This window comes from Lichenicola sp. (genome assembly GCF_965198575.1).
GTDB lineage: Bacteria > Pseudomonadota > Alphaproteobacteria > Acetobacterales > Acetobacteraceae > Lichenicola.
In genome coordinates this window covers 1338465-1569150 of the sequence record NZ_OZ240671.1, presented here as the reverse complement: position 1 = coordinate 1569150, position 230686 = coordinate 1338465, and the positions used below count along the sequence as shown (strand labels likewise).

Below are 230686 nucleotides of genomic sequence, written 5' to 3'. Positions count from 1 at the left end.
GCAACGGTCGCCAGCATCGTGCTCGCCGCCAGCGCGGTCTTGATGAACTTCATGGTCATGGATGTCCCCCCTTGTTGAAAATTATCGGTCCGCGTCAGTCGTCGGTGCGGTGCGTCAGGCTGTCGACGAACACGGCGCCGATGATGATGAGGCCCTTCACGATGAGCTGGTAGAAGGGCGAAACATTGATGATGTTCAGTCCGTTATCGAGCACGCCGATGATCAGGAAGCCGAACACCGTGCCGATCATCGAGCCGCGGCCACCGGCCAGGCTGATGCCGCCGATGACTGCGGCCGCGATCGCGTTCAACTCGTAGCCGGTGCCGCTGGTGGCGATGCCCGCCGTCGCGCGCGAGGCCAGCAGCACCCCGGCGAGGCCCGCGAGCGCGCCGCCGATCGTGTACACCGCGAACCGGATGAACCGCAGGCTGACCCCGGCGACGCGGGCAGCGTGCGGATTGCCGCCGACCGCATACACATGCATGCCGAACTTGGTGCGGGCGAGCACGATCCACGACACCGCCACCACCACGACCATCACCAGCACCGGGATCGAGATCCCGGCGACGTTGCCGGCGAGGCCGAGGAACTGGTCGGACAGCCCCGAGATCGGCTGGCCGTCGCTGAACACGAAGGCAAGTCCGGAGGCGACCGTCATGTTGCCGAGCGTGGCGACGAACGGCGGCACCTTGGCGAATGCGACCAGCGCGCCGTTGAAGGCGCCGATCGCCGCACCCGCCAGCACGCCGATACCGATCGCCTCGGCGCAGGTCAGCGCGCCGTCGTTCTGCGCGAACAGGGCCGCCGCCACGCCGGACAGCCCGACCACGCTGCCGACCGACAGGTCGATGCCGCCGGTCAGGATCACGAACGTGGCGCCGGTCGCCAGCAGCGCGTTGGCCGCGACCTGGATCAGGATGACGTTCATGTTCGACACGGTCAGGAACGACCGGTTGGAGATCGCCAGCGTGACCAGGAACAGTGCCAGGATGATCACCAGCGAGTAGCGCAACGCGAAGCGCCGCAGCACGCGCGGGTCCAGGCCGGGCTTGCTCACGCCGTTGGCCGTCTCACTCAGCTGCATCGTCGGTCCTTCCCATGGCCAGGCGCAGGATGCGTTCCTGGTCCAGTTCGTCCTTGCGCAGCTCGCCCATGATGCCGCCGCCGCGGATCACCAGCACCCGGTGCGAAAGATTGATCAGCTCGGGCATGTCCGACGACGCCAGCAGGATCGCCACGCCTTGCGCCGCCAGGTCGTTGATCAGCCGGTACAGCTCGGAGCGGGCGCCGATATCGATGCCGCGCGTCGGCTCGTCGAGGATCAGCACCCGCGGCATGTCCGTCACCAGCCAGCGGGCCAGCGCCACCTTCTGCTGGTTGCCGCCTGACAAATGCCCGACCAGCTGGTTCAGCGTCGCATACGCCACCCGGGTGCGGCCGAGCACGTCGAGGGCGCGCTCCCGGCGGCGCGCATTGTTCATCCAGCCGCCCGGCCCGGTGAAATCGTCCAGGTGCGGCAGGGTGATGTTGTCCAGGATCGACAGCGAGGTCAGCACGCCGGCGAGCTTGCGATCCTCCGGCACCATGGCGATGCCGCGCTAAATCGAGCGCTTCATGTCGCCAAGGGGGAGGGCCTTGCCGTCGAGGGTCACGGTGCCGGTGGCCGGCCTGGTGCCGAAGATCGCCTCCAGCATCTCGCTCCGTCCGGCGCCGACCAGGCCGCCGAAGCCAAGGATCTCACCCGCCCGCACCGTGAACGACACCCGGGCGTCGTAGCCCGCGACGTGCAGGTCGCGCACCTCCAGAACAGGTGCCGCATCGTTGGCTGCCATCTGGCGGTCGGGGAACAGCTCGGTGATCTCGCGCCCGACCATGTCGGCGATGATCTGGCTCTCGGTGAGCGCCGACGTCGCCTCATGCCGGATGATCGCGCCGTCGCGCATGATCGCCACGGTGTCGGAGATCTGCTCGATCTCCTCCATGCGGTGGCTCGTATAGAGGATGCAGGTGCCGCGCTCGCGCAGCAGCCGGATCACCCGGAACAACTGCTCGGTCTCGCGCGACGACAGCGACGAGGAGGGCTCGTCCATCAGCACGATACGGCTGTCCCACGACGTCGCCTTCAGGATCTCGACCATCTGCGTCGCCGCCACGCCGAGCCGCTTCATCGGCATGGTCGGATCGAGATCGAGCCCCACGCCCTCCAGCATCGACTTCGCCTGGGCGATCATCTCGCGGCGGCGGACGAGCCCGAGCGGCCCGGTGGTCTCGTGGCCGATCAGCAGGTTCTGCCAGAGCCGCATCTCCGGGATCGGCGCCAGCTCCTGCGGGATGATCGAGACGCCGCGGGCCTGCGCGAGCTTGGGATCGAAGCGGCGGATCGTCTCGCCGAACAGCGCGATGCTGCCGCTATCCGGGGTGAGCTGACCGGCGATCAGCTTGAACAGCGTCGACTTGCCGGCGCCGTTCTCGCCGGCGAGCACGTTCACCGTGCCCGGCATGAAGCTGACCGACACCTCGCGCAGCACCGGAACGCCGTCGAATCCCTTGCTCAGCCCCGAGCAGAGGATCGCGGGTCCGGATGCATCACGGGCGTGGGGGAGGGCAGGCTCGGCCATGGTCGGAGCTGGAGACACATGGCCCTCCCGGCGCCTCCCGGTCATTCGGGGACATGCGCCCCGGCTTCATGCCAGAGCAGTGGAAAAGCACAAGTCGACGATGCAACAAATGTGGCATGGCGGCACGCATGTCGTCTGGGTGAACCATGCTTGCCGCGGGTAAGGAACTTCCCGACCAAAGGCCTCATGATCACCATCCGGTTCACCAGCAGCGCGCAAACGACGGTTCCGCAGCCCGTCGGCTCGGCGTTGGCCCTGCGCGAGGGCGACGGGATCGCCTACGTCATCCAAGACGGGCGGGTGGCGCTGCCGCGTGCCCGCCCAGACACGGCATCGGATGATCCGTTCAGGACCTTTGCCAAGTGGGACAGCCCGGCCGACGCCGATGCCTATGCCGGATTGTGAGGTCTGGGACCCTGGTGAAGCTCCCGTTCCCCTGCACCGATCGACCGGTGCAGCGCTGATGGTCACCAGTGCCGGCAATCGGGGCTGGCCCGGCGATGTCGGTATCTCGGACCTGGCCGAGGCCGGCCTTCCGGCACCGTCGGTCGTCCGCGCCGCCAAGATCGCCACGATCGAGGCCGGCGACGCCGAGCGGATCGGCTACCCGCCGCATGCCGACCGGCTCCAGGTTGCCTAGGCCATGCGAGCCCGCTTCAGCCAGGCTCTCGCGCTGTAACGCCGAGCATCGCCATCGGCCTGGCAGCCGAGTTGCCGGACAACCGACACCCCCGGTAGCATCCCTCCCGGCCATTGGCGGGACGCTCATGCGGGTTTTCGGTGCGAGGGGATGCGGTTCGGCGATCACCGAAGCCATGCTCGCCCTGGTTGGTCAGCCCTACGAGTTCATCGATGTCGAGGGGTTCCACCTGCCTGGCCCGGCCAGGGAGCTGCTCGGAACGGTGAACCCTCTGCATCAGGTGCCGGCCCTCGTACTCGACGATGGAACGATCCTGACCGAAACGGCGGCGATCACCTTGTCCCTGTCGGACCGATTCGCCGGCCTGGCGCCGGCGGTCGGCGCCCCCGAGCGGACGCGCTTCTTCCATCTGTTGATCTGGCTGGTCGCCAACGTCTATCCGACCTTCACCTACGGTGATTACCCGAAACGTTGGGCACCCTCGGCATCGGACGAGCTCGATCAGGCGACGGGCCGCTATCGGGAGGGACTTTATCTCTGGCTGGAAGAGCAGGTGAGCGAGCCGTTTGTCCTGGGCCCGGCAGTCGGCGCCCTTGATATTTACCTCGCGGTGATCGTCGCATGGCGTCCCCGGCTGGAATGGTTCCAGCGCAACACGCCCAGGATCGCCCGCATTGCCGAGCGGACCAGGCTGCTGCCCCCGATCGCCGAGGTCATGAGGTCGAACGGCTGGTAGCTGCCGGGGCCCGGCTTTGAGGTCAGCTTCCCTCGGCCTGGGCGGAGACACCCTGCCGCTCGACCGGGACCGGCGCCGGAGGCTCTGAACCCGACGCGGTCGAGGCCGAACCTTGCTGCGGAGTCTGGCCCGAGCTCTGGCCCGGTTCCGGCATCGGCGCCGGGCGCACGCGCAGGCGGCGGATATGCCGGGCGTCGGCGTCGAGCACACGGAACTGGATGCCGCTGACATGGCTCAGCACCTCGCCGCGGGTCGGCACGTGGCCGGCCAGCTGGAACACCAGCCCGCCCACCGTTTCCATGTCGCTGTCGCGCTCCTGCTCGGTCAGGATCGGGCCGAGCCGGTGCTCGAAATCCTCCAGCGGCATGCGCGCATCGATATCCAGAGTGCCGTCATGGCGCTCGACCAGCATCGGCACGTCGGGCTCGTCATGCTCGTCCGCGATGTCGCCGACGATGGTCTCGACCAGATCCTCGATGGTGACCAGCCCGTCGATGCCGCCATATTCGTCGATCACCAGCGCCAGGTGGATCCGGCGCAGACGCATCTGCAGCAGCAGGTCCAGCACCGGCATCTGCGGCGCGATCATCAGCGGCTGGCGCAGGATCGCCTGCAACCGGAAGCTCTCGCTCGGGCCCGCATACGCCACCAGGTCCTTGACGTGGACCATGCCGACGATGTCGTCGAGCTGCTCGCCATACACCGGCAGGCGGGAGTGGTTCTCCCGCTTCATCATCGCCAGCGCTTCCTCGAAACTGATCGCCACCGGCATCGCGATGATGTCGGCCCGCGGCACCATCACGTCATCGACGGTGGTCTCACGCAGCCGCAGCACGTTGGCGATCAGCGCGCGCTCCTGGCGGTCGAGCTCCGGCACCTCGCCATCGGTCTGCGGCGCCTCGGCCGCCTCCTGCACCAGGGCGGCGATCGAGCTGCGCAGGCCCTGGTCGCCGCGACGCCGGGAAAAGCGGGATATCAGACCCCGCAGCAGCGGTTTCGGCGTCGGGTCGGAGCCGCCATCGCCGCGGTGATCGGCGGGCCCGCTCATGGAATGTGTCCGGGGTTCGCACCGGGTCCGACAGCAATAATGCCGCGTGGCTTCCAGGGGTTGGGCACGCCCAGGCGGTGCAGGATCCGCGCTTCCTGCATCTCCATGCGTCGTGCCTCGCCGACGCCGTGATGGTCGTGCCCACGCAAATGCAGCGCCCCATGCACGACCAGGTGCGCCAGGTGATGGCGCGGCTGCCGTCCGGCGGCGATCGCCTCGCGGCGTACGGTCTCCAGCGCCAGGATGATGTCGCCGCCCGGGACGCCCCGCGGCGTCTCGAAGGTCAGCACGTTGGTCGGCTTGTTGCGGCCGCGATGGCGCGCATTGAGCCTCCGGATCGCCAGGTCGTTATCCAGCACCACCGATCCGGCACCGCCGCCGGCAATTGCCGCCAGCCGCGCAAGCCGCGCGACGTCCGGCACCAGCCGCCGCCAGCGCCGATCGACGATCAACACCTCGACGTCGAGGCCGGGCGCAGCCGGGGCGGGGGGTGCCAGTCCCGATGCCTTGGCACGGGCCTTCAAACGCCGTTTCTCGCGCTTGGCCTGCTTCGGCGAACGCTTCCCCTTGCTGCCCTCGGGCCGGAGCCCAAGGGTGTCGAGGTCGCGTTCGGATCTACTTCGCGGTTCCATCACTCTCCCGGCGCGTCCGGTGCCGGGAGATGTCCCGCTCGGCCGCCGCTCGCTGATCATACGCATCGACGATGCGGGCGACCAGCGGATGGCGCACCACGTCGCGGCTCTCGAAGCGGGTGAAGCCGATCCCGGGCAAACCCTCGAGCGTCTCGACCGCATCGCGCAGCCCGCTCGACACGCCGGTCGGCAGGTCGATCTGGCTCAGGTCGCCGTTGATCGACATGCGCGTGCCGGAGCCCATTCGCGTCAGGAACATCTTCATCTGCGCGACGGTGGTGTTCTGCGCCTCGTCCAGAATGACGTACGCGTGAGCGAGCGTGCGCCCGCGCATGAAGGCCAGCGGCGCCACCTCGATCTCGCCGGACGCCATCCGCCGCAGCACCTGGTCGCCCGGCATCATGTCGTGCAGCGCGTCGTAGAGCGGCCGCAGATAGGGGTCGATCTTTTCCTTCAGGTCGCCGGGCAGGAAGCCCAGCCGCTCGCCCGCCTCGACCGCCGGCCGGGACAGCACGATCCGGTCGACCCGCCCGGCCTGCAGCATCGCCACCGCCTGCGCCACCGCGAGATAGGTCTTGCCGGTGCCGGCCGGTCCGATGCCGAACACCATCTCGTGGTTGGCGAGCATCTCCATATACGCCGCCTGGCCGGGTGAGCGCGGCTCGATCGCGCCGCGGCGGGTGCGGATCGCCGGCAGGTCGCTGAACGGCAGCCGCGGATCGGTCTCGCCACCGGCCACTCCGGAAAAGCCGGGGGATCCCAACCCGGTCGATCTGGCGCCCGTCGAGCCGGCGCCGGGCAGACTGTGGAAGCCGTCATTGTCGCGACGCGGGTTCATGCCGCGACTGCCCGATGGTCGACCGGACGCCTGGCTGAACCCCTGGCCGCCGGCATGGCTGCCGACCTGGCCGCCGCCGACGTGACCCCCTCCAACATGGATCGCTTCGCGCCGCGGATCCAGGACGTTGCCGTGCAGGTCGGACATCCGGATCGCAGCATCGATCTCGGCTGAATCAATCGTCCGTCCCTCCTCGAGCCTGCGATACAGCGTCGCCAGGGAGGAGCGGGCCAGCGCCACCCGTCCCGGATCGCCACTGATCGACATGCGGTTGCCACGGCACGCCAGCCGCACGCCCAGTCCCTGCTCCAGCCTGACCAGGTGGCGATCATGGTCGCCCAGCAGCAGTTGCAGCAGCGCGTTGTCGTTGAATTGCATCGTGGCGGCGCGGGGTTCCGTGTCCACCCCCGATCGAGGCACCGGCAGGGCGGAGGCAGGCAGCGGACCGGCTGCGGCGCCTGTGGAAGCGGGGACGGGCGAGGGTGGCGTGGCGGTCACGAGCTCGGTCAAGCGCAGGCTCTCTCCAGCAAGGGGTTCGCGCGGGGCATGTCGGAAACGGGGCTAGGCACGGGCGGCAGCAGCGATGCCGTCAGGGAGTTGGTGAGCATGTGGTCGATCTGCACCATCGCCGTGGTGCCGATCAGCCATTCCGGCCCGCTTGCATGCACCGCCTGCAGGTACGGGCTGCGGCCTGACAGCTGGCCGGGCTTGCGACCGCAGCCGGTGAACAGCACCTCCATCGATCGGCCGACGCTGTCCGCATTGAACCGGTCCTGCTGCTGGCGGACCAGCGCCTGGAGCTCCTGCAGGCGGGCGTCACCGACCTCGGCCGCCACCTGCAGCGGCGCACCGGCGGCGGGTGTGCCGGGGCGGGGCGAGTACTTGAACGAGAACGCCTGTGCGAAGCCGATATCGCGGATCAGCGCCATCGTGGCCGCGAAGTCCGCATCGCTCTCGCCCGGATGGCCGACGATGAAGTCCGACGAGAATGCCAGGTCCGGACGGGCAGCGCGCAGCCGGTCGACCAGCCGGCGATAGTCGTCCGCGGTGTGGCCGCGGTTCATCGCCGCCAGCATCCGATCCGATCCGGACTGCACCGGCAGATGCAGGAACGGCATCAGCGCCGGCAGGTCGCGATGGGCGGCGATCAGGTCGTCGCCCATGTCGCGCGGGTGCGACGTGGTGTAGCGGATCCGCGCCAGGCCGGGCAGCTCGGCAAGCGCTCTCATCAGGCTGGCCAGGCTCCAGGCGCGACCGTCCGGACCCTCGCCGTGATAGGCATTCACGTTCTGCCCGAGCAGGCTGATCTCGCGCACCCCGCCCGCCACCATGCGACGGGCCTCCGCCAGCACCGAGGCGACCGGCCGGCTCGCCTCGGCGCCGCGGGTGTAGGGCACCACGCAGAACGAGCAGAACTTGTCGCATCCCTCCTGCACGGTCAGGAACGCGGTGACCCCGCCCGGCAGCTGTGGCCCGGTCGCATCCGGCAGAAAGTCGAACTTCTGCTCGACCGGAAAGTCGGTCTCGATCACCGCACCGCCGGCACGTGCGGCCCGCGCCACCATTTCCGGCAGCCGGTGATAGGTCTGCGGCCCGAGCACGATGTCGACATACGGTGCGCGGGCCAGGATCTCGGCACCTTCCGCCTGAGCGACGCAGCCGGCGACCGCCAGCACCGTGGGGAGCCCCGCAGCCGCACGGGTTTCCTTGATCACCCGCAACCGGCCGAGTTCGGAGAACACCTTCTCCGCCGCGCGATCGCGGATGTGGCAGGTGTTCAGGATGACCATGTCGGCCTGGTCCGCGGTGTCGGCCGGCCGGTAGCCCAGCGGCCGCAGCACGTCGGTCATCCGGGCGCTGTCGTACACGTTCATCTGGCAGCCCCAGGTGATGACGTGCAGGCGTTTTTCAGGCTGGAAGCTGGTCAAGGTGCTCGCGGTCTCGGCAACCGGCGGGGGAGTCCGCACGGGAACGCCGGGAGCAATCGGGTGCCGGCCTCGCGCGGTCAAGGGCGGCCGATCATCAAGCCGCGGTGCCTGTCATGCGTGAAACCTGGCGATAGCCGATGGCGAGATCTCCTCGGACGCCGCCATCAGGCGAAAGACGGCCCCGTGCTGTCAAGCGGAAACGTCTCCGCGACCGGGTGGCACGCCGCCTGGGGAGCGATCTTCACCGGAGCGTCACCGATGCGGTTCTGCCGCAGCGCCGCCGCACCCTCCGCCACCACCGTCCAGGCCGCGATCGAGAGCGCCTTGCGGGTCGGGAAATCGGCCGGGTCCAGCATCGGATGCAGCATGATCGTCGCCCGCATGCCGCGCCAGCGGGCCAGCCTGGTGAAGTGCGAGGCGAGGTCCATGTCGCCATACCAGGCAAACACCGGCCGGTTGGAGCGGCCGATCGGCAGGCCGCCGAGCCGGTCATAGACGATCGAGATCGGCTGCACGAGCGGGCAGGGCGCAGCGATCTCGGTGTCGCAGCCCTCGCCCGTACTGGCACCCTGGCCGCCATTCGGCTTGGCGGCGGCAAAGAAGCTGGAATGGAACGGCAGCACGCGAGAGCCGTCCGAGCTGGTGCCTTCCGGGAACAGGATCAGGTCGTCGCCGCCGGCCAGGCGCTTGCGCATGTCGTCGCGCTCGCGGCCGGTCGCCTTGCGCTGGCGGCTGACGAAGATGGTGCGGCCGAGTCGCGCGACGGTGCCGACCAGCGGCCAGCCGCCGACATCCTCCTTGGCGACGAAGCAGGCGAGCAGGCGCCCACCCAGCACGGGCACGTCGATCCAGGACGAGTGGTTCGACACATAGATGACCGGTCGCCGGGCCTGCCCCGCTCCGGTGCCGACGTCGCGGCTGGGCATCGGGCTGCCGATCACCCGGATTCGCATGCCGAGCAGGACGCACGCGATCGACCAGTATGCTCGGGCGAAATCCGCCTTGGCGCGTCCCGGCAGCAGCAGCAGCACCGACTGGATGCAGCAGGCGATGCCGGTCCAGCCGAGGATCGCCACCCCGCGGCGGGCAACGCGCAAGGTGCGGAACAGCCGCACGACAGGACTGGCCGATCCGCCCTCTGCCGCCTGGCTGTTCGGGAGCGTGATGGTGGTCGAGTTGGGAGCGGCGGATCTGCGCGGTGTCGCCCGGGCCGCGGCATTGCCTGGCAGCTCGGCCGCGCGGCTGGGTTGTCGGGCCGGCGCGGAGGAGGGGGTCGTGCTGGAGAACGGCGAGAGGAGCGGTCGCAACGACGGCAGCGCCGAGCGTTGTCGCAGACGTGGCGGATGGGTGCCGCCGATGGAACCGGCATCGAGCGCGCCGGGATGGCCAGGGAGAACCTGCATCGGCTCGACATAGCGTGATTAGGGGTGGGACGACAATCTCACGCGGTGCTACAGAAATTTCCTGAATCGAGGATGACGCGCCCTGGCTGTACGTGCCGACAAGTCCTGCCGCATCCGCCATCAGTCCTCGGTCAAGCTCGCAGGCCATCTTGTCGCCGGGATCGCCGCGCTGACCGCGGTGGGATCGGCCGTGGCCGCCGACCCGCAACCCTACAAGGTCAGCATCCAGCCGACCGGGGACGCCGCGCTGGACGGCGCGATCAAGGGCTCGTCCAGCCTGGTCAGCCTGCAGAAAACCCAGGCGGTCGGTCCGTTCGCACTTGCCGGCCGTGCCCGCGCCGACGTCGCCCGGCTGCGCACCGCGCTGGAAAGCTTCGGGTATTATGACGGCCATATCGACATCAGCGTCGCCGGGCATCCTGTCACCGACCCGGCCCTCCCCGACCTGCTGGCGGCCCTGCCGAAGGGGACCGTGGCGCCGATCCGCATCGCAATCGGCCGCGGACCGCTGTTCCATGTCGGCACCGTCACCCTGAAGCTGCCGCCGGGGGTCGTGCTGTCCGGGCCGGAACAGGCGGCATTCGGCCTGACGTCCGGCCAGCCGGCGGTGGCGTCCGACGTGCTGGCCGCCAGCGGGCGGCTGCAGACCGCGTTGGAGGAGGAGGGTCACGCCTTCGCCACCGTGGACCCGCCGGTCGCCTATCTGCGGCCGGGGACCCGCACGCTGGACATCGTCGCCAGCGCCAAGCCGGGGCCTCGGGTCGATATCGGCGCGATCCACCTGGCCGGGCTGAAGCGGGTCGATCCCGGCTTCGTGCGCCGCGAGCTGCTGGTGCATCAGGGGCAGCTCTACCAGCCAAGCAAAATCGAGGCGGCGCGGCAGGACCTGGCGTCGCTCGGCGTGTTCTCCAGTGTGGGCGTGAGTGCTGCGCAGGCCGTGGCGCCGGACGGCAGCCTGCCGATCACCTTCGATTTCACCGAGGCGCTGCGCCACACGGTCGCCCTGCAGGCCGGCTACTCGACCGATCTGGGTGGCAGCGCCGGTGTCACCTGGACGCACCACAACCTGTTCGGCGAGGCCGAGAAGCTGGATCTGGCGGCGCTGCTGACGGGCCTCGGCGGCACCTCGCAGCAGGGGCTCGGCTACGACGTCTATGCCGACCTGCTGAAGCCCGACTTCTACCGCCGCAACCAGTCGCTCGACCTGCGCGTCGAAGGCCTGAAGCAGGACCTGCAGGCCTACAACCAAACCGCCTTGCTCGTACGCGCGACGATCAACCGCAAGATCTCGACCAGCTGGACCATCTCCGCCGGCGTCGGCGCCGAGCAGGAGCGCATCCTCCAGGAGGGGGTCTCGCGCAGCTACACGCTGGCCTTTGTCCCGATCGCCGCCAACTACGACAGCACCCACCTCGCCAACCCGCTCGACGACCCGACGCACGGCTTCCGCATCTCGATCGACGCGACACCGAGCTACAGCCTCGGCTCCGGATCCGGCGACAGCACCAGCAACAACCAGGGCGGCGATACCTTCTTCACCATCCTGCAGAGCACCGTCTCGACCTATTTCGACCTGCACCGGATCGGCCTCGCCGCCCCCGGGCGCAGCGTGATCGCAGTCCGCGGGGTGGTCGGCACGGTGCAGGGCGCCACCACGTTCGAGCTGCCGCCGGACCAGCGGCTCTATGCCGGCGGCAGCGGCACCGTGCGCGGCTACAAGTACCAGGGCGTCGGGCCGCTGTTCGCCGACGGCTACCCGGTCGGCGGCACGTCGGTGGATGCCGGCACGGTCGAGTTCCGCCAGCGCATCGGCAAGAGCTTCGGGGTGGCCGCGTTCGCCGATGCCGGCCAGGTGTCGGACAGCAGCGCGCCGTTCGGGGGCACGCTCAGGGTCGGGGCCGGTGTCGGCGGCCGCTACTACACGCCGATCGGGCCGATCCGGCTCGATGTCGCGGTGCCGCTGAACAAGCCGCCCGGCGGCGACACGTTCGAGCTCTATATCGGCCTCGGGGAGGCGTTCTGATGCGTCGTCCGCTGCGGATCGTCGCCTGGGTGGTCGGGCTGCTGGTCGGTGTGCCGGTGGCGCTGGTCGTGCTGCTGCTGGCGGTGCTGCTGGTCGGCGCCAATACCGGGCCTGGTCGGCGGCTGATCGAGCGCCAGGCGGCGGGGCTGACCGGCGGGCTGGTCACGCTGCACGGCCTCGGCGGGCGGTTCCCGGATGCGCTGACGGTCGACCGGGTCGAGGTGAACGACACGCGCGGCACCTGGCTGGCGATCGACCACCTGATGCTGGACTGGTCGCCGCTGCGGCTGCTCGGCCTCGACGCGCATGTCGAGCTGGCGCGGGCCGACCGGATCGAGGTGTCGCGCCTGGCCGTGCCGAACCCGAACGCCAAGCCGGCGCCGCCCGCCAAGCCGGGGCAGAAGAGCGGCCTGCATCTCGGCGTGCAGATCGACCGGCTGGTGGTGGACCGCATCGATATCGGCGCCCCGGTGGCCGGAACCGCGGTGAGTGCGGCGATCGACGGCCACGCCCGGATTGCCGACCTGGCGCCGATCCTGAGCGGCGCCTCGGTGGCGACGCTGCCGAGCACCGACATCGCCCTGTCGCTGCAGCGGCTCGACCATCCGGGCCATGTCGGGCTGACGGCGCTGGTGTCGCCCGGCCGGCTGGCACTGCATGCCAAGGTCGACGATCCCGCCGGCGGCTTTGTCGCCGCACTCGCACACTTGCCGATCCTCGATCCGATGAGCGTGTCGCTCGATCTCGACGGGCCGCAGGACAGCTCGGCGCTCGTGCTTGCCGCCACCGCGGGCGCTCCGGCCACCGGCGTGTTGACGCTTGCCGCCCGCGGCACGCTCGACCTGGTGCAGCCGCATTTCGACCTGCAGCTGCACGCCCATGCCCCGGCGATGCAGCCGATGCCCGGGATCGCCTGGAACCGGGTCGCCCTCGACGCGCACCTGCAGGGCACTCCGCAGGCACCGGCCGGCCAGGGCAACCTCGTGCTGGACGAGCTGTCCGCCGCCGGCGCCGGGCTCGAGCGTCTGACCGCGCGCTTCGACGGTGCCGAGAATACCGGGCCGGTGCATCTGCACGCGGTGGCCGAGGGCATCCGCATTCCGGGTCCGAAGCCGCTCCTGCTTGCGGCCGATCCGCTGACCCTCGATGCGACGCTCGATCCGCACGCAAGCGGCCGACCGCTGGATCTCGTCGTGTCGCATCCGCTCGCCGGCATCACCGGGCGGATCATCACGGCGGCACCCCTGCACGGCCAACTGGTGGTGACGCTGCCGGACCTGGCGCCGCTCGCCGCCGCCGGTGGGGTCATGCTCGCCGGCCACACCAGGCTCGATGTCGGGCTGTCCCTGGCCGGGCCGAAGGCGGACGTGACGATCGACGGTCCGCTGGCGATCACCGGCGGCCAGCCGCAGGCGGTGGGGCTGATCGGGCAGGCGGGGCAGATCTCGCTCGCCGCCGGCAAGGATGGCGCCGACCTGGTGCTCCACCAGCTGAAGCTCGATGGCCAGGCGCTGCACCTCACCGCCTCCGGCACCGACCGCTCCAACGTCCTGGACGCGCAATTCAGCCTCGCCTTGCCGGCGCTGGAACGCGCGCTGCCGAGCCTGCGCGGTGCCCTGACGCTCGCCGGAACCGCCACCGGACCATCCACGGACCTCGCCGCGCACGTCACCGCCGACGGCAATCCGGGCACCGCCACGATGGCGACCGGCCCGCTGCACCTGCTGCTCGACGCGCAGCACCTGCCCTCGGCGCCGCAAGGCACCGTCGCGCTGACCGGCACGCTCGACCGGGCGCCGCTGTCGCTCAAGGCCGAGGCCGCCAAGCTCGCCAACGGCGCGCTGCACCTGACGCTCGACGCGCTCTCCTGGAAGAGCACCACCGGCCATGCCGACATGACGCTGCCGGCCGGTGCGAAGCTGCCGCTCGGCACGCTGGACGTCCGCATGACGCGGCTCGCCGACCTGGCGCCGGTGATCGGCCAGCCGGTCGCCGGCAGCGTGCAGGCCGGCATCCGCACCACGCAGGCAGCCGGTGCGGCCCCGCGCGTCACCCTCGACGTCCGCGCCGATGGCGGCATCAGGACAGACCATGTCGGCCGGCTGCTGCTCGCCGGCACCGTGGATGATCCGATCGCCGCCCCCTCGGTGGACCTGAAGCTGGACGCCACCGGGATCCAGGCCGGCGCCATCACCGGCATGGCGCACGCCACCGCACGCGGGCCGCAAACCGCCCTGGACGTGGCGGCGCAGGCGTCGCTGCAGAACGTCGCAGGTGCCCCGGCCCAGCTCGACACCGCGCTGCGGCTGGACCTGCCGCACAAGCAGGTGGCGATCGGCCGGCTCGAGGCGACGGCAAAGGGCGAGGTCGTGCATCTGCTCGGACCGACCCGGATCGGCTTCGGCCAACAAATGTCGGTCGATCGGCTGCGGCTTTCGGTCGCACCCCCCGGTGCCGCGCCGGCGACCCTGGACGTGGCCGGCAAGATCATGCCGCGGCTCGACCTGACCGCCACACTCGCGAACGTGACGCCGGCACTGGCTCACCCGTTCGCGCCAACCCTCGACGCCGTCGGCGTGATCGCCGCACAGGCGCGCCTGACCGGCACCACCAGCCGGCCCGAGGGCACGATCCACCTGACCGGCAACGGCCTGCATCTGCGCACCGGTCCCGCCGCCTCGCTGCCGCCGGCGACGCTGCTGGCCAATGTCGGGCTCGGTGGCGGCAGTGCCCGTGTCGATGTCCACCTCGATGCCGGGCGGGACGTGGCGCTCAGCCTTGGCGGCACCGCGCCGACCTCCGCCACCGGACCGCTGGCGCTGCGGGCGAACGGCGCCGTCAACCTGTCCCTGGCCAACGCGATCCTCGGCGCACAGGGCCGCCAGGTGAACGGCCACATCACCCTGGCCCTCGGCGTGTCCGGCACCGTGCAGGCGCCGCGCCTCGACGGCACCATCCAGCTCGCCGGCGGCGGCTTCCAGGATTACGCGCAAGGGGTCCGGCTCACCGACATGAGCGGGCTGATCCAGGCCGCCGGGCAGAGCCTGACGATCGCCAACTTCACCGCCCATGCCGGCGGCGGCACCATCGGCGCCAGCGGCACGGTCGGCGCGCTGGTGCCCGGGCTGCCGGTCGATCTGCACATCACCGCCAGGAACGCCCGGCCGTTGTCGAGCGACCTGCTGACCGCGGTGCTGGACGCCGACATCCGCGCGCACGGCCAGGCCAGCGGCCGCCTCGATGTCGGCGGCACTCTCACCGTCGACAGCGCCTCGATCAACATCCCGAACGGCCTGCCGCCATCCGTGGCCCAGCTCAAGGTGATCCGTCCCGGCGACAAGCCGGCACCGGTCGCAACCGCCCCGGCGACGTCGCTGATCGGGCTCGACCTCACCCTGAATGCGCCCGGCCAGATCTTCGTGCGCGGCCACGGGCTGGATGCCGAGCTCGGCGGCACCCTGCATGTCGGCGGCACCTCCTCGGCGCCGGCGGTCAGTGGCGCGTTCAACATGCGACGCGGCACCTTCGACCTGGCCGGCATCTCGCTGACCTTCACCAAGGGCCAGGTCGGCTTCAACGGCACCGGCGTCACCCACAAGATCGATCCGACGCTCGATTTCGTCGCCGAGAGCGTGGTGAGCTCGACCATCGCCCGGCTCAATGTCGGCGGCTATGCCGACGCGCCCAAGATCACCCTGACCTCGACCCCATCGCTGCCGCAGGACCAGGTGTTGGCGCTGCTGCTGTTCGGCCAGGATGCGAAGTCCCTGAGCGCCTTGCAGATCGCCCAGGTGGCGGCGGCGCTGGCGTCGCTGAGCGGTTCCGGTGGTGGCTTCGATCCGCTCGGAACGGTGCGCAAGACGCTGGGGCTCGACCGCCTCTCGGTCGGCAGCGGCAGTGGCACGAGCAGCAACAGTGCCAGCGTCGAGGCCGGCAAGTACGTGGCCCGCGGCGTGTATGTGGGGGCCAAGCAGGCGACCAGCGGCGGCGGCAGCCAGGCCCAGGTGCAGATCGACCTGACGAAGCGGCTGAAGCTGCAGACCAATGTCGGCACCGGCGGCGCCACCACCGGCATCATCACCCCGGAAAACGACCCCGGCAGTTCGGTCGCACTGAAATATCAGTTCCAGTACTGATCCGCGTCGCGGTCTGGCGCGTTGCCGCATTCCGCACGCGAACCCCTGTCACCGGGAACATCTGCCTATGCCTGCCGCGATTACCGGACCCGCGCCTGCCGTCCCCCAGCCGGACGATTCGCGTGTCGCTACCGGAATTGCCGGCCTCGACGACATCCTGAATGGCGGCCTGACGCGGGACCGTGTCTATCTGGTCGAGGGCACCCCCGGCACCGGCAAGACCACCCTGTCGCTGCAGTTCCTGCTCGAGGGCGCCAAGCGTGGCGAGGTTGGCCTCTACATCACGCTGTCGGAAACCGCCGAGGAGCTGCGGGCGGTCGCGGCCACGCATGGCTGGTCGCTGGACGCGCTGTCGCTGTTCGAGCTGGTCGACGAGGCCGGGCTCGATCCGGACAGCGAGCAGTCGATCCTGCACCCCTCGGAAGTGGAGCTCGGCGAGACCACGCGTGCGGTGATGCAGCAGGTCGAGGCGCTGCGGCCGTCGCGTGTGGTGTTCGACAGCCTGTCCGAGATGCGGTTGCTGGCGCAGAACCCGTTGCGCTACCGGCGTCAGATCCTGGCGTTCAAGCAGTTCTTTGCCAGCCGGCAATGCACCGTGCTGCTGCTCGACGATCGCACCTCCGAGCCCACCGACCTGCAGCTGCACAGCATCGCGCACGGCGTCATCTCGCTCGAGCAGGTGCCGCGCGATTTCGGTTCCGAGCGGCGGCGGCTGCGCGTCATCAAGATGCGCGGCGTCAAGTTCCTCGGCGGCTATCACGACTTCCGGCTCGATACCGGTGGCCTGATCCTGTTCCCTCGGCTGGTTGCTGCCGCGCATCGCCGGGACCGCGCCGACGTATCGTCCAGCACCGGCAATGCCGGCCTCGATGCGCTGCTGGGCGGCGGCCTGGTCAGCGGCACCAACACGTTGCTCACCGGTCCGTCGGGCGCCGGCAAGACCACGACCGCGGTGCGCTGCGTGCTGGCCGCACTCGAGCGTGGCGAGCGGGCGACGTACTACCTGTTCGACGAGGGCCTGCACACGCTCATGGAGCGCAGCGCCTCGCTCGGCATGGATCTGCGGTCCTATGTCGAGAGCGGCCTGCTCACCATCCAGCAGATCGACACGGCGGAGTTGTCGCCCGGCGAGTTCGCCTGCCGGGTGCGTGAAGCGGTCGAGTTGCACGGCTCCAGCATGCTCGTGGTCGACAGCCTGAACGCCTACCAGCACGCGATGCCGGGCGAGCAGTACCTCATCCTGCAGCTGCACGAGCTGCTGAACTACCTGAACCAGCGCGGCGTGAAGACGCTGATGATCCTGGGCCAGCACGGTCTGGTCGGTGAGGTCCGCGCCGACTTCGACCTGAGCTACCTCAGCGACAGCATCCTGCTGTTCCGCTTCTTCGAGGCGCATGGCGAGGTGCGGACCGCGATCTCGGTGCTGAAGAGCCGGACCAGCCGCCACGAGCACAGCATCCGCGAATTCAGGCTCGGTTCCGGCGGATTGCAGGTGGGCGAGGCGTTGCGCGACTTCGAGGGCGTGCTCAGCGGGTTGCCGACCTATCGCGGCGAGACGTCGATGCTGCAGGCGGACGGGAGCCCCCAGGCGGGCCCGCAAGCGTCGCGGACCAGTGTCGCTGGCGGCTCGACCGGAGCGTGACCGAACGGTTCCTCATCTTCGCGCCGCGCGGCCGGGATGCGGCGATCATCGCGCAGGTGCTGGAGCGCGGTGGCCTGGTTTGTGACGTCTGCCCGGGCCTGGCTGAGCTGTGGAGCCAGTTGGACGGCGATGTCGGGGGCGTACTGGTCACCGAGGAAGCCCTCGAGACCGGTGGCGTGCAGCCGCTGCTCGACTGGGTCGAGGCGCAACCGCCCTGGTCGGATCTGCCGATCATCGTGCTGGCGCCGAGGCAGCTCGGGCTCCGTCCACCGGCTGCCGCACTGGTCCTGGAACGGCTCGGCAACGTCATGCTGATCGAGCGGCCGATCAATGCCGAGACGCTGCTGCGTGGTGCGGAGGGCGCGCTGCGGGCCCGGCGGCGGCAGTACCAGGCACGCGGGATGCTGCAGGAGCGCGAGCGGTCCGAAGCCGAGCTGCGTCGGCTCAACGAGACACTCGAGCAGCGGGTGGCGGCGCGGACGCGCGAGCTCGAGGCGGCGCACGAGACGCTGGCCTTCGCGCTCGATAGTGCCGGCATGGGATCGTGGGACCTGGACCTGGTGAGCGACACCTCGCGACGGTCGGGGCAGCACGACGCGATCTTCGGGTTCACCGAGCACCAGGAAGTCTGGGGTGCCCGGGAGTTCCTTTCAGCCGTGATCGAGGACGACCGGATGCCGGTGGCCGCCGCGTTCGACCAGGCGCTGAAAAGCGGCACGCTCGACATCGAGTGCCGGATCAAGCAGGCGGGCGATGGCGTGCGCTGGATCGTCGCCAAGGGCCGCGTCGAGTATGAGGAGGCGAGCGGTGGTGCGGCGCGCAGGCCGGTGCGCATGGCCGGGATCGTCATGGACACCACCGGTCGGCGGCTGACCGAGGACGCGCTGCACCAGGCGCAGAAGATGGAGGCCATCGGTCAGCTCACCGGCGGCGTCGCGCATGATTTCAACAACCTGCTGACGGTGATCGTCGGCGGCCTCGACATGGTGATCCGCAAGCCCGAGCGGACCGAGCGGGTGGTGCGCCTGGCCGAAGCGGCCATGACCGCGGCCAGGCGTGGCGAGCAGCTGACCCAGCAGTTGCTGGCCTTCTCGCGCCGACAGATGCTGCGGCCCGAAACGCTCGACCCGCGCCGGCTGCTGCACGAGTTCGAGGCACTCGCCAAGCGCGCGGTCGGCGAGGCGGTGGAGCTGGTGTTCGAGTTCGCGCCAGCGATCCATCCGGTCCGGGTCGACCCGGCGCAACTCGAGTCGGCGGTGCTGAACCTCGTCGTCAACGCTCGCGACGCGATCATCCAGGCGGGCAAGGCAGGCGGATCAGGCCGTGCCGCGGGGCGGATCACCGTCACCTGTCGCAACGTCGATCTCGAACAGGACCTGGCGGTCGAGCGCACCCTGGCACCCGGCGCCTATGTCGAGGTGGCGGTGGCCGACACCGGCTCCGGCCTGGATGCGCGCACGCTCGCACGCGCGTTCGAGCCGTTCTTCACCACCAAGGAGATCGGCAAGGGATCCGGTCTTGGCCTGAGCCAGGTGTACGGCTTCATGCGCAGCGCCGGCGGCGACGTGCTGATCGAGTCGGAACTCGGGATCGGCACCACCGTGCGACTGCTTCTGCCGCGCTCACCCGACGCCGTCGTCGAGCAGAAGCAGGCCGTGGTGGACAGCCTGCCGCTGCGGCCGGCGGCGAACGACGAGACCGTGCTGCTGGTCGAGGATGACGAACAGGTTCTCGACATGGCGATCGAGAGCCTGCAGGAGCTGCGCTACAAGGTCGTGGTGTCGCGCAACGCGAGCGAGGCGCTCGAGTACCTGAACAGCGATGATCCGATCGACGTGCTGTTCTCCGACGTGGTGATGCCGGGAGGCATGAACGGCGCCGAGCTTGCGATCGAGGCCCAGCGTCTGCGGCCCGGCCTGAAGGTGCTGCTGACGTCGGGATATGTCGGCGAGGTCGGGGCCGGCCAGGTGGTCGGTGGTGGCCTCCCGGTGCTGACCAAGCCGTATCGGCGCGACGAGCTCGCGCACAAGCTTCGCATGGTGCTGGGCCAGGTCTGAAGCGCGGCAGCCGTGCGGCCGGGCGTGTCAACCTGCTGTTAAGATCTGCCGGTCATTATCGAGATCGTCCTCTCGATGGTGTTCTCATGATGCAGAGCGTGAATGGTGGCGGTGTCGCGCCCTCAGGCGGCAACGTCGGCGTGTTCCTCGACGGGATCGAGAAGATCGCGAGCACCGCGCCCGGGATCCAGGTTCTGGAACAGGCTGCCCAGGCTGCGTATGAGCCACAGGCTGCCGCATCGCTCGGCCTCCGGGTGATGCTCGATAGTGCAGGCCGGCCGGTCACGATCGCCACGGCGAGCGGCGTCACCGCGACCGCGTTCATCGACAGGTCGGGCAACGTTCTCATCGCCTACCAGGGCACGACGAACGCCGCGCAGTACCAGCTCGATCTCGGCATCATCGCCGGCACCGCCGGATCGAAGCTTGCCGGATTCTCCGACGCCCTCGGCTTTGCCAGGCACGTCCAGGCAGTCGCCGCCAGCGAGGGCATCGCGGGCACGCGGATCTACGTGACCGGCCATTCCCTCGGGGGCACGCTGTCCTCCTATGTCGCGTCGCAGACCGGCCTCGCCGGTGCATCCTTCGCGGCCTCCGGCATTCCCGGCTATCACGCGCCTGCAACACCGGCCGCCGATTTCATCAACTATGTCGACAGGGGCGATCCTTTCGCCAATTACGGAACCGACACTGCGGAGAAGGCCAGTGCCGTCGTCGCGAACAAAGCGATGGATCATTACGGCAGCGTGGTGCAGCTCGGCAGTGCCGCGGACGCTGCAGCGCTGGCACCGTTCGCCGCCGCAATCGGCGGATATTCGCCGGCGCAGCTGCTGTCCGGCGCGACGCCCGCAACGCCGGCACAAGTGACCGCGCTGACCAACGCGTTCTACGGCCTGCTGGGCACCTATCACGGCCTGCCCGGCTATGCATCGGCGGCCAACATGACGGCAATTCCGAACTCGGCTTACGGGCTGCACACCGTCGCTCTCTCGACGATCCTGGCCACCGTCGTGGGCGACATGCCGAGGCTTCGCGCCGACGTTCCGACACTCCTGCAGGCATCGAGCTACGCCGTGGCGCTGCACGCGTTCCAGAGCGAATTTCCGGTGCTGTCGGCGGAGATCACGTCGTTCGTGCATGCGCCGGATTTTGCCGGTGCATTCACCGACATCGTGGCGGACCTGCCATCGCTTGCAGCCGACTTCACCGACCCCGCAAAGCTCGGCCCGCTTCTGGCAGGGATCGCGAACAGCCTTTCCGGGGGCCGGCCGACGAGCCTCGGCGGAGGCGCGGCACTCGTGGATCATCTCGCCGCGGCATCATCCGGCGGATATGCGGCGGCGATCTCCCACATCCATGCCTAGCAGCTCAGTCGGAACCGGTGCGTTTGGCGTTCGCCATCTGCTGCAGCATCGGCAAAACGCGCGCCACCACACCGGCCCAGTCGCCCTGGCGCTTCTGCCGGACGATCCGCACCGAGGGATACCATGGGCTGTCCTCGCGGTCGTGGAACCAGCGCCAGCAATTGTCGTAGCGGTCCATCAGGATCGTCGGCACGCCGAGGCCGCCGGCGAGATGCACGATCGAGGTATCGACCGTGACGACAACATCGAGGTTGCGGATCAGGTTGGCGGTATCGTCCATGTCCTCGATCGTCGCCATCGGGTCGAACAGCGACAGGCCGGCCGGCGGATCGTTCAGCTCCGCCGCGTAAGGTCCGTGCTGCAGGCTGACCAGCTCCACGTGGCGCAGCCCGGCGAGCGGTGCCAACTGGCGCAACGAGGTGCTCCGCTTGCGGTCGATCGCGTTGGCCGCCAGGAACTCCGGCCGTGGCGCGCCGCCCCACACCAGCCCGACGCGCAGCTTCGGTATCGACGCATATCCCAACGGGTCGATCAGCGGGTCGATCCGCGGCGATTTCGGCAGCCGCGACGCTGCCTCCGCGACACAGCCGGGATCGGTGTGGAGATAGGGCGGCAACTGGCCCCAGATGTGCTCGGTGCCGGCAAAAGCCCGCGGCAGGCTGATGAACGGGCAGTGCCAGTCCGCCTCGAGGGTCACCTGGTCGGCGACGATCACCCCCGAGACGCCTTCCACCCGGGCGCACAGCCGGGCCAGGTTCTGCGGCACCCAGACGATCACCTTGGCGCCGAGCCGGCTCAGCAGCGGCACGTAGCGCAAGTACATCAGCGTGTCGCCGATGCCCTCCTCGTGGGTGACCAGGATGGTCCGGCCGGTGAAGTCGCTGCGCGGGGTGAGGTTGGGAAGCAGCTTGCCGATCGGCAGCTGGGTGTGCCCCGGCAGTCGCAGCCGCCATTCGTGCTCGTGCCAGCCCTGAACCATGCGGCCGGCCTTGAGCAGGCAGATCGAGTGGTTCAGCCGCACCTGCGGCTCCGCCGGCTTGAGCTGGATGCTGCGGCGATAGGCCGACAGGGCCTCTTCGAACGCGCCCTCCGCGGCAAGCGTGCAGCCGATATTCGCCCAGGCGGCAGAATTGCCGGCATCCTCGGCGACCACGTGGCGGAACTCGGCCAGGGCCTCGTCGGTGCGTCCGAGGGCGGCGAGAATGATCGCCCGCTGGTTGCGCGACGGATGGTAGCCGGGCATGTCGGCGATGCTGCGGTCGATCTCCCGGAGCGCCTCGTCGAAGCGGTACAGGTCGTTGAGCAGCTGGGCGAGCCCGAGCCGCAGCCTGGCATCGTCTGGGGTGAGTTCCAGGCAGGCGTGGAAGGCGGGCTCGGCATCCGCGCGCCGCTGCTGCTTGTGGAGCAGTGTCGACAGGTCCATGCACGGGTGCAGCGACTGTGGTCGCTCGGCGGCGATCGCATTCAGGAGCGGGGCCGCACGGAGCGGTTCGCCGGTGGCCGCCAGGGTCAGCCCGATCAGCAGGCGCGTCTCGAAATCGTATTCCGCGACCGAGCCCTGCATGAGCGGGAGCAGCACCTGCCGCGCTTCGGCGAAGCGGCCATCCTGCAGCGCATCGAAGCTCGCCTTGACGACCGCCCGGTGGTCCAGTGGCGGCTTCGGATCCCGTATCCGGGAGGCGGCGCGCGAGGCCGGTCGCGGGCGGCGGTTGGCTCCCGACATCAGGCCGCTCCGGTCATGCGCATCATCGGGTCTAGCTGTCGCCGAGCAGGCGGCGCACCGCGGCCGACATCGTCGACGGCAGATAGGGCTTGTTGACGTGCAGGTCGAACGGGCTCGTCACCGCATCCGGATCGGGTCGCCCGCTCATGAAGATCACCGGCAGGTTCGGCCGGCTCTCCCGCGCGCGGGCGGCGAGTTCACGACCGTTGAGCGAGCCCGGCAGCTGGATGTCGGTCAGCATCACGGCGAGATCCGGCTCGCGTTGCAGCGCCGCCAGCGCTTCGTCGCCATCCCCGGCTTCGACGACCTCGAATCCGTCATCGGCCAGGACCTCGGCCAGTGTCATCCTGATGAGGAATTCGTCCTCGACGATCAGCAGCCGGCGTGCGGCCATCCATAACTCTCCAATCGGGCGCACCTGGCGACAACCAGGCGAGTCCGGCCGCGGCGTCCGCCGATATAGCAGGGACCTCTCCGCCTCGCACAAGATATGGCCATCCGCGCGGGCCTGCCAGGGGGCTGGGTGCCGAGCATTCCCGGCGGTCCGCGGTTGCGCTACCCTGACGCCAAGACGTCCGACCTGGCCGGCAAGCCGGATCTGCAAGGAGAACCCGTTGTCGTGATCGACCCGTTCGCCTGGATCGCTGGCTGGATCCACGAGACCATCCTGCTGCCGATCCTGTTCCGCACCGGCGAGATGCAGTGGGAAGACGTGTCCTTCATGTGGGCGCTGTTCGCGGTCTATGGCGTGCTGCAGGTGCTGATCAATTACGCCATCTGCGTGCCGGCCGAGCGCTTCTGGCCGCTGATCCGCTGGGAGCGGCGCGAAACCGTCGCGATGGACGTGTTCTACACGCTGATCGCGCGGATCGGCGTGTTCCCGCTGGTCACCTTCTTCGGGTTCTACTGGATCCAGACGGCGATGAACGGCTGGCTCACCGACCACGGCTACATCCCGCCGACGCTTGAGGGACTGTTCCCGGCACTGCTCGGCATGCCGGTGCTGACCTTCTTCATCTACGCCGTGGTGCTGGATTTCGCCGATTATTGGCGCCACCGTTTCAGCCACACCTTCGGCTGGTGGTACGGCCTGCATGCGCTGCATCACGCCCAACGCCAGATGACGTTCTGGTCCGATGATCGCAATCATGTGCTCGACGACGTGATCACATACGTGTGGTTCATCGGCGCCGGGCTGCTGATCGGGGTGCCGCCGATGCAGTTTCCGCTGCTGGTGCTGACCTTGCGGCTGGTCGAGAGCTTCAGCCACGCCAACACGCGGATCTCGTTTGGGCGCATCGGCGAGCGGCTGCTGGTGTCGCCGCAGTTTCACCGCGCGCATCACGGGCTCGACGCCAGCGGCCGCAATTCCTGCAATTACGGCGGCGTGTTCCCATGGTGGGACATGGCTCTGCGTACTGCCGACTTTCGCCGCGACGTGATCGAGACCGGCGACCTCCGCGCCCCCGAGGCGCTGGCCAGCGGATCGTGGCTGGCGCAGCAGCGTGCCGGTCTGGCGCTGTCCTGGCGGCTGCTCACCCGCAAACGCCGTCGCCGGGTTGCCGCGGAGTAGGGTTGATCAGGCGCCCTTGAGCCGCTTGCTGCACGCGCTGTAGTAGCCCCCGCCCTTCTGGATCCAGTTCATCCCGCCATTGGCGCCCGACGCCTTGTTCGCCTTGTACTGGTCGAGACAGGTCTCCATGCGGGCCTTGCCGGGCTTGTCGCTGGCGTATTTGGTATTCACCGCGGTCGGGAAGGTCGCAGTGCCGACGGCGGCGGTGGCGGCATCTGCCTTGGCGGGTGCCGTGGTGGTCGATGCGACCGTCGCCGGCGCCGAGCCTGCCGTCGGAGCGGGCGAAGTCGTGGCGGCCGGCGCCGGGGTGTCGGTGGCCGCAACAGCGGCATTGGAACACTCGGCGGTCCGGAAGGCCTTGTAGTTCTGGCCGTTCAGCGTGCCGGCAGTCTTTGCGGCCTGGAACTTGACGCCGCATTCCTTGCTGCTCAGGGCGTTCGCCGGCAGGGCACCGACACACACCAGCGACAGGCCCAGCCCGGCTGCCGTCCACGCCGTCTTGCGATCCAGGATGCTCATCAACTCGTCTTCCCCGATGGTGCGGCTACAGCCGCCGCACCGTGGACCCGTTCCGCCTGCGGATCAATCTCCGCCCGTCAACCGCTGCACTAGGCCGCCGAAATCTAACCCCTGCGACGGTGCGCCCTGTGCGGCGGAGCCTGTCCCGGCTTGCGACGGCTCGTCCGACGCCTGGCCGCCGGGCACTTGTCCGTCCGGCGTCTGGTTGTCGATCGCGTGCGGCAGCAGGTGCGCCAGCAGCTGACTCGCGGTCCCGGCCGGGATCCCGTGCGCCTCGGCAAAGCTCTCGATCTGCTGCGGCGGGAACACGCGCTCGATGTCCTCGACCGCAACCGGCAGGTTGCTGCCCTGGCCGACCCATGACTGAACCTTGTCGCCCAGCCCCGCCTGCTCGAACTTCGAGACGATGCCGGGGACGCCGCCGGCCGCGTTGAACACTTCGGACAGCAGGCCGCCCGCTGCGTTGGTGCCGCCGCTGCCCTCGACCAGGCCACCGAGTGAGCCAAGGCCGCCCGAAAAAAATCCGCTCATGATGATCGTTCCCACCGCTTCCTGGCCTCTTAAGAGCGGGGCCGGGCGGGCGGTTTCAGCCTGTTCGCGAAACCGGTGCCCAGGCCGGCGCAACCACAAGCGACCTGTCGGACTTTGGTCTCGATGCCGCATCCCGACACATGGCTGAAGGTGCTGCCCGATGGGCTCTATTGCGAGCCTGGCGGCTTCTTCATCGACCCGGTCAATCCGGTCGACCGCGCCGTCATCACCCACGCCCACGCCGACCATGCCCGGCCAGGCCATGCCAACGTGCTGGCGACGGCGGAAACACTGGCGATCATGGACGTCCGGATGGGCGAAGGCCGGTCCGGGCGGGCGCAGCAGGCGGTCGGCTACGGCGAGGTCGTGACCCAAGGGGGCGTGCGGTTGTGGTTGCAGCCGGCCGGCCACGTACTCGGCAGTGCCCAGGTGGCGATGGAGTGGCAGGGCAGCCGCGCAGTCGTTTCCGGTGACTACAAGCGTGTCGCCGACCCGACCTGCCTGCCCTTCGAACCGATTGCCTGCGACGTGTTCGTCACCGAGGCGACGTTCGGGCTGCCGGTGTTTCGCCATCCGCCACCGGCGGGCGAGGTGGCGCGCCTGATCGACAGCGTGCGGCTGTTCCCCGAGCGCACCCACGTCGTCGGCTGCTACGCGCTCGGGAAATGCCAGCGGCTGATCCGGCTCATCCGTGAGGCCGGCTGGGACGGGCCGCTCTATCTGCACGGGGCGCTCATGTCGGTGTGTCGGGCCTATGAGGCGATGGGGGTGCCGCTGGGCGACCTGCGTCCGGCGACCGTCGCGGCGAAGGCCGAGCTCGCCGGCGCGATCGTACTGGCGCCACCCTCCGCGATCGCCGATCGCTGGGCCAGGCGGCTGGCGGATCCGGTCACCTGCCTCGCGTCCGGCTGGATGCGGGTGCGGCAGCGGGCGAAGGCGAAGGGCGTCGAACTGCCGCTGGTGATTTCCGATCATGCCGACTGGGACGAGCTCTGCCGGACCCTCATCGATGTCGACGCGCCCGAGATCTGGGTCACCCATGGCCGGGAGGAAGCGCTGATCCATGCAGCGGCCGGTCAGGGGCGACGGGGCCGCGCATTGCGCCTAGTCGGGTATGGCGACGAGGAGGAGGGGGAGGACGGCGCCAAGGCAACCGACGCGCCCGCTTCCGAGACAGCGCTCCCCGCATGATCGCCTTTGCCGAACTGCTCGAGCGGCTGACCCTGAGCCCGGGGCGGCTCGCCAAGATCGCCCTGCTGCGGCGGTTCTTCGAGACCGAGCCGGACCCGGACCGCGGCATCGGCCTGGCCGCACTGACCGGCGAGCTCTCGTTCCAGGCTGCCAAGCCGGGCCTGATCCGTGCGCTGGCGGAGAGCCGCACCGATCCGGTGCTGTTCGCCTGGTCATACGATTATGTCGGCGACCTGGCGGAGACCGTGGCGCTGATGTGGCCAGAGCGTCAGGTCAATGCTCCGCCACCGCTGCTCGCCGAAGTGGTGGAGGCGCTCGCCGTCACCCCCAAGGCCGAACTGGCGACGCTGGTGGCGGGGTGGCTCGATGCGTCGTCCCCGGCCGTCAGGCTGGCGATCCTGAAGCTGATCACCGGGGCACTCAGGGTCGGTGCGTCGGTGAGGCTCGCCAAGCTGGCGCTCGCGGAACTCAGCGGCGGCCGCATCGCTGCCGACGACATCGAGGAGGTGTGGCACGGCCTGTCACCGCCGTACACCGACCTGTTCGCCTGGGTGGAGGGACACGGCGAGCGTCCCGATCCGCAGGATGCGCCGGTGTTCCGGCCGCCGATGCTGGCGCACCCGCTGGAGCCGCCGGACCTGGCCGCACTGCCGTTCGATGCCTTCGCGGCCGAGTGGAAATGGGACGGCATCCGGGTGCAGCTGGTGTCGACCCCTGGCGGCCGGCGGGTCTATTCGCGCGGCGCCGACGACATCTCGCTGGCGTTTCCGGAGATCGTCGAACGGCTCGGCTTCGACGCGGTACTGGACGGCGAGCTGCTGGTGCTGCGCGACGGCGTGGTGGCGCCGTTCGCCGACCTGCAGCAGCGGCTGAACCGAAAGTCGCCGACCGCCCGGATGATGGCGCAGTTCCCGGTCTGGGTGCGGCTCTACGACATCCTGTTCGACCAGGGCGAGGACCTGCGGCCGCTGCCCTTCACCGATCGGCGGGCCAGGCTGGAGGCCTTCCACGCACGCGAGGCGCCAGACCGGATGGACCTGTCGGAGATCATCCAGGCGCCCTCGATCGAGGCGTTGTCGGTGCTGCGCGATGGAGCGCGTGCCGCCTCGATCGAGGGGCTGATGTTGAAGCGCCGCGACAGTCCGTACCTGCCCGGGCGGCCGAAGGGACTGTGGTGGAAGTGGAAGCGCGATCCGCTGACCATCGACGCGGTGCTGATGTATGCCCAGCGCGGTCACGGCAAGCGCAGCTCGTTCTATTCCGACTACACCTTCGGCCTGTGGCGCGAGACGGAGACCGGTGACGAGGAGCTGGTGCCGGTGGGCAAGGCCTATTCCGGTTTCACGGATGCCGAGCTGGTGGTGCTGGATCGCTGGATCCGCAACAACACGACGCAGCGTTTCGGGCCGGTCCGGGAGGTCGAGCATGAACCGCGCAACGGGATCGTGCTGGAGATCGCCTTCGACGCCGCGCAACGCTCGACCCGGCACAAATCCGGGGTCGCGTTACGATTTCCGCGGGTCGGACGCTTGCGGACGGACAAGCCGCCGGCCGAGGCGGATCGGCTGGACAGCCTGATGCGCCTGATCGTGACCGCCGACGTCCAGGAATGAAGCTTTCGACCGGCCACTGCCTCGCAGCAGCAACCGGCCAGCGCGCTAGTCCGCCGGTGCAACGACCGGCAGCAGGGCCGCGGTCGTCATCGGGCGGGGAATGTGGTGCCAGAGGTTCTGGATCTGCGCCGGCGCAGGCTCCCGCCTGACGATATCGTAGCCAGCCCGACGCAGAGCACGGATCGCGACGAGGTCGAGATGCGGCACGGCATCACGAATTGCAGTCAGATCTTCCATGGTAAAGTCGTTGTTCACGGTGTTTCCTTCTCCAGCAGCCGTAACGGCAGCAAATTGTCCTTCGGTCCCGTCTTAATGCGCGACTCGATCCGAGCGGGGTGATAGCCCGCTCATGGGACGCTCCCACTATCCATGCAGTGTTACAACCTTGTTTCAGATGGTGCGTGCTGGCCGCGGCACAATGCCATGAAGCATTGTGTCTTTTTTACGACGGAGACGATGCCGTGGATAACGTCGAGATGGCGCAGGACAGCCTCGAGCATGCACATGGCCACGACGCCCACTCCGGGGCCGGTGGGCACGCGGCGCCGCCGACCTCCACCAGGCTGGCGGCGGTTCTCGTCGCGGTGCTGGCGGCGGTTGCGGTGGTCGTCGAGATGAGCGGCAACGACCAGCAGACGGTCTATCTCGCCAAGGATGTGTCAGCGTCGGATCTCTGGTCGCAGTATCAGGGCAAGTCGGTGCGCCACACCGTCCTGCTCGAGACCGCCGCACTGCTCGAAGCCGAGGCAGCTTTGGCGACGAACCCACAGCCCGCCAACCAGGGCCGTCTCGATGCGCTGATCGCCTCCACGCGCGCCGCCGCGGCCAGGCTCGAGGACGAACCGGGCCATGACGGCATGAAACAGGTGGCGGCGCGGGCGACCCAGGAGGAGGCGGCGCGCGACCATGCGCTGGAGCTGCATGAAGGGCTTGAGCGCAGCGTGCGGGGCCTGCAGATCGCGATCGTCCTGGTCGGGCTGTTCATGGCGACCAGGTTGTTCTGGCTGTTCGGCGTGGGCGCTGGCCTTGGGGCGGTGGCGCTGCTGTACGGGATCGTTGTCGGCCTCGGCCTCGCCTGAAGCGCCTCCGGACCCGCTTAACAACACCGTCGCATCGTAGTTTCTGTTGCATCACGATGATCCGAGGCTTATGGCTGACCTCCGCGATCGAGGGTGAATTATGGACGGGCCTGGGCCACAGGTTAAAGGCCGGCGCATCCTGGAGGCTCTTCTGGCCGCCTCGCTGCTATGCGGTGTCTCGGTGCTGATCGTCGGCCGGCCACACCCGCACCTTGCCGGTCAGCCGACCGTCATGGCGGCCTCGATGCCTGCCGAGATGCCGGTATCGGAGTCGATGCCGGTGATCCCCCACCCCGCGCGCGTGGAATTTCACCACAGCGCTCCGTAGCCCGCGGATCGTTCCAAACCGCAGACGTGACCGGAAGGTTGACCGCACGCGGTCGTCGAGCCGACCATGCGCCGCAATTGGGGAGCTGGATCCATCCGGCCCCGGCCCGGGAGCGGCGCCCATGTCCGAAGAGATGATCTTTCACGTCAAGCCGAGCCTCGCCGCGTCGGCCCAGGTGAACGCGTCGCGGTTCGGCGTGATGACCAACCACGCGATGCAGAACCCGGACCCGTACTGGCTCGAGCAGGCGCGGCGCCTCGACTGGATGCAGTTTCCGCAGATGAGCGGAAACGGCAGCTTCGACGGCGACGTCAGGCTGTCGTGGTTCTCCGACGGCACTCTCAATGCCAGCGTGAACTGCCTGGATCGCCACCTGCGGTCGCATGGTGACCGCACTGCGCTGATCTGGCAGGGCGAGCAGGAGGATGCTGTCCGCCATGTCAGCTTCCGCGCGCTGCATGCCGAGGTCTGTCGCCTTGCCAACGTGCTGAAGCAGCTCGGCGTCGGACGCGGCGACCGGGTGGCGACCTACCTGCCGATGGTGGTCGAGGGCGTGGTGGCGATGCTGGCCTGCGCGCGCATCGGCGCCGTGCATGTGGTGATGTTCGCAGGGTTCTCTGCAACGGGCGTGGCCGGCCGGCTCCGCGACAGTGGTGCGAAGCTGCTGATCACCGCCGATGAGGGTCGTCGTGGCGGCAAGCGGATCGCGCTCAAGGCGCTGGCCGACCAGGCGCTCGAGGAGCCCGCCACCCCGGTCGAGACCGTGTTGGTGGTCCGCGTCACCGGGAGCCCCGTGGCGATGCAGGCCGGGCGCGACCACGACTACGCCGCACTCGTCGACGCCGCCGATCCCGTCTGCAAGCCGGAGGAGATGCAGGCCGAGGATCCGCTGCTGATCCTCTACACGTCGGGCAGCACCGGAGCGCCGAAGGGCGTGCTGCACACCACCGGCGGCTACCTGCTCTGGGCCAGCCTGACCCAGGAGATCGTGTTCGATCACCGTGCCGGTGACGTGTTCTGGTGCACCGCCGACCTCGGCTGGGTGACCGGCCACTCCTATGTCGTGTACGGCCCGCTTTCGAACGGCGGCACCACGATGCTGTTCGAGGGCACCCCCTCCTGGCCGGCTCCCGGGCGATGGTGGCAGGTCATCGACAAACACCAGGTCAACTGCTTCTACACCGCACCCACCGCGATCCGGGCGCTGATGCGCGAGGATCCGGCCAGCCTGAAGGCAAGCTCGCGGGAGAGCCTGCGGGTGCTGGGGTCGGTCGGCGAGCCGATCAATGCCGAGGCCTGGCTCTGGTACTACCAGGCGGTCGGCGACGGTCGCTGCCCGGTGGTCGATACCTGGTGGCAGACCGAGACCGGCGGCATCATGATCGCGCCGCTGCCGGGCGCCGTCGCGCAGAAGCCCGGATCGGCCGCGCTGCCGTTGCCCGGCATCTGCCCGGTGCTGGTCGACGAGAAGGGTGTTCCGCAGCTCGGCGAGGCGGAGGGTCATCTCTGCATCGACCGCTCATGGCCGGGTCAGGCGCGCACCATCTGGGGCGACCATGCGCGCTTCGTGCAGACCTATTTCACGACCTATCCGGGGCTGTATTTCTCCGGCGACGGCGCCAGGCGCGATGCCGACGGCTATTACTGGATCACCGGCCGCGTCGACGACGTGATCAACGTGTCGGGCCACCGCATCGGTTCCGCCGAGGTCGAGGCGGCGTTCGGCACCCATCACGCGGTCGCGGAGTCCGCGGTCATCGGCGTGCCGCACGACGTGAAGGGCCATGCGCTGGCGGCGTTCGTCATCCTGAAAGCGGGTGGCGAAGATGCCGATGCGGCGCTGGAGGCGGAACTCGCGCGTCATGTCGGCCAGGAACTCGGCCGCTACGCCACCCCCGACATCGTCATCCTGGCCACCGAGCTGCCGAAGACGCGCTCGGGCAAGATCATGCGCCGCATCCTGCGCAAGATCGCGACCGGGGAGCACGACCAGCTGGGCGACGTCTCGACGCTCGCCGATCCGTCGGTGGTGCAGGCATTGATCGAACGCATGCGGCAGCGGGGTCCACGCTGATGTCGATGTCCGCCACCACCCACCGCCTGCCATCGGTCAGGACCGACATCCCGGCCAGGCTGGATCGGCTGCCCTGGTGCCGCTTCCACATGCTGGTGGTCGCCGCACTCGGCATCACCTGGATCCTGGACGGGCTCGAGGTCACCATCGTCGGCTCGATCGGACCCGCACTGGAGAGCCCGACTGCCCTCGGTCTGACCGCTGCCGATGTCGGCATGGCCGCCTCGGTCTATCTCGCCGGTGCGGTGTTCGGAGCCCTGCTGTTCGGCTGGCTGACCGACCGGGTCGGCCGCAAGAAGATCTTCAACATCACGCTGGGGCTCTACGTCGTCAGCGTGCTGCTGACCGCCTGCTCGTGGAACATGTGGAGCTTCATCCTGTTCCGCTTCCTGACCGGTGTCGGCATCGGCGGCGAGTATGCGGCGATCAATTCGGCGATCGACGAGCTGATCCCGGCCAGGCTGCGCGGCCGCGTCGACCTGATGGTCAACGGCTCGTTCTGGCTCGGTGCGGCGGCCGGCGCAGTCGGGTCGCTGGCGCTGATCCGCGACAACGGCACCTTCACCTATGGCTGGCGCTTCGGCTTCGCGATCGGCGGCGTGCTGGGATTGATCGTGCTGATGCTGCGGAAATGGGTGCCGGAAAGCCCGCGCTGGCTGGTGACGCACGGCCATCACGAGGAGGCGCACGACGTCACCACCGGCATCGAGCGCCGCGTCGAGGAGGCGTCGGAATGCAAGCTCGGCGTGGTCACCCAGACGCTCACCGTGCATCCGCAGCGGGTGTTCGGTTTTGGCCAGATCCTCCGGGTGATGCTGGCCGAGTACAAGATGCGCTCGGCGCTGGCGCTGCTGCTGATGGCCGCCCAGGCGTTCCTGTACAACGCGGTGTTCTTCACCTACGGCCAGGTGCTGACCCACCACGAGCACGTCACGCCGTCCCGCGTCGGCGCGTACATCCTGCCGCTGGCGATCGGCAACTTGATCGGCCCGGTGCTGCTCGGCCCGCTGTTCGACACGGTCGGACGAAGGCGCATGATCTTTTTCACCTACAGCACCTCGGGCCTACTGATGCTGGTGGTGGCCTGGATGTTCGTGCACCACGAGCTCACCGCGGTCACCCAGACCATCGGCTGGGTAGCGATCTTCTTCTTCGCTTCGCCCGCCGCCAGTGCCGCCTACCTCACCGCCAGCGAGATCTTCCCGCTGGAGACGCGGGCGATGGCGATCTCGATCTTCTTCGTGCTGGGCACGCTCATCGGCGGCGTCGGTTCGCCCTATCTGTTCGGCCGGCTGATCGACATGGGCGGCCGCATGCCGCTTTCGCTCGGTTATGTCGGCGCTGCGGTGCTGATGATCGCGGCTGGCCTGATGGCGCTGAAGTTCGGCGTCGATGCGGAAGGCAAGTCGCTCGAAGAGATCGCGCGCCCGCTTTCGAACTGACCTCACCTCACAACGAAGGGAAACGGAATGATCCGACTGCGGAGCCTCATGCTCACCGTATCGGCCACCGGCATGCTCGGAGCCTGCATCGTCGAGGCGCCCTCACCGCCGCCGCGGGTGATTTACCGGCAGGCCCCGGTCGTGGTACGCCAGCCACCGCCGCCGCCGGTCATCATCGAGCAGCCGCCACCGCCGCCGCGCGAGCATCCGTACTGGGCGTGGCAGCCTGGCCATTGGCGCTGGGACGGCGCGCGCTGGGTCTGGATGCGCGGTCACTACGTCGAGCGGGCGGGCTATTGATCCCTGCCGGCGACCGTTGAGCCTGCCGGAAACGGCCGCCACGGGGGTGCCTCTGACCCGGCGGCTGTTTTCCGCACTCGGCAGCTCCGCGGCACTGCTGGCGGCAGGCTGCTCGCCGGTCCGGCTGCTCAACACGCTGGCGCCGGACCGACTGGCCGCGGACGGCATCGCCTATGGTGCCGACTCCCGCCAGCGCCTCGACATCTACCGCCCGGCCGGGATCCCACCGTTCCCGGTGCTGGTGTTCCTCTATGGCGGCAGCTGGGATAGCGGCGCGCGGGGGATCTACCGCTTCCTCGGCGGCGCCTTTGCAGCCCATGGGTTCATGACCGTGGTGCCGGACTACCGGCTGTTTCCGGAGGTCCGCTACCCGACCTTCCTGCAGGATTGCGCGGCCGCAATGGCCTGGACCCGCCGCAACATCGCGGCCTATGGCGGCTCCAGTGCGGCGCCGACGCTGATGGGCCACTCCGCCGGTGCCTACAACGCGGCGATGCTGACGCTCGACCCTGCGCTGCTGGAGGCGGTCGGGCTGTCGCCGCGCCATGATATCGGCCGGATGATCGGGCTGGCCGGGCCGTACGACTTCCTGCCGCTCGACACCGACGAACTGCGCGCGATCTTCGGGCCACCCGCGGGACTGCCGGCAACCCAGCCGATCAACCATGCGGATGGCGGCAATCCGCCGATGCTGCTGCTCGCGGGCACTGCCGACCACACCGTCCGCCCGGGCAACACCGTGCGTCTGGCCGGACGCATCCACGCGCGTGGCGGCCCGGTGTCGTACCGGCTGTATCCGGGTGTCGATCATCTGGAAATCGTCGGGGCGATCTCCGGCGCACTCCGGTTCCTGGCCCCGACCTTCGGCGACTCCCTGGCCTTCATGCAAGGCGACGCCTGACCGGCGTTCCGATACGGTGCCGGTGCGCCAGGTCATCCGGTCGGCGGTGGCGGGCGTAAACGAGGCAATGACCATTCATCCTCATCCTTTCCCATGCTTCTGCGACCGCCGGCCTCGTGGAGCGTTGCCATGAGCAGCATGACCATATCGTCACGCTGGCAGTCGGCAGCTATGGTCGACGGATCGTGGATGGGGTCGTGCCTGCGCATGAGTTACGCTGAACCCGCGCCGGACGAACCGGTCGCCGATCTCGCGGTCCTGCTCGGCCGGTGCGCCGAGGGCGACCAGAAGGCGTTCCGGACGCTCTACGAATTGCAGTCGCCGCGGCTTTACGGCCTGGCCCTGCGACTGATGCAGCAGCCGGCACTCGCCGCCGATGCGATGCACGACGCCTTCGTCCAGGTGTGGCAACGAGCGGCGCAGTTCGATCCGGCACGCGGGGCCGCCGAGGCCTGGCTCGCCGGATTGTTACGGTATCGCGCCATCGACATCCTGCGCAGACGCTCCCGTGAGCGCTACGGCCACGAGCCGACCGACGAGGTGGACCCCGCTCCGGATGCGCTCGAGCGACTGGCTGCGGCCGGCGACGATGCCGCGCTGCACCGGTGCCTCGAGCAGCTCGAGGGGGCGCAGCGGAGTGTCGTGCTGCTCGCCTTCATGGAGGGGCTGTCGCACACCGAGTTGTCGAGCCAACTGAAGGCACCGCTCGGCACCGTGAAAAGCTGGATCAGGCGCGCCCTGCTCGGGCTGCGCCGGTGCCTCGAGGCATGAGCGGCGGGATCGAGACCGGCGCCGGGCCGGCCGAGGAACTGGTCGTGCTGGCCGGCGAATACGTCCTGGGCACGCTGTGTCGCGAGGAGGCCCGGCTGCTCGAGCGTGAGGCCGAGACCGATCCGGTGGTGGCCGGGGCGATCGCCGGATGGGAGCAGGCGCTGGCGCCGCTGCTGGAGACGGTGACGTCCGTGGCACCACCCCCGACGGTCTGGCCGCGAATCCAGTCGACGCTGGACTTCGCTGGCCCGGTCCGGCCGGCCGCGCCGACAGGGGCGCTACCCGGCAACCGCCTCGCCGCGGCCGGCACGGATCCAGCCAGCGCTGTGACTGGCAGCCCGAACCGGCCCGCGAACAGCAACATCTGGCGCGCCGCGGCGGCGGCCGGGTTCCTGCTCGCGGCCGGCATTGCGGGCGTTGCGATCCTGGATCGGCCGGCCGGCGTTCCGGTTCCGGTTGCGGCACTGTCCCCGGTGGGCAGCAAGCCCGCCGTCTTCGTTGCGGAGTCGCAGCCGAACGGCAGCCTGTCGATCGTGCCGCTGTCGCCGGTCGACGTGGCGTCCGGCCATGATCTCGAACTCTGGTCGCTGCGCCGGGGCGAGACGGTGCCGCATCCCCTGGGTGTGATGCAGCCGACCGGGACGCGCCTGGCCGCCGGCACGCTGCCGCACGGCGATCTGCAGCTGCTGATCAGCCTCGAACCCAAGGGCGGCTCCCCGACCGGCCTGCCGACCGGGCCGGTGCTGTGGGGTGCGTTCCTCCCGCAATCGAGGTGACGTGCCGCCAGGTCGGGAGCAGATGCGCATCGTCGGGTGGCCGGTCACTGCGGAAACGCGCACCGAAAGCTGGCTGCGGAGCGGGCTGAGCCGCCTCCAGCCCGCCAGGCCGTCCCTCTGGCCGACGTTGCGGCCGTTGCGGCTGCCGACCGATCGCAAGAGTGCCGCCGTGCTAGTTCCGATCGTGCTGGCGCAGCAGCCGTTCGTGCTGCTCACCCGGCGCTCGGCGCTGCTGCGTCATCATGCAGGCCAGGTCAGCTTTCCCGGCGGACGGCCTGATGGCTCTGACGCGGACGCGGTCGATACGGCGTTGCGTGAGGCGGCGGAGGAGATCGGGCTCGATCCGACGCTGGTCGAGATCATGGGACGGCTGCCGGACTTCGATACCGGGACGAGCCGGTTCACCATCGTGCCGATCGTGGCGCTGCTGTCGCCGCACGCCACCTGGAGTGCCTCGGCGGACGAGGTTGCGGCAATCTTCGGGCTGCCGCTCGACACGCTGATCGATCCGGATGCGCCGCGACTGAGCCGGAGCGGTCCGCGCGCCGGCACCTGGAGCTGGCCGCATCCGGAGCACGACATCTGGGGCGCCACCGCGGGCATCCTGGTGACGCTGGCCCGCCTGCTGCAAGGCCCGCCGGGCGCGCGCCGGGACAGGACATTGCCGCCCTAGGAGTGGGTGGCTCAGGCGAGCTGCGTCGATTTCCCCCGGTCGGCACTCGGAAGCTGCAACGCGATGTCACCGGGACCGAGCTTCACGCCGAAGCTGGTCGACGAGGTCGCCGCGAAGCATGTCCAGACCTGGCGGTTCCTGAACGCGGTCAGGCTCCCATCGGTGCCGAACTTGACGGTGATGGATGCCACGTCGCCCTCGATCGGCGTGTCGACGACGGAGGGGACGACGCGGTGGTGGCACCGTCGGAGGGGTTGGTTGTCGAGGCACGGACAGGAACCCCGGCCCGCAACGACTTGAAGCGTATCGTGTTGCCGAACGCGGTCGACCCGGTGATCTGTCGTGCCTTGGCCGTCTTGGTCATCTCCGCGCCAAATCCGGCTTCGTATCCGCTCCAGTCGGTGTGCTGCTGCGATCAGGCGAGCGTGTTGCGGACCATGATGGCTTCCAGAACTGCGGCAACAGGCGGGTGTTTCCCTGCCTGTGTGACGAGTGGAACATCCAGCACCACTTCCGGGACAATCCGGTCGAGCGGGTAAAGCCCATCCGGACCGGCATACTCCGTCACGGGGGATGTCGAGGGGGAAACCGCAGACACGCTTACACAACAGGCACCATGTGACGGCGGATACGTTACGAAAGTGCCAACGCAGCACTCGATCGAGCGAGAAAATGGGATCGTGCTGTCGCTTCGCACTGGCGGCCATTTCCCCACACCGCAGCCTGGGTGCTCCAGTGCCGATCAGGCTTCCGCGTGCACCAGCGTCGCGTGGCGGTCGACCAGGGTGGCGCTGGCCTCGTTCAACCCGATCACCTCGACGCGGACGCCGTGACGACGCATCTTCGTTGCCACCGTCTGCAGCGCGGCAACGGCGGTGACATCCCAGAAATGCGCCGCCGCCAGGTCGATCCGCACCGTGCGTGCGGTGTCGCGCAGGTCGAACGCATCTGCAAACATCTCGGCGCTGGCAAAGAAGATCTGGCCGGTCACGCGGTAGATGCGGGTGTCGGCAGACGCGTCGTACGTGCTGGTGACCGACATCAGCCGCATCACCTTGAAGGCGAAGAACACGCCGCTGAGCAGCACGCCGACCACCACGCCGGCGGCGAGGTCGCTGGTCGCCACCGTCACCATGACGGTCGCCAGCATGACCACGCTGGAGGTTTTCGGATGCCGCACGATTTCGCGGATCGATCGCCAGGAGAAGGTGCTGATCGAGACCATGATCATGATCGCGACCAGGGCCGCCACCGGCACCTGCGCCACCCACGGCCTGAGCAGCACCATCAGCACCAGCAGGAACAGGCCGGCCACCAGCGTCGACAACCGTCCGCGACCGCCATAGCGGACATTGCCCACGGTCTGGCCGATCATGCCGCAGCCGGCGATGCCGCCGAACAGTCCGGCGGCGATGTTGGCCAGGCCGAGCCCGCGGCATTCCTGCGCCTTGGAGCTGGTGGTGTCGGTGAGCTCGTCCACGACGCTCGCGGTCATCATGGATTCGAGCAGCCCGACCACCGCCATGGCGAGCGCGTAGGGTGCGATGATGCCCAGCGTCGTCCAGGCGAGCGGCACGTGCGGCAACACCAGGCTCGGCAGCGAGGAGGGCAGCCGGCCCAGGTCGGCGACGGTGTGCAGGGGCATCGGCAGCAGGAGGCTGATGGCGGTGAGCACGACGATGCAGACCAGCGGCGACGGCACCGCCTGGGTGACGCGGGGCAACAGGTAGATGATCGCGAGGCCCACGGCGATCATCGCGTAGGTGTGCCAGCTCACCCCGAGCATCTGCGGCACCTGGGCCGAGAAGATCAGGATCGCCAGCGCGTTGACGAAGCCGGTGCGCACCGAGCTCGAGACGAAGCGCATCAGCACGTCGAGCCGCAGCAGTCCGAACACCAGCTGGAACGCACCCGCCAGGAGAGTGGCGGCGAGCAGGTAGTCGAGGCCATGGGCGCGGACCAGGGCGGCGGCGACCAGGGCGACCGACCCGGCGGCGCCGGAGATCATTGCCGGGCGGCCGCCGGTGAAGGCGATGACGATGCCGATCACGAAGGAGGCGAACAGCCCGACCTCGGGATCGACGCCGGCCACGAAGGAGAAGGCGATGACCTCGGGGATCAGCGCGAAGGTGCCGACCATTCCGGCCAGCACCTCGCGCCGGAGATCGCCGAGGCCGCCGAACCACTCGGAGCGGGTGCGGGAGAGGGAGTGCATGGTCATTGGAGTGTCCGCAGTCTGCGCGCGATTCCGGGCCGGGCCCTTGGGCTGCGGCATGGTCGGACTGTCGGGCGTTGTGCGTTGTCCGGCGGATCGGCGGCCGGAAGAGCCACCCGGGTTTGCACCGGGTCCGGGATGTGTCGCTCTCAGCTAGTCCAAGTCGTGACGCACTGCAACATTTCGGCGGGTCTCAGCGGATCAGGCGGCGGCGGCCTCGTAGAGCGCCATCTCGTCCAGGGGGGCGGTTCCGAGTGCCGCCTCGAAGTCGGCGCGGCTGGAGACCGCCAGCGTCCCGGCGGCGCCGTTCGGGCCGAGGTTGGAGCGGAAGATGCCGGCGGCACTCACCGGCAGGAAGTCCTCGTACAGGAGCGGCTCGTCCGAACCGGGGTGGAAGAATGCCAGGCCGTGCTCGCGAAGCTCCCGGGCGGTGTCGGGGAACTCCGCGAAGATGCGCGATGCGGCTTCGGTGCGATCGGCGCCGTCGGCGGTCTCGGATTGCAGTTGCGACAGCAGGCGGTCGTATAGCGCGCGGCCCTTGGCGGTCAGTGCCGCGCCGCGCTGCTCGACCTCGCCGAAGCGCGCGGTGTGGGTGCCCGTGGTTTCCCCCGATGCCGGGCCCGCACCGGCGGCGAACCGGACCGGTTCGTTCAGCGCGTGGAAGCTGGTCTGGCGCAGCAGGATCGGCACGGCACGGCGCGGCGGACCCTCGATCACCGCCTTCGGGTTCATACCGCGCGCCGCCATCGCGGCCTGCACCGCGTCGATGTCGAGCGTGCGCGGCGTCAGGTGGTTGATGTGCGGCCCGCGGAAACACACCACGTCGGCAACCAGCGGGTGGGCGGCCTTAAGCCGGTCGTAGAGCCCGGCATCGACGGGCGCGGTCTCGTGCCAGCGGAAGGTCTGCAGCGCCTCGGCGACGAACTCCGGCGCCAGCGGTTCCGGCAGCCCGCCTTCCTGCTCGGCCAGCGCCACCAGCTCGAGCAGCCGGGAGGTGAAGATGCGGCGGCGCTCGAGGACGGCGGCGGCTTCCGCGCGCAGTTCGGGATCGCCGATCAGCTCGAGCCGCAGCAGCGAGGTGAAGACGCGGAACGGACTGATCGCCAGCGCTGCTGCCTCGACCGGCCGGAACGCGGTGGAATGCACCGGCACCCCGGCCGTGGCCAGGTCGTAATAGCCGACCGGCTGCATCCCCATGACCGCGAACAGCCGGCGGATGCCGGCAAGCTCGGCCGCCGTGCCGACGCGGATCGCACCGTGCCGCTCGACCTCGAGACGCCCGTCATGGTCACCCGACACGAGCCGGTTTGACCCGGCAACCAGCTCCAGCAGCGTCCCGTAGAGCGGCACCTCGCGGCGATACATGTCGGACAGGGCTTGCGAGAAGCTGGCCCGCAGGCGGCTCGGCTCGATCGGCGTGGCGTTTGGCATCGGTGGCTTCCGTAGGGTCCGGGGCGTTCAGCGGGAAATGCGGATGGAGAGCAGGATCATGGAGTTGGCGCACAACACGCGGCCGATCGCGCCGATCGTGCGAGTCATGGTCTCGACCGAGGGGCCGTTTCGGCGTCAGCGTTCATCGGGAGGTGCGCCTCGATCTGCAGCTGATCTGCCGGCTGCGTGAGGTCGGACATCCTGGCCTCGATGGTGAGACTCTCGATGAGCAGTGGGTCGGTGGCATCGAGCGACGGTACTGGCCGCTGACGGCGAGTCAATGCGCGCCGGGGGCGGGCATGTCCGGCATCGGAGTTGCTGCTCCCTGACGTCTTGAGAAGCTCGACTCTACGGGGCTATATCGATGAACTCACGGTACAGGGCGTCGACCTCCTCATGAGATCCTTGCTTCCTGTCCTGTTCCCGCCCCGCCGCAAGATCATGTCGGCCGCCGCAACGGACCGGTTCCGCCGGGAACCCCGCGCAGCTGCCGTCGTCGGATCCGAGCCAGAGCCAGAGCCAGAGCCGGTGCCAGAGCTTGACCCGGTTCCAGAGCCGGACCCGGAGCCGGAGCCGGAGCGGATCGTCGAGCCGGTGCTGACCGTGATGGAGAGCCGCCCGCTCCGGCCCCTGGTGATGCTCGACCCGATCCGGATGATCGACGGCCGGCTGCACCTCCTGCTGGGGGATGGGGTCGTCTGTCCGGTTCGCTACGGCGATCCGGCCGGGTTGCATCCCGGCTGGAGGGCAACGGCGCTGTATGTCGGCTGCGACCACCTGCTCTGGTTGGCGCTGCTGCATGTGGAGGGTCACCAGGCGGACTGGTTCCTGACCGAGCAGGCGACCTATCTCGCGGACCGGGTGGAGGATATTCCCGGCCCGTTTCTGGATGGCCTGGTCCAGCATGTGCGCGTCCTGCTCCAGATGCCACCCGGGCCCACGCGCGACGCGGCACTCGACGCACTCGGCCACATGCATCTCCGGACGCGCGAGGCGATTGACGCACAGATCGCGGCCCGGGATGGGAGTTCGAGACCCTCCGAAATCGATCACGGTGTCGTGCCGTCGACCATGCCGGCGCAGCCCGGGAAGCTGACTGCGGTGGTCAGGTTGGTCGGCGCGGACCTGGCGCGACCGGGGGTGCTCGGTGGTGTCTGGCGCCAGGACGGCGACCGCATCGTCGTGGAGGCCGGCCAGCCCCTGTCGGTCACGCTGCGGCTGCCGTACCGGCCGCTCCACGCGCGGTTCAGCGTCGACCTCAGCGGGGTCCACCCGACGCGCAAACTGACCGTCACCGCCGATGGCTGGACGATCGGCACCACGCGCGTCGGCCACGAGAAGGCAGGCGGCAGCCGGCTCGATTACTGGATCCCGGCTGAGGCACTCGACGGGGACACGGTTCGGATCGAGCTCGTCACGCCGCCTGAGAGCATTCCCGCAACGGCCTTCACGATCGACCGCGTCGCATTCGATGTCGGTCCTGCCACGCCGGCAACCACGCCCCGCGCGGACGATACGGCGCTCATGACGATGTTCGAGAGCCTGGGCGAGAATTGCGAGTTCGGCTTCGTGCAGCGGTATTTCGGCGCCGAGCCGCTGGGCCTGTTCCGGTTCGCCGGCACCACCGACATCCGCAACACGCTGCGCCTGCTGGAGAGCGACTTCGAGGGCCTCGGCGACACCGGCTCGTTGTCCACGATCTCGACCAATGCCGTGCTGTACCGGCTGCCGGATCCGCCGCTGATCATCCCGGAATTCATGATGGTCGATGAAAAGCGTCGCTTCTGGTACCACACCTTCCACGGCCCGGAGCAGCACACGGAAGCGGAGGCTTGTGCCCTCAACGAGCAGAAGCTGCGTTACCTCACCCGGAAATTCATCGAGGATCTCGAGGATGGCGAAAAGATCTGGGTGCTGAAGGACAGCGTCCGTGGCGATCTCAACGAGGCGTTCGCATTTCTCGACGTGCTGAACCGCAGGGGACCGAACAGGCTGTTCTGGGTGACGCGGCTGGTGGAGGGGCGGCCTCCCGGCGCGGTCGAGTGGGTGGCGCCCAATCTGCTCCGCGGTTATTCGGGGGGCGAGCATCGCGATCCGCAGATCTTCGATGCGGAGGCCTGGAAGGTTCTTTGCCTCAAGGCCGCGCGGGCGTTCGCGGAACGGGACGCCCGCGGACACTGACCAGCAGGACCTGAAGCGTCGGCATTCCCATGATCACGAGAGGTTTGAGGATGCCGGCGGGCGCGCATCCGGGAGTGTCCGATGGAGCGGCAGCTCGCGGCGGTGCGCGTCCGAGTGCTCAGCGGGAGATGCGCGTGGAGAGCAGGATCATGGAGTTGGTGCGCAGCACGCCGTCGAGTGCGCCGATCTGGTCGATCACCCGGTCGAGTTCGGCGGTGGTGCTGCCGCCGATCACCGCGATGAGGTCGACCGGGCCGCTGACCGCGTGCAGTTCGCGCACCTGGGTGATCTTGCGCAGCATGGTCTCGACCGAGGGCGTCTGCTTCGGCGCCAGCGTCATCAGCACGTGCGCCCTGACCTGCAGATGATCCGCGGGCTCAGCGGTGCGCACGGTATAGCCGAGGATGCTGCCCTGGCGCTCCAGCCGTTCGATCCGGCTCTGCACCGTCGTGCGCGACAGCCTGAGCCGGCGCCCGAGCTCGGCCGCCGACAGCCGCGCGTTGGTGGTGAGAAGCTCGATGAGCTGTCGGTCGGTCGCATCGAGCTGCATCGCGCGACGGTACCGGCCGGGGTGCCGGTGTCAATGCGTTCGGGGGCAGCTCCAGGCGAGGGCCCGGACACCCGCCGCAGAGTGTTTCGGAACGCTCATCCAGGCTACGATGCAAGGCACGAAAGCCGTTCCAGAGGGCTTGTCTTCTCATGAAATCCTTGCTGCCAGGCCTGTTTGCTCATCGCCGAACGGCTGCATCGCCCGCTTCGCCCGCCACGACCGAGTTTTCGCCGGATGACCTCTTCGGTCGCCGAGCCCGCCTGGCTGCCGCCGTGTCGCCCCCGCCCGCGCGCAAGCCGGCACCGGATCGGGCGCCGGATCGGGCGCCGAACCGTGCGGCAGAGCCCGTGCTGACGGTGCTGGATCGCCGGCCGCTGCGGCGCCTGGTGGTGCTCGACCCGATCCGGATGATCGACGGCCGGCTGCACCTGCTGCTGGGGGACGGGATCGTCTGTCCGGTTCGGTATTCTGATCCGACCGGGCTGCATCCCGGCTGGACCGCGACGGCGCTCTATGTCGGCTGCGATCACCTGCTCTGGTTGTCGTTGCTGCATGAGGAGGGTCACCAGGCGGACTGGTTCCTGACCGAGCATGCGACGTTCCTTGCGGATCGGGTGGAGGATGTTCCAGGTCCGACCTTGGACATCCTGCTCAATCACGTGCGCGACCTGCTCGCGATGCCGCCCGGGCCCACTCATGACGAGGCGCTGCAAGCCTTGAGCCACATGCATCCGGGGACGCGCGAGGTCATCCAGTCGCTCATCGCGGCCCGGGAGATCCAGTCATCCCGGCCACCCGGCGCGGCTGAGCAGGGCGAGCCGCGCATTGCGGCGCAGGAGACCCGCCCGGACACGGCGGATCTCGAGTTCAGCCCGGCGCCACTGACGATGCCGGCACGGCCGGGACCGCTGACCCCGGCAGCCAGGATGGGAGGAGCGGAACTCCTGCAGCCAGGGGTGCTCGGCGGCATCTGGCGGGAGGCGGGCAACCGCATCGTGGTCGAGGCCGGGCATCAGGTCTCGGTCACGCTGGCCGTGCCGTATCGACCGGTCCATGCGCGGGTCAGCTTCGATATCAGCGGGACCGATCGATCCTTCAGGCTGACCATCGCGATCCGCGGCTGGACGATCGGCACGACCCGCGTCGGCTTCGAGAAGGCGAGTGGCAGTCGGCTCGATTACTGGATCCCGGCGGAGGCGCTCGACGGCGAGACGGTGACGATCGACCTCGTCACCCCGCAGGCCGGCACGGAAGTCGCGGCCTTCATCATCAATCATGTCGCCTTCGACGTGGGGCCGGCGGTTCCGGACATCACGCCGCCTGCGAACGACGCAGCCCTGATGGCGATGTTCGAGAGCCTGGGGGAGAATTGCGAGTTCGGCTTCGTGCAGCGCCATTTCGGCGCGGAGCCGCTCGGGCTGTTCCGGTTCAGCGGCACCGGCGACCTGCGCAACACGCTGCGTCTGCTGGACAGCGACTTCGCCGGCCTGGGCGACCCCGGTTCCCTGTCCGCCTTCCTGATCGACGCGCTGCTCTACCGGCTGCCGGATCCGCCGCTGGTCATCCCGGAATTCATGATGCGGGACATGACACTCGACTTCTGGTTCCACACCTTCCGCGGCCCGGAATACGACACGGAGGACGTGTCCCGCGCCAACAACGAGCAGAAATTGCGTTATCTGGTCAGGAAGTTTCGCGAAGACCTGGAGGATGGCGAGAAGATCTGGCTGCTGAAGGACAGTGTCCGGGGCGACCTCAACGAGGCGTTCGCGTTTCTCGACGTGCTCAGCCGCCGCGGTCCGAACAAGCTGTTCTGGATCACGCGCACCGTCGAGGGACGGCCTTCCGGCGCCGTCGAGTGGGTCGCACCCAACCTGCTCCGCGGCTACTCGGGCGGCCCTCACTACGATGCGCAGATCTTCGAGCCCGACACCTGGCAGCGTCTGTGCAAAAATGCCGCGCGAGCCTTCGCCGAGCGGGCCGCAATCGGGATCGCCTGATCAGCCGGGCGCCAGGGTGACGGTCCAGCCATCCGGCCAGATCCGCAAGCGGTGCGACGGATCGAGCTGCCAGGCGCGCACCTGGTCACGCCAGGCCGGGCCGTTGCGGATCAAGGGCAGCGTCTCCGGATACATGATGGCCCCGATCACCATGAGCCAGACGACCGCACTCCACGCAGCCCGAGCGATACGCCGCGTGCTCGTCGCAGCGAGCGCCAGCACCGCGAGAGCGAGCAGTGCCTGCGGCACGAAGATGTAGCGCTCGCCGGACTGCGCTCCGATCAGCATGGCGGTCCCGCCGAGGGCGCCGTAATAGGCGGCGGGTGCGGTGAACACGGCGGCAGCCAGCAGCCAGCGGGATGCAGCCGCACGGCGCGTGCGTAGCAGCACGACGACGAACGGCACGAACAACGCCACCGGCAGCAGGACCGCCCAGAGTGCGACATGGCCGGCGGCAAGCTGGTTCTGGACGTCGTGGCCAGCCCGGTAGGCGACCGTCAGCCCGAAGAACGGCTCGACGATGTGGCGGATCGCCACCACGCACAGCAGCATGAGGGGATCGAGGTGATACGCCCGGCCCGCGAAGGGCTGGAAGAACACCAGGATCTGGACCGCACTCGCCGCGGCCAGCGTCAGGCCCTGCAGCAGGCGCGCCGCCGACCGGTCGAGTGCCGCCCGTGCCAGGAACAACGGGATCAGCACGATCCCGCCGGGTCCGCAGAGTGGCGTCAGGGCCAGGATCGCCAGGCGCGCCAGGGCTGCAAGGCCGGCCGCCGGTTCGAGCGCCAGGATGATGCCGCAGCAGAGCGTCAGCTCGAACTGGCAGTGCAGGGTTTGCAGCCAGATCTCCTCGGTCGCCGGCACCAGCAGGATCAGCAGGATGCCGGCAATCCGCACCCGCATCCGGCCGAGCCACTCGTCGCGGGCGGTCAGCAGCAGCAGGGGCGGCAGCAGCTGGAACGCGAGCCCGACAGCGATGGTCATGTAGGGTGCGAGGCGCAACGGCATCACCAGGCGCGCCGCCAGTGTCGCCGCATTGGCGACCAGGTTCAGGTAGCCGCCATAGGAATTGAACAGCGCCCGGAGCGGCGGCAGCGTCGCGGCGGCGGCGAAGAAGTTGCGGCCTTCCTCCGCCCAGAAGCGGCCCTTGAGCACGATTTCCGGCATCCGCGCGACCACCAGGACGGCGAAACCAAGGATCAGCAGGAGAATGAGCGAGAGCCGAGGCCGTTGTTCCTCCGCAGCAAACGGCTTCATGAGGCTCCGTCGGTCGTTCAAGGGGATTGGCGGGACGCGTGGGGGGATTGCGCTGCCAGATGAGCGCGAGAGCTCGCCGGTGTCGAGTGGGGCACGCCGTCATCGCAGCAGTGCGGTCAGGCCGGGATCGGCTCCGGTTGCATGACCGCGGACGTGACGGGTGCACCGCCGGGATGTTCGAAGACGCGGGCGCGGGAGAGGTCGAGGCGACAGGGTGTGCCGGGTGCCAGCGCCGGCGATCCGGCGGGTGCCAGCACCTCGAAGCTGTCGGCTTCATCGGTGCCGGAGGCGCCGGCGGTCGGTGCCACCCGGTAGCGCATGAAGGCGCCCGCCCGCTGCGCCGTGAGGATGCGCGCGCCGGCGTCGGGGTTGCCGTGTGCGGCGAGGTCGATCTCGTAGGGTCGCAACGACAGCAGCAGCCGCCCGGACGCGATGCCGCCGGGGATTGCGGGCAGCGTCGCCGCAGCCTGCGCCCAGGGGTCGTCCAGATGCAGGCGGCCATTGGCGATCGTGGCCGTGAAGCCCGCCGTCTGGCCGAGGAACTGGTGCACGAACGGGGTCGCCGGCGTGTCCTCCAGCACCTGCGGCGTGCCGACCTGCTCAAGCCGGCCGTCGCGCAGCACGGCAATGCGGTCGGCGACCTCGAGCGCCTCCTCCTGGTCGTGCGTCACCAGGATCGAGGTCAGGCCGAGGCGGTCATGCAGGCCGCGCAGCCAGCCGCGGATCTCCTTGCGCACCAGCGGATCGAGGGCGCCGAACGGTTCGTCGAGCAGCAGCAGCTCGGGTTCGGTGGCGAGCGCACGGGCCAGTGCCACACGCTGCCGCTGGCCGCCGGACAACTGGCCGGGGTAGCGTTTCGCCAGGCCGCCGACCTGCACCAGCTCCAGCAGCTCGGCCACCCGGGCGGCGATGACGTGGCGATCCGGCCGGCGCGCGCGGGGCCTGACCTGCAGGCCGAACGCGACGTTGTCGGCCACCGTCATGTGCGGGAACAGCGCGTAGTTCTGGAACACGAAGCCGATATTGCGCTCGCGGGCCGGCACCTGCGTGACGTCGCGGGTGCCGATCACCAGGTGGCCGGTATAGCCCGGCTGCAGGCCTGCGATGATCCGCAGCAGCGTCGTCTTGCCGGCGCCGGACGGTCCGACCAGCGCCAGGAACTCGCCGGTGGGCACGCCCAGGCTGATCTCGCGCACCGCCGGGGTGCGGCCGAACAGGCAGGTGATGTCACGCAGGTCGACGCCCATTCGGTCTCCGCTAGTGCGAGGTGGCAGCGCGACCACGCCGCCACTCGAGCACGCCGCGCAATCCCACCGTCAGGCCGGACACGATCGCCAGCAAGGCTGCCAGGGAGAACGCCGCCGCCGTCTCGTAGTCGTTGTACAGGGTCTCGATGCGCAGCGGGATGGTTTCCGTGAGGCCCGGAATGTGGCCGGACACCACCGACACGGCGCCGAATTCACCCAGTGCGCGGGCAGTGCAGAGCAGCACGCCGGACAGCAGCGCCAGGCGGATCCCGGGCAGCGTGACGCGCAGGAACAGCGGGATGAAGCCGGCGCCGAGCATGGTGCCGGCCTCCTCCTGCTCGCGGCCCTGCGCCTCCATCACCGGCATCACCGTGCGGGTGACGAACGGGAAGGTGACGAACAACGTGGCGAGCAGGATGCCGGGCAGCGCGAAGACGATGCGGATGCCGTGCGACGCGAGCCACGGCCCGGCCCAGCCATGCGCTCCGAACAGCAGCACCCAGACCAGGCCCGCCACCACCGGCGACACCGACAGCGGCAGCTCGATCAGCACCAGCAGGGCGGCGCGGCCGGGGAAGTCGAAGCGGGTCAGCGCATAGGCCGCGAACACGCCGCAGACGCTGTTGATCGGCACCACGATCAGCGCGACCAGGGCGGTGAGGCGGATGGCGGCACGGGCATCGTCGTCGGCGAAAGTGGCGAGTACCGCGCCGAGCCCGTGCCGCAGCGCCTCGGTGAACAGGCTGGCGAGGGGCAGCAGCAGGAACAGCACGGCCACCGACCAGGCGCCCAGCGTCAGCGCCAGGCCGGAGGGGGTGTGGATGCCGGAGCGGCTGTCGAGTGCGCCCGCGGTATCGGCGGCGGGCTTCAACGGGCGACCCCGCGCATGGCAGGCAGCCGGCGGCGCAGCAGCGTGACCCCGAGCAGGCACAGGGCGGCGGTCAGCAGCATCACCAGGCCGATCGCGGCGGCCCCGCCATAATCGAATTCCTGCAGCCGGATGACGATCAGCAGCGGCGCGATCTCGGAGACCAGCGGGCGGTTGCCGGCGATGAAGATGACGCTGCCGTATTCGCCGACGCCACGCGCGAAGGCCAGGCCGAACCCGGTGGCGAGGGCCGGCATCAGCGCCGGCAGCAGCACCCGCCGGGCGATCTGGCCGCGCGTGGCGCCGAGCGTGGCGGCGGCCTCCTCGAGCTCGACGGCGAGCGCGCGGAGCACCGGCAGCAGCGTCCGCACGACGAACGGCAGCCCCACGAACACCAGCGCGATCATGATGCCGAGCGGCGTGTAGGCGACCTTGATGCCGATGCGCGCCAGCGGTCCGCCGAGCCAGCCGTTCTGCGCGTAGAGGGCAGTCAGGGTGATGCCGGCCACGGCGGTCGGCAGCGCGAACGGCAGGTCGACCAGCGCATCCAGCACGCGCCAGCCGGGCGGACGAACCCGCTCGAGTACCCAGGCGAGCAACAGCCCGAGCCCGGTGCACACCGCGGCCGCCAGCAGTGCCGTGCCGAAGCTCAGTTCGAGGGCGGCCAGGGTACGGCGGTCGGCAAGCGCGTGCAGCACCGCGCGCGGGCCATCCTCCCAGGGCCGTGCGGCAAGGGCGGCGAGCGGCAGCAGCACCAGCAGCCCGACCCAGACCAGCGTCAGGCCGAAAGTCGGCAGGGCGCCGGGGATGATCGCCGGGGTGCGGGGGCGCCGGAGCGAGGTCACTTTCCAGCGGTGGAGATGCTGTCGAAGACGCCGTTCGGGCCGAAATGCTTTGGCTGCAACACCTTCCAGCCGCCGAGGCTCTCGACGTCGTACATCTTGATGTCGGGGAAATCGGCGCGGTGCCGGGCAGCGACGGTCGGATCAAGCGCGCGGTAATGGTGCTCGGCCACGATCTCCTGGCCGGCGGGCGTGTACAGGTAGCGCAGGTAGGCCTCCGCCAGCTTGTCGGTGCCGCGGGTCTTGACCACGCTGTCGACCACCGCGACCGGCGGCTCCGCCTTCACCGAGCTCGACGGATACACGATGTCGAACTGGCCGGCGCCGAGATCGTGCGCCGCCAGCAGCGCCTCGTCCTCCCAGGCCAGCAGGACGTCGCCGGCGCCGCGCTGCACGAAGCTGTTGGTGGAGCCGCGCGCGCCGGTGTCGAGGATCGGCACGTGCTGGTAGAGCGCCTTCAGGTACGCCTCGGCAGTGGCTTCGGTGGCGCCGGGCTGGTGCAGCGCCCACAGATAGGCGGCGATGTAGCTCCAGCGTCCGCCGCTCGACGTCTTGGGATTGGGCGTGATCACCTGAACGCCGTTGCGTACCAGGTCGCTCCAGTCGTGCAGCGCCTTCGGATTTCCGTGCCGGACCAGGAACACGATGGTGCTGGTGTACGGCACCGAGTGGTTCGGCAGCCGGTCGGCCCAGTTGGGGTCGATCAGGCCCTTGGCGGCGAGCGCGTCGATGTCCGAGGCGATGCCGAGCGTGACCACGTCGGCGGGCAGGCCGTCGAGCACCGATCGCGCCTGCGCGCCGGAACCGCCATGCGAGGTCTTGACCGTCACCTCGCCGCCGCCCTGCTGCTTCCAGGCCACGGCGAACTGCGCGTCGATGTCCTTGTACAGCTCACGGGTCGGATCGTAGCTGACATTGAGCAGGCTCTCCGCCATGGCTGGTCGGCCGGCGGCGAGGAGGCCGATCGCAAGGATCGACGAGGCCAGGAAGGTTGGTCGCGACATGATCGGTCCTATTCAACGTTTTCAGCTCGTAATTCGTAGCATAGAACTATCCGATCAGGTCAATCATTGCAGGCGAGGGCACCAGTGTTGCGATTGCCGGCCAACAGACCGCCTAAGCCTGCAAGAAGGACGGCGCGCAATCGATTTCCCGGCCACATGTTAATAAGTCGTGGTCGACGCGATTGTAACCCCAGGTTGTAGAGCGTTGCGCGTATCAGAGGGTCTCGGCCAGCGATCGGACCCCAGAAATATGGACGATATTATACAAAACGGCGCCGGATTGGCCTGGAGCCGGTTCAACAGGTTCCTCCCGACGCAGCTGGAGGCGAGCGGGCAGGCACAACCCGGGCGTGCAGACTTCGTGATCGATGCCGTCGATCGCTTCCTGGAACAGGCGGCGCACCGGCCGGACGCGCCGGCCATTGTCATGGACGGTGCGTGCGTGAGCTATGCCGACCTCGAGGATCGGGCCCGGATGCTCGCTTGCCTGTTCGCCGAGCATGAGGCGCCCAGCATCCTGATCGCCCTGCCGCCCGGTGCCGACGCCTACGCGGCGATGCTTGCAGCTGGCCTCGCGCACGGGTTCTACACGCCGCTCAATCTCAATTCGCCGCCGGCGAAACTCAGGCGGATCTGCAGCCAGCTGCAGCCGGACATCATCGTCGGCACCCCCGCCATGCTGCGCATCCTCGCCGGGCAGGCACCGGGCGCACGGGAGATCGACCCTGCATGCATCCACTCCCAGGGACGCTTCGAGGGCAGCGGCACCCGGAACGACATCGCCTACATCATCTTCACGTCCGGCTCGACCGGCGTTCCGAAGGGCGTGGTGGTGCAGCGAAGCGGGCTCGACCACTATGTCGACTGGATCGGCAGCGCGCTCGGGGTGGCACCCACCGACCGGATGTCGCAATACGCCAACATCGCGTTCGATCTCAGCGTGCTCGAGATCTACGGGGCGCTGTGCTACGGCGCCAGCCTGCATCCGGCGTTTGGCCAGGGCGATCGCCTGATGCCGGCGCGGATGGCCAGGCGCGAGCAGCTGACACTCTGGGTCTCGGTGCCGAGCGTCGTCGGCCTCATGCTGCAGGCGGGCGAGCTCACCCCGGATCATCTCGGCAGCATCCGCCGCTTCGTGTTCTGCGGCGAGCCGCTGCTGACCCACCAGGTCGCGGCGATCTTCGAGGCGTGCCCGGATTGCGTCGTGCAGAACACCTACGGACCCACCGAGGCGACCGTATCGATGACGTCGGTGACGATGATCGCGAGCGACTACCTGCGCGAATGCGGCGCGTCGGTGGCGATCGGGGAGCCGATCACCGGCATGGAACTGCTGCTGCTCGGTGGGCCGTCCGTCGATGCGGGCGAGCTCGTCATCATCGGCCCGCAACTGGCGCGGGGCTACTGGCGGGACGAGGTCGCCACCGAGCGCGCCTTCCGCACGATCATCCTCGATGGTGCCGCATGCCGTGCGTATTTCACCGGCGATTGGGTGGAGCGTCGCGGCGGCCGGCTGTTCTTCAGGGAGCGGGTCGATTTCCAGGTCAAGGTGAAGGGGTTCCGCATCGAGCTCGGCGACGTCGCGGCGGCAATCGCCAGCTGCGGGCATGCGGCGGTCTGCGTGTTCAAGCATGACCAGGTGCTGGTTGCGGTGGTCGAGCAGGCGGACGGCGACGTCGATGCGCCGGCGCTGCGAGCGGCGCTGGCCCTCACGATCGAGCCGCACGCGATTCCGCAGATCATCCGCTCCATCGCGCAGTTGCCGCGCAACGACAACGACAAGATCGACCGACGCCTGACCATCGCGTGGTTCGCCGCCACGGCTGCTGCCGTCGCCTGATCTGGTTTCAGCCTTGGACCCGGTTGACCGGCGGCGCGCGCCTCTGGTTGTTGGCCTGCATGTCCGCATCGAAGCAGCCCCTGGGACGACCGCGCCCTGCCCTCGGGCTGTCCGGCGGAGCCTTGGGCGAGCGGGATTTCCGGCGCTTCTTCTGCGCCTACAGCCTGTCGCTGGTCGGCAGTGCGATGGTGCCGGTGGCGCTCTCCTTCGCATTGTTCGCCCATGGCGGCGGGGCGACCGAGGTCAGTGCGGTGCTGGCGGCCGAGATGTTGCCGATGGTGGTGCTGCTGCTGCTCGGCGGGGTGATCGCCGACCGGCTGCCGAAGCGCCGGGTGATGGTCGGCGCCGATCTGTTGCGCTGTGCGAGCCAGGCGCTGCTCGCGATGCTGCTGCTGACCGGCCATTTCGCGCTGGTCCCGATCATGCTGCTTGCGGCCCTGCTCGGCGTCGGCAACGCGTTCTATGTGCCGGGGCGCAACGGGCTGATGCCGCAGATCGTCAGCGCGGGGCATCTGCAGAGCGCCAACGCGCTGTGCGCCATTGCGCAGTCGGCGGGCACGCTGGTGGGGCCGATGCTGGCCGGGCTGCTGGTGGCGGGTGCCGGTGCCGGCTGGGCGATCGCCATCGATGCGGCGAGCTACGCGATCGGGGCGGGGCTGATGCTGTCGATGCACCTGCACGCGCCGTGTGCGCCACCGCGGCCGGCGACCCGCATGGTCGACGAGCTGGCGGCGGGGTGGGTGGAGTTCACCCGGCATTTGTGGGTGTGGCTTATCGTCGGGCAGTTCTCGCTGTTCTTCCTGCTGGTCTATGGGCCGATGCAGGTGCTGGGGGCGCTCGGGTTTTCGCATGTCGCGGGTGGCGCGCTGGCCTGGGGCGGGCTGCTGTCGATGCTGGGTGCGGGGGCGGTGCTCGGTGGCGTGCTGGGATTGCGGGTGCAGCCACGGCGGCCGATCCGCGCGTCGCTGCTGATGTTCCCGCTCTATGCGCTGGTGCCGGGAAGCCTGGCGGCGCATCTGCCGTGGGGCGTGCAGGCGGGGTGCTTCCTGCTCGGCGGGCTCAGCCTGTCGATGTTCAACGTGCTGTGGGAGACCGCACTGCAGCGCGAGATCGCGCCGGACATGCTGTCGCGGGTGGCCGCCTACGACGTGTTCGGCTCGCTGTGCCTGCTGCCGCTCGGCTACGTGGTGGCGGGTCCGATCGCGGCGCTGCTGGGCGTGGACGGGGCACTCTGGCTTGGCGCCGGGTATGTCGTGGTGTCGACGGCGCTGGTCCTGCTGCCGGCCGGGGTGCGCGCCGCGGCTGCCGTGCCCGCGCGCGCCTGATTTCAAATGCCGGCCGTCTTGCCGTAGAAGCTGCCCCCTTCCGGAGGATGGCCGCCCGCTGATGCTGCAGATCGACAACATCGTCTTCAATGCCTGGGGTCGTCGCTTCTTCGATCACGCGAGCGTCAAGCTGCCGAACCCGTCCAAGGTCGGGCTGGTCGGGCGCAACGGCGTCGGCAAATCCACCCTGTTCAAGCTGATCAAGGGCGAGCTGACACCCGACACCGGCGAGATCAGCCTGCCGAAATCCGCGCGCATGGCGACCGTCGACCAGGAGCACCCGGCGACGCCGGTCAGCCTGATCGAGACGATCCTGGCGGCCGACGTCGAGCGCGCGTCGCTGATGGCCTCGCTGGAGACCGCCGACCCGGAGCATATGGGCGACATCTGGGCCCGGCTGATGGAGATCGACGCCGATACCGCGCCGGCCCGCGCAGCCGAGATCCTGAACGGGCTGGGTTTCTCCACCGAGGACCTGGAGCGGCCGATGGCCGAGTTCTCCGGCGGCTGGCGCATGCGGGTGGCGCTGGCGGCGGCGTTGTTCTCGGCCCCCGACCTGCTTCTGCTCGACGAGCCGACCAACTATCTCGATCTCGAGGGCGCGCTGTGGCTCGAGGCGCGGCTGGCACGCTATCCGCACACCGCGCTGATCATCAGCCACGACCGCGAGCTCTTGAACAACTCGGTCGGCTTCATCCTGCACGTCACCGAGCGCAAGCTGGAGCTCTACACCGGCGGGTATGACAGTTTCGAGAAGCAGCGCGCGGAGAAGATCCGGCTGCAGAGCGCGCAGCGGGTGAAGCAGGAGGCCGAGCGGGCGCATCTGCAATCCTTCGTCGACCGGTTCAAGGCGTCGGCGGCGAAGGCGGCACAGGCGCAGAGCCGGGTGAAGCGGCTGGCCAAGCTGGAGCCGATCAGCATGACCATCGAGGAGCGGGTGTCGCCGTTCCTGCTGCCGTCGCCGCCGCGTCCGCTGGCGCCGCCGCTGCTGCGTCTGGAGCATGTCGAGATCGGCTATGGCGACGCACCGGCGGTGCTGCGCGGGCTCGATCTGCGGCTCGATATCGATGACCGCATCGGGCTGCTGGGGGTGAACGGCGCCGGCAAGTCGACCTTTGCGAAGATGGCGGCGGGCGCTTTGGGGATCCGGTCGGGGCGGATGACGCGCAGCTCGCGGATGGAAGTCGGCTGGTTCCACCAGCACCAGATCGAGGCGCTGGACCCGGAGGAGACGCCGCTCGACATCATGCGGCGCGAGCGTCCGCTCGACAGCGACCAGTCGCAGCGCTCCAAGCTGGCCCAGTTCGGCATCAATTTCGACAAGCAGGGCACGACGGTGGAGGCGCTTTCGGGCGGCGAGCGGGCGCGGCTGCTGCTCAACCTGGTGGCGATGACGGCGCCGCACCTGCTGATCCTGGACGAGCCGACCAATCATCTCGACATCGACAGCCGGCGGGCGCTGCTCGACGCGCTGAACGATTACGAAGGGGCGGTGATCCTGATCACCCATGACCGCTCGCTGATGGAGCTGGTCGCCGACCGGCTGTGGCTCGCCGCCGACAACACCGTGGTGCCGTTCGACGGCGACATGGACGATTACGCGAAGTTCGTGCTGGACCGCGCCAAGGGTGGCACCGCGGCGCCGAGCCAGGCGGCGTCGAAGGAGAAGCGCGCCAAGAAGGCCAAGCGGGCCTGACCGGTCAGGCCGCGGGTGCCAATGCGCGATCTGCCACGAAGTCTGCCATCCACGCCTGCATCTCCGACGCCGGGCAGGGGTGGCCGATCCGGAAGCCCTGGACCTCGACGCACCCGGCGGCGCGCAGGAGCGCGATCTGCTGGTCGGTCTCGGCACCTTCCGCGGTGGCGGCGGCACCGACGCTGACACATAATCCGACCAGCGCCCGCAGCACCGGGACCGCCTGCGGCCTGACGCCGAGATCCTGCACGAAGGACCGGTCGATCTTGATGCGGTCGAACGGCAGCATGCGCAGGAAGCTCAGCGACGAGTAGCCGGTGCCGAAATCATCCAGCGCTATCGTGATGCCGAGCGCCCGGAGTTGCCGAAGCATGTTGCCGACGCCTGCGATGTTGTCGATCATTGCGGTCTCGGTGATCTCGAGTTCCAGCCGCTCCGGCGGCAGGCCGGTTTCCGCCAGGATCTGCCGGATCCTGTCCACCAGGTCGGGCAGGCGGAACTGCGTCGGCGAGAGATTGACCGACAGCTTCGTCGCGTCCTGCCAGCTCACCGCCTCGCGGCATGCGGCGCGCAGGACCCAGTCGCCGATCTCGGGCATGAGCCCGACGCTCTCGGCGAACGGAATGAAATCGCCCGGCGGAACATCCCCCCGCAGCGGTGACTGCCAGCGCAGCAAAGCCTCCCACCCGGTGACCATGTCCCGGTTGATGTCGACGATCGGCTGGTAGAGCAGGGTGAATTCACCGCGGGCAAGGGCTGCGCGAAGATCGCGCTCAAGGTCGCAGGCGCGAGCCGGCTGTCCTGCCTTGCCGGTGCCGGTGCCGGAGCCCGTAGCGCAAGGTACGCGATCCTCGGCCAGTCGATCCTCGGCGCGGCGGGCCGGACGATCCGCGGCCTCCGCCCTGTCGTGCTCGATCCGGTTCCGGCCGTTCGCCTTGGCGAGATAGAGCGCTGTATCTGCCCGTGCGAGGAGGGACAGCGACGTATCGCCGGTCCGCAGGAAGGCGAGGCCGCCACTCGAGGTGACGGTCCAGTCCAGGCCGCCAAGGTGGCCGGATGCCTCGGTCATCGCCAGGCAGATGGCGGACACGCGAAGCATGACCGCGTCGGCGTCGCCTGGCAGGATCAGCAGGAACTCCTCGCCTCCGTAGCGGCCGACCGCTTCGCCGGGTCCGATATTCGTCGCAAGTGCCCCCGCGAAGGCGACAAGCACCTCGTCGCCCGCAAGATGCCCGAAGCGGTCGTTGACCATCTTGAAATGGTCGATGTCGCAGAGCAGGACCGCCAGCTCCTCATACATCGCCACGGCATCATCGAGCGCGCTCATGATCGCTCGCCGGTTGGCAAGCCCGGTGAGAGCGTCCGACATCGCCAGGCGTCGCATGTCGGATGCCTGGCGCGCCAGTTCGCCTGCCTGGTGCTGCAGCGTACTCCTGGCCTGTTCGATCTCGACCGTCCGGGCGCGCACCATGTCCTCGAGGCGCTGCTGGTTGCGCAGCAGCAGCCGGGTTTTCATCCGCCATGCGCCGACGACGACAGCTAAAATCGCGAATCCGGAAAGGCCGAACGACCACCAGCGCTGCCACCATGGTGCCCGGATATGGAGGGTGAAGCCAACCTGCCCCGAGCTCGACCGGTGCGTGGTGTCCTCGGCCACCAGCTCGAAATCCACCCGGCCGGCGGGAAGTGCCGCATACCGCACCTCATGCTCGGTGGTCGTGCTCCAGCCGGTATCGATCCCGCGCAGCCGGTAGTGGAAGACGATGGTCTTGCCACGGGAATAATCGAGATCGACGAAATCGATGACGAGCGACGCCGGCCTCCAGTCGGCATGCATCGAGCGCGATAAGGGCAACTTCCGCTCGCCGAGCGACAGGCCGGTGATGAGCGGGTGCAGGGGCGCCAGCACCGGAGGCGTCGCCGGATCGATGAGGTGCGACAGGCCGTGGCTGGTCCCGAACCACATCGAGCCGTCCGGGCCCTCGTAGATGGCGTTCTGGTCGACGTCGTTGCTGATCGGACCGTTGGAGCTGTCGAAGCGGCGCCAGACCTTGCCATCGAACATGTCGATGCCGCGGTCGGTGCCGACCCAGATGGAGCCGCGACGGTCGCGATGCGCGAACAGGATGTTGTTCGATGCGATCGTCGGCGCGACGATGGTTGGGGAGCTGTGCGACGTGGCGGCCGACGACACGGAAGCGGAGCATCCCGCTCATGTCGGTCCCGATCCAGACCTCGTTGTCCGATACGAAACTGAGCGAAATCGGCAGGGCTTTCAGGACGCCGGCCGGAATCACCAGGTCGAAGCGGCCGGTATCGTTGCGTCGGAACACGCCGTCCGGGGAGAGCACCCACACCACGCCCGCCGGATCGGTGGCCAGGGTGATGGTTTCGTGCGCCAGCGCCGGTGCCGGATGGACCAGCGACGCCGGCTGGTCGGCATCGGCCACGACGAACAGCCCGCGATCCGCGCCGAGCCAGAGCCGGTTGTTTCCGTCGATGACGGCGCTGGCGATCTTTCCAGGCGATGGAAAAGTCTCGACGGTTTTCAGCGCCGCATCGCGACGGACCAACGCAGAGCCGACAGGCGCCAGCCATAGCCGGCCGCCTCGGGTTGTCACGGCGGCGTAATTGGTTTCCGCGGGGGTGCCGGCCGGCGTGCCGTCGGTCGCGATCGTGCCGCCATCCGTCGCGACCCAGACCTGGCCGTTCGGCGTGCCCGACATCGACCAGACGATGTTGCTGGGGAGGCCGTCATCCTTCGTCCAGTGCTCCCAGCTGCCCATGCCGATACTGCGGTAGGCGCCCGTCACGAAGCTGCCCAGCCAGAGCGAGCCCTCGCGGTCGCGCATCATGGCGACAATCCGGTCGGCTGGGATGCCGCCCGGGTGATGCGAGTGGAGTTGCCAGCTGCTGCCGTTCCAGTCGAGAAGGCCGCCGGCACTCTGGGTCAGGACGCCCCCATGCCCGTCATCCTGCAGCACGAGCCGCTCCGGATTTGCGACGTAGGAGGTATGATCGCCCGGGGCCACCGCCTGGGAGCCGAGGGTCGAGCCAGGCAGGGTGGTGACCGTGAACACGGCCTGACCCGGCTTGCGCCAGGCGATACGATCCATGCTGCGCGCCCAGATGGTGCCGTCAGGGGTGCGCAGCGCCACCTGCCAGCTATCCGGGGCCAGCCCTTCGGCCTTGCCAAGGATCGTCAGCACGCCGCCGACCTCGCGACAGATGGCGTCGCCGCAGCCGATCAGCAATCCGCCATCGATGTCCGGGACGACGAAGCGGGCGGTGGCAAGGCCTGGCGTGGCTGCCAAGGCTGCTGGCCCGAACAGGGGCGAGAAGGTGCCGACTGCGTTCCGGGCAACTCCGGTCGTGGCCAGAGGCGCTCGCAGCAGCATGCCGCCGACGTCGAGGACCACATCCCGGCCGGAAACGACAAGCAGATGCGGCGACTTGAGGAACAGCGGCGCCCGGCCGGTGTCGATACGCGTGAAATCGGCGCCCTGGCCGAGATACAGGTTCCGGTTGGTGACCACCCAGGTTCGTCCGGCATCGTCGGCGACGATCTGTTCGACCCAGGCCGCGGACGGCATTCCGGTCCCGTAGGCGGCTATGCTCAGCCCATCGTAACGATACAGTCCGGCTTCCGTGCCGAGCAGGATGTAGCCGTCGCGATCCTGCGCCAGGGCTCCGACGCTGGCATTTCCCAGTCCCTGCTCGTCGTTGAGGTTCTGGAACCTGGTGAACTGGGCAAGCGCCGGACGGACCGCGAAACACAGCAGGACGAGGCAGAGCAGCGCCGTGCGCAGGACATGCTGGTCGGGACGACGTTCGGGACGCCAGGCGTCGCTTTCCCTCTGGACAGACATGCTCGCCGCCGCTCCTCCGAGCAGCAGCTATGGATCAATCAGGTTACCAAACCGACAATGGCCGCGTCATGCCGCCAATACCCCGCAGACCTGATGTCGGCAGCCGGGATCTGGCGCTCTTCGAGCAGATGCGCCTTCAGGCGGCGTGCCACCTCGATCTCGGCGGCGATCCAGGCATGGGTGTCGCCGTCCGGTAGCCGGGTGGCGGCCAGCGCCTGCAGCAACAGCTCGGGATCCCCGGCGGGACGGCCGTTGCGGGGGAGCCAGGTGATCGAGGCGCTGGCGGCGGTCGGCAGATGGCGTTCCTCGCCACGCGTCTCCACCTCGATCAGGGCGATGGCGCGAACCCCCGGCGGCATCTCCTCGAGCCTGCGGGCGATCGCCGGGAGTGCGGTCTCGTCGCCGGCGAGCAGGTATGTGTCGTAGGTGTCCGCCAGCAACAGCGAGCCGCGCGGCCCGCCGATCCCGACCTGCTGTCCGGGTGTGGCCGCCTGCGCCCAGGCCGCGGCGGGCCCGTCGCCGTGCAGCACGAATTCGATGGTGAGCAGCAGCGAAGCGGGATCGAAACGGCGCGGCGTGTAATCGCGGACCGTCGGCGGCGCGGTGCCCTCGGGGAAGCGAATGCCACCCGCCTCGAGGATCGGGGATGCGGGCCGCTGCTGGCCGGGTGCCGGCAGGAACAGCTTCACGTGGTCGTCCGCGGCCGCCGTCGTGAAGCCGGCCAGCGCATCGCCACCCAGCACGATCCGGCGCATCCGCGGCGACAGGGTCTCGGCACTCACCACCTCGAGCGCGCGGTAACGGGTCTCGTGCCGGACCCGGATGGCGGTGTGTGGGAGTGCGCGGTCGTGGGTCAGGACCCTCATGTCGGTGCTGTTGTCCATGTTCAGTTGCCCGCGCTCTTGGCGCCGATGCCCATGATTTCGACGGTGGCACGATCGAGGATGCGGGCGATGCGGCGGGCCTCCTCCGGATCGCAGCCACGCTTGCGCATCAGGGCGTGCTTCAGCTCGTGCCGGGCGCGGTGCAGGTCGTCGGAAGCCTGCGGATCGGCATCGGTGACGCCGGCGAAGGCCTCGCGCACCTGCTCCATGCGGCCACCGATCCGTGACAGCGCGTCGAGCATCAGGTCGGCGCGGGCGCGGTTGGCGGTCAGGTGGGCGCGGCCGGCATCGGTGAGCGAGTACAGCTTGCGGGTGCCGTCCGGCATGACGGCGGCGTGGCCGATCTCGTCCAGGTAGGTGAGGGCCGGATAGATCATTCCCGGGCTCGGTGCGTAGAAACCGCCCGACCGCTCCTCCAGGATGCGGATGAGCTCGTATCCGTGCGCCGGCTGGTCCGCCAGCAGGGCCAGCAGCACCAGTTGAAGGTCGCTCGAGCTCAGCCGGCGGGTGCCGGGGATGCCGTCGCCGCCGCCCATCGGACCGCCACGACCGAAGCCGCCGCCGCGGCCAAAGCCGGATCGCCCGTGGCGGCCGCCGATCGCGTGGATCAGGTGGCGGAGAGGATGAATGTGAGGGAAGCCTGTGTGTCTGGACATATCTTAAGATATATCTGGAGAGATAGTGTCGTGCAAGTGCCGGTGTGCCGGTGGCCCGATCGCGTTGACGGGTCATGGCCGCGAATGGGATAGTTTCGAAATTATAATGCGAGTGATTTGAGTGACGCAGTCTTCGAACTTTCTGCATGTTCAGATAAACGCGGTGATCGCTTAGCGTGGTCGATACGGACGCGGACGCCGCGTCGCCAGGCCCGCCAGTCTCCGATCGCCTCAGCCTGACTCAGGTCGTGCAGAGTGCCGCGCATGCTGCCGGATGCCGGATCGGCATGGTCCTGACCGGCGTCGGCGAGCGCTTCACCCTGGTGGCGTCGTTCGGCCTCGACCCGGCGAGCGAGACCGTTCTGGACAGCCGGTTTCTGGCGAGGATCGCCGCTGGCCGGACCGGGACCGTCCTGATCCTGGACGTCGCGGGCGAGCAGCCGGATGTCGAGGTCTGGTGGCGCGCCCTGGCCGTTCGGCAGCCGGTGCCGGATTTCATCGCAGCAGTCCGGGTGATGCCGGCCGATCAGACCAGGCGCGGGCTGTTGGTCGTTGCCGATCCCGCAAGTCGGACCGGCCTGTCCGCGGCCACGACCTACGTCCTGCTGACGCACGCAGCGCAGCTCACTGCGCTGCTCGAGCTGGACGCGCTCCACCGGCCGCCCGCGGATGCCGGCTTCCGCATCGCCGGACCGCTGGACGCGCGTGCCCTGGAGCGGCTGCGGTTGCTCGAGTCCGTGGTCGTGAATGCAAACGACGCGGTGCTGATCACCGAAGCCGAGCCGATCGACCAGCCCGGCCCGCGCATCGTCTATGTCAACGCTGCGTTCACCCGGACCACCGGCTACGACGAGGCCGATGTGCTCGGGCTGACGCCACGTCTCCTGCAAGCGCCGACCACCGACCGTGCGGCACTCGACCGGCTGCGCCTGGCGCTGTCCCGCTGGGAGCCGGTCGAGCTCGAGCTGCTCAACCGTCGCAAGGATGGTAGCGGCTTCTGGGTGGAGCTCAGCATTGCGCCGGTTGCCAACGAGCAGGGCTGGTTCACCCACTGGGTGTCGGTGCAGCGCGAAATCAGCGACCGGAAGCATGCGGAGGAGAGTGCGATCCGGGCGCGGATCGTCGAAGCCGAGAACATCATGCTCGAGAAGGAGATCCAGGAGCGGCGGCGCATCCAGGCGCAGCTGAGCTTTGCCGCCTTCCACGACGACCTGACCAGGCTGTCGAACCGCGCCTTCTTCATGCGGGCCTTGACGACGGCGCTGGATCGCGTCGCACTCGACCCGGCCTACCAGGTCGGTGTGCTGTTCCTGGATCTCGACCGCTTCAAGCTGGTCAATGACAGCCTGGGCCATCAGGCCGGTGACCTGCTGCTGGTCGAGGTGGCGCGCCGCCTGCGCAGCTGCGTCCAGCCGGAGGACACGCTTGGTCGCATCGGCGGCGACGAGTTCGTCATGCTGGTCGAGACCGCTCACGACAGCTCCCGGGCGCGCCGTCTCGCGGAGCGGATCATCGAGACGATGCGACGTCCGATCTGGCTCGGCAGGCAGGAGATATTCTGCTCGATCAGCGTCGGGCTGGTGCATGCGACCGCGCAGTATCGCTCACCCGAGGAGCTCATGCGCGACGCCGACATCGCCATGTACCGGGCCAAGCGGAACAATCCCGGCAGCTACATGGTGTTTACCGATTCGATGCGCAGCGAGGCGGTCGACAAGCTGGCGCTGCAGACCGACCTCCGCCACGCGATCGCGCGCAACCAGTTCGTGCTGCACTACCAGCCGATCTGCAACGCCGAGACCGGAGCCGTGCTGGGCCTGGAGGCGTTGATCCGCTGGCAGCATCCGCAACGCGGGCTGATCTGCCCGGCGGATTTCATCGGGACTGCCGAAGAGATCGGCGAGATCGCCCGGATCGGCCACTGGGTGCTGACGCAAGCCTGCACCCGCATGCGACGCTGGCATGCGCGTTTCCCCGGATTGCGGCTCAGCGTCAACGTGTCCGGCGTCGAGTTGCGCGACGCGCGCTACGGGGCGGTCGTGCAGGCGGTGCTGGCGGAAACCGGTCTCGATCCGGATCTGCTGCAGATCGAGACCACCGAAGGCGTCTTCCTGCACCAGCCGGGACGGATCGACGGGATACTCGGTGAGATCCGGGCACTCGGCGTGCGCGTGGCGCTGGATGATTTCGGCACCGGCTACTCGTCGCTGGGTTATCTCGATCGCTACACACTGGATGCGATCAAGATCGACGGCTCGTTCGTGATGCGGATGCTGACGCGACACAGCACGATGGCGATCATCGATGCGATCATCACGCTGGGCCGGGCGCTGGATGTGGAGATCATCGCCGAAGGGGTGGAAAACGAGACGCAGCTTGCAGCGTTGCGCGGCGCCGGTTGCCGCTTGGTGCAGGGCTATCTGTTCAGCGCGCCCCTGGTGGAGCAGCAGGTCGAGCGGATGCTGGAGTCGAAGGCGGCACTGATCGAGTCGCCGCCTTCGAACTCATGATTCAGGCGCTGTTCAGGACGGCGTCCGCAGGCCGCCCCGAACTGCGTGTCGATCAGTAGACGTATTTCAGGTAGGCCAGGCCGATCGCCAGCTTGTAGGCGCTGAGGGTGCCGTTGCCGACCGCGTTGTCATAGCCGCCGATCGCGTTGTAGCCCCAGTTGTTGCCAGCCGCGATGTCGTTCGCGGTCAGGTTGCCGAGCTCGTACAGAGCCGGGTTCAGCTGGCCGACGCGGCCGCCGAGTGCCTGGGTGAACAGCGCGTTCACGCCGTTCAGCTGCGGCGCCACGAAGCTGGTGCCGCCGTAGCCGGTGATGATCTGGCCTTCCTCGATATACTGGAAACCGGATTCCGGATCGGCGTCGGTCGACAGGTCCGGGCTGTTGCGGCCGGCAAAGTTGGACGGCAGCGTGTACTGCACGACCGGGCCGGAGCCGGTATCCTGGGTCAGCTTCTGGTTCGGCCTGGTGAGGGTGATGCCCTTCACGCCGGCCTGGTACCAGGGCTGCGCGAAATAGGAGCTCACGCCGCCGCCGCCGCCGGTCGAGAAGAACAGCGAGACCGGGTCGGTGGCACCGCGTCCCTGCTGGGCTGCCTCGGCGGCGATGTAGTCCCAGCTCCAGGCGCGTTCCTGCGTGACGTAGAGATGCAGCCCGCTCTTGGTGGTGAAGGTGAACGGCGTCGTGGTGCCGCCGGCCGAGGTGACCAGCGGATCGCTCGACGGATGATCGACCGTGTAGGGCGCGTTGCAGATGGGGTTGTCGGCGCCCGGCGTGCCGGAGGTGGCGCAGCTTTCCACGGTGTCGAACGAACCGGAATCGCCGGCCGCGATGAACACCGACTGGCCCTGCAGCGCCATTTCCAGGAACGCGTCGTGGAACGCATCGAGCAGGAAGGTCTGGGCCGGCGTCTGGGTCGCGGTGTCGTAGAAGAAATGGAGTTCCGGCTGGCCCCAGCTGGAGGAGACCGTGTCGGCGATGTTGTCCGACGCAGCCGCCTCGAAGCCGTCGATGAAGTTCGCGTTGGTGTTGTTGGGCGCGATATAGACCCGCTGGTTCGCGCCGGGAGCGATCGCACCGGACTCCTCGACGTCGAGATCGGTCTCGCCTTCGCCGAGTGCGTCGCTCGGCGCGATGCTGGTGCCGCCATCGACATTCACCGTGGTGATGCGCGACTGCGAGACGTTCAGGCCGGTCTGCTTCCAGAACAGATAGGCGTCGCTCGGCTTGAAGTTGGCGAGGGTCACGATGCCGATTGTGGTGCCGCGGCCGTTGATGCCCTGGCCATAGATCGGCGTCACGCCGTAATAGTTCTCGAAATCGACCGGCAGGTAATTGCCGGGCGTGCCACCGACCAGGGCGCCGCTGACGGCACGGGCCTGCACGCCGTGCGCCTCGGCACTGGCGACGCGCATCGGATGCGGATGCGTCAGCGTGTTCAGTCCGCCGAACCCGCGCACCAGACCGGCAAGCGATGCGGGCAGCTTGAGCGGCGCGTCCGGCGCCATGCCGCTATGGCCGTTCACCGTGAACCGTTTCAGCTTCACGCCGAGCGTGCTCTCGGCAGTTCCGGTGCTGCTCACGACCTCGATGCCGAGATGGTTCGGAAACACATAGACGATGCTGTAGCCGAGCTGCTGCAGCACGGCCTCGACCTGCGCGACCTGGGCGTCGCTGTCGGCGTACTGGGCGACGAACTGCGGCACCGTCAGGAATTTATGGTAGCCGGGCGTACCGGGGATCTGCATCGCCCGTGCAGCGGCCTCGGCCTGCGCCTGGTTCTTGATCGGCAGATAGACCGTCTGCGCCAGGATGCTGCCGACCGAGATGTCGGACGCGGTGGCGGCTGCATGCCCGGTGCCGGTGCCGGCCAGCGTCACGGTCAGGGCCGTCAGGACGGAGGCGACCGAAGCCGCCAGCCGATGCTTGTAGCGAAACGACATCAATTTCCTCCAGTGCCTCGACGCTTCCCGGCAAGGCTTCTGCCTTGTGACGAAGTGACACGCGTCGTGACGAACTGTCTAGATTTTGTGCGCGGACGCTACAAGTCCGCCTGCCACCGGTTTTTCTGGAAAGTGGCAGGCGATGTACCGTTTCTGTGCAGAGCGTGTCGCATGAGCGGGCAGCACGCCCCACCGACGAGCAGTTTTCACCGGCGTCATGGCCGGCGGGGAGGTTTCAGTTGCTGGAGATCTCCGCAAGGTCCGGTGTGGCCAGGCCGCTGCGCACGCCCCAGCTGCAGAACAGCAGCGACACCACAGCCACCAGGGCCATGTCCCAGCCGAACGGGATCCAGCCCAGGCCGCCGAACTCGTGGCTGCCGATCCATGACAGCAGCGCCATCGTCGGCAGGTACAGGATCAGCCATACCGCTGCCTGCAATTCGCGGCGCAGTTCCGTGCGGCTGGCGTTGCGGCGATACCAGACATAGATCGGCAGCGACGCCACCAGCAGCAGGATGATCTCGGCGGTGAGGGGCCAGCGCGCCCAGTACAGCAGCTCCGATGCTGCGACGAACGAGAACGGCCCGAAGAAGCCGATGCCCGGCAGACGCACCGGACGGCGCAGTCCGGGGGCGGTGCGACGCAGGGTGAGGGCCGAGATCGGGATCATCAGGTAGGAGATCACGGTGGCGACGGAAATCGCCGCGGCAAGCGTGCCCCAGCCGCGGAAGAAATACAGGAACACGAACGCCACGCCGAGGTTGAACCACAGCGCCGGCCGGGGCGCGCCGTACACCGGGTCGACGCGGCCGAGGATCTCGGGCGCGGTGCCGTTGCGCTGCATGCCCACGATCATCCGCGAGGTGCTGGCCATGTAGGCGCTGCCGGTGCCGCTCGGCGACAGGAATGCGTCGAAGTACAGCAGCATCGCCAGCCAGTTCAGGTTGAAGGCAAGCGCCAGCTGGGCGAACGGCGAGGAGAAGTTGACGTGCGCCCAGCCACCCGCCGAAAGCAGGTGCGCCGGGTCGATCGCTCCGAGATAGGCCACCTGCAACAGCAGGTACACGACGGCCGAGATCGCCACCGAGCCGAGCACCGCGAACGGGATGGTGCGATCCGGATTGCGCGCCTCGCCGGCCATGTTGAGCGGGCTCTGGAAGCCGTTGAAGGCGAAGATGATGCCCGACGTGGCCACCGCGGTGAGCACGCCGGCGCCGCCTGCCGGGAAAAAGCCGCCGCTGCCGGGCGAGCTGCCGGTGACGTTGCCCGGGTGGAAGGCGCTGAAGATCAGGGCGATGCCGGTGAGGGCGGGGACGACCAGCTTGAAGATGGTGATGAGCGCGTTCGACCGCGCGAACACCTTCACGCTCCAGAAGTTGATCAGGAAATAAACCACGACCAGGAAGCCTGCCATCACCAGGGCGATCGGGGTGAGGTGGCCGTCGACGTAGAGGTTTTGCGCCCATTTATAGGGCCAGGAACTCATGTACTGGACCGACGCCTCCGCCTCGACGGAGATCGAGCTGGCGATGGCGATCCAGTTGGCCCAGGCGGCGAGGAAGCCGACGAGGGGTCCGTGGGAGGTGCGCGAATACCGCACCATGCCGCCCGAAACCGGGAACATGCCGCCGAGTTCGGAGGCGACGCCGGCGATGACCAGCACGACCACCGCACCGATGATCCAGGCGAGGATGGCGGCGGGTCCGGCGATGGAGGCGGCCCGCTCGGCGCCGAACAGCCAGCCGGAGCCGATGATCGAGCCGAGCCCGGTGAACAGGAGCGGCCAGCCCCCGATCTCGCGCTTGAGGGGAGTGGGCATGGGTGTCGTGGCTCCTGGACGGCTCTGATTGTCGGGCAGGATGACCGCGAAACGATGGCAGGTGAAGACGGGAAGTTCGGTGCGAGGTGAACGCGGTGAAATGGCCGCCGTGGAACGAGCGGCGTCGGACGCGAGGTGGCGCAACGGGAGAGGGTGCGTATCTGCCGGTTGCGAAGCCGATGGCGACATTTATAAACTGCTCTTGCGGCAACGGATGCGATCGACCTTGAGAACGACGGCCTGGCTGCTCCTCGCGATCGTCGGCCTTCCAGTCTGCTGCACGCCCGCATCGGCGGCCGATTTCCGCCGGATCGATATCGGCCCCGAGCGCTCGCTCGTCCTGATCGAGGGCATGATCCTGCCGGGCGATACCGATCGGCTGACCCGCTTCCTGCTCACCTCGCTCGACAACCACCACCTGGCCGCCTTCGCCTTGAGCAGCCCGGGCGGCGTGGTCGGCGAGGGGGCGCGGCTTGGTGAACTGATCCGGCGTATCGATGCGGCGGTCGTGGTCGGCGCTCATGCAGACTGTGAGTCGGCGTGTTTCCTGCTGTTTGCCGCCGGTGCCAGGCGCGCCGCCATGCCGAGCGCCAGGATCGGCATCCACAGCGCGGAAAACCTTGCCGGTGACGAAACGACCGGGGCGATGGCAGCGACCCTGGAAATGGCGCGGCTCAGTATTCGCTGGGGTGTTCCGGACGAGATCGTCAGCCGCATGATCTCGACCGGTCCGGCTTCGATCGCGTTCCTGACGCCTGCCGAGCTTCGCAGGATGAACGTCACCATCGGCAACGCATCCTGAGTTTCATCGATCAATAGGCAACGAATTCATGCATGTCCGTCCGTTTTCCCGAGCCCTGGTGGCAACCGGATTCACGATCCTGGTTGCCGGTCTGACAGCCGGATGCGAATCCCCGCCAGGCAGCGACGCCGACCTCTCGAAGCTTGCCGCGGTAGCCCCGGCGCAGGCCAAGCGCCCGAGTGCGCTCACCATCATCGATGGTCCGGGCGGCACCAGGCGCGTGCTGGCGAACCTGGATTTCCTGCTGTCGCCGGATCGCAACGAGGCGCAGCTGGTATTCCACGCCAGCCTCAATCCGGACTGCTCCGATGTGGATGGTGTCGACATCAAGATCACGTTGCCGCCTCAGCACGGCACTGCGACGGTGGTGCACGGCCCCGGCTATGTGGCCGAGGTCGCGAATACGCCGTTCGCCAAGTGCATGAGCTCGGCCCATGTCGGCAAGCGCGTCGTGTATCGGCGCGATCCGGGCTTCGTCGGTGTCGATCAGCTGACATACGACGCCTATTTCCCGAACGGTTCGTCCATCGAGGTGCATTACAAGCTCGTCTCCCAGTAGTGCCGAGAAAAATCGGGGGCATCTTCACGCGTTGTTAGGAAGCCATGGCGCACAACCGGGGGGTGATGCGGCACTTCCCCGGCAGGATGATCCATGGCCCCCCAAGCACTCGTCGATCAGACGCAAACGGGCTCGCGGACACTGCGTGTGGAGGGGCCGCTCACGTCGCGTGACGCCGATGCGATCCCGCATCAGCGGCTGGCGCTGCACCTGCTGCAGAATGGTGGCGCCGGTCTTGCCGATCATGCGTCTCCTGGCCGGACCAGGCATCTCGCGGCCACCGCCGATCCCGGCCTGTCGGACGCCGATCGCGAGCAACTGACACGTCAGCTCGCCGCCGCTGCCGTCGATGCCGTGCCGGGCGTCGTCTATCGCTTTGGCTGGCCGTATCGGGCGGCGGCGCCCGGCGATCGGAGCCGCGGTCTCAGCTTCATTGCCACCGATACCGGCCTGACCGCAGCGGACTTCGCGCCCGGTTCATTCGGATCGAGCGGCTTCACGCAGAATGGCGGCCTGATCGTCACGCCGTCGCATTGGTCACGGACACGCCTGGTCGAGAGCGGCTACGCTCCGGACGCGGTGCACGTCGTGCCGTTCGGCGTCGACCCGGCCGTATTCCACCCGATCACCGAGGCGGCTCGCCAGCTGGGCCGTGCCGGGCTTGGCTGCGCGCCGGACGAGATCCTGTTCCTGCACATGGGCGCCGCGAGCTGGGCGAATGGCGCCGATCTGCTGCTGCGGGCTTTTGCGGCCCTGCGGGTGCGTGGCCATCGCGTCCGGCTGCTGCTGGCCGACAGCTCGGATCCCGATGGCCTCGCAGTCCATGAGATGCTGCTGCAACTCGCCCCGATTTGCCCCGATCTCGGCCGGGACATCACCCGCGCCGCCATCACGATCCTCTCCGGTGCCCATGCGCCGTCGCTCTACGGAGTGGCCGATTGTCTTGTTGCACCGGTGCGCGCCACCTCGTTCGCGTTGCCGGTGCTCGAGGCGATCGCCTGCGGCACCCCGATCATCGTGCCGCGTGGTGGAGCGGCCGACGATCTGTTCGCGGATGCGGCGGACGGTGTGCACCTCGGCTGGCGAATTTCCGCCGAGCCCGCGTCGGATGGCGACGTCGGGGTCGGTGTGGGGGCCGGACGACGCTGGATCGAGCCGCAGCTCGAGGCACTGATCGCCGCCATGGCCGAGGTCGGCTGCCGAACCGGTCCGGATCCCGCGCTCAGCGTGGCGGCGCGCGATCGGGTGTTGCACCTGTTCGGCTGGGCCCGCGCAGCCTACGCGCTCAGAACCTTGTCGGCAGGCATGGTCGGCCCCGAGACGCCGGATATCCGGATCAGGCTCAACAGCTTCGACGTGTTCGACACGCTGATCGCCCGCCGCTGCCTCGAGCCGTGGCGGATCTTCGAGCAGGTCGGGGCCCAGGTCGGCATTCCCGGCTTCGTGCAGGCGCGGCTGATGGCGGAGGGGCAGCTTGCGGGCCGCGCCTACACCCTGGACGACATCTACGTCTCGCTCGCCGGGCTGTGGTCTCTCACGCCGGACCAGGCGGACTGGCTGAAATCGCTCGAGCTCGCGGCCGAGATCGACAACGTCATTCCGATTGCCGAGAACATCGACCAGGTGCGGCACGGCGACCTGCTGATTTCCGACATGTATCTGCCGGAGCCGGCGATCCGCTCCCTGCTGGCGGCGGCTGGCCTGGACAAGCGGGTCGGGCTGATCGTGTCCACCCGCGGCAAGCGCGAGGGCCTGATCTGGCCGCGCATCGCCCCCACCGTCGATATCGCTCGCCACCTGGGCGACGACGTGCTCGCCGATGTCGAGATGCCGACGCGCTTCGGCATCCCGTCGGTGCGGACCGAGGTCGCCACGCCGAGCCTGGTCGAGGGCTGGCTGATGCAGGCCGAGCTGCGTCCGCTGGCGCTGCTGGTGCGCGAGGCACGGCTCCGCAGCACGCACGAGGATCCGGTGATGCGCGGGCTGCAGCGCATCCAGGTCGATCTCAACCTGCCGATCCTGCTGCTATCGACGATCCAGCTCTTGCGCGTCGCCGGCGAGATCGGCGCCGATCGGCTGCTGTTCTGCAGCCGGGACTGCGATCTGTGGCTGGAGCTGTTCCGGGCACTCCGGCCCCCGGGTGGCGGGCCCGCTATCCCGGCCGAGTACTTCTACACCAGCCGGATCGCCAGGCTGGGTGCGTCGCCGGACTACCTGGCCTATGCCCGGGATCGGATCGGCGCCCGTGGGCTGCTGGTCGATGCCTGCGGTACCGGCTGGTCGGCGTCCCACCTGCTGCAATCGCTCGGCCGGCTGGATGCGCATGCCTTCTTCATCCACCAGTGCGCCCCGCTTGCCGTCTATGAGCAGAGCGCGCCGACGCCCCGGGGATGCACGATCCACGCGGTCATCCATCCTGAGAGCGCAATCCCGAATGTCGGCATCGAGATGGTCAACACGGCGGAGCATGGCTCCGTGAGTGACGTCAGGACCATCGCCGGCGCCGTCGTGCCGGTGCTGGGACAGGGTTATGCCGACCCTGCCGTGCGCCGCGCGATCGGGTTGCAGCGTCGGGCCTTCATGGCGGCATTGTCGGTGCTGACGCGCCACGACCTCGGCGCCCTGTTCGAGCTGAGCCCGGAGCGCATCGCCAGCGTCGTGCAGCCGCTTTACGAACACCTGCACGCGCAACCGGAGCTGCGGTCGGTGTTCCTGGCCGAGTTCCGCAGGGAGACGCGGGAGGTTCATGCGACGCTCAACGTGCCGTTGGCATAAGCGCCTTCAGGGAACTTGATCCTGGGGGCTCGAGGCCCTAAACACCCTTCCCTGATCGCGCGTCCGGGCCTGGAATGGGCATGCCCGGCCGCGACGGCTGTCCTGTGGCCCGCGGTGGGCCACCTCCTAAGGGAGAGGGCAGCTCCACCGGTAGGAGACCAAAATGCCCAAGATGAAGACCAAGTCGTCGGTCAAGAAGCGGTTCAAGATCACCGCGACCGGCAAGGTGCTCGCAGGTCCCGGCAACAAGCGCCACGGCCTGATCAATCGCTCGCAGAAGATGAAGCGGTCCAACCGCGGCAGCCAGGTGCTTGCCGAGCAGGACGGCAAGACTGTGAAGCAGTGGGCCCCCTACGGGCTGGCCTGAGGAGCACTGACAGATGGCACGCGTAAAGCGGGGCGTAACCACACACGCCCGTCACAAGAAGGTCCTGGCGCAGTCCAAGGGCTTCGTCGGTCGCTCGTCGACCAACTACCGCATCGCGCTCGAGCGTTTGGAGAAGTCGCTCCAGTACGCCTATCGCGACCGTCGCAACAAGAAGCGCGACTTCCGCGGGCTCTGGATCCAGCGCATCAACGCCGCGGTTCGCGAACACGGCCTGACCTACAGCCGCTTCATCGCCGGGCTGAACAAGGCCGAGATCGAGATCGACCGCAAGGTGCTTGCTGCGATCGCGTTCGATGATCCCGCGTCCTTCGCCGAAATCGTCAAGAAGGTGCAGACCGCCATCGCCGCCTGACCAGCTGTCTCGACGTCTTCAGAAAAGGCTGTTCCCACCGGGGCAGCCTTTTTTGTTGTGGTTCACCCGGCACTTGGGCTATCTAATGGCTATCCAACAGTGAGGGTGCCATGCAGGTGCAGCTGACGCGATGGGGCAACAGCCTCGGCATGCGGATACCCAAGGATTTCGCGCAGCGGTTCGGACTGGCCGACGGCATCCAGGTCGAGGTCGAAGCGGAATCCGATCGGATCGTGATCTTGGTTGCGCGGCCGCGATACGCGCTGGCCGATCTGCTGGTCGGCATGACTCCGGACGCGATGTCGGACGCCTTCGACTGGGGCCGGGACCTCGGGCGCGAGGCCGGTTGAACGAGCCTGGCCCCGTTCCACAGGCCGGCGATCTGATCTGGCTGGATCTGGATCCGCGCACCGGGCGTGAGCAGAGTGGTCGCCGTCCGGCACTGGTCGTGTCGCCGGCGCCGTTCTGGGAGGCGACGCGGTTCCTGATCGTGTGCCCGATCACCAACCGGGTGCGGCCGTTCCCGACCAGTGTCGTGCTGCCTGACGGCCTGGCCATCGCCGGCGAGATCCTGACCAGCCATGTCCGCAGCATCGACACGCTGGCGCGTCCGTTCGAGCTTGCCGGCATCTCCATCACGCCGGCGCTGCTGGCCGAGGTCAGGGGCAAGCTGGCGGCGCTGACGGGGATCGGCTGAGCCTTCTGGTCGCCTCGAGGCTTATCCGCTAACCACGTCCCCCCGGCATTTTTGCGCCGGCCTGAGGACGACGATGCCCGACGATCTCGACACGCTGAAGCAGGACACTCTGGTCGCCCTCGAGGCCGCCTCGGACGCACGCGCGTGGGACGCCGTGCGGGTCGGCACGCTCGGCAAGTCCGGCCGGTTGACGTCGCTGCTGAAGGAGCTGGGCAAGGCTGCCCCCGAGGAACGCAAGGCCCGCGGCGCCGCGCTGAACGCCCTGCGCGACGAATTGGGTGCGGCGATCGAGGCGCGCGGGCGGGCGTTGGAGGCGGCGGCACTGGACGTGCGGCTACTGGCCGAACGCGTGGACGTGACGCTCCCCGCGCCACCGGAAACCCTCGGTTTGATCCACCCGCTGAGCCGCACCATCGAGGAGATGGTGGCAATCTTCGGCGCGATGGGCTTCTCGGTCGCTGAGGGGCCGGACATCGAGACCGACTGGCACAATTTCTCCGCCCTCAACACGCCGGCGCATCATCCGGCGCGCACCGACCACGACACCTTCTATCTGCCGCCGCTGGCGGGTGAGGGTCCGGCGAGCCGGGTGCTGCGGACCCAGACCTCGGGCGTGCAGATCCGCACCATGCTGTCCGCGCCGCCGCCGATCCGCATCATCGTGCCGGGCCGCACCTACCGCGCCGACCACGACGCCACCCATTCGCCGATGTTCCACCAGTGCGAGGGGCTGGTGATCGGGCCGGCCTCGGGCGAGGGCGCGATCACGCTCGGGCACCTGAAGGGCACGGTGATCGAGTTCCTGCGCGCGTTCTTCGGCCAGCCGAACCTGCCGATCCGGTTCCGTGCCTCGTATTTCCCGTTCACCGAGCCCTCGATGGAGGTGGATATCGGCTGGAGCCGGCAGACCGGCGAGATCGGTGGGGGCGCGGATTGGCTCGAGGTGCTGGGCTCCGGGATGGTGCATCCGCGGGTGCTGGCGAATTGCGGGCTGGACCCGCGCGAGTGGCAGGGGTTCGCGTTCGGCATGGGCGTCGAGCGGCTGACGATGCTGAAGCACGGCATCCCCGACCTGCGCTCGCTGTACGAGAGCGACCTGCGCTGGCTGCGGCATTATGGCTCCAGTCCGTTGTCGCCGGCCATGCTGCATGAGGGGATCTGAGCGATGAAGTTCACCCTGTCCTGGCTGCGCGACCACCTCGACACGCATGCGACGCTCGACGAGCTTACCGCGCGGCTGAACCAGATCGGCCTCGAGGTCGAGGGCGTGGAGAACCGTGGCGCCGCGCTGGCGCCGTTCCGGACCGCGCGGATCCTGTCCGCCGAGCAGCACCCGAACGCCGACCGGCTGCGCGTGTGCCTGGTCGATGCCGGGCTGGAGGGGCTGGATGGGGCGCCGGCACCGGTGCAGGTGGTGTGCGGGGCGCCGAACGCGCGGACCGGGATCTCGGTGATCTTCGCGCCCCCGGGCACCTACATTCCTGGCAGCGACATCACCATCAAGGCCGGGGAGATCCGCGGCCAGAAGAGCGATGGCATGCTGTGCTCGCTGCGGGAGCTGGGGCTCGGCACCGAGCATGACGGCATCGCCGAGCTGCCCTCCAACACCACGCCGGGCCAGTCGTACGCCAACTTCGCCGGGCTCGACGACCCGGTGATCGAGATCGCCATCACGCCGAACCGAGGCGATGCGCTTGCGGTACGGGGCATTGCGCGCGACCTGGCGGCAGCCGGCATGGGTCACCTGCGGCCTTGGCTGGCGCAGACCGTGGAGGGCACGTTCGACAGCCCGGTGACGTGGGAGAACGCCTTTCCCGAGGCCTGCCCGTATGTGCTGGGCCGTACCATCCGCGGCGTGCGCAACGGGCCGAGCCCGACCTGGCTGCAGGAGCGGCTGACGGCGGTGGGCCTGCGTCCGATCAGCGCACTGGTGGATGTCACCAACTTCTTCGCCCTCGATCTCGGGCGGCCGCTGCATGTGTTCGACGCCGACCTGGTGACGGGTGGCGTACTGACGCTGCAACGTGGCGCCGGCGAAACCTTGCGTGCGCTGGATGGCCGCGACTACGTCGCCGACCCGGAGGATTGCGTCATTGCCGACGCGGCGGGGGTGCAGTCGTTCGCCGGGCTGATGGGCGGCGAGGCGACCGGGGCGTCGGACACCACGACCTCGGTGTTCGTCGAGTGCGCGCTGTTCGAGCCGGTGCGGATTGCCTTGTCGGGTCGGCGGCACGGGCTGAACTCGGACGCCCGCCAGCGCTTCGAGCGCGGCATCGATCCGGCGCTTCCGGTGGCAGCGCTGGAGGCTGCGACCCGGATGATCATCGAGCTGTGTGGCGGCGAGGCGAGCGAGGTCGTGTCGGCGGGCGCGGAACCCACCTGGCAGCGCGAGGCGAGCTTGCGGTTCGCGCGGATTGCCGGGCTGGGCGGCCTCGACGTGGACCCGGACGAGGCGGTGCATGCGCTCGAGACGCTGGGCTTTGCGGTTCGGTCGCGTGACGACGAGCGGGCGATATTCGACGTGCCGTCCTGGCGCAACGACATCGCCGCGCCGATCACGCTGGCACTGCAGCCGGGTGCCGATCGCGACGAGGCGGCGGCCCTGGCAGGCGTGGCGGCGGTGGAAGCGGAATGCGACCTGATCGAGGAGGTGCTGCGGCTGGCCGGGCTGGATGCGGTGCCGCCGGTGTCGCTGCCATCGCTCGGACCGGTGCCGCTGCCGTCACTGACGCCGCGGCAGGTCCGCAGCACCACCGCGCGCCGGCTGCTGGCCTCGCGCGGGATGGCCGAGTGCATCGGCTTCAGCTTTACAGCGCGCGCCCATGCGGCGCGGTTCGGGGACGCGCCCGAGAGCCTGCACCTGCTGAACCCGATCGCGGCAGACCTAGACCAGATGCGGCCGACGCCGCTCGCCACGCTGGTGCAGGCGGCCGGACGCAACGCCGCGCGCGGCCTGGCCGACCTTGGGCTGTTCGAGATCGGCGCCGGCTTCACCGAAGGTGGCCCCGTGCCCGGCGGCCCAATCTTTGGCGGGCAACGCTTGATCGCGGCGGGACTGCGGACGGGTCGTAGCGCGCGCCATATCGGCCGTCCCGCACAGGAGGTGTCCGTGTGGGACGCCAAGGCGGACGTGATGGCGCTGCTGACGGCGCTGGGCGTGCCCGTGGAGGCCGTTTCGATCACCGCGGACGCGCCGGCGCATTACCATCCCGGGCGGTCCGGCGTGCTGCGTCAGGGGCCGAAGATCGTGCTCGGGCATTTCGGCCAGCTGCATCCGGGCCTCAGCCAGAGCTGGAGCCAGGCCGGCAGCCAGGGTGGGGCGGCGGTGGCGTTCGAGCTGTTCCTTGATGCGGTGGCGGACCCGAAGCGGCGTCGCAAGGCGGCACCGGATCTGCCATCGCTGCAGCCGGTGCGTCGCGATTTCGCATTCCTGGTCGGGATTTCGGTGACGGCGGAGGCGGTGCTGCGGGCGGCGCGGGGTGCTGAGCGGACACTGATCGCCGGAGTGAGCCTGTTCGACCTGTACGAGGGTGAGCGGCTGCCGGACGGCATGAAGTCGCTCGCCCTGGAGGTTGTGTTTCAGCCGCGCGAGCATACCCTGACCGATGCGGAACTGGAGGCGGCATCGGCGAAGGTGGTTGCTGCGGTGGCGAAGGCGACCGGGGCGAGTTTGCGTCGCTGAGGGCGCGCCGTCGAGCGGGTGCTCTCACCTCCTGTTAGCGGAACGATCCGGCCTGCGGAACGTCGAGGTCGAAAGGGGGAAACCATGAAGCGTCGCATGCCGACGGCGATCCTGTTGCTGCTGGGATGCATCCCTGCGGCATCCGCGGCGCCGTATTACGAGGTCCGCCACACCGCCTATGGCTGCGTCGATCCGCATGCCGCCCTCAGCCTGAGCAGCCGTTTCGGCCGCTTCCATCCGGTGGGTTGGACGCAGCAGGTTCGCGAGGCGGGGCGGTGCTTCCTGCTGACGCCGAAGATGCGGCTCGAGATCCTCGAGCACGCGACCGGCGTCGCACTGGTGCGCCGCGTGCCGCCGCATATCGGCGAGCCACCGATCTACGTGGTGTCAAGCGACATCCGGGCCGCCCAGGCGCCGGTTGTGGAGCGATCGCGGCATCGCTCGGAACGACCAGCGACACGCGCCGAGGCCGACAGCACGGCCGCCCGAAGCGCGCCGGTCACGGCGCCGGAGCAGGCGGCACCCGCGGTTGCACCGGCGCCGGTTGCGGCACCCCCGGTTGCGGCACCCCCGGTTGCAGCGGGCCCGGCTGCTGCTGCCCCGGCTGCTGTGGCGCTGGGCGGGTCGGCAGAAGCGACGCCATCGCCGGTGTCTGCGCCTCCGGCCCCAGCGGGACGGCAGCCCCCCGCAGCTGTGGTCGACAGCCCACAGGCGCCCGCTGCCACGACAGCTGCTTCTCCGCCGGAAGGTGTCACGCCGCCGGCCTCGACAGCGACGGCAGGTAACCAGGCATCGGCTCAAGCTCCCGCTCCCGCTCCGATCGCATCCCCGGCCTCTCCCGCGACGGCTTCGGGTGACGCAACGACGTCCGCGCTGCCCTCGGCTCCTGTTCCGGTCCCCACGCATGTCTCCAAATCGGACGCAGGCGCTCAGGCCTCCGCAGCCGCCCCGACGCCCGTGTCACCTGCACCCGTGACACCGTCGCCCGCGACACCGGCACCCGCGACACCAGCTTCCGAGCCTGCTCCGGCGCCCGCTGCGGACGCTCCCGCTGCCCAACCGGCCTCTCCGACAACGCCGGCAGCAACGGCGACCCCTGCGGCCCCGATCGTCGCGCCTGCTGCGTCGCCGTCGGCTCCGGCCGCGGCCGGCGTTCCAGCCTGGCCGCCGCATGACCGGCAGGGCAACACGGCACATCCCGGCCGCGCGCTGCTGTTCGGTGTGTTGGTGACGCTGCTGCTGCTGGCGTTCGTGCTGGCCGCGTTTGTCGTGGCCCGCCGGCGCCGCCATTTCGCGCATGTCGAGGATGCCGGCTGGCCACCGAACGAGGATGATACGATCACGGCACCCGTCGTGAAGACCGCCGCCGATCTCGATGCTACGCTGACGCCGCAGGAATTCCGCAAGATCTGCGCGGCCGAGTTGGAGCGTGCCGGCTGGGCGACGCAGCTCGGCTTGAACGGTGGCGGCAATGGCCCGGATATCGTCGGCCACCGGGCGGACGCATTGCTGGCGGTGCGCTGCCGGCTGTCGCGCACGGCGATCACCGGCGAGATGGTCGACGAGGCGGCGGAGATGGGCAAGCGCCACGATGCCGCGATGACGGCACTGGTCTCGAACGCGCCGTTCTCGCAGCGGGCGCGTGACGAGGCGTTCCGCCACCGGGTGCATCTGCTGCGCGACACCGAACTCGCGGTGTTCATCAGCTGACGCGAGCCGGCCGCTCCGGATGACAGCCTGGTGGTCCGGACGTGCCGGCTCGTTCCTGGAGCTTTCCGAAACGCGGCTGCTGGAAACGCTGGCGGAGCGAGCCGTCCGCCGGTTCCGGATCAACGAAGTGCAGCAGCTTCGCGCGTGGGAAATCCAGCTGCCGCTCCTGAAGGACACGCTGCGACGGCTGGATGACGTTGCCAGCTGGCACGTGCTGCTGGAGTTCGAGATCCCGCGGCTCGGCGGCCGGATCGATGTCGTGCTGCTGTCGCCGCGGGCAGTGTTCGTCATCGAGTTCAAGGTGGGCGCCGACCGGTTCGACGTGGCCGACCAGCTGCAACTTGAAGGGTATGCGCTCGACCTGCAGGATTTCCACGCCGGCTCGCGCAGCCAGCCGATTCTGCCGATCCTGGTCGCCACAGAGGCAGCCACGCCGTTTCCGACGCTGCCGTTCCTGATCGGCGGCTGCGCGCCGTTGATGCTCGCGAACGGGAAAAGCCTCCCGGATCTCGTGGGTTCGCTCGATCGCCTGGTGCCGGCTGTCGGTCACGCGCTCGACGCCGCCGCATGGGAGCTCGCTGCGTATCGGCCGGTGCCGAACGTCATCGAGGCGGCCTGCCTGCTTTACGATCGGAACAACGTCGCCGAGATCGCCAGCGCGCGGGCGGATGCGTTCAACCTGACCCGGACTGCCGATCGCATTGCCGCCATTCTCGCCCGGGCCCGTGCCGACAACGCGAAGGCGATCCTGTTCGTGACCGGCATTCCCGGCGCCGGCAAGACCTTGTGCGGCCTCAACGTCGCCTTCTCCCGAACCGAGGGCGAGGCGGATGCGGTGTTCCTGACCGGTAACCCGACACTCGTGCATGTGCTGCGCGAGGCGCTGGTGCGGGATGCGGTGGCAAAATCGGAAAAACGAGCGCCGGCTGCACACAGGATGAAAGGCGTGATCCAGGCGCTGCCGAAGTTTCGCGACGACAACGTGAAGTCCGGCAAGACGCCGCCCGAGCGCGTGGTGGTGATCGACGAGGCGCAGCGGAGCTGGACCGAGGCGCACGCGATTGCCCACACGCGCGATCGTCCGGTGCAGCTGGATCGGTCGGAGCCGGCGCATGTGCTGGATATCATGGCGCGGCATGAGGGTTTCGCCGGCATCGTCTGCCTGATCGGCAACGGACAGGAAATTCATGACGGGGAGGGCGGCCTTGCGGAATGGGGATTGGCACTTGTGCCGCGGCCGGAGTGGCGCGTGTTCGTCTCGGAGTTTTCGCTAGTACACCCGGAGCCGCGAAATCGGCTGGCGGCGCTGGATGGCCTGCATGTCGAACCGGCGCTGCATCTGACGGTGCCGGTGCGGTCGTTGCGTCATGATGCGACGCCGGCCTGGGTCGATGCGGTGTTGCGCGGGGACGTCGCGGCGGCGCGGCAGGTCATTGCACAGGACGGACCGGTGCCGTTCCGCCTGACGCGCGACCTCGACATGCTGCGCTGCGGATTACGTGCGAGCGCACGTGGCGTGCATCGTGCGGGTCTGGTAGCGAGCGCGGGTGCGCGGCGCCTGCGGGCGGAGGGGCTCGGCTGCGAATTGCCGCATATGGATCCTCAGGCCGTGGCGCGCTGGTTCCTCGAAAGCTGGTTGCGGGATCGTGATGTGCGGGCCTCGGATTCGCTGGAAATCGTGGCGACGCAATTCTCGGTGCAGGGACTCGAGCTCGACCAGGTTGGTGTTTGTTGGGACGCGGACCTGATCCGCGCGGTGGGCGGTGCGGCCGAATCCGGGCCGTGGCAGGCGCGCTCGTTTCGTGGCACGCGGTGGCAGATCGCGCGCGATGCGGACAAGATCGCCTGGCGGCTGAACACCTACCGCGTGCTGCTGACCCGGGCGCGCTACGACACCATCATCTGGGTGCCGCGCGGTGATCCTGACGATCCAAGCCGCGATCCCGACATTTTCGATCGCATCGCCACGTTCCTCGTGGGGTGTGGCGTCCGCAGCCTGCTCGAGCCGTCGGCGCCACGTGGTGTGGAGCCTGCGCCGCAATTGACGCTCTTGATGCCGTGATCCGACGCACTGCGGCCAAGCTGCGGCTTGCGTGCCCTATTGAAGGCAAAATAACGTGCCACTCCTGCCAGTACCGGAACGATCGGGGGCTCCGGACGTCCAGGCCACGGAGGGGACACCAATGGAGCGTCGTTTGGCTGCGGCGGCACTTCTGCTGCTTGCCGCATCGCCGGCAGCGGGTGCTGCTTCATACTACCAGGTCGGCCACACGCTCTATGGCTGCGTCGATCCGAGGGCCACGTTGGCGCTGCATGGCCCGGAGGCGCGCGCCCGGGGCCGCGACTGGGTTCGGTATGTCCACAGTGCGGGTCGCTGCTTTGTTCTGTCCCCGGCGCTTCGGCTCGAGGTGATCCTTCAGCAGGGCGGGCTCGTGCTGCTGCGTCGCGTGCCGCCGCGGCCTGGCGAGCCTCCGGTGTACGTCCTTGCAGGTGAGATCCGCCCGGCAGCGCGTGTGGCAATCGGGCCGCCGGCGCCGCCGCACATGGCGATGGTCGATGCGCCACCGCCGGGACCGGCAACCGGCGCTCTGCCCACGCCGCCGGTTGCCGTGACGGCTGACGCACCGGTCCAACTCGCGCCCAGGCCCCAGGCGGCGCCGGGTCCGCAGGCTCCCGCCGCATCGATACCGGCTGCACCAATGCAGTCGGCACCGGCTCCGGCGCAGCCTGCACCGGTCATGGCCGCTGCATCTGTCTCCGATCAGGCGGCGGCAACGGCACCTTCGCCGACGCCGGTAGCGGCTCCATCGTCCACGGCGTCCCCGGCACTTCCCGCAGCCGCGTCTCCGAGCGCTGAAACAGCACCCGCACCCGCAACACCCGCACCCGCAACACCGGCACCCGCAACACCGGCACCCGCAACACCGGCACCCGCAACACCAGCACCCGTAACGGCGCCACCTGCAACGGCGGCACCTGCAACGGTGGCACCCGCAGCACTGGCACCCGCAACGCCGGCGGTGCCTTCTGAGCCGCCACCCTCAGCACCGGCATCCGACGCATCGGCCTTGCCCGCCGCCCCAACATCCGCGGCATCGGCACCCGCAACGGCGGCACCCGTAACGCCGCCACCCGCGCCGCCGCCGGTGCCCTCGGCGTCGCCACCCACAGCACCGGCATCCGAGGCATCGGCCTTGCCCGCCGCCCCAACATCCGCGGCACCGGCTCCCGCAACGCCCACACCAGCATCGGCAGCGGGTGCAACGGTGCCCGCCTGGCCGCCGAATGCGGGGACGGGCCGGGCGGGATCCGGGAGCTATGGTCCGTTGATCGGCGTGCTGCTCGGGCTGCTGTTGCTGGTGTTCGTCATCGGCGCCGCAGTCGTCGCGCGTCGGCGCAAGCACTTCGCGCATGTCGAGGATTCGGGCTGGCCGCCGAACGAAAGCGGCGTGGCACCCGCGATCCCGGCCGGAGCCACCGCCCGGCCGGAGCCGGTGCCGACGCCGCAGGAGTTCCGCCGCCTCTGCGCCGCTGAGCTCGATCGCGCCGGCTGGACGACGCAAATGGGGTTCACCGGCGGCGGCGTCGGGCCGGACATCGTCGGCAAGCGTGCGGGCACCATGCTGCTGGTGCGCTGCCGGCAGTCGCGCAGCGCCATCACCGGCGAGATGGTCGACGAAGCCGCGGCGATGGGCGCCAGGCAGGAGGGGGCGGTCACCGCGCTGGTCTCGGACGCGCCATTCTCCGGACGGGCACGCGCGGAGGCGCTCCGGCAGCGGGTGCATCTGCTGCGCGACACCGAGCTTGCCGAGTTCGGGCGCTGATCCGCTGCAGGGCCGGCGCATGATGAAAGGCCGCTGCCGCGCGCCTTGCTGACTTTTGCGCCGGTTTCGCCTATCTGTGCGCGCATGACCGACACGCCGCTCGCCCTGATCCGCAACTTCTCGATCATCGCCCATATCGACCATGGCAAGTCCACCCTCGCCGACCGGCTGATCCAGGTCTGCGGCGGGCTGACCGAGCGCGAGATGACCAACCAGGTCCTCGACAACATGGATATCGAGCGCGAGCGCGGCATCACCATCAAGGCGCAGACCGTCCGGCTCGACTACCCGGCCAAGGACGGCAAGACCTACGTGCTGAACCTGATGGACACCCCCGGCCACGTCGATTTCGCCTATGAGGTGAGCCGGTCGCTGGCCGCCTGCGAGGGCTCGCTGCTGGTGGTGGATGCCTCCCAGGGGGTAGAGGCGCAGACGCTCGCCAACGTCTACCAGGCGCTCGACGCGCACCACGAGATCGTGCCGATCCTGAACAAGATCGACCTGCCGGCCGCAGAGCCGGAGCGGGTGCGCCAGCAGATCGAGGACGTGGTCGGCATCCCGGCCGATCATGCGGTGGAGATCTCGGCCAAGACCGGCATCAACATCGAGGGCGTGCTGGAGGCGCTGGTCACCCGGTTGCCGCCGCCGACCGGCGATGCGGATGCGCCGCTGAAGGCGCTGCTGGTGGATAGCTGGTACGACGCCTATCTCGGCGTGGTCATCCTGGTGCGGATCAAGGACGGGCACCTGAAGCGCCACGCCAAGATCCGCATGATGGCCAAGGGGACCGTGCACACCGTCGAGCAGGTGGGCGTCTTCACCCCCGCCATGAAGCCGGTCGACGAGCTCGGGCCTGGCGAGATGGGCTACATCACGGCTGCGATCAAGACAGTCGCGGATTGCAACGTTGGCGACACCATCACGGAGGATCGCCGTCCGGCACTCGAGGCGCTGCCCGGGTTCAAGCCGTCGGTGCCGGTGGTGTGGTGCGGGTTGTATCCGATCGACGCCGACGACTTCGAGAAGCTTCGCGAAAGCCTGTCGCGGCTGCGGCTGAACGATGCGAGCTTCCATTACGAGGCCGAAACCTCGGCGGCGTTGGGTTTCGGGTTTCGCTGCGGGTTCCTCGGGCTGCTGCATCTGGAGATCATCCAGGAGCGGCTCTCGCGCGAATTCGATCTCGACCTGATCGCGACGGCGCCGTCGGTGGTGTACAAGCTGCACCGCACCAACGGCGAGACCGAGGAGCTGCACAATCCGGCCGACATGCCGGACGGCTCGGTGATCGCCAGCATGGAGGAGCCCTGGATCAAGGCCACCATCATGGTGCCGGACGAATATCTCGGCGCGGTTCTGACGCTGTGCAACGACCGTCGCGGCCGCCAGGAGGATCTGACCTATGTCGGCAACCGGGCGATGGCGGTGTACCGGCTGCCGCTGAACGAGGTGGTGTTCGACTTCTACGACAAGCTGAAATCGGTCAGCCGCGGCTATGCCAGCTTCGACTACGCGATCGACGGGTACGAGGAGAGCGACCTCGTGCGCATTTCCATCCTGGTCAATCTGGAACCGGTGGATGCGCTGTCCTTCATCGCCCACAAAGGTGCGGCCGAGACACGCGGCCGGTCGATCTGCGCCAAGCTGAAGGAGCTGATCCCGCGGCAGCTGTTCAAGATCGCGATCCAGGCGGCGATCGGCAGCCGGGTGATTGCCCGCGAGACCATCGGCGCTTTGTCCAAGGACGTGACCGCGAAGTGCTACGGCGGCGACATCAGCCGCAAGCGCAAGCTGCTGGACAAGCAGAAGGAGGGCAAGAAGCGGATGCGCCAATTCGGCAAGGTGGAGATCCCGCAGACTGCCTTCCTCGCGGCCCTGAAGATGGAGAGCTGACGCGGCGGTTCCGCCCTTGCTTCGGAACCGGACTTTGCTATTGTCCGCCGCCCTGACCGTCTAGCGGTCGGATCGCGGGCGAGGACGGGTGGCCGAGTGGTTTAAGGCGCACGCTTGGAAAGCGTGTGTGCGTGAAAGCGTACCGTGGGTTCGAATCCCACCCCGTCCGCCAGGCGAACATCTGAAGCAGTGTAATCAGTCGGGACGAACGTTTCAGCTCCTGCTGCATGCAAAGCATTCCGCTGTCGGAAGCTTGGTTCAGCCCACTGCGCGGCAACCAGACATGACGTGCCTCGGTCGTCTAGCGCCGTTTCGTTCGATCGTGCTTATCGATCGGATAACGGCGCTCTCCGAATCGACAAGCTGGAGCTTTTCTCCGATCCGTTCCGATCGGAAGAAGCCCTAGTACGCGTTCCAGGCCGGCTTGGTGTCCGGTGCGCGGCAGTTCGACGTCCAATGGAATTCTCTCGGGTGGACAGCTCACAGGCGCATTGTCCGGCGAAGTCGAGAGGCAGATACAGGCCATAAACCTACGCGCGCGCCAAACCTACTTCACCGTTGCGGAGTGTGAGCCGAGACCTTCGGACTCTGCTCCGGTGCCGGATGTCGGATCGATCGGAGCCATACCGTCCTCCTCCAGATCGGTGTCGTGGACGAAGAGGCGGATGGCAGCGGGCCATGCCCCGGGGTGGGCGCTGAAGGCGGCGGCCATCTGGATCAGGCGCCAGTTCCTGGTGCTGGCCATCGTCACCAGCGGCTCGGTCGCGGATGCGAAATTGCCTGGTTGCGGACGAACCACAACCACATGACCGGGCTTGCGGACGAGGTTCCCGGTCGCGGGATCGGTGACGGCCGGTTGCAGGTAACCGCCGACGACGAGCTTTCCGGCATTCGCCAGCTCGACCGCGCGTGCGATGACGGCAGGATCACCCGACGTGCCGAGCGGCTGCCAGCCGGATGCGGTGGCGGCGGGCCCGGGATAGTCGCCGCCATCGAGCCAGGCCACCTGCGCATTGGCCAGCAGCTCCTGCGGATGGCTGGGTGGCCGCAGGATATAGATGTCGAGATCGAGCGCCACCGCTGCAACGAACGCACTGCAATGGGTGTGATCCTCCGGGGTGGAGCCGTCGGCACCGTTCTGCTGGCCGGTCTGCCAGACGATGTGGTGGCCGGCGATCCACTTCGTCTCGACCGACATGTCATCGAGGAATTGCTCCAGGCGCAGGCCACCAGCGGAGAGGCCGGCAACCGCACCCGCGGCGTCCACAGGGAGGTCTGCCATGATCAGGCAACTCCCGTCTGCGCGGCCGCGACGTCGCCGCCGGTTGCCGGATCGGCTTGAGTGGCGTCGGCAGACGGGCTTTGCGACCCCAGTGCGACGGCGACGTCGTCGGACAGGATGGTGCCGTCATCCAGCAATGCAACCGGGGAGGCTTGCTGGAGCATCTCGACCGAGAACGAGATCGGACTGGTCAGAACGGAAACGCCGCGGCAGGCGCTTGCCTGGAACTGCAGCTTGCGGTCCGTCAACTGGCCGCCGGTCTGCACCGACACCGTCATGGTTATTGTCGCGATCCCGCCGTCCTTGACGAAAAGATTGGTGGTGATGTCGTAATGCACGACCGTCGCATGCAGGTTCGCAAAAGTCTGCTGGGTCGCAGCATCGACATCGCCGAGGTCCACCTCCTCGGTCTCGAGGCAGACATAGCCGATGGTGCCGATCGCATTCGCCGCACTGGTGAAGCCGTTGCCATCGATCCAGACGCTGACCAGCGCGTAGGCCAGTCCGAAATCCGTTTTGGGGATGGTGATCGCCTCACCGCCGAAAAAGAGTTTGATACGCATGTTTCAGGTCCTTTGGTTTGTGAGACTTGGAGGGGGATAAATCGACGCGGATCCATCAGTCCGTGCTGCTATCGGCTGCGTCGGCGCGCGCGGGCTTCGGCCCGGCAGCACGCAGATCGGTCAGGTTTTTCAGCAGGCCGAACCAGAACGGTGCGCCGAGCGACACGGCCAGGGCCGTTACGATCCAGCCGACAATCGTCTGCGCGCCGATCGCACCGTGCCAGCCGAATGGCAGCGGCTGGTTCTGCAGCGCACTGAACGTCGCCTGCAACTGCGAGGCGGGATCGGCAGTCGAAGCGTGCGCGGCAACATCATTGGCACTCGCGACGAGGGCCGCCCGGCTGACCGGCAGGTCCCAGAGCAGACGCGCGAGATGGAGCCCGTCGACATTGAGCGCCACCGCCAGCAGCGACCCGATGACAAGCATGACGTATTGCGAAAAGCGTTTGTAGATGCCGCTGAGACGGTCCATCGCGTCGTCGAACCAGGTCTCGATGCTGCTGCGCAGGCGATCGAGATCACCACCCGCGTCGTGCACGAAGGTCGTGAGCGTCGTCTTGAGGTCGCCCGCCGGGAGCGATGCGATGGTCGCCTCGGCCTGGCTGAACGCCGGCAGCGAGGAGCCGTCACGGAGCGCGTCGAGCAGCGCCATCGCGAAGGTTTGGGCGGACAGGTAGGAGGGCAGCGAGTTCGGCGTGTCATGCAGAAGCGGATGGTTGGTCAGGCGCTCGGTGACGCGTGACAATACCGGGTCCTGTGCTGCGGCCTTCAGTGCCGACGGCGCGGCAGCCCCCTTGGTCAGATGCGCGTGCAGCCAGTCGCCGATCCCCTGCCAAGTGAAGCCCGCAGCAGGATCGTTGTTGATGAGGACATCGATCGACTTGTTCAGGTAGGTGCCACGCCACTTGAACAGGCCGGCGATGATCTCCTGCACGCCGCTGGCAATCAGCGCCAGCAGGAAGAAGGTGACCGCGAGACCGATCGCGACATCGAGAATGGTGCCGATCTGCATGACACTAAGCCTCCATCGAGGGTTGCGGGCCTGCCAGCAGGTTCAGCAGGATTCGGGCCTGGTAATTGAAGGAGTTCGGACCGGCGCCGTTGTAGCGTCGGATCGCGTACGGCCAGTCGCACAGGAAGCCGGCGCGGTCCGGGACGCCCTGGTAGTGCGTTTCGGAATAGGCGTGACCCTCGCCATAGGTCTGGCTGGCGCCGGCATAGACCGGTGTCGTCGACGCGATGTCGATCCTGGTTGTCTGTTGCGCGCAGGTCCGGCAGTCCGTCATGTACCGGGGGTCGGTCGGTGCGTAGCGGCAGATGCGCAGCGGCAGCAGGCGATGTTCCGCCGTGCGATCGTCGGCGCCTGCCGTTCCGAGCACAAAATGACCGAATTTGTCGGCCAGGTTGGCGGTGGCCTGCGCGATGTTCTGCGCCGGATCGGCAATGACCTGCGCCGCTTCGTCGGCACGCGGCGGATGATGGAACAGCGTGTACTGGGCAACGCCGTAGCCGCGCGAGGTGACCGCATCGGCGGCACCGTTCCGGTCCAGGCCGATCGTCAGGTAGTTGTCGCTATCGTTCGTGGATGGAGGCACCGCGTAATGCCGGCCACCGGTCTCCTGCGCGATGATCGCCAGCAGGAAAGGGATCGGCGCCTCGGTGCTGCGGAGAGCGGCGATCGCAGCCATCACTGCATGGTTGGCGGCCGCCGGATCGTCATGGTTCGGCAGCTTGATCACCCGCTCGTCGGCGAGCAGCGCCTCGATGCTGTCGGCCAGCGCCGGATCCACGACGCCGGTCACGGAGCCGACGCCGCGGTTGTAGCTGGTGATCGCGACCGGCGCGTCGCCGTCGCCGGCGGTGGAGTGACCGGCATTGTGCAGCAGGTCGTATTGCAGGGCGCGCACGGCGCTGCGGGTGCCGTCGCTGAAGACGCCGTCGATGCTGCGCTGCAGATAGCCGAGCTGGCGCAGGTCGTGCTGCAGCGCCTGCACGAGGCTGCGAGCGGGATCGCTGGACCGGCCTAGACCGGCCGTTCGATAGGCGAGTGCCATGTCATGAACCTCCTGGGCTGTGCGCGCTACCAGGTGAGCGCGGGGTCGGGATCGGGCGTCATCGGCAGCGGCCGGCAGATGAAGGCGAGGATCGAGATCCTGTCGTCGGCCGGGTCGGTGGTTGCCGGTGTTGGCGCAGGTGCCGGGGCGGGTGCCGGGGCCGGCGCAGGTGCCGGGGCGGGCGGGGGCATGGGTCGCGGTGGAGGCACATGCACCGGTGCCGGGGCAGGCGGATGCGGCGGTGCGGCGATCGGCGGCCGGACCGGCTGCGGGTGAGGAAACGCCACCGGCATCGCCTGCAGCATCGGCATCGGACGACCGCCGGGAAGGATGCGCCGCGGGATCTCACCCGGCTCCGGCCCCTGTCCACCGAACCGGTTCCAGACCTCCGGCGGCAGCACCGGCCGGGGTAGCGCATGCACCGGCTGTGGCGCCTGGACGGTGCCGGCCGTCGTGCGGGCACCCGTGCCGGGCGGGGTGATCCGGATGTTGCGCACGAACACCACGGCAACGACGATCGCGGTCCAGCTGCCGGTCGGCGGCGTGGCCCCGTCGCTCAGGACCTTGCCGTCGGCGAACTTCCAGAAGCGCTGGTCGAAGATCGACGGGTCGAACCAGGGTCGGGTGACGGCGGCGGAACGGAACTCGAACGACACCGCTGCCGCCGTCGAGGCTCCTGGCGCGGGCGCCGGCGTATCGCCGAAGAGCGCGTGCAGCGCGGCGGGTGCGTTGGCCGACAGGCTGGCGATCTCGGCAGCAGTCAGATCCAGCGTGGTCCAGTCCTGCGCCACCAGGTCGGACGGGGCGAACCCGCTGGGAGCGTAGGTGGCGCCGCTGCTCGGGTTGGTGACGGAGTCGACCGACGGGTCGTAGCCGTGGCGCCAGCTCGTCCACATCGCCTGCGGCATGCGGGCCTCGCACCGCGCAAGGGTCGCCTGCGCGGCCTCCACGTCGGCCCTGCGGCCGGTGGTCTGCCAGGTCGTGTTGGCGGCGGCGATCGCTGCGCGCAGCAGTGGTTCACCGTCCGATTGCCAGGCTGCCAGTGCTGCGGTTCCGGCGGCGGTCGCTGTAACCTCGGCCGCCTTGTAGGCCTGCTCGGCGTTCAGCACCGCGTCGCGGCAGTGCTTGTAGGCGACGACGATCGGGCTGTCGGCCGTGCGGTTGTCGGCGTCGACAACGACCAGCAGCGCCCGCGCCGCCGCGTAGTCCGCCTGGTCCTGGGTGGAAAGATTGCCGGTGGCGAGCTGCATCGCCGTCAGCCACGCATCGTACTGGTCCCACAGCGTGGTCTCGCCATCGGCATTGTCGATCGGTCCGGTCAGGCACCGGCTGACCGCACGAGAGAAATCCTCGCACGCGGCGCCGACCGCGAGATCGGCCTGCGCCCTGCCGAAATCGAGGTCCTGCGGCCGGAACGAGATCGGCGTCAGGACGGGGAAGCTGAGGAACGTGTCCGGTGTTTCGAACACCAGCTTGGCCTTGGTCATCAAGGCGAGTTGCGTCGCGGCGTCCATGGCAGGAGCCTCCCCATGCCGGTCGTTGGGTTCAGATCCAGGTCTTGATGTCGGGCGACGGGTTCGGCGATTTCGGCAGCACGTGGCAGCGATAGCCGACCACCTGCATGCCCGGGACGCTCAGCCCCTGGTCGGTCCAGCTGTAGCCGTCGCTGCTGCTGCTGCTGGAGCTGCTGCTCGAGTGGCTTGCCCCGCCGCCGAGCGAGAACGGCCCGAGGGAGAAGCTGGCGCTGCCACCCTGGGCGCTGCTCTTCTGCTGCTCCATGAACGAGCGGAAGCCGGAGTTGTCGCCGAAATCGAGCATCAGGTTGCGGACCACGATCATCGAGGTCGGGTAGGCCGGCATCAGGCCGGCGGGCGGCATGCCGCCGTCGCTGAGCAGGTTGTTCTTCACGTCCGGATTGCCGGGATCGAAGCGCCAGGTCTTGCTGTTCAGGAACGACGTCTTGAACCAGGCGCGGGTAAGGGCGACCTGCATGATCTCGAACGACATCCTGCAGTATTTGGTACTGAAGTTGCCGCTATACTGGGCCTGCGACTTGGATCCACTGGCGCCGCCGCTGGCGCCGATGCCGAAGAAGCCGGCGGAGGCATGGGCCGACCAGCCGGTCGCGCTGAAGCTGTTGTTCGAGTAGCTCGCGAAGTCCGTCTCGCTGAAGTGGAATGTCGACCAGCCCGGTGCCTGGTAGAAGTCGCCCGGCGTGGCACCGGTGTAATAGAAATCGCTGCCCGAGCTGATGCCGGTCAGCTTCGCCTTGGCAAGGTCGTCCTTGTAGGCGGCGAGCAACAGCGACAGGTCGCGGCCCTCGACCTGGGCGATATAGGCGGCAATCTCCTCGTACTGGTTCTTGTAGCCGGTGGTCACCCAGTCCGACATCGCTGCGGTCACCAGGTTGCGCAGGATCGGCGCGTTGATGGCGAAATACTCGACCGATTGCGGGTCGTTGCCGGCCAGCGCGTTGATGCGTGCGCTGTTATAGGCGAGGGCGGCGTTGTCGTAGGCCGTCATCTTGGTGTTGTAGGCGATGACCATCGGGCTCGCGCCGATCACGTCGACCTCGGCGCCGCTGATCAGGTCGGTGGTCTTGGTGGTCGTGGTCAGCAGGCTGCGCAGGTGATCGATCTTCGCCTTCTCGTCATCGGGGATCACGCTTTCCATGATCTGGCTCATGGTCAGCGTCAGCTCGTAGACTTCCGAAAGCGTGCCGTTGTCGGTCTGGATCGCGAGTGTTGCCAATTGCTTGCCGTCGAGCGAGGCAACGTCCGGGATGAAATCGACCATGCGGGCGAAGGCCTCCGCCGCCTGATAGACGCCCTGCGTATCCTGGGCGCGAAGCTGCGACAGCTGTGCGTCGGTCAGGCCCTGCGGCGCCGGTGCGGGTGCGCTGGCCGCGCTGGTGCCGGTGCTGGACGCGGCACCCGCGGCCGGCGCCGGATTGGTTGCGGCCAGCAGGGTCTGCGCCGCAGCGGGCGTGACGACGCCGCTGAGGCCCTGGGTGAGGAAACGGAAATCATCGGCCGTCACGGCGACGCCGGGGGTCACGAAACTCAGGAAGTTGTCCGGCGACTTCGGCACGGTCGCGTCGCCGTTGGTCAGCACGTCATAGAACTTGGCCATGATCGAGTTCGACAGGACGCTTGGAGTAATGTCAGCCATTGCTGCGGTCCTTCCGGGAGCGGCGGGGGCGCCGTCATGAGGGTGCGTCGGGCAGCCCGAGGACCGCCTGCCCCGACGTCCCACCATGACCGGGCGGTCCAGGTCCTGAAGCCGCCGCTGAAAGGTTCTAAAAAAACCTGAAAGCGCGTCCGATCAGGGATTTGCGACCCGCGCCCGGGACGGGGGTCGCCTGCCTCGGGACGACGAGGGTTGGCGACACCTGATGCGGCGGATACGCTGGCGGGATATTATTTCGGTCATGGAGCGCATGTCAGAGCCAGGTTGCGCCCTCGCCAGCTACCGGTTCGACCGCTTCGTGCTCGAGCCGAGATCCCGGCTGCTGACGTCGGACGGGGTGGTGGTCCCGCTCAGCTCACGCGGCTTCGACATTCTTCAACTGCTGGTCGAGCAGCGTGGCCGGGTGGTCACCAAGGACGAGATCCTGGACTCGGTCTGGTCCGGCACCCTGGTCGAAGAGAACAACCTTGCGGTGCAGATCTCGGCTTTGCGCCGGGCACTTGGCGCCAACGGCCGCGCCTTCATCATCACGGTGCCTGGCCGGGGTTACCGCTTCGTGGCCGATGTCGACGAGCAGCGCGCGATGGAGCCGCCGGAGCAGCCATCGGTACGCCGCGATGCCGCGGACGGCGAGCCCTTGGGTCATGCGAGCGACCCGCCGCCGGCGGCCCCGAACCCGCCATCAGCACCAGGGCGACGACTGCTCGTGCGCGCCGGGCTCGGGGTGGGGATCGTGGTGACGATGGCGCTGGGCTTGTGGCTGTTCGATGCTCACCAGGCACCCCCACGGCTGTCGATCGTCGTGCTGCCGATCCGTAACCTCAGTGACGATACGGCACGGAATTACGTCGCCGATGCCATCACCGATGATCTGACCACGGAGCTCGCGCATCTGCCCGGGAGCGTGGTGATCGCCCGCGAGACCGCCGACAGCATCGCGATGCAGACACTGACGGCCGGGGAGATCGGCCGCCGGCTCAACGTCCGTTACCTGCTCGAGGGCAGCCTGCGTGCGGAGGATATGACGCTGCATATCAATGCGCAGTTGATCGAGACACGCGGCGGCACCCACCTCTGGGCGCAGCGTTTCGATGTTCCGCAGGCTCACCCGGGCCAGGCGCGTGACCAGATCGTCGCCCGGCTGGCGAGCGCGCTGGATATCGAGCTGGTGCGGGTGGAGGCGGCCCGCACCGGGCGTCGTCCCGACGATGCCGATGCCATCGACCTGTTCTTCCGCGCGCGCTCGATCCTCGACCATGACGACACGCTGCACGGCTTCAGCACCGCCCAGGCGCTTCTGACACGGGCGGTTTCCCTGCGGCCGGATTTCGCCGACGCGCACGCTGCCCTCGGCGAGGCACTGCTGCGCAAGATCCGCGACACCGACGATCCCGACGAGGCGGCCGATCACCAGGCTGCGCTGGCGTCCATCGCGCGGGCGCTGGCACTGTCCCCCGATAACGGGGTGGCGCTGGCGGCGCATGCTTACGCACAGTTCCTGGACGGCCATGTCACCGATGCCGCCTATAGCGCGGGGGCGGAACTGGCACTCGATCCCAACGACATCATGGCGCAGGACACGATCAGCAACTGCGCGTTGGCGCAGGGCCGGCTGGACGAGGCGGCAGACGCGCTGCAGACGATCATGCGACTGAATCCCGAAGGCGCACGCAGCCGGCAGCGGGCGCTCAGCCTCGGCACGCTGCGCCTGTTGCAGGGACGCTTGTCGGAGGCCGAGGACTGGGTGCGGCGCAGCATCGCGGGCGACCCCGACCCCCAGCCGGGGGACGACGATCTCGGCCGCGCCGAGGGGGCAAGGATGTTGCTGATCGCCATCGCCGGGCTTCGCGGCCGGACCGTGGAGGCGCACGCTCTGTATGCGCAATACGAACGGCTCTGGCCGCATCGCAGCGTCTGGCGCATCGCCGCCCTGACCCCGCGCTACATGTCGGCTCTGCCCGGCTACGCGCGCATGGCCGCCGCACTGCACGCGGCGGGGATGCCGTTGCATGCCGACGAGCGTGCGGACGATCATGTTCCCCCCGCCACGACACCGCTGCCAGAGACGACCTTCGGTGCGACGCCCATGAGCCTGCCTGGCGCGCGGACCCTGGATACCGCCGGGCTGGCGGCGATGATCCGCGACCACCGCGCCGGTGTCATCGTCGATGTCGGTTCCGGAGCCGCGGTCATCGAGGGCGCGCGATGGCCGGGGGAGGCCTGGTTGGCCGGAGCGCCTCCCGGCCAGACCGTGGTCGTCATGAGCGACGGCTTGTATGGCTCGGCCGGATACAATGCTGCACTCAAGCGCGTGCAGGCCGGCGACCGACAGGTGGCCTGGTATCGCGGCGGCGAGGAGGCGTGGAATGCTGCCGGCTATCCGGGCGTCGATCTGCGACAGTGACGTCCGGAGCCAGCGAGATTAACGCTTGCATCACGTTGGGAGAACGTCCGGATCATTATTATAACGGATTAAAATCACCATATCCCGTTGAGGTTTGTTATAGGGAAGCTCGAGTGCACAGGCGGGAGTAGCGTTATGTCCTTGAGCAAGACCACGGTGAACATCACCTTTACCTTCGAAGGCAGGGTGCCGGATGCAGCACAGCGCAAGCCGGCTGCGCAATTTCCGTTTGGTGGATTGGGCGTGAAGGAAATTACGATCGCCCCGATCGACCTGAGGGGACTCGATGGGGCGACAGCGGAGGCCGCGATCGCGAAGCAGGTCACTGCGCTCGCCCAGGTGACGCAGTGTCTTTCTCTTGCTTCCGTGCAGCTCGAGGAAGCGATAGCTGATCGGTAGGCGACGCGCGTTGACCGGGCAACACCGACCTGCGCGTTGCGCGCGAGCGGTATGGCCCTTCTGCTGCTCACCGGCAGATCGGTCTGCCTTGCTCGCGGAGGGCCTCCGATCCAATCGATGGTGTGGCGCGGGTGGCTTCCGGGGTTAAGGCTTCTCAGCTTCCGATAGGATATCGCTATACCCCTTGGGAAATTGCCGATGGGGATAGAGTGGCGTAATTAAGTGACAATCTGGAGAGGGATACGGACCATCACCGTCGTTGCCTTCATCATCTCACGCATGGCTCTGCCGTAGCCATGCGGACCGTATTGGGATCGCCGCGGGGCACCATCCGTAGTCTCGGAAGTTCGAGCACCAGCTAAATCTTGACACTTTCCTGTAACAAGGCGGCGTCGTAGTCATTTCGTCGAAGCACCATCAGCTTGCCGGGAAAGACCTCGATGCACTTTAAAGCGCCGCCATCCTGGCTTGATGCCTCTTCCTCTCGTCGGAACTCTTTTGGCACCATTAGGCTTCATCGATGATAGAACGGCTGATGTCGATATTTCCTTAATCTAGCCAACAACCAGGTACTGGCCGTCATCAAGACGCTTAAGTTCGGCTACAATCGGGTCATCGTTCGATGAAGTTCTCCGCCCCTCGTAGCCGCGCTTACAGCACGACCAAGTGTCAAGCACTCAGAAACGCCCTCTTCGACACGACGCGCATCGTACTTTCTGCGCGATGACCAGACATAAGCACGGCCTAATATGCCTGCCGCACCTTCTCAGAACGATCTCGTCTCCGATGAAATCAGACATATCAAGCTCGTAAACATAGCGATTGTGAAATACTGAACAATCAGGTCTTTACTGATTTGGGAAATATAAAAATGAAGGAAGGTCTTCACCCTGTAAGCTTCAGAGGTAGCGGCACGACCTACGTTGATAACGTCGGGCTTGCGTTTTATCGAATATTGATAGTATACTCTATATTATTGTTTCTAGCTATTTCTGTTCTTGTGTACTATTTTGCATATGACGGAGATAGAATGTTCCGAGCCTTATTTGGAGACCCTGTCGTCAACAAGCTTCGTATCGTCGTTATCATCCTGCCATTCACCCTCGTCGCGGCGATACCGATTTTTCTACTTCGTTCCCGAATCGAAGATAATGCAAGGCAGTACGCCAAGACCGACACATAACAGTGCCGCAGGCTATTAGTGTGAATGAGAATCGACGCCGCGCTGTTTTTTGTGACCAAGAAGGTCCGGCGTGCCGCTGACGCGGAAGTCTCGCAGTGTGCCGCGGTTGGACGACCGGCAGGACATGAGCGGGATCGTGCACTTCATGAAGTCTATCGGCCGCTGAGTCGGGTCCCCAGCGACCTAGGGCTCGCGCAGCACGCTCGGCAATCCCGTCGTCCTTTGGGGTGCGAGTCTGGGTCTGGGAGAAAATGTTCGAGGGACTGCGGCGGCATACGGACCACCGGCCGAACTCCTGCTCGCCAGCACACCCGTCAGAACGCTTCCTGCGCCGGCGGCGGAAAGGGGGCGGCACGACTAGGCGATCGGCACCGGCCCAGGCGGACGCATCACTGAAATCTTCACTCCGCCCGACGGGCTGAGACGTTCGGTCGTGTTCTCGTTCAGCCGAGGCGCCGCTGCAGGATCTGCCAACCCAAGGTTCTGGTCATGGCGGATCGCAGGAACGACACCAACCTACGACACGCTTGCTGACACTTTGCCAGCGCTGCCTACCTTGCGGCCGCCGTCAGCTACCCTTTAGTAATTTCGACCGCATGAGAAAGAGCAGTATGCGTCGAACTGGACGTGCATCAAGATAATCTCTTCTTGCCGAAAACCCGCTCGCCAAAGAATCGGCGACGATTGGCCGGAGTGATTCCGAATCCAATTTCAAGCATGAGACGCGGGGCCGCGCGGGCGAGGCTGCCAGCGTGATAACCGTAAGGATCTTCCGCAAAACCAGATCCGGCGTCGCCGTGTATCGGAGACAGGCGGTCTGCGCCGTATGTTGCGAGCACCTCTTCCATGGGGCGGCCAACTGTGATGGAAAATTGGTGCTTAAGAGCGTGATGCCTATGCGTACCCTTCAGATACAGGTGTGGGCCGGCGTCGGCATCTACCGGTGTAATATAGAAAAAGTATTTCAGCATGCGCCAGTCATCGAGATCGAAATGGAGCATTTCTCTCGGGGTGGTCGGCTTGGAGTCGGCATCGGTCATCGACGCAGGAAAGCTCCACCACAGGCGGGTGCTGATGATTTTCGCTTTGTGGCCGAGATATTCCCTGGCAACAGCGTTGAGCAGGCTGTCAGCCTGAACAGCCATAGCCGCACGGCACTCCTCGATCCGCTCGAAGTAGTGACCGCTGGTCACGGGGTTATGCGCTGACTGCCGGGCAAGGTGCTCTTCGGGGGTCAAATCCAGATCGCGATCATGGTTTCCGAAACAACTGGTTTCCTGCGCGAACGCAAGAATCTGCGATGTGATGTCATCCGGCAGCCTGAGGTCACTGAAGATGCCGTCCATTCGAAGTGCGGCAAGAATTTCAGCTGCTTTCGGCAAGAACATCGAGGCCCCCTGGTCATGTGGAGGATACACTCGATGCCGATCCGGAGCGTAAAGGCGTCTGCCCAACGTAGTTCGGCCCAAGGTGAACATAATGAGCCAACGGGGATCTTCTCTGAAATCACTCAGATATGTCGGAAGACGCTCCCACATCCGGGCAAGAATCGATCGTTCCCGCGCGATAAGTTCCAGGCTTTTAGCTGTGTTCATGATATGTCAACTCCTGTCACTATCGGGGACCCCTGGGCGTCTTGAAGTCGCACGGGAGACATGAAGACGTCGCATATTTCAAAGACTAAAACCGATAGTCTCTACTAGTATTGGTTCCATAGACCCAAATGACCGGCAGCAGAAAACTGCCGGGTGAGAATGGATCAAGGAAGTCGAGCTCGACGGGGAATCGGATAGCATAGAAGACCATCAAGCCAATTAAGAATGCCGTCTCCGGACCTGGTCGCTGCAGGCATGATCGCACCGTCGCGACGCCAGCTGCCATCAAGAAGCCTGCCATCAGCACGACCCCGACCTGACCCAATTCAACAGCGGTCTCGTAATACAGGTTGTGGAAATGGAATCCCGCCCGACTCTCGATCTGCGCGTAGCGCCAGAGGCCTTCCGCTTCCACGTGGCCCTGCACCCAAAAAGACTGATAGCCAAGTCCCAGTATCGGGCGCATGGCGATGTACTCCCTTGCCCGCGACCACAGGAAGGTCCGGCCGGTCAGGCTGGTGTCCTTTCCGGCAGCAGCGAGGGTGGACGACACGTCGAACCCTTCCTGGAGGGCCACGGTGATGACGAGAATCAGACCGATTGCGATGATCGCGGTGAGGGCTAGCAGCAGGTTGCGCTGCCGTGGCGGCAGCCTTGCCAGAAGAAGGACTGCGGCTGCAGTGCCGATCCCGCCGCCTCCGGCAAACAGCGCCCCCAGCGAGTGCGCCTTGATGAGGATCACCGGGTCCAGCAACAGACCCAGGCTCGCGAGAAGCCGCAGGACGACCGGCTGGCGACGGTCGGCCAGCACGGGAACGCTGCTGATCATGGACAGGCAGGCAAAGCACGCCAGGTTGTTTTTGCTGCCGAACATGCCGACAAGGGCCACCTCGCCGGTTGTTCCCACGGCGGCCGTGGTGTGGAAGACGGCACTGAGTACCATGCCAATCAGCAGCGCGCACATGAACGACGAGATCAGCCCGCGCTCACTTTGCGCGCGCGCGGCAACGATGGCGATTGCGGTGAACAACAGGAATTCGCTCCCGAGCTTGAGCGAGATGGCAGGCTCAATCGACCAGATCGCGGATATCGATGCGAAGAATGGCAAGAGCCAGGGCAGCCGATAGCTCTCCAGACACGACAGGCAGCGTTTCGGCCACGCGGCGATGTAAAGCAGCCAGGCTCCGACGCAAACGGCCATGCCAAGCGAGCCGATCCGTGTCGCGACGACGAAGCCGGTAAAGGAGACGAAGGACACCCACCAGATCGGCTCCACCACCCGGTTCGGGCGCGGGCGGAACACCGCGTTGACTTGGTCCCGCACAGGTGGAGCGGGGAGGAGTTGGCCTGCGCCGACCATCAGCCGGCTGCACCGACCCGGGTCAGCACGGCGCCGAACAGCATACGCGGATCCAGCCCGGCGATACGAAGACCCTCGGTCAGGGCAGCGGCGCTCGTGCGCGCTGCCTGAACCACAAGCACCAGGTTGGTGATGTCAGAGAAGACTGCATGCGCCTGCGATGGCTCGGACAAGGCCGGGAGATCAACGACGATGACGTCGTGATCGCGGCGAAGCACCTCAAGCTGGCCGCGGATCTGAGCCTGAGTCTGGCGGCGTTTGCCGGACAGGTCGAGGAGAGTGACGGAGTATCCGGAGGCGGCGAGGGATGGGACGAGGTGGCGGGCAATCGTGCTGGTTCCAGCGCCGTGAGCCAGGGAAACCAGACCGATCAGGCGTCCCCGGCCGGTCGCGGCTGGTGGTTGGACCCGGAGTTGCAGACGCTGGATCCCCAGGCTGAATAGCGTGTCGGGATACGTAACGACAGGAGAGCTCGCTGCGGGATCCAGACCAGGCGGCTCTGGTAGGATGGATGTTTCCGGCAGCGTCGCCAGGCAAGCAAGCCCGGTCTGTGTTTCCAGGTCGGCAGCACTGCGCAGCCGGCGGTCGAGCGCCTCGCGCACCAGACTGAGCCCGAAGCCGAAACCCAAGCCCGCGACGATCGACGCGAGCAGGATGAGCTTGCCCTGGGGCTTGCTCTTCGACAGGGGCGGCCGGGCAGGGGTGATGACGCGAGCATCGGCGACTGGGAACGATTCGTCCTGCGTCGACTGAACCGCGCGCTGCAGGAAGCCGCTATAGAGGGCGCGATAGGCGTCCGCGGCGCTCTGCAGCGACCGCAACGTCGCACGATCCATGTTGGACGAGGCTGAGCGCGCCACCATCGCATCGAGTTGGGCGCGCAGTGCTGCCTGGCTGGCAAGAGCTACCTCGAGATCGCTATCAGCGGTTCTTTCGATCCGGCCCATCTCGCTGCCGATCGAGCCCTGCAGTGACGCCATCTCCTTGCGCAAGGATACGGCGGCGAGGTGATCCGGGCCGAAGCGCGCCGACCATTCGGTGACGCGCTGCGCGTCGTTCAGGTAGCGTTCGCGCAGGTTATTGATCACCGGGCTGGTCAGGGCTTCGGAGACGGTGGCTTTAGCGCTCCCACTGCCGACAGCTTGCCTGATCCGGTCCAGCCGCGCTCGGGCGACGGCGGTCTTCCCTTGGGCCGCCACCAACTGGCTGCTGAGCTCGGTGATCTGTTGGTCGTCGAGCGTCCCGTGGCCTGTATCGACGATGCCATTTTTCGCTTTAAAGGCCTGGACGGCCTGGTCAGCCCGCAGCGCCTTGTCGCGCGCCTCGGCGAGCCGGCCCTCCAACCATCCGGAAGCCTGTCGGTTGGCACTGGTTCGATCGCCGATCTGCCCGGCGACATAGGCGTTGATCAATCCGTTGGCCAGCCGGGCCGCGAGGGCGCCGGAAGTGGCGGTGGCATCGACCTCGATCACGTAGGTCAGTCCGATCCTGTGCGGATTGATCATCGACAGGAGCTGCTGGGCAAGGCGATCCGTCGTGACCGCCCTATCGTTCACGCGGTCGATGGGCGCGAGCGGGGAATGGCGCCAGGGCCCGACCATGCGAGACAGCAACGACGGCCTTGCCGAGAATGCTGGATCGTCTGCGAGATCAAGCCGCTCGACAACCTGCCTTGCCAGGCCGGAAGAGCGAAGGACCTCCACCTGGCTCTCGATCATCGCGTTCTCGATTTGCGCATCGGAAACCAGCGGACGTTGCCGCAACAGATCGGTCTGACGGGTGTCGATCAGCAGAGTGGCGCTGGCCGTGAAGCGCGGGGTCGCAGTGAGCGTATAGAGCAGGGCGACGATCACCGCGCCGCCAACGCAAGCCGACTGCAACCTCGAGTTGCGGCGCAAGAAGACCATGAGATCGCCGATCCAGGTGAACGGCGGCTGGCCAACCGAGCCTGCAGCCAGAAACGCCACGTCATTAGCGAGCGGCGCGTTCATGATGCGGCATCCTTAGATTTGATTTTGGCTTTGGTTTGGTCGCCGGGATCCGGCGGAGGCGGACTTGCGTGGCGGCCAACCCATCTTCCCGTGCTGTCAGCGAAATCGAGCAACCCGCGGTAGCAGGTTTCAGGGGAGAAATATCTTTGCGCAATTTCCAATGCAGCTTCTCCAAGGCTCGCCCGCGCCGCCTGGTTGAGCAGAAGCCCGGCCGCAGCCGCGACAAACGCCTCGGCTGTGTCTGCCTGGATCACGGCGCCCGACACCAGGTCGCCGACACCCTGGAGGGTCGTTCCGGTAGCGATGATTGCTTTTCCGTGGCCAAGCGCCTCGATCAGCTTGATTTTCAGCCCGGAGCCCAGGCGCAGGGGTGAGATCACGATCCCCGCCTCGCGATAGGCCGCGTCCAGATCGTCCACCCGCCCTAGAAGCGTGACACCGGGCATCGCGCCGGAGAGGCCGCCGCAGCAGCTCCCGGCGATCCGCAGTCTGGCCAGTGGGAACTGTTGCAGGATCGCCGGCCACGCCTCGTCGAGGAACCATCGGATCCCGTCAAGATTGGGGAGCGTGTTGCTGCCAACGAAGAGCAGGCTTCCACTTTCGCCGGGTCGAGGTGCAGCGACCGGTTGTACTGCCATGGGCGCCAGGATGACCGGCGTACCCGGCAGAAGCCGCCTGATCTTGTCGGCTTCTTCGGACTGGATGGCGAGCACGGCGTCGGCTTTTGCGAGAAGCATCGCCTCAGTCTGCGGATCGAGATGGATCACGGCGCGCCGGGTGTCCTGATCGGAGAAGAAGTCGTGCATGACGACAACGCTCGGGACGCACGGCTGCAGCACGAACGGGATTGCCTCGTTCAGGAACGCGTAGTCGGTGATGATCAGCGTTGCGTCGCGCGGGGTACTAGAGATGAAGAGGCGGTCTGCGTCGGTCAGCGGCACGGCTATGGCGTGCGGCGCCTTCTGGCCCAAGGGAGTGATTTCGATCCGGAGCCGGCGGAGCAGCCGGTCGGCTATCGCCCCCGCCGCACGCAGCGCGATACGTGGATCGCGCGCAACAATAAGCCGGCCGACGCGCCACGACCCACGAATCCTGATCGATGAAAATACGTCCATCACTGGATCGAGACGCAGAACAGGCCACCGCCCGAACATTGCAGGCGATGGCGAAATGAGGTCGATCTCATAACCATTCCGTCGGAGGTATGTGCAAATGCCGAGCAGATAGGCGGAGCTTCCGTTGGTGGCGCCGACGATCCGTTGTCGCGACAGCAGGGCCGCGCGACGTCCGGATATCGGTACCACGGGCTGCATGCGAGAATCGCGTCGCAGTACCCGCCGGAGCCGGTCCTGCAAGGGAATCACCAGCAGGGCCGCGACTCCGGGCCTGCTCAAGCAGAGCAGCGTCGCGCTGATCCAGCGCCGTTCCTTCAGGGTCGCAACCAGGCCCTCGAAATCTATGGCACGCCGGATCGTGCTGCGACGTCGATCTAGTGCGGCCCGGATCTCAGGTGGGCGTGTTTCGGCCGGTTGTGCGGCGCGCAACCGGTCGTCAGCGTCCAGCATCGGTTGCAGCGTGCAGATCGACAAACGATGAGAGACCGAGTGATGATGACGGCGGTAGAAGTAAGTAAGATGCGGGCTGATCCGGAAATGCGCGCCCGCAAGAAGCAGACGCAGCACGAGGTCATAATCCTCGGCGATCCGAAGGCCAGGATCATAGCGGCAACCTGCCTGTGCCAGGAATACGCTGCTGAAGACAGGTTTGAGATAGCCGAGAGGTGCGCCCCTGGAAAAGAAAGTGTTGGAGTTGATGTAGTCCGCAACCAAGACTGGGCCGCCAGGGATCTGCCGCCTGGTAAGGAGCGGATGGCTCGGCATCAGCCGGGCATCGTCGAACACGATCTGATTGTCGGCGACAATGTCGGCACCGGTCGCCTCCGCGGAGTCGAGCAGGATCTCGAGGCGGCTGGGATGCATGATGTCGTCACTGTCCAGCACGGCAATCCAGCATCCGCGTGCGACATCCAGGGCTAGATTGCGCGCCGCGGCGGGACCGCCATTGCCCAAGGTGTGCAGGAGGGCAACCCTGGGATCACCTGCGGCATACTGGGTCACGAGCTCTACACTGTTGTCGGTCGACCCGTCATCGACAACGATGATCTCGAGATCACGGATGGTCTGGCGCGACGCGGAGGCCAGGGCGTCGAGGATGAAGGGCGCGCCGTTATAGTTTGCCATCACGATGCTGACGCGCGGCCTCGGAGACCACTCCGGAGCTTCGTGCGGGTGCAGCGCCGAAGCAGGCGCCTTTCCGTCCATCATCGGAATTGCCAACAGGTTCGCCGACATCTGCGCTCCGTCAGCGGCTGGCATTGGGGTTCCGGGTCCAGATCCCGATCGACCGGATCGCCAGGCATGCCGGGAATTGGGTTCGTACGGTTGGCGGACCGGGCCAGCTTCCTAAGCCCCCGACCGCAAGGTTGACGATCAGGTAGAACGGCTTGCGCATATCGGCGGGCGTTGGCCTGCTGCCGACGGCAACGCCATCGATATAGAAGGTGATGGTCCGCGTCGTCCAATCTAGACCGTAACGGTGGTAGTCGGTCGAAAGGTCAATTGTGCGCCCGGTCTTCTCGGTCGTTGTGCTCCCGTTATAGCTGTCAGGCTGCGATGCTACCCAACTCCTGTCGCCGCTGTGAATCGAGAAATACGCAGTGCGAACATCGTCGCCGAGAATCTCGGTGATATCGATCTCTGGCGGCCACGACTGGTCGATGGGGAGGAGCCAGAAGGCGGGCCAGAGTCCTGGACCCGACGGCACCTTTGCTGTCACCTCGAAATAGCCGTAGGTCTGGCTAAATGGGTAGGTGTTGAAACTTCCCGAGAGGTATTGTCGCGGCATGTCGGCGGGTAACGTTGCCGCTGCCCTTGCGGGTATTGGCGTTGCGGTTAGCAGAAGCACATCATCCAGGATCGAGAACGGATCGATCCCGAGATCTGTCAACGCGTCGCCATTTGGATAGGCCTCTTTCTCATTAGAAAGAGATGCCCAGGCGGGGGCGGATAACGCGTTTTTCCTGTAAGGTGAGCGCAGCCCGCTCATCATTCCGGCGCTGAGCACGAAGCCGGGATCGTTGAACGGCCTCGCTATTGGTGGCCAGGGCATCGGTCCGGTGCGCCAGTGCGGCATCGTCCTGAAGTTGAGGTTCAGAGTTTCCACTGGGGCCGCCTGGCTCCACGCCGGGTGGCAGGTTCCCATAGCTAAAGCGACAACAAGGAGTGCGTAGGTCGCACAAGCGAAGGTCCGCCTCCGCGCCATGGCTCCGCGGGCAAGGGCCTGAAGTGGCGAGATGTGCCGCGTGAAGCGATGTGCCACTAGCGCGTCGAGGGATTTTCGCATGCTCAGACATTTCCGGAGGGTGGCATAAGCATCGACGGGATCGTGCGGACCATGATCTCCAGGTCGCGCAGCGGCGACCACTTGCCGATATACTGGAAGTCGAACTCGACGCGCTTACGCAGTTGCTCTTCCGTATCGGTATTGCCACGCCATCCATTCACTTGCGCCCAGCCGGTCATGCCCGGTTTGACGCGGTAGCGAAGCATGTATTCCGGAATGACTTCGGCGTAGATACGACCGTCGGCCTTGGCACGCGGGGCGTGGGGACGCGGACCTACCAGGGACATCTGCCCGAACAGCACGTTGAAGACCTGCGGCAACTCGTCGATCGAGTATTTCCGCAGATACCGCCCGACACGGGTGACGCGGCGGTCGCCCGAGGTTACGAGCGTCTCCGCCGCCGCGTCCGCCTGTGCCACATGCAGTGAGCGGAACTTCAAGATGCTGAATTGGCGGCCGTATTGACCAGAGCGCATCTGTCGGAACAGGACCGGGCCCTTGCTATCCACCTTAATGAACAGGGCAACGAGGAGGAATAGCGGGATCAATGGGAACAATAATGCACATACACCCAGGATGTCGACACTACGTTTAAAAACCGCGCCCGCAGCTGAGAAAGGCGGGATCATCAGCGTTGGCATGACAACACCAAGGAACTGCCCGTCGCCTCTGCCTACCAGTGCGGGCGGCACGTGGTCGGGTATCAACTTTACGGTCAAGGGCAGAAATCGCAGCCGCTCTAGAAGCTCGGAAATTCGGATACCGGCGGACCAGGGAAGCGCCATGTAAACTTCGTCGAGTTCGGCGTTATGAATGTAGTTTACAAGATCGCTGACCGTGCCCAAGCAAGGTAGGAGCTCCGTGAGCGGTCCTGGCCGATCGAGCCTGTCGTCGAAGAAACCAACGGTTTGAAAACGCGATCTGCGATCCGCGCCGATCTGGGCCAGCATCATCGCCGCGGAGTGGCTGTTGCCAATGAAGGCGATAGGCCGACGGGGCAGGCAGCCGGCAAGCGCGGTCGCGATGAGGCGCCTGACTACGCTACGTGTTCCGAGGATGCAGAAGATCGAAAACCCGAACCAGACGATCAGCGCCTCGATATCAAGTTGCGCATGGCTTCGTGTGGCGACCAGTCCAAGCAGCAGCGCCAGCCAGAGCAGCCAGGCAGCTTCCTCCTCGCGTCGTTTCACCGCCTCGCGGACAATCGTGGCAATCGCGGAGATCACGACGTAGGCTAGGGTCAGGCCATAGATTTCGTCGTACGTGGCAAGATGCGGCGCGATGTCGAGTGCGATCATGCTGCCGAGCAGAACCGCCAGTGCCTCGAGTGCCAGACCACCGATCACAAACGCCAGGTATAGTCCGCGATAGAGCCATTGGCCCCTCTCGGCTCCCAGCACCGCGGCAGGCGGTGACGTCAGTCTCAAGTCAACGTTCATGCGTGTCCTCGAAGTCTGCCGCAAGAGGTTGGAAATCTGTCAATGCGAGACTGCAGCGTACGGTCGGGATAGACTTTCTGCATCGACCTGGGCTGACGCAGTCGGACGAAGACACGCCTTCGCAAATCTGTCCCGTCTGAACTAGATTATGCCGAAGGAGATAATGAGTCGTTAACGCCTGGTATAAAGCAGGTGGAGAGTGAAGTGTTTTTACGCGCTCAAGCCTACCGATTCGGCAGAATTTGCGTCGGAAGCTTCGAAGATACGACAGATGTAGTCGATGAAATGCTGTCGTGCCGTGTGGTCGAGGAGCGCGTGGTCGGCACGCGGGATCACCTTAACGTTGATATTCTCGAATCCTTGCAGAGATCGTTGCCCCGGTCCTACCACGAGTGCGAGTTCAGACAGCCCCGGATCCCCCTCGCTGTAGAGGAGATCGACGTGTGTGCCGCGTTCGTCGAGCTCAGTGAGCCAGCGTCGAACCTGGCCGGAATGTGTCCGCAATCCCATCTTGCGTTCGAGCAGCAGGCAGCCACTGATGTAGGCATTCGCGAATAGCCGACGGATGAGTGCCGCACCGATCGAACCGACGGCAATCTCACCGCAGAGCAGACGCAGCCAGACGCCCTGTCGGGTTGCTGCCCTCAGATAAAAGGCAACAGGCCGCCGTTGCTTCCTGTTGATCACACGTAATGGTACGTCGTTCTCCCAGATAAATTTCTGCAGGTTTGTCAGGATCAGTCGATCGATACGCGGCTCGTGCAGGCCGGCATGGAATGCTGCATGAGCCCCCGAACAGATGCCCACGAGGACCGGCCTGTGGAGCCCGCGGGCCGCAAGCACTTCGACTCCGGCGACCACATCGCCGACGATCTCCAGCCCATACGGATCCGCCTCCTGGTCGTCCCGGCTGGTGCTGTCGCCGAAGCCAGCGGCGTCGATACGCAACGAGGCAATGCCTAGAGCGGCAAGTCGCCTCGCCAGGGTGACGTACACGCGCCCGTCGCCGGTCCTTCGGCCGAAGCCCGTGTTGAGCATGAGCACGGTTGGTGCAGGGTCCACATGGCGCTGCATAGGTAGGCAAAGAACACCGTACAGGCTGCTCCGCGGCCCGAAGTGCAGACCTTGCTCTATCGCGTTTGGCAGTTGCAGAAGCCCGCACGTTGGCGGAAGCGGCGGTGGCAGCCTTCGATCCCGGGGTAGCAGGCTCGCGCACCATTCAACGATGTTTGTGAATGCGGCTTGCGGGACCGTGGCGGAGAACGGGTTCTGCAGGAACTCAGGCGCCCCAGGAAAATCGCCGCGCGTGACGCGTGCCCCAAGTTCCTCGAGGCGGTTGGCCAGAGCGGCGATCAGGGGCGCTCCGCTTGCTTCCATCAGCAGGACGTCCGGCGCCGTCTGCGCGAGCGTGCGCAGGTCGATCGCCGACAGCGCGTGCAGGGTTTCGTCGGCGAGGCGGTCGCCCGCGACATCGAGATGTGCCGAACCTGTCTGCGGCGGGGGCAGGAGGTTGGCTTCGCGCCATCCGTTGGCGAGCAGCCGCAGCTCGCGCGTGTAGCTCCTGCCGGAGATCACGGGCGACAGGCAGCAGATGGCGATGATCGACGGATCCATTGCGGCCGCCCGGAGCGCGAGAGCGGCGCCGAGCCGAAAGCCGATCAGCAGCATGGCGTCGGCGCCAGTCGCGTGGCGAAGGAAGGCGGTTGCAGAGCCGATGCTGCCTTGCCAAGCTCCGAGTCGATCCGGATCGGTCTCGCTACCGGCAGAGTCGCCGGTGCCGGGATAATCAAAACGTAGCACGCTGAAACCACGCTTTTGTAGAGCATCGGCCAGGATCTTGCAGCCGCGATAGGTGAGCATCGCTTCCTGACCGAACGGTGCGCAGATCACGACCCCGATCCCGTTCGATCCGACGTTCAGCCAGCCAGCGCACCCGTCGAAGGTCACCGGCATCATGCGGAGGTCGCCAGCGGACTATGGTGCGGGCTTGCCTCGGCCCCGTTGCGGACGCCGAAAGACACTGTTTGCGTTCCGTTGATCGCCGCTACGTGTCCGGAGGGCGGTTCGCTCCAGCCGCGCAACGCTCGCAGCGTGATGCGTCGGAGCCTGGCTGGAGGCAGATGGAACCAGTCATCGTCGGCCTGGTAGCCCTCAACGACGATATGCACCGCCTGAGCGAACCGGATGGCGGTGATGTCGATGAACCAGCTTGAGTCGATCACTCCGATAGTTGCCTTGATGCCGAGATCGTCGGATGGCAGGGCTCGGCCCAGAGGAAAATGGAATGCTTCGGAGAGCGGGTGTCCGGTCCTGGCGCACCGGAGTGTGGCGATCGTGACGTGATGTTCCGGCGGACCGAAACAGTATGCCCGGGTGATGTCGAAGAAGCTGTCGAGGAGCGCCTGGCTGGAGAGCGAGACCGCAGTGCGTGGTCCGAGCTCAACCGGTTGCTCGGCTGACACCACCGCGATCGACCCACGCCGGAGACATTCGAGTTTCAGGACCGCAGACACCGGATCCGGCGTCTCGTTCAGGACGTGGACGCCCAGACCGTCCAGCCCTTCGTCGGACAGCAGCAGCTGGATCGGAGCCAGGACACGACGCAGCCCGTGCCAGGCGGCCTTCTTGTGGCCGTGGCTGTCGATGATACCCCAACCACTCCCGGGCTCCAGGTCCTGGAGCTGCCAGACCAGGCCGCCGGAACAGGACGAGCCCGGACGACGCCACTCGGCGAACACCGCCTCCATCAGATCCGCGGTAACGGCCCGGGACAGGTCGAGATAGCGGGCGTGGTCCTCGATGCGCAGACGTGCAGGATCCACCGAGTAGAGCGTGCTGAGATAGTGATCGCGGATGTCTGCGAAGTCCCAGGACGCCCCCAGGTCCCGCGGCGCATGAGCAGTTTTCCGCGACGATGGCGATGCGGCGCTTGGCGGGTTGGCGAAGGCGAGGCATTCGCTGGCGAACCGCACCCCGGCGCGGCGTGCATCCTCCAGCGGCCGTCGATAGGCGCCGACGCCGTAATAGTGCGCAACCCCGGCGCCGACCGTAATCGGCAGCGGGCCGCCCCAGGGAGAGTGCGGAACGTAATGCAGGCCGGGGTCGAGGCGCCGGACCAATTCGGGAAGCGTCGTTTCGAAAAACGGCATCGCCCGTCGCGCCGCGGTAACGCCGAGCATCGTCGCCTGCTGCGCCATCTCCGAGCCGCCGCACAGCACGACGAAGGATGGGCTGGCGCCGAGGCGGCCGAGAAGCTGCTCGACCTCCGCGATCGCCTGCCGCCGCAACGGCTCGCGGTCGAGCGGGTAGTCCAGGTTGGCGAACATCAGGTCCTGCCAGACCAGGATCCCGAGTTCGTCGCAGAGCTCATGGAAGGCCGGCGTCTCGTAGAGCATGGTGCCACCGAGGCGGACCATGTTCATGCCGGCATCGCGCAGGGCCACGAGCCAAGGTTCGTATGTGTCGCGGTCGCCGGCGAGGCCGAGCAGGTCGGCGCTGGTCCAGCAGGCACCGCGGCAGAACACCGCGACGCCGTTGATCTCGAGTGCAAAGCCTGCCCCGTCTGGCCCGTCCCGGACAACGGCCTCACGGAACCCAACCCGACCGAGACTCAGGGCGGTCGCGCCATCGCTGAGGAAGACCTCGTGCAGGATCGGCGTGCCATGCGTATGCGGCCACCAGCGCGCGACACCGGGCAGCGTCACTTCAACAGTGAGGCGGCCGTTTTCCGCTTCGTTCAGGTCAACGATCCGCGTCCCAACACGCAGGGTGAGCGGGCGGCGAGTTGATGGCCCGGGGATGCTGGCCGGATCGTCGAAAAGGAGGTCGACGGACAGGATCCCATCATTGCCATGCATCCTGGTCGCGAGCCTGCAAGACTCCACGATGCCCGGACCCCCGAGACGCTCGATCGGCCGGAATGGGCCGACCGCGTGGAATGACGGGCACCAGCCGGGCATATGACCGAGCAGTGTCTGTCGATACAGGCGCAGCGCGTTCGTCGTCACCAGCCGGGTCCGCCAGCGCGACCGTCCGGACGTTGCAGCGAGCGCCGTCGAGAGCGAGCGGAAGCACAGCGCCAGGCGCATCGGGCCGCTGGTCGGGAGCGCGACCGTCAGGGAAAGGAACATGCTCGTCGACTCTGCGACGCGGTGCTTGTCGAGCCAGATTTCTGCGAGACCGGCGAGACCCAGGAAGCGTAACCTCTGGCCCGGAAATGCCTCGAACACTGTCAGGAACCAGATGTCGTAGTCGTGCAGCGGCAGTGGCACTGGTGCCCCCCACGCCGCTGGTCCCTGCAGAACCTGGAGTGCCGTACCGGGAACGATGCCATCCCGCCACGGCATCTCGGCCGGCAGCAGGTCGGGAGTCGGCACGGTATTGGCCGCCGTTCGGGCGATCCGCCAATGCGCTTCCAGGAGCGGCGCGAATGCGAGCGGCGGCGCGTCGAACGCAGAAATGGTCACGATAAAGCTGTTTTTCGGATATAACGGAATGACGAGCCGTAGCCTTTGAGCCAGCGCGATGTCATGATGTCCAGGCCTCGAGGCCGGACACGATCTCCGCATACGACGTCTCGAACTTGGTGAAGCAGTCTCCGCAGGGATCCGGGCGCTTCCGGGCGACGCTGCGTGCGAGGCGGAACTGCAGCACCTTGGCGGTCTGCGCTATCCTGTCGCACGCGTCGACCACGCTGCCGAGCCGATCAGACGAGAGCCACGCGACATGGCTGCCGAGAAGCTCGAAATTCGCGCCGACCGAGCGTGGGAAATGGAATGCATAATCGTGGAACGTCTCGGGCGCTGCGATCAGGCTCTCGAGATCGCCCTGGAACGCTTCGCCCCAGATGGAGAATGGGCTCGCCGACGGGCGGCGGGACAAATGTCCACGTAGCAGCTCAACCGCCGTCACATGCAATGCTGCCGGGTCGAGCCTGACAGCGGCTTGGGTGACGACCTCGACGTAGGGAGGAAGCAGGTCCGGCTGTTCAGCAAAGTCCGGACGCAGGCGGAGCGCGCCGCGGTAATCGTCACCGTCGAGCAGGCCGCGCGCAGCGTTGTGAAAATAGTGGCAGTTGCCCAGATCAGGAGCGATGCAGTCGATCGCGATCGTCGTTTTCACATGCTGCTGGCGGTAGGTGGTCGCGATGGTGTCGGGCAGGTAGAAGGCATCCACTTCGAGAAGCACGGTCTGACCGCGCCCAACATGCAGAGCCGTATGCTGCTCCAGTGAGCGGTAGATCGACAGCTCCTGCACCGTCAGGCCGTAAAGCCGGCGCAGATCCTCGAACGGTATCTTCGAGAAGGTGAACTGGTCACCCTCATGTGCCTGGGCAATTCCAAATCCGAAAGCGGCAGCGGGAACCTCACCGAGGCTGGCAATGAGCTCGATCCATAAATCGGTATAGCAATTAGTTTCCGGCCAGAAGCGGCCGACGTCGTGCAGGACATGAGGCACGAAGCCGCCTGTTGCGCCTAGCTCTTCATTCAGGATGGCCACAGTGCAGTCTTTACATGCTGAGGCCAGGCCGAACGATCAAGACCGTGATGGCGGAACAAGGCGAGTGTCAGCCGCTCGAACCCGAAACCTACGCAGGCCGTATGGGCAAGGCTTCCATCTTCCATCCTGAGGTCCCAGATCTCGCTGAAATGGTCCATGTGGTAGTTGAAGCTGAGGCACGCAGTCGGGCTTTCCGTGCTGTTGACCGGGACCAGAAGCTCGTATTTCAACGCTTGGTCGCGCTGGCTTTCGGCCATGATCTTGCCCCCACGGCCGAAAAATGGATCGTTGGCCACGTCGATAGCCACTGGCAGTCCGAGGGCGCCGATCAGCACACGTCCGCGTTCCGACCACATGTCGCGGAAGGCCAGAACGCTGGCAGGCGCACCGATGCAAACGAACTCGCGCATCCGGAACATCTGCATCCGGGTGGGCTCGACCGATGGCTCATGACGGAAGCAATAGGAGGACACGTCGACAATGTGCCCGGCGGCGCTCACCGGCCCGCGCAACGCCATCATCGGATACACCGGGTAACAGGCGGCCGGCGTCAGGGCCAGGTCGACGGACTGCTGTTGTGCCGTCCAGTCTTCGCCGGCTTCGAGGCATTGCAGCAGCTTCTTGTGAGCACGATCGTCGCCACAGAAGCAGTGCACCGTGCCGGCGAGATGCGGGAACCCTTTCAAATACCCGCTCGTCTCCATGACGCTACGTGGCATGGCCGGCGGGAAACGTACGACCTCCGCACCGGGCATGCCGCCGTCCCGAGAGATCAGCCCGTCGATCCCGTCGACCACGCTCTCGAATTCGCCGCTCCGGCCATAGATGCCGTCGACGCCGCTCGCGATGAGGAGCCCGGCATCGAAAAGCGTATCGCGGAACGAGTTCTCGGTCGGCATGGCTTAGCCTCTCATCAGCGGAGCGCGCTGGGCGACGAGTAGCGTTGCTGTGTTGGCAGCAATACGATCGTTGTTGACCATCAAGGGTGCCGAATGAAGGTCGCGCAGGTGGCGGCCGATGCTGTAAGGGGTCCCGTACTTGTAGCCGGCGATCCCGCAGATCAGCATTGCCTGCTGCACGACCTCTAGTGCCGCCTCGGACAGGGCGATTTTCAGGCCGTTCACTTCGGCCAGGAAGCCCAGCGGAAGCGCCTCGCGATCGCTGATCCGGATCGAGAGATATTCCCCTGTCGCACAGTCCAGGCGTGCGCGCATCGACGTCAGCATCGAGACGGCTTTTTCCAAACGGACCGCGCCAGGCGGCAACGATCCCGGATTGGTCTGCGCCTGCCGCCGAAGAAATGCCCTCGCCTTCTCGGTCGCGTCGGTGGCGATGCCGAGCCAGACTGAACCCCATAGGATGTGCGAGGTCGGCAGCATGGTGTGCTGCGCGATGTCCCCGAACGGCAACGGAACGATCTGTGCAGGTCGGGCGGAGAGCGAGACGTCGAAGGCCTTGCTGTCGGTTCCGCGCATGCCGAGAGTGTCCCAGCGACTGGTCTCGGTCAGCGATGTGTCCGTGCGTTCTGCCACGATCAGGATCTGGTCGGAGGAGGATGCCTCGGTGTTGCGCCGCGCGGTCACCAGAAGTGCGTCGGCATGCTCCCCGTACGAGATCGCAGATGAGCGTTTCGATAAGGTCAGCCGATCGTCGAGATAGTCCGGCGCGCAGAGGCTGGAGCGGATGTTACCGCCGATGCCCACTTCCGAGGTGACGGAGGCCAGGAGCAGTTGTTCGGACGCAACGCGCCTCAGGAACTCGTCCTGCCATTCGCTTCCGCCGACCGCCGCGACCAGGCAGGCGACCTGGATTTGATGCATGGCATAAATCAATGCGCTTGAACCGCAGGCCTGCCCCAGGATACGGCAGACCATCGCCGCATCTGCCAGTGGCGCGCCAGGTCCGTCGAGATGGACCGGGACGAGCAGGCCAAGAAGCCGGTGCTCCTTGAGCGCATCTATGGTTTCGGTGGGAAAACGGGCGCAGGAGTCCACGTCGTCCGCATGGGCGGCAGCAACTACGGCCGCCGATCTGGCGCGGTCCGAGAGGGCTCCCAGGTCGTTCAAGACGTCAAGGCCGGTGGCTTGAGGCCGTTGACCACACTTGCAAGCGAGCTGATGCTCTCGAACGAGCGCCGTGTCAGAAGGTTGTCTGGAAACTCCACGTCGAAAGCCTCCTCGACGGCGAGCATCACGTTGACTGTGGCAAGTGAGCTCAGGCCCACCTCGTAGAGATTATCTTGTGCGCCGAGACCTTGGGTCGGGACGGACAGGCGACCACAATCGGTCAGGATCTTGCGAATACGGTCTTCCATGGCATGTGCCTCCTCTTGGTCATGGTTTCGCAGAAAAACGTAAACAAAGGATGAGCAGAGATGGCTGGTGGCGGGCCAACACGTCCTATCTCAAGCCGGCATTGAATCCCTGGCTGGTGTAGGCAGCTGGCAGGACGAGCGCCAGAAACTTGGCAAGATCAGTCGAGGGGGCGTTCGACACGAAAATAATATCTTCCGGGTGCATGATGAATCGGCTGGCGTAGATGTAGCCGCGTGGGTCCCGCAGGTCTGTGACATAAACTGTCGGGATCTTGATCCCGGGCTGGATGTCTCCGGGCCGCGTCAGCCGGTAAACGAAGAGGGCACGGGCGTTCGCGCGGTCGTCTTCCAGACCGCCCGCCCTTGCGAGCGCGTCCGCAAGTGTCACCTTTTCACCTCCGAATGCGATACGCCGGTCCAATGGCCCGAGCGAGGAGGTCTGGCCGGTCGCGCCCATCGCCAGGAAGAACTCCGGATCATGCGATATGTAGATTGCATCGCCGGGCTCCAGAGGCAGATTCTGTCCGGGATCCGCAACAATTTCCGAGAGGCGCGCGCGTTGCACGGTGCCTGCCCGTTGCAGGGACACGATGGTTTCGTAGTCCGGGAAGCGCGGGCCACCGGCGCGTGCGATTGCGCCCATCATCGTCTCGCCGCCGGGGTCGAGCGAGAAATGGGCTGTCCCGCCGACATCACCCACAACCGAGATCATGCCGGAACGCCGAGCCAGGATGCTGACGACCGCCTGCGGTTCGAGCGCGCGGCTGCCGAGCCGCTGCACGATGGCGCGTTCGACTGCGGCCGGAGTATGCCCGACGACCGCAATCTTGCCGCCGAACGGAATCGTTATGTTGCCGCCCTCATCGACCTGCTGTGACGGCAACGTGACCGAGTTTCCGGAAGGGTTTTCAGGGTGGTCGGTGATGAACAGGCCTCCAGGCCCGGACTCGAAAATTGTGATACCCAGGTCGTCGCCGACACCGATGGTGCCGTGGATCGCGTGGCTGGTTTCGGCGACAGAGAATCGCGGTTCGGGAGCGGGCGTGGTGAGGAAGCGGAGCGTGTCGGCATCGACGGTGATCAACGCGTAGGCTGTTGGAGTGGCCGGATGCAGATCAGTGACGGAAGCCTGTTGCCGCACGGCCTGCAGGCCAGGCCCGCTCTGCGGAATGAACGAACCGCAACCTGCGCTGGGAATGATGATGGCCAGGCTCATGCCGATGGCCGCGGCCATCAGGAGTGGCCGCGCAGGGACCGACACGTGGGACGCTCCGTTGTGCGGCTGAGGTCTCTGACTCATGCTCGCGCCTCTGCCAACATGACCGATTTTTCGTCCGGCAAGGTCCGTGTGCGGGTCAGGCGGCCATCGAGGAAGCCGATCGCCCAGGCGATATGCATGACGATCGCGGCAGGCCCCATCGCCACAAGGGCTGGATCACGCTGCCGTACGGCCTCGGTGAGGCCCCAGACCAGGCAGGCGGAGAGATACAGCCCGGCTGGCACTGCCATAAGCGGAGCGCATGGTGCGAGCAGCGCACACGGCATCGCCATCAGGATGACGATCGGCAGGCATTGGCGGAGCCGTAGCCGCAGCCGGTGCTTGACCGTCGTGCGCGCCCGGCCGCGTCCATGCCGGACATATTGCGTCCCAAGCTGCCGCAACGTCTCACGCGGGTAGTAGTCGATCGCGGCATCGCTGCAGAGCCAGACGCGGCCGCCGGCCTGCAGGGCGCGGATATCGAGCTCTGCATCCTCGTTATGAGTGAAGGTCGGATCGTAGCCACCGAGCGACCGAAAGAAGTCCAGGTCGAAAGCGGCGTGATGGCCGTGATCGACGAAACGCGAGTTGCCGGCGCGACGATGGCTCGATCCGCCATTGCCGAGCAGGCTGTTCTGGGCGGCGGCAATTGCGCGCTGCGTCGCGCTGCTGCCGACCGTGCGCATCGGTACTACCACTGAGGTGGCGCCTGTCGTTGCCAATGCCTTCAGGCAGGTCCGTACGAATCCTGGCGGGTAGCCGGCATGAGCGTCGGCGCGAAGCAGCACGCGGCTTTCGGGCGACGCGAGGTGCGCAGCCAGGTTGCAGGCTGCCGATTGCAGCCGCGCCGGATTGTCGATCAGCCGGATCACCGGATTGGCAGCAGCCAGGGTTCCCACGATCGCCAAGGTCCCGTCGCAGCTGCCGCCGTCCATCACCAGGATTTCCGTTCGCAAATCGCCCAGCTGATCGAGCAGCGACAGCAGAGCCCGCCGGACATGGCGTTCCTCGTCCAGCACCGGCATCACGATCGTGAAGAAGGGGATCGCCGCGCCAGTCATGCGGCTTTGTCGTGTCGGAGGACGGCGGACTGTCCATGCGGGGCGTCTCGCCGGTGCAATCCGCGCAGCGTGTCGACGAACTGCGCTGCACTGTCGGCGCTTTCCATCAGCGCCATCCGGTCGATGCGCCCGACCGCTGCCTGCAACGACTGGTAGGAGCCCGCATCCAGCCCGGCGAAGAACCGGTCCAGCACTGGCTGCAACGGCTCCTCCAGCAGCACTCCGCAGCCCTGCCGGGCAAACCATCGGCCGGTTTCCACCGACGCCAGGGCCAGCGGCACTGCACCGAACATGCTGCCCTCATAGAGCCGGTTCGGCAGCAGCCACTCTGAATTCAGCCCGGCCTCATAGAAATCGAGCGTCCAGTTGAAGTGTACGTCCATGTATAGGCCGGGAAGATCGATCGCGCGGTCGTAGCCGCCGCCGAACCGCATCCCCGGGGTTGCGGCGACCACGGCGTCGAACTCGGGAATCACGTCGCGGGCCGGGCGGCCGCGGATCTCGACCTCGATCGTGCCGCTGGATCCCCGCACCAGGCTGGCCAGCAGCAGGAGGCTGCGGCGGCACCGGATGATGCCGAACCAGCCGATCCGCCATGGCGGTCCGTCCGGCCGCGGTGATCCCGCCTGGCAGGAGGTCGCGCCGTCTTGCAGTTCGCTCGCGAGGACCTTGTTCTCCAGCAGGATCCATGGCGGCAGGCGTCGATGGGCCGGTTCGAAATAGGCGTCGATGAAGCGCGGCGAGCTGACGATCAGCAGCGCGCACGAGTTCAGCAGACGCTGTTCGATGCGGCGCATGGCAAGGCTGGGGAGACTGTTTCCGGTCATCAGCCTATGAATATCAAGGCATTCGTAAATAATTGGTTTACCGAGCCGCAGACGGGCGCGCACCAGCACCGCGATCACCAGCATCTCGAGGCTGCGGGCGAGGATGATGTCCGCGGCCCGCATCTCGTCATGCCACCGTCCGGACAACAGGACCGCCGCCGCCGTCGAGACGATCCGTCGCACCAGGCGTCCGTTCCGGGTGATGCCGATCAGGCGTCCGGAGGTCCCGTCATGCGCCCCTGCATTCCGGACGCGGCTGAAGCCGACCAGCCGGACCAGCGCACCACCCTCCTGCAGGAAGCGGACGCGACGACGGATCGCGGCATCCGCCAGGTCGTGCGCCAGATAGAGCACCTTCATGGAAGGGCGTTCAGCGCCGGCGCCGGTTCCGGAAGACGCAGCGACCAGAGATGCGCGAGCCCGATCCACGCACCGCCGACAAGGAGTGCCGCCAGGCCGGACAGGCACAGCAGCGTGCAGCTCCGTGACGGCGTGGCGCCGGCGCCGATCGGCATCATCATCGCGACCATGCCTGATGCCGAGATCATCAGCAGGACGGGAACCAGCGCGGTCAGGGCGTAGGTCAGCGCCGGTTGCCGCACCTCGCCACGCGACAGCCACGCCATCCAGCCGACGATCACGGCGTTCTTGACGACCATCCCCATCGCGCAGAGCAGGATGCTCGACCCCGCGAAGGCGAACACCAGGGCCATGCTGCCGATGGCGGACGCGATCGATGTCATCAGCAACTCGCGGTTGCGCCCCGAGACCGAGAGGAACGATCCGGGCACCATGCCGACCGCCCGCACGAACCCGTTGAGCGACAGCCAGCCGACCAGCGGCGCGGCTGCGAGCCATCGGCGCCCGAAGACCAGCGCCACGACGGCATGGCTGTTGCTGAACACCACCGCGGCCGGGATGCCGCAGACCACCGAGAGCACGAACAGGGCGCGCCAGGTGGCCTTCTGCCGGGACAGCGCGCCGTCGGCTGCGAACAGCGGCTGGAACAGGATCGACGAGAACGAGTTGGCCACGGTCACGAAGGTGGTCTCGAGCCGCTTGCCCAGATTGTAGTAGGCCAGACCGAGTTTCCCGGCGAGCGGGGCGATCGCCATCTGGTCGAGGTAGTTGATCGAGGCCGCCAGGACGCGGTTGCCCGTCGAGAGCAGGGTCTCGCTGCGGAGCCGGCGCACGCAATCCCCGTGCAGTCGAGGCCGGACCAGGAGTCCGCGCCCTATCGCCGTGCTGCCGAAGGTCAGGCCCGACTGCACCAGCTGGTAGGTCACGAGACCGTAGATCGGCGCCACCACGAGTGCCACCAGCACGCCGAAGCCGCCGGCGACCAGATTGGCCACCACCGTGCGCACGGCCAGTCGTCGGTAGGCGAGGCGGGCCACCAGAATGGCTTGCGGCTGCACCGTCGCCAGATCGAGCGGGATCCGTAGCGTCAGCAGGGCCAGGATGATGAAATGGGCATGCAGCCCGGGGACAAGGAAGCCCAGCCCGTACAACGTACCGACGCAGAGCGGCACCAGAACGGCACTGGCACAAAGCAGCAGGGCGAGTGCGGTCTCGTGGCAGCGCTGCAGGTCGGTCTTCTGTTGCAGCAGGGCCTCATAGACCCCGGGTAGGCCGACCGCCTTGAACAGCTCGGTGCAGGCGGTCGCCAATGCGATCAGTCCGAGCACCGGCGGGCTGATCTCACGTGCGAAGAACACGAACAGGGCGAATGGCAGCAGCACGCTCGAGGCGGCATTGACGCCCGCCCACACCGCGCCCAGCAGGTAGGATGAAGCGGGCGCGGGAGAGGCATCGGACGCCACCGCACCGCGGTCAGTCTTCCGCATCGATCCGACCTCACCAAAACTACCGAATGTAAAGCGCCAAGCTACGTGAGATCCGACAAATTCCCCTGAGAGCTAGTAACTTATTGTCTGCTGTGTGACTAGTTAAATCGGTCCGGATACGTAATGCTCGAGTGGGAGTGCGTCGTGGTGAGACAGCGTGTCTTTTATGTATTAGGCGGTCCGCTTCAGGCGGATCTTGAGGCAAGGAAGCAATCCGGAGACCAGCCGCTCTCGGAGTTCAATCTGTTCGCTAAACGCAACGATGCACGGATCGTGTCCACCGACGAGGTTCAGGGCGGTGATCCTATTTCGTTGCGACGGCGGCTCGGTCTGGCGCGTGTGATTACACAACGTGCGGCCGATTACGATCTTCTCGTCACCTCAGGTGAGGATATCGGCTTTCCTCTGACGCTGGCATCGATGCTGACGAAGCGGCCGAAGCCGATCTGGATCATCCTGCATGGTTCGTATCTGCAGGGGAGGAAGTTCGCGGCGATCGCGCCGCTTCTGCGCCGTGCCCGTCATGTGCATTTCTTGTGTCTGGCTGAGTCGTTGCGCGCGATGATGATCGAACGTCACGGATTTCCGGCTGATCGCTGTCACAATGCAGGTTATGGTATCGATACGAGCTTCTTCACTCCCGGGCCGCCGGGTCACGAGCCCCTGATCGTTTCGGCCGGATCGGCAAACCGCGACTACCAGACCCTGGTCTCCGCCGCCGAAGGGCTCGGAGTTCCCATGCGCATCGCTGCCGACAGCCTATGGCGTCCCAAACAATCCCCCCTCGATCCAGGGGCACTCCCCGATTTCGTGACGATCGGCTCGGCTGGCAACTACATGGATCTACGCAGACTGTATCAACAAGCATCGGTCGTCGTCGTGCCGATGCACCCCGCACAATACGCATGCGGATATGCCGTCATTGCCGAGGCGATGGCCATGGGGAGAGTCGTGATCGCGACGCGCACGGCCGCGCCGTCGGATCTTCTTGTCCACGACAAGACCGGATACTATGTCGAGCCTGGCGACGTCACCGGGCTGCGCGGCAAGATCCGTGTTCTGCTCGACGAGCCGCAGCGCGCGCTGGACATGGGCGCCCTGGCTGCGGAACGCATGCGGAAACACTTTTCCCTTGCCGCATATTGCGAGACCATCGAGCGCACGATCGGCGTCCACTCCGTCGCGCCGCAGGTGGATCTGTGAGCAGGCCATGGCATTGGGGTCAGGCGACCTGATCGATGCGCTTCCCGCGGAATTGCATGCCAGGACCTCGCGCGCGTAAGGTGATATGCGGCCGCAACGGCAGCACGTTCGGCCCGGCACAGGCGTTCACGATGACCGGGTGATCGAGGACCAATGCCTCCTCCCAGTGTTCTTGTCGCTCCAGTATGGCAAGTCCGCCATGACTGGGTCGCGCGTCACCCTGTCCAGGCAGGCGAACTTGCCAGGCCGCAGAGGGTCGGAACCCTCCCCAATTTCAGCGAGGGGAGGATCGTTGCGGACCTCAGGCGGTCCTGCGCTTCGGCTTGTCGACCGGTTTCTGGCCTCCCGCTTTCTGGCCTCCCGCCTTCTGCGCCGCGCCGGTACTGCGGGCCTGCTGCCTGAGCACGGCCTCGATCCAGCCATTCAGCCGCACCGTCATCGCTTCCGCTTCCTCGCGTGCCAGGTAGGCCTCGGGGAACCGCAACGCCATCCAGCGCCACGCCACCAGACGCTTGTGGCGCTTCTCCGCCCGCTCGAGCTCGTCGCGCGCGGCCCGCTCAGGCGGTGGCAGCCGGGCGCCCGACGGCAGTGGCACGGCCCGGCCCGCACCGTGTTCGGTCGCCCAATTCGCCAGCCGCGATACACCGTTATCGCGCTCGTCCACCGGGCACATCGCGTAGGTCCAGCGCTGTTGCAGGTCCAGTCCGGCGACACCTTCCAGGGCGGTGGCGACCTCGAATGCCTGGCTCATGTCGGCCAACCGGTAATTCGGGTCGTCGCGACGCAGTACGGCGCGCCTGATCCGCGCCAGCACGCCGAACAGGCTGTCCGATCCGATCTCCGCAGCCACAGCCTGCACGATGTCGGAATCCGGTTGCACCAGCGGCCGCAGCTCGGCATGCACCAGGGGAGGGGCCGCGAGCATCGTGCGCACGAAGGAGGGACTGCCGGCGCCGGCCAGCACTGCGACGATGCCCGCCTCGTGCTTGCCGTAACGACCCGCACGGCCGCCGATCTGCTTGATCTCGTGGCTCTGCAGATCCCGGCTTTGGGTGCCGTCGAACTTGCGCAGTGCTGCGAACACCACGCGGCGGATATTCAGGTTGAGCCCCATGCCGATCGCGTCGGTGGCGATCAGGATGTCCGCGTCGCCGTCGTTGAAACGCGCCGCCTCCGCCCGCCGCACTTCAGGGCTCAGCGCACCATACACCACCGCCACCCGCCGACCACGCGCCTGCAACGCCGCCCGCAGATCCAGCACGTCGCGACGCGAGAACGCGATCAATGCATCGCCGCGCTGCAGGTCGCCGAGCTGTACCGGTTCGGAGGCAGCGGTCAGCGGGCCTTTGCGATCGAGCGTGATCTCGTCCAGAGGGTCGCCACATAGCTCGGCGATGCGGCGCACCATCGGCACGCAATCCGGCGATCCCAGCACGAACAATTCGCGGGCCGGTGCGCCCATGATCGCCGCGGTCCAGGCGGCGCCGCGCTCCGGGTCGTGCAGCATCTGCGCCTCGTCGACGATCGCCACGTCGACCGGGTTGTGCAGCGGGCACATCTCCACCGTGGCGGCCAGGTGCCGGCTGCCCGGCACGTTGATCCGTTCCTCGCCGGTGGCCAGCGACACCAGCACGCCACGCGCCGCCAGGCTCTCGCGGAACTCGTGCGCCAGCAGCCGCAGCGGCGCCAGTGCCAGCCCGCTTTCCGCGCCGGCCAGACGCTCGATCGCCAGGTGCGACTTGCCGCTGTTGGTCGGGCCGGTGACCAGCGTGATCCGGCGTTTCAGCGCGCGTGCGGTGGCGAAGTGGGCTGCGTACCGGTCCAGCGCCGCCACCCGTGCCACTGCCGCATTGGCCGCCTTGCCGCCAGCCTTCTGGCCGCCGAGAATCGTCGGGCCGCGCGTCGCATCCGGCTCGGCCTCGCGCCACGCCTGCACCTGCGGCCGCAGCCGGATCAACTCGGCCGGGTCGAACTCCCAGCGTTCGCCGTCGGGCTTGCCGGGTTCGGGCACCCGCCGCGCCACCGGCAGCCGGTCGGCGGCGACCCAGCGCAGTGCCTCCCGGGTCGAGCATCCCAGCAGCCCAGGCACCTCGCGGAACTCGACCAGGCTGCGCTCCCAGTCGCGCAAGCGCTGCAGTTCCGCGCGGCGGCGGGTGCGCGAGACGGTCTCGGCCGCCTTGCGCTCCTGGCGTCGCTGGGCCTCATCCCGGAGTGCCGCCCGCGCAAAGGCCGCATCGGACGACAGCCCGAACGCCTCGGCCACCAGCCCGGTCAGGGTCTCGTGCTGGGTCGCCGACAACACACGGCCGCCCTCGTCGAACAGCTCCGCGACGGCCGCGTCGAGTGCCTCCGCCGGGGTCGCTGCGAGCCCGCGCAGCCGGCTTCGCACGACATCCGCCAATGCCTCGCGCAGTGCCGGTTCGTCCGCCTCCGGATCCTGCAGGCCGGCTGCGGCGGCGATCGCATCATCGCGCCGGACCCAGATCGCGCCGGCGCGCTGCGACAGGTCGACCAGCCGCCCGACCCACCCCTTGCGGCGGACTTCGCACAGGGCGTCGCGGACCGCGTCGGCGTCCGCGGGCAGGCGGCGCGCGACCAGCCGCAGCAGGCGGGGCATTTCGGAGGGTTCGACGACCAGACCGGCCGCCTCGATCGCGGCCTCGGCCGGGGATGATGTCATGACACTCTTAAAGCACGATCACCGTCGTCCTGCGTAGCGGCCAGACCGGTGGCCGCGAACATCGGCCGAGGGCTCGGCGCCATTAACCGGATGGTAACCCGGAGATCGCCATGATGCCTCGTGGCTGGAGGAGTGGGCGCGACTATGAACATGATCGCGCCCGCGTCGGGAGGGCTGCACTCCTTCGGCCGGAGCCCGTTGACCGGCAGCACCGACACCGTCCTGGTGCACGAGCTCGACGTGGCACAGATCGTCCTGGGCTACCGGCTGCGTCTCGGCGTCGATGTGAGCCGGCTGTTCGCGGGCGTCTCAACGCTGCGCCTGCTGCACGAGCCGGCGACCGGCCTGTCGTTCTTCGATCCACCGATCCTCGGCGACGGCGCGTTCTATGATGAACTGGCCCGTCATCCCGGATATTATCCCGGCGAGCGTCAGGAATTCGCGCTCGCCGCAGCGCACGTACCACCGGGTGCCCGGGTCTGCGAAATCGGTGCGGGGGCCTGCAGTTTTCCGGCACACATCCCGCATGCCGACTATGTCGGGCTTGAATTCAGCAAGGCCGCGATCGAGCAGGCACGAACGCGCGGCATCACCCTGCTGCCGGAGGACGTGGTCGATTTTGCCCGGGTTCGAGGCGAGGCGTTCGACGTCACCTGCGCCTTCCAGGTCCTGGAACACGTGCGCGAGCCGCTCGCCTTCATCGAGGCGATGGCGGCGCTGACCAGACCCGGTGGGCGGATCATCCTCTCCACACCGAATGCGGAGGCCTACATCGCCCGGTCGCGCGACGTGCTGAACGTTGCCCCGCACCACCACACCTGGTGGACCGACCGGTGCTGGAGTTGGGTGGCGGACCGCCTCGGTTTCGCGCGTCTCGAGCTGCTGCACAGCTCGATCGACGAGGTGCTGATGCCTTGGGCCCGGATGGTGGCCGCCGACGGGCTGGCCAACATGCTCGGACTCGAACTGCATCCGGTGGTGGATGAAAGACCGATCCGGCATCGGATCGACGTGCTGGCGGAACAGACCGCAAGAACCATCGTCGCCGGCCTGCGCCACCGAAACGACGTCCCGCTGCTGGGCCACAGCACCGTGGCCGTCTTCACCAGATAGGGACGACGGGCACGCCATCCGCCGGCGCCAGCCTGCGCGATTGCCCTGGTGCCGACCCCCTCGCCACCACCCGGGGCGGCATCGTGAAGCCGTGCGCGCAGGCACTCGGATCACCTCGAGGACTCGGGGGGCATGTCGCACTCCCCGGTGGCTGCCGGCCCTCGAGCAGCCCTCCGGGGACCGCAACAGCTTCCAGCCCAGCCCAGCCCAGCCTAGACGCAGCCGACAGCTGGACCGGTGGCGTGAAATCACCCGGATCCGACGTATGGCCCGGGCCACCGGCCCTGCCGCGGATAGTCACCGCGCCGGGAGGAGCCATCCGTTGAACCGAGCTGCCCGATGGTGCGGCCGGCGTCGACCCGGTGGTCTTGGCTGCAGTTAATCACCCCAAGTTGATCCTGAGTCGGTGTCCTCGTTGCCTCAAGCGAATGCTCATTATTAACTGCAAAGTAACGATAGCGCTCATTCAGGAGCTTTGCTGGCGGTTGAATTTAGTGCTTATTCCCGGTAGTTCCGGTCGCGTTAGAGTTTGCTGTTTAAGGTCGAATTACGTTGCGGCCCCGACCCACCGGCAACTGTTTCTGTCCGCTAAACCCTGTTCAACCGGAACACGTGCGACCGCCGTTTTGTCGCGCGAGATGAGGAGTCTTGGCAGCCGTGATGTTCGTGCAGCAGATTTCCGCCGGTCCAGCGTTGTGGTCGAGCAGCGGTCCGGATCAGGAGATCCAGGGAGACAACATCTGGAAGCTCGTCGACAGGGCGTTACGGTCTGATTTCGAAAACAAGCTGATAAAGTGCGACGGCCTGTCGATAACCAACGGCGAACTTTATGCCGCGATCGAGGCATTGCCGTGGAAGCCCTCGTATCGGCTTGTCGGCATCATGATGTCGCGTTGTATATCTGCCGTCGCGGCAACGCTCGCGGTCTGGAAGAACGACGCGGTGTACGTTCCGATCGCGGTCGAATATCCGCTCGTGCAGATGCTGGCGATCACGGAAAACTGCGGCCTCGACCTCATCATCAGTGACCGGCTCCTGCTGTTGCCGTGCTATCGCGAAGTCGGGTGCCAGTCCGGCGTCGATGGTGTCGTCATGCGCTTCTACGAGCGCATCATGCCCGCCGGCACCGTGACGCGGGATATCGAGCATCCGGGTCTCTGCTACATCGCCCATACCTCCGGAAGTTCCGGCGCTCCCAAGGGCGTGCGGGTCACGCATTCGGCGTTGTTGAACCGGATCGCGGCGATGCGGCAGTTCCTTGACGTCGGTCCCGAGGACCGGTTCCTGTACAAGATCCCGACCCTATTCGATGTGCATATCTGGGAGTTCGTCCTGCCGATCGTGTGCGGCTGCATGCTGGTGATCTACCGGGAGACGACACGCTTCTGCCTGCTCGCGGTGTCCGAACTCATCATCGAGGAGCGGGTCAGCATCGTCGGCTTCACGCCGGCCATGTTGTGCGTGCTGCTGAAGAGCCAGGAATTCGTCGAAGACAACGTGCTGCGGGTTGTCATCTGTGGTGGCGAGGCCTGGGCGCCACAACTCGCGTCCGACGTTTACGCCAGGATGCCGCACGTCGTGCTCTACAACTCCTATGGTCCGACCGAAACCACCATGGTCGTGACCAATTGGCGGGTGCCCAACCGCCCTGGGCCGCAGGAGATCAGCCTCGGCCAGCCGCACGCCAACACCACGCTGGTGGTGGAGGAGCATGCCCGCATCATGACCTCGAAGGGGCTGCAGGTCACCGGCGAACTTCTGGTCGGCGGCGAGCAGGTCGCACTCGGATATATCGGCGCAACAGCAAGCAATCCGTTCAGCGAGCGCTCGATCGGTGGCCGCACGCTCCGCTTCTACGCGACCGGCGACATGGTGCGGCTGGACGTGTCGACCGGAAACCTCTGCTTCCAGGGCCGCAAGGACAACCAGATCAAGATCAACGGCGTCCGGATCGAGCTCGATGAGGTCGAGAATGCGCTGCGGTCGATCGATGTGGTCAATGGCTGCGTGGCCTTCGTCGCAGAGAGCGGTGGCGCGGGCCAGCTCTGGGCATTCTTCACGACCGCCGACGATCGGGAGGTCTCGATCGACCACATCCGGGCAGAGTGTGCCCGCCAGCTGTCGCGCTTCAAGATCCCCTCCGTGCTGCGGCATGTGCAAACGCTGCCCGTGCGCGAGAACGGCAAGATCGACAGGGGCGTAAAGAACCGTTTCCTGGTCGCCCAGGAGCCCGGGCTGGCCTATGCCGAAAAGATCGCCCTGAAGCCCCTGGCCGATGTGGCGGATCACCTTCTTAAGCCGATAGCTGCGACTGGCCAGGACAGGTTCCGCCCGCAAGTCCTCGGACACCGTCCCGCCGACTTTGCATCCCGACGCCTTGACCGAGGTGGCGCCGCATCCGGGGTCGGTTGATCTCGCGACGTGGCTGCTCGATAGTCATCCCCTGGAGATCCGGCTGAGGCCTGTTTCCGGCGATGGTGGTCGATCCGGCCGTCCGCGCGCCCCGCGTCTCTGCGAAGGGTCCCGTCATGTCCAGCTACGCTCCCCTCATCGTCGGCCTGGGCGGGACCACGCGTGCCGGCTCATCGTCCGAGAAGGCCCTGGCCACGGCCATGCGGGCTGCGGCGTCGATGGGTGCCAGGACGGAGATGTTCGACGGGCCGAGCCTGGTGCTTCCGCTGTATGCGCCTGAAAATCCCGCCCGCAGCGAGGGCGCGCAGCGTCTGGTGCAGGCGTTGCGCCAGGCGGACGGCATCATCATTGCGTCTCCCGGCTATCACGGCTCGGTATCCGGCCTCATCAAGAACGCGCTCGATTATGTCGAGGATCTGGCCAAGGACGAGCGCGTCTATTTCGACGGTCGCGCCGTCGGGCTGATCGCCTGCGCCTATGGCTGGCAGGCCACCGGATCGACCATGGCGGCGCTGCGCTCGATCACCCATGCCTTACGCGGCTGGCCGACGCCGCTCGGTGTCGCGATCAACACCGTGGGCCAGCCGTTCGATGCCGAGGGCCATCCGACCGACGCGGGCGTGGCTGCACAGCTTGAGCTGCTCGGGCGCCAGGTGGTCGACTTCACGCGGCATCGCGAGGCGTACCTGCGCACCGGGCCCGGACCGGTCGACGCGGCGTGACCCCGCCCCGGGCCGCGCGCGCGAGGCAGACGGCGAGGCGGACCACACGTCATGGATGAGGCGGTGATCGACTCGGCGATCTTTCGCGAGGGCATGTCACGTCTGGCCGCTGCGGTTTCGCTGGTGACCACCGACGGACCGCGCGGGCGCCACGGTTTCACGGCCTCGGCGGTGTGCAGCGTCACGGATACGCCACCGGTCCTGCTCGTCTGCATGAACCGGGACTCCGTGCCGGTCGACGCGTTTCGCGAGAATTCCGGCTTGTGCGTGAACGTCTTGTCCGGGGCGCATCAGGGTCTGTCCGACCTCTTCGCCGACCCATCCATCGCCATGGCGAACCGGTTTGCCGCATCGCCCTGGCTCACCACGGTCTCCGGAGCGCCGATGCTCCCGACCGCTGTGGTGAGCTTCGATTGCAGCATCGCGCAGGTGGTCGAGATCGAGACCCACAGCGTGCTGTTCTGCCGGGTTCGCGATATCGGTTTTGCCGACCCCGTGCAGGACGCCCTGCTCTGGTGCAGCCGCGGCTACCACACGATCCCGCTCGCCTCGCGGCTGGTCCCCCAGGGGTCCAAGGCGGGCTAGGGTCAACGGGGCAGGTCTTGCCCGACCCAACCCGTTCATGTCGTGGGCTGCCCCCCCGCTTACCGAACGCGGTCGGCTCGGTGCCGTGGCGGACGCTGATCCGAGGGGCCGCGATGGTCAGGCTTCATCCTGGTGCTGGTCGGCCTCGCCTGGCGCCCGGCCGGCCTGCACGAGCGTGCTTTCAAAGCCGGCCTTTATGGGCTTACCTCGTGCAGGCAGGACTGTTCCGGGGTGGCATCCGTCGATGCCCCCGGGTCGGCAGGTCCGGGGGAGACGACGCATGACCGGGTCCGGATCGACCCCCTTGCAGCTGGTGGCGGACCGGATCCGGCTTTGGTTCGATGCGGCATGGCCACTCTGGCTCGAGCAGGGCATGGATGGTGGGGGCCTGTTCCACGAGCAGCTCGATCTCGCCGGCCGGCCTGACCTGTCGCCACCGCGGCGGGTACGGGTGCAGGCGCGCCAGCTCTATGCGGTCTCGCGTGCCCAGGCTGCCGGTTACCCGGCCGCGAATGCGATGCTCGCGACCGCCCTGGAAGCTGTCGAGCGCCGATGCTGGGGCAAGGCCGGCGGTCCCGGATGGATCCATCTGCTCACCCCGGCCGGAGAGCCCTCCAATACCCTGCGCGACCTCTACGACCAGGCCTTCGTGCTGTTCGCGCTGGCCGGGGTGCGACAGGCGGGCTTCGAGCACGCACTGACGCTGGGCCGTCGGACACTGGACTTCATCGACACGGCCCTCGCGGACCACGACGTCGGTGGCTATCGCGAGGGGCTGCCGGACTCGCTGCCACGCCGCTCCAACCCGCACATGCATCTGCTCGAGGCGTTCCTGGCCTGGCACGCGGTCACGGGCGAGAGCGAGTTCCTGGACCGCGCCAACCGGATCGCCTGGCTGTTCGCCGAGCACTTCTTCGACCGGACCAACCGCACGCTGGGCGAGTTCTTCGACGCGAAGTTCGTCCGGCTGCCGGGAGCCCGCGGAGACGTCGTCGAACCTGGCCATCATTTCGAATGGTCCTGGCTGTTGCACCGGCTCGCCGAGGCCGGCGGCACCGACCTCCGGCACGAGGCCCGCACCCTGCATGACTGGGCAGTTGGCCACGGCCTCGACGCCAACGGGTTTGCGATCGACGAGAGCGACCGGTCAGGTCGTGCGACCAGATCAACCCGACGGGTCTGGCCGCAGACCGAGCTGATCAAGAGCACCCTTGCGAATGGCGACACCGAGGCCGCAGCCCGCGTTGCCGGCGCGTTCCTGGACAGCTACCTGGCCACGCCGATCGAGGGATTATGGGTCGATCAGTTCGACCAGGCCGGCGCCGCGATGTCATCGACCGTGCCAGCCAGCACATTCTACCACATCATCGTGGCGTTCGAGGATCTGCTGCGGATGGCAGGAGGATAAGCCACGGCACAGCCAGGGCACCATCATCTGCCGATGCAACCCCCCGGGGCCGTCTAGCTTGCGCCGAACAGCCTTCCGATCAGTGGGTGGATCGGCTCGGCGGTCGCACCATCATCGCCGATCCACAACTCGCTCATCGTTGCTCCGCTGTTGACGAGCAGGAAGCTGCGACCCTGGATGCCGACGGAGAGCCGCGAGTTGGCCGTGAATCCCAGTCCGGCAAGATCCACCGAGAATCCGTGCAGTCCATCGCCGTAACCGGATGAAGCAAGATCCTGCCGAAGCCGGTCGGCTACGAAGTGCCGCACAGCCTTCGCGTCCCGATAGAGCGTAAGGGTGACCGGCAGGGTCTGGCCGCGCTGCCAGGCCCAGCCGAACAGCCTCTGATCCCGGATGCCGTCGATGAAGCCGTCGAAGATCCTGCGCGCACTCTCGATGTAGGCCGGGCGGTCGGGTTCCACCAGCGCCACGAGAGGTGCCACGTCGGCAGGATCGAGATGCAGGCCACAAAATTCGAGCAGACGATCGACGAAACAGTCAGGCTGGCTGACCGCTTTCTCATAGCTGACCAGCATGACCGGGCAGTCGAGGGCCTTGCTGAACTCCAGCATCTTTTGAAGGTCGAAACTCGCCAGCGTGAGGCTCTCGAACGGGTCTCGATGTTCGGATATCGCGTTGCGCTCCGCGATGGCCACGGCATCCCGCACCGTCAGGACAACGAAGGGGTTTCGACAGTGACGCACCGTGGACGGTCCGTGCACATGCAGATGTGGCCGCTTGAAGCCCCAGATCGGGAAGCGATCGTCGCGTTGCCTCAGGAGTGTCCGGTAGCGCTCGAGATCCAGGTCGGTCTCGTCGAAGAGCGCCGAGAACTCGTTGTCCTCGAACACCACGTGATCCAGATTCTCACCGAGATAGACCCCGGCGCCGTGCAGGACCCTGGCGACCATGCTGGTCCCCGACCGGGCCACGCCGGTCAGGACCAGCGTCTTCGGGCTCCGTATCTGACCCCCATCCGGAGCGACGGGGTGTAACGTGATGACGCCCTTGTTGCGAAGATCCATGTCCATCCCGACCGGCGACGCAAGACGTCCCCGGGATGAGCCCTTCGGCCGTCTAAGTCTATAGTTCGAGACGAAACGGTCGTGAAACAAGGGCGGCCCGGGAATGATCGCCCGGGCCGCCGTAGGTCAGTTGCTTTTAGGCGTGACCGTGCAGGCAGCGAACTTGCCCTTGCTGTCACGGCAGGCCTTGGGTTTGACAGAGGCGCAGGTGATGAACTTGCCTGCAGCGTTTCGACAGGGCGCCGCAGACGCAACTCCACCGAGACCCATCGAAAGCGCCAGCGCACTGGCGACGAGTATTCTCACGGTCTATCCCCTCCTGCTGTGGATTTCGTTTCTCAGATGCCGCCGCGGAACAGCAGCACCACGACCACGATGATCAGGATGAGGGGAAGCAGTCCCAGGCCGTTGAAGCCGGTGCCGCGCGAGCCGCCATACCAGCCGGAGCGATAACCGTAGCCGCCGCCTCCGAGGGCGAGGATGAGCAGGATGATGATGAGAATGGTCAGCATGGGGATGGTCTTTCGGTCGGGAAGTCGGCGGGAACGTCTCGATCTGGAAACGCTCGAGCCCCGGAAAAGATGCGCCGGTCGTCGCAGCGGCCGGCCCGCCCCGGCGGGCAACGGCTTGCACTCATGGGCGGAAGTGGAAAAACTCGCACGCCACCCGGGTCGACGACGCCACTCATGAGCAACCTGCCCGACCTGGAAGCCTGGGCGATCTTTTCTCGCGTCGCCGATTGCGGCTCGTTTGCGCGCGCCGCGATCGAGCTTGGGCTGTCGACCGCCACGGTGTCGAAGGCGGTCGCGCGGCTGGAGCACCGGATCGGTGCCTCGCTGCTGAGCCGGACCTCGCACCGGCTGGCGCTCACCACCCTCGGCCATGAGGTCGCCGGCCGCGCGCTGCGCCTGCTTTCCGACGCCGAGACCATCGAGGCCGAGATGCTCGATCGCACCGCCCAGCCGCGCGGCCTGGTGCGGATGGCGGTGCCGATGTCGTTCGGCCAGCAGCAGGTGGCGCCGCTGTTGCCGGGCCTGTTCGAGCGTTTCCCCGAGATCCTGGTCGACATGCACCTGAGCGACGAGGTGGTGGATCTGGTGGCCGGCGGCTTCGATTTCGCGGTCCGGATCGCCCGGCTCGAGAACTCCTCGCTCAGGGCGCGACGGATCTGCGACGTGCGCAAGCTGGTGGTGGCGTCGCCCGGCTACGTCCAGGCGCACGGGGCGCCGATGCATCCACGCGATCTGCACCACCATGCCTGCTTCGGCTACGCCTACCTGCAGACCGCCGACCGCTGGACCTTCACCGGACCTGGCGTGGAACCCGTGACCGTGCAGATTGCCGGCCCGCTCAGGGTCAATAACGGCGAGGCGCTGATGCCGGCACTCTTGGCCGGAGTCGGACTCGCCGCACTGCCGGACTTCCTGGTCTGGCATGAATTGCAGGCGGGATCGCTGGTCGAGCTGCTGCCGGACTGGTCGCTGCCGGTCTCGCCGCTCAGCCTGGTGATGCCGCCCGCCGCACTCCGGCCGACCCGGGTCACCGAGACAATGGACTTCCTGCATCGGGCGCTGTCGCAGGCGCCGTGGGCATTGGCGCCTGTCTGAGGGACGCCGGACCCGTCAGCGAGGTGGCCCGATCAGCGTCCGAACCATCCCCACGACGTCGCCCACCTTGAACGGTTTGTCGAAGACCGCGGCGAACAGCGCGCCATTCTCCCGTGCGAGATGCGCCTGTGCACCGCTCATCAGGATGATCGGGGGCATGGTGTCGGCCAGCCGGCTTCGCAGCGTGCTCGCAAACTCGAGCCCGTTCATCACCGGCATCATGTAGTCGGTGATCACCAGGTCCGGCGCCTCTCGCTCGGCCACATCGAGAGCCTTCTGGCCATTGCCGGCCCGCACGACGTGGTACCCCTCATCCTCCAGCGCGAACGTCACCACGTCTGCCACGAGGAACTCGTCATCCACCACGAGTATGGTCGTCATGGCGCGATGCGATCGGTGCGGTTCGAGGCCAACTCGGTCAACGCCGCGCGAACGGTTCGCCAATGCCCGCCATGGCGCTCGACACCTGCTCGAACGCCGTGGTCAGATCCACCCCGTCACTCCTGATCACCAACTCGCGCAGGGCCGGATCGTAGTGGCTGTCGCGCACCTTCAGAACGGACACCACCCTGCGGAGTTCGGCGCGCAACTCGACGAACCGCATCAGCAGCAGGTTGTCGACCAGCCCGGAGAGCTCGGCCGTGGGGGTGTGGACCTCGGTGCCGAACAGGTCACGCATCTCCCAGCTCGCCAGCACCGTCACGTCGCGGGCCCGCAACTCGTTCATCAGGCTGCTGAAGAAATCGAAGGTCCGGCCGGGGATGGTGGCCGACCGCGCGATGACACTGAGACTATCGATGAACAGGCGCTTTGCCCCGGTGGCCTGGACCGCGGCCAGCAGGCGGTGGCCAAGCGCATCGATCAGCCGCTCGGCAGGTGGCTGCCACAGCACATGCAGCGCGCCGCTCTCGACCAGCGGCTGCAACGGCAGGCCGAGCGATTGCGCCTTGAGCATCAGCCGCCCGGGGTTTTCGTAGAGGCCGAACAGGATGCCGGGCTCGGCCAGCGTGCAGTTGCGCAGGAACGCCAGGCCCATGGTGGTCTTGCCGCACCCCGACGGCCCCAGCATCAGGGTCGAGGACGCGCGCGGCAGGCCACCACCGAACATCCTGTCGAGTGCCGGGATGCCGCTCTCCACGCGCGCCAGTTCCATCGCCATCGGCGCCGGCGCGGACGGATAGTTCAGCACGGACTCGAGCCTCGGATGGATGACGATGCCGTCGCCGGTGATCTCCAGCTCGTGCAATCCGGTAAGAGCCGCACTGCCGCGGGTCTTGCGAAGCTGCACCCGCCGCACCGACCGGCTGCCGATCAGGTCCTGGCAGAGCTCGATGACGCCATCGACCATGGTGAGCTCCGGGCTGCCATCGTCGATCTGCGAGTTGGCCAGCAGCAGCACCGTGCAGCCGGCAAATGCCGCATGCGCCTGGACCGCGGCAATGAAGCGCTTGATCTCGATCGGCTCGCTGGTCGATGAGCGGGCATTCCGCAAGCCATCCACGATCAGTAGGGAGGCCTGCTGGCGGACGATCTCGCGGCGGAGCAGCGTCACCACGTCCTCGAGCCCGTCGCCTCCCATCTCATCGACGGCGCTCACGAACTGAAGCTCCGTGCCCACGCGTGCGCGATCGAAGAAGCTGAGCGTGGACAGGAACTGGAACAGCCGGTCGTGACCCTCCGCCAGCATCGTCACGAACAGGGCGCGATGTCCCGCCGCCGCGTGGTGGAAGGCGATCTGGTTGGCCAGGATCGTCTTTCCCGACCCGGGCCGCCCCTGGACGATATAGGACGCGCCCGCCACCAGGCCGCCGGCGAGGATGGTGTCGAGCCCGGGGACGCCGGACTCAAGCCGTTGGAGGTCTTCCATCTTTGTCTTTCGAACGCTACCGGATGTCGGTCAACGCGCGGAAGCCCGATTGGTACTGTCCGGGGGCACCATCGGCAGCCAGACGGCGCTCGCCTGGTCGCCCTGGTGCATGATCCGCTGGGTCGCAACGGTATAGTCGGTGGGCTTGGCGAAGAAGATGTTGTCCACGTAGCGCTGCGGGTTGCGGTCATAGAGCGGGAACCAGCTGGACTGGATCTGCACCATGATCCGGTGGCCGGGCAGGAACACGTGATTGGTCGGCGGCAGGGTAAAGCGGTAGCGCTCGACCTGGCCGGCAGGGATCGGTGACGGGGTGGAGAAGCTCTGGCGATAGCGCCCGCGGAAGATGTCCATGGCGATCGGCAGCTCGTAGCCGCCCATCGACGGATCGGCCGGCACGATCCCCGGATACACGTCGATCAGCTTGACCACCCAGTCGGAGTCGGTGCCGGTGGTGGCGGCAAACAGATCGGCTGCCGGCTGGCCCGAGATCCGCACCGGCTTGTCGAGTACGCCGGTCTCATACGACAGCACGTCGGGCCGGTCGACGACGCTGCGCTGGTCGGTGGTGAGCCATGGCTTCCAACGCGCGCTGTCGCCGAAGCTGACCGGGCGCGGCAGATACGGCACCGGCTTGGCGGGATCGGAGACGTAGCTGTCGCCGCCGGCCGTCGCCTCCGCAGCCGGATGGTCGAACGACAGCGAGAAGCCGGACTGCAGGTAGAGCGGCGTCATCGGGCTGGCGCAGCCTTGGTCGCAGGCAAGCGGCCACTGCGCGAACCGGTCCCAGTGGTTCTCGCCGGTATTGTAGATGAAGGCGGCCGGCACGTGCGCGTCCGGAGAGCCGGGCTTCAGGTACTGGTCGAAGAACGGCCGCAGGATCTGCTGGCGGTACTGCAGCGCGGTGTCGCCGTTCCAGTTGAGCCGGCCGAGGCTGGCCGCGTCATAATTCACCTGGCTGTGGCGCCAGGGGCCCATGATCAGCACGTTGTTGCCTTCGTGGCCCTTCGCCTTGAGCGCCAGCCAGCTATGGATCGCGCCCCACATGTCCTCCTGGTCCCACAAGCCCTGCTCCCAGAGGGTGGGCACGTCGGACGGATTTGCCGCCACCAGGTGGTCGAGCGCCTGACCCTGCCAGAACGCGTCCCACGCGGGATGTGCCGACATCCGGCGCCAGAACGGCAACTGGTCGAGGCCGTTGGCGCGCGCATAGTCACCGGCCGAGCCGGCAGCGCGGAAGGTTTCGTAGTCGTCGTAGCCCGGCCGGGCGATCGGGTCGCCCCAGCCCTTCACCGTCATCTGCCCGGTGAAGAAGTCGAACCCGGGCTGGCGGAAGGCGCCGTAATGGAACCAGTCGTCGCCCATCCAGCCATCGACCATCGGGCTCTCAGGTGCCGCGACCTTCAGCGCCGGATGCGGGTGCAGCAGCGCCATCACCACGGTCCAGCCCTCGTACGACGACCCGATCATGCCGACCCGGCCGTTGCTTTCAGGGAGGTTCTTTACCAGCCAGTCGATGGTGTCCCAGGCGTCGGTCGTATCATCCGTATTCGTCGGATTGAGCGGCCCCATCGGCGGCCGGGTCATGACGTAGTCGCCCTCGGAGCCATGCTTGCCGCGGACATCCTGGAACACCCGGATGTAGCCGCCGGCAACGAACACGTCGTCGCCCTGGGGGAGGGTCGCCAGCATCGACGGACTGACGTCCCGGGTCAGGCGCTTGGTGGCATCATACGGCGTCCGGGTCAGCAGGATCGGCGCAGCGTGCGCCCCGTTCGGGATCACGATGACAGTGTGCAGCTTCACCCCGTCGCGCATCGGGATCATCACGTCGCGCTTGACGTAGTCGGCGCCTGGCCGGGGCAGCTCGACGTGCGCTGGAATGTCGTTGCCGGTCGCGACCAGCAGCGGATCGGGAGCGGCTGCGGCCAGTCCCGGCAGCAATGCCGATGCGAGGAGAGACATCGCGATGGGTGTCCGTTGCCTGGCCACTCGAGCCTGCATGCTGCCAAGCCATCCGTTTTGCACCCGCATTCCGCCTCCCTGATCCGGCCAAGCCGTCCCGTCTGAGGCGACACGGTGTGGCTTGTCCAGGAGCGAGGTCAACCGCAAGCCGGCGCGCGACGCACGGACGACCGATTCGCCAGGCGCCGCATTATGCCGATCCTGCTGGAAGTTACAGGACACTCAGGCGGGCGGTCTCCTGAGCGGCATTCTGCCAGTTGAAGCGGTGCATCACTGCCTGACGAGCAGAGTCGAAATGCTGACGTTCCGGTCTCCAGCCGGCGGCCATGACCGACATCGCATCGATCAGGGTTTCCGGCTCCGGCTCGATGTATGCGCCGATGAGCCCGGCGTCGGACGTTTTCCGGTGGAATGTCCCGGCGATCCGGAGTGATGTCGCATCGTTGCAGAAATCATCGGTGGCACCCCCTTGCGTGACGATCGTCGGAATCCCGCAAGCGATAGCTTCGAGAACCGGCAAGTTGAAGCCTTCCGCTCGATATGGCGACACGTAGCAATCGGCCAGCCCGAACAAAGTCGCCAGCTGTTGCGGCGAGAGGTTCATCGGCACCGTGATGATGCCCGAGCGGACAACATCCAACATCAGCGACGGGATGCTCCTGCCAAGCGTCTGCATGATCGCATCGAGCGTCACACCATAAACCTTCTGCTGATCCTTGATCAACAGCCGCACCTTCAACCCGCGCAATCTCAGCGTGGCGAACGCCTGCAACAGGAGGTCGATGCCCTTGTTCCAAAGCGGCGGCCCGATGTTGAGAAACAGCGTTTCGTCACTCTCGACACCAAGTGCTGCGCGACCGCGGGCTCTCGCATCCGGCCAGATCGGCTTGAAGATGTCGGCATCCACCCCGAGCGGCGAGATGTGCACGCGCTCCTCTGCAAACCCATATTCGATGATGCGATCCCTCGACCATTCTGTCGATGTAACGATGCTGTTCTCGTTCCGCGTAAAGAACGGGGAGCGATCCTGGCCGGGGGCGAAGCTGTCAGGCGCCAGGCCGACTTCGGTTATCATGAAGGTCGTTGTGCGATGTTCCGAAAAAACCGTGTCGACGCCTGTCCTGAACGGCGAGCAGATCCGATAGATCCCGGTGATCAGGTCATGATCCGGGTCCGGCTCCTGCAGCCCATTGAGAACAGTGCATTCCTCTGGCCTGAATCCGGCCTCGGAATCGTTTGCACGCCAGTGATTGAAGGCGAAGGGCAGATCACGGCAAAACAGCTTCAATCCGTCGAGCTGCGCAAGTCCCAGAAGCTGATTCTGGTTGATAAGCGCGTAGGACTGGTTTATCCCCCGCCACCCCTCGACCAGAAGGCCCTTGTTCGCATAGTCCATCGCTCGATCCCGTTTGGTGCTGCGAACGCGAACATGAAGCACAAGTAGTTAACGAGAGGTAACGGAGCTGTCACAGAATTTCTTTGGCGCCGTTGAGAAGGCGTTAACGATTTCAGCTGTAGGGTGATCTGTCCCAAAAAGGCGACATATCTTGTGTCCCCGATTGGAATCCTCGTGACAACCTCAAGCTTGACCTCTGCGCAGATTGCCGCCCTTTCGACAGCCACCGTCAACGGTTTGTCGACTGCCACGATCAATGGCCTCACCACGGCGCAGATCATCGGCTTCAGCTCGATCCAACTCGCCGCATTCACGACAGCCAATATAGTGGCCATTACCACCGCCGATCTGGCAGCCCTATCCACACTTACACTCGCAGGCCTCACGACGGCGGAAGCGGCCGTGCTGACCACCGGCCAGGTGCAGGCGCTGACGACCGCTCAGCTGGGTGCGGTTTCGACCGCGGACGTGGCAGCGATCACCACGGCTGACCTTGCGGTGTTGGGCACGGGTCAGCTGGCGGCGCTGACCACGGCGCAAGTGATGGCACTGACGACCTCGCAGGTGGCGGCACTGAGCACATCGCAGCTGCCCGGCCTTACGACCACGCAGGTAAAAGTGCTGAGCAGCGCGCAGATGCAGGCGCTGACGACGGGCCAGGTGTCGGCGCTGACCACGGCGCAGGCGGCGGTACTAGGTTCGGCGCAGCTGGCGGCACTCGGTGCGGCGGGGATATCGACGACGGGCACGGCCTCGATCCCGGTGCTGAGCACGGCGGACGTGGCAGCCCTCTCGACGGCGGCGATCGGCGGCCTGACTACCGCCCAGGTCATCGTGCTGACGACGGGTCAGGTGCGGGCGCTGACGACCGCTCAGCTCGGGTCCGTCTCGACAGCGGACGTTGCAGCGATCACCACGGCGGACCTGGCGGTGCTGGGCACGGGTCAGCTGGCGGCGCTGAGCACGGCGCAGGTGATGGCGCTGACGACATCGCAGGTGGCGGCGCTGGGCACGAACCAGCTGCCCGGCCTTACGACCACGCAGGTCAAGGTGCTGAGCAGCGCGCAGATGCAGGCGCTGACGACGGGCCAGGTGTCGGCGCTCACCACGGCGCAGGCGGCAGTGCTGGGCTCGGCGCAGTTGGCAGCGCTGGGCGCGGCGGGGATATCGACAACGGGCACGGCCTCGATCCCGGTGCTCAGCACGGCAGATGTCGCGGCGCTCTCGACGGCGGCGATCGGCGGCCTGACCACGGCCCAGGTCATCGTGCTGACGACGGGCCAGGTGCGAGCTCTGACCACGGCGCAGCTGGGTGCGGTTTCGACCGCGGACGTGGCAGCGATCACCACGGCTGACCTTGCGGTGTTGGGCACGGGTCAGCTGGCGGCGCTGACCACGGCGCAAGTGATGGCACTGACGACCTCGCAGGTGGCGGCACTGAGCACATCGCAGCTGCCCGGCCTTACGACCACGCAGGTAAAAGTGCTGAGCAGCGCGCAGATGCAGGCGCTGACGACGGGCCAGGTGTCGGTGCTGACCACGGCGCAGGCAGCGGTGCTGGGCTCGGCGCAGCTGGCGGCACTCGGTGCGGCGGGGATATCGACGACGGGAACGGCCTCGATCCCGGTGCTGAGCACGGCGGACGTGGCGGCCCTGTCGACGGCGGCGATCGGCGGCCTGACCACCGCCCAGGTCATCGTGCTGACCACCGGCCAGGCGCAGGCGCTGACCACGGCGCAGCTGGGTGCGGTGTCGACGGCGGACATTGCGGCGATCACCACGGCGGACCTTGCGGTGCTGGGCACGGGCCAGTTGGCGGCGCTGAGCACGGCGCAGGTGATGGCGCTGACGACATCGCAGGTGGCGGCTCTGGGCACGAACCAGCTGCCCGGCCTTACAACCACGCAGGTCAAGGTGCTGAGCAGCGCGCAGATGCAGGCGCTGACGACGGGCCAGGTGTCGGCGCTCACCACGGCGCAGGCATCGGTGCTGGGCTCGGCGCAGCTGGCAGCGCTGGGCGCGGCGGGGATATCGACAACGGGCACGGCCTCGATCCCGGTGCTCAGCACGGCAGATGTCGCGGCGCTCTCGACGGCGGCGATCGGCGGCCTGACCACGGCCCAGGTCATCGTGCTGACGACGGGCCAGGTGCGAGCTCTGACCACGGCGCAGCTGGGTGCGGTTTCGACCGCGGACGTGGCAGCGATCACCACGGCTGACCTTGCGGTGTTGGGCACGGGTCAGCTGGCGGCGCTGACCACGGCGCAAGTGATGGCACTGACGACCTCGCAGGTGGCGGCACTGAGCACATCGCAGCTGCCCGGCCTTACGACCACGCAGGTAAAAGTGCTGAGCAGCGCGCAGATGCAGGCGCTGACGACGGGCCAGGTGTCGGTGCTGACCACGGCGCAGGCGGCGGTACTAGGTTCGGCGCAGCTGGCGGCACTCGGTGCGGCGGGGATATCGACGACGGGCACGGCCTCGATCCCGGTGCTGAGCACGGCGGACGTGGCAGCCCTCTCGACGGCGGCGATCGGCGGCCTGACTACCGCCCAGGTCATCGTGCTGACGACGGGTCAGGTGCGGGCGCTGACGACCGCTCAGCTCGGGTCCGTCTCGACAGCGGACGTTGCAGCGATCACCACGGCGGACCTGGCGGTGCTGGGCACGGGTCAGCTGGCGGCGCTGAGCACGGCGCAGGTGATGGCGCTGACGACATCGCAGGTGGCGGCGCTGGGCACGAACCAGCTGCCCGGCCTTACGACCACGCAGGTCAAGGTGCTGAGCAGTGCGCAGATGCAGGCGCTGACGACGGGCGAGGTGTCGGCGCTGACCACGGCGCAGGCGGCGGTACTAGGTTCGGCGCAGTTGGCGGCACTCGGTGCGGCGGGGATATCGACGACGGGAACGGCCTCGATCCCGGTGCTGAGCACCGCAGATGTGGCGGCTCTGTCGACGGCGGCGATCGGCGGCCTGACCACCGCCCAGGTCATCGTGCTGACGACGGGCCAGGTGCAAGCTCTGACAACGGCGCAGCTGGGTGCGGTTTCGACGGCGGACGTGGCAGCGATCACCACGGCGGATCTTGCGGTGTTGGGCACGGGTCAGCTGGCGGCGCTGACCACGGCGCAGGTGATGGCGCTGACGACATCGCAGGTGGCGGCGCTGAGCACGAACCAGCTGCCCGGCCTTACGACCACGCAGGTCAAGGTCCTGAGCAGCGCGCAGATGCAGGCGCTGACGACGGGCCAGGTGTCGGTGCTGACCACGGCGCAGGCAGCGGTGCTGGGCTCGGCGCAGCTGGCGGCACTCGGTGCGGCGGGGATATCGACGACGGGAACGGCCTCGATCCCGGTGCTGAGCACGGCGGACGTGGCGGCCCTGTCGACGGCGGCGATCGGCGGCCTGACCACCGCCCAGGTCATCGTGCTGACCACCGGCCAGGCGCAGGCGCTGACCACGGCGCAGCTGGGTGCGGTGTCGACGGCGGACATTGCGGCGATCACCACGGCGGACCTTGCGGTGCTGGGCACGGGCCAGTTGGCGGCGCTGAGCACGGCGCAGGTGATGGCGCTGACGACATCGCAGGTGGCGGCTCTGGGCACGAACCAGCTGCCCGGCCTTACAACCACGCAGGTCAAGGTGCTGAGCAGCGCGCAGATGCAGGCGCTGACGACGGGCCAGGTGTCGGCGCTCACCACGGCGCAGGCATCGGTGCTGGGCTCGGCGCAGCTGGCAGCGCTGGGCGCGGCGGGGATATCGACAACGGGCACGGCCTCGATCCCGGTGCTCAGCACGGCAGATGTCGCGGCGCTCTCGACGGCGGCGATCGGCGGCCTGACCACGGCCCAGGTCATCGTGCTGACGACGGGCCAGGTGCGAGCTCTGACCACGGCGCAGCTGGGTGCGGTTTCGACCGCGGACGTGGCAGCGATCACCACGGCTGACCTTGCGGTGTTGGGCACGGGTCAGCTGGCGGCGCTGACCACGGCGCAAGTGATGGCACTGACGACCTCGCAGGTGGCGGCACTGAGCACATCGCAGCTGCCCGGCCTTACGACCACGCAGGTAAAAGTGCTGAGCAGCGCGCAGATGCAGGCGCTGACGACGGGCCAGGTGTCGGTGCTGACCACGGCGCAGGCGGCGGTACTAGGTTCGGCGCAGCTGGCGGCACTCGGTGCGGCGGGGATATCGACGACGGGCACGGCCTCGATCCCGGTGCTGAGCACGGCGGACGTGGCAGCCCTCTCGACGGCGGCGATCGGCGGCCTGACTACCGCCCAGGTCATCGTGCTGACGACGGGTCAGGTGCGGGCGCTGACGACCGCTCAGCTCGGGTCCGTCTCGACAGCGGACGTTGCAGCGATCACCACGGCGGACCTGGCGGTGCTGGGCACGGGTCAGCTGGCGGCGCTGAGCACGGCGCAGGTGATGGCGCTGACGACATCGCAGGTGGCGGCGCTGGGCACGAACCAGCTGCCCGGCCTTACGACCACGCAGGTCAAGGTGCTGAGCAGTGCGCAGATGCAGGCGCTGACGACGGGCGAGGTGTCGGCGCTGACCACGGCGCAGGCGGCGGTACTAGGTTCGGCGCAGTTGGCGGCACTCGGTGCGGCGGGGATATCGACGACGGGAACGGCCTCGATCCCGGTGCTGAGCACCGCAGATGTGGCGGCTCTGTCGACGGCGGCGATCGGCGGCCTGACCACCGCCCAGGTCATCGTGCTGACGACGGGCCAGGTGCAAGCTCTGACAACGGCGCAGCTGGGTGCGGTTTCGACGGCGGACGTGGCAGCGATCACCACGGCGGATCTTGCGGTGTTGGGCACGGGTCAGCTGGCGGCGCTGACCACGGCGCAGGTGATGGCGCTGACGACATCGCAGGTGGCGGCGCTGAGCACGAACCAGCTGCCCGGCCTTACGACCACGCAGGTCAAGGTCCTGAGCAGCGCGCAGATGCAGGCGCTGACGACGGGCGAGGTGTCGGCGCTGACCACGGCGCAGGCGGCAGTGCTGGGTTCAGCGCAGTTGGCAGCGCTGGGCACCGCCAACCTCAATGCGCTGACGACGACTGACTTGAGAGCCCTTTCGACGATTGCACTGCCTGGTCTTACAACTGACGACATTGTTGCTCTGACGACACTGCAGCTTGGCGCTTTGACGACAATGCAGTTCATCGCCCTGACGACGCGGCAGATCTCAGCCATCACGACTGGCCAAGTAATAGGCCTGACGACGACGGAGGTTGCCGCCTTGACGACAGCCCAGGTCACTGCACTCACCACCGCGAGCATCGCTGCCTTCACGACCACTAGCCTGGTAGCCTTCTCAACGGGCGATCTTGTCGCCCTCACGACAATGCAGATCCCGGCATTAACGACAGCACAGATAGTCTCAATGTCGGGATCTCAGGTCGCAGCCTTCACCGTCCAACAGGTGAACATCATGACGCCAGCTCAACAGTCAGCTTTGTTCCACTAGACCACAGAGACCGTGTCGTTGGTCGACGCCACGGTCTTCACCCGGCGGTAGGACGTCTAAATCTTGCCGCTCGGCAATCCCAAGCCGTCAAAGCTTTATTAAGCTTTACCGATCAATCTGCGAGAAAATGGTATAGCAGCTGGTGAAGCCCATGAATCAGATTTTGTCGGGCGCTGATACGCCTGATCCAGACATCGCACGAAGGACTATCCGTGAGGAGATTTCGTCCCAGCCGATTGCTTTCGGTAACTTGAGTCTCTTGTCTCTTGCTCAGTCTCTCGATCTCGCCGTCCCGCCGCTTGCGCCTGATGCACAGGTTCGACTCTACCAGAACTGGATCGCCGCCGGTGGCGGCCGGACCGGCGATGGTTTCGGGGCGTGGTATAATATGGGGGTGATCTACAGTCAGCACGGCGACAAGCAGTCGGCGATCCTCGCCTATCGGCAGTCACTCTTGATGAAGCCTGACTTCACTCCTGCAGCGATCAATCTCGGACTGGCGCTGGAAGCGCTGGGCTCGATTGAGCCGGCCTTGCAGGCTTGGAGAACCGCGCTGCAGACAGATGCCGACCGGGTAGCTTTACTTAACCAACAAGGTAGACTGCTCGAGCAACTGGGCCGACTCGACGAAGGCGAACAGATGCTGCGCCGGTCATTGCGGATCGACTCAGCACAACCTGATGCTATTCAGCACTGGCTGCACCTTCGCCAGAAAATGTGCCAGTGGCCGATCATCGATTCAACTCTGGGACTTTGTGATTCCGACATGATGGCTTTCTCGGGACCGATTGCGGTCCTGGCACTGACGGATGACATCGATGTACAGCGAGAAGTGACAGCATCCTGGATTGCCCGAAAAACCACACCGATTGCTGGCCAGCTTGCATCGACACCTAACGCGCGTGGCTCTAGAACAAAAAAGCGTATTCGGATCGGCTATCTATCATCGGACTATTGCAGGCACGCCATAAGCTATCTCGTAGCGGAGTTGTTCGAGGGGCATGATCGAGCGCGTTTTGAGGTATTCGGTTATTGTTCGACGAGAGACGATGGAAGTGACATCCGTCAGCGTGTGCTGGCCGCTTTTGACCACGTGAGGATTATCGTCGATCTGGATGATGAGCGCGCCGCCAGGCTGATCCGTGAGGACGAGATCGACATCCTGATCGACTTGAACGGTCTTACTGCCGGAAGCAGACTGCAGCTTCTGCGGTGGCGGCCGGCGCCGTTGCAGGCGACCTATCTCGGGTTTGTCGGGCCGGTTCCGCTTCCCGAGCTCGATGCCACACTATGCGATGACTACGTCATTCCCCCGGCACAGGCGGCGTCCTACCTTCCCAGACCCCTGCCAATCGCCGGGATCTATCAAGCCAACGACAGTCATCGTGTTGTGCTTGAAGGGTTGACCCGGCATGCCGCAGGTCTTCCCGAAGGCCGTTTCGTGCTGTGTTGTTTCTGTGGTCATTTCAAGATTACACGAGAAATATTCGCCGCTTGGATGTCAATCCTGAGACAGGCGCCAGGGGCCATCCTGTGGCTTACCGACGATAACAAATGGTCTCGGCAGTCACTTCGAGAAACGGCTCATGCAGAGGGAGTAGATCCTGAGCGACTGGTTTTTGCAAACCGTTGCGCACCAGAGACTTACATGGCGAGGCTTGGACTTGCCGACCTCTTCCTCGACACCTTTCCGTACAATGCGGGAACCGTCGCCAGCGACGCAATCCGTATGAAGCTGCCGATTGTCACGATGCCAGGCAGGTCGTATGCATCCCGTATGGCCGCCGCCTTGCTGACTGCATACGGCGTCACCGCCGGGATCACTGAAAACCTTGACTCCTATGTCAGGTGCGCTGTGACCTTTGCAAACGATCCCCCGCTTCACCAGCGCCATCGCGGCGAGTTCTCGGCAGAACGCTGGCATGCCACGCTAGGTGATAGTCAGGCCTTCTGCCGGTCATTCGAGAAGTCCTTGCTGACCATGATCGACAATGCGGCGGCGGTCGCTGATGAACATGACGAGGCTTCGTCCACCCTGATCCTATCTATCAACTAAGACGGAAGACTACCTTGACGCAGCTATCCCGCTCATAGCGGAAGCTCTTCCATTTTCGGACCGTTCTTGAGGGTGCCGGTACGGTGGGTGATCAGGAACGTTCGATCGATCGTCCCATCCTGGATCAGCTTCGCCACCGGCTCGAGATGGCGCTTCACGTGGGTCTGTTCACTCCGCATCGTGGGGCCCTTCTGGACCACCCCCATCATATTCACCGGAACGGGTCCTACATAAACGGCCGGCACCGACATGATCCCGCTCGGACGCACCGCCTGCATCATTTGTTCCTGGGCCTGAGTGGAGCTCACCGTCGCCCGCACCTTGCCAATCGCGCCGAGCAGACCGCGTACCCCGCCGCCGCCCCCATGCCCACACAATCGACCACTGCGTCAGGAGCTTCCCCGGCCGTGATCTCCTCGCCCATGAGGTCGCAATAGTCGATCGCCTGCCATCCGATGAGCAGGATGTCGGTCAGGAACAGCGCCTGCTCGTCGGGCAGTCCGTCCAGCACCTCCATTGGCGCCACCTCCGCCACCGGAACGCGCACATATTCCGCCTGACATCCAAACAACCACTGGTCACGTTCGGATAGCCGAACAGCCCGGCCGGCGGCTGGCCGAACATCTTCGCCGCCATCTCGCCATCGCGGTTCGACGTCATGAACGATGCCCATTTGCCCGCTCCGCACATGCGGCGCCTGCCGCCAATGACGTTGAACCGCACGATCACCCGATCTCCCTCCCGAAGCGGGTGGTTTGCATGCCGACTTCGATCACCTCGCCCATGAACTCGTGGCCGGGCACGTCGCCCTACCCCATGATCGGCATCTGCCCATCCATCAGGCGCTGGTCCGAGCCGCGAATCGCGCCGCTCGTCACGCCGATGATGACGTCCCGCGGGTCCTCCGATCGACGGGGCCGGCCCCGTCTCGGAGCGAGTGTCGTTCCGTCCGTCCCGACACAAAGCCCGCATCATCAGTCTCCGACCGAGGCGTCCGATCGAGACGCGGTCGAGGCTCCACCAAGCCAAAGGAGCCGATCACGTTTCGGAGCGTTGGTAACCGCGTGCTCGCGTCCGCGGCATGACATGCGGTCGCGGCGATGATCGGGCGTTTGGAGGATGACGATGATGGAACACAGACAGCTTGGCCGATCCGGCTTCAAGGTCCCCGTGCTGAGCTTCGGCACCGGCACATTCGGCGGCAAGGGCGAGTTCTTCGAGGCGTGGGGCACCTCCGATGTCACGGAGGCGTCCCGCCTGGTCGATATCTGCCTCGACGCCGGCCTCACCATGTTCGACAGCGCCGACATCTACTCGGCCGGCGCCGCCGAGGAGGTGCTGGGCGAGGCCATCAAGGGCCGTCGCAACCAGGTGCTGATCTCGACCAAGGCCACCTTCCGCTCCGGCGACGATGCCAACGCCGTCGGCAGCTCCCGTTTCCACCTGGTCGATGCGGTGGAAAAGGCGCTCCGCCGGCTGCAGACCGACCATATCGACCTGTTCCAGCTGCACGGCTTCGACGCCCTGACGCCGCAGGAGGAGACCCTCTCGGCGCTCGACGACCTCGTCCGGGCCGGCAAGATCCGCTACATCGGCTGCTCGAACTTCTCAGGCTGGCACCTGATGAAGTCGCTCGCCACCGCCGAGCGCTACAACCTTCCGCGCCACGTGGCGCACCAGGCGTACTACTCGCTGATCGGCCGCGAGTATGAGTGGGAGCTGATGCCGCTCGGCCGGGACCAGGGCGTGAGTGCCGTCGTGTGGAGCCCGCTCGGCTGGGGCCGCCTCACCGGCAAGATCGGTCGCGACAAGCCCATCCCTGCCGGCTCGCGTCTGCATAAGACCGCCGACATGGGCCCGCAGGTCGAGGACGAATACCTCTACAAGGTGGTCGACGCGCTCGAGCAGGTCGGCGAGGAGGTCGGCAAGACCGTTCCGCAGGTTGCCCTCAACTGGCTGCTGCAGCGCCCGACGGTGGCCAACGTGATCGTCGGCGCCCGCAACGAGGAGCAGCTCCGGGCCAATCTCGGCGCGGTCGGCTGGACCCTGACGCTGGAGCAGGTGGCGAAACTCGACGCCGCCAGCGAACGCCCGAAGACCTACCCGTACTGGCACCAGGCCTACTTCGCGGAACGCAATCCGTTCCCGGTCGGCTGAAGCCCGGCCACACCGTCAGCCGACGCGCTCCCCCAATCCTCCGGCAGCGGCCAGTTTCGTTGCGGCCAGGATGTCGGGTTTGCCGGACCCGAGCAGGGGGAGCGACGGCGTCACGCGCAGTTCCGCAGGCAGTGCCACGTCCGGCAGATGTGCCAGACGTGCCTGCTTGAGGAACTCGGATCGCGTGGCGTCGGGACGGTCGGTGAGCAGCAGGATTCGCTCGCCCTTGCGCGGGTCGGCAAGGGCCACCGCCACCGACACCGCGTCCGGCCAGAGGTCACCCGCCACGCGCTCGATCTGCGCCAGCGACACCATCTCGCCGGCAACCTTGGCAAACCGAGCCGCCCGGCCGCGGATCGTCACGTGCCCGTCCGCGCCCGAGATCGACACGATGTCGCCGGTGTCGTGCCAGCCCTCCCGCGGCGGCTGCAAATGCCCCGGAGCATCCGGCAACAGGTAGCCGAGCATCACGTTCGGCCCGGACACATGCAGCCGCCCGGCATCGGGAACGCCCTCCACCGGCACCAGCTTCACCGCCAGCCCCGGCAGCAGGCGCCCGACCGTGCCGTCGCGGTTCGAAAGCGGCGTGTTCACCGCCAGCACCGGCGCCGCCTCGGTGATGCCGTAGCCTTCCAGGATGCGCAGGCCGAACTTCTCGTTCCAGATCCGCCTGGTCCAGCCGGTGACCGGTTCGGCGCCGGCGACCACCAGCCGCACCGTGCGGAAATCCGTCGGGTGGGCGGTACGGGCATACCCGGACAGGAAGCTGTTGGTGCCGAATAGCGCCGTGGCACCGATCGCCGAGGCGACCACCGGGATCGTGCGGTAGTCGAGCGGCGAGGGGTACAGGAACACCGGCACGCCATGCACCAGCGGCAGCATCATGCCGCCGGTCAGGCCGAACGCATGGAACACCGGCAGCACGTTGAGCACCGTGTCGGCCGGCCCGAAATCGATCCGCGAGGCGACCTGGGCGATGTTGGCCAGGATGTTGCGGTGGCTCAGCACCACCCCCTTCGGCACGCCCGAGGTGCCCGACGTCATCATCACCACCGCCGGACCGTCCGGATCGACACCCCGGACCAGCGGGCGACGGCCACGCAGCAGCCCGCGCACCCTGTCTCCGAACCCGATCGGCAGGTCCTCCAGATACAGGATGGCGACGTGCGCGGAGAGGGCGTCCATCACCGGGCCGATCCGCGCCTTTTCCACCAGCCGCCGCGAGGTGGCGAGGGTGGTGAAGCCGGTCGCGTCGATCGCCGCCCGCAATGCTGCAAGACCGCCGCGCGGGTTCAGCAGCACCGGCACGATTCCGGCGGACGCGAGGCCGAGAACCGATGCCGCGGCGGCATTGGCGTTCGGCAGCATCAGCCCGATCCGCCGCTCCGGCGTGGCGTATGGCGCAAGCCGGGTGCCGAGCACAGCCGCACCGGCCAGCAGCTTGCGGTAGCTGAGCCTCCCGCGCACCGGATCCTGCACCGCCACCCGGCCCATGCCGTGGGTGCGCGCGGCCAGCGCCACCGCCTCGAACAGCGTCATGCCGGTGTCCGTCGTGGCGAACTGCATGTCCGACAGCACGTCCTGCAGCGCCCGCCCGGCCGCCTCGCGCCGCCGCCGGCCGGCAAGATCGGCACGCAACGCGAGCGTCTGCGCCGGCAGCACCGTCAGCCTGACCTTGGGGAACAGCCGGCGACGCACCTGCGTGCGGGTGAGGCGGGAGAACATCGTCGCCTGCAGACCCTCGATCCGCGCCGGCACGATCAGGGCGCCCGCCTTGTCGGCTGCCATTGCCGCACCATCCTGCACCCGCATGATCGATCCGGTGACGGTGATGCGTCCCTCCGGAAAGATCACCGTGGGGCGGCCACCGCGGATCGCCTCGATGATGCGGCGCATGGAGAGCGGGTGCGCCGCATCGACCGGCACCGCATCCACCACGCGCAGGAACGGCCGCACCCACCAGAGCCGGCTCACCCCGCCATCGATCGCGAACAGCGGCCGGTCCATCACCGCGAACAGCAGGCACGCATCCAGCCAGCTGACATGGTTCGGCGTCACGATCACCGCCGGACCACCGCCGTCGACGCGGCGCTGCGGCAGGTTCTCGGCGCCACGCACCTCGACCCGGTAGAACAGCCGGAACAGCAGCCAGACCAGCTCGCCGGCGGGATTCGGACTCAGCCGCCACAGCATGACCCCGCCCGCAACGAGACTGGCCGCCCCGCTGATCGCCAGCAGCGACGGTTCCGCGAACCCCACCTTCTGCGCCGCGATCAGGAACGCAGCGGTCAAGGCCATTCCACACGCCGCGACCACGTTCTGGCCGGCGACCGATCGTGCCCGCCGGGTGGGTTCGGCATAGGCCTGCACCGCGGCAAGGGTCGGTACCGCCATCAGGCCGCCGCCGACTGCCGCCAGGAACAGGTCGGCCAGCAGGTGCAGCCTGGATGGCACCACGCCCGCCAGCCCCGACGCATGGCCGAGATCGATCAGCGACAGCCCGGTCAGCGCCGCACCGGGCACCGCGAGCAGCAGGACGATGCGGCCGCCGCTGAGGAACGACGCCATCCCGGAACCGGCAGCAATCCCGCCTGCGAACACGCACAGGCACAGCGACACCAGGCCGGGGCTGCCATCGGGACGTGCATGGACCAGGCCCGGCATCAGCGAGAGCGCCGCACTGCCGACCATCCAGAACCAGGCGTTGGCGAAGGCCGCACGTCGCATCGGCCCGTGGCCGAGCCCGCGCAGCAGCGACACGGTGGAGCCGATAAGCTCGAAACGGATGCGCAGGCTCGGAGCGGAAGCGGTTGCGCGCGGGATCAGCCGGGCGAAACCCCACGCGGCCAGGCTGACGGCGACGAGAACAATTCCGACCGCGACCCGTGCCGGAAGCTGCATCTGCCCGGCACTTCCTGGCACCATGCCCCCCAGCATCGCACCGCTGGCCACCGCGCCGGCGAGGATCGCGGCAAACGTAGCCGCCTCGATCAGCGCGTTGGCCCCGGGCAACCGGCTTGCGGCCAGCCGATCGGGCAGGATGCCGTATTTCACCGGGCCGAACAGCGCCGACAGCAGGCCCGCGGCGACGAGGCACGCGAACAGCAGCGGCACCGAGCCCAGCCCGAGCGCCACCAGCGCCAGCACCGCGACCGGGATCTCCGCGGCCTTCAGGCGTCGTGCCAGCATCGCCTTGTCGCGACTATCGGCCAGGTCGCCGCCAAGCCCCGAGAACAGGATCGACGGCGCCACGAATGCACCGGCAGCGGCGGCCACCATCCAGCCATGCCCGCCGCCGGCCGGCATCCACAGCGCCAGCAACCCGAGTGCGTTGCGCAGCAGGTTGTCCCCGAAAGCGGCCAGCAACTGGCACCAGAACAGCGGCGCAAAGCTGCGGCTCAGCAGCAGCGTGCGGCGGTGATCACGTGCCGGGATGCGATCGGCATCGGCGGGACCTTGCGCAACGGCGCCATCGGGAGCGTGCGGTGTGGCGGGTTGATGGTTCACGGCGATGTCCGGCGGGACCGGCCGGATCATTGCGTTCCGACGTCGGCCGCCCATTGTGTAAGGCACGACGCCGGCAACGTGAATGGTGCGACGCCGGGGCGGACGGGTTATGACGACGGTGCGGATTGCGGGAACCCGGCGTGACGGGGCCCGTTCCGGACGAAAGCGGGGCGACCATGGCACACGGTTCGATTGCGGCAGACAGCAGCACGAGCACGGCCCTGGCGGCCACGTTCGATGCGGTCCGAAGGCACACCGACCATCTCAGCGCGGCGTTGTCGCCCGAGGATCAGGTCATCCAGTCGATGGCCGATGCGAGCCCGGTCAAGTGGCATCGCGCCCATACCACATGGTTCTTCGAGCAGTTCGTGCTGCTTCCGAACGACCCGGCCTACGTTCCCTACGATCCGAGCTTCGGCTTCCTGTTCAACTCCTATTACGAGGCGGTCGGGGCGCGGCACCCGCGAGCCACGCGCGGCCTCGTCACGCGTCCCGGTGCAGGCGCGGTCGGGCAGTATCGCCGGCATGTCGATCATGCGGTGCACGCCCTGCTCGCCGACGCGCAGACCGCTGACCGGCTCTCCGAGCTGGTCACGCTCGGGATCAACCACGAGCAGCAGCACCAGGAGCTGCTGGTCACCGACATCCTGCATGCGTTCGCGCAGAACCCGCTCGCCTGGTGCGACGACGGCCTGCCGACACTCCCGGGTTGGCGGCCGCCTGCCGGCACCCCGGGCCCGACACGGTTCCTCGAGCGACTCGGCGGTCTTGCCGGGATCGGCCATACCGGTGGCGGTTTCGGCTTCGACAACGAGTATCCGCGTCACCACCAGCTGCTGCAGCCGCATGCGCTTGCCAGCCGTCTGGTACGGAACGGCGAGTGGCTGCAGTTCATGGCCGATGGCGGCTACCGGACCGCGACCTTGTGGATGGCCGATGGCTGGGACCAGGTGCGTTCGAATGGATGGGACGCACCGATGCATTGGCGCCCGGACGGGGAGGGTGGCTGGCTGACGGTTTCGCCCGCAGGCCTGGCGCCGGTCGATCCGGATGCGCCGGTGCGTCATGTGAGCTGGTACGAGGCGGACGCCTACGCCCGCTGGGCCGATGCACGGTTGCCGACGGAGGCCGAGCTCGAGGCCGCGTCCGACGACCTGCCTGAGTTCTTCGGCCATGTCTGGCAGTGGAGCAACAGTGCCTACCTGCCATATCCGCGCTTCAAGGCGGTGGCCGGTCCGATCGGCGAGTACAACGGCAAGTTCATGATCAACCAGATGGTGCTGCGCGGCAGCTCCTGGGCGACCCCGCCTGGGCATCATCGGTCGAGCTATCGGAACTTCTTTACCCCCGAGAAGCGCTGGCAGGTGACCGGCGTACGTCTCGCGCGGGACCTCTGACCGGGCCCGGGACCGATCATCATGCCTGACGAGATCGCACCGGCCGGAACCGCGGCCCGGCCTGATGACGTGCTCGGCGAGATCCTGGCGGGGCTAGGCAACCGCCAGAAGACGCTGCCGGCGAAGCTGTTCTACGACGAGATCGGCTGCGAGCTGTTCAACCGCATCACCCAGTTGCCCGAGTACTATGTCACCCGTGCCGAGGTGGCGCTGCTCGACCTCCATGCCGACGAGATCGCCGCCCGGGCACCGGGCGCGAACGGTGCCGGTGGTACGGCGCTGGTCGAATACGGGGCCGCAGACGAGAGCAAGGGCGTGCGCCTGATCGACGCGGCGTCCGCACCGTTCCGCGCCTACGTCCCGATCGACATTGCCCCGTCCGCGCTGGATGCGATCGTGCGGCGCATGCGGACGAGCCATCCGGACATCCTGCTGTCCCCGATCGCCGCCGACTTCATGCAGCCGCTCGCCCTGCCGCCCGGTGTCGCGACACTGCCGTCGATGGGCTTCTTCCCGGGCTCCACCATCGGCAATTTCCGTCCACAGGCGGTGGTGGGCTTCCTGCAGCTGGTGCGCCAGACGCTCTCGGGCGGCGGCGAGCCGTGCCTCGTCGTCGGCATCGATCTGCGCAAGGACCCGTCGCGGCTGGTCCCGGCCTATGACGACGCAGCCGGGGTGACGGCGGCCTTCAACCGCAACATCCTGCGCCACGTGAACCATCTCGCCGACGGCAGTTTCGATCCGGACAGCTTCGTCCATCGCGCGATCTGGAACGAGCGCGACGGCCGCATCGAGATGCACCTGCAAAGCCCACGGTCGCAGACGGTCAGGGTCGGCGGCCGCACCATCCAGTTCGTCGCGGGCGAGACGATCCATACCGAGGACAGCTACAAGCACACGCGCGACGGGTTCGTGGCCCTTGCCGCGACGGCGGGCTGGCGCTCAGACGGGTTCTGGACCGATCCGGACGGGCTGTTCGGGATGCATCTGCTTCGCGGCTGACACGATCGCCTCCCAGCCGGACTGTTTGCTCGCAAGAACCTCCGCCTGACGGATCTCCGGCATCACGTCGAGGAAGCGCCCGACCTGCTCCTTGAGGGCTGCGGCGATGGGTCCGTTCAGATGCGCCTGGCGGCCTTCCTCGTCGGCGAAGAAGTCGATGATGGCAAAGTCGTTTGGTCCGGAACGCAGCGCATACCAGGCGATCGTGCCGGGCTCGGCATCCGCCATCTGTTTCGCAGCCACCAGCATCTCGCCGAAATCCCGGCCCTGGCCGAGCCTGGTTTCGATCGGGACATACAATGCGAGCCTCGCCTGCGTCGTGCCGTTCGGCAGCTTGGCGGCCACGATCTCGGACGACGACATGTCCGGCAGGCCGCTCAAACTGGTGAAGCTCTTGACCACCAGGCCGCGGCCGATCTCGCCGGCGATGTGCTTGAGGCGGCCCAGATGCCCGTCGAAGGTGTCGAACAAGGCGAAATGCTGCGCATCGAACCTCAGCGCATACCAGTCACGGGTGTCGGGCTCATGCTCCGCCGCGTCCACGGCATTGCGCAGGAAATCGGCGATCTCGTCCTGGCTTTCCGACTTCGCTTCGATCTCGATGAACATGGCCTTCGGCATCGTCGTCTCCCTCGCACTATCCAATCGAAACGTGGCAGCGCGCCGCCGGTTGTCGCGCCCTCCGTCACTCCGCGGCCTGGTTCAGCTCCGCAGCAGCTGCACGCTCCAGCCGAGACGGTCCTCGCCGCCGGGAGGGATGTGCATCAGGAACGGCTTGTCCTGGAACTCGCCTTCGAAGCCGACCGGGCTGGCCAGCCCATGCCACGGCTCGATGCACAGGAAGCCGGCGCCGGGCTTCGACCAGATCCCGAGCTGGGTCATGCCGTGCCACGCGATGCGCAGCGCCGGCCCGTCGGCACCGGCTTCATAGGTGACGGCGTGGCTCACCGGCCGGTCGAGGATGACGGCATCGTCGACGAATAGCGCGTCCGCCAGCTTCAGCTCCCGGCCGTCGATCGGGCTGGGTTCGGGAGCCTCGCGCAACAGGCCACCCACCACACGGCGGATCGGCGCCGGCTCGGGATCCGCGAACACCAGCCGATACGCCTCCCGGGCGGTATCCTCGGAGAGCGGCCAGCGGAAAGCCGGATGCGCTCCGAGGGAGGCCGGCAGCACCGTGTCACCCGGATTGACGATCCGGTACTCGACCGACAGCCGGTCGCCCTCGACGCGATATGCGACCTCGAGGCGGAACGCGAACGGGTAGATCGCCCGGCTCTCGGCATCGTCCATCAGTGCCAGGCGGCATCCGGAGGCGTCACGCTCGATCCACTCGAAGCGCCGGTCGCGGGCGAACCCGTGCTGTGTCATGCGGGTGCGGCGCCCGTCGTGCAGCAGGGTGTCATTCGCCAGGCGCCCGATGATCGGGAACAGCACCGGCGCATGACGCGGCCATTCCGGGCCGGCCTGCCACAGCAGCTCCCGACCGCCGGCAGTCTGCAGCGACACCGGTTCGGCGCCGGCACGCGCCACCGAAACCTGCAGCCGCTCGCTGCCGAACATGTGCACGTCATTGCTGGCGGGGTTGGTCATGTGCCTGCTCCCATCGTCGCCGGTCCCCCCATCCTGGCGGAGGTGCCCTGCCGATTTGCAGAGCCGCCGCGGGCATTGCAAGAGGGACGGCCGGTGGGGGGTGTGACCTTCGGGTGGGTCTCGGGAGATGCAATGGACGCGCTGCTGGTGGAAGCGACACGCGGCGACAGGGTGGAATCCCGCCATGCCGGGAGTGCGGTGGTGATCGACGCGCATGGTGCGGTGCTGTTCCAGGCGGGCGACATCGACGCGCCGTTCTACACCCGCTCGACCGTCAAGGCGCTGCTGGCACTGCCCCTGGTGGAGACCGGCGCCGCCGACCGCCTCGGACTTACCGATGCGGAGCTCGCACTGGCTTGCGCCTCGCATGTCGGCGAGCCGGTGCACGTGGAAACCGCCGCGTCGATGCTGCACAAGGCCGGCCAGCAGCCGGGCTGCCTGGAATGCGGCGTGCATTGGCCGACCAGCCGCGCGGGACAGCGCGCGCTGGTCGAGGCCGGCGCCGAACCGTCTGCGCTGCACAACAACTGCTCGGGCAAGCATGCCGGCTTCGTCTGCCTCGCGGTGGATGCGGGCGTGGCGGTGCAGGGCTACGTCCGCCCGGAGCACCAGACGATGCGCCAGGTCACCGCGGCACTCGCCGACATGACCGGTGCACGCCTGGATGACGGCAACCGCGCGATCGATGGCTGTGCGATCCCGACCTACGCGATTCCGCTGCGTGCGCTGGCGCTCGGTTTCGCGCGCTTCGGCGCCGGTATCGGCATGCATCCGGATCGGCACCGCGCCGCGTCCAGGCTGCGCGCCGCAGTGGCCGCCAATCCGGTATTGGTCGCCGGGCCGGGTCGCTTCGATACCCGCGTCATGCAGGCGTTCGGCGGGGCGGTGTTCAGCAAGATGGGGGCCGAGGGCACGCATGTCCTGTCGCTGCCGGAGCAGGGGCTGGGCATTGCGGTCAAGTGTGCCGACGGTGCCACCCGTGCCGCCGAGCTTGTGGCGGCGGCCCTGCTGGCGCGCCACGTGCCGGCCACCCCGGAGCAGCAGGCCTTGTTGCAAACCCTGGTGCGGCCTCGTCTGCAGAACTGGAACGGCACCGAGGTGGGCACCCTGCGTCCGGCGGGGGCGCTGGCATCGTCGTGACGAACGACCGCCAACGCCCCGCCGCCGCGGGTCAGACGGTCACGACGACCGGTGTCGTGGTGTCCTGCAGCGCGCGCTGGTTGCGTGCGTAGGTGAAGTAGAGCGCGCCGCCGGTCAGCAGGAAGGCACCGACCGCGTTGCCGATGGTGACGGGGATCTCGTTCCACAGCCACCAGTCGGTCATCGTCACATGGGCCCCGAACATCATGCCCACCGGGATGGCGAACATGTTGACCACGCTGTGCTCGAAGCCCTGGCTCACGAAGATGAAGATCGGCAGCCAGGCTCCGAGGATCTTGCCGAAGGTGGAGGTCGAGGCGAGGCCCATGACCGAACCCAGGCTGACCATCCAGTTGCACAGGATCGCCTTGACGAACACGGTCAGCATGCCGGCCATGCCGAATGCCTCATAGGCCGTGGTCTTGGTGACCGCGAGGGCCCGCAGCTTGTCGCCGATCACGCCGCCGGTGGTGTTTCCGGCATCGGTGGCAGCGATCCAGAACAGCACCGCATACAGCAGGCTGCCGGCCAGGTTGCCGAGGAACACCAGGCCCCAGTTGCGCAGCATCGCCGCCCAGCCGATCCGGCCGGCGAACAGGGCGGTCGGCAGGATGCCGAAATTGCCGGTGAGCAGCTCCATCCCCAGCACGACGATCAGCGCAAAGCCGGCCGGGAACAGCAGCGCGCCGACGACGAACTGGCCGGTCTGCGCCGCGACCAGGAACGCCATCGAGGTAACGAAGGCGAGATAGGCGCCGGCAAGCATCGCGCGCACCAGCAGATCGATCGTCGGCAGACGCGCCTTGACCACGCCGGACTCAATCATGCTGCCAACGATCGCGGCAGGTTTCACGTAATCTGACACTGGACGTCCTTGTTCATGTTTCGTGGAGCTTCGTCGCCGCGTGCCAGCTCAGTCGCCGTCCGGGCGGCCACGCAAGCGCTTGGTGTCGGAGCGCTGCGACTTGCCATCCAGCCGACGTTCCTTGGAACCGCGGGTCGGTCGCGTCGGCCGCCGCTTCGGGGGCGGCGGCGTGGCGGCCTCGCGGATCAACGCAAGCAACCGCTCCAGGGCGTCCACACGATTGCGTTCACGCGTGCGGTGACGCTGTGCCATGATGACGATCACCCCGTCATTGGTCAGGCGATGCCCGGCCAACTGCTCGAGACGGGCGCGCACCGCATCGGGCAGGCTCGTCGACTGCCGCGCATCGAAGCGCAACTGGACGGCGGTCTCGACCTTCTGGATATTCTGTCCGCCTGCTCCGGACGCCCGCATGAAGGACTCATGCAGTTCCTCCTCGTCGAGGGAGATGCGGGAGGTGACCGGAACCAGGGCGATGACGTCGTCTCCTCCCGGAGGGCGTGCGAAGCTCGGGGGTTGTAATGTGGAGCGGGTCGGTGGTCGAGACTATCAGCTGCCCCGCCGCAATGTGTTAACGGGAGTTCTGATGACCGAAGCGACGCGCGCGATGGCAGGCCGTCAGCCCGAAGCTCCAGACCCGGCGTGGCTGCCAAGGCCGATCGCCGGGTTGCTGTTCGGTCTGCTGCTGGGGCTCCCCTCGGCGCCCGTACTGGCGCAAGGCACACCGCCGCCTGCTGCCGCTTCGCCTGGTACGCTTTCTGGTGCGTCGTCTGGTGCGCCTTCTGGTGCGCCTTCTGGCCCCCAGTCACTCAGCGATGAGGAGCGCGCGCGGTGTGACAGCTTTGCCCGGCTGCATCGCTATGCCGAGCAGTCCAAGGCGATGTGCGAGGAGGGTCGGCAGGTCAAGCCGGGCCCGATGACGACGGCAATCCTCGAGCGTTGCCGCGTGCTCGAGGGCGACCGTTTCGACCGGCAGCCGGTCGACGACATGATGGACACCCTCGCCCGCCAGATTTCCGAGCAGGGCATCGGCAATGCCTGCCACGCCGCCAGCGTGCAGGCCTGGAACCTGATCAGCCAGTAGCGTCACCCACGTCGAGGCCAGGTCTAGATCCTGGCCGCGACACTGAAGAAGATGCCGCGACCCGGGTTGACCCAATAAAGCGGCGCCCCGTTGCCGGCGGCGGCTCCCGCATAGCCGATGATGCTCAGATTGTTGAACAGGTTCGTGACCTGGACACCAAGATCGATCTGGCGGTGCTGCTGCAGCGGCAGAAGATAATGCACCGACACATCAGTGGTGTCGTACGACTTGATCGGGAACTTGTCCTTCTGGCCGGTATCGAGCCCATATTGCTGACCGACATCCTTGATCAGGAACGAAGCGTCCAGCTTGTCGCCGCGGCGAATGACGTTTCCATGGTCGAACAGCACACCCGCCACCGCGGTGCGACGCGGCGCCTGCGCGATCTGGGCGCCGTTATGATAGTGGGCGTCGTTGAGTGAGCCATTGGCGTACAGCGCGAACCCGTAACCGACCTGCGCCGTCGCCTCCAGTTCGATGCCCTTGAACGTGGCGTTGCCCTGGTTGGTGTATTCGGTGTTGGTGCCGATCGTGGTCGCGGCAATATAGTTCTGATACTGCAGGTCGTAGAAATCGGCGTCGGCGCTGAGCCAGCCGCGCTGGTACACGGTGCCGATCTGGTAATTGTCGGTGCTCGATGGCTGCACCGTGTTGACGATCTGCGCATAGAACACGTTGAGCGGCGGCGTCAGGAAGCCCTTGGCCGCCTGGAAGAACACCGACCAGTTCTTTGTCAGACGCTCGTTCACGTCGATCGAGGGCAGCGCCTTGTTGTAGGTGGCGTGGTCGTCGGCCGGGCCCTTGATGGTGCGCACCAGCGGTCCGTCGAGGTGGCGCGTGACGGAGCTGTATTTCACGCCGCCGGTGATGGTGAGCGACTGCAGCGGCCGCCAGGCATACTCGATGTAGGGCTGCGCGGTGATCAGCCGGTCGAAATACTGATACTGATACGGCGACGCGCCGCGCTTGGTGACGTAGGGCTGCTGGTCGTGCGTGAGGACCACGTTGGTCTTGTAAAGCGTGTTGTCCTCGCTCTCGAACCAGGCGCCGGTCCGCAGCTGGCCCCAGGGCGTATCCTGGGTGAGGCGCAGGATGTTGCCCCATGCACGATAATCGTTCTGGTAGGCGGCACCTGGAACGGCGTTGTCCAGGTTCACCAACGCGCCGTCGATATAGTATTTGTGGGAGGCCGAACTGGTCAGGTTGGGCGAGCTGAGCGAAGGGTCCGAGGTCTGCACGCCGCGATGGTAGAATGCGGTGGTGTAGGGCTGGTCGGAGACCTTCAGTCCGTTGCCGAAATCGTGATCGAGCTTCAGATATTCGAAGTCGGTGGTGTAGGCATCGCGATTGTACGGCCCGTATGCCTGGCTATGCGGGTCGTCGTTCAACGAGAAGTTGCGGCCGTATTTCTGCATCTCGGCCATCGACGTGCCGTACGGCGTGTCGGTGACGGCATTGTCCAGGTTGACCATCGCGGTGAGCGTGGTGTCGGCGCCGAGCGGCTGGATGTATTTCAGGTAGAAGTTGCGGCGCTCGTCCGACGTGCCGCTCAGCGCGCCGCGGCTCTCGTTGCGCTCGAGGTCGACGATGATGCGGCCGCCATCGAGCAGGCCGCCGCCCAGAGTATGGGTGAACGTGCCGCTATCGGCCTCGAGACCATAGAGCTTGGTGCCGAAGGTTCCGAACGTCGCATACGGCACCAGGGCAGAGGTCGTCGACGGATCCAGCCCGTGCAGCTCGACGTCACCGCCGAAGGTCGCCGAGCCGATCGTCGAGGCGGGGCCGGGGCCGCGATTGACGGTAATGGTCTGCAGATCGTGTGCAACGAAATACGCTGCCGGCTGTGGCGACAGGTTGCTGGGCGAGCCCGGCACCTGGACACCGTCGAACAACACGCTGAACTGGGTGTATTGCAGCCCGCGGATGCTCTGGCCGAAATCCTGCTGCAGGCCGGGACCGTTCGGATCGATGTCCATCGCACTCGGCGTCATCCGCAGGATATCGTCGTAGTTCGAGGTGGCCGGGACGTCCTGCGCGATGAAGCGCTGCGAGATCGTCGAGGTCGGCTCGGTTTCCGTCAGCGAGGCACCCTGCGGCGCCTGCTGCGCGGCAACGCCTGGAAACGCCTGGCCCGTGACCTGGATGGTTTCCGCCGGTGCGGCGGTCTGCGCCTCGGCCGATGTCGTCGCGACAAGTGCAAACAGCGGGGCGAGCGCGAGGAGCGGGGCAGTCGTGCCGCAACACGGAATCGATCGGTAGCCAAACATCTGAGAGTTCGTCCTGACAAGAACCTGACCGGCCGGTTCTAGGGAACTTCTCAGAACGTTCTAGTGAAGCTGTTATGACAGTACAGGCAACAGCACCTGAACAACGCAGTCGGGCCCGGGCAGAAACCCCACGGTACCGCCATGCCGCTGCACCACCTCCTGCACGATCGCAAGCCCGAGGCCGCTTCCGGCGGAAGCCTGGCGCCCCTTGCGGAAGCGCTCGAACATCATCGGTCGCAGCGCTTCCGGAACACCCTGGCCTTCGTCACTGACATCGAGTTTCAGGTGCGAGCGGCCGTCGTCATTCGCAACCCGTATCATGGCCCCTGCCAGGCCGATCCGGCCGGCGCCGTGATGCAGGGCATTCTCGATCAGGTTGCGCACCATGTCCTGCAGGTCGGCGGCATTGCCGCGCAGGCGGAAACCCGGAACCGGTATATCGGGCAACTCCACCGACAGCGCCCGACCGGCGGCCTCCACGAGGGGCAGCATCTGTGCCGCGGCTGCCCGCACCACCCGGTCGAAATCCACCACCGGATCCGTCTCGACACGGTCGGCGCCGGCTCCCTGCTTGCGTGCCAGGTCGAGCAGACCGTCGATCCGCGCGCTCATGCTGGCGATATCCCGTTCGAGTGCGGGCCAGTCCAGCGGGGCACCGTCATGGCGCACGCGCTGCAGCCGGAGCGCCAGAGTTGTCAGCGGCGTGCGCAACTCGTGAGCCGCATTCATGGTGAAACGCCGTTCGACCTCGTAGGCGCCGGCAAGCCGATCGAGCGCCGCATTCATCGCCTTCACCAGCGGCGAAAGCTCCATCGGCAGCCCCCTGGTGCCGATGCGACGGCCGGGATCGTGCGGCCCGACCCGAGCCGCTTCCATCGAGGCGCGCAGCAGCGGGCGCAGCGTCCAGCGGCAAACCACTCCGACCAGCAGCAGCATCAGGCCGCCCACCGGGAGCAGCACCGCGAGGTCCTGCCACGGTTCGGGCAGCTCATCGCCGAGGAGCAGCCGGCTCAGCTCCCGCTCGAGCCCGCTGCCATCCTCGAGCACGTGCAGCCCGGCGACCACGCCGAGTCCAACGCACAGGACCAGCCCCATCGAGATGGTGAGCCGGCCGCGCAGGCTGCCCATCGGCCTCATCGTGGCGCTGCGCCGGTAAAGCTCACTCTGCCGGTCGCGACGCTGCCAGCAGACGGTAGCCGATGCCACGCACGGTCTCGATCGCCACCACGGAGCCGGCCGCCGCCAGCCGGCGACGCAGGCGGGAGACGGTCGCCTCGAGCGCATTGCCGGTGAATACCTCGGCAAATCCGTAGAGCCGGTCTTCGAGCATGTCGCGTACCATGGTCCGGCCGCTGCCCCGCACCAGCTCCTCCAGGAGCGCTGCCTCGCGCCGGGTCAGCGCCAGCGCCCGGCCATCCACCACCGCCTCGCGCGTTGCCGGGTGGAATTGCAGGTCTCCGAAGCCGAGCGGTGGCGCGGCCTCGGGACGTCGTTCCGTGCGCCGGGTGATCGAGCGCAATCTGGCATCGAGCTCAAGCATGTCGAACGGCTTGACCAGGTAATCGTCGGCGCCGGCATCGAGCCCCTGCACGCGATCGCCGACCGATTGGCGCGCCGTCAGCACCAGGATCGGCAGGGCCGCCGCCGGGCCCGCGCGCAGCCGCCGGAGTACTTCGAAACCGTCCAGGTCGGGCAGGCCGAGATCCAGGATGAGGGCGTCGTACGGCACGGTCTCCACCGCTGCCAGGGCATCGTGGCCGCACCCGACAGCATCGGTGGCAAATCCCGCGTGACGAAGATGCGCGCCGAGCATGTCGCGCAGTTCGTCATGATCCTCGACCAGCAGAACCCGCATTGTCGTGCCGCGGCCTCCGCCGGTCTCGTGTTTCCGTGGTCAGGCCGCAGACACCGGGGCATCCGGGGAGGTCCTGCCGCCTGGCCGATCCCGGCACGTGACGTTAGCCGCCACGCACCGAAACCGGAAGATCGATCTGGTGAAGATATCGATCCCCGCCCGCGGTCGCGGACGGGGGATGGTGCCGGTCAGTCGTCGTCGTGCGCCTTGACGACATTGTGAAACGCGCTCGGCCAAAGCATCGTGTGCTCACCCGGATACGGGCGATGCCAGTTGGTCGCCGAGTACCAGATCACATGGTTGAGGAAACGCTCATCCACGATGTCCGCCTTGGTCATGTTCGGCCGCATGATGCGGTTCGACGCGACGTTCCAGGCCTTCTCGAACGGGCTCATCGTGTGCGTGTTCATCGTGTAGTTGGCAGGCCCGGTGCCGGGGATCGGCACATTGCCCGGCCCAATGTTCAGCGCGGTGTTGGCGGGGGTGACCGCGACCGGCGTGAGATCGGCCTTGTTCTGGAAGGCATTGAACATCGGGGTCGCGACCCGGTCGAACTGCGACATCGGCTGCACACCGAGAATGTTCTCTATCGTGCGCTCCATGTTCACGACGGTGTAGGTCGTGTCGATCACCTTGCCGACGCCGCTCGACTGCGGCGCGATGGCGTACGGGCTGATCACGTAGGCCGGCTCACGATGGCCGTCGATGTGGTCGACGCCGTCCTGGCTGTCGTCCTCGGTGACGAAGATCGCCGAGCTGGACCAGACCTTGCTGTGGCTGATCGCGCTGACCAGGCGTCCGAGCGCCAGGTCGTTGTCGGCCTCGTAGTTGTTCGGCAGCGGATTGCCGGTAGTGGTGCCGTTGGTGTGGTCGTTCGGCAGCCAGATCACGGTGAGGTTCGGGACCTGGTTGGCGGCATCCTGTGCGGCCAGCAGCGGCAGGTAGTAGTCCATCCGGTACTGGTCGGGGATGCCCAGGTTGAAGGACGGATAATGCGGGTCGAGCAGCTTGTTGACCGCCGGGATCTGCGACTGCTCGGAGTCCGAGTTCGGCGGCACCACGTTGGCGCCGGACTTGCCGCCGCTCTCGTTATAGAGCGACGTGTTGTAGAAATCGGCCCACGTGTAAGGCTGGTCGGTGGCGGGGTTGTTGGCCACGACCGAGGCGTCGCTCCACTCGCCGTAGATCTTGACGTTCAGGCCCTTTGCGACCGCGTTGGTCCAGATGTAGCCCTTCTGCGTGAAGGTCAGCGCGTCGTTGTCGTTGCCGCCCGGATAGGAGCGGATCCAGTCGGGCGACTGGATGTCGTTCGAGTAGAACGATCCCGCCTCGATGGTCCAAGGATGCCCATCGGCGGACTGGCGGCTCGGCGCGTAGAAATTGTCGAGCAGCGGAAAGCGCTGGATGAAGGCGTGCTGGTTCGGAACGTTGGCGCCGAACACTGCGAGCGACGGATCACCGGCACCCTGGGCCACGTCACCGAGCATCTGGTCGTACGTGCGGTTCTCCTTGATGATGTACCACACATGCTTGATCAGCGACGGCTCGCCGATGCGCTTCGGCACGGCCACGGCCTTGGCATCCGGATCGGCGCCGGTGAGGTCGGCATTGGCGGAGAGCCAGTGGTTGTTGTTGTAAACCTTGACGGTGTCGGCTGCGAGCTCGGCCGCGGTCGGGATCTTGATCAGGCTGACCGCACCGGTGTCCTGGTGGGTGTTGAACGCCGAAACGCCATGCGCGGTGCCGATCGAGCCCTGCGCGCCGGTGCCCTTGTCGTTGGCGACCACCAGCTGGCTGGTGCCCGGGTCGTAGCCGATCGCGGTCGGGAAATAGAGCGTGGGGATGTAGCCGATCACCGCGTTGGCGTCCGACTTGGAAAGGTCGACCACGGCGACGGCGTTGGACTCGCCCAGCGTCACGTAGAGCCGGTTGCCGACCACTGCGACGAAGTCGGCACCCGCACCGAATGCGCCGTTCGCCAGCGGCACGCCGACGGGGATCGTCCGCACCACGGTGTTGGTGGCGGTGCTGATCACCGAGACGGTGTCGCTATAGGCGTTCGCGACATAGACGTAGCCGTTCGACTGCGCCATGCCCGCCGGGCGCAGACCGACATTGATCGTCGCCGCGACCTGGCCGCTGGTGTTGATCACCGAGACCGTGCCGGTGGTCGCCGCACCCGTCGTCTTGTCGGCGACCATCGGGGTGCCGTCGGACAGGGTGGTGAAGTCGGACGCGGTCGCCGTACGGCCGCCCTCGTTCGCAACGTAGGCGTAGTTGCCGGCGATGATGACGTGGTTCGGCGCGTTGCCGACCGGGATCTGGCCGATCAGCGCGCCGCTGGTCGGGTTGAACACACCGACCGCGTTGCTGGCGCTGAGCGCCACCAGCGCCTCGTTGTCGTCCACCACCGCGATGCCGCCCGGATCGGCAGTACCGGCGGTGTAGAGGTTCGGATTGTTCGGCGCCGGGATGGTCACGGTGGTGCCCTGCGTCAGCTCGCCGTTGACCGGGCTCACGTTCACCACCTGGACCTTGCTGTCGTCCTGGCTGAACATCAGCTTGGTGCCGTCGGGGCTGTAGGCGATGCCGGCGAACGATCCGGTGGCGTCGGGCGTGAAGGTCGAGCCGGATTTGGCGACCGGAACGTAGCGCTGCAGCACCGCACCCGTGCGGGTGTCGAACACGATCACCGGCTCGGCGGCGCTCATCAGCAGCACGGCGGCCGTATGCGTCTTGGTGTTCGGATTGAGCGCGATCGCCTTGGCGCGCACCGGCGAGCCGAGCTGCACGGTGACGCCGGCCGGCGTCAGCAGCTGGTTGCTGGAGGCCAGGATCGAGCCGTTCAGCTGCGGCCCGACGGTCTTGGTCTCGGTATCCGCAGCCATGGCAAAGCCAGGTGCGGCAAGCACCACGGCAAGCACGCTCGCGAGCGAGCGGTTGAGTTGAGTTCGCAAAGGGTTGGCTCCTTGTCTCGACCGCACCGCGCCGCCATGCCGCGCTTTCGCACAGGCATGCCTCAGCTCCTGGTCCGGCGACCAAAATTGGTCCGTCACATCCGGCAGAGCGGTGGATAGGGGGCGTGCCTGACGCCCGCCTGACAGCAGCGTCGGACTTTCATGAACAATTGAAGTCGGTTGCGGGGGCCGGTGGCGGGAACGCGGATGATCCTCGCCGCCCCTGGTGTGGTCGCACCGGAATGATCTAAGCCGTGGGGCATGGCGCCCTTGCAGCTGATCCCGACCGTCCTTGCTTCAGGTGCCGCCTCCGCTGTCGAGTTCATCGAGGCGTTGACCGTCGTGCTGGCCCTGGGTGCGGCCCGCAACTGGCGCTCGGCGCTGACCGGTGCGGCCGCGGCGATCCTGCTCCTGGCGCTGCTGCTGGCCACGTTCGGCTCGCTGCTGCGGCACCTGCCGATCGCCCCTGCGCAGTTCGTGCTCGGGCTGCTGCTGCTGCTGTTCGGAACCCGGTGGCTCCGCAAATCGACCCGCCGGAGCGCTGGCCTGATCCCGATGCGCGACGAGACTGCGGCCCTGCAGCGTCACGAAACGCGATTCGCGGCCATGGCGCGCGGACCTGGACCCTGGGACGCCCCAGCCCTGGCGATCGCGTTCCAGGCCACCGCCTTCGAAGGGCTCGAGGTCGTGTTCATCGTCGGTGCGATCGGGGAGACCGGTCCGGCCGCCATGCGTGCCGCGGTGCTGGGCGCGGTGGCCGCCTTCCTGCTCGTGTGCGTGATCGGCCTGATCCTGCGCGGCCCGATCACCCGGGTTCCGGAGAACGCCCTGAAGCGCCTTCTGGGGGCGATGCTGTCCGGCCTCGGGACGTTCTGGATCGGGGAGGGCTGTGGCCTCGCCTGGCCCGGAGGCGACCTGGCGGTGCTCTGGCTCGGGCTGGCGTTCCTGCTCGTCTCGGCGCTCGGAGTGGCTCGCCTTGCCGGCGCGACTCCCGCGGGCCGGGGCTGACCTCGTGAGGGTCCTGCTCAGCCTTGCCACGCGGATATGGAAGGTGTTCGTGGATGACGGCCGGGTGCTGGCAGCGCTGCTCGCCTGGATCGGTCTTGCCGGTGTCGTGCTGCCTTATCTGGCACTCGGCGAGTGGTCGGGGCCTGTCCTGTTCGCCGGCATCGCCACCATCACGTTCATCAGCCTGAAGCCACGCCCCTGACGCGGCGACCATCGACTGCCGGTCAGACGACCTCGACGTCGCTTTTTTCCAGCATGGTGGCCAGTGTCTCGATCAGGATACGGCCGCTCAACGGCTTCTCGCACCGCGGATAACCGCGATATTGCGCCTCGACGACATCGCCATGATAGCCCGTGGTGAACACGAACGGCACGCCCCGTGCCATCAACGCGTCCGCGATCCGGTAGGACCGCTCGCCATGCAGATCAACGTCCAGCAGCGCGATATCGACCGTGAAGTCGGCCTCCTCCACCGTTGCCAGTGCCTCGGCCGCCCAGCCGATCGGCCCCACGACCTCGGCACCGACGCTCTGCAGCATCTCCGACAGGGCGTCACCGATGAGGTAGTCATCCTCGACGACGAGAACCCTGCGATCCTGTAGGCGAATGCTCCCGGTCATTGCCGCATCATCCACTGTCACTCTTCAATGGCATAACAATTCGGCACGAAATGCCGTCATCACGAAGCGAGTATTGGGTTTCGGCACGGAGCGCGAACCGCAACGCGCGGTCGATCAGTTGCCGGCCGTAGCCACGCTTGTCCCGGCCTTCGAGCGGGATCACCACACCCTCCTCGTGCCAGTCGAGAACCAGCTGCGTCCCCTTGGGCCCGTCGTCACGCAGCGACCAGGCGATATCGAGGCGGCCGGACGGCACGGTCAGCGCGCCGTATTTCAGGGCGTTCGTCGCCAGCTCGTGCAGGGCGAGCGCGAAGGTCTGCACCTGCTCCAGCCGTAGCGTGACCGGCGGCCCCGACACGGTCACCCGCTCGTCGTCGGCCGCATGCGCGTTGAGCTCCGTGCGGACGATCTCGCCCAGCCCGACATCGTTGTTGGCGGCCTTGCTGATCAGGCCCTGGACCCGGCCGAGCGCCGAGAGCCGGTGCATGTAGCTCTCGATCGTGCCACCCTTGCCGAGCGTCTGCAGCGCGATCGCCTGCACCATCGCCAGCAGGTTGCGGGTGCGGTGCTGCAGCTCGGCGATCAGCACCGTCTGGCGCAATTCGGCCTGCGCCAGCGTCGTGATGTCGACGAACGTCACGACAACGCCCTCGACCTTGTGCTGCACGTCGCGATAGGCCGAAAGCCGCATCAGATAGTGCGTCTCATCCAGCTCGTGGCCGGACTGCTGCTCGGAGCTGCGCTGGATCCGGTGCTCGACGGGCCGGCCGTGCTCCAGGACCACGGCGAGATCGTCGGTGAAGCCCGGGAGATGCAGCCGGCTGGCGAGATCGGTGATCGGCCGCCCGCGATCGCCGGGCAGGATGTTGAAGACCCGCGTCAGCGACGGCGTGAAGCTCCGGATCACCAGCTTGCGGTCGAGGAACACGGTTGGCTGGTCGGCGCTGTCGAACAGGTTCTGCAGGTCGCTATGGGCGAGGTCGAGCGCGTCGATCTTGGCGGTGAGCTGCGCATTGACGGTGTGCAGCTCCTCGTTCAGCGACTGCAGCTCCTCCTTGGACGCCTCGAGCTCCTCGTTGCTCGACTGCACCTCCTCGTTGACCGAAACGAGCTCCTCATTGGAGGACTTCAACTCCTCGATCGCGGTTTCGTACTCCTCCACCATCGCCTGCAGGCGCTCTCGGGTGTCGTGCAGTTCGCGCTCGAGCTGGATCGCGGCGCCATCGTCGCGGGGCCCGGCGGTGCCGAACGCCTCTGCGCGGCTCTGCGTCGGACCCTCATCCTCGAACAGGATCACGAACAGCGGCTCGCTCTCGGGCCGGTCGCGCAACGGATCGACCGTCAGCGTGACCCGCTGCACCCGGCCATCGTCGCCTTCCACGGCGAGCCGCTCGCGCCGGATGGTGCGGTTGGTCTCGACCGCCTCGCGGAACGCCGCATACAGGTCGAGCCGCAGCCCCTTGCGCGCCATGGTGAGGACCTGCCGCGTGGGCTGGCCCGCCGCCGCCTCGAGATACTTGCCGGTGCGCGCCGAGTAGAACACCACGTCGCCGTCGCGGCTGACCACCACATGCGCCGGTGCGAACCGCTCCAGCACCTGCGTCTCGACCGCCTGGCGCAGCACCATGCTGCCGCCGGAGCCGGTCCGTATCGCCGTCTCCCCGGCGCGACCCGGGCGCGGCGGGTTCAACGTGAGCGGCACCCGCACCGAGTCCGAGCTGTGCCCGCGGCTGCGAAAGATCCGCTGTTTCTTGTCGATCGGGGCGAACAGGTCGGAGAACTGGCCGATATTCTCCGATGTGCCGAGGAACAACGTGCCGCCCGGCCGAAGCGCGTAGTGGAATGTCGGGATCACCTGGTTCTGCACGTCGGCGCCGAAATAGATCAGCAGGTTCCGGCAGGAGATCAGGTCGATGTGTGAAAACGGCGGGTCCCTGATGACGCTGTGCGGCGAGAACACGCAGAGATCCCGCACCGCCCGGTTCAGCAGGTAGCTGCTGCCGTCGAGCACGAAATACTTCTCCCGCCGCTCGGCCGAGACGTTCGCCAGCAGGGCCGCCGGATAGCGCGCCGCACGCGCGATCGACAGCGCGCTCTCGTCGATGTCGGTGGCAAAGATCTGCACCCGCGGCGCCCGCGGACCCGACGGCCCATCCAGTGCGCCGGACATGGTGCTGCCGCCGGCGCGCGTCTCGATGTGCTCGACCACCAGGATCGCCAGCGAGAACACCTCCTCGCCGGTGGCGCATCCGGGCACCCACAGGCGCACGGTATCGGCAGGGCTGCGGCCCTCGAACAGCTTCGGGATGACCTGCTCGGCCAGCACCTCGAACGCCTCGGCGTCGCGGAAGAAGTTGGTCACGTTGATCAGGAGATCGCGGAACAGCGCCTCGACCTCGGGGCTGTCCTGCCGCAGCCGTTCCACATATCCGGCGATCGTCTGGATCTGGACGATCTGCATGCGACGCTGGACCCGGCGCAGGAACGTCTTGACCTTGTAGCCGCCGAAATCGTGGCCGACCTCGCTGCGCAGGATCGCGCAGATGTCGTGCCGCGCCGCCAGCAAGGGGGCATCGTCGGCCGTGGCATCACCCGGGGCGTCGTCCGCGACATCGTCCAGGAGCGACGCGATCCCACCGACCGGGCGCAGGCTGCGCGCGAACGCCGAAAGCTTGGCCCCCATAGCCTCCACCGGAACCGCCAGGTCGACCATGCCGGTCGAGATGGCGCTGCGCGGCATGTCGGGATGCTGCGGGCCGTAACTGTCGGCTGCCTGCGCCAGGGTCAGGCCGCCATGTTCCTTGATCGCCTTGACGCCCAGCGCACCGTCGCCGTCGCCGCCGGACAGCACGATGCCGACCGCCCATTCGGCCTGGTCGAGTGCCAGCGCGCTGAAGAACACGTCGATCGGCTTGCGCTCGCGGGTTCCGGCGATCGGCCGGCTGACCTGCAGGCAGCCCTCCCGGATGCCGAGGACAGCATCGGATGGCAGGACATGCACGGTGTCCGGGTCGATCCGCGCCCCGTCCCTGGCCACCATCACGTCGAGCGTGGTGTAGCGCGCGATGATCTCGTGCAGCACGCTGGCCCGTTGTGGGTTGAGGTGCGTGACGATCACCAGCGCCAGCCCGGGCCTGTCGGGCAATCCCCGAAACAGACCCTCGAGCGCCTCGATCCCACCCGCCGAGGCGCCGACACCGACGATCGGGAACCGCGCTGTCTGGCCGGAAGGTGCAGGGTTTTCGTCGTTGGTCGAAGGCGGCTCCCGATCGATGCCCGCACCACCCGTGGCTTCGTCCAGGGGTGAATCGTGAGAGTGATCAGGGTTCACTGACCGGGGCGCTCGAGCAGGGGTTCAGCCAGCTTGACCATCGGAAGCAGAGCGTGCGGCCTTTCCGGGAGTTTCCCGCCATGGCAGGGCTGGCGACGCCAGGAATGACCTGTGTCTCATTTTAACGCCTGCCGGCGCCAGTGCGTTCGGCCTCGCACTGAAGCAGGTCACGCTCACTTTATCGGAAGGTGCAGCGCGCGGATATGTCTAGCCGACGGGTGGGTGTACCAGCGATCGCGCCAGCCGCACGAGGTCGCTCGGCAGATAGGGCTTCTTCAGCAGCCTGTAGCCGAGCTCGTTCTGCCCGCTCGCCTTCAAGGCCTCGGGCCGGCCCGAGGCGATGATGACCGGGATCTCCGGGATCAGCTGCCGCACACGCGCCGCCACCTGGGATCCGTCGGCGGTGCCCGGCATGTGGAAGTCGGTCACCAGCAGGCTGAATTGCCGCGGGGGCTGCTGCATCAACGCCATCGCGATGTCGCCGTTCTCGACCTCGAGAACCTCATAGCCGGCGTCCTGCAGGGACTCCGACATGATTTCGCGGATCAGGGGTTCGTCTTCAACCAGCAGCACGCACACAAGGAAGCCTCTCGACGGTCGGCACGACATCTAGCGCCAGTCTCAACGTATCGTTCCGTATCTCCCGGTACGATACGTAGCCGTGGCGCCGGATGCGGCTACGACGCCCGCTTGCGGGACGAGTTCAGCTTCGGGGGAGCACGTCGACGATCGCTCGCGGCGCCAGCCGAACCACGACGTGCCGGCGCACCCTTGGCCGGAGCATAGCCGGCGCCATGGCTTTGCGGACGCGGCGAGGGGCCGGCGGTCGGGGCCGTGCTGGCCGAGATGGTGACCTCGTCGTCGTCGGTGGCGGCGATGCAGGCAGCGAACCGCTCGGCCATGGACTGGCTGATCTCGAACCGAGTCTCGCCGTCGAAGATGCGGATGGCGCCGATGTCGCGCTTGGTCACGCCGCCGAGACGGCAGATCAACGGCACCAGCCATTTCGGATCGGCCTTGTCGTTGCGGCCGATCGGCATGCCGTACCAGACGCTGGGCTCGTCGGAGCGCGGCTCACGGGGCGCCCGCGGCTCGCCCGAATGCTCGGACCGCTCCGCACGCTGATACTCGGACCGCTCCGCTCGTTGATACTCGGATCGCTCCGCTCGGGGCGCCCGCGCCGGCCGGTCGGCATAGTCGCCCGCCGGCACGCGACGCTCCGGACCCGGCGACATCGCGCGGATCTCCTCGGGGTCCGGCAGCTTGGCGCGATACAGCCGCACCAGAGCAGCGGCGATCTCCTCCGGCGTGCGACCCGCCAGCAGAGCCTGGCCGAGCGCCTGGTCCTCGGGGGTGAATTCCTCGGTCAGGATCGGGTCGGCCAGCAGCCGCTCGCCATCGCGGGTGCGGATCTCGTCGGCGGTCGGAGCCCCGCTCCAATGTGCCTGCACGCGGGCGCCGGCCAGCAGCTGCTCGGCCTTGCGACGGCGCATCACCGGCACCACCAGCACGCAGGTGCCCTTGCGCCCGGCGCGTCCGGTGCGACCACTGCGATGCAGCAGGGTGGCGCTGTCGGTCGGCAGGGCGGCGTGGATCACCAGCCCCAGGTCGGGCAGGTCGATGCCGCGCGCCGCCACGTCGGTCGCGACGCATACCCGCGCACCACCGCTACGCAGCGCGTCCAGCGCGCGGGTGCGCTCGGCCTGGCTCAGCTCGCCGGACAGCGCCACGGAGGAGAAGCCGCGCTCGAGCAGGCTGCCGTGCATGTGGCGCACCATCTCGCGGGTCGAGCAGAACACCATAGCGGTCGGGCTCTCGAACCAGCGCAGCACGTTCACCACCGCATGCTCGGCCTCGTGCGGTGCTGCCAGCACGGCGCGGTAATCTATGTCGGCGTGCTGGCGGGTGCCGGACACGGTGTCGATGCGCAGCGCGTCGCGCTGGTACTTGCGCGCAAGCGTGGCGATCTCGCGGGCGATGGTGGCGCTGAACAGCAGCGTGCGGCGATCGGTGGGAGTCGTGTTCAGGATCTGCTCGAGCTCGTCCTTGAAGCCGAGATCCAGCATCTCGTCGGCCTCGTCGAGCACCACGACCTTCATCTCGGAGGTGTCGAGCCGCCCACGCGACAGGTGGTCGCATAGCCGCCCGGGGGTGCCGACAACGATATGGCAACCGCCCTCGAGCACCCGCGCCTCGCGACGCACATCCATGCCGCCGATACAGGCGACGATGCGGGCGCCGGCATCCGCATACAGCCAGGCGAGCTCCTTGTGGACCTGCACCGCGAGCTCACGGGTCGGCGCGATCACCAGGGCCAGCGGCTTGGTCGCGCGGCCGAAGCGCTCGGCGTCACCGAGCAGGGTCGGGGCGGCGGCGATCCCGTACGCGACCGTCTTGCCGGAGCCGGTCTGTGCCGACACCAGCAGGTCGCGACCCTCCGTCTCCGGCTGCAGAACGGCCTGCTGAACCGGGGTCGGCTCCTCGTAGCCGCGTGCGATCAGCGCACTGGCGAGGGACGGGTGGGTCGCGGGAAAAGGCATGCGTGGGGCAATCCATCAGGGACGCGCGGCCGACCGCCCCGCAGAACAGCGGTTCGGGAGAGGGCGGATGCGATCGGGTTGAGGGAGCGGACATAGAGAGGCCCGACCGCAAAAGCCAGCAAAACCGCGATGCCGGGACTGCATGGCCCCGTCGCGCCCGCGTGCATCGCCCTGCCGCGCTGGCTTGAAACCGCCCTGCCGGTCCGCTCGGAACTAGCCCTGCGCCCCGGCCAGCCAGCGATCGATCGCCGCCTGGGCCGTATGCACCGCCACTTTGAAGGAGCCACGCAGCCCCTCGCTCCGCGCCGTGCCGCGTTCTGCGCCGCTCTCCGGACCGTCCTCCGGGTAGATCACCCAGGCTCTTGCGCGATCGGTCTCCGGCCACACCACATACCGGCAATCGCGGTAGCTCAATATCTGCTGCATCGTCCTCGCCACCCGGGGTGCTGCCCCGCGGCTCGCCTGCCGCGCGGGGTCCCCTGCCTATTTCGCCTAGCCCGAAGTGGCGGTCCGGTCAGTTCACAAGTTGTTCGTTTCGTTCACATCTTCGAAGAGGCCCCGCCGACGACCGGCACCAGCAGCGCCTCCACCGACGGCACGGCATCGATCGACGGCGGATAGTGCGGCGTCGGCATCACCGGATGCGCCTGCTCGAACGCATAGCCGAACCCCAGCAGCCTGCCCTCGGACCAGGCCGGCCCGATGAAGGACAGCCCGACCGGCAGCCCGGACACCAGCCCCATCGGCACCGTCAGATGCGGCATCCCGGCCACCGCCGGCAGGGTGCTGGCGCTGCCCATGTCGTGATCGCCATCGATCGTGTCGATCTTCCAGGCCGGCGAACCGGTCGGCGCCACCAGCGCGTCGAGATGGTCGGCGGCCAGCAGCCGGTCGATGCCCTCGGGGCCGGCCATGCGCCGTGCGGTGTCGCGCGCGGTGATGTAGGCCGGGTCGTCGAGGCCCTTGGTCGCCTCGGCCTTGATGAACTGCTCCTGCCCGAACAGCCCGAGCTCGCGATCATGGTGCGCGTTGTTGAAGGCGATCAGGTCGGCCAGCGTGCGGTACTTCACCACCGCCGGCGTGCTGGCGAGGTAGGCGTTCAGCCCGGCCTTGAGCTCGGTCAGCATCACCGCCTGCTCGTCGTTGCCGATGGTGTCCATGCCCGGGAAATCGGTGATCTCGACCAGCGTGGCGCCCTGTGCGCGCAGCACGCCGAGCGCCTGATCGAACACCGCGTCCAGCTCGGGATGATAGCCGGCGGCGAACCGCATCACCCCGATCCGCTTGCCGGCCAGCGCGTGCGCGTCCAGCGCCGTCGTGTAGTCGATGCGGTGCGTGTCGGCATCGGCGGTCGCGGGATCGGCCGGGTCGCTGCCGGCAATCACGGTGAGCAGGCGGGCGGCATCGGTCACGCTGCGGGTCATCGGCCCGGCGGTGTCCTGGCTCACCGAGATCGGGATGATGTGGGTGCGCGACACCAGCCCGACCGTCGGCTTCAGCCCGACCAGGCCGTTGAGCGAGGCCGGACAGGTGACCGAGCCGTCGGTCTCGGTGCCGATGGCGATCGGCGCCAGCGAGGCCGCCACCGCAACGCCGCTCCCCGAGGATGAGCCGCAGGCCGAGCGATCCAGCGAATACGGGTTGCGGGTCAGACCGCCGACGCCGCTCCAGCCGCTGACCGAGCGGCTGCCGCGCATGTTCGCCCACTCGGACAGGTTGGTCTTGCCGAGAATGACCGCGCCCGCCGCGCGCAGCCGTGCCACCAGCGGTGCATCGCGACCGGACACGTTCTGCGCCAGCGCCAGCGAACCAGCGGTGGTCGGCATCGGGTCGGCGGTCTCGATGTTGTCCTTGATCAGCACCGGAATGCCCTCGAGCAGCCGGGCCGGCTCGTGACCGTGCCTGGCGTCGCTGGCGCGGGCCTCGTCGAGCGCGCGCGGATTGATCTCGAGTACCGCCCGCAGCGTCGGCCCTGCTGCATCGATTGCGGCGATGCGCGCGCTGTACAGCTGCACCAGCTGCTCCGACGTTACCCGCCCGGCGGCGAGGTCGGCCTCGATGGCGGCCATCGTGCGGCCCTCGATCGGGTACGGCGCCGGGTCCGCGCGGGTCGTTTCGCTCGACATGAGTGTTGAGGCTCCCAGGAGAAAGGCGAAGGCGCGGGCGGTCGGCAGCATGTGGCGGTGTCTCATCGGTTCGGGTGTGCCGCCATCCAGGCGTTCATCTGGACGATCTCGCGCTGTTGGGCGGCAATGATGTCGCGCGCCATGCGGCGCAGTTCCGGATCGTGGCCGTAGCGCAATTCCACCTTCGCCATGTCGATCGCGCCGGCATGGTGCGGCGTCATCATCGCGACGAAATCGTGGTCGGCATCGCCGGTCATCGGGGCCGCCGCCATCTGCTGCTGCATCCGGCTCATCCCGGCCATCATCGCCTGGTCTGCACCGCCAGGCGCCGTCGCCTCCGCCGCAAGGCAGGGCGACGAGAGCAGTGCACCCATCAGGCCGGCGGCCAGCATGATCCGGGGCAGCGAGTGCGAGCGCTTCATGATGTCCGGTCCGGAAGTGATTGCGGTAGTTTCCCGGCTCGATGCCCGAACGGCAAGGCCCCGCGGCCAGCCTATTCCGCCGGCAGCACCTTGCCCGGGTTCAGGATGCCGTCCGGATCGAGCGCCCGCTTGATCGCGCGCATCACCGACACCCCGGCGCCATGCTCGAGCATCATGAAATCGAGCTTGCCGTGGCCGATGCCGTGCTCGCCGGTGCAGGTGCCGTCCATGCCGATCGCCCGACGGACCAGCCGGTCGTTGAAGCGTTGGGCCGCTTCGAGCTCCGTCGCCGAGCCCGGATCGAGCGGCAGCAGGCAATGGAAATTGCCGTCGCCGACATGGCCGACGATGGCGCCCCGGAACGGCAGCGCCTGCATGTCCGCGGTGGTCTCGACGATGCACTCGGCCAGCCGCGAGATCGGCACGCATACATCGGTGGTCCAGCTGCGGCAGCCGGGCCGGGTGGCGTTCACCGCCCACAACGCCTCGTGCCGCGCCTTCCACAGCTTTGCCCGATCCTCGGCCAGCGTCGCCCAGTGCAATGGGCCGGCGCCATGCTCCAACGCCGCCTCCTGCACCGTCGCGACCTGCTCTGCGACCTGGCCCTCGCTGCCGTGGAACTCGAGGAACAGCGTCGGCGCCGTCTCGTTGTCGAGCCCGGAATAGCGGTTCACCGCGTCGATCGCGGCGGCGTCGAGGAACTCGATCCGCGCCATCCGCACCGACAGCTGGATCAGCCCGATCACGCACTCCACCGCCGACTGCACGCTGGGGAACGTCACCACGGCGCTGGCGATGGTCTCCGGGATCGGCGAGAGCCGCACCGACAGCTCGGTGATGATGCCGAGCGTGCCCTCCGAGCCGATCAGCAGCCGGGTCAGGTCGTAGCCGGCCGCCGATTTGCGCGCGCGGCCACCGGTGCGCACCACGCTGCCGTCCGCCATCACCGCGACCAGCGACAGCACGACGTCGCGGATGGTGCCGTAGCGCACCGCGTTGGTGCCCGACGCCCGGGTCGCCGCCATGCCGCCGATGGTCGCCGGCGCACCCGGATCGACCGGAAAGAACAGCCCGAGATCGCGCAGGTGGGTGTTGAGCTGCGCGCGGGTGACGCCGGCCTCGATGCTGCAGTCGCCGTCCTCGGGCCGCACGCCCAGGACCCGAGTCATCCGCGACAGGTCCAGGCTGACGCCGCCCTCGAGCGCCGCGACATGACCCTCCAGCGAGGTCCCGGCGCCGAACGGCACCACCGGCACGCGGGCTTGCGCGCACAGCCGCACCAGGTCGGCGACGTCGGCTGTGCTTTCGGCGAACACCACAGCGTCGGGCGGTACGCCGGGGTGCCAGCTTTCCTCGTGGCCGTGCCGCTCGAGTTCGGAGGCGTTGCGCGCGAGCCGGTCACCGAACCGCGCCGACAATGCCGTCCAGAGCGCCTCGGGCAGCGCGCGCCGGGTGTGTGCTGCGCCCGCCACGGCTGTCATTCCATGCTGGTCCATCGTCCGGCCGCTCCCCAACTCTTCGCATCGCGATGCCGCATCCTTTATAGGAGCCGCCATGCTGATCGACTTCCACAAGATGCACGGGGCAGGCAACGATTTCGTCGTGCTGGACGAGCGCGTCCGGCCGCTCGGGCTGGAACCGGCCGCCATCGCGCGCCTCGCCGATCGCCGCACCGGTATCGGCTGCGACCAACTCGTGCTGCTGCAGGCCCCCGATCCCGGCTCCGACGATACCGTGCGGGTGCGCTTCTTCAACGCCGACGGCAGCGAGTCCGGCGCCTGCGGCAACGCCACCCGGTGCGTCGCCTCGCTGCTGGCGCACGACAACCCCCGCGCCGATCTGCGCATCCGCACCGACGCCGGCCTGCTCACCGCCGAGGTGCTGGCCGACGGCGAGGTCACCGTCGACATGGGCCAGCCCGGGCTCGAATGGCGCCAGGTCCCGCTGGCGCACCAGGTCGACACGCTGCATCTGCCGATCGGCGGTGACCCGGCCGCCTGCTCGATGGGCAACCCGCACGCCACGTTCTTCGACGTCGATCTCGATCCCGCCCGCGCCGGCCCCGACCTGGAGACCGACCCGCTATTCCCCGAGCGCGCCAATATCGGCTTCGCGCAGATCCTGTCACGCGACCGGATGCGGCTCGTCGTCTGGGAGCGCGGGGCCGGCCTGACGCCGGCCTGCGGGTCCGGCGCCTGTGCGGCCGTGGTGAACGCGGTGCGGCGCAACCTGACCGACCGGCGCGTCACGGTCGAGATGCCCGGCGGCGAGCTCGTCATCGCGTGGGACGATTTCGGCCACGTCCGGATGACCGGCCCCGCAATCGTGTCGTTCACCGGCCAGGTCGAGCTGCCATGACCGGCGCTGCGCCCGACATCCTGACCTTCGGCTGCCGGCTCAACACCTGGGAGAGCGAAGTCATGCGCGCCCATGCGAGCGGCCTCGCCGACGTCATCATCGTCAACACCTGTGCCGTCACATCCGAGGCCGAGCGCCAGGCGCGGCAGGCGGTGCGTCGCGCGCATCGCGACCGTCCGGACGCCCGCATCGTCGTCACCGGGTGCGCGGCACAGCTCGATCCGGCCGCATGGACCACGCTGCCCGGCGTCGTGCGCGTCCTCGGCAACGAGGAGAAGCTGCAGGCGGCGAGCTGGACGGAGACCGCACTCGGCTCCGGCGACGCGGTGTCGGACATCATGGCGGCGCGCGAGACGGCGGCGCATCTGGTGACCGAGTTCGTCGGCCGATCCCGCGCCTTCGTGCAGGTGCAGCAGGGCTGCGACCATCGCTGCACCTTCTGCATCATCCCGTTCGGTCGCGGGCCGTCGCGCTCGGTGCCGATCGGCGTGGTGGTCGACCAGGTCCGCGCGCTGGTCGATGCCGGCTACCGCGAGGTGGTGCTGACCGGCGTCGACATCACCTCCTATGGCGGCGACCTGCCCGGCCGTCCCGCACTCGGCCAGCTTGCCCGGCGGCTGCTGGCACTGGTTCCGGGCCTCGAGCGGTTGCGGCTGTCCTCGCTCGATCCGGTGGAGATCGACGCCGACCTCTGGCAGCTGATCGAGCACGAGGAACGCCTGATGCCGCATCTGCACCTGTCGCTGCAGGCCGGTTCCGACCTGGTGCTGAAGCGCATGAAGCGCCGGCATCTGACCGACGACGCCGCCCGCGTGGTGGAGCGCGCACGCCGGCTGCGGCCGGGCATCGGCTTCGGCGCCGACCTGATCGCGGGCTTCCCGACCGAGGACGACGCGCTGTTCGAGGAGACCCTCGGCTTCGTGCGCACCCACGAGTTGCCGTATCTGCACGTGTTCCCGTACAGCGAGCGCCCCGGCACCCCCGCGGCCCGGATGCCGGCGGTTCCGGTGGCAGTCCGGCGGGAACGTGCGGCACGGCTGCGCGAGGCCGGCACGCTGAGCGCCCGGGCGTTCCACCAGGGCTTCGTCGGCACCGAGGCGCGGGTGCTGCTGGAGACTCCCACCGGCGGCCATTCCGAGCAGTTCGCACCGGTGCGTTTCGAGCAGCCGGCCGGCGAACCTGGCCAGGTGGTGGCAGCGCGGGTGCTGGCGCAGGCGGGCACCGGCCTCCAGGCAGTAAGGATCTGACGCGATGGCCATGGGGTTCTTCAACCGGCTCAAGGAAGGCCTGTCGCGCAGCACGCAGAAGCTCGGCGGCAACCTCACCGCGGTGTTCGCGCACCGCCGGCTCGACGAAGCCGCCCTCGACGAGCTCGAGGAGCTGCTGATCGCGGCCGACCTGGGGCCAGCCGTCGCCGGCCGGGTGATCGACGAGTTCCGCCGCAGCCGCTTCGGCCGTGAGGTGACCGACGAGGAGGTGCGGATCGCGCTATCGGCCGAGATCGCCCGCGTGCTGGAGCCGGTGGCGATCCCGTTCGTACCGGACCCGGCGCTGAAGCCCCATGTCGTGCTGGTGGTCGGCGTCAACGGCACCGGCAAGACCACGACGATCGGCAAGATGGCGCTGCAGTTCGGCCGTCAGGGTCTGAAGCCGATCCTGGTCGCCGGCGATACCTTCCGCGCCGCCGCCGTCGAGCAGCTGCAGATCTGGGGCGAGCGGGTGGGCGCGCCGGTCATCTCGGGGCCGCCCAACTCCGATGCCGCCGGCCTGGCGTTCGAGGCCCTGAAGCGAGCCACCGCGGAGGGCGCCGACCTGCTGCTGATCGATACCGCCGGGCGGCTGCACAACAAGGGCGCGCTGATGGAGGAGCTGGCGAAGATCATCCGCGTGCTGCGCAAGTTCGACGCCACCGCGCCGCATTCGGTGCTGCTGGTGCTGGACGCCACCACCGGTCAGAACGCCATCGAGCAGGTGCGGGTGTTCAAGGAACTGGTCGCGGTGACCGGGCTGATCGTCACCAAGCTGGATGGCAGTGCCCGCGGCGGCATCGTCGTGGCGCTGGCCGAGACGTTCGGGCTGCCGTTGCACGCGGTCGGGGTCGGCGAGACGGCGGAGGACCTGCGTCCGTTCTCGGCCACCGAGTTCGCCCGCGGGCTGGTGGGCGACACCGTCCGGCTGGTTGCCGGCGGCCCGCCCGCGTCCTAACGGACCTCGATCGCGACCAGGTTGTGGACTTCGCGCCCGGGCTTGCGGTCGCCGGGGACGACCAATTCGAGGCCGCCGAGCGACCTGCCAGCCTGCCGATATGCGATGAGGACCTGCTTCTCGGCAAAGCCCGGATCCAGCTCGGCTACCGACGGCGCCACCCCTGTAGCCGTCGCGGCCCTCTGCCATGATGACGTGCTGCAGGTGGGTCTTGCGAGCGACCGCATCGGCGACGCCGTCACGGTCAGGCGAACGCCAGAGCAGCGGGCCGGTGAAGCTGGCGGTGCCGGTGCCCTGGTCCGTGGCGTTGGAGACGGTTGGGGCCGCCGTCGGCAGGTGCTGCAGGTCGCTGAGCGTCAGTGTCGCAGGATGCGCCGGCGGGCCTCGGTCGGAGGCCGCCGGTTGCCGTCTGCACCACGACGCCTTGCCCGCCAGGAACCATTGTGGTGGCGAGCAGGGTCGTCGCGCGCGACCTCATGCCGCCATCCGCGCTAGATCAGCCGCCAGGTCACCACGACGCGACGGTTCGCGGCGGCTGCCGGATCGGCTGCGTCTGCCGGATCGGACGCTCCAAGCGCCTGCAGCAGCAACCGGTTTGCAGGGATGCCACGCGCCACCAGCGCCTTCTTGACCACTTCGGCACGCCGCGCCGAGAGCAGCAGGTTGGCATACTCGTCGCCGGTATTGTCCGAATAGCCGGTGGTGAACATCAGGACCGGGTTGGCGTCGCGAAACAGCCGGGCCGCCAGATCCAGCTTCTTGTCGGCTTCCTGGGTCAGGGCCGAACCACCATGCGGGAAGGTGATGTCGATCTGGTCATTGGCGACCGCCTTCACCTCTTGGCCGGCGCTCGGCTTGGTTGCCAGCGGAACGTTCGGTGGCGCCTGTACCGCTGCGGCGGCCTCGTTGTTTCCGGGTGAGGGGTGAGCGCAGCCTGCAAGCAACGCTGTCGAGGCCAGCACTGCCCCAAGGTAACCAAGCCTCGTCCGATCGATCATGAAACAGTTCCCCCTCTCCAAGAGTTCACAAGCCGCGAGACCGATATCGCGAGAATCCTGCAGACGTTTCCATCCCGGTCCACCATACACATCCTTGTGTTATAATCTGGGCGCGGGCCGTCATGCGGAACATTGTCGCTTTTATCGGACTGTCTTTGGTCGTCATGGCTGCTCCCCGCCTAGCATCTGCCGATGACCAGGCAGGCATCGCGGAGTTCCGGTCGGGCGCCTTCGCGGAGGCCTATCGGACCTGGCGTGAGGCTGCGGATGCCGGCGATGCCAGGGCAGCGCGTTTCATCGGGGTCATGTACGACGCCGGCGAGGGCGTGCCGCAGGACCAGGGCCGGGCGCTCGTATGGTATCGCCGGGCCGCCGACCTGGGTGACCCGGTTGCGATGTTCAACGTCGCGGTGCTGTACGATGCCGGCAGGGGCGTGGCGCCCGACCACGCCAAGGCAGCACGGTGGTATGCACGTGCTGCCCGCCTGCATGACGGGCGCGCCGAATACAACCTGGCGTTGATGGCCAGCTCGGGTGACGGCATCCCGCGCAACCCCGTTTTCGCCCGCAGGATGTTCGCTGCTGCCGCCCGGGACGGCATCGCGGCGGCGGCGGCGCGCGTGCATGCGCGCCCTGCGGTGGTGCCGCCGGATCCGCAGGATGCCACCTTCGCCGAGGCGCAGCAGGCGCTGCTGTCACGCGATGCCGGAGCGAAGTCGGTAGCGGTTTCGTTGTTCAGGCGGATGGCGGAGGGGCAGGGCGCGTCCGCATCGCTGGCGCAATACGATCTCGCCTGGTGTATCGAGAACGGTATCGGCGCGACGCAGGACCGGGAGCAGGCCTACCGACTGTACCTACGCGCGGCGGCAGGGGCCGCGGATGCCAGCCTCCGGCAGCTCGCGGAAGCCGGCGCCTTGCATCTGCGCACCCAGGTCCAGGTCTCGACGCTGGTCGTGCCATCCAATTGAGCGGCACGCTCGGCTCTTGTCACCGAGCCGGCGCACTCCCGGCCGTCCAGCCGGTCGGAGGTGCGGGAAACACCACCCGCGCCCCGGGTCTGATCGGCTCGGGGTTGGCCGCCACGACGTCAGAGAAGGGCGGTGGCGTCACGTCCCGATAGACCCGCGCATAGAGCGACTCGAGCGTATCGCCGGGCTGAGCCTGCAGCAGCAGCGCAGCCGCAGGTGGCGGGAGTGGGGCCGGTAGCGGCATCGGCATCCGGGGCGCTCGCGGCGCCGGAGGCGGGGCCGGTGACGGAAGTGGCGCGCGGACCGGTGGCGGTGGCGCTGGAACCGGTGGCTCCGCAGGTGTCGGCGTGATCGGGGCAATTGGTTGTTGCGGCGCCGGCGCCGGCGCCGGTGCGGACGGCAGCGGTGGCGCAGGCGGCGGCAGGGACGGCGCGGGCGGCGGAAGGGACGGCGCGGGCGGCGGCAGGGGCGTGACGCCGACCGGATGCGGCGCCGGCCGCCCCCCGGGCAGGATCGCATAGATCACCAGCCCCGCGACTGCCACCACCGCCAGGATGGCGACCATGATGCGCAGCATGATCCCACGTGGCGGCGCCTCGGCCTGCGGTCGATCGAGGCTGCCGGTTGCCGGTGCAGCTTGGATCGGCGCGCCGTCGCCTTCGGGAGGCAGCGTGAAGCGCCCACCGAGTGCGGTCGCAAGCGCCATCAGGCGCGCCCGCCGGAGCGCCACGTCGAGGTCACGAGAGGACCCGAACAGGAACTGCAGGCCGCCATGTTGCGCGGCGGCCTCGGCGGCGACGTCCAGTTCGCTCAGGAGCGCCGACGACGCACTGTCGAAATCGGCGATCACCAGCAGCAGCCACGCATCCGGCGTGGCGCGTGCCGCATGCGCCTTGCCCACGACGTCGCGGAGATGATCGGGGGTGGCCGCGAGCGCCTGGAAGCGCACCGGCTGCAGCTTGTTGCCGAGCCGGCCATGCAGATGATCGATGATCCTGCGGATCGCATCGCCAGTCCGGACCGGCGATCCGAACAGAAGAGCGCCCGGACCGCCCTGCAGCAGGCTGTAGGCGGCATCCTGCGCCAGGCCGGCTGTCGTATTCTGCGCCCGGTTCGGGCCCGCCTGTGAGGTGGTTCCGGATCTGTGGTCGGTGTCGGACACCGGCGCCACGCCGTCGCTCCCGCTGCCCGTTGGAGCGTTCAATGCAGGTCCTTGGTCATGACACTGAGAGCAGGTCGTCCGGGATGATCACGTCCTGGAATCGCTACTGCACCGGGATCGAGAGGCTCATGCCGCCGCCATTGTGGCGGTGACTGGTGCGGTCGTCGATCGTCGATCCTGGCGCGTAGCCGTCACCGGAGAATGGTTTGGCCGCACCGTAGAAGCTCGGGCCGACGCTGGCCTGATCCTGCGCCGCGAGGGCCTGCGGGCTGAGCCCGGGCTCGTCGAAATCCTCGTTCGGCAAGGGTGCCGGCCGCAATGTCTGGGCGTGCGCCTGGATCACGAGGGCGCCGGTCGATCCGCGGGGCATGGCGTCGCGCATCGGACCCGTCTGGGCCAGGCTGCTACTCTCGAACGTCGCCATCGCGGTCGGATCGAGCGACTGCACATGCTGGGTCGTCGCGGTGCCGGCCTCCTCGGCAGAGGCCGTTGCGGCCAAACAGGCCGGCGCGCCGACCAGCAGCAGAACGGGCATGATCCAGACGAGCCGCTTCATGTCGGGCTTCCAGGCATCTGATGAGGGGAACGCAACGGCTCATGCGGCCGAGGCGGTTGCAACCTGCCCTCTCCGCGCGGGTCGTCGATAGGGTTGCCGAAAGGCGCCAGCAACGGCCCCTGGCCCACGCGCTGCCAGGCATCCAGCGCCCAGTGCACGGACGGGAAGGCGATTTCGCCCCAGGGTATCCCGGCCCAGTCGAACAGGCCGATTTCCAGGCTCTCCGGCCCGGCCTCGGCGACCGGATCGCCTGCGTCGGCGAAGCGGGCACGATAGATGATCTGCACCTGGCCGATGCGGCTGATGTCGTAGATCGCCAGGATGCCGTCGAGCGTGATGCGGGCACCGGCCTCCTCGAGGACCTCGCGCTTCGCACCTTCCGCGGAAGTCTCGCCGAGCTCCAGATAGCCGGCGGGAAGCGTCCAGAAACCCTGCCGCGGTTCGATCGCACGGCGGCACAGCAGAACCCGGTCCTCATGCACCACGACGGCACCCACGATCACCTTCGGGTTCTCGTAGAACACGTGGCCGCAATCGAGACAGGAGAGCCTCTCCCTCTCCTCTCCCTCAGGCTGGATGCGGGCGAAGCGCGACATGAAAAGAGCGTGAGGGAATGCAACCGGCGTTTCAACCGGTAATCCACCAAGCGTAACCGAATGACTCCGATTGTGATCCACTACGCCGAGATGTCGAGCCGGCTGCCGCGGCGCGACGGACCGACCACCGGCGCCGGGGAGGTGTTCGCGCTCGACGGCCCGGAGGATGAGGTCACCGTCGCCAGGACGCGCCCCGTCGCCTGCGCGACGGCAGGTCCGGTGGTCGAGAAGGCCGGGAGGGTGGTGCTGGAGATCATGGCGGGACCACACTGCCCCGCCATGATGAACAGCCGGTTAACGAACCGGCGGCGACTTGCTCAGGTCGGCAAGGCGATGCCGCGCAGCGAGGTGAGCGCCTGGATGCCGGGCAGCGTCTTGCCCTCGAGCCACTCGAGGAACGCGCCACCGGCGGTCGACACGTAGCTGAACTGGTCGGCGACACCGGCATGGCGCAGCGCCGAGACGGTATCGCCGCCACCGGCCACCGACCGCAGCGTGCCGGCGCGGGTCAGCTCCGCCACGGCACGCGCCAGGGTGTTGGTGCCGACATCGAACGGGGCGATCTCGAACGCGCCGAGCGGGCCGTTCCAGACCAGGGTGCGCAGCTTCGCGACCTCCTCTGCGAGGTACCCGACGGTGAGCGGTCCGGCATCGAGGATCATGCTGTCGGCCGGTACCGCGTCGATCGCGACCGTCTGGTTCTCGGCATTCGCCTTGAACTCGCGGGCCACCACGCAATCCACCGGCAGCAGGATCCGGCAGCCGCGCGCCTCCGCCTGCGCCATGATGGCGCGCGCGGTGTCGTGCATGTCGGCCTCCTGCAACGAGCGGCCGACCTCCACGCCCTGTGCCGCCAGGAAGGTGTTGGCCATCGCACCGCCGATGATCAGCACGTCGACCCGGCCCAGGATGTTGCCGATCAGGTCGAGCTTGGTGGAGATCTTGGCGCCACCGACCACGGCACCCACCGGCCGCTCCGGGTTCTCCAGGGCAAGCGTCAGCGCGTCGAGCTCGGCCTGCATCAGCCGTCCGGCATGCGACGGCAGGTGCTTGGCCACACCCTCGGTCGAGGCATGCGCGCGATGAGCGGCCGAGAACGCGTCGTTGACATAGATGTCGGCGAGCCGGGACAGCGCCAGCGCCAGCTCGGGATCGTTGGCTTCCTCGCCGGCGTGGTAGCGGGTGTTTTCGAGCACCAGCACGTCGCCGTCCCGCATCGACGCCACCGCCGCTTCCGCCTCGGGCCCGATGCAGTCGGCCGCGAACAGCACCGGATGGCCGAGCACCTCGGCCAGTGCCACGGCAACCGGAGACAGCGACATCTCCGGCACGCGCTTGCCCTTCGGCCGGTCGAAATGACTGACCACGATCACCCGCGCGCCCTTGTCGGCGAGCTCGCGGATGGTCGGCGTCAGGCGCTCCAGGCGGGTGAGGTCGGTGATCCGACCCTCCCGCACCGGAACGTTCAGATCCGCTCGCAGCAGCACCCGCTTGCCGGCGCAGTCGAGGTCATCGATCGTCCGGAAGGACGCGGCTGCGAGCGCCATGCTCAGAGCGCTCCGAACACGGCCGCGGTGTCGGCCATGCGGTTCGAGAAGCCCCACTCGTTGTCGTACCAGCCGCACACGCGGACCAGCTTGCCGCCATCGATCAGCGCCGTCTGGGTGGCGTCGAACGAGCACGATGCGAGCTGGTGGTTGAAGTCCGAGCTCACGCAGGGGTCGGTCGAATAGACCACGATGCCCTCGAGCGGGCCGGACGCGGCGGCGGTCTTGAACAGCTCGTTCACCTCGGCGATGGAGCCGGGGACCTTGCCCGGCACGAAGTCGAGCGACACCAGCGACACGTTCGGCGTCGGCACCCGGATCGCCGTGCCGTCCAGCTTGCCCTTGAGCTGCGGCAGCACCAGCCCGACCGCACGGGCCGCACCGGTGTTGGTCGGGATCATGTTGATGGCAGCACCACGGGCCCGGTGCAGGTCCTTGTGCAGCGTGTCCACGGTGCGCTGGTCGCCGGTGTAGGAGTGGATGGTGACCATGTAGCCGCGCTCGATGCCGTATGCGTCGTCCAGCACCTTGGCCATCGGCGCCAGGCAGTTGGTGGTGCACGAGGCATTGGAAATCACGGTCATGTCCGACGTGATGGTGTCGTGGTTGACGCCGAACACGATGGTCGCATCGACGCCGTCGGCCGGTGCGGACACCAGGACCTTGCGGGCGCCGGCGGTGATCAGCTGCGCCGCGGCTTCCTTCTTGGTGAACAGGCCGGTGCATTCCAGCGCCACGTCGACGCCCTGGTAGGGCACCTTCGCCGGATCGCGCTCGGCCGACACCTTGATCGGGCCGTAGGTGCGGCCGTTCGCCTCGATGGTGATGGTGTCGCCCTCGGCCGTCACGGTGCCGGGGAAGCGGCCATGCACGCTGTCGTAGCGCAGCAGGTGGGCGTTGTCGGACACCGAGCCGAGATCGTTGATGGCGATCACCTCGACGTCGGTGCGCCCGCTCTCGATGATGCCGCGCAATACCAGGCGGCCGATCCGGCCGAAGCCGTTGATGGCAAGCTTAACAGCCATTGAGCTAGTCCTCTTCCTTGAGCTTTGTGTGCGACGAGATGCCGAGGCGACGGCGAACCCGTGCCGCGACCGCTTCGGGGGTGATGCCGAAATGGCGGTAGAGCGTGTCCGCCGAAGCCGCGGCGCCGAAGCCGTCCATGCCGATGAACACGCCGCCCTGTCCCAGCCAGCGCTCCCAGCCGAAGCCGGAGGCTGCCTCGATGCCGATCCGCGGCACCTCGCCGAGAACGTCGTCACGATAGGACGCCGGCTGCGCGGAGAACAGTTCCCAGCATGGCAGCGAGACCACGGCGACCGCAACTCCGCTCTCCTCGAGCAGGGCCTGGGCTGCCAGTGCCACGGCGACTTCCGGGCCGGTGGCGATCAGCGTCACCTGCCGCGGACCGCTTGCAGGCGAGAGCACGTATGCGCCGCGCGCGCAGCCGATACGGCTCCCTGCTGCCGGACGCGACCCGTTCCAGCTCGACTGGGCCGGTGGCTGGGCCTGTGTCTGAGGCAGCGGGCGCGGGCAGAGCGCGATCAGGCTGGGGCCGCCGGTGTGGCGCAGCGCCAGTTCCCAGCAGGCCACCACCTCGGCGGTATCGGCGGGCCGGAACACCGACACGTCCGGCATCGCCCGCAGGCTGGCGAGCTGCTCGACCGGCTGCCAGCCGGCACCGTCCTCGCCGAGCGCCAGGCCGTCATCGGTGAGCAGGTAGATCACCGGCTGCCCCATCAGCGCGGCGAGCCGGAGGGCTGGACGCATGCGGTCGATCGAGACGAACGAGGCGCCCAGCACCGGCCGCAGCCCGCCATGCAGCGACAGCCCGTTCGTCAGCGCCGCCATGCCGTGTTCCTGCACGCCGCAGGCCAGGTGACGCGCCGGCCGGTCGGCCAGGCCCATCGCACGCAGGGTATCCGGCAGCCCACCGCCGACACCGGCACCGGCGCTGGAATGCAGCGTCACCATCTCCGGCAGCAGGCCGCACAGCAGAGCCAGTCCCTGCCGCCCGGCGGCGAGGGTGCCTGCAACCGGACCGGGAGCCGGTGGCGTCGCCATCATCCTGGACAGTTCCTGCTGGAGACCCGCCGGCTGCCCCGGTTGGTGTCCTGGCGGCTGCGTCGCTTGGGACCTGGTCCAGGACTGGGTCCAGGCCTGCTGCCAGGTGGCCGGCAGCACGGCACGTCCGGCACGCTCGAACTCCTGACGGAGACGGTGCCGCGCCAGGCGCCGCAGCCAGCCGCGCCGGGCACCCGCACCACGCATGCCGATGCCGAGCCACGCATCGGAGGAGTGCGGCAGCTCATGATCGGCCGGTGCCGGCGCGGGCTGCGACCCGGCGTGGCAGGCGATCAGGGTCGGCCGCCGGACCCGCAAGGCGCCGGCGATTGCGGCTGCGATCGCCTCCGGATCGGATCCGTCCACCCGTCGCACCGCCCAACCGCAGGCGGCAAAACGGGTCATCGCCTCCGGGCCCGATCCCCCGGATGCTCCGGCCTGCATCGCCTCGTCGTTGGCCGCATGGGCGTCGAACAGCACGACCAGCTTGTCCAGGCGCATCTGGCCGGCAAGTGCCGCCGCCTCGAGCGAGACGCCGGCTGCGAGGTCGCTTTCGCAGGCGAGCACCCAGGTCCGGTGATCGACGAGGGTGCGTCCGAACCGGCCGGCCAGGGCACGCTCGGCCATCGCCATCCCGACCGCGGTCGCGAACCCCTGGCCGGGTGGGCCGACAGCGGTCTCGATCGCCGGATGCTGGCCGTGGCCGCAGCGGGCGCCGACGTCCTCGTGTCCGGTCAGCCGGAGCAGTGCCCGCAGCAGTGGCATGAAGCGGCCGGACGAGAGCACGAAACGATCGCGGTCGGGCCATCTCGGATCTGCCACGTCGAACCGCAGGAACCGGCTCCAGAGCACCGCGGCGGCCGCCTCCATGCCCCCGACCGGCGCTGCAGCGACAGTCGCGGTGACCTGCCCGGTGACCTGGCACACGTCCGGGGCGGACATGCGGTTGCGCTCGTTGCGGTCCCTCTCGCGGAGACCTTCCGCGAGCATCGCCCGGATGGCGTCGACCAGATGGCCGGTCTCGTCGGCCGACATCATGACGTCGGCGGTGACGAATGCGTCGTCGGCACCCGACTCGTTCAGGTCATGCGCCTTCGCACCCGGCGAACCGTGCGTCTCCGTGTCCGGAACGCCGACCTCCATCACGCCTCCAGGGCCCCACGTCTCGAAGGGGTAACGGCAATGCCTGACGGCCGGGCCGGATGCCGCCGGATTGCAGTGTCGCACGGTTCATAGGCGGCTGCGGACTGGCGCCGCAACCCTTGCTGGGGCGGGTCCTTCCTGCGACGGTCGAAACGCCATGCAGATCGCCACCCCGACGACCCCCGCCGTAATCACCCTCTCCAGGCCACGTCGCGCCGGGGTGGCGGCATTCGCGTGCCGGCCCGGCTGGTCGTCGCGGGTCGTGCCGGTGGTCGGCTTGCTGGTGTGCAGCGTGCTCTCGGGCTGCAAGCTGATCGACCAGAAGACCTTCGATCCGTCGGCCGGCCGCCGCCCGATCGCCCACGTGCCGCCGGCAAGCCCGGCACCGCCGCCACCCCTGCCGCTCGCCTCGGTGCGCTACCAGGCGGACCCGGCGACCTGGCAACCTGGCCTTGCCGACATCGTGCGGATGGCGCTGGCCCGCAAACCGGAAGCGCTGTTCCAGGTCGAGACGCTGGTGCCCGCAACCGGCACTCCGCAGGCGCAGGCAGCCGCCCTGTCCGCCGCCGGGCATGCCGGCGGCGAGGCGGTGGCGGACACCATCGTCTCCGCCGGCGCATCGAGCGGCCAGGTCGAGATGTCGGCCCGCACCGACCCGTCGATTAAGCAGCCCGAGGTGCAGGTGTTCGTGAAGTAGAGTGGCCGTCCGGCCCTGGGGAGAAGGGGGGCCGTCCGGCGCGGGAAGTAGGGGGGCCGTCCGGCGCTGAAGTAGGGGGGCCGTCCGGCCCCGGGAAGTAGCTCCGCCGGCGGCCGGGGCTCCTCGTGACGTCGCTCGCCCGCGGCCGGGCTCAGTGCGCGCGTTGCGCCGCTACCGCCTGGCGCAGGTCGGCGAGCTCGACGGCGCCCGGGATCGTCTGGTCGCCGATGATGAAGGTGGGCGTGCCGGTCAGGTGCAGCGTGCGCGCCAGTTCCACGTTGCGGTTCAGCACGCTGCTCACCGCGGGTGACTTCATGTCCTGCAGCAGCCGCGGCACGTCGATTCCGACCGCCGACGCGAGTGTCCTGATCCGGTCCAACCCTGGCGCGCCGCTATCGCCCATCAGGGCCTGCTGCAGCGGCTTGTACTTGCCTTGCAGCGCGGCGGCCTGGATCGCCTCGGCGTCGATCACGCTGTTCGGCCCGAGAATCGGGATCAGCTTCTCGACCACCCGCACCTGGCGATCCGAGCCGATCAGCGTGTCGAGCGTCGGCAGCACCTTGCGGCAGTACGGGCAGCGCGGATCGTAGAACTCGACCAGCGTCACGTTGCCGGCAGGATTGCCCAGGATCGCGTCGCCCGTCTGGCCGGTCAGGGCCCCGCGGTTGGCCTGCAGTGCCGCACCGGCATCGGCGTCATCCTTCTGCTGTGCCGAGGCGCGCAGCGTGGTGATCGCGTCGGTCAGGATGCTCGGGTCGGTCTTCAGCGCCTGCCGCACGATGGCGACGATCTCGGCACGCTGCTCCGGCGAGAAGCTTCCCGTCACCATAGCGGTCTGTGGCGCCGTCTGGGCCCGCGCAGGCAGGCTCGTCGCGGCGAGGCTGAGCCCGAGCAGCAGGTGCCGCGCGAGACGCCACGTGCGCCGGGAAGGATGCGGGACTGGATGACGAAACTCGGGCAACGCGCTCTCCCGCTCATGGCGACGCGACGCGATGTAGCATCGCCGACCCGCCACCGCGAGACGTCCCCGATCCTGGCGCGTGGTTGCCGCAACGACCGAAGCCGTCTAAGGGCAGGCGGCGATGGAAGGCGGCATTTCGGGATGCACAGCCGGGTCGCCGACCGATTGACGGAGATCAAAGGCGTGCCGAACCTCGTTCCGGCCTCGAGTGACCGACCGGCACAGCCGACCGTGGCCCCGCTCCCCAGCACCCAGCGCTCCGCTGTCGCGCGGGCCTTCCGCCTGGCGCTCAGCCTGTCCGTCAGCGTGCCGCTCGTCGCCTGCGGCAGCGTGCAGAAGGTGCGCAACCTCGTCGAAGGTCCGCCCTCGCCCTATCTCGCGGGCTATATCGGCAACGTCGTGGCGGACGAGCCGGTGGCAGCCCTGACCGGCCGCGATGTGCTGGCGCGTGGCGGCAATGCGGCGGATGCGGCGGCGGCGATCGGCATGGCACTCGCGGTGACATTGCCCTCGCGTGCCTCGCTCGGCGGCGGTGGGGCGTGCCTGGCCTACAAGCCGGGCGGCAACCGTGCGCCCGAGGCGTTCCTGTTCGTGCCGGTCGGTGGCAGCGGTGCCGCGGGCGTGGCGTCGGGCCGGCCGGCCGCGGTGCCGATGACCGCGCGCGGCCTGTTCCTGATGCAGGCGCGCTACGGCAGCGTCGCGTTCGAGGATCTCGTCAAGCCGGCCGCCAGGCTCGCCCGCTCGGGCGTCACCGTGTCGCGGGCGCTGGCCGACGACCTGGATGCGGTGCGCGGTCCGTTGCTGGCCGATGCCGGCGCCCGCGCGATCTTTGCAGCCGGCGGCACACCGGTGGCGGCCGGCGACCAGCTGGTGCAGCCGGACCTGGCCTTCACCCTCGACCGACTGGCCCTGGCCGGGGTCGGCGATCTCTATACCGGCCTGCTCTGGCAACAATTCACCGATGGCGCCGATGCGGCCGGCGGTGGCCTGACGCGCGCCGACATCCGCGACTCCGTGCCCTCGGAAACCACGCCGCTGCTGGTGGCCGGCGAGAGAGGCGACGGCGGTGCGGCGCGCGTGGCGTTCCTGCCGCCGCCGGCGGATGGCGGTCTTGGCGCAGCGGCGGCGTTCCGCGCGAGCGAGGCCGGTGGCGACGGCGGCACCATCGCCAATGCGATCGTCGGCGCCTGGCGGGCGAGCCATCCGGTTGGCGCCAATAGCGGCAACGACACCGCAGAAGCGCAGTCGGCGCTGGATAATCTCGGGAGCCAGGTCGCTGGCACGCTCGGCCGGTTGCCCGCCTCCACCGCGTTTACCGTGATCGACCGCAATGGCGGCGCGGTCGCGTGCGCGCTCACCATGGACAACCTGTTCGGCACCGGCCGCGTCGCCGGGCAGACCGGGATCGTGCTCGCAGCCTCGCCGGCGCGGTTCCCCCGGCCGTTGCTGGCCGCCGCGATCGCCTGGAACCCGAATGCCGGCAGCTTCCGCGCCGCAATCGCCGGGTCCGGACAGAACGACGCCGCCGCTGCCGTCGGGGCCGCAATGGCGCGTGCGCTGCGTGGCGAACCGACAGCGCCGGTCACCGACACCGGGCGCGTCAACGCGATCGTCTGCCCGCATGGGCTGCCGGGCGACCACAGCGCGTGTGTCGCCAGCAGCGATCCGCGTGGGGCCGGCCTTGCCACGCGCAGCGACTAGCCACCACCCGACGGTTCGCCGGAACGGGTCGCGATGCTGAAGGTTGGGGCAGGCGCGTCGCTGCAGCCGTTCCTGGCGATGGAAGTGGTGCGCGCGGCCAACGCCCGGCAGGCGGCGCTCGCGGCCGGTGAGCCCCGGATCATCCGGCTCGAGGTCGGCCAGCCGGCCACCGGTGCGCCGATGATCGCGATGCAGGCGGTGCAGCGCGCACTCTCCGACGTGCTGCCGATGGGCTACACCGAGGCCCAGGGGCTGGTGTCGCTGCGCCAGCGGATCGCCCGGCACTACGCCGAATTCTACGACGCCACGGTGCCGATCGAGCGCGTCGTCGTGACCACCGGCGCGTCCGGCGGGTTCCTGCTGGCGTTCCTGGCGGCTTTCGATCCCGGCGACCGCATCGCGCTGGCGAGCCCGTACTACCCACCCTACGTCAACATCCTGCACGCGCTCGGCATGCAGCCGGTGGTGCTGCCGACCGACGCCTCCAGCCGGTTCCAGCCGACCGTGGCGCTGCTGGAAGCGATGGCCGAAACCCCGGAAGGCCTGCCGGACGGGCTAATCGTCGCCAGCCCCTGCAATCCGGCCGGCACCACGCTGGACGCCGACGAACTCGCGAGCCTGGCGCGGTTCTGCCACGCGAACGGCATCCGCCTGGTCAGCGACGAGATCTATCACGGCCTGAACTGGGAGACGCCGCCGGCCACCGCGGCCGCGTTCAGCGACAGCGCCATCGTCATCAACAGCTTCTCGAAATACTGGAGCATGACCGGCTGGCGGGTCGGCTGGCTGGTGCTGCCCGAGGACCTGCTGCGCCCGGTCGAGCGGCTGAAGCAGAACCTGTTCATCAGCGCGCCGCACGTCTCGCAGATCGCCGCCGAGGCCGCCTTCGACGCCGGCGACGAGATCGCCGCCAATCTCGATCGCTATCGCCGGTCGCGGGCGCATCTGCTGGCACGGCTGCCGCAGGTCGGGTTCGACGATCTCTGCCCGGCGCAGGGCGCCTTCTATATCTATGCCGATATCGGCGCCCGCAGCCACGATAGCACGAGCTTCTGCGCCAGGCTGCTGGCCGAGGTCGGGGTGGCTGCCACGCCTGGCGTGGATTTCGACGCCGTGCGCGGCCATCGCAGCATCCGGTTCAGCTATTGCGGCCCGGAGGCGGACATCCTCGAGGCGACCGATCGCCTGGCCGCCTTCCGTGGCTGAACCGACCGTCGCGGTGATCGGCGCCGGGCCGGCCGGTCTGGCTGCGGCCGAACTGCTGGCACCACGTTGCAGGGTCACGGTGTACGACCGGATGCCGAGCCCCGGGCGCAAGCTGCTGATGGCGGGGCGGGGCGGCCTCAACATCACCCATTCCGAGCCGCTCGAGAGCTTCCTGCAGCAGTACGAGGCGGCCGAGCCCTGGCTCCGTCCGGCGATCGAGGCGTTTCCCCCGGCGGCCCTGCGCGACTGGGCCGAGGCGCTGGGTCAGCCCTGCTTCGTCGGCAGCAGCGGCCGGGTGTTTCCGCGCGCGATGAAGGCGTCGCCGCTGCTGCGTGCCTGGCTCGCGCGGCTGGACGGGCTCGGCGTGACCCTGCGCACCCGCTGTCGCTTCGCCGGCTTCGACGATGCGGCCGCCGTGCGGCTCGACACCCCGGACGGCCCGGAGCTGATCCATCCCGATGCCACGTTGCTGGCGCTCGGTGGTGCAAGCTGGGCCAGGCTCGGCTCCGACGGCGCATGGAGCGGCCCGCTTGCCGATGCGGGTGTGCCGGTGGTCCCGTTCCGGCCGGCGAATTGCGGCTTCGTCGTCGGCTGGTCGGCACCGTTCGCCGAACGCCATTCCGGCACGCCGCTGAAGTCGGTAGCGCTCCGGTCGGGCGATCGCATGTCACGCGGCGACATGATCGTGACCGCGGACGGCCTGGAGGGTGGTGCGGTGTATCCTCTGGCGGCGGCTCTGCGTGACGAGATCGAGCGTACGGGGCGCGCCGTGCTGACGCTCGATCTGCGGCCGGACATGCAGGCTGCCGAACTCGCGGCGCGGCTCGCCCGGGTGCGCGGCCGGGAGAGCCTGTCCAACACGTTGCGCAAGGCGCTGTCGTTGGCGCCGGTGGCGATCGGGCTGCTGCGCGAGATCGGCGATACGCCCCCGCCGCGCGATCCGGTGGCACTGGCGGGGCTGCTCAAGGCGCTGCCGATCGTGCTGACAGCCCCGGCCGAGATGGACCGCGCCATTTCCACCGCCGGCGGCGTCTCCATGCAAGGTGTGGACGACCGCTTCATGCTGCGTGCCCGCCCCGGCAGTTTCGTCGCCGGCGAGATGCTCGACTGGGAGGCCCCCACCGGCGGCTACCTGCTGCAGGCCGCGATCGCCACCGGCCGCGCCGCCGCCCACGGGCTACTGGCCTGGCTGGCGGAGCGCATACCATGACCGTCGCGATCGAGGTCGGCTTTCGCGTCGAAACCGGCCCTGACGGTGGGCCCTCCGGCCTTGGTGAGCCGGCACGATGACTGTGGCATTGGAGATCGGCGCCCGGGTCGAGATCCGTCGCACGGGCTGGTTCTCAAGCCTCGGCGGGCGCGCCGCATGACCGTCGCGATCGAGATCGGCACCCGGGTCGAGACCGGGTCCACCGGCGGCCTGACAGGCATCGGCGAGCCGGCGCTGCTCGACCTCGAGGAGCTGCTGTCGACGCGCCTGCTGGTGCAGGGCAATTCCGGGTCGGGCAAGTCGCATCTGCTGCGCCGCCTGCTGGAGCAGAGTGCCGCCTGGGTGCAGCAGGCGGTGATCGATCCCGAGGGCGACTTCGTCAGCCTGGCCGAGCGCTTCGGCCACCTGGTGATCGATGCTGCCGAGCATGACGAGGCCGGGCTTGCCGCCGCCGGTGAGCGGATGCGGACCCACCGGGTGCCGGTGGTGCTGAACCTCGAGGGCATCGACGCCGAGCAGCAGATGCGCCGCGCCAGCGCCTTCCTCGGCGGCATGTTCGATGCGCCCCGGGAGAGCTGGTACCCGGTCCTGGTGGTGGTCGACGAGGCGCAGCTGTTCGCGCCCGCGGTCGCCGGCGAGGTGTCCGACGAGGCCAGGCGCGCCTCGCTCGGGGCCATGACCAACCTGATGTGCCGCGGTCGCAAGCGCGGGCTGGCCGGGGTGATCGCCACCCAGCGCCTCGCCAAGCTGGCCAAGAACGTCGCCGCCGAGGCCACCAACTTCCTGATGGGGCGCACCTTCCTCGATATCGACATGGCGCGCGCCGCCGACCTGCTCGGCATGGAGCGGCGCCAGGCGGAGAGCTTCCGCGATCTCGGCCGCGGGCGGTTCGTGGCCCTGGGTCCGGCCTTGTCGCGTCGGCCGATCACCGTCGGAATCGGCGCGGTGGTGACCGAAAGTCGTTCTGCCGGCCCGGGCCTGCTGCCGCTCGCACCCGCGGCCTCCGAAAAGGACATGCGCGAGCTGATCCTGACGCCGCCCTCATCGACCGGCACGCCGCGCCCCCGGCGCATGCCCGGACCGCCGCCGCCGGACATCCTGGCGCAGCTCTCGGCTCACGGGGCGACCCGGGCCAGCGCTCCCGGATTGCCGGATGCAGGGGACGGCGGTTTGACCCGCGCGTCGCCCGTGCAGCCGACGCTGGAGGACGCCGCGCACGACCGCCAGCGCATGCAGGTCGTGCTGCGCGCCATGCTGGCCGATCACGACGCGGAGCCGGAGGCCGGTTTCCGTCCGGTGCACGTGCTGTATCAGGATTTCCTGGTGCGCTGCCGGATCGAGGGTCTGGGACGCGACGCGCTCGATCTTGCCGGCTTCCGAAAGGCGCTCGCCACCGCGCGCGCCGGTCTCGACGAGGTCGGTGCGGAGGCGCCGGACTGGCAGGCGGTGATCCGCACCGGGGCGTCGCTGCCGGAGGATGTGCAGGGCGTGTTCCTGCTGGTGGCGCAGGCGGCCCATCGCCGGCTGCCATGCCCGTCCGACCTCGAGATCGCCCGCGCCTACGGCACCCACTCGACCGGCCGCGCCCGTCGCCAGCTGCATTATCTCGAGGAGCGCGACGTGCTGGTGTTGCGCCAGGATGCCACCGGCCGGCGCATCGCCGTGATTGTCGGGCCGGGGTGGGAAACGTTGCCGGGTGCGGCGGCGTAGTGCTGCTGCCCCGCCGTTCCCGGCCCTGACGGGGTGATCTGGCGGCGGCGGTCGGCTCATGCTTTCCTGCGGCGCCGATCAGGGCTCCGGACGACTGCCACGAGGAAATCAATGATCCGTCGCCTCTCGCCGTGTCTCGCCGCCGCCGTCACGACGCTCACGATCCTGGCCCACCCTGACCTTGCCAGTGCCGGCACCAAGGCCGGCGTCACCATGCCCGACACCCTGCAGGTCGACGGCACCACCCTGGTGCTGAACGGCATGGGGGTGCGGGCTTTCACCCTGCTGCACATCAACGGCTATGTCGGCGCACTCTATCTGCCGCAAAAGACCAGCGATGCCGGCGCGGCGCTGTCGGAGAAGGGCCCCAAGGCGCTGTTCATGCAGTTCCTGCGCGGCGCCGCGGTCGACCGGGTGCACCAGATGTATCTGGCCTCGAGCAGGCTGTATTGCTCGAAACACGTCTGCACCGATGGCGACAAGGTGGCGTTCGAGAAGCTGCTCGGGACCGTGCGCCCGGTCCAGCCTGGTGATCGCACCGGCTTCATCGTCACCGACAGCGGCGTGCAGGTGCTGTTCAACGGCGCCCAGGTGACGAAGATCGACGACCCGGCCTTCGGCCGCACCATCCTGGATTCCGACCTCGGCACCACCCCGCCGTCCGAGGAACTCCGCGACGGCCTGCTCGGCAAGTCGAGCAGCTGACGCATCGGCTGGTGGCCGTAACGGTCCGTTAATCCTCTGCGTCTTATGGTCGAGCGTGCGAACGCCTCGACATGTCGCGAAGGAAAAAACGGTGAGCGCAGCGCGGCCCGGTCTCAACATCCGGGCAAAATTCCTCCTGGCTTTCGGACTGGTGTTCTGCAGCACCATTGGTCTCGGCGTCTTTTCGATGGAGCGGCTGCAGGCCGTCAGCGCCGTGGCGACCGAACTGCGCACCAAGTGGCTGCCTGCGAGCCGCGCCCTTGGCGACATGGCACGGTTCTCCGAACGCTTGCGGGTCAACCAGGCGCTTCTGGTCGATGCGACAGGCGCTGCGGCGAGCCACGACGCAGGTGAAGTGCAGCAGCAGGCACGGCTTTTCAACGACGTCTTCCGGACTTACCTGGCAGCGATCGCGCCTGGTGAGGAGAGCCACCTTGCCAGTCTGATAACGGATGCATGGGGCCGTTTCGGCCAGCTGTCGGACAAGTACACGGAGATACTAAGCCGCGGCACAAAAACCGAGCAGGTCGCCTTCCTGAACGGGGAACTCAGCGTAGGCATGAAGGCTGTTCGTGCCGCCATCAGCAACGACCTCGATTTCCAGCTCCGCAGCGGAAAGGAGGCGGGCCTTCTTGGAGCGTCCCTGGCCGACTCTGCCCACACATGGATCCTTGCCACCCTCAGCGCGATGGCTGCACTGAGCCTCTTCATCGGCTGGTCGATGATCCGCGGCATCGCCACGCCGATCAGCAGACTGACAGTCGCGATGGGGCAGTTGGCCGACCGGGATATGGCGATCGTCATCCCCGGTCTCGGCCGACGCGACGAGATCGGCGGGATGGCCGCTGCAGTCGGAGTTTTCAAGGACAACATGATCGAGGCAGAGCGGGTCAGACTCGATCAGGAAACATCGAAGGCCGCTGCGGCAGAAGCGCAAAAGGCCGCGATGAACAGGACTGCCGACGCATTCGAAACGACGGTGGGCACGCTGGTGTCGATGCTGTCGTCCGGTGCGACCGAGCTGCAGGCGACGGCGCAGTCCATGTCGGCGACCGCGACCAGTACCGACCGACAGGCGACCACGGTTGCGGCGGCCGCGGGTGATGCAAGTAAGGGTGTGAATACCGTCTCCGCGGCGGCCGAGGAGCTCGCCTCATCGATCAACGAGATCAGCAGGCAGGTTGCCCACTCGGCGAAGATCACCGAAAAAGCGGTGGAGGACGCGAGGCACACCGATACGATCGTGCAGGCGCTGGCGGACGGTGCGCGAGCGATCGAAGGTGTCGTGCAACTCATTACCGGTATCGCCGCGCAGACAAATCTTCTGGCGTTGAATGCCACCATCGAGGCTGCCCGGGCGGGGGATGCCGGCAAGGGGTTTGCCGTGGTGGCCGGCGAGGTCAAGAACCTTGCAATGCAGACCGTCAAGGCAACCGAGCAGGTCGGTGCCCAGGTCTCGCAGATCCAGGGCGCGACGGAGGAAGCCGTAAGGGCCATCAGGGCAATCGGCGCGACCATCGAGGAATGCAACGCGATCGCATCGAATATCGCGTCTGCGGTCGAGGAGCAGGGCGCTGCCACGGCCGAGATCGCCCGGAACGTGCAGCAGACTGCTGCAAGCACGCAGCAGGTCACAGCCACGATCTCCGGAGTGAGCCAGGCTGCCAACGATACCGGCGCGGCGGCAGCGCAGGTGCTGGGTGCGGCCGATGATCTGTCACGCCGGGCCGAGCAGCTGACGCAGGAAGTCGCCAACTTCGTCGCCGGAGTTCGAGTCGCCTGAACCTGTTTCGGATCAGCGGCGCGCTAGGCCGTTCGTTGCATCAACGTCCGCACATGCGCAGCAACGGAGGCAGCGAGGGCGTCCAGGTCGTAGCCGCCCTCGAGCACCGAGACCAACCGGCCCTGGCAATGACGGTCGGCAACCTCGATCATACGCTCGGTGATCCAGGCGAAATCGTCGGTTCCGAGTTCCAACTGGGCCAGCGGGTCGGCGTGGTGGGCGTCGAAGCCGGCGGATACCAGCAGCAACTCCGGTGCAAAACGATCGAGGGCTGGCAGGATGGTGTCGCTCCAGCCCTTCCGGAAGGCGGCGGACCCACTGCCGGGCGGTAGCGGGAGGTTGACCACGTTGCCGTCGATGCCGGTTTCGGAGGCCGCACCGGTGCCCGGGTAGCACGGGTGCTGGTGGCTGCTGGCGAAGAACATCGCCGGATCGTCCTGCAGCATCGCCTGCGTGCCGTTGCCATGATGCACGTCGAAATCGACCACGGCGATCCGGCGCAGACCCCACCGCGACTGCGCATGTCGGGCCGCGATCGCCACCGTGCCGAACAGGCAGAACCCCATTGGGGTCGCGGCTTCCGCATGATGCCCGGGCGGTCGGACCGCCGCGAAGGCGGCCCCGGCCTCGCCATCCATGACCGCGTCCACCGCGGCACACGCGCCGCCGACACACCGGAGCGCCGCCTCGACGCTGCCGGCACTCATCAGGGTATCGGCGTCCAGTCGGACCACCTCGCCCACGGGCGGCCGGATCGCCAGGATGCGCGCGATGTACTCGGCCGGATGCGCCAGCCGGAGCAACGCGTCGTCGGCCACCGGTGCCGACCGGCGGTGCAGGGTCGCGAAATCCGGATGGTCGAGCGCCTGCAGCACCGCGCGCAGGCGATCGGGGCATTCCGGATGGTCGGAGCCGGGATCGTGGTCCAGGCAGGCCGGGTGGGTTAACAGGACGACGCTCATCGGATGAGCATGACCGGGTCAGGCCGGGTCGTCGAGGCGTCGGCGCATCGACCGGTGTGGCACGGTCACCTCGATGAAGGGCTCACCATAAGCCACGTAGCCAAGCCGCTCGTAGAACGGGATGGCCGTCGTACGCGCCGACAGCCCAGCCCGGACCGCACCAAGCCGTTGCAGCTCAGCCTCCCCACGACCCACCAGCCTCGAGCCGAAGCCGCGCCGTTCGAGACCGGGTCGCACCGCCATCTGCCGCAGCTTTCCCGTGCCGGTCGGATCCGGCCGCAGCAGCAGGAGGGTGCCGGCGAGCGTGTCGTCGAGCCAAAGCGCCAGGTGCAGCTGGTTCACCTCCGCTGCCAGCTGGTCCTGGCTGAATTCGAGGCCCAGTGGGGCACGCAGCACCTGGTGCCTGAGCCTGACCATCTCCTCCCAGCCGGGCGTGCCGAACGTCTCGAACGTGATCATCGGCACCATGTCTCCCCGGTTTGGCTCCCTGGATGAACGGTCTATCTAGCGGATCGACCCAGAGGAGTTTGCCCGAATGCCGCTACCCGTCCACCCAGCCCTTGAGCGTGATCGCGTTGCCGTGGTGACCGGCGGTGCCTCCGGAATCGGTCTGGCCGCCGCCATGCGGTTTGCCGGCCTCGGCATGCGCGTCTGCATCGCCGATCTCGGGGAGGATCGCCTGGCCCGGGCCGCCGCGACGTTGGCGGACCTCGCACCTGCCGGCGCGGCCAGCATCATGACCAGTGCCACCGACGTCAGCGTGGCTGCGGATGTGCAGCGCCTTGAAGCCGCGGTCACCGAGCGGTTCGGTGGCGCCGACGTCCTGATGAACAACGCCGCGGTGCAGCCGGGGAGTGCGATGTTCGGGCTGCCCGGCGTCTGGGAGCGGATCATCGGGGTCAATCTCTGGGGCGTGGTGCATGGCTCGCAGGCATTCGCGCCGGGCATGATTGCCCGTGGGCAACCCGGGTTGATCATCAATGTCGGCTCGAAGCAGGGCATCACCACGCCGCCCGGCGATCCGGCCTACAATGTCGCCAAGGCCGGGGTAAAGGCCTTCACGGAGGCCCTGCAGCACGAGTTGCGCAACACCGATGGCTGCCGGATCAGCGCGCACCTGCTGATCCCCGGCTTCGTGTTCACGCCGCTGACCGCGAACGGCCGCGATGCCAAGCCGGATGCCGCCTGGACCCCGGAGCAGACCGTCGACTTCATGATGCAGAGCCTGGGCGCGGGCGACTTCTATATCCTCTGCCCCGACAACGACGTTTCGCGCGCGCTCGACGAGCAGCGCATCCTGTGGGCTGCCGGCGACATCGTCGAGAATCGCCCGCCGCTGTCCCGCTGGCACCCGGACCATGCCGACGCCTTCAAGGCCGTGCTGCAGAAAGCCGGGCTGTAGATCGGGCACTTGCCGGCTGCCTGCCATAAGGGAGGCGTCCGGTGGTTGCCGTCCAGGCTGCTGTCGGGTGGTTCAGGGGAGCAATGGTCAAGCGGTCCTGAGCACCGGGGCTGCCGCGCCTTCGGCTGGAGGGCCTGGGCGCGGCAGTTCGGTATCAAAGGGTCAGCGTTTCCACCAACCCGTGCGCCGGGCGGCCGGTGACGCCTCGCTGCCGATGATGATCGGCCGCACGATGCTCGGGTCCGGACCAGCCGGTGCTGCCGGGGCATCAACGGCGGTCCCGGCTGACGGCGCGGACGCTGCGACTGCCGGTTCGGGCGCGGGCTCGGGCACGGTCGCGGCTTCGGTGCGTTCGGGCTCGGGCGGCAGAGCGTCCGCTACCGACACGTCCGGATCCACAGCACTCGACGCCACCGGTTCAAGCAGCGGCACCGGCGTCGCCGTCTCGCCGGCCTCGACCGCGACCGTCTTCCTGGCGCGACTTGCACGCGGCTTGCGCGGCTTCGCCGTGGTCGCCGGTGTGCTCCCAGCCTCGGCCTCGGGCGTCGCCTCGATCGCAGGTCCCGTCAGGGCAGCCGGTTCGGGAGCAGGCGCCGGTCCGTCGACGACGCCAAGCGCCAGCGTCGCCTCAGGGGTCCCAGTCTCCGCCGCCTCACGCTCCTGCGGCACGGTCTCCTGCGGCACGGGCTCGGGCGCGACCGGTTCCGGGGTCAGCGCTGCGGTCGCCGGATCGGCCTGTTGGTACGCCGGGGCTTGCGTCTGCCGCGGTCCGGCTGGCTGCCTTGCCGGAGCATGAGACGCTGCCGAGGCTGACGGATCGGGCGCCAGCGCCATGTTCTCCTCGGCGCCGCGCTCGATCAGCTCGAAGATGTCGAACGCATCGCCACCGCCGAACGGGTCAGCGGGAGTCGGACCGTTGTAGGGGCGCGGCGCGCTGGCAGCCGGCCTCGCATTGTCCTGCGAGGGAGACTCCGCTTCGCCGGTGCCTGGACGCGGCCGGTTGCGTCCGCCGCCTCGACGACGGCGACCCCGTCCGGGCATCTCCTGCTGACCGGCCTCGGTCTCGCCGGCTTCCGGCTGGCCGGCGCCGGGCTGCCCGACGTTCGGCTGCCCGAAATTGGGCCGGCTCGACTGGCGGGCGTTCGCCTCGATCGACTGGCGGGCGTTCGCCTCGACTGTCTGGCGGGCGTTCGCCTCGACCGGCGCCACATGATCGTCGTCGCGGCCGGTCTCGAACACCGAAGCGCTCGCGAGCGTCTCGCCCGGCAGCAGGGTCGGCACCGCATTGGCGGCAATTTCGCCGGGTGACTCGTCGTCGCTCTCGCCGTCATCGAGCTCGGGCTGCGCGCTGCCCTCCGGGATGACCGAGCCGTCCTCGCGACGTCCACCGCGCCGACGGCGGCGACGACGCTTGCGCGGCTGCTCGCCTTCGCCCTCGGAGGCTGGAACCGCCCGATCCGCCGCCGAAACCGATGGCGCGCCCGGCTGCCGCGCGACCGCCACGTCCGGCGCCTGTGCGGGCTCGTCGTCCCAGGTCTCGTCGGTCTCGTCGGATGCGGCCGGCGGCATCGCCTGGATCGGGATCCGGGTTGCCTGCACCGGAACGGCATCGGCAACCGGTGGCGGCGCCAGATACGGCCGCACCTTCTCGATCTCGAGCGCCGGCGGGATCAGCCGGTCGTCGGCCGCCAGATGCACGGTGATCTGGTGCCGGCTCTCGATCTCCTGCAGCCAGGCGCGCTTGTGGTTGAGCACGTAGAACGCGACGGAGCCCGCGACGCGGACCAGGATCTCGGCCGCCTTGCGCTTGCCGGCTTCCTCCTCGATCGCCCGCAGCACGTGCAGCGCCGAGCTCTCGATGCCGCGCATGAAGCCGCTGCCGCCGCAATGCGAGCAGGTCACGAAGCTGCTCTCGGCGAGCGACGGACGCAGCCGCTGGCGCGACATCTCCATAAGGCCGAAATGGCTGATCGAGCCGACCTGGATGCGGGCGCGGTCGTTGCGCAGCGCGTCCTTCAGGCGGCGCTCGACCATGCTGTTGTTGCGCCGGGCCTCCATGTCGATGAAGTCGATGACGATCAGCCCGGCCAGGTCGCGCAGGCGCAGCTGGCGGGCGACCTCGTCGGCGGCCTCCATGTTGGTGCGCAGTGCGGTCTCCTCGACGCTGCGTTCGCGGGTGGAGCGGCCCGAATTCACGTCGATGGCGACCAGCGCCTCGGTCTGGTTGATCACCAGGTAGCCGCCGGAGCGCAGCTGCACCGTCGGCTGCAGCATCGCGTCCAGGTGGTGCTCGACCTGGTAGTGCGAGAACAGCGGCTGGCTGCTGTCGCGCCACAGGTTCACCTTGTTGGCGTTGCTCGGCATCAGCGTGCGCATGAACTCGCGCGCACCCTTCCAGCCGGGCTCGCCGTCGACGACGATCTCCTCGATGTCGCGCGTGTACACGTCGCGGATCGCCCGCTTGATCAGGCTGGCTTCCTCGTACACGAGGCAGGGTGCCGTCGAGGCGAGGGTGTTCTCGCGGATGTCGTCCCAGGTGCGCAGCAGGTACTCGCAGTCGCGCCGGATCTCGGGCCGCGGACGCTGGGCGCCGGCGGTGCGCACGATCATCGCCATGCCGCGCGGGATCTCGAGCTCGGTGGTGATCTCCTTCAGGCGACGACGATCCGCGGCCGAGGTGATCTTGCGCGACACGCCGCCGCCACGCAGCGAGTTCGGCATCAGCACGCAGAAGCGGCCGGCGAGCGAGATGTAGGTGGTCAGCGCCGCGCCCTTGTTGCCGCGCTCCTCCTTGACGACCTGGATCAGCAGGATCTGCCGGCGGCGCATGACCTCCTGGATCTTGTACTGGCGCAGGAATCTCGCGGTGCGGCGCTGGGCGCGGCTGTCCTCGTCGCCGACATTCTCGCCACCGACGGTTTCCGGCGCCGGCTCGTCCGACTGCTCGTCACGCGGCTCGTTGCGGCGCCCGTTGCGTCGGGGAGCGCGGTCCCTGGTCTCGTGGCCGCCATCCTCGCCAGCCGCATGGGCGGCATCCTCAGTCGGACCGTCGTCAGCGGACTCCTCAGGCGCGGCGTCCTGGCTGGTCCCGGCGTCGAAATCCGCACGGATGGTCTCGTCATGGATCGCCAGGCTGGCGGTCGCACGCGGCTGCTGATCCTCGGGCCCGTCCGGGGTGGCCCCGAACGGATCGATGGACTTTGCCGTGGTATCGATGACGGCGTCGTCGTCCGCGTCGTCGCGATCAGGATGCTTCGAATGGCCGTGCGGCTCGTGCTCGCTCCGGGCTTCCTCGGCCTGGCCGTGGTCATGCTCGTGCCGGCCCTGGTCCTGGCCGGGCTCTTCGTCGTCGTCGCCGTCCTCGTGGTCGGCGCGGGCCTCCTCGGCGCGGGCTTCCTCTTCCTGCAGCGCGATCAGGCGTTCGCGATCGGCGACCGGGATCTGGTAGTAGTCGGGGTGGATCTCGCTGAAGGCGAGGAAACCATGCCGGTTGCCACCATACTCGACGAAGGCGGCCTGCAGGCTCGGCTCGATGCGGACGATCTTGGCAAGGTAGATGTTGCCCTTGATCTGCTTCTTCGCCGAGGTTTCGACGTCGTAATCTTCGAGTCGATTACCGTCCAGCACAACGACGCGGGTTTCTTCCGCGTGTGTCGTGTCGATCAGCATGCGCTTGGTCATGTAGGAAGGAACTCCGGTGCGCCGGGGCACAGCTCCTGTCGCCTGGCCGGGCTGGACGGATGCATCCGAGCCTCCGGACGGCGTGGGGAAAAGCAGGAAGCGTCGCGCGCGCGGCAATGGGGGGACGGACCGGCAACGGTAGCGTGGACGCTGCCTCGACCGCCCGCACCGCGACGACGCGAAGGCACGAGGCCATCGATGTCGCGTAGGTCCGATTCGGGTCTGTGGCGGCGGTCATCCGGTCCTTGAGTCGTGAGGTACGGGATCCGCACGGCAATGCCGAACGACGCCCGACTTGGGCTGACGTGTCCGGCAAGGGTCGACGATGAAATCGTCCCCGCTGGAGCGGCATGGATGCGGGAGCATCTTGGCGCTCGCCGGGCCGGACGCGGAAGACTGGCTTCCGGGGACCATCGGCGTGCGTTCCATGCGGAAGGCAACATGCCGGATGAGCCACCCCACGCCCAGGGTGACGCGTCAGGAACGCAACCCCCGCGAGAGCGAGCATGCTCATCACACGCGAGCATCATGACAAGAATTCCCGATCCCCGCAAGCGCCATGCCGGCACCCCAAGCGGATCAGAACGATCGCCCCGGTTCACGCTCCGTGCTAACGTCAAGACACGCCCGTAGGTGATTGCTACCATGGTCAAAGGCCGGAGCATGCAGGTGAGGTTCTTGCCGGGTGAGCCGGACCATCCCGATGCCGGACGCCGGCACATGATTAGGGCCGTGGCCTGCGTCGCCGCCGGCATGATCCTGCCTGCCTCGGCACGTGCCGCGCATCGAACCCTGGCCGCACCGCCCCGGATCGGTCGCGCGCTCCCGCCGAGGCCGCTGGTCATGCTCGATCCCGGGCATGGCGGCAAGGATCCGGGGGCGATCGGCGTCTCCGGGACCTATGAGAAGCATGTCGCGGAGGCGGCTGCGGCAGAGTTGCAACGCCAATTGTTGGCGAGCGGACGCTACCGGGTCGAGCTCACCCGCGGCACCGACATCTTCATCCCGCTCGAGGACCGGGTCGGGATCGCCGAGGGCAGGCAGGCGGCGCTGTTCGTGTCGATGCATGCCGATGCGCTGCACGACCCGTCGGTCCGCGGCGCCAGCGTGTACACCCTTGCCGATGGCGCCTCCGACGCGCAGACCGCCGCCCTTGCCCGCACCGAGAACAGCGCCGATCGCTTCGCCGGGCCGCGCTTCCATGGAACATCGCCCGAGGTGCAGGCGATCCTGGCGAGCCTGGTGCGCCAGGAGACGCGGGTCGGCTCGGCGCACATGGCGGGCAGCGTGGTCAACGCATTCCGGCCGCAGATCGGGCTGCTCAACAACCCGTCGCGGCATGCCGGCTTCGTGGTGCTGAAAGCCGCCGACATCCCGAGCGTGCTGGTCGAGATGGGCTTCATGTCGAACCACCAGGACGAGGCGGCGCTGCGCCAGGCCTCGCATCGGGCCATGGTCGCGTCGGCGATGACCCGGGCGATCGACGGCTATTTCGCCTCGTCCGCCGCCGGCTTCACCAGGCTGTCCGGCTGATCAGGCAGCGTCCTGGATATCGAAGCGGGCCACCTTGCCGTCCCGAAGCTGGAACACGTGGCTGACCGTCTTGTCGGCGAGCCCATGCGTCTGACCCTGGAGCGGGTGGCCGTCGAGATCGCGAACGGACTGCCGGACCTCGGCAACGATCACGCCATCCGCGGCCCGCTGAAAACGCACCGGCTCGACGTGCGGACTGACCATGCGCCACTGGCGCGTCCAGTACTCTCGCACGGCGTCGCAGCCATGGACGTGACCGCCATCCATGCCGTTGGCCCAGGCAACATCGTCGGTAAGCGCAGTCAGGATGCCGTCGATGTCGCGTGCGTTGAAACAGGCATAGAGCCGGCCGAGGAGCTTGACGTCGTCATCCATCGGATCTCTCCCTGCGAGGCGCAATCGCCGAACCAGGGCACCCCTAGTTACATATGCACGTATGTACTAGGGTGAGGCTGATTGCCAGGGGTGAGGGTGCGATGAACCAAGACGTGCTTTCGACACCCGGTCATTTGATCGGCCTTGCGGCGCGCGGCTTAGCCCGCCTCAGCGAGGCCCGGCTCAAACCGCTTGGTTTTGGCGTCGGGCACGTGCCGGTGCTGGTGGCGCTTCGGGACGGTCGGGCCAGTACCCAGCGTGACCTGGCCCGCTTCGCCAGGATCGAGCAGCCGCCGATGGCCCAGATGCTTGCAAGGATGGAGCGGGACGGACTGATCCGGCGCGAGCACGACCCGGCTGACCGGCGCAGCAGCCAGGTCACGCTGACGGAGCTTGCCGAAGCTCGCCTGCCGGATGCAGTCGCCACTCTGCTCCAGGGCAACCAGGAGGTTCTACGCAACTTCACCGAGGCGGAGGTCGGGCTCCTGGTGACGCTGCTGACACGTCTGATCGCCGGCCTCGATGAGGTCGCGCGCGTCGGATCACCCCGAGCGCCGGTCTTCCGGACGGGCACCTAGCAGCCCGTGGGGCGCCAGGCGGACGCCACCGAGCTCTAGAGCCTTTCCCGACCGAATGGGACCGGAAGAAGCTCTAGTTCGTTGTTCTGGCGAGCAACTTAATCCGAGCGATCATCGGGGTCGGTCGGATGATGCTCTAGTAGCCATAGCCGGGCGGCGGGGGAGGAGGCGGAGGCGGCGGGTAGCCACCATCGCCGTAGCCACCACCGCCATAGCCGCCACCGCCATAGCCATAGCCCGGCGGCGGACCCTGGTATCGCGCCGGCTGCACGATGGTGTCACCCGACGCGATCATGCACTGCCCATAGGCTGTGTCGTAATTCTGCTGGAACGCGGCCGCCGAGCGCTGCCCGTTTGCGGCACCGGCGGACGAGCCCACGAGCAGGCCGCCACCAGCACCGAACGCAGCACCCGCGCCCGGATTATGGAACGCAGTACCGAGCAGCGCGCCGGCGGCGGCCCCGAGCAGGGTCCCGGCGACGGCACTGCCGACACCGGCGCGGTTGGCCGCCTCGGCCGGGGTCACGCCGCCGTTCGCCTGGGCCGCGAACTGCCGGCAATGTTGATCGTCGGTTTCGAACTGCTGCATGGTCTTGCCCTTGCCCGGCTGCGCAAGGATCGATGGTCCGGGCGGCGGGGCGACCGCGCAGGCGGACAACAGCATCGTGCTGGCCAGAACGCCGGCCAGGGCTGGAGAGGCAGTCTGCAGGAAGCGCATGGATCGATCAGCCTGAAAACGGTTGGGGTCCGACGGTCCCATCATATAGGAGCCCGATGCGTCTCGTGGAGACGACTTGCTGTAACCAAGGGTTCCATCCGCAGCGCGCATGCGCGCGGGGCACCACTGCCGCGCAACATTCTGGTCGCTTTGGGCTGGCAAAACGGCCGTCCTCGGCTACAAGCGATGCATGCCATGGCATCCGAACGGTATCGGCGCGATCGCGCTTCGACTTAACAGCCCCTGAGCGAGGAGCTGGCGGGACATCCGTCGGCGCGCTTTGGGGAGTTCGAGGCCAGCCTACCGCATCATACCCGCAATGACGGGCCACAAGCGCCGGAACACGAGGCCGCGGGCACCATCCCGGACCTGCCGGCCGACCGAACCAGACGGAGCCACCATGAGCGTCGACCACCCGAGCTTCGGCCGCATCGCCGACGACCGCGTCATCATCTTCGACACCACCCTGCGCGACGGCGAGCAGTCGCCCGGCTTCTCGATGAACATCGAGGAGAAGCTCCGCATGGCGCACGCCCTGGCCGAGCTCGGCGTCGACGTGATCGAGGCCGGCTTCCCGGTGGCGAGCCCCGGCGATTTCGACAGCGTGCGCCAGATCGCCGAGCACGTGCGCGGCCCGGTCATTTGCGGCCTGGCCCGCACCGGCGGCCGCGACGACATCGCCCGTGCCGCCGAGGCGGTCCGCCCGGCGGCCCGCCCGCGGATCCACAACTTCATCTCGACCTCGCCGCTGCACATGAAGTTCAAGCTGCGGATGGAGCCCGAGACGGTGCTGGGGCTGATCACCACCGGCAACCAGGCGGCGCGGAACTTCACCGACGACGTCGAGTGGTCGGCCGAGGATGGCAGCCGCACCGAGCCCGACTTCCTGTGCCGCTGCGTCGAGGCGGCGATCAAGGCGGGTGCCACCACCATCAACATCCCCGACACCGTCGGCTACTCGACGCCCGAGGACATGGCGGCGATCTTCAGCATGATCCGCGAGCGGGTGCCGGGTGCGGACGGCGTCATCCTCTCGGCGCATAACCACAACGATCTCGGCCTGGCGGTCGCCAACACGGTGGCGTCGCTAAAGGCGGGTGTCAGGCAGATCGAGTGCACCATCAACGGCATCGGCGAGCGTGCGGGCAACGCGGCCCTCGAGGAGATCGTGATGGCGCTGCGCACGCGAGCCGACGTGCTGCCGTACCAGAACAACATCGTCACGCCGAACCTGCTGCGGGTGTCGCGCATGTTGGCGACCATCACCGGGTTCGACGTGCAGCCGAACAAGGCGATCGTCGGCCGCAACGCGTTCGCGCATGAGAGCGGCATCCACCAGGACGGCATGCTGAAGAACGCCGCGACGTACGAGATCATGACCCCGGAGAGCGTCGGCTGGACCAAGTCGTCGCTGGTGCTGGGCAAGCATTCCGGCCGTGCCGCGTTCCGCGACAAGCTGGCTGCGATGGGCTACGGCGACCTCGGCGACAACCAGGTACAGGACGCGTTCGTCCGTTTCAAGGACCTCGCCGATCGCAAGAAGGTCGTCCACGACGAGGACATCGTCGCCCTGGTCGATGACGAGCTGCGCGACCATGCCCGCATCCGCTTCGTGTCGATCGATGTGGTGGCGGGGTCGCGTCGCCCCGCGCGTGCCGAGCTGGAGCTCGAGATCGACGGCGTGGTCAGCCGTGCCGAGACCACCGGAGATGGTCCGGTCGACGCGGCGTTCGATGCCGTCCGCACGCTGTTCCCGCACGAGGCGGTGCTGGCGTTGTATTCCGTCGGCGCCGTCACCGAGGGCACCGACGCGCAGGCGCGGACCACGGTGCGGTTGCGCGAGAACGGCAAGATGGTCGACGGCCAGGGTGCGGATACCGACACCGTGGTGTCCGCGGTCCGTGCCTATGTGCATGCGCTCAACAAGCTGCTGGTGAAGCGCACCCGCCAGGCGCCGGAAACTCTCTCGGCTTAAGTTCCTGACGACAGCAGGCCAGGTCTCCGGTCGCAGTGCGCGGGCTGCGCCGGTCCTGGTAAAACCGGCCCCTGGGCCGGGTGCCCGCTCTCCGTGGGCGGTTGTCCCGACCTGCACCTTTCCGTGGGTTGCCCCGTCGTGGCGCTCATGCCCCCGACGACATATTTCCGTATCCTGGACAGACGGCCTGATCGGTCGCTCGCTCTGCTTGCCTCCCTGGGGATCCAGCCGGCTTCAGCGACGATGACGCGTCCCTCCTGCGGCCGGGTCGAGCCGACGATCGCTGTTTCGCCGCCGGGATCGTCCACCGGCTATGGCATGGAGTGGAAGGGCACGTCGGGTGCCGGGCACGGTCCTGCCGGGCCTCCCATCGGCGGGCGTTCTGCCTGGAGACCCTCTCTAGACGCGGCATCCAGCTTTGCATCCCGCCACCGGGCGCCGGAGGATCGTGATCCTGCCTGACGCGACGCTCTACAGGAGGTCTCACCAGATCGAGAGCGCTTGCGCCTCGATGACTTTTGACGCACCGGCAAACAGCGTCTTCGAGCCGGCTCTATTTGCAGCCCCAGGTGTCGCAGCAACGATCATCTTCTGGCCGTTACGGCACGCTGCACAGCGGCGGCTGATTTCTGGAGCATGTACAGGATCCGACGCACAAATCAATTTTTGAACCTCGCAAACGTGCGTAGGTGAACCGTTACTTCTCTGGAATAGCTCACTCACCTGCTGCGACTTCAGTCTCCTCCCCGTCATGAACCGGAGCTCGATGCGATGAGTGGAACAATCACGATTGCTGCAGGCGCTCAGGACTATGAGACCGGAAGTGGTACTTACACAGACACGCTGACCGTCGGCGCCGGATCGACGCTCAACGCCTACAGCACGACGACGACCGCGAACAACCTGACCATTACCGACCTGACCGGGTCCGGATATTCGTTCACGATCAATGCCGGTTATTATGCCAACCTCGTCTTCGATGCGTCGGAGGCGCTTACCGGTACGGTCGCGTTCAATATCGGACTCGAGAATCAACCGGGCGCTACCGGCGTCACGACCGGCTTCGGCACGTTCACGATCGGTGCCGATACCGCCCAGCTCAGCACGAACACCACGATCGGCATGTACGGCACCAGCGACACGCTCGTTGTCGATAATGCCACCTCCGCGGCATATCTCGGCGCCCAGGTCGCCGGCTTTGCCACGACTGATGCAATCGACCTCGACGCCATCGGTTACGCAGACGGTGACTACGCGTTCTGGTCCCAGACCAAGGCCGGGGGCGGCACGCTCGAGGTGCTCGACTCGGATGACAATCTGCTCTCGACGATCGCGTTCAGCGGCGGAACATACAAGACAACGAAATTCGTGATCGGCTCCGACGCTGCAGGTGGCGTGCAGATCACGTATCTCTGCTTTCTGAGCGGCACGCTCATCGCGACCCCGGCCGGACAAACCTGTGTCGAGGCGCTGCGGCCTGGTGACCTGGTGACGACGATCGTCGCCGGTGTCGCCGTGCCCATGCCGATCATCTGGGTCGGAAGCCGGCGCATCGACGCGGCTTCGGTGCAGGATCCGGGGACCGTCTATCCGGTGCGGATACGTGCCGGCGCATTCGGCGAGGGCGTGCCGTCGCGTGATCTGCTGGTGACACAGGAACATTGCATCTTCATCGATGGCTGCCTTACTCCAGCGCGGATGTTGGTGAATGGTCGATCGATCACCATCGATGATACCATCACGGCGTTCGAGTTCTTTCATATCGAGCTCCCCCAGCACGGGATTGTCGTCTCCGAAGACCTGATGACGGAGAGCTATTTCGACAGCGGAAACCGGGCACTGATGCTGGATGGAGCGGCTGAGGAATGTTCCGGACAGCCTATGGCGGCCCCGCTGGCGGTCGCCCGTGCCGACGTCGAACCGATATGGCACAGGCTGGATCAGCGGGCTTCCGTGCTGGGCTACCGACCACGCCGCGAAACCGTGCTGACCGACGAGCCGGATCTGCGTGTCCTGCTGGATGACGGGAGGACGATCCCGCCATGCTGGCATGATGCAGCGAAGCAGATGTTCCGGATCCCGCATGGGACCCGGCCGATCCGGCTGATCTCGCGGGCATCGACGCCAGCCGACGTGATCGGGCCGTTTTGCGACGATCGTCGCCGGCTCGGCGTGAAGGTAGAGAAGCTTGTGCTGTGGGACGGTCTGAATGACGCGGAGTTTCCGGCGGTCGATTTCAACCTGCCGGGGTGGCATGCCGGCGAAGACCAGGCGCGCTGGACCGATGGTGCAGCCACATTGCATCTCCCCGACATGGCCGATGGCAGCATCCTGGACGTCCATCTCGTCGCAACGATGGTCCATGCGGCGGCAAGCGCAGGTGGCGCGGCGTAATCGTCGAGGGCCTTGTCCGCCGGCAGTTCTGATCCTCGATCTGCAGCAGAATCCAGGTGTCCGGCGGCGTCCGCTCCTGACCGCCGCTCAAGGAGTGCTGTCCCCGGTGTGATGCCTTACACGGCGAGATCGGACGGCCACATCGCATCGGTGCCGGCAGCCTCGACATGCTGGCGGTTCACCCGGGCAGACGCGTCGGACGCGGGTCAAGTCGCCACCTCTCCATGCGCCCGGCCCCGATGATCGGGCGCTCCCGGCACCGGACAGCCGGGCCACCCGCGTGAACAGCCTGGGGGTGGATAGCGTGGGGGGCGAACAGGTCGCTCATGACGCAGGAGCATGGGGCGCGGCGGGGCCGTGGTGGCGGGACTGTTCCACAGCCGTGCGCTCGCCTGCTAGAACGTCGCGGCCAGCGCGCCCCGAGGAACCTGCATGTCGCCGCCGCCTGATCAGGGCCAGAACCGCTCCAGCCTGCACCGCCCCGGCCTTGCAAGACGGGGCGTGTGCCTGGTGATCTCGGCGCCGTCCGGTGCCGGCAAGAGTACCATCGCCAACGCGCTGCGTGCCGCCGAGCCGGAGCTGCAGCATTCGGTCAGCGTGACCACCCGGGCGCCGCGGCCGGGCGAGACCGAGGGCGTGCACTATTATTTCCGCCAAGTGGAGCAGTTCGCCGAGATGGCGCGCACCGGCGAACTGGTGGAGTGGGCCGAGGTGTTCGGCCGCGGCTACGGCACCCCGCGGGCGCCGGTCGAAGCGTGCCTCGCCGCCGGCCGCGACATGGTGTTCGACATCGACTGGCAGGGCCACCGGCAGTTGCGTGCAGCACTCCCCGCCGACGTGGTGAGCCTGTTCGTGCTGCCGCCGTCGCTGCCGATCCTGGAACGCCGGCTGCGGGCACGCGCCGCCGACGACGCGGACGAGATCGCCAGGCGGATGGCGGCCGCCCGCGACGAGATCTCGCACTGGAAGGAGTTCGACCACGTGATCGTCAACGAGGTGCTCGAGCGGGCGATCGGCGACGCGCGCGCGGTGCTGAACGCCGCCCGCATCGCCACGGTCCGGCAGCGCGGCATGGCGGCACTCGTGCAGGGTTTCGGCTGAGGCGGCCCGATGGATTTCTCCCAACTGACCGTTCTGTGCGTCGGCGACGTGATGCTGGATCGCTTCGTCTATGGCGACATGGAGCGGATCTCGCCGGAAGCGCCGGTGCCGGTGCTGCGCCTGACCCGTACTGCCGAGATGCCGGGCGGCGTCGGTAACGTTGCCAACAACATCCTGTCGCTGGGCGGCCGGGCGATCCTGGTCGGGTTGCTCGGCGACGACGAGGCCGGCATCAGGTTGCGGCGGATCATTGCGGCGCAGCCCGGGCTGAGCGACGCGCTCGTCACCACTGCGGATCGACCGACGGTGTGCAAGACGCGCTTCATCGCCGCTCACCAGCAGGTGGTGCGGGCCGACGAGGAGAGCCGGCTTGCCCTGCAGCCTGCCGAGCAGGCGGCCCTGATCGCCGGGATCGAGACGTGGATCGATCGCGCCGACGTGCTGCTGCTCTCGGACTATGCGAAGGGCACGCTCGGCGAGCCGGTGATTGCCCGGGCGATCGAGCTGGCACGGGGGCGCGGTATTCCGGTCTTCGTCGATCCGAAATCGCCCGACGTGGTGCGCTACCGGGGCGCGACCTGCATCAAGCCGAACACCCGCGAGCTTGCCGCCGCGGCCGGTCGCCCGGTCGAGGACGATGCCTCGGTGGTCGAGGCGGCGCAGCAGGTGATGGCGCTGGCGGGCTCGGACGCGATCCTGGTGACCCGGTCCGAGAAGGGGATGATGCTGGTCGAGCGTTCAGGTGCGGTGCATGCGGTGCGGTCGCGGGCGCGCGAGGTGTTCGACCTGTCCGGCGCCGGCGACACGGTGATCGCCACCATGGCGCTGGCCTTCGCTTCGGGCCGCTCGCTGGAGCAGTCGATGCATATCGCCAATGCGGCCGCCGGGGTGGTCGTCGGCAAGCTCGGCACCGCCACCGCCGATATCGCCGAGGTGCTGGAGGAGCTCGACCTGCAGGACCAGGAACTGGGCGGGCTGGCTCCCGAAGGCGGCAACATCGCCGGGCTGTCGTCGCGGTCGCGCGTGCTGGGGCTGGTGGCGCGCTGGAAGGAGCAGGGGCTGTCGGTCGGCTTCACCAATGGCTGCTTCGACATCATCCATCCCGGCCACGTGGCACTTCTGGCCGCCGCCCGGGCCGCGTGCGACCGGTTGGTGGTGGGACTGAACACGGATGACAGCGTGTCGCGGCTGAAGGGGGCGAGCCGGCCGGTCAACCCGCTCGGCGCCCGTGCTCAGGTGATCGCGGCGATCCGTCATGTCGATGCGGTGGTCGCGTTCGAGGAGGACACGCCGCTGGAGCTGATCCGCGCCCTGCTGCCCGACGTGCTGGTGAAGGGCGCCGATTACACGGCGGACCAGGTCGTGGGCGCGCGCGAGGTCGAGGCGAATGGCGGCCGGGTGGTGCTGGCACGACTGGTGCCGGACACGTCCACGAGCGCCACGATCGCACGCATCCGATCGGATCCCCCGAACGCGGAAATCCGATCGGATCGGACAGGCGACGATATCCGATCGGATACACGGCGCGAGGGCATCCGATCGGATGGCGGGGTCAGCAGCATCAGCACCGATGTCGACCATGCGAGCATCCACCCGGAGGCCACTCGCGGCTGATGGAACGTCTGCCGGGCATCGCCACCTCGGATGCGGACCCCCATGCCAGGCCGGAGCAGGACATCCTTCGGGTGCATGCCGGGTTGCGCGACTGGATCTTCGAGCTGGCGCTGCCGTTCTGGAGCACGGTCGGCATGAACCCGCCGGCGGCGGCCGGGCGGGGACGCGGTGCCGCCGAGTTCGTGACCCTGGCTGGCGTGCCTGGAGAACCCGGGTTCCGGCGGATGCGGGTGCAGGCTCGACAGCTCTACGTGTTCGCCGAGGCGGCAGCGCGCGGATATGCCGGGGCCGCCGCGATCGCCGACGGCATCCACCGCTTCATGACCCGGCATGGCGCTGCGGCAGACGGCGGCTGGGCGCGGCTGCTCGATCCCGACGGACAGGTGCTCGACCCAACCAACGACCTCTATGACCTGGCTTTCGTCCTGTTCGGGCTCGCCCGCTATGCCCGGCTGACCGGCGCGCCCGCTCCGCTGGCCCAGGCGGCGCGAACGCTCGGGTTCCTGCGCCGGAGCATGTCGCGCCCATCCGGCGGGTTCGCCAATGCGTGGCCGCCGGAGCCCGGCTGGCGGCAGCAGAACCCGCACATGCACCTGCTCGAGGCGGCGCTGGAGCTGTTCGACGTGAGCCGCGACCAGCGTTGGGCCGACCTTGCCGGCGACTTGGTGGTGCTGTTCCGCGAGCACCTGCTGGAGCCGGGCAGCGACACGCTCGGCGAGTATTTCCAGGAGGACTGGCGGCGGGCGGCGGGGCTGGAGGGCGACAAGGTCGAGCCCGGTCACCACGCCGAGTGGGTCTGGCTGCTGGACCGCCACGAGGCGCTGACCGGCACGGCCACCGGCGATCTCGTGCGGCGGCTGGACGGGGTGGCGATGCGGCACGGGGTCGGCCCGGCCACCGGTCTGGTGCGTGACGAGATCGGTCGCGACGGCAGTTTGCGGAGGGGTTCGTCGCGACTGTGGGTGCAGACCGAGATGCTGCGGGCGCATTGCGTGATGCACGCGCGAGCCGTACGGGCGGCCGATCCGGAGGCGGCGGATGCCCGGCTGCGTGCCATCGTCGTGACCACCGACAATCTGCTGTCCCGCTACCTGGTCGGCCGCGACGCTGCCGTGTTGCCGTCCGGAACCTGGATCGACCAGCTCGACGCGTTCGCCAGGCCTGCGATAGACCGCATCCCGACCAGCTCCTTCTACCACATCATGGCTGCCTGGGTTGAGCTGGACAGACTTGTCGCCCGGGGTCTGGGGCCCGCGGCCCCAGCGGGTCCAGGGCAGCGCCCTGTCCTCACTTGATCCCCGTTATCCACCGCTTCTGTACCACCCATCCACAGGCCAACTGCGCTAGAAGGCTGTGGTGAACCAGATCGACCCCACGCCCCCCCGCGACTCCCTGCTCGGCCTCTCGCAGCGCCTGCCGCCCTCGAACATTGCCGCCGAGCAGGCCCTGCTGGGCGCGCTATTGGCCAACAACAAGGCCTACGAGCGCGTCGCCGAGTTCCTGATCCCGGACCATTTCACCGACCCGATCAACGGCCGCATCTACCAGGCGATCGTGCGGCGGGTGGAGGCCGGCCAACTCGCCGACGCCATCACGCTCAAGGCCGAGTTCGAGCATTCCGGCATTCTCGACGAGGTCGGCGGCACCGCGTACCTCGCACAGCTGCTGACCGCGATGGTCGGCATCATCAATGCCGGCGAGTATGGCAAGGCGATCCACGATGCCTGGATCCGGCGGCAGCTGATCGATATCGGCGAAACCGTGGTGAACAACGCCTTCGGGCTGAACCCCGAGCTCGATGGCGGCAGCCAGATCGAGGCCGCCGAGGAGACCCTGTTCCGGCTTGCCACCGACAAGGGCCAGGATGGCGGCTTCGTCACCTTCGAGCGCGCGCTGACCGACGCCATCGGCATCGCGGAAAAGGCGTTCCACCGCACCGGCGCGGTCGCCGGCCTGACCACCGGCCTGCGTGACCTCGACAAGAAGACCGGCGGCATGCACCCGTCCGACCTCCTGATCCTGGCCGGCCGCCCGGCGATGGGAAAGACCGCGCTGGCCACCAAGATCGCCTTCGGGGCAGCGCGTTTCCTGATGCAGGAGGCGCGCGAGAAGGGGGCGGGCACCCAGCCGAAGGGGTCGGTGGCGATCTTCTCGCTGGAGATGAGCGCCGAGCAGCTGGCCACCCGCCTGCTGTCGGAGGAGAGCCGGGTATCGGGGGAGCGCATCCGCCGCGGCGAGATCGGGCAGAAGGAGTTCGACCGCTTCGTGCAGGTGAGCCGCGAGCTGCAGACGCTGCCGCTGCACATCGACGACACGCCCGCGATCAGCCTGTCCGCGATGCGTACACGCTGTCGGCGCCTGCATCGGACCAAGGGGCTGAGCCTGGTCGTGGTCGATTACCTGCAGCTGATGCGGCCGGCAGTCGGCACCAAGCCGGACAACCGGGTGCTGGAGATTTCCATGATCACCCAGGGGCTGAAGGCGCTGGCCAAGGAGCTGGCGATCCCGGTGCTGGCGCTGAGCCAGCTGTCGCGCCAGGTGGAGAGCCGCGAGGACAAGCGGCCGCAGCTGTCGGACCTGCGCGAGAGCGGATCGATCGAGCAGGACGCCGACGCGGTGATGTTCGTCTATCGCGACGAGTACTACCTGCAGCAGCGCATGCCGAAGCAGATCGGCTTCGACACCGGCGACAAGTACCAGACCGCGCTGGAGAAGTGGCAGCGCGACATGGACCAGGTGCACAACAAGGCCGAACTCCTGCTGGAGAAGCAGCGGCACGGCCCCACCGGCAAGGTCGACCTGTTCTTCGAAGGCGAGTTCACCCGCTTCGCCGATCTGGATACGGTGCACGGCGGGTAAGGCCGATCGAGGGACCTGCCAGCGTTCTGCCGGGGCTTGGCGACCATGGTGTTCAGACGTCTGTTCAAGGGCCGCGCCGCGATCGACCCCGACCTAGCTCCGCCCGTGGGTTCCCCTCAGGTTGAGCCGCCGACCCAGTCCTGGCCGTTTGCCAAGCTCGCCAAGGCGGTCGCGGCGCTCGAGAAGGCAGAGGCGGCGCTGCGGGTGCGGGAGTGGGACAAGGCGGAGCGTCATCTCGAGGATGTCGGACAGGATCCGCCGGACCGGGCCACCTACCTCATATTGCTGGCGATGGTCTCGATCGGCCGGCAGGACTGGAGCGAGGTCGAGCGCCGATGGCAGGCGGTGATCGACGAGTTCCCGGACCGGCTTGACGCCTATAACGGCCGTGCGACGGCGATCCGCATGCAGGGCAGGATCGACGAGTCGATCGGCGCGTATCTGTTCGCGATGGAGCAGGCACCGATGGATCTGGGGCCGCCATCGATGCTCGCGCACATGCTGGAGAACCTGCCCGCCGCCCAGGTGGCCGAGCTCAGCCCGCTGCTCAAGGTGGCGCTCGATCGTCACCTGGACGACCAGCGGCAGCAGCCGCTGGTGTACTGGTCCAAGGGCAAGGTGGCGCTGGCGGCCGGTGAACTGACCGAGGCGGTGCAGCATCTCCGGGTCGCGCAGGCGGCGGCGATCAACAACCTTGCGATCCGCAACGAGCTCGAGATCGCAGAGGCGCGCCTTGCTGCGGCACCGATGCCGGATCCGTCGGTCGCCTGATCGTCCGGCAGCGGTGGGACTTCACTCCCTGGCGGCAATGGTCGTTGGGACGGCTATCGTGTGGCCCCCTGCTGCGGTGAGGATGAATGCGCCATACGCTTCTGCTGTTGGTCCTGTGCTCCCCGGTCGTTGCGGCAGGAGCGGATGCACAGTCCAATGGGCCGACCCCCCTCATGCTGCAGCAGCAGTTCCGCTGGGCGCCCGGACCGGGGATCGCGGCCGGCAAGGTGTCGGCGGCCGGTGGCGACACGAGCAACACGATTGCGACCGCAGGTATTCCAGGCGCGATCGCGCGTCGTTGGGCGGATCGTCTGATCGAGCGGATCGACGTCGCGGATTTCGGCACCACCGCGGACGCCACGACCGCGTATCTTAGCCAGGCGGCGCCGGCTGCCTCGACCGTTCTTGCGATCGGGACCGGCCCGGCACCGGCCATCGGCCGCATCGTCGTCGGCTACGGCATCCCGGCCGGAACGACCGTCACCTCCGTTGCAGGCACTGCCGGCGTGGTCTCGATCGGGCTCAGTGCCGCGACCACTGCAACCGCGTCGGTGGGTGAACAGCTCGATTTCGGCACGCATGACGACGTCCCGGCATTTGCCGCGGCGCTGGCGGCGGCGAACGCTCCGGCGCAGATCTACGTGCCGCCCGGTCGCTATTACATGACCGGATATGTCGGCAACAAACCGGGCATCACCTGGATCACCGAGGGCGCCAGCTTCGCCCAGCTTGGCGGCATCGCCGAGCAGGGCGACCAGTCGATCATGCAACAGGCCGGTGGCGCGGCGCTCGAGGTCGTCAAGCGGATGGTCTCGACCACCGGCGAGGAGGGCATCTTTCTGCCGGTTACCGCCGATCCGACCCAGGCGACCGGGGGCTACCAGAAGAACGCCCTGCACATCGTGCTCACCCAGAACGACACCTCGATGTATGCCTTCCGGGGCGACGCGGTCACGGCGACGCATGACCTGGTCGGCGTCTCGGTGCAGTCGCATTGCCCGGCTGCCAACACGCGCTGCAGCCTGTTCGGATCGAACTGGATCAATTTTCTCGAGGCTGGCAGCGACGGACCCAGCACCGCCAACGAGACTGAGATCCTGGATAGTCGCGCTGCCGGCGTGCCGGAGATGGATAGCTGGGACAATGTCGGTGCGGTCGACTACATCGTCGGCGGCACGTCGCCGATCACCAACGTCATGACGATCCAGGGCAATGCCGGCAACGGACCCGGCACCTATAACGGCATCGTCGTCCGCACCGGCAGCGTCGGCAGCAGGCTGCTGGTCGAGCGCACTGCCGGCGCCCAGGACCCCACCGGGGTCGTGCACTCGCACATCGACACGATGTGGCTCGGAGCGGACGGGTCGGTGTTCGCCCAGTCGCTGCATGTCGGCGGCGGTCCGGCGACCAGCGACGTCCTGCCGGCAGTCGGAATGGCGGTGGACTCCGGCGGCAATGTCTTGGCGACGTCGCTTACGGTATCCGGGTCGGCACAGATCGGCGGTGGGGTGATTGTTGCAGGATCAGGTTCGGCGACGCTCGCGCCAACCAGCTGCGGCACGACGATCCGCGACACCGGATCCGTCGCACACACTTACACCGTGCCACTCGGGCTGCAGATCGGCTGCCGGATCGGCGTCATCCAGACAGGCGCCGGCATCGTCACGATCGCCGGTTCGACCGGCGTCACGATCGAGTCCTACAACGGCCTGGTCCGGTCGGGAGGGCAGTTCGCCAGGCTCGAGATCCTGGTGGACAGCACCGGCAGTGCGCTGCTCAGCGGCCAGCTCCAGTAGCGCCGGCGAAGATCCTTGTTGCCATGGCGGAACGCCCTGTAGTCTCGTGTTGCGCACCCGCGTTCCACGGCCGCAGGGGCCGGCGGCGTTTCGCCAAGGGAACGAGACATGAGCGATCTGGAAGACATTTTCTATAACAGGCCGCACAGGGTCTGCCAGAAGTGGGAGCATTATTTCCGCGTCTATGAAAAATTCCTGGCGAAGTTCAGGGGCAGGAGCGATTTCCGGATGCTGGAAATCGGCGTTTCGCAAGGCGGATCGCTCGACATGTGGCGCCAGTATTTCGGTCCCTCGATGCTGCTCGTCGGCGTCGACATCGACCCGCGATGCAAGGGCTACGAGCAGGGCAAGACGCTGGTGCGGATCGGCTCCCAGGATAATCGCGACTTCCTCCGCAGCCTTGTCAGCGAATTCCAGACCTTCGACGTGATCATCGACGATGGCGGCCACACGATGGAGCAGCAGATCGTCACGTTCGAGGAGCTGTACGACACGGTGCGGCCGGGCGGCATCTTCCTGACCGAGGATGTGCATACGAGCTACCACGAGCCGTTCCAGGGCGGCTACCGGCGCGAGGGGACGTTCATGGAATTCGCCAAGCAGAAGCTGGACGAGCTGAACGGCTTCCACATCGATGCCCATCGCGACGCGTTCGGAGGTTTCTTCCGCAGCACGTTCGGCGTCTCGTTCTTCGACAGCATGGTCGTGTTCGAGAAGGAGGTGGTGCCGTCGCCGCGTGGCGTGGAGGCAGGAAAAGGCGCCTAGCCGACGAAAGCCTCTGCAGGCGGGCGTGCATCGTCTATACCAGGGCATCCCGCCTGAGTTGGACGATCGCCTGGTCAGGTCCGGTGTCTGGTCGGGGACAGGCTGCGCAGACGGAGATGGACATGATCGATAACTCCTCCCCGGAGCTCGAGGCCCTCCGCAGGGCCGGCGTCGAGGCCTACCGCCGCCACGCCGTCGTGGAGGGCCGCCGGGCGTTCGAGCAGGTGCTGCAGCAGCGCCCGACCGACGCGGTGTCGCTGTTCCATCTCAGCCTGATCCTGCAGTCGCAAGGCGAGGCGGAGCCGGCGCTGAAGCTGCTCAAGGCAGCCGCTTCCGCCGACCAGCTCTACGCAACGACCAAGGGAGTGGGATTCTACCTGGCGATGCGCCGTCATGTCCGGGAGGGCAGTCCGTTCGAGGATGGCTGGCTGAGCTTCCTGGAACTGGCGCTGCTGTCAGGCATCCTGCCACAGAACACGCTTGCGGGCCTGGCGGCGCTGCCGGCCAATGCACCCGGCATCGGAATCCCGCGACGCATCCTGCAATACTGGGACAAGGCGGTGCCGCCGGACGAAGTCTCGCTGCTGATGCAGCGCTGCCGGGCGGCGAACCCGGACTACGAGCACGCGCTCTTCTCCGACGACGCGGCGCAGGATTTCCTGGCGACCGAATACGGCACCCGGATCGTCGACATCTATCGCGGCTGTTTTCACGTCGCCGCCAAAGCCGACTTCTTCCGGCTTGCATATCTCTACCGACATGGCGGGTTCTACGTCGATGCCGATGAGGTGTGCGACCGTTCGCTCGACCCATTCCTGCAGACCGGCGGGATCGAGGAGATCTATACCTTCAGCAGGGGACTGCCGAGCTGTATCAACAACTGGTTCATCGGCACCGTCAGCGGCACGCGGATCGTGGAGCGTGCCTTCAATTACTGCATTCAGAACATCGACAGCACGATGCGGCACGGCAGGAAGTCGGGGGTCTGGGTGCTGACCGGGCCTGGTGCGCTGAGCTTTGCCATCCTCGATCTGTTCTGCGAACCTGAGCAGTATTTCGGCGGCAATCCGTTCCAGAAAACCGTGTTCCTGGAGGAGAGCGAGTACCGCCGGATCTTCACGGCACCCCCGATGGAGTACAAGGCAAGCAAGGAAGGCAACTGGCGCCTGATCTGAACCGGCGGCCCGTCGGCTACATCTCCGGCAGCAGCGATCGCAGCAGCTTCAGGTCCGGTGCCGCCGCCTGGAAATGCTGCGGGTTGTCGGAGGCAGGATCGGCGCTGCAGAAGACGTAGCCGATGTCCTGGCCGAGTGCGTCGCACAGACCGGTCTGCAGGAACCCCGGGTGGCCCTCGGCGCCCCGGAAGGCGACCACGGTCGCGGACGATCCGGCAAAGATCGAATTGTGCAGCCCGGATCCATATTCGCCGACGAGCAGCCGCGACCCGGCGAACAGCGTGACCTGATCGGCGGTGCTCATTTCCTCCGGGAACACGATCTCGAAGCCGTCCGCGGCCAGTTGCTCTTCGACCTGCTGTGCATTCACCAGGCTGCGGCTGTCGTTGCCCCAGCGCCGCCGAGAGACGAATACCCGGCGCGTGGCCGGCAGCTCCGGGGTGCCGATGATGCGTGTCTTGTAGTCACGCAATGCGTCGGCGAGCAGGGTGTTGGCACGTCCGTCACCGCGGAAGCCGGTCGGGATCAGCACCCGCTCGATCTCGCAGCGATCGGTCACCGTGTCGTAGCTGCGGATCTGTTCGTCGCGGATCCGCAGCAGCGACAGCCACTGGCGGGCGAAGGGCATGATGTTGTGCGGCAGCAGGTAGGTCAGCGCCTCGAGGTCGAGCCCCAGACGCGTCAGCACATGCAGCCGCGGCAGGAAGTCGACCAGCCAATGGCCGTACATCTGGTACGCCGGGCCGCAAAGCAGGACAACCTCGCCGGACACCTCGATCGGGCGCAGATCCGGCGGCTGCACCGCCTGCGCGATCGAACCCGGGTGCATGCCGTTCTGCTCGATGCAGATGGTCCGCCCCCGCTGGCGCAGGATGCGGTCGTACTGCAGCGTGACGTCGTCGATCCGATACAGCCCGACGGCAGGCGCCTCCCGGTCGCCGTAATGCCACCGCCCGAACTCGCGCGGCACCGGTCCGATCAGCAGGCGGGGCGAGGGGCGCAGATGGTGCTCGACCGGTGAGGCTTCCTCATACTCGAAGCCGGGCATGCGCTGACGCACGGCGTCCTTCACATAGAGATAGTCCTCGGTCATTTCGAACCCACGCCAATATCCTCGAGGCTGCCGTGGACGATAGTCGCTTGAGCACCCGGCACCGCGCAACTAGTATGCAGTACGGTCACGAGCCCCCTGCACCGCCGCGATCGTCCGAAGCAGGAGAGGCCGCAGCGTGCGCTTCAGCAGCCCGTCACTTTCGATGTCCGCCAGCCTGCCGTGACCGGGATGGCTGAAGACGACCTCGCCTTACTCGAACAGGCCCTGGTGGTGGATCCGCTCGATCCGGAGACGTGCCTGCGGCAGGCGCAGCATCTCGAGCAGCAGGGGCAGTGGGCGAGCTCGCTCGAAGCCTGCCGTCGCGCCCTGGCTCTCTGGCCGGATGTGACCCCGGCCTACGCCCTGCAACTGCGGCTGGCCCGCCAGCAGAACGATCAGCCGCTCGTGCTGGAGTCGCTGCGGCTGCTGCTGCGGATGCAGCCGGACGACGCCCTCCTGAACAGCCAGATGGGCGCCGCCTTGTGCATGGCCGGGGATTTCGCCGGCGCCATCCCGTTCCTGCGCGCGGCGGTGCCGCATCTGGGCCACGCCAACGATACGCTGTGGAACTACACCATGGCGTTGTCGGCCATCGGCGCGTACGACGAGCTGATCCGGGCCCAGCCACTGCTCGATCGCCTCGCCGCCAACGGACCTTCGCCGTATCCGCCATTCGCGCATCTCGCCTCGGCGAAGCTGGCGCTGACGTTCGACCGTGAGGCCGTGCTGGCGGAGGCGACCGCGCTGCGACAGTCGGATCGCTGGCACGGCGGCGACCGCGTGTCGCAGAGCCTAAGCCAGGCGGTGGCGGCCAGGCAGCCGTTCAGCCTGGTCCGGCTGGACTACGCACTGGCCCGGTTCGCCTGCTATGTCAGCCTGCATGCCAACCGCGTGTTGCGGCAACAGGAGCTGTCGGCGGTCGTCAACAGCGTCTGGGAGGGCTGGTTCGGCGCGACGGCCGAGACGCTGGGCATCCTGTTCCTGTCCCATCTGGAGCGGATGTTCGCCGACGCACTCCGCGGCGCCGATCTGATCGGCATTCCGGAAGTCGAGCATCTACGCGACGATCCGTTCCAGTTCGGTTTCCTGGCCGAGATGCGCCAATCCTTGCCCAGCGGTCCGGACGCCGCCTTCACCAGCTTCTATATTGCCGACATCCTGCACGAGGCGGTGCCGTACCTGCGTCCCATGCTGAGTGGCCTGCCGTTCCTGGGAACGATCGGCGCGCACCCGGCGCTGGCGCGAAAGCTCGGGCATTTCTGCGGCATCAGCGATATCCGCTCGATCATCGTGCCGGGCGATCTGACGCGCGATCGATTGTCGGTCGGGAATGCGTCCGGCTTCCTGCCGGAACGTCATCTTCAGGTGCTCGAGGAAATCACCGTGCCGTTTCCGGGTGCCGTCTTCCTGGTGTCGGCGCCGGGACCGCTCGGCATCATCTATTGCGGGCGCATCAAGTCCCTGGGCGGCATCGCCATCGATATCGGCGCGCTCATGGATCGTTGGGCGGGCTACTGAATCAGCCGGGCAAGGATCAGGCCGATCGCGTTGCGTTGCCGTGACAAAGCGGGGCTCACTCTTGCCCTGCAACCGGTGCCCGATCCGATATGGCCAGGTCGCAACCCCGTGTCAGGGACGAGGCGCTCGCAAGCGATGTCGAAAGTCGCCTTGCGGCAGCATCCAGCGCGTGCTGACGAGCCGGACACCGATTAAACCCAGTGGCGGTCCCGGCACAGCGTCTCGAAACGCTGCTCCAGCAGGGGATCGCCACGACCCAGCACGAGCGCCTGCAGGAACGGGACGAATTCGCGCGGGTGGTAGTACTGCAGGGCTCGGGTCGGGGGGTCGTTTTCCCGGAACAGCCGATCGATCGTGTTTTTGCTGAAGCACCGGCGGATGAAACGCTCGCCGCTCATGACCGGGTGGTTGATCGTGTTCTCGAGACGGCAATGCGGCTCGTCGAAATGGATCGGCTCGTCCACCCAGAAATGCGGGCAGCCGATCCGGGTGGAGAAGTCGAACATCTTCGCATCGGGGAGTTGCGCGATCGCGGAAGGAATGAAGCCTTCTACGAACGGCCAGTCCTTCGGCTCGGTCGGCACCTTGGTCCGCATGATGGCCTGCCGGACGTCGAGCATGTGGTCGATCGCCCGGCCCGAGACGATCATCATCGGGATCAGCGCCCGCATCGGTTTTGCAAAGCGATCCGCAAGCGAATCATACCAGGGAAAATCGGGCGCCGCCTCCATGATGTGCGTGCCGACAAAGTCGATCTTCTCGTCGACCGCCATCTGCATCAGCGCGGTCATATCGAAATTGACAAGCACATCGTACTCGACCAGCGCATACGCCTGGTGATCAGGAAACTGCTTGCGCAGTAAATAGAGCGGATAGTCTCCGTTGTTCCACAGGGTCCGCTGTGCCGGGAACGCCGGTAGGCCGAACTCGGAGAAGTCGGTGGTGTGCGTCACCTTGTCGAACGGCCACGTGTTCAACTCGCCGTCGGTCTCGTTGGCAATGACCACGAACCGGGTCCCTGCCGACGCCCGATAGAGCCTGCGCGCCAGCAACTCGATCTGCGCGTCCCAGACATGCGCACGGAAAGCCACGAGCAGCATGATGAACCGCTTCTCCCTCAGATGTCGTTCGCAAGCCGACCGAGCGGTGCGTCGTGCCGCATCCGGGGCCGGCCGATCGAGCTGTAATCGAGGCCGGCCGCCTGCATCGCCGCAGGGTCGTAGATGTTGCGCAGGTCGATCACCACGCGGCCCTGCATCAGGCCCCGCAGCCTGGCCGGCGAGAGTGCCCTGAACTCGTTCCACTCCGTCAGCACCAGGATCGCGTCCGACCCCTGCGCCGCCTCGAGCGCATTGACGCAATAGGTGACGCCGCGCTCGGGCAGCAACGGCCGCGCCGCCTGCATGCCGGCCGGATCGAAGGCACGGATCAGCGCGCCGTTCTCGACCAGCCGGTGGATGATCGGGATCGAGGCGGCATCGCGCATGTCGTCGGTCTCCGGCTTGAAGGTCAGGCCGAACACCGCGATCGTCTTGCCGCGCACGCTGCCGCCGCAGGCCGACATGATGCGGGCACCCATGCTGGCCTTGCGCGCATCGTTCACCTGCACCGTCGCCTCGACCATGCGCGACGAGGCGCCGGCCTCCTGGGCGATTCGCATCAGCGCCAGCGTGTCCTTGGGAAAGCACGACCCGCCGTAGCCCGGCCCGGCATGCAGGAACTTCGGCCCGATGCGTCCGTCCAGCCCGATGCCGCGGGCGATCTCGTGCACGTCGGCGCCGACCCGCTCGCACAGATCGGCCATCTCGTTGATGAAGCTGATCTTCATCGCCAGGAAGGAATTGGCGGCGTACTTGATGAGCTCGGCGCTTTCCAGGCTGGTGAACAGGATCGGCGCCTCGATCAGGTACAGCGGGCGATACAGCCGGCGCATGACCTCGTGGGCGCGCTCGGCCCCTGGCCGCTCGGTGTCGGTGCCGATCACCACCCGGTCCGGCTTCATGAAGTCGCCGATGGCGCTGCCTTCGCGCAGGAATTCCGGGTTCGAGGCCATGTCGAAGTCGAGCTCCGGCCGCACCCGCTCGACGATCTCGGCGATGCGCCGGCCCGTGCCCACCGGGACCGTCGATTTGGTGACGATCACCGCATAGCCGGTCATCGCGCGTGCCACCTGCTCGGCGGCGGCGAAGACGTAGGTCAGGTCGGCGTGGCCGTCGCCGTTCCGGGGCGGGGTGCCGACCGCGATGAAGATCGCCTCCGCACCGTCCACCGCAGCCGCGATGTCGTCACCGAACGACAGCCGGCCGCTCTCGATGTTGTCGGCGACGAGCTTGTCCAGGCCGGGCTCGTAGATCGGGATCTGGCCCTTCGCCAGCGCTGCCAGCCGGCCGGGATGGGTTTCCACCACCGCCACCTGGTTGCCGAACTCGGCGAAGCAGGCAGCCGACACCAGCCCGACATAGCCGCCACCGATCATCGCGATCCGCATCTGGGTTGGCTCCTGTCAGCCGGTCACGGCGTCGGCGGGGCTGTCTGCGCGACCACCCAGCAGCCGGTCGAAATAGTCGATGCTGCGCACCAGCCCGTCCTCGAGATCCACCCTTGGCTCCCATCCGAGCAGGTTGCGGGCGCGGGTGATGTCCGGGCAGCGCTGCATCGGGTCGTCCTGCGGCAATGGGCGGTAGGTGATCCGCGAGCGCGAGCCGGTGAGCTTCAGGATGCGCTCGGCGAGCTCGCGCACCGGGATCTCGTGCGGGTTGCCGAGATTGATCGGGCCGGTGATGTCCTCGTCGCTGTCCATCATCCGCACGAAGCCCTCGATCAGGTCGGATACGTAGCAGAACGCCCGGGTCTGGCCGCCGTCGCCGTACAGCGTGATTTCCTCGCCGCGCAGCGCCTGGGTGATGAAGTTGGACACCACGCGGCCGTCATCGGGATGCATGCGCGGGCCGTACGTGTTGAAGATCCGCACCACCTTGATGCGGGTGCCGTGCTGGCGGCGATGGTCGAAGAACAGCGTCTCGGCACAGCGCTTGCCTTCGTCGTAGCAGGCGCGCGGCCCGAGCGGGTTCACGTTGCCGCAATAATCCTCGGTCTGCGGATGCACGTCGGGGTCGCCGTACACCTCGCTGGTCGAGGCCTGGAAAACCTTGGCGCCGGTGCGGCGGGCGATGCCCAGCATGTGGATCGCGCCGAGCACGCTGGTCTTCAGCGTCTGCACCGGGTCGTACTGGTAGTGCACCGGCGAGGCGGGGCAGGCCAGGTTGTAGATCTCGTCCACCTCGGCCAGCAGCGGCGTGCTGATGTCGTGCCGCAGCGTCTCGAAGTTCGGACTGTCGCGCAGGTGGGCGATGTTGTCCTTGCGGCCGGTGAAGTAGTTGTCGACGCACAGCACGTCGTGGCCGTCGCGCAGCAGCCGCTCGCAAAGATGGGAGCCGAGGAAGCCGGCACCGCCCGTGACCAGGACCCGCTTGCGGACGAGTTTCGACATGCGGCCTGAAGCCTCCGTGCTCGGAATGGAACCGCAGGGTAACGGCTTGGCCGCTCCGGTGGAAGGCGGTCAGGCCTCAGGGATGCCAAGGCTCCAGGCCGTAGGGAGGCCAAGGCTCCAGGCCTCAGGGAGGCCAAGGCTATCGGGCGCGCAACGGAGCCGGTATAGGCAAACCCCATGTGCGCTCCCCTCTGCTCCACCAGGGCCGTCGATCCGGCCCGTTTTCCGACACCGAGCCCGGCCCGCTGCATCTGATGCGGCTCCACGACCTGATTGCCGGCCTCGGCCGTGGTGTGCTCGACACCATCGCGGGCGCCGGCCGGCTGGCGCTGTTCGCGCTCGAGGGGCTGTCGCACCTGTTCCGGCCGCCCTTCTATTGGCGCAACTTCGTCACCGCGTTCGTCGAGTTCGCGTATTTCAGCCTGCCGGTGGTGGCGCTGACGGCGATCTTCTCCGGCATGGTGATCGCGCTGCAATCCTTCACCGGCTTCTCCCGGTTCGGCGCGCAGAGCGCGATCGCCGGCATCGTCGTGCTCTCGGTGGTGCGCGAGCTCGGCCCGGTGCTGGCCGGGCTGATCGTGGCCGGCCGCGTCGGTGCGGCGATGGCCGCCGAGATCGGCACCATGCGGGTCACCGACCAGATCGACGCGCTCACCACGCTGTCCACCAACCCGATGAAATACCTGGTGGCGCCACGCCTGCTCGCCGGGTTGCTGGCGCTGCCGCTGCTGGTGATCGTCGCCGATATCCTGGGCGTGCTCGGCGGGTTCATCGTCTCGGTGGTGAAGCTGGGCTTCAGCCCGTCCGCCTACATCGCCAACACGTTCTCGTTCATGCAGCCGATCGACGTGACCGTGGGCCTTGCGAAGGCGGCGGTGTTCGGCTTCCTGATCGCGCTGATGGGTTGCTACACCGGCTACAACAGCCGCGGCGGCGCGCAAGGCGTGGGCGCCTCGACCACCTCGGCGGTGGTGGCGGCCTCGATCCTGGTGCTGTGCTTCGACTACGTGCTGACCGAGATGTTCTTTTCCCGATGAGCGCCACCCTGCCGAAAATCCGCATCCGCGGCCTGACCAAGAGCTTCGGGCCCAAGCGGGTGCTCGACGGCATCGACCTGGATGTCGAGGCCGGCACTTCCATGGTGGTGATCGGTGGCTCGGGCAGTGGCAAGTCGGTGCTGCTGCGCTGCATCCTCGGGCTGATCGAGCCGGATGCCGGCACCATCGAGATCGACGGCCAGGACGTGCTCGCGCAGGGGCGTCGGCAGCAGGAGGCCACCCGCCAGCGGATCGGCATGCTGTTCCAGAACGGCGCGCTGTTCGACAGCCTGGTCGTCTGGGAGAACGTCGCCTTCGGGCTGCTGGCGCAACGCGGCGCCGGCCGGATCACCCGGGCGCAGGCGCGCGTGAAGGCGGGAGAGGTGCTGATGCAGGTCGGGCTCGATCCGAGCGTCGGCAACCTGTCGCCGGCGGAGCTGTCGGGCGGCATGCAGAAGCGCGTGGCGCTGGCACGGGCGATCGCCGCCACGCCGGAAATCCTGTTCTTCGACGAGCCGACCACCGGCCTCGACCCGATCATGGGTGCGGTGATCGACGGGCTGATCGTCGATTGCGTGAAGCGGCTCGGCAGCACCGCGATCGCGATCACCCACGACATGGCATCGGCCACCCGGATCGGCGACCGCGCGGCGATGCTGTACCAAGGCAGGCTCGTGTGGCAGGGGGCGGCGGCGTCGCTGCTGTCCAGTGGAAACCCGATGGTGGACCAGTTCACCCACGGCCGCCGCGAGGGCCCGATCGGGATGGAGCTGCGCCGGTAGTGTCGCCCGGTCGGGCGCTGGTGGAATCGCCCGGTCGGGCGCTGGCGGGATCGCCCGGTCGGGCGCTGGTGGGATTGCCCGGTCGGGCGCTGGTGGGACGGCCCGGTCGGGTTCCGGTCCGGGCGATGGTGCCGGCGATCCTGGGCGGCCTCCTCGGCATGATCGTGGCCGGCGGCGCTGTGGCCCAGGGTGTTCCTGTGCCGAAGCAGTCCCCACCGGTCGATGGTCCCGCTGCCGCCGAAGCACTGACCCGGCTGTTCATGCGCACCTGCCTGCAGCATGCCGGCGACATTGCCGGTTTGCGCGCAGCACTCGCCGGCAGCGGCTATCAGCGCGCTCCCGATGAGGCCGGCGCGCGCCTGCTGATGCGGCCGGGACAGGCTTACCGGGTGCCGGACGCGCCGGGACACCTGATGGTGCTGTCGTTCGATGATGGCTGGTGCGGCGATGGCGGCACCGGGATCGAGCCGCATGCCCTGACCATGCAGTTGGCCGCTTCGGTGCAGGCCCGTGGCGCCGACATGCGACTGATGGGCGCCGGCCCCGACGGACGCGAGCAGCGCTACCTGCTGACCATGCCACCGCCGGCGATGCCGATCGTGCTGCTGGTGCTGCTGCAGCCGTCCGGGCGCTTGATGCAGGCCAACCTGTTCGCCGCCCCGATGCCACCCGAACCCGGGATCCCGGGGGCGCTGCCCCAGGTGCCAGGGGTGCCGAAATGAGCAAGCGGCCGGCCGGGCGCTTCGTCTGCCAGTCCTGCGGGGCGGTGTGGCCGAAATGGAGCGGCCGCTGCGAGGCCTGTGGCGAGTGGAACACCATCGTCGAGGAGCATGCCGACATCCGCTCGGCCTCGGCGCGCCCCGCGGCCGGCGGTGCCACCGGCCGCGCGGCCGCGCGGATCGGCTTCGTCGGACTGGAGGGTGCAGCCGAGCCGCCGCCGCGCATCCATACCGGTATCGCCGAGCTCGACCGGGTGCTGGGCGGCGGCCTGGTGCCGGCCTCGGTGGTGCTGGTCGGCGGCGATCCAGGCATCGGCAAGTCGACGCTGATGCTGCAGGCGGCGGCCGCGATGGCGTCGGCCGGGCGGCGGGTGCTGTACATCTCGGGCGAGGAGGCGGTGGACCAGTTGCGGCTGCGCGCCCGTCGGCTCGGTCTGACCGCGCCCGGCCTGGAGCTCGCGGCGGCGATCAACGTCGTCGACATCGCCCAGACGCTGGAGCAGGAGGCCGATGTCAGCCTGGTGGTGATCGACAGCATCCAGACCATGTGGCTGGAGACCATCGACAGCGCCCCGGGCTCGGTCAGCCAGGTCCGGTCCTCCGGGTTCGAGCTGATCCGGCTGGCGAAGAGCCGCGGCTTCGGGCTGATCCTGGTCGGCCACGTTACCAAGGAGGGCTCGCTCGCCGGACCCCGGGTGCTCGAGCACATGGTCGATGCGGTGATGTATTTCGAAGGCGATCGCGGCCACCAGTTCCGCATCCTGCGCGCCGCCAAGAACCGCTACGGCGCCACCGACGAGATCGGCGTGTTCGAGATGACCGATCGTGGCCTGGCCGAGGTGCCGAACCCCTCGGCTTTGTTCCTGGCCGAGCGTCGGGGCAACATCGCCGGGAGTGCCGTGTTCGCCGGGCTGGAGGGCACGCGGCCGGTGCTGCTGGAGGTGCAGGCGCTGCTGTCGCCGAATGCCGGATCGTCGCCGCGGCGTGCCGTGGTCGGCTGGGAGAGCGGCCGGTTGAACATGCTGCTGGCGGTGCTGGAGAGCCGGTGCGGGCTGCGGCTGTCCGGAATGGACGTGTACCTGAACATCGCCGGCGGCCTGCGTGTCGGCGAGCCGGCGGCCGATCTCGCGGTGGCGGCGGCGATCGCCTCCGCGCTGACCGGGCAGCCGACCAGCGCCGGGTCGGTGTATTTCGGCGAGGTCGGGCTGTCCGGCGAGGTCAGGCAGGTCGCGCAGTCGGAGGCCCGGCTGAAGGAGGCGCAGAAGCTCGGCTTCGAGCACGCATTCCTGCCGCGCCGCATCGCCCGCGGCCGCAACCGTTTGGTGGCGCCGGAGGGCCTGCGCCTGGAGGAGATCGGCCACCTGTCGGATCTGACGGCGTCGTTTTCCACCAACCCGGATGGCGGCGCAGCAGAGGCCGTCTGAAAATGGGCCGTGCCGAGCGAGAGTGACGTGCGTCGCGTCACGCCCGCTTCGGCTCGCCGGCACAGCGCGCTCTCAAACGGCCTCGCTCAGGCGAAGAGCGAGAGGACAGGGTCTCCCTTGGTAGCCGCCGCCTCCGAGGAGGTCGTGCCGCTGATCAGCGACAGCATGGAGATGTCGTCCTGGGACTGCCCGGCCAGCATCGCCGCCAAACCGGTGAGCACCGGCACGGTCGAGTCCTGCACCGAGATCAGGTATTGCTCGGCGGTCCGCTGGATCCCCGCCGTGCTGGTCATTGCCTTGATGTCGACCTTGGAGGTCAGGATGCTGACCTGCTGGTTGAAATCCAGCGCGCCGAACCAGTCGCTCATGCCGAGGCTGGTGGTGACCACCTTGAGCAGCGTCGGGTTGGACATCAGCCCGTTGATGCTGGTGATGCTGCCCATCGTGCGCGTGTAGTACAGCGCGTCGTCCATGCCGGGATACTCGACGCCCATCTTGGTCTCGTAGGAAGCGGTCTTATCCGCCGCGGCAACGGATGCGACGTTGGCCGCGTCCTGCATCGCGCCGGTGGGGGTCGCGGACACTGCGGGCAGCACCACCAGCTTGGCACCACTGGCTACCGCCAGTGTCGAGCCGGCCAGCAGGGTGGCGTTGCCGCTATCGTCGACGCTGCCGATCGTGCCGATGGTATCGCCGCCGCTTGTCACGATCTGGCCGGGCTGCAGTGCGGCGCCGGTGGTCCCGAGCGCCAGCGTCTTGCCCCCGATGGCCGTCGCCGCGGTCGTGGCCAGGATGGTACCGACATTGGAGAACGCCATGCCGAGTGCCACCTCGATCCTGTCGCCGGCGGTGATGCCGGTGGCAGCCGTGGCAGTCAGGGTGACGT

The 230686-nt window shown here is 67.8% G+C and carries 182 protein-coding genes, 1 tRNA gene, 2 pseudogenes and 1 other annotated feature (2 of these 186 only partly in view); of the genes and pseudogenes, 86 read left to right on the top strand and 99 right to left on the bottom strand.

Translation table 11 applies throughout. The features are described 5' to 3' along the window. The 4 genes in view from ACOEQ2_RS07235 to ACOEQ2_RS07220 are tightly spaced (at most 35 nt apart) and all read right to left on the bottom strand, a layout consistent with a single transcriptional unit that may run on beyond the window. On the bottom strand, positions 1-59 hold the 5' end (the start) of the coding sequence (locus ACOEQ2_RS07235; RefSeq protein ID WP_419730703.1) for a substrate-binding domain-containing protein. Its footprint begins 967 nt before the window's first position; only the first 59 of its 1026 coding nucleotides appear in the window; its start codon is at positions 57-59; its stop codon lies beyond the left edge, outside the window. Positions 60-94: 35 nt separating this feature from the next. Continuing rightward, positions 95-1084: an ABC transporter permease gene (locus ACOEQ2_RS07230; RefSeq protein WP_419730702.1), complete on the bottom strand. Its 990-nt coding sequence runs from the start codon at positions 1082-1084 to the stop codon at positions 95-97. Then, positions 1071-1586, bottom strand: a complete 516-nt coding sequence (locus ACOEQ2_RS07225; RefSeq protein WP_419730701.1) for an ATP-binding cassette domain-containing protein — start codon at positions 1584-1586, stop codon at positions 1071-1073. The genes ACOEQ2_RS07230 and ACOEQ2_RS07225 overlap by 14 nt, the downstream gene beginning before the upstream one ends. Positions 1587-1598: 12 nt before the next feature. After that, complete coding sequence (locus tag ACOEQ2_RS07220; RefSeq protein ID WP_419730700.1) at positions 1599-2636, bottom strand: ATP-binding cassette domain-containing protein; 1038 nt, start codon at positions 2634-2636, stop codon at positions 1599-1601. Positions 2637-2804: 168 nt separating this feature from the next. Here ACOEQ2_RS07220 and ACOEQ2_RS07215 point away from each other — a divergent pair, with 168 nt between their 5' ends. The 3 genes from ACOEQ2_RS07215 to ACOEQ2_RS07205 all read left to right on the top strand — a co-directional run bounded on the left by ACOEQ2_RS07215 (position 2805) and on the right by ACOEQ2_RS07205 (position 3994). Next, positions 2805-3023, top strand: a complete 219-nt coding sequence (locus tag ACOEQ2_RS07215) for a hypothetical protein (protein ID WP_419730699.1) — start codon at positions 2805-2807, stop codon at positions 3021-3023. A 58-nt stretch (positions 3024-3081) separates the two neighbouring features. Further along, positions 3082-3258, top strand: coding sequence for a hypothetical protein (locus ACOEQ2_RS07210; RefSeq protein ID WP_419730698.1), 177 nt, complete (start codon positions 3082-3084; stop codon positions 3256-3258). A gap of 127 nt (positions 3259-3385) precedes the next feature. After that, positions 3386-3994, top strand: coding sequence for a glutathione S-transferase family protein (locus tag ACOEQ2_RS07205; protein WP_419730697.1), 609 nt, complete (start codon positions 3386-3388; stop codon positions 3992-3994). A gap of 22 nt (positions 3995-4016) precedes the next feature. Here the strand turns inward: ACOEQ2_RS07205 and ACOEQ2_RS07200 are convergent, their stop codons facing one another. The 5 genes from ACOEQ2_RS07200 to ACOEQ2_RS07180 form a co-directional block, all read right to left on the bottom strand. After that, on the bottom strand, positions 4017-5042 hold the full coding sequence (locus ACOEQ2_RS07200; protein WP_419730696.1) for a hemolysin family protein: 1026 nt from the start codon (positions 5040-5042) through the stop codon (positions 4017-4019). After that, positions 5039-5539 carry an rRNA maturation RNase YbeY gene (gene ybeY, locus ACOEQ2_RS07195; protein WP_419731158.1) on the bottom strand — a complete coding sequence of 167 codons (501 nt, stop codon included), beginning with the start codon at positions 5537-5539 and terminating at the stop codon, positions 5039-5041. Before ybeY ends, ACOEQ2_RS07200 begins: the two co-directional genes overlap by 4 nt. Positions 5540-5657: 118 nt before the next feature. Next, a complete protein-coding gene (locus ACOEQ2_RS07190; protein ID WP_419730695.1) occupies positions 5658-7022 on the bottom strand; it encodes a PhoH family protein in 1365 nt (454 codons plus the stop codon). Beyond that, the gene (miaB, locus tag ACOEQ2_RS07185) at positions 7019-8440 is read right to left on the bottom strand and encodes a tRNA (N6-isopentenyl adenosine(37)-C2)-methylthiotransferase MiaB (RefSeq protein ID WP_419731157.1); all 1422 of its coding nucleotides are present in this window, start codon (positions 8438-8440) and stop codon (positions 7019-7021) included. Before miaB ends, ACOEQ2_RS07190 begins: the two co-directional genes overlap by 4 nt. Positions 8441-8604: 164 nt before the next feature. Beyond that, positions 8605-9843, bottom strand: coding sequence for a lysophospholipid acyltransferase family protein (locus tag ACOEQ2_RS07180; RefSeq protein ID WP_419730694.1), 1239 nt, complete (start codon positions 9841-9843; stop codon positions 8605-8607). Positions 9844-10033: 190 nt separating this feature from the next. On the opposite strand from ACOEQ2_RS07180, the gene ACOEQ2_RS07175 reads away from it, so the two are divergent. From ACOEQ2_RS07175 to ACOEQ2_RS07155, 5 genes are all read left to right on the top strand, one after another. Then, on the top strand, positions 10034-11866 hold the full coding sequence (locus ACOEQ2_RS07175) for an autotransporter assembly complex protein TamA (RefSeq protein ID WP_419730693.1): 1833 nt from the start codon (positions 10034-10036) through the stop codon (positions 11864-11866). Continuing rightward, on the top strand, positions 11866-16002 hold the full coding sequence (locus tag ACOEQ2_RS07170; protein ID WP_419730692.1) for a translocation/assembly module TamB domain-containing protein: 4137 nt from the start codon (positions 11866-11868) through the stop codon (positions 16000-16002). Before ACOEQ2_RS07175 ends, ACOEQ2_RS07170 begins: the two co-directional genes overlap by 1 nt. A gap of 67 nt (positions 16003-16069) precedes the next feature. Beyond that, positions 16070-17644: an ATPase domain-containing protein gene (locus ACOEQ2_RS07165; protein WP_419730691.1), complete on the top strand. Its 1575-nt coding sequence runs from the start codon at positions 16070-16072 to the stop codon at positions 17642-17644. Then, positions 17641-19701, top strand: a complete 2061-nt coding sequence (locus ACOEQ2_RS07160) for an ATP-binding protein (protein ID WP_419730690.1) — start codon at positions 17641-17643, stop codon at positions 19699-19701. The genes ACOEQ2_RS07165 and ACOEQ2_RS07160 overlap by 4 nt, the downstream gene beginning before the upstream one ends. Positions 19702-19787: 86 nt before the next feature. Next, on the top strand, positions 19788-21065 hold the full coding sequence (locus tag ACOEQ2_RS07155) for a hypothetical protein (protein WP_419730689.1): 1278 nt from the start codon (positions 19788-19790) through the stop codon (positions 21063-21065). Between the two features lie 4 nt (positions 21066-21069). On the opposite strand, the gene ACOEQ2_RS07150 is transcribed toward ACOEQ2_RS07155, so the two are convergent. Together ACOEQ2_RS07150 and ACOEQ2_RS07145 are read right to left on the bottom strand one after the other, a co-directional pair. After that, positions 21070-22788 carry a tetratricopeptide repeat protein gene (locus tag ACOEQ2_RS07150; RefSeq protein ID WP_419730688.1) on the bottom strand — a complete coding sequence of 573 codons (1719 nt, stop codon included), beginning with the start codon at positions 22786-22788 and terminating at the stop codon, positions 21070-21072. A gap of 31 nt (positions 22789-22819) precedes the next feature. Further along, on the bottom strand, positions 22820-23182 hold the full coding sequence (locus tag ACOEQ2_RS07145; protein WP_419730687.1) for a response regulator: 363 nt from the start codon (positions 23180-23182) through the stop codon (positions 22820-22822). Between the two features lie 96 nt (positions 23183-23278). On the opposite strand from ACOEQ2_RS07145, the gene ACOEQ2_RS07140 reads away from it, so the two are divergent. Next, complete coding sequence (locus tag ACOEQ2_RS07140) at positions 23279-24361, top strand: sterol desaturase family protein (protein ID WP_419730686.1); 1083 nt, start codon at positions 23279-23281, stop codon at positions 24359-24361. A gap of 6 nt (positions 24362-24367) precedes the next feature. Here ACOEQ2_RS07140 and ACOEQ2_RS07135 read toward each other — a convergent pair whose 3' ends face one another. Next, positions 24368-24880, bottom strand: coding sequence for a hypothetical protein (locus ACOEQ2_RS07135; RefSeq protein WP_419730685.1), 513 nt, complete (start codon positions 24878-24880; stop codon positions 24368-24370). 63 nt (positions 24881-24943) lie between these two features. After that, positions 24944-25411 carry a YidB family protein gene (locus ACOEQ2_RS07130; protein WP_419730684.1) on the bottom strand — a complete coding sequence of 156 codons (468 nt, stop codon included), beginning with the start codon at positions 25409-25411 and terminating at the stop codon, positions 24944-24946. A gap of 123 nt (positions 25412-25534) precedes the next feature. Between ACOEQ2_RS07130 and ACOEQ2_RS07125 the strand changes: the two genes are divergently transcribed. Both ACOEQ2_RS07125 and ACOEQ2_RS07120 read left to right on the top strand, forming a co-directional pair. Further along, positions 25535-26602 carry a ligase-associated DNA damage response exonuclease gene (locus ACOEQ2_RS07125; protein WP_419730683.1) on the top strand — a complete coding sequence of 356 codons (1068 nt, stop codon included), beginning with the start codon at positions 25535-25537 and terminating at the stop codon, positions 26600-26602. Then, positions 26599-28215, top strand: coding sequence for a cisplatin damage response ATP-dependent DNA ligase (locus ACOEQ2_RS07120; RefSeq protein ID WP_419730682.1), 1617 nt, complete (start codon positions 26599-26601; stop codon positions 28213-28215). The genes ACOEQ2_RS07125 and ACOEQ2_RS07120 overlap by 4 nt, the downstream gene beginning before the upstream one ends. Positions 28216-28260: 45 nt before the next feature. Here ACOEQ2_RS07120 and ACOEQ2_RS07115 read toward each other — a convergent pair whose 3' ends face one another. Further along, on the bottom strand, positions 28261-28470 hold the full coding sequence (locus ACOEQ2_RS07115; RefSeq protein WP_419730681.1) for a hypothetical protein: 210 nt from the start codon (positions 28468-28470) through the stop codon (positions 28261-28263). A gap of 206 nt (positions 28471-28676) precedes the next feature. On the opposite strand from ACOEQ2_RS07115, the gene ACOEQ2_RS07110 reads away from it, so the two are divergent. The 8 genes from ACOEQ2_RS07110 (at position 28677) to ACOEQ2_RS07075 (ending at position 36559) form a co-directional block, all read left to right on the top strand. Further along, on the top strand, positions 28677-29294 hold the full coding sequence (locus tag ACOEQ2_RS07110; RefSeq protein ID WP_419730680.1) for a DUF4337 family protein: 618 nt from the start codon (positions 28677-28679) through the stop codon (positions 29292-29294). A 449-nt stretch (positions 29295-29743) separates the two neighbouring features. After that, positions 29744-31696: an acetate--CoA ligase gene (acs, locus tag ACOEQ2_RS07105; RefSeq protein WP_419730679.1), complete on the top strand. Its 1953-nt coding sequence runs from the start codon at positions 29744-29746 to the stop codon at positions 31694-31696. Next, on the top strand, positions 31696-33138 hold the full coding sequence (locus ACOEQ2_RS07100; protein WP_419730678.1) for an MFS transporter: 1443 nt from the start codon (positions 31696-31698) through the stop codon (positions 33136-33138). The genes acs and ACOEQ2_RS07100 overlap by 1 nt, the downstream gene beginning before the upstream one ends. Positions 33139-33165: 27 nt before the next feature. Then, positions 33166-33438, top strand: coding sequence for a YXWGXW repeat-containing protein (locus ACOEQ2_RS07095; RefSeq protein WP_419730677.1), 273 nt, complete (start codon positions 33166-33168; stop codon positions 33436-33438). A gap of 16 nt (positions 33439-33454) precedes the next feature. Further along, positions 33455-34339, top strand: a complete 885-nt coding sequence (locus ACOEQ2_RS07090) for an alpha/beta hydrolase (protein WP_419730676.1) — start codon at positions 33455-33457, stop codon at positions 34337-34339. A 207-nt stretch (positions 34340-34546) separates the two neighbouring features. Beyond that, positions 34547-35110 (top strand): sigma-70 family RNA polymerase sigma factor, encoded by a 564-nt coding sequence (locus tag ACOEQ2_RS07085; protein ID WP_419730675.1) that lies wholly within the window; start codon positions 34547-34549, stop codon positions 35108-35110. Next, a complete protein-coding gene (locus ACOEQ2_RS07080) occupies positions 35107-35886 on the top strand; it encodes an anti-sigma factor (RefSeq protein WP_419730674.1) in 780 nt (259 codons plus the stop codon). Before ACOEQ2_RS07085 ends, ACOEQ2_RS07080 begins: the two co-directional genes overlap by 4 nt. Positions 35887-35908: 22 nt before the next feature. Next, positions 35909-36559, top strand: a complete 651-nt coding sequence (locus ACOEQ2_RS07075) for a CoA pyrophosphatase (protein ID WP_419730673.1) — start codon at positions 35909-35911, stop codon at positions 36557-36559. Between the two features lie 11 nt (positions 36560-36570). Here ACOEQ2_RS07075 and ACOEQ2_RS07070 read toward each other — a convergent pair whose 3' ends face one another. The 4 genes from ACOEQ2_RS07070 to ACOEQ2_RS07055 all read right to left on the bottom strand — a co-directional run bounded on the left by ACOEQ2_RS07070 (position 36571) and on the right by ACOEQ2_RS07055 (position 40205). Further along, positions 36571-36750 carry a hypothetical protein gene (locus tag ACOEQ2_RS07070; RefSeq protein WP_419730672.1) on the bottom strand — a complete coding sequence of 60 codons (180 nt, stop codon included), beginning with the start codon at positions 36748-36750 and terminating at the stop codon, positions 36571-36573. 224 nt (positions 36751-36974) lie between these two features. After that, a complete protein-coding gene (locus ACOEQ2_RS07065; RefSeq protein ID WP_419730671.1) occupies positions 36975-37127 on the bottom strand; it encodes a hypothetical protein in 153 nt (50 codons plus the stop codon). Positions 37128-37301: 174 nt separating this feature from the next. Further along, positions 37302-38774: a SulP family inorganic anion transporter gene (locus tag ACOEQ2_RS07060; protein WP_419731156.1), complete on the bottom strand. Its 1473-nt coding sequence runs from the start codon at positions 38772-38774 to the stop codon at positions 37302-37304. An 82-nt stretch (positions 38775-38856) separates the two neighbouring features. Next, positions 38857-38912, bottom strand: a sequence feature (sul1 is cis-regulatory element that is thought to sense ions involved in sulfur or methionine metabolism; They are found in Alphaproteobacteria). Between the two features lie 63 nt (positions 38913-38975). Next, complete coding sequence (locus ACOEQ2_RS07055; protein WP_419730670.1) at positions 38976-40205, bottom strand: 2-oxoadipate dioxygenase/decarboxylase family protein; 1230 nt, start codon at positions 40203-40205, stop codon at positions 38976-38978. A gap of 528 nt (positions 40206-40733) precedes the next feature. Here ACOEQ2_RS07055 and ACOEQ2_RS07050 point away from each other — a divergent pair. Further along, complete coding sequence (locus ACOEQ2_RS07050; protein ID WP_419730669.1) at positions 40734-42386, top strand: hypothetical protein; 1653 nt, start codon at positions 40734-40736, stop codon at positions 42384-42386. 118 nt (positions 42387-42504) lie between these two features. Here the strand turns inward: ACOEQ2_RS07050 and ACOEQ2_RS07045 are convergent, their stop codons facing one another. Then, positions 42505-42936 (bottom strand): Lrp/AsnC family transcriptional regulator, encoded by a 432-nt coding sequence (locus ACOEQ2_RS07045; protein ID WP_419730668.1) that lies wholly within the window; start codon positions 42934-42936, stop codon positions 42505-42507. 272 nt (positions 42937-43208) lie between these two features. Here ACOEQ2_RS07045 and ACOEQ2_RS07040 point away from each other — a divergent pair, with 272 nt between their 5' ends. After that, positions 43209-44936 (top strand): hypothetical protein, encoded by a 1728-nt coding sequence (locus tag ACOEQ2_RS07040; protein WP_419730667.1) that lies wholly within the window; start codon positions 43209-43211, stop codon positions 44934-44936. On the opposite strand, the gene ACOEQ2_RS07035 is transcribed toward ACOEQ2_RS07040, so the two are convergent. From ACOEQ2_RS07035 to ACOEQ2_RS07015, 5 genes and pseudogenes are all read right to left on the bottom strand, one after another. After that, complete coding sequence (locus ACOEQ2_RS07035) at positions 44937-46193, bottom strand: hypothetical protein (protein ID WP_419730666.1); 1257 nt, start codon at positions 46191-46193, stop codon at positions 44937-44939. It lies immediately after the preceding gene. Between the two features lie 742 nt (positions 46194-46935). After that, positions 46936-47440: pseudogene (locus tag ACOEQ2_RS07030) on the bottom strand (sulfate/molybdate ABC transporter ATP-binding protein); the annotation flags it as partial. A gap of 10 nt (positions 47441-47450) precedes the next feature. Beyond that, positions 47451-48263: a sulfate ABC transporter permease subunit CysW gene (gene cysW, locus ACOEQ2_RS07025; RefSeq protein ID WP_419731155.1), complete on the bottom strand. Its 813-nt coding sequence runs from the start codon at positions 48261-48263 to the stop codon at positions 47451-47453. 44 nt (positions 48264-48307) lie between these two features. Continuing rightward, complete coding sequence (gene cysT / locus ACOEQ2_RS07020; RefSeq protein ID WP_419730665.1) at positions 48308-49153, bottom strand: sulfate ABC transporter permease subunit CysT; 846 nt, start codon at positions 49151-49153, stop codon at positions 48308-48310. Beyond that, on the bottom strand, positions 49150-50154 hold the full coding sequence (locus ACOEQ2_RS07015) for a sulfate ABC transporter substrate-binding protein (RefSeq protein WP_419730664.1): 1005 nt from the start codon (positions 50152-50154) through the stop codon (positions 49150-49152). Before ACOEQ2_RS07015 ends, cysT begins: the two co-directional genes overlap by 4 nt. Before the next feature lie 205 nt (positions 50155-50359). Here ACOEQ2_RS07015 and ACOEQ2_RS07010 point away from each other — a divergent pair, with 205 nt between their 5' ends. The 3 genes from ACOEQ2_RS07010 to ACOEQ2_RS07000 all read left to right on the top strand — a co-directional run bounded on the left by ACOEQ2_RS07010 (position 50360) and on the right by ACOEQ2_RS07000 (position 55015). Continuing rightward, positions 50360-51994, top strand: a complete 1635-nt coding sequence (locus ACOEQ2_RS07010; RefSeq protein WP_419730663.1) for an AMP-binding protein — start codon at positions 50360-50362, stop codon at positions 51992-51994. Between the two features lie 59 nt (positions 51995-52053). Then, positions 52054-53319, top strand: a complete 1266-nt coding sequence (locus ACOEQ2_RS07005; RefSeq protein ID WP_419730662.1) for an MFS transporter — start codon at positions 52054-52056, stop codon at positions 53317-53319. A 61-nt stretch (positions 53320-53380) separates the two neighbouring features. Further along, positions 53381-55015, top strand: coding sequence for an ABC-F family ATP-binding cassette domain-containing protein (locus tag ACOEQ2_RS07000; protein ID WP_419730661.1), 1635 nt, complete (start codon positions 53381-53383; stop codon positions 55013-55015). A 4-nt stretch (positions 55016-55019) separates the two neighbouring features. Here the strand turns inward: ACOEQ2_RS07000 and ACOEQ2_RS06995 are convergent, their stop codons facing one another. From ACOEQ2_RS06995 to ACOEQ2_RS06980, 4 genes are all read right to left on the bottom strand, one after another. Then, on the bottom strand, positions 55020-56342 hold the full coding sequence (locus ACOEQ2_RS06995) for a putative bifunctional diguanylate cyclase/phosphodiesterase (protein ID WP_419731154.1): 1323 nt from the start codon (positions 56340-56342) through the stop codon (positions 55020-55022). 376 nt (positions 56343-56718) lie between these two features. After that, complete coding sequence (locus ACOEQ2_RS06990) at positions 56719-58884, bottom strand: ligand-binding sensor domain-containing protein (RefSeq protein ID WP_419730660.1); 2166 nt, start codon at positions 58882-58884, stop codon at positions 56719-56721. A gap of 38 nt (positions 58885-58922) precedes the next feature. Then, entirely contained in the window at positions 58923-59750 is an 828-nt protein-coding gene (locus ACOEQ2_RS06985; RefSeq protein ID WP_419730659.1) for a siderophore-interacting protein, read from the bottom strand. A 20-nt stretch (positions 59751-59770) separates the two neighbouring features. Then, positions 59771-60424 carry a PadR family transcriptional regulator gene (locus ACOEQ2_RS06980; protein WP_419730658.1) on the bottom strand — a complete coding sequence of 218 codons (654 nt, stop codon included), beginning with the start codon at positions 60422-60424 and terminating at the stop codon, positions 59771-59773. Between the two features lie 176 nt (positions 60425-60600). On the opposite strand from ACOEQ2_RS06980, the gene ACOEQ2_RS06975 reads away from it, so the two are divergent. After that, positions 60601-62934 carry a putative bifunctional diguanylate cyclase/phosphodiesterase gene (locus ACOEQ2_RS06975; protein ID WP_419730657.1) on the top strand — a complete coding sequence of 778 codons (2334 nt, stop codon included), beginning with the start codon at positions 60601-60603 and terminating at the stop codon, positions 62932-62934. Between the two features lie 52 nt (positions 62935-62986). Here the strand turns inward: ACOEQ2_RS06975 and ACOEQ2_RS06970 are convergent, their stop codons facing one another. Both ACOEQ2_RS06970 and ACOEQ2_RS06965 read right to left on the bottom strand, forming a co-directional pair. Further along, positions 62987-64873, bottom strand: a complete 1887-nt coding sequence (locus tag ACOEQ2_RS06970; RefSeq protein WP_419730656.1) for a S53 family peptidase — start codon at positions 64871-64873, stop codon at positions 62987-62989. 235 nt (positions 64874-65108) lie between these two features. Further along, the gene (locus tag ACOEQ2_RS06965; protein WP_419730655.1) at positions 65109-66692 is read right to left on the bottom strand and encodes an APC family permease; all 1584 of its coding nucleotides are present in this window, start codon (positions 66690-66692) and stop codon (positions 65109-65111) included. A 226-nt stretch (positions 66693-66918) separates the two neighbouring features. Here ACOEQ2_RS06965 and ACOEQ2_RS06960 point away from each other — a divergent pair, with 226 nt between their 5' ends. The 11 genes from ACOEQ2_RS06960 to ACOEQ2_RS06910 all read left to right on the top strand — a co-directional run bounded on the left by ACOEQ2_RS06960 (position 66919) and on the right by ACOEQ2_RS06910 (position 79719). Next, positions 66919-67494, top strand: a complete 576-nt coding sequence (locus ACOEQ2_RS06960) for an ATP-dependent Clp protease proteolytic subunit (RefSeq protein ID WP_419730654.1) — start codon at positions 66919-66921, stop codon at positions 67492-67494. 58 nt (positions 67495-67552) lie between these two features. Next, positions 67553-68053, top strand: coding sequence for a hypothetical protein (locus ACOEQ2_RS06955; RefSeq protein ID WP_419730653.1), 501 nt, complete (start codon positions 67553-67555; stop codon positions 68051-68053). A gap of 93 nt (positions 68054-68146) precedes the next feature. Then, positions 68147-70828, top strand: a complete 2682-nt coding sequence (locus ACOEQ2_RS06950) for a glycosyltransferase (RefSeq protein WP_419730652.1) — start codon at positions 68147-68149, stop codon at positions 70826-70828. Positions 70829-70991: 163 nt separating this feature from the next. After that, positions 70992-71195, top strand: a complete 204-nt coding sequence (rpmI, locus tag ACOEQ2_RS06945) for a 50S ribosomal protein L35 (protein ID WP_171833204.1) — start codon at positions 70992-70994, stop codon at positions 71193-71195. A gap of 13 nt (positions 71196-71208) precedes the next feature. Then, the gene (gene rplT, locus ACOEQ2_RS06940) at positions 71209-71568 is read left to right on the top strand and encodes a 50S ribosomal protein L20 (RefSeq protein WP_419730651.1); all 360 of its coding nucleotides are present in this window, start codon (positions 71209-71211) and stop codon (positions 71566-71568) included. A 110-nt stretch (positions 71569-71678) separates the two neighbouring features. Next, positions 71679-71918 carry an AbrB/MazE/SpoVT family DNA-binding domain-containing protein gene (locus ACOEQ2_RS06935; RefSeq protein WP_419730650.1) on the top strand — a complete coding sequence of 80 codons (240 nt, stop codon included), beginning with the start codon at positions 71679-71681 and terminating at the stop codon, positions 71916-71918. Then, entirely contained in the window at positions 71915-72265 is a 351-nt protein-coding gene (locus ACOEQ2_RS06930; protein ID WP_419730649.1) for a type II toxin-antitoxin system PemK/MazF family toxin, read from the top strand. The genes ACOEQ2_RS06935 and ACOEQ2_RS06930 overlap by 4 nt, the downstream gene beginning before the upstream one ends. A gap of 73 nt (positions 72266-72338) precedes the next feature. Beyond that, positions 72339-73427 (top strand): phenylalanine--tRNA ligase subunit alpha, encoded by a 1089-nt coding sequence (gene pheS, locus ACOEQ2_RS06925; RefSeq protein ID WP_419730648.1) that lies wholly within the window; start codon positions 72339-72341, stop codon positions 73425-73427. Positions 73428-73430: 3 nt separating this feature from the next. Further along, entirely contained in the window at positions 73431-75947 is a 2517-nt protein-coding gene (gene pheT, locus ACOEQ2_RS06920) for a phenylalanine--tRNA ligase subunit beta (RefSeq protein ID WP_419730647.1), read from the top strand. Positions 75948-76031: 84 nt separating this feature from the next. After that, the gene (locus ACOEQ2_RS06915) at positions 76032-77657 is read left to right on the top strand and encodes a restriction endonuclease (protein ID WP_419730646.1); all 1626 of its coding nucleotides are present in this window, start codon (positions 76032-76034) and stop codon (positions 77655-77657) included. A 19-nt stretch (positions 77658-77676) separates the two neighbouring features. Continuing rightward, the gene (locus ACOEQ2_RS06910; protein ID WP_419730645.1) at positions 77677-79719 is read left to right on the top strand and encodes a DNA/RNA helicase domain-containing protein; all 2043 of its coding nucleotides are present in this window, start codon (positions 77677-77679) and stop codon (positions 79717-79719) included. A gap of 674 nt (positions 79720-80393) precedes the next feature. On the opposite strand, the gene ACOEQ2_RS06905 is transcribed toward ACOEQ2_RS06910, so the two are convergent. Continuing rightward, complete coding sequence (locus ACOEQ2_RS06905; RefSeq protein WP_419730644.1) at positions 80394-80921, bottom strand: hypothetical protein; 528 nt, start codon at positions 80919-80921, stop codon at positions 80394-80396. A gap of 71 nt (positions 80922-80992) precedes the next feature. On the opposite strand from ACOEQ2_RS06905, the gene ACOEQ2_RS06900 reads away from it, so the two are divergent. The 3 genes from ACOEQ2_RS06900 to ACOEQ2_RS06890 all read left to right on the top strand — a co-directional run bounded on the left by ACOEQ2_RS06900 (position 80993) and on the right by ACOEQ2_RS06890 (position 83543). Continuing rightward, positions 80993-81481: a restriction endonuclease gene (locus ACOEQ2_RS06900; protein ID WP_419731153.1), complete on the top strand. Its 489-nt coding sequence runs from the start codon at positions 80993-80995 to the stop codon at positions 81479-81481. Between the two features lie 84 nt (positions 81482-81565). Beyond that, positions 81566-83371, top strand: a complete 1806-nt coding sequence (gene lepA / locus ACOEQ2_RS06895; protein WP_419730643.1) for a translation elongation factor 4 — start codon at positions 81566-81568, stop codon at positions 83369-83371. Between the two features lie 82 nt (positions 83372-83453). Then, positions 83454-83543 (top strand) — tRNA-Ser (locus ACOEQ2_RS06890). Between the two features lie 375 nt (positions 83544-83918). Here the strand turns inward: ACOEQ2_RS06890 and ACOEQ2_RS06885 are convergent. Genes ACOEQ2_RS06885 through ACOEQ2_RS06860 form a run of 6 tightly spaced genes read right to left on the bottom strand, consistent with a single transcriptional unit; the run spans position 83919 to position 90441 of the window. Further along, positions 83919-84653 carry a hypothetical protein gene (locus tag ACOEQ2_RS06885; protein ID WP_419730642.1) on the bottom strand — a complete coding sequence of 245 codons (735 nt, stop codon included), beginning with the start codon at positions 84651-84653 and terminating at the stop codon, positions 83919-83921. A gap of 2 nt (positions 84654-84655) precedes the next feature. Next, positions 84656-85216 (bottom strand): hypothetical protein, encoded by a 561-nt coding sequence (locus tag ACOEQ2_RS06880; protein WP_419730641.1) that lies wholly within the window; start codon positions 85214-85216, stop codon positions 84656-84658. Between the two features lie 55 nt (positions 85217-85271). Further along, positions 85272-86228 carry a hypothetical protein gene (locus ACOEQ2_RS06875; protein WP_419730640.1) on the bottom strand — a complete coding sequence of 319 codons (957 nt, stop codon included), beginning with the start codon at positions 86226-86228 and terminating at the stop codon, positions 85272-85274. Between the two features lie 4 nt (positions 86229-86232). Next, positions 86233-87270 (bottom strand): peptidoglycan-binding domain-containing protein, encoded by a 1038-nt coding sequence (locus ACOEQ2_RS06870; protein ID WP_419730639.1) that lies wholly within the window; start codon positions 87268-87270, stop codon positions 86233-86235. A gap of 26 nt (positions 87271-87296) precedes the next feature. Continuing rightward, on the bottom strand, positions 87297-88784 hold the full coding sequence (locus ACOEQ2_RS06865; protein WP_419730638.1) for a hypothetical protein: 1488 nt from the start codon (positions 88782-88784) through the stop codon (positions 87297-87299). Positions 88785-88815: 31 nt separating this feature from the next. After that, entirely contained in the window at positions 88816-90441 is a 1626-nt protein-coding gene (locus tag ACOEQ2_RS06860) for a hypothetical protein (protein WP_419730637.1), read from the bottom strand. A 259-nt stretch (positions 90442-90700) separates the two neighbouring features. Here ACOEQ2_RS06860 and ACOEQ2_RS06855 point away from each other — a divergent pair, with 259 nt between their 5' ends. After that, positions 90701-92863, top strand: a complete 2163-nt coding sequence (locus ACOEQ2_RS06855; protein WP_419730636.1) for a winged helix-turn-helix domain-containing protein — start codon at positions 90701-90703, stop codon at positions 92861-92863. A 141-nt stretch (positions 92864-93004) separates the two neighbouring features. After that, entirely contained in the window at positions 93005-93262 is a 258-nt protein-coding gene (locus ACOEQ2_RS06850) for a hypothetical protein (protein WP_419730635.1), read from the top strand. 1815 nt (positions 93263-95077) lie between these two features. Here the strand turns inward: ACOEQ2_RS06850 and ACOEQ2_RS06845 are convergent. From ACOEQ2_RS06845 to ACOEQ2_RS06770, 16 genes are all read right to left on the bottom strand, one after another. Further along, complete coding sequence (locus tag ACOEQ2_RS06845; RefSeq protein ID WP_419730634.1) at positions 95078-95833, bottom strand: hypothetical protein; 756 nt, start codon at positions 95831-95833, stop codon at positions 95078-95080. A gap of 292 nt (positions 95834-96125) precedes the next feature. Next, positions 96126-97343: an O-antigen ligase family protein gene (locus tag ACOEQ2_RS06840; RefSeq protein ID WP_419730633.1), complete on the bottom strand. Its 1218-nt coding sequence runs from the start codon at positions 97341-97343 to the stop codon at positions 96126-96128. A 56-nt stretch (positions 97344-97399) separates the two neighbouring features. Then, on the bottom strand, positions 97400-99391 hold the full coding sequence (locus ACOEQ2_RS06835) for a GumC family protein (protein ID WP_419730632.1): 1992 nt from the start codon (positions 99389-99391) through the stop codon (positions 97400-97402). Beyond that, positions 99388-101742 (bottom strand): glycosyltransferase, encoded by a 2355-nt coding sequence (locus ACOEQ2_RS06830; RefSeq protein WP_419730631.1) that lies wholly within the window; start codon positions 101740-101742, stop codon positions 99388-99390. Before ACOEQ2_RS06830 ends, ACOEQ2_RS06835 begins: the two co-directional genes overlap by 4 nt. 10 nt (positions 101743-101752) lie before the next feature. Continuing rightward, positions 101753-102613 carry a glycoside hydrolase family 16 protein gene (locus ACOEQ2_RS06825; protein WP_419730630.1) on the bottom strand — a complete coding sequence of 287 codons (861 nt, stop codon included), beginning with the start codon at positions 102611-102613 and terminating at the stop codon, positions 101753-101755. 182 nt (positions 102614-102795) lie between these two features. Next, positions 102796-104232: an exopolysaccharide biosynthesis polyprenyl glycosylphosphotransferase gene (locus tag ACOEQ2_RS06820; RefSeq protein ID WP_419730629.1), complete on the bottom strand. Its 1437-nt coding sequence runs from the start codon at positions 104230-104232 to the stop codon at positions 102796-102798. A gap of 210 nt (positions 104233-104442) precedes the next feature. Further along, positions 104443-106188, bottom strand: coding sequence for an alpha/beta fold hydrolase (locus tag ACOEQ2_RS06815; protein WP_419730628.1), 1746 nt, complete (start codon positions 106186-106188; stop codon positions 104443-104445). Continuing rightward, positions 106185-108698: a hypothetical protein gene (locus tag ACOEQ2_RS06810; protein ID WP_419730627.1), complete on the bottom strand. Its 2514-nt coding sequence runs from the start codon at positions 108696-108698 to the stop codon at positions 106185-106187. Before ACOEQ2_RS06810 ends, ACOEQ2_RS06815 begins: the two co-directional genes overlap by 4 nt. A 61-nt stretch (positions 108699-108759) precedes the next feature. Next, entirely contained in the window at positions 108760-109731 is a 972-nt protein-coding gene (locus tag ACOEQ2_RS06805) for a DUF1839 family protein (RefSeq protein WP_419730626.1), read from the bottom strand. Continuing rightward, positions 109719-110630: an amino acid--[acyl-carrier-protein] ligase gene (locus ACOEQ2_RS06800; protein ID WP_419730625.1), complete on the bottom strand. Its 912-nt coding sequence runs from the start codon at positions 110628-110630 to the stop codon at positions 109719-109721. The genes ACOEQ2_RS06805 and ACOEQ2_RS06800 overlap by 13 nt, the downstream gene beginning before the upstream one ends. A gap of 3 nt (positions 110631-110633) precedes the next feature. Beyond that, the gene (locus tag ACOEQ2_RS06795) at positions 110634-111797 is read right to left on the bottom strand and encodes an acyl-CoA dehydrogenase family protein (RefSeq protein WP_419730624.1); all 1164 of its coding nucleotides are present in this window, start codon (positions 111795-111797) and stop codon (positions 110634-110636) included. Then, positions 111794-112045 carry an acyl carrier protein gene (locus ACOEQ2_RS06790; RefSeq protein ID WP_419730623.1) on the bottom strand — a complete coding sequence of 84 codons (252 nt, stop codon included), beginning with the start codon at positions 112043-112045 and terminating at the stop codon, positions 111794-111796. Before ACOEQ2_RS06790 ends, ACOEQ2_RS06795 begins: the two co-directional genes overlap by 4 nt. An 85-nt stretch (positions 112046-112130) precedes the next feature. Further along, complete coding sequence (locus ACOEQ2_RS06785; protein WP_419730622.1) at positions 112131-113279, bottom strand: polysaccharide biosynthesis/export family protein; 1149 nt, start codon at positions 113277-113279, stop codon at positions 112131-112133. 62 nt (positions 113280-113341) lie between these two features. Continuing rightward, a complete protein-coding gene (locus ACOEQ2_RS06780; RefSeq protein WP_419730621.1) occupies positions 113342-114364 on the bottom strand; it encodes a glycosyltransferase family 2 protein in 1023 nt (340 codons plus the stop codon). Further along, entirely contained in the window at positions 114361-115551 is a 1191-nt protein-coding gene (locus ACOEQ2_RS06775) for a glycosyl transferase family 1 (protein ID WP_419730620.1), read from the bottom strand. Before ACOEQ2_RS06775 ends, ACOEQ2_RS06780 begins: the two co-directional genes overlap by 4 nt. Further along, positions 115548-117038 carry an oligosaccharide flippase family protein gene (locus tag ACOEQ2_RS06770; RefSeq protein ID WP_419730619.1) on the bottom strand — a complete coding sequence of 497 codons (1491 nt, stop codon included), beginning with the start codon at positions 117036-117038 and terminating at the stop codon, positions 115548-115550. Before ACOEQ2_RS06770 ends, ACOEQ2_RS06775 begins: the two co-directional genes overlap by 4 nt. A 123-nt stretch (positions 117039-117161) precedes the next feature. Here ACOEQ2_RS06770 and ACOEQ2_RS06765 point away from each other — a divergent pair, with 123 nt between their 5' ends. Then, complete coding sequence (locus ACOEQ2_RS06765) at positions 117162-118241, top strand: glycosyltransferase family 4 protein (protein WP_419730618.1); 1080 nt, start codon at positions 117162-117164, stop codon at positions 118239-118241. 301 nt (positions 118242-118542) lie between these two features. On the opposite strand, the gene ACOEQ2_RS06760 is transcribed toward ACOEQ2_RS06765, so the two are convergent. Further along, positions 118543-120921 carry a helicase-related protein gene (locus ACOEQ2_RS06760; RefSeq protein ID WP_419730617.1) on the bottom strand — a complete coding sequence of 793 codons (2379 nt, stop codon included), beginning with the start codon at positions 120919-120921 and terminating at the stop codon, positions 118543-118545. Positions 120922-121065: 144 nt separating this feature from the next. Between ACOEQ2_RS06760 and ACOEQ2_RS06755 the strand changes: the two genes are divergently transcribed. The 5 genes from ACOEQ2_RS06755 (at position 121066) to ACOEQ2_RS06735 (ending at position 127161) form a co-directional block, all read left to right on the top strand. Next, a complete protein-coding gene (locus ACOEQ2_RS06755) occupies positions 121066-122034 on the top strand; it encodes a class I SAM-dependent methyltransferase (protein ID WP_419730616.1) in 969 nt (322 codons plus the stop codon). 657 nt (positions 122035-122691) lie between these two features. Then, a complete protein-coding gene (locus tag ACOEQ2_RS06750; protein ID WP_419731152.1) occupies positions 122692-124446 on the top strand; it encodes an AMP-binding protein in 1755 nt (584 codons plus the stop codon). Positions 124447-124562: 116 nt separating this feature from the next. Beyond that, positions 124563-125168: an NADPH-dependent FMN reductase gene (locus ACOEQ2_RS06745; RefSeq protein ID WP_419730615.1), complete on the top strand. Its 606-nt coding sequence runs from the start codon at positions 124563-124565 to the stop codon at positions 125166-125168. Positions 125169-125219: 51 nt separating this feature from the next. Then, positions 125220-125753, top strand: a complete 534-nt coding sequence (locus tag ACOEQ2_RS06740) for a flavin reductase (protein WP_419730614.1) — start codon at positions 125220-125222, stop codon at positions 125751-125753. Positions 125754-126033: 280 nt separating this feature from the next. Then, on the top strand, positions 126034-127161 hold the full coding sequence (locus tag ACOEQ2_RS06735; protein ID WP_419730613.1) for an AGE family epimerase/isomerase: 1128 nt from the start codon (positions 126034-126036) through the stop codon (positions 127159-127161). Between the two features lie 53 nt (positions 127162-127214). On the opposite strand, the gene ACOEQ2_RS06730 is transcribed toward ACOEQ2_RS06735, so the two are convergent. Further along, complete coding sequence (locus ACOEQ2_RS06730; RefSeq protein WP_419730612.1) at positions 127215-128315, bottom strand: hypothetical protein; 1101 nt, start codon at positions 128313-128315, stop codon at positions 127215-127217. 248 nt (positions 128316-128563) lie between these two features. Next, a complete protein-coding gene (locus ACOEQ2_RS06725; protein ID WP_419730611.1) occupies positions 128564-128737 on the bottom strand; it encodes a hypothetical protein in 174 nt (57 codons plus the stop codon). 174 nt (positions 128738-128911) lie between these two features. Between ACOEQ2_RS06725 and ACOEQ2_RS06720 the strand changes: the two genes are divergently transcribed. Continuing rightward, positions 128912-129832 carry a LysR substrate-binding domain-containing protein gene (locus tag ACOEQ2_RS06720; protein ID WP_419730610.1) on the top strand — a complete coding sequence of 307 codons (921 nt, stop codon included), beginning with the start codon at positions 128912-128914 and terminating at the stop codon, positions 129830-129832. Between the two features lie 15 nt (positions 129833-129847). Here ACOEQ2_RS06720 and ACOEQ2_RS06715 read toward each other — a convergent pair whose 3' ends face one another. The 4 genes from ACOEQ2_RS06715 to ACOEQ2_RS06700 form a co-directional block, all read right to left on the bottom strand. Continuing rightward, complete coding sequence (locus ACOEQ2_RS06715; protein WP_419730609.1) at positions 129848-130213, bottom strand: response regulator; 366 nt, start codon at positions 130211-130213, stop codon at positions 129848-129850. Positions 130214-130250: 37 nt separating this feature from the next. Beyond that, positions 130251-131699: an ATPase domain-containing protein gene (locus tag ACOEQ2_RS06710; protein ID WP_419730608.1), complete on the bottom strand. Its 1449-nt coding sequence runs from the start codon at positions 131697-131699 to the stop codon at positions 130251-130253. 30 nt (positions 131700-131729) lie between these two features. Then, positions 131730-133664 carry a CocE/NonD family hydrolase gene (locus ACOEQ2_RS06705; RefSeq protein WP_419730607.1) on the bottom strand — a complete coding sequence of 645 codons (1935 nt, stop codon included), beginning with the start codon at positions 133662-133664 and terminating at the stop codon, positions 131730-131732. Between the two features lie 211 nt (positions 133665-133875). Then, positions 133876-135060 carry a glycosyltransferase gene (locus tag ACOEQ2_RS06700; RefSeq protein WP_419730606.1) on the bottom strand — a complete coding sequence of 395 codons (1185 nt, stop codon included), beginning with the start codon at positions 135058-135060 and terminating at the stop codon, positions 133876-133878. 189 nt (positions 135061-135249) lie between these two features. Here ACOEQ2_RS06700 and ACOEQ2_RS06695 point away from each other — a divergent pair, with 189 nt between their 5' ends. Next, a complete protein-coding gene (locus ACOEQ2_RS06695; RefSeq protein ID WP_419730605.1) occupies positions 135250-140541 on the top strand; it encodes a beta strand repeat-containing protein in 5292 nt (1763 codons plus the stop codon). Positions 140542-140692: 151 nt separating this feature from the next. Beyond that, a complete protein-coding gene (locus tag ACOEQ2_RS06690; protein WP_419730604.1) occupies positions 140693-142597 on the top strand; it encodes a hypothetical protein in 1905 nt (634 codons plus the stop codon). 32 nt (positions 142598-142629) lie between these two features. Here the strand turns inward: ACOEQ2_RS06690 and ACOEQ2_RS06685 are convergent, their stop codons facing one another. Together ACOEQ2_RS06685 and ACOEQ2_RS06680 are read right to left on the bottom strand one after the other, a co-directional pair. Next, complete coding sequence (locus ACOEQ2_RS06685) at positions 142630-142905, bottom strand: hypothetical protein (protein ID WP_419730603.1); 276 nt, start codon at positions 142903-142905, stop codon at positions 142630-142632. Next, on the bottom strand, positions 142902-143114 hold the full coding sequence (locus ACOEQ2_RS06680) for a hypothetical protein (RefSeq protein ID WP_419730602.1): 213 nt from the start codon (positions 143112-143114) through the stop codon (positions 142902-142904). The genes ACOEQ2_RS06685 and ACOEQ2_RS06680 overlap by 4 nt, the downstream gene beginning before the upstream one ends. Before the next feature lie 608 nt (positions 143115-143722). Between ACOEQ2_RS06680 and ACOEQ2_RS06675 the strand changes: the two genes are divergently transcribed. After that, positions 143723-144754: an aldo/keto reductase gene (locus ACOEQ2_RS06675; RefSeq protein ID WP_419730601.1), complete on the top strand. Its 1032-nt coding sequence runs from the start codon at positions 143723-143725 to the stop codon at positions 144752-144754. 15 nt (positions 144755-144769) lie between these two features. Here ACOEQ2_RS06675 and ACOEQ2_RS06670 read toward each other — a convergent pair whose 3' ends face one another. Further along, on the bottom strand, positions 144770-148261 hold the full coding sequence (locus ACOEQ2_RS06670) for an AMP-binding protein (protein ID WP_419730600.1): 3492 nt from the start codon (positions 148259-148261) through the stop codon (positions 144770-144772). Positions 148262-148437: 176 nt separating this feature from the next. On the opposite strand from ACOEQ2_RS06670, the gene egtB reads away from it, so the two are divergent. After that, positions 148438-149658, top strand: coding sequence for an ergothioneine biosynthesis protein EgtB (egtB, locus tag ACOEQ2_RS06665; RefSeq protein ID WP_419730599.1), 1221 nt, complete (start codon positions 148438-148440; stop codon positions 149656-149658). Positions 149659-149679: 21 nt separating this feature from the next. Next, positions 149680-150660 (top strand): L-histidine N(alpha)-methyltransferase, encoded by a 981-nt coding sequence (gene egtD, locus ACOEQ2_RS06660; protein WP_419730598.1) that lies wholly within the window; start codon positions 149680-149682, stop codon positions 150658-150660. Here egtD and ACOEQ2_RS06655 read toward each other — a convergent pair. Then, the gene (locus ACOEQ2_RS06655; RefSeq protein ID WP_419730597.1) at positions 150601-151281 is read right to left on the bottom strand and encodes a putative quinol monooxygenase; all 681 of its coding nucleotides are present in this window, start codon (positions 151279-151281) and stop codon (positions 150601-150603) included. The two genes, egtD and ACOEQ2_RS06655, sit on opposite strands and share 60 nt — an antisense overlap. An 81-nt stretch (positions 151282-151362) precedes the next feature. Then, a complete protein-coding gene (locus tag ACOEQ2_RS06650; RefSeq protein WP_419730596.1) occupies positions 151363-152253 on the bottom strand; it encodes an aldose 1-epimerase family protein in 891 nt (296 codons plus the stop codon). Between the two features lie 132 nt (positions 152254-152385). On the opposite strand from ACOEQ2_RS06650, the gene ACOEQ2_RS06645 reads away from it, so the two are divergent. After that, positions 152386-153393 carry an asparaginase gene (locus ACOEQ2_RS06645; protein WP_419730595.1) on the top strand — a complete coding sequence of 336 codons (1008 nt, stop codon included), beginning with the start codon at positions 152386-152388 and terminating at the stop codon, positions 153391-153393. Between the two features lie 31 nt (positions 153394-153424). Here ACOEQ2_RS06645 and ACOEQ2_RS06640 read toward each other — a convergent pair whose 3' ends face one another. After that, positions 153425-154219: a formate/nitrite transporter family protein gene (locus ACOEQ2_RS06640; RefSeq protein ID WP_419730594.1), complete on the bottom strand. Its 795-nt coding sequence runs from the start codon at positions 154217-154219 to the stop codon at positions 153425-153427. Positions 154220-154306: 87 nt separating this feature from the next. Then, positions 154307-154672 (bottom strand): alternative ribosome rescue aminoacyl-tRNA hydrolase ArfB, encoded by a 366-nt coding sequence (gene arfB / locus ACOEQ2_RS06635; RefSeq protein ID WP_419730593.1) that lies wholly within the window; start codon positions 154670-154672, stop codon positions 154307-154309. A gap of 61 nt (positions 154673-154733) precedes the next feature. On the opposite strand from arfB, the gene ACOEQ2_RS06630 reads away from it, so the two are divergent. Continuing rightward, positions 154734-155342 carry a hypothetical protein gene (locus ACOEQ2_RS06630; RefSeq protein ID WP_419730592.1) on the top strand — a complete coding sequence of 203 codons (609 nt, stop codon included), beginning with the start codon at positions 154734-154736 and terminating at the stop codon, positions 155340-155342. Between the two features lie 23 nt (positions 155343-155365). On the opposite strand, the gene ACOEQ2_RS06625 is transcribed toward ACOEQ2_RS06630, so the two are convergent. The 4 genes from ACOEQ2_RS06625 to ACOEQ2_RS06610 form a co-directional block, all read right to left on the bottom strand. Beyond that, on the bottom strand, positions 155366-157609 hold the full coding sequence (locus tag ACOEQ2_RS06625) for a TonB-dependent receptor domain-containing protein (RefSeq protein ID WP_419730591.1): 2244 nt from the start codon (positions 157607-157609) through the stop codon (positions 155366-155368). Between the two features lie 72 nt (positions 157610-157681). Further along, a complete protein-coding gene (locus ACOEQ2_RS06620) occupies positions 157682-158737 on the bottom strand; it encodes a sensor histidine kinase (protein WP_419730590.1) in 1056 nt (351 codons plus the stop codon). A gap of 31 nt (positions 158738-158768) precedes the next feature. Beyond that, positions 158769-159464: a response regulator transcription factor gene (locus ACOEQ2_RS06615; RefSeq protein WP_419730589.1), complete on the bottom strand. Its 696-nt coding sequence runs from the start codon at positions 159462-159464 to the stop codon at positions 158769-158771. A gap of 188 nt (positions 159465-159652) precedes the next feature. Further along, complete coding sequence (locus tag ACOEQ2_RS06610) at positions 159653-162421, bottom strand: hypothetical protein (protein ID WP_419730588.1); 2769 nt, start codon at positions 162419-162421, stop codon at positions 159653-159655. Positions 162422-162682: 261 nt separating this feature from the next. Here ACOEQ2_RS06610 and ACOEQ2_RS06605 point away from each other — a divergent pair, with 261 nt between their 5' ends. Continuing rightward, on the top strand, positions 162683-163429 hold the full coding sequence (locus ACOEQ2_RS06605; RefSeq protein WP_419730587.1) for a hypothetical protein: 747 nt from the start codon (positions 162683-162685) through the stop codon (positions 163427-163429). A 4-nt stretch (positions 163430-163433) separates the two neighbouring features. Then, positions 163434-163631 (top strand): hypothetical protein, encoded by a 198-nt coding sequence (locus tag ACOEQ2_RS06600; RefSeq protein WP_419730586.1) that lies wholly within the window; start codon positions 163434-163436, stop codon positions 163629-163631. 22 nt (positions 163632-163653) lie between these two features. Here ACOEQ2_RS06600 and ACOEQ2_RS06595 read toward each other — a convergent pair whose 3' ends face one another. The 8 genes from ACOEQ2_RS06595 to ACOEQ2_RS06560 all read right to left on the bottom strand — a co-directional run bounded on the left by ACOEQ2_RS06595 (position 163654) and on the right by ACOEQ2_RS06560 (position 173949). Next, positions 163654-164049: a response regulator gene (locus ACOEQ2_RS06595; protein ID WP_419730585.1), complete on the bottom strand. Its 396-nt coding sequence runs from the start codon at positions 164047-164049 to the stop codon at positions 163654-163656. A 7-nt stretch (positions 164050-164056) separates the two neighbouring features. Continuing rightward, complete coding sequence (locus ACOEQ2_RS06590; RefSeq protein WP_419730584.1) at positions 164057-167194, bottom strand: CheR family methyltransferase; 3138 nt, start codon at positions 167192-167194, stop codon at positions 164057-164059. 393 nt (positions 167195-167587) lie between these two features. Further along, entirely contained in the window at positions 167588-167914 is a 327-nt protein-coding gene (locus ACOEQ2_RS06585; RefSeq protein WP_419730583.1) for a response regulator, read from the bottom strand. A gap of 143 nt (positions 167915-168057) precedes the next feature. Then, the gene (locus ACOEQ2_RS06580) at positions 168058-169920 is read right to left on the bottom strand and encodes a DEAD/DEAH box helicase (protein ID WP_419730582.1); all 1863 of its coding nucleotides are present in this window, start codon (positions 169918-169920) and stop codon (positions 168058-168060) included. 213 nt (positions 169921-170133) lie between these two features. Continuing rightward, the gene (locus ACOEQ2_RS06575; protein ID WP_419730581.1) at positions 170134-170346 is read right to left on the bottom strand and encodes a hypothetical protein; all 213 of its coding nucleotides are present in this window, start codon (positions 170344-170346) and stop codon (positions 170134-170136) included. 113 nt (positions 170347-170459) lie between these two features. Next, positions 170460-172046, bottom strand: a complete 1587-nt coding sequence (locus ACOEQ2_RS06570; RefSeq protein WP_419730580.1) for an amidase — start codon at positions 172044-172046, stop codon at positions 170460-170462. A 62-nt stretch (positions 172047-172108) separates the two neighbouring features. Next, positions 172109-172468: a DUF305 domain-containing protein gene (locus ACOEQ2_RS06565; RefSeq protein WP_419730579.1), complete on the bottom strand. Its 360-nt coding sequence runs from the start codon at positions 172466-172468 to the stop codon at positions 172109-172111. A gap of 71 nt (positions 172469-172539) precedes the next feature. Continuing rightward, a complete protein-coding gene (locus ACOEQ2_RS06560; RefSeq protein WP_419730578.1) occupies positions 172540-173949 on the bottom strand; it encodes an FAD-binding oxidoreductase in 1410 nt (469 codons plus the stop codon). 73 nt (positions 173950-174022) lie between these two features. Between ACOEQ2_RS06560 and dapF the strand changes: the two genes are divergently transcribed. Genes dapF through ftsY form a run of 3 tightly spaced genes read left to right on the top strand, consistent with a single transcriptional unit; the run spans position 174023 to position 177031 of the window. Next, positions 174023-174826 carry a diaminopimelate epimerase gene (gene dapF, locus ACOEQ2_RS06555; protein WP_419730577.1) on the top strand — a complete coding sequence of 268 codons (804 nt, stop codon included), beginning with the start codon at positions 174023-174025 and terminating at the stop codon, positions 174824-174826. Further along, complete coding sequence (mtaB, locus tag ACOEQ2_RS06550; protein WP_419730576.1) at positions 174823-176073, top strand: tRNA (N(6)-L-threonylcarbamoyladenosine(37)-C(2))-methylthiotransferase MtaB; 1251 nt, start codon at positions 174823-174825, stop codon at positions 176071-176073. The genes dapF and mtaB overlap by 4 nt, the downstream gene beginning before the upstream one ends. A 4-nt stretch (positions 176074-176077) precedes the next feature. Further along, positions 176078-177031 carry a signal recognition particle-docking protein FtsY gene (ftsY, locus tag ACOEQ2_RS06545; RefSeq protein ID WP_419730575.1) on the top strand — a complete coding sequence of 318 codons (954 nt, stop codon included), beginning with the start codon at positions 176078-176080 and terminating at the stop codon, positions 177029-177031. Here the strand turns inward: ftsY and ACOEQ2_RS06540 are convergent. Both ACOEQ2_RS06540 and ACOEQ2_RS06535 read right to left on the bottom strand, forming a co-directional pair. Next, a complete protein-coding gene (locus ACOEQ2_RS06540; RefSeq protein WP_419730574.1) occupies positions 177028-177192 on the bottom strand; it encodes a hypothetical protein in 165 nt (54 codons plus the stop codon). The genes ftsY and ACOEQ2_RS06540 overlap by 4 nt on opposite strands. Before the next feature lie 330 nt (positions 177193-177522). Further along, positions 177523-178029 (bottom strand): OmpA family protein, encoded by a 507-nt coding sequence (locus tag ACOEQ2_RS06535; RefSeq protein ID WP_419730573.1) that lies wholly within the window; start codon positions 178027-178029, stop codon positions 177523-177525. A gap of 164 nt (positions 178030-178193) precedes the next feature. On the opposite strand from ACOEQ2_RS06535, the gene ACOEQ2_RS06530 reads away from it, so the two are divergent. Then, positions 178194-178997 carry a tetratricopeptide repeat protein gene (locus ACOEQ2_RS06530; RefSeq protein WP_419730572.1) on the top strand — a complete coding sequence of 268 codons (804 nt, stop codon included), beginning with the start codon at positions 178194-178196 and terminating at the stop codon, positions 178995-178997. Positions 178998-179016: 19 nt separating this feature from the next. Here the strand turns inward: ACOEQ2_RS06530 and ACOEQ2_RS06525 are convergent, their stop codons facing one another. From ACOEQ2_RS06525 to ACOEQ2_RS06495, 7 genes are all read right to left on the bottom strand, one after another. Beyond that, positions 179017-180201 (bottom strand): hypothetical protein, encoded by a 1185-nt coding sequence (locus ACOEQ2_RS06525; protein ID WP_419730571.1) that lies wholly within the window; start codon positions 180199-180201, stop codon positions 179017-179019. A gap of 61 nt (positions 180202-180262) precedes the next feature. After that, the gene (locus ACOEQ2_RS06520; protein WP_419730570.1) at positions 180263-180715 is read right to left on the bottom strand and encodes a hypothetical protein; all 453 of its coding nucleotides are present in this window, start codon (positions 180713-180715) and stop codon (positions 180263-180265) included. Further along, positions 180712-181311: an NUDIX hydrolase gene (locus ACOEQ2_RS06515; protein ID WP_419730569.1), complete on the bottom strand. Its 600-nt coding sequence runs from the start codon at positions 181309-181311 to the stop codon at positions 180712-180714. The genes ACOEQ2_RS06520 and ACOEQ2_RS06515 overlap by 4 nt, the downstream gene beginning before the upstream one ends. Positions 181312-181391: 80 nt before the next feature. After that, on the bottom strand, positions 181392-181568 hold the full coding sequence (locus ACOEQ2_RS06510; RefSeq protein WP_419730568.1) for a hypothetical protein: 177 nt from the start codon (positions 181566-181568) through the stop codon (positions 181392-181394). Between the two features lie 60 nt (positions 181569-181628). After that, entirely contained in the window at positions 181629-182858 is a 1230-nt protein-coding gene (locus tag ACOEQ2_RS06505) for a phosphoglycerate kinase (protein WP_419730567.1), read from the bottom strand. 2 nt (positions 182859-182860) lie between these two features. Beyond that, positions 182861-183883: a type I glyceraldehyde-3-phosphate dehydrogenase gene (gene gap / locus ACOEQ2_RS06500; RefSeq protein WP_419730566.1), complete on the bottom strand. Its 1023-nt coding sequence runs from the start codon at positions 183881-183883 to the stop codon at positions 182861-182863. A 4-nt stretch (positions 183884-183887) separates the two neighbouring features. Then, positions 183888-186065, bottom strand: a complete 2178-nt coding sequence (locus tag ACOEQ2_RS06495; RefSeq protein WP_419730565.1) for a transketolase-like TK C-terminal-containing protein — start codon at positions 186063-186065, stop codon at positions 183888-183890. A gap of 157 nt (positions 186066-186222) precedes the next feature. Between ACOEQ2_RS06495 and ACOEQ2_RS06490 the strand changes: the two genes are divergently transcribed. After that, entirely contained in the window at positions 186223-186762 is a 540-nt protein-coding gene (locus ACOEQ2_RS06490) for a hypothetical protein (RefSeq protein WP_419730564.1), read from the top strand. A gap of 151 nt (positions 186763-186913) precedes the next feature. Here ACOEQ2_RS06490 and ACOEQ2_RS06485 read toward each other — a convergent pair whose 3' ends face one another. Further along, a complete protein-coding gene (locus ACOEQ2_RS06485; RefSeq protein WP_419730563.1) occupies positions 186914-187723 on the bottom strand; it encodes a DsbA family protein in 810 nt (269 codons plus the stop codon). Positions 187724-187906: 183 nt separating this feature from the next. Between ACOEQ2_RS06485 and ACOEQ2_RS06480 the strand changes: the two genes are divergently transcribed. From ACOEQ2_RS06480 to ACOEQ2_RS06455, 6 genes are all read left to right on the top strand, one after another. Then, entirely contained in the window at positions 187907-189424 is a 1518-nt protein-coding gene (locus ACOEQ2_RS06480) for a gamma-glutamyltransferase (protein WP_419730562.1), read from the top strand. Between the two features lie 33 nt (positions 189425-189457). Next, entirely contained in the window at positions 189458-190630 is a 1173-nt protein-coding gene (locus ACOEQ2_RS06475) for a pyridoxal phosphate-dependent aminotransferase (protein ID WP_419730561.1), read from the top strand. Next, positions 190623-191840 carry a TIGR03862 family flavoprotein gene (locus ACOEQ2_RS06470; protein ID WP_419730560.1) on the top strand — a complete coding sequence of 406 codons (1218 nt, stop codon included), beginning with the start codon at positions 190623-190625 and terminating at the stop codon, positions 191838-191840. Before ACOEQ2_RS06475 ends, ACOEQ2_RS06470 begins: the two co-directional genes overlap by 8 nt. A 156-nt stretch (positions 191841-191996) precedes the next feature. Next, the gene (locus ACOEQ2_RS06465; RefSeq protein WP_419730559.1) at positions 191997-193550 is read left to right on the top strand and encodes a helicase HerA domain-containing protein; all 1554 of its coding nucleotides are present in this window, start codon (positions 191997-191999) and stop codon (positions 193548-193550) included. A 111-nt stretch (positions 193551-193661) separates the two neighbouring features. Beyond that, positions 193662-194255 carry a chalcone isomerase family protein gene (locus tag ACOEQ2_RS06460; protein ID WP_419730558.1) on the top strand — a complete coding sequence of 198 codons (594 nt, stop codon included), beginning with the start codon at positions 193662-193664 and terminating at the stop codon, positions 194253-194255. Positions 194256-194346: 91 nt separating this feature from the next. Then, the gene (locus ACOEQ2_RS06455) at positions 194347-196038 is read left to right on the top strand and encodes a methyl-accepting chemotaxis protein (protein ID WP_419730557.1); all 1692 of its coding nucleotides are present in this window, start codon (positions 194347-194349) and stop codon (positions 196036-196038) included. A 23-nt stretch (positions 196039-196061) separates the two neighbouring features. Here ACOEQ2_RS06455 and ACOEQ2_RS06450 read toward each other — a convergent pair whose 3' ends face one another. Continuing rightward, positions 196062-197000 (bottom strand): histone deacetylase family protein, encoded by a 939-nt coding sequence (locus ACOEQ2_RS06450; protein ID WP_419730556.1) that lies wholly within the window; start codon positions 196998-197000, stop codon positions 196062-196064. An 18-nt stretch (positions 197001-197018) separates the two neighbouring features. Further along, positions 197019-197459 carry a GNAT family N-acetyltransferase gene (locus ACOEQ2_RS06445; protein WP_419730555.1) on the bottom strand — a complete coding sequence of 147 codons (441 nt, stop codon included), beginning with the start codon at positions 197457-197459 and terminating at the stop codon, positions 197019-197021. 76 nt (positions 197460-197535) lie between these two features. On the opposite strand from ACOEQ2_RS06445, the gene ACOEQ2_RS06440 reads away from it, so the two are divergent. Beyond that, positions 197536-198402 carry an SDR family NAD(P)-dependent oxidoreductase gene (locus tag ACOEQ2_RS06440; protein WP_419730554.1) on the top strand — a complete coding sequence of 289 codons (867 nt, stop codon included), beginning with the start codon at positions 197536-197538 and terminating at the stop codon, positions 198400-198402. Between the two features lie 162 nt (positions 198403-198564). Here ACOEQ2_RS06440 and ACOEQ2_RS06435 read toward each other — a convergent pair whose 3' ends face one another. Continuing rightward, a complete protein-coding gene (locus ACOEQ2_RS06435) occupies positions 198565-202083 on the bottom strand; it encodes an Rne/Rng family ribonuclease (protein WP_419730553.1) in 3519 nt (1172 codons plus the stop codon). Positions 202084-202746: 663 nt separating this feature from the next. On the opposite strand from ACOEQ2_RS06435, the gene ACOEQ2_RS06430 reads away from it, so the two are divergent. Further along, positions 202747-203616, top strand: coding sequence for an N-acetylmuramoyl-L-alanine amidase family protein (locus tag ACOEQ2_RS06430; protein WP_419730552.1), 870 nt, complete (start codon positions 202747-202749; stop codon positions 203614-203616). Here ACOEQ2_RS06430 and ACOEQ2_RS06425 read toward each other — a convergent pair whose 3' ends face one another. Next, complete coding sequence (locus tag ACOEQ2_RS06425) at positions 203617-203991, bottom strand: nuclear transport factor 2 family protein (protein WP_419730551.1); 375 nt, start codon at positions 203989-203991, stop codon at positions 203617-203619. A 101-nt stretch (positions 203992-204092) separates the two neighbouring features. On the opposite strand from ACOEQ2_RS06425, the gene ACOEQ2_RS06420 reads away from it, so the two are divergent. Next, positions 204093-204569: a MarR family winged helix-turn-helix transcriptional regulator gene (locus tag ACOEQ2_RS06420; RefSeq protein WP_419730550.1), complete on the top strand. Its 477-nt coding sequence runs from the start codon at positions 204093-204095 to the stop codon at positions 204567-204569. Between the two features lie 136 nt (positions 204570-204705). Here ACOEQ2_RS06420 and ACOEQ2_RS06415 read toward each other — a convergent pair whose 3' ends face one another. After that, the gene (locus ACOEQ2_RS06415; RefSeq protein WP_419730549.1) at positions 204706-205287 is read right to left on the bottom strand and encodes a glycine zipper family protein; all 582 of its coding nucleotides are present in this window, start codon (positions 205285-205287) and stop codon (positions 204706-204708) included. A 400-nt stretch (positions 205288-205687) separates the two neighbouring features. Here ACOEQ2_RS06415 and ACOEQ2_RS06410 point away from each other — a divergent pair, with 400 nt between their 5' ends. From ACOEQ2_RS06410 to ACOEQ2_RS06365, 10 genes and pseudogenes are all read left to right on the top strand, one after another. After that, the gene (locus tag ACOEQ2_RS06410) at positions 205688-207262 is read left to right on the top strand and encodes a 2-isopropylmalate synthase (protein WP_419730548.1); all 1575 of its coding nucleotides are present in this window, start codon (positions 205688-205690) and stop codon (positions 207260-207262) included. Positions 207263-208033: 771 nt separating this feature from the next. Continuing rightward, positions 208034-209656 carry a Hint domain-containing protein gene (locus ACOEQ2_RS06405; protein ID WP_419730547.1) on the top strand — a complete coding sequence of 541 codons (1623 nt, stop codon included), beginning with the start codon at positions 208034-208036 and terminating at the stop codon, positions 209654-209656. Between the two features lie 432 nt (positions 209657-210088). Then, complete coding sequence (gene gmk, locus ACOEQ2_RS06400) at positions 210089-210757, top strand: guanylate kinase (RefSeq protein WP_419730546.1); 669 nt, start codon at positions 210089-210091, stop codon at positions 210755-210757. 9 nt (positions 210758-210766) lie between these two features. Then, a pseudogene (gene rfaE1 / locus ACOEQ2_RS06395) lies at positions 210767-212218 on the top strand (D-glycero-beta-D-manno-heptose-7-phosphate kinase); the annotation flags it as partial. Positions 212219-212370: 152 nt separating this feature from the next. Beyond that, positions 212371-213666: an AGE family epimerase/isomerase gene (locus tag ACOEQ2_RS06390; protein WP_419730545.1), complete on the top strand. Its 1296-nt coding sequence runs from the start codon at positions 212371-212373 to the stop codon at positions 213664-213666. A 61-nt stretch (positions 213667-213727) separates the two neighbouring features. Beyond that, positions 213728-215230 carry a replicative DNA helicase gene (locus tag ACOEQ2_RS06385; protein ID WP_419730544.1) on the top strand — a complete coding sequence of 501 codons (1503 nt, stop codon included), beginning with the start codon at positions 213728-213730 and terminating at the stop codon, positions 215228-215230. A gap of 45 nt (positions 215231-215275) precedes the next feature. Beyond that, positions 215276-216001, top strand: coding sequence for a tetratricopeptide repeat protein (locus ACOEQ2_RS06380; RefSeq protein WP_419730543.1), 726 nt, complete (start codon positions 215276-215278; stop codon positions 215999-216001). 86 nt (positions 216002-216087) lie between these two features. After that, entirely contained in the window at positions 216088-217797 is a 1710-nt protein-coding gene (locus ACOEQ2_RS06375; RefSeq protein WP_419730542.1) for a hypothetical protein, read from the top strand. A 108-nt stretch (positions 217798-217905) separates the two neighbouring features. Continuing rightward, positions 217906-218562 (top strand): class I SAM-dependent methyltransferase, encoded by a 657-nt coding sequence (locus ACOEQ2_RS06370; RefSeq protein WP_419730541.1) that lies wholly within the window; start codon positions 217906-217908, stop codon positions 218560-218562. Positions 218563-218684: 122 nt separating this feature from the next. Continuing rightward, positions 218685-219737 carry a glycosyltransferase gene (locus ACOEQ2_RS06365; RefSeq protein WP_419730540.1) on the top strand — a complete coding sequence of 351 codons (1053 nt, stop codon included), beginning with the start codon at positions 218685-218687 and terminating at the stop codon, positions 219735-219737. Positions 219738-219753: 16 nt separating this feature from the next. On the opposite strand, the gene ACOEQ2_RS06360 is transcribed toward ACOEQ2_RS06365, so the two are convergent. Further along, entirely contained in the window at positions 219754-220830 is a 1077-nt protein-coding gene (locus tag ACOEQ2_RS06360; RefSeq protein ID WP_419730539.1) for a glycosyltransferase family 61 protein, read from the bottom strand. A gap of 189 nt (positions 220831-221019) precedes the next feature. Here ACOEQ2_RS06360 and ACOEQ2_RS06355 point away from each other — a divergent pair, with 189 nt between their 5' ends. Continuing rightward, positions 221020-222348: a hypothetical protein gene (locus ACOEQ2_RS06355; RefSeq protein WP_419730538.1), complete on the top strand. Its 1329-nt coding sequence runs from the start codon at positions 221020-221022 to the stop codon at positions 222346-222348. 191 nt (positions 222349-222539) lie between these two features. Here the strand turns inward: ACOEQ2_RS06355 and ACOEQ2_RS06350 are convergent, their stop codons facing one another. From ACOEQ2_RS06350 to ACOEQ2_RS06340, 3 genes are all read right to left on the bottom strand, one after another. Further along, a complete protein-coding gene (locus tag ACOEQ2_RS06350) occupies positions 222540-223355 on the bottom strand; it encodes a hypothetical protein (RefSeq protein WP_419730537.1) in 816 nt (271 codons plus the stop codon). A gap of 110 nt (positions 223356-223465) precedes the next feature. Then, positions 223466-224836, bottom strand: a complete 1371-nt coding sequence (locus ACOEQ2_RS06345; protein ID WP_419730536.1) for a UDP-glucose dehydrogenase family protein — start codon at positions 224834-224836, stop codon at positions 223466-223468. A 15-nt stretch (positions 224837-224851) separates the two neighbouring features. Further along, positions 224852-225838: a UDP-glucuronic acid decarboxylase family protein gene (locus ACOEQ2_RS06340; protein WP_419730535.1), complete on the bottom strand. Its 987-nt coding sequence runs from the start codon at positions 225836-225838 to the stop codon at positions 224852-224854. A 254-nt stretch (positions 225839-226092) separates the two neighbouring features. On the opposite strand from ACOEQ2_RS06340, the gene ACOEQ2_RS06335 reads away from it, so the two are divergent. The 4 genes from ACOEQ2_RS06335 to radA are packed head-to-tail and all read left to right on the top strand — an operon-like array spanning position 226093 to position 229800. Continuing rightward, the gene (locus ACOEQ2_RS06335; protein ID WP_419730534.1) at positions 226093-226875 is read left to right on the top strand and encodes an MlaE family ABC transporter permease; all 783 of its coding nucleotides are present in this window, start codon (positions 226093-226095) and stop codon (positions 226873-226875) included. After that, positions 226872-227657: an ABC transporter ATP-binding protein gene (locus ACOEQ2_RS06330; RefSeq protein ID WP_419730533.1), complete on the top strand. Its 786-nt coding sequence runs from the start codon at positions 226872-226874 to the stop codon at positions 227655-227657. Before ACOEQ2_RS06335 ends, ACOEQ2_RS06330 begins: the two co-directional genes overlap by 4 nt. Beyond that, a complete protein-coding gene (locus ACOEQ2_RS06325) occupies positions 227657-228379 on the top strand; it encodes an NMCC_0638 family (lipo)protein (RefSeq protein ID WP_419730532.1) in 723 nt (240 codons plus the stop codon). Before ACOEQ2_RS06330 ends, ACOEQ2_RS06325 begins: the two co-directional genes overlap by 1 nt. Continuing rightward, positions 228376-229800, top strand: coding sequence for a DNA repair protein RadA (gene radA / locus ACOEQ2_RS06320; RefSeq protein WP_419730531.1), 1425 nt, complete (start codon positions 228376-228378; stop codon positions 229798-229800). The genes ACOEQ2_RS06325 and radA overlap by 4 nt, the downstream gene beginning before the upstream one ends. 86 nt (positions 229801-229886) lie before the next feature. Here the strand turns inward: radA and ACOEQ2_RS06315 are convergent, their stop codons facing one another. Further along, positions 229887-230686, bottom strand: the final stretch of a protein-coding gene (locus tag ACOEQ2_RS06315) for a DUF1217 domain-containing protein (protein ID WP_419730530.1). 1084 nt of this gene lie beyond the right edge of the window; only the last 800 of its 1884 coding nucleotides appear in the window; its start codon lies off the right edge, out of view; its stop codon occupies positions 229887-229889.

Bases quoted from the DNA above. Each gene is read 5' to 3' on its own strand.
- ACOEQ2_RS07150 (WP_419730688.1), bottom strand. From the start codon at position 22,788: ATGTCGGGAGCCAACCGCCGCCCGCGACCGGCCTCGCGCGCCGCCTCC.
- rplT (WP_419730651.1), top strand. From the start codon at position 71,209: ATGGCACGCGTAAAGCGGGGCGTAACCACACACGCCCGTCACAAGAAG.
- ACOEQ2_RS06595 (WP_419730585.1), bottom strand. From the start codon at position 164,049: ATGACCGGGAGCATTCGCCTACAGGATCGCAGGGTTCTCGTCGTCGAG.
- ACOEQ2_RS06790 (WP_419730623.1), bottom strand. From the start codon at position 112,045: ATGGAAGACCGTATTCGCAAGATCCTGACCGATTGTGGTCGCCTGTCC.
- ACOEQ2_RS06370 (WP_419730541.1), top strand. From the start codon at position 217,906: ATGAGCGATCTGGAAGACATTTTCTATAACAGGCCGCACAGGGTCTGC.
- ACOEQ2_RS06720 (WP_419730610.1), top strand. From the start codon at position 128,912: ATGAGCAACCTGCCCGACCTGGAAGCCTGGGCGATCTTTTCTCGCGTC.
- ACOEQ2_RS07120 (WP_419730682.1), top strand. From the start codon at position 26,599: ATGATCGCCTTTGCCGAACTGCTCGAGCGGCTGACCCTGAGCCCGGGG.
- ACOEQ2_RS06415 (WP_419730549.1), bottom strand. From the start codon at position 205,287: ATGCGCTTCCTGCAGACTGCCTCTCCAGCCCTGGCCGGCGTTCTGGCC.
- ACOEQ2_RS07045 (WP_419730668.1), bottom strand. From the start codon at position 42,936: ATGCAGCTCGATGCGACCGACCGACAGCTCATCGAGCTTCTCACCACC.
- ACOEQ2_RS06345 (WP_419730536.1), bottom strand. From the start codon at position 224,836: ATGCGGATCGCGATGATCGGTGGCGGCTATGTCGGGCTGGTGTCGGCT.
- ACOEQ2_RS06755 (WP_419730616.1), top strand. From the start codon at position 121,066: ATGAACATGATCGCGCCCGCGTCGGGAGGGCTGCACTCCTTCGGCCGG.
- ACOEQ2_RS06705 (WP_419730607.1), bottom strand. From the start codon at position 133,664: ATGTCTCTCCTCGCATCGGCATTGCTGCCGGGACTGGCCGCAGCCGCT.
- ACOEQ2_RS07155 (WP_419730689.1), top strand. From the start codon at position 19,788: ATGATGCAGAGCGTGAATGGTGGCGGTGTCGCGCCCTCAGGCGGCAAC.
- ACOEQ2_RS06980 (WP_419730658.1), bottom strand. From the start codon at position 60,424: ATGTCCAGACACACAGGCTTCCCTCACATTCATCCTCTCCGCCACCTG.
- ACOEQ2_RS06745 (WP_419730615.1), top strand. From the start codon at position 124,563: ATGTCCAGCTACGCTCCCCTCATCGTCGGCCTGGGCGGGACCACGCGT.
- ACOEQ2_RS06875 (WP_419730640.1), bottom strand. From the start codon at position 86,228: ATGCAGATCGGCACCATTCTCGATGTCGCGATCGGTCTCGCGGTCACC.
- ACOEQ2_RS06440 (WP_419730554.1), top strand. From the start codon at position 197,536: ATGCCGCTACCCGTCCACCCAGCCCTTGAGCGTGATCGCGTTGCCGTG.
- ACOEQ2_RS06575 (WP_419730581.1), bottom strand. From the start codon at position 170,346: ATGCAGCAGATATTGAGCTACCGCGATTGCCGGTATGTGGTGTGGCCG.
- ACOEQ2_RS06860 (WP_419730637.1), bottom strand. From the start codon at position 90,441: ATGGCTGACATTACTCCAAGCGTCCTGTCGAACTCGATCATGGCCAAG.
- ACOEQ2_RS06740 (WP_419730614.1), top strand. From the start codon at position 125,220: ATGGATGAGGCGGTGATCGACTCGGCGATCTTTCGCGAGGGCATGTCA.
- ACOEQ2_RS06495 (WP_419730565.1), bottom strand. From the start codon at position 186,065: ATGGAGGTCGGCGTTCCGGACACGGAGACGCACGGTTCGCCGGGTGCG.
- ACOEQ2_RS06450 (WP_419730556.1), bottom strand. From the start codon at position 197,000: ATGAGCGTCGTCCTGTTAACCCACCCGGCCTGCCTGGACCACGATCCC.
- ACOEQ2_RS07180 (WP_419730694.1), bottom strand. From the start codon at position 9,843: ATGCAGGTTCTCCCTGGCCATCCCGGCGCGCTCGATGCCGGTTCCATC.
- ACOEQ2_RS07165 (WP_419730691.1), top strand. From the start codon at position 16,070: ATGCCTGCCGCGATTACCGGACCCGCGCCTGCCGTCCCCCAGCCGGAC.
- ACOEQ2_RS06510 (WP_419730568.1), bottom strand. From the start codon at position 181,568: ATGATCTCCAGCACCACCCTCCCGGCCTTCTCGACCACCGGACCTGCC.
- ACOEQ2_RS07200 (WP_419730696.1), bottom strand. From the start codon at position 5,042: ATGAGCGGGCCCGCCGATCACCGCGGCGATGGCGGCTCCGACCCGACG.
- ACOEQ2_RS06780 (WP_419730621.1), bottom strand. From the start codon at position 114,364: ATGACTGGCGCGGCGATCCCCTTCTTCACGATCGTGATGCCGGTGCTG.
- ACOEQ2_RS06405 (WP_419730547.1), top strand. From the start codon at position 208,034: ATGAGTGGAACAATCACGATTGCTGCAGGCGCTCAGGACTATGAGACC.
- ACOEQ2_RS06985 (WP_419730659.1), bottom strand. From the start codon at position 59,750: ATGAGGGTCCTGACCCACGACCGCGCACTCCCACACACCGCCATCCGG.
- ACOEQ2_RS06425 (WP_419730551.1), bottom strand. From the start codon at position 203,991: ATGGATGACGACGTCAAGCTCCTCGGCCGGCTCTATGCCTGTTTCAAC.
- ACOEQ2_RS07230 (WP_419730702.1), bottom strand. From the start codon at position 1,084: ATGCAGCTGAGTGAGACGGCCAACGGCGTGAGCAAGCCCGGCCTGGAC.
- mtaB (WP_419730576.1), top strand. From the start codon at position 174,823: ATGACCGGCGCTGCGCCCGACATCCTGACCTTCGGCTGCCGGCTCAAC.
- ACOEQ2_RS06475 (WP_419730561.1), top strand. From the start codon at position 189,458: ATGCTGAAGGTTGGGGCAGGCGCGTCGCTGCAGCCGTTCCTGGCGATG.
- ACOEQ2_RS06700 (WP_419730606.1), bottom strand. From the start codon at position 135,060: ATGGACTATGCGAACAAGGGCCTTCTGGTCGAGGGGTGGCGGGGGATA.
- ACOEQ2_RS07055 (WP_419730670.1), bottom strand. From the start codon at position 40,205: ATGCCAAACGCCACGCCGATCGAGCCGAGCCGCCTGCGGGCCAGCTTC.
- ACOEQ2_RS06560 (WP_419730578.1), bottom strand. From the start codon at position 173,949: ATGACAGCCGTGGCGGGCGCAGCACACACCCGGCGCGCGCTGCCCGAG.
- rpmI (WP_171833204.1), top strand. From the start codon at position 70,992: ATGCCCAAGATGAAGACCAAGTCGTCGGTCAAGAAGCGGTTCAAGATC.
- ACOEQ2_RS06715 (WP_419730609.1), bottom strand. From the start codon at position 130,213: ATGACGACCATACTCGTGGTGGATGACGAGTTCCTCGTGGCAGACGTG.
- ACOEQ2_RS06520 (WP_419730570.1), bottom strand. From the start codon at position 180,715: ATGAAGCGGCTCGTCTGGATCATGCCCGTTCTGCTGCTGGTCGGCGCG.
- ACOEQ2_RS06880 (WP_419730641.1), bottom strand. From the start codon at position 85,216: ATGCGTATCAAACTCTTTTTCGGCGGTGAGGCGATCACCATCCCCAAA.
- ACOEQ2_RS07170 (WP_419730692.1), top strand. From the start codon at position 11,866: ATGCGTCGTCCGCTGCGGATCGTCGCCTGGGTGGTCGGGCTGCTGGTC.
- ACOEQ2_RS06535 (WP_419730573.1), bottom strand. From the start codon at position 178,029: ATGATCGATCGGACGAGGCTTGGTTACCTTGGGGCAGTGCTGGCCTCG.
- ACOEQ2_RS06785 (WP_419730622.1), bottom strand. From the start codon at position 113,279: ATGGCCGCGGCCATCGGCATGAGCCTGGCCATCATCATTCCCAGCGCA.
- ACOEQ2_RS06885 (WP_419730642.1), bottom strand. From the start codon at position 84,653: ATGGCAGACCTCCCTGTGGACGCCGCGGGTGCGGTTGCCGGCCTCTCC.
- ACOEQ2_RS06465 (WP_419730559.1), top strand. From the start codon at position 191,997: ATGACCGTCGCGATCGAGATCGGCACCCGGGTCGAGACCGGGTCCACC.
- ACOEQ2_RS06365 (WP_419730540.1), top strand. From the start codon at position 218,685: ATGATCGATAACTCCTCCCCGGAGCTCGAGGCCCTCCGCAGGGCCGGC.
- egtB (WP_419730599.1), top strand. From the start codon at position 148,438: ATGGCACACGGTTCGATTGCGGCAGACAGCAGCACGAGCACGGCCCTG.
- ACOEQ2_RS06580 (WP_419730582.1), bottom strand. From the start codon at position 169,920: ATGCCTTTTCCCGCGACCCACCCGTCCCTCGCCAGTGCGCTGATCGCA.
- ACOEQ2_RS06505 (WP_419730567.1), bottom strand. From the start codon at position 182,858: ATGGCGCTCGCAGCCGCGTCCTTCCGGACGATCGATGACCTCGACTGC.
- ACOEQ2_RS06335 (WP_419730534.1), top strand. From the start codon at position 226,093: ATGCGGCTCCACGACCTGATTGCCGGCCTCGGCCGTGGTGTGCTCGAC.
- ACOEQ2_RS07085 (WP_419730675.1), top strand. From the start codon at position 34,547: ATGAGTTACGCTGAACCCGCGCCGGACGAACCGGTCGCCGATCTCGCG.
- ACOEQ2_RS06650 (WP_419730596.1), bottom strand. From the start codon at position 152,253: ATGACCAACCCCGCCAGCAATGACGTGCACATGTTCGGCAGCGAGCGG.
- ACOEQ2_RS06460 (WP_419730558.1), top strand. From the start codon at position 193,662: ATGATCCGTCGCCTCTCGCCGTGTCTCGCCGCCGCCGTCACGACGCTC.
- ACOEQ2_RS06675 (WP_419730601.1), top strand. From the start codon at position 143,723: ATGATGGAACACAGACAGCTTGGCCGATCCGGCTTCAAGGTCCCCGTG.
- gmk (WP_419730546.1), top strand. From the start codon at position 210,089: ATGTCGCCGCCGCCTGATCAGGGCCAGAACCGCTCCAGCCTGCACCGC.
- dapF (WP_419730577.1), top strand. From the start codon at position 174,023: ATGCTGATCGACTTCCACAAGATGCACGGGGCAGGCAACGATTTCGTC.
- ACOEQ2_RS06380 (WP_419730543.1), top strand. From the start codon at position 215,276: ATGGTGTTCAGACGTCTGTTCAAGGGCCGCGCCGCGATCGACCCCGAC.
- ACOEQ2_RS06735 (WP_419730613.1), top strand. From the start codon at position 126,034: ATGACCGGGTCCGGATCGACCCCCTTGCAGCTGGTGGCGGACCGGATC.
- egtD (WP_419730598.1), top strand. From the start codon at position 149,680: ATGCCTGACGAGATCGCACCGGCCGGAACCGCGGCCCGGCCTGATGAC.
- ACOEQ2_RS07060 (WP_419731156.1), bottom strand. From the start codon at position 38,774: ATGCACTCCCTCTCCCGCACCCGCTCCGAGTGGTTCGGCGGCCTCGGC.
- ACOEQ2_RS06565 (WP_419730579.1), bottom strand. From the start codon at position 172,468: ATGAAGCGCTCGCACTCGCTGCCCCGGATCATGCTGGCCGCCGGCCTG.
- ACOEQ2_RS06605 (WP_419730587.1), top strand. From the start codon at position 162,683: ATGGCGCCCTTGCAGCTGATCCCGACCGTCCTTGCTTCAGGTGCCGCC.
- ACOEQ2_RS06515 (WP_419730569.1), bottom strand. From the start codon at position 181,311: ATGTCGCGCTTCGCCCGCATCCAGCCTGAGGGAGAGGAGAGGGAGAGG.
- ACOEQ2_RS06570 (WP_419730580.1), bottom strand. From the start codon at position 172,046: ATGTCGAGCGAAACGACCCGCGCGGACCCGGCGCCGTACCCGATCGAG.
- ACOEQ2_RS06430 (WP_419730552.1), top strand. From the start codon at position 202,747: ATGCAGGTGAGGTTCTTGCCGGGTGAGCCGGACCATCCCGATGCCGGA.
- ACOEQ2_RS06970 (WP_419730656.1), bottom strand. From the start codon at position 64,873: ATGTCGTTTCGCTACAAGCATCGGCTGGCGGCTTCGGTCGCCTCCGTC.
- ACOEQ2_RS06620 (WP_419730590.1), bottom strand. From the start codon at position 158,737: ATGGGCAGCCTGCGCGGCCGGCTCACCATCTCGATGGGGCTGGTCCTG.
- ACOEQ2_RS07125 (WP_419730683.1), top strand. From the start codon at position 25,535: ATGCCGCATCCCGACACATGGCTGAAGGTGCTGCCCGATGGGCTCTAT.
- ACOEQ2_RS06865 (WP_419730638.1), bottom strand. From the start codon at position 88,784: ATGGACGCCGCGACGCAACTCGCCTTGATGACCAAGGCCAAGCTGGTG.
- ACOEQ2_RS06775 (WP_419730620.1), bottom strand. From the start codon at position 115,551: ATGAAGGTGCTCTATCTGGCGCACGACCTGGCGGATGCCGCGATCCGT.
- ACOEQ2_RS06800 (WP_419730625.1), bottom strand. From the start codon at position 110,630: ATGCCGACCGAGAACTCGTTCCGCGATACGCTTTTCGATGCCGGGCTC.
- ACOEQ2_RS07225 (WP_419730701.1), bottom strand. From the start codon at position 1,586: ATGGTGCCGGAGGATCGCAAGCTCGCCGGCGTGCTGACCTCGCTGTCG.
- ACOEQ2_RS07075 (WP_419730673.1), top strand. From the start codon at position 35,909: ATGCGCATCGTCGGGTGGCCGGTCACTGCGGAAACGCGCACCGAAAGC.
- acs (WP_419730679.1), top strand. From the start codon at position 29,744: ATGTCCGAAGAGATGATCTTTCACGTCAAGCCGAGCCTCGCCGCGTCG.
- lepA (WP_419730643.1), top strand. From the start codon at position 81,566: ATGACCGACACGCCGCTCGCCCTGATCCGCAACTTCTCGATCATCGCC.
- ACOEQ2_RS06910 (WP_419730645.1), top strand. From the start codon at position 77,677: ATGACAGCCTGGTGGTCCGGACGTGCCGGCTCGTTCCTGGAGCTTTCC.
- ACOEQ2_RS06915 (WP_419730646.1), top strand. From the start codon at position 76,032: ATGAAGCGTCGCATGCCGACGGCGATCCTGTTGCTGCTGGGATGCATC.
- ACOEQ2_RS07145 (WP_419730687.1), bottom strand. From the start codon at position 23,182: ATGGCCGCACGCCGGCTGCTGATCGTCGAGGACGAATTCCTCATCAGG.
- ACOEQ2_RS06935 (WP_419730650.1), top strand. From the start codon at position 71,679: ATGCAGGTGCAGCTGACGCGATGGGGCAACAGCCTCGGCATGCGGATA.
- arfB (WP_419730593.1), bottom strand. From the start codon at position 154,672: ATGCGGGCGTCCGGAGCAGGCGGACAGAATATCCAGAAGGTCGAGACC.
- ACOEQ2_RS06845 (WP_419730634.1), bottom strand. From the start codon at position 95,833: ATGTTCTTGCCGAAAGCAGCTGAAATTCTTGCCGCACTTCGAATGGAC.
- ACOEQ2_RS06820 (WP_419730629.1), bottom strand. From the start codon at position 104,232: ATGAACGTTGACTTGAGACTGACGTCACCGCCTGCCGCGGTGCTGGGA.
- ACOEQ2_RS06815 (WP_419730628.1), bottom strand. From the start codon at position 106,188: ATGATGCCGGTGACCTTCGACGGGTGCGCTGGCTGGCTGAACGTCGGA.
- ACOEQ2_RS06390 (WP_419730545.1), top strand. From the start codon at position 212,371: ATGGAACGTCTGCCGGGCATCGCCACCTCGGATGCGGACCCCCATGCC.
- ACOEQ2_RS06965 (WP_419730655.1), bottom strand. From the start codon at position 66,692: ATGCCCACTCCCCTCAAGCGCGAGATCGGGGGCTGGCCGCTCCTGTTC.
- ACOEQ2_RS07205 (WP_419730697.1), top strand. From the start codon at position 3,386: ATGCGGGTTTTCGGTGCGAGGGGATGCGGTTCGGCGATCACCGAAGCC.
- ACOEQ2_RS06435 (WP_419730553.1), bottom strand. From the start codon at position 202,083: ATGACCAAGCGCATGCTGATCGACACGACACACGCGGAAGAAACCCGC.
- ACOEQ2_RS06355 (WP_419730538.1), top strand. From the start codon at position 221,020: ATGGCTGAAGACGACCTCGCCTTACTCGAACAGGCCCTGGTGGTGGAT.
- ACOEQ2_RS06375 (WP_419730542.1), top strand. From the start codon at position 216,088: ATGCGCCATACGCTTCTGCTGTTGGTCCTGTGCTCCCCGGTCGTTGCG.
- ftsY (WP_419730575.1), top strand. From the start codon at position 176,078: ATGGCCATGGGGTTCTTCAACCGGCTCAAGGAAGGCCTGTCGCGCAGC.
- ACOEQ2_RS06690 (WP_419730604.1), top strand. From the start codon at position 140,693: ATGAATCAGATTTTGTCGGGCGCTGATACGCCTGATCCAGACATCGCA.
- ACOEQ2_RS06950 (WP_419730652.1), top strand. From the start codon at position 68,147: ATGGCCCCCCAAGCACTCGTCGATCAGACGCAAACGGGCTCGCGGACA.
- ACOEQ2_RS06445 (WP_419730555.1), bottom strand. From the start codon at position 197,459: ATGATCACGTTCGAGACGTTCGGCACGCCCGGCTGGGAGGAGATGGTC.
- ACOEQ2_RS06640 (WP_419730594.1), bottom strand. From the start codon at position 154,219: ATGATTGAGTCCGGCGTGGTCAAGGCGCGTCTGCCGACGATCGATCTG.
- pheT (WP_419730647.1), top strand. From the start codon at position 73,431: ATGAAGTTCACCCTGTCCTGGCTGCGCGACCACCTCGACACGCATGCG.
- ACOEQ2_RS06630 (WP_419730592.1), top strand. From the start codon at position 154,734: ATGACGTCGTCTCCTCCCGGAGGGCGTGCGAAGCTCGGGGGTTGTAAT.
- ACOEQ2_RS07210 (WP_419730698.1), top strand. From the start codon at position 3,082: ATGGTCACCAGTGCCGGCAATCGGGGCTGGCCCGGCGATGTCGGTATC.
- ACOEQ2_RS06615 (WP_419730589.1), bottom strand. From the start codon at position 159,464: ATGCGGGTTCTGCTGGTCGAGGATCATGACGAACTGCGCGACATGCTC.
- ACOEQ2_RS06770 (WP_419730619.1), bottom strand. From the start codon at position 117,038: ATGCGGAAGACTGACCGCGGTGCGGTGGCGTCCGATGCCTCTCCCGCG.
- ACOEQ2_RS06995 (WP_419731154.1), bottom strand. From the start codon at position 56,342: ATGAGCGCGCTCGATGATGCCGTGGCGATGTATGAGGAGCTGGCGGTC.
- ACOEQ2_RS07215 (WP_419730699.1), top strand. From the start codon at position 2,805: ATGATCACCATCCGGTTCACCAGCAGCGCGCAAACGACGGTTCCGCAG.
- ACOEQ2_RS06645 (WP_419730595.1), top strand. From the start codon at position 152,386: ATGGACGCGCTGCTGGTGGAAGCGACACGCGGCGACAGGGTGGAATCC.
- ACOEQ2_RS06530 (WP_419730572.1), top strand. From the start codon at position 178,194: ATGGCTGCTCCCCGCCTAGCATCTGCCGATGACCAGGCAGGCATCGCG.
- ACOEQ2_RS07135 (WP_419730685.1), bottom strand. From the start codon at position 24,880: ATGAGCATCCTGGATCGCAAGACGGCGTGGACGGCAGCCGGGCTGGGC.
- ACOEQ2_RS06585 (WP_419730583.1), bottom strand. From the start codon at position 167,914: ATGTCGGAGTCCCTGCAGGACGCCGGCTATGAGGTTCTCGAGGTCGAG.
- ACOEQ2_RS07015 (WP_419730664.1), bottom strand. From the start codon at position 50,154: ATGTCGCGACCAACCTTCCTGGCCTCGTCGATCCTTGCGATCGGCCTC.
- ACOEQ2_RS06855 (WP_419730636.1), top strand. From the start codon at position 90,701: ATGGAGCGCATGTCAGAGCCAGGTTGCGCCCTCGCCAGCTACCGGTTC.
- ACOEQ2_RS06410 (WP_419730548.1), top strand. From the start codon at position 205,688: ATGAGCGTCGACCACCCGAGCTTCGGCCGCATCGCCGACGACCGCGTC.
- ACOEQ2_RS06710 (WP_419730608.1), bottom strand. From the start codon at position 131,699: ATGGAAGACCTCCAACGGCTTGAGTCCGGCGTCCCCGGGCTCGACACC.
- ACOEQ2_RS06725 (WP_419730611.1), bottom strand. From the start codon at position 128,737: ATGCTGACCATTCTCATCATCATCCTGCTCATCCTCGCCCTCGGAGGC.
- ACOEQ2_RS06835 (WP_419730632.1), bottom strand. From the start codon at position 99,391: ATGAACGCGCCGCTCGCTAATGACGTGGCGTTTCTGGCTGCAGGCTCG.
- ACOEQ2_RS06340 (WP_419730535.1), bottom strand. From the start codon at position 225,838: ATGTCGAAACTCGTCCGCAAGCGGGTCCTGGTCACGGGCGGTGCCGGC.
- ACOEQ2_RS06760 (WP_419730617.1), bottom strand. From the start codon at position 120,921: ATGACATCATCCCCGGCCGAGGCCGCGATCGAGGCGGCCGGTCTGGTC.
- ACOEQ2_RS07140 (WP_419730686.1), top strand. From the start codon at position 23,279: ATGGCCATCCGCGCGGGCCTGCCAGGGGGCTGGGTGCCGAGCATTCCC.
- radA (WP_419730531.1), top strand. From the start codon at position 228,376: ATGAGCAAGCGGCCGGCCGGGCGCTTCGTCTGCCAGTCCTGCGGGGCG.
- ACOEQ2_RS07035 (WP_419730666.1), bottom strand. From the start codon at position 46,193: ATGAAGCCGTTTGCTGCGGAGGAACAACGGCCTCGGCTCTCGCTCATT.
- ACOEQ2_RS06360 (WP_419730539.1), bottom strand. From the start codon at position 220,830: ATGACCGAGGACTATCTCTATGTGAAGGACGCCGTGCGTCAGCGCATG.
- ACOEQ2_RS07005 (WP_419730662.1), top strand. From the start codon at position 52,054: ATGTCCGCATCGAAGCAGCCCCTGGGACGACCGCGCCCTGCCCTCGGG.
- ACOEQ2_RS07095 (WP_419730677.1), top strand. From the start codon at position 33,166: ATGATCCGACTGCGGAGCCTCATGCTCACCGTATCGGCCACCGGCATG.
- ACOEQ2_RS07130 (WP_419730684.1), bottom strand. From the start codon at position 25,411: ATGAGCGGATTTTTTTCGGGCGGCCTTGGCTCACTCGGTGGCCTGGTC.
- ACOEQ2_RS06655 (WP_419730597.1), bottom strand. From the start codon at position 151,281: ATGCCGAAGGCCATGTTCATCGAGATCGAAGCGAAGTCGGAAAGCCAG.
- pheS (WP_419730648.1), top strand. From the start codon at position 72,339: ATGCCCGACGATCTCGACACGCTGAAGCAGGACACTCTGGTCGCCCTC.
- gap (WP_419730566.1), bottom strand. From the start codon at position 183,883: ATGGCTGTTAAGCTTGCCATCAACGGCTTCGGCCGGATCGGCCGCCTG.
- ACOEQ2_RS06830 (WP_419730631.1), bottom strand. From the start codon at position 101,742: ATGTCGGCGAACCTGTTGGCAATTCCGATGATGGACGGAAAGGCGCCT.
- ACOEQ2_RS07000 (WP_419730661.1), top strand. From the start codon at position 53,381: ATGCTGCAGATCGACAACATCGTCTTCAATGCCTGGGGTCGTCGCTTC.
- ACOEQ2_RS07080 (WP_419730674.1), top strand. From the start codon at position 35,107: ATGAGCGGCGGGATCGAGACCGGCGCCGGGCCGGCCGAGGAACTGGTC.
- ACOEQ2_RS06490 (WP_419730564.1), top strand. From the start codon at position 186,223: ATGCAGATCGCCACCCCGACGACCCCCGCCGTAATCACCCTCTCCAGG.
- ACOEQ2_RS06330 (WP_419730533.1), top strand. From the start codon at position 226,872: ATGAGCGCCACCCTGCCGAAAATCCGCATCCGCGGCCTGACCAAGAGC.
- ACOEQ2_RS07100 (WP_419730678.1), top strand. From the start codon at position 31,696: ATGTCGATGTCCGCCACCACCCACCGCCTGCCATCGGTCAGGACCGAC.
- ACOEQ2_RS06870 (WP_419730639.1), bottom strand. From the start codon at position 87,270: ATGGCACTCGCCTATCGAACGGCCGGTCTAGGCCGGTCCAGCGATCCC.
- ACOEQ2_RS06625 (WP_419730591.1), bottom strand. From the start codon at position 157,609: ATGTTTGGCTACCGATCGATTCCGTGTTGCGGCACGACTGCCCCGCTC.
- ACOEQ2_RS06420 (WP_419730550.1), top strand. From the start codon at position 204,093: ATGAACCAAGACGTGCTTTCGACACCCGGTCATTTGATCGGCCTTGCG.
- ACOEQ2_RS06990 (WP_419730660.1), bottom strand. From the start codon at position 58,884: ATGTCTGTCCAGAGGGAAAGCGACGCCTGGCGTCCCGAACGTCGTCCC.
- ACOEQ2_RS06765 (WP_419730618.1), top strand. From the start codon at position 117,162: ATGCTCGAGTGGGAGTGCGTCGTGGTGAGACAGCGTGTCTTTTATGTA.
- ACOEQ2_RS06680 (WP_419730602.1), bottom strand. From the start codon at position 143,114: ATGGAGGTGCTGGACGGACTGCCCGACGAGCAGGCGCTGTTCCTGACC.